We start from the raw sequence: 220,990 nt of genomic DNA, 5'->3' as shown, positions 1-220,990 counted from the left end.
TTTACTTTCACGTTATTTGGAACTTTGTTAACCATTCGGAACCGCCGTATGCGGACCCGCATGTACGGTGGTGTGAGAGGTCAGGGGCTAGCCGCTCCTATCTACTCGATTTTCTATTGAAGAGAAGATAATCTATTAGATTCGCTCAATCACCTTATCAATCAAGCCATATGCGCGCGCGTCCTCAGCTTCTAGGAAGTAATCGCGGTCTGTGTCCCGCTCGATTTTCTCGATCGGTTGTTTGGTTGTTTCCGAGAGAATACGATTAAGGATGCTGCGTGTTTTGAGAATATGCTGGGCACGAATGTGAATATCACTCGCTTGCCCCTGCGTACCGCCCCAAGGCTGGTGAATCATAACTTCCGCATTCGGAAGGGCGAATCTTTTGCCTGGAGCTCCAGCTGTAAGAAGAATAGCCCCCATGGAGGCGGCCATGCCTACGCAGATCGTGGATACGTCAGGTTTAATGAAGTTCATCGTGTCATAAATCGCGAGTCCAGCAGAAGTTGATCCACCTGGTGAATTGATGTAGAGCGAAATATCTTTCTCAGGATCCTCCGCGGAAAGGAACAAAAGTTGAGCAATAATCGCATTCGCAACTTGATCATTCACCTCTGTACCCAGGAACACGATGCGATCTTTCAGCAATCTGGAGTAAATATCATACGAGCGCTCCCCGCGCGCAGTTTGTTCGACAACCATAGGAATGAAGCTCATTGAAATCATCCTTTCTGTGATGGGTTTATTTGAATGACGACGTGACTGTAAAATAACTGGATTTCATGCAGCTAATCTAAGCGAAATGGCGTGATTTTGCAAAATAACTGGATTTCCTCCCGTTAATTAGGGACGATTTCTCCAAACGGGAGATTTTAAGCAAAAATAGATGTAGAAAATCCAGTTAAACTCCCCATAAGCTAGTTATCCTCGGAAATAGATGTAGAAAATCCACTTAATCTCCTAAAGCCAATTAGCTGCTGGGGATACAAATATTTTACAATGTTAAGGATTAATGGAATTAAATGGTTTATCTCGTTATGCAGCTTTGCATTGAGGCGTATGGGTATGCACTGTAATCTTCTGGCCAAAACCAGATGATACCATAATGAGCCGAACAGATTCTTCATTGTGAAAAGAATGGAACTCCCGCACAGTAACGGTGGCTTCGGAATCTATAGTTGTGGAGTCTTGTCGGCGATAAGTGTCCAGGTCAACGACATTGCTGTTGGAACAATTCTTTGAGCTGCGTTCTCGTTGCTGTTCCCATGCGATGACGGGTGAAATTGATGAAGGAGCGGATTCCTGCTGTAGCAAACTGGATTGTTCCTCATGTTTTTCCTCATGACTCATAGTAAACGCCTCCTCATTCTTTCGGTTTAGGATAAATAGCTAGTAAAACATGGTAGGCATCTTCAGTCTGATCTTGAACACCGGAGTACCGTTCTACTAACTGCTGGACCATCGCCGCATATTCCTCGACGAACGCTTGTCGCTGCTGCTCCGTGCATAGCTGAACTTGAAGTTGCAGTGTTGCACTTGGAATCACTTCACCAATGTCCGATTGTTCCATAAGCAACATGGCATCTCGGCGTATTCGCTCAGAGGTCGTTACGAGATGTGCGAGTGAGCTTTGATCCTTCAGTTTTTGTAAGGTTTCGGGCTTCATGCTCAGTGATTCGGCAAGCACAAAGGTTTTGGCAATGGATCGGTACAGCACCTCGACCAGATTACGCACTTGGCGTGTGCCTACACGCTGTACTAAACCTGCCTTTTCCAGCGCCTTAAGATGATAGTTGATGCGCTGAGCAGTTTCGCCCAAGGTTCGCGCAACTTCCGCTGCGGATCCAGGTTCTAAGAGCTGAGCGATAATTTCTCCGCGGAGTGGATTAAGCAGCACCGTCGCCTGCTCAGGCGACTCAATGTAATAGCTGTCTTGGATCTCATTTTCTTGTGGCATGGAGTGGATAGCCTCCGTGTACAAAGTATGTGTTACGTAAAAATATTTTATTACGTGGAGGAAGGAAAGTCAATGGGCGGGGTTGCATCCACTTGTCGGGTGACAAATAAGTTTTGAAGTAGACAATAAAGTTTTGAAGTAACAAACAAGTTTTGAAGTATAGATAAAATGTTCCGTTTAGTAGCGAGATTGTACAGTAAGAAATGTCCTTATTAGTCAGCAGTTGCGTTCACTCTATTGGGTGAGCGCATATTTTATTTAGTAGTAGTTGAATTGGTTAGGCGCCCCCTCTATCCAATTATTATTATTTAGGAGCTCTTCTATTCTCTCTTCACAGCCACCGCCGCAAATACGCCATCTAAATAAATCCTTATTTGGGAATTATAATAAAATATTCACCTTTTGAATAATAAAGAAATTATGCTGATGTTGGAAATATGTTTATAGGGTAATCATTGAGATTTTATGTGAACTGAATATAAAGACTTTATAAAGACTCTGCGCCTTCTTTCATGCATATGACGGCTTCTTCTATGCTACAATGAACATAGGTACGGCACTTCTGGTTGAAAGGATTAAAGCGATGAGAATAATGGAGCGAAAAAAATCCGTAAAAAATAAATTTTTAATTTCATATCTTATAATTTTAATTCTACCATTGTTACTTCTCGGAACTTGGGGTTACTGGTGGATGAGTACAGTCATCAAGGAGCAAACCGAAAAATTTTACATCAGCACGTTGAAACAGGTTATCGATTCGATGGATAACAGCTTTCAGGGCATGAATGCGATGACCCAAACGTTATCGGAATCACCTTGGGTGCAGCGAATTGCGGCGATGGAAGGTAGCAACATCGATTATAGTCGTGTCACGCAAGAGCAATTGGCCGACTATGCCACCTACTTACAAAACTATCAATCAATTAATACGATGATTGAACGGATCGCGATTATTTTTAATACGAAAAAGCAGGTGCTGACCTCAAAGGGTTTGGACTCCTTCGATTGGTTTTTCACGAAAGATTATGCGTATGCGAACATGACTGTGGCTGAATGGGAGAAGTCTGTTTCGCAATATACTAGCGGTCAATTTTTAAGTGCTCGGCGTTTGAGCAGTTACGAACGGATAGATAATGTGGTAAGTTACGTCAAAACGATTCCGACATTGTTGGATCAAACTCCGAGAGCAACCATTTTGGTCGGCATCAAAGAAAGCCGTATTAAAGATCAGCTTAATAATACGTTCCAGCTGCCAGGTTCTTCGATTTACATTATGAACGGGCCTGATTCTTTCCTTACTGGCCAGAACATGCAGGAAAGCATTCAGAGAAAATTGCAATACAAGACAGATAAGAAAGTCGTTGTGGAGCAGCTCACGATGGACGATGGAAGCGCTTCCTACGCATTTTACGCTCCATCCAAGTTTAATGATTGGTATTACATTACAGTTGTGCCTAAAGCCGTCGTGCTGGATAAAGTGAATTATTTTAAATATGCAACGTGGATTTTAATTGCATTGATTCTCGTTACCGGCATCATAGCCTCCTACTTCATGGCGTTTAACAATTATCGTCCGATCCGAAGGTTAATTGACAACGTTCAGGGAGAGCTAAGTAGCGGTCAAAGAAAAGATGGTGAAGGTACTGTCAAATCCTACTATGAGTACGATGTCATTAAGTCGACGTTCGATCAAATGAAGCTGACTCGCCAAGAGTTGGAGAGCAAAGTGAACGATTATTTGCCGATGGCGGTCTATTCTTTGTTTATCAAGCTGCTTTATAACACGTTAAGCTCTGACCAAATCGAGTACACGATACGAATGATGCACATTGGAAACCGGAACAATAACTGGACAGTAGCTGTTATTTATTTGCCGAACGCTCAGGCGGATACGACGAACCTGCGGCAAAAAATTTCACAATGGACAGCTGCAGAAGGGGAAGAACTCTACATTATCGAGTTGGAAAACGGCCGGTTTGCTGTTGTCGTGAATACCGACAATGGTGACGAGATGAGGAACGCTTTAAAGGAAATTAAGAAAAAAGTGTTCGCGAATGAATCTCGAGCTGAAATTGTTACAGGAATCGGGAGTCCGTACAGCGGGCTTGAAGGAATAAGCGCTTCTTACAGGGAGGCTGTAATCGTTATTAACCACACACTGGTCACGTCGGACAATTCGGAAGCCGTGCTTTCATTTAACGACATTTCCAGCAATAACGAGCTCCGCTATTGGTTCCCGGCTGAAAAGCAACAAGAACTCCAGCATCGACTTCGCATGGGCGACTTTGATAAAGTCGAACCCATTCTCGACCAATTGCTCCGAGCTAATTTTGAACATCCATCTTTCGGTGCCTTGCCAGCCCAATGTCTATTATATGATCTCATCTCGACAGCTTTAAAGGTGCCGGAGAGTCAAGGAATGGGGAAGATGGTACTGAATGACGAAGGACAATTCCCAGCGATAAGTACAGTCAACGAAATCAAAGCCTACGTCTATCAGCTGTACAAAGAGATCTGTACGATGTTCAAAGAGAAAAGAAAGTTTGAAGCGGCTAAGGCGCATCACGATATTCTTGATTATGTAGATCTTCAATATTGCTTCAGTGAATTTTCGCTAAATGCGTTGGCCGAGCATTTTGGCATGTCCGCATCCCAGATGAGCAAGTTATTCAAGGAGTTGACCGGCATGACCTTTGTCGATTATCTTACGAAGAAAAGAATTACTACCGCCAAATCATTCATGGCAGCAAACGAGCTTACGCTGGAGGAGCTCGGCAAAAAAGTAGGGTATGAGAATACGCTGACGTTCCGAAGAGCATTTAAAAAAGTAGAAGGTGTAAATCCGAGCGAATTCAGAGACATGTCGGGCGATGCATAGTAGCTTGCTTGCCTTGCGTTTGCAAAGCCCCCGCATTAACCAACTGCCTGTAAAGATCGCCTTGCGACCTCTACAGGCTTTAATTTTATCCGTATTGAAAAAAATGAACGCTTCTGAAAAAAGTGAACCTTGCCTGCCAGCAAAAAACGATGGCTTGCATTCGAATTTGATTGCAGCTCTTTTTCAAAAATGATCCTAAACACAAATAATGATCGTTGTGATTAGTCGAAAGAAACTTTAAGTTAGATTATGCAAGCGCTATCTTAAATGGATTTCAGGTAGCAAACGCAAGAAGGCCCTAACGTCCTTTAATTTGGGAGAGGGAAGCTAGTCATTCAAGGGAGGGTAAAAGTAATGGTTAAAAAATCGTCACTAAGTTTGCTTAGCAGCTGTGTCGTACTGAGTATCGTTATGTCCGGGTGTAGCAGCGACAACAAAGAGAAGAAGGTAGTGACATCGACACAATCTTCAACAGGCGCGTCGGAATGGAAGCTGCCTCTAACGGATTCGGGAGAGACGCTTCGTATCGCGACACTGGATAATGAGGTGCCAGATTTATCGTTTACTACGGGCAATTATCCAGTATTGCAGCAGATCGAGCAGCGTACGGGTGTAAAATTGAAATGGGAAGTCAACAAAACGGACTATGACACGGTGATGAGAACACGTATTGCTGCGGCATCCAACTTGCCAGATATTATCATGCTGCCTAAGGATGCGGATCCTCTCCAATTAAGTGAGAACAAAGTCATTTTGAAGTTGAATGATTTAATTGACCAGTACGCCCCTCATTTGAAAAAGTTTCTAAACGACAATCCGGACGTTCGCAAAGCGTTGACAGCGCCTGATGGTTCGATTACCTATCTGCCGGGAAGCGTAGACTTCTACGCCAATGATTACAATGTGCTTGGGCTGGCGTACCGTCAGGACTGGGTCCAGAAACTGGGTCTCTCCGAACCGAAGACGATCGATGATTGGCATACTGTGCTGAAAGCATTTAAGGAAAAGGACCCTAACGGTAACGGTAAAGACGACGAGGTACCGTTCGTTGCAGGGGGCATAGATGCGATCGGGTACTTCACTCAAGCTTATGGCATGGCACCTCGAAGCCAATGGTTCTCCGTAGATGCCAAAGGGAAAGTCGAATACTCGTGGACATCTCCGAAGGCAAAGCAATTTTTAACTGAAATGAATAAGTGGTGGAAGGAAGGTTTGATCGATCAAGGCATGATGACCGCCCACTATGACAAGGCGAAAGCGTATGTAGTCAGCAATATCGGGGGAGCGACAAGTGGATGGGCAAACCGCAACGATGAGAACAACAAGTCGATGCAAGGCAGCTATCCCGGCGCCAACTGGGTGTTGGCGATGCCGCCAAAAGGCCCGGAAGGCGATCAGGCCTATGAAGTCGATTATCCAGTGAAAGACAACAAATTCTCAATCACAAAGGAAGCTAAAAATCCGAAGTTGGCGATTGAGTGGCTGGATTACATCTTTGCAAGCGATGAAGGCAAGCAGCTCTTCAATTTTGGAGTCGAAGGCACGAACTACTCGCTCGTGAACGGCAAGCCTGTGTTGAACGCAACGATTCTCAAAAACGAAAAGTATCCCAACCCATCCGTTGCTTTGGCGGCATTAGGTGCATCGCGACTTCCGAAGATAGTCATGAAGGAAGCGAAAGATCAATTCCAAGCAGCACTGTCTACATCGGATTCTATCAAACTGGTGCAAAATACGAAGCCGTTTTATAAGTTTGTGTTCCCGCCAGTCATAAGCACGTCAGCTGAGTCGAATGCGATTACCTCAAAAATGGCGGATATCATGACGTATAGCAATGAAATGCAAGTGAAATTCATCATGGGGGCGGAACCGCTTTCGAATTACGATAAGTTTGTGGATAAACTGAAAGCTATGGGAATCGATGACGTTGTGAAAATTAAGCAGCAGCAATACGATCGTTGGAAGCAAAATTAATTACATGCGGCCTTGGAAGGAGCGCTTTATGAAAATGGATGCGATTACAGGCGCGCAAGCCAAACATGGCCAGAAGAAAACAGCAAACTGGGTGACGCACTTCTCGAAAAACAAATATCTGTATGCTTTGCTGCTCCCAGGAACGATATATTTGCTGATTTTTGATTATATCCCGTTGGCCGGTTTAGTTCTGGCATTTAAGGACTTCTCCCCAGGAGATTCATTCTTCGGCGGTGAATGGGTCGGTTTGAAATGGTTTAATGAGTTTTTTAATTCTATTTATTTTTTCCGTTTACTTAAAAATACGATCCTCCTGCACCTTTACGACCTGTTGTGGGGGTTCCCGATTCCAATTGTTTTTGCTTTGCTCTTGCATGAGCTTAGGCGGCAGTATTTCAAGCGGTTCGTGCAGACGGTCAGTTACTTTCCGCATTTTATATCGACAGTGATTATCGCGGGATTGATTGTCAATTTCCTGTCGCCTACGGATGGCATTATTACACGCCTCATCCATGCGTTGACGGGAAGTGAGACGAATCTGCTGGGAGATCAGGGCTGGTTCCGTACCATTTATGTCATATCGAATGTTTGGGCCAGCTTCGGTTGGAACTCTATCATTTATTTGGCCGCTTTGACGGCGGTCGACGTTCACCTTTACGAAGCGGCCGATATGGAAGGCGCAGGACGTTGGAAGAAGATGACCAGCATTACGCTGCCTTCTATTATGCCGACGATCGTGACGCTGCTAATTTTGAACATGGGGAAGCTGCTCAGCGTCGGTTATGAGAAAATCATTCTGCTTTATAATCCGGGGACATATGAGACGGCGGATGTCATCTCTACATATGTGTATCGGCGCGGTCTGCTCGGAGCCGATTACAGCTTCGGTGTAGCCGTTGGTTTGTTCAACTCGGTCGCAAGTTTCCTGATTTTAATCCTCATCAACTATATCAGTAAACGAGTCAATAATGTATCACTGTGGTAAAGGAGCATCACGTATGTCACGAAATGCAAGCCGAATTGGATGGGTGGAAGGCGTCATTATCCTGGTATTGTGTATCCTGGCGCTTGTGACGGCGTATCCATTTATTTATGTCGCCAGCATGTCGCTCAGCGATCCAAAGGCCGTCATCGAGTTGAAGGTATGGTTATGGCCGAAAGGTTTTTCGCTCGAGGCGTACGGTTTAATCTTTGAAAATTCTCGTATCTGGGTGAGTTATTATAACACAATTTGGTATACGGTCGTCGGCACGGCACTGAATATCTTTTTGACGCTAACTTTCGCTTACCCGCTATCGAGAAAAGACTTTTCCACCCGTGGCATTTTTATGATTTTGCTGGCCGTTACGATGTTTTTTAACGGCGGGCTAATTACAAACTTTCTGTTGATTCAAAAGTTAGGGCTCTACAACACCCGCTGGGCGATCGTGCTTCCCGGCGCAATGGGTGCGATGAACGTGATCATGGCGCGCGTCTTTTTCCAAACGTCCATCCCGGATAGTCTAACGGAGGCCGCCAAAATCGATGGGGCTACCGACATTAAAATATTGATGCGAATCGTGGTTCCGTTGTCGCTGCCCATTATTAGTGTTGTAGCGATTTTCTCATCAGTCGGCTATTGGAACAACTACTTCAATGCCATGATTTATCTGATTGATAAAAATCTTCAGCCTTTACAAATCTACCTGATGGAAGTGCTCATTCAGAACAACGTCGATATCACTTCGGAATACAGCAGTTTCTCACAGCGGGAAGAACTGGCTACCCAATTGAAATACTGCATTATTATGGTATCGATTATTCCCATTATGTGCTTCTATCCAATCCTTCAAAAGTACTTCGTTAAAGGCGCGATGATCGGCGCGCTTAAAGAGTAAATGCTTAACATGGCTGTCCATCTATCGTCACGGGAGGTATTCCTTTGAAGATTAGCGTTGTCTGGAAAAGAATCTGTACGATCTTCTTCATCTTGTCTCTTCTGTTGCCAGTTCTTCCAATAATACCATCGGCTTCTGCAGCTGTACCGCTCTGGAGCGACGGATTTGAAAATGGGTTTAGTGAATGGACGACCGTGTATGGCACCCCGAGTGTAAGTACAGTGCAAAGGCATGAAGGCAGCAACAGCTATATCCTTAATGAGGAACGCGACGAAATTAAGAAAACCTGGACGTCCGCGTGGACGAATAAAGTCCTTTCCGTATGGTTCTACGACAATGCGGCGGATAACAGCATGCAAGCGGAAACGGTTGTACAAGAAAAAGCTTATCTCGGCGTTCGGACGCAGACCAGTACGTTGAACTACGCCTACAAGCTTGGCGGCAACGCATGGGCGGAATCGTCCGTGCCTAGAAAGACGGGTTGGCATCAGTTTGTATGGGATATGCGTTCAGGTACTTCGTGCGTACTGTATATCGATGGCATTCAGGTAGCGTCGACTTCGCTGGTGACGAGCTTCACTGTGCTTCGCATCGGAGACGACACCAACGATGGCAGATCGGGCACTGTATACATTGACGATATTTCGATTCTTGATGAGCTGCCATTGACGGTGTCTCTGAACAAGACTGAAGGGACGGTCATAGAAGGGGGCACGGACACGCTCGTCGCAACGGTTGCTCCAAGTACAGCGAGTCAGTCCGTGATGTGGTCGACGAGCGATAGCAGCGTCGCGACAGTCAGCGGTGGCGTCATCTCTGGCGTATCACCGGGGACTGCGACGATAACAGCGACCAGCAGTGTCGACTCTTCTTATTTTGCGTCCTACACAGTAACGGTAGAAGCACTTCATCCACCCGTAGGCGGTGTTCATCTGAACAAGGGAACAACCTCCATCATAAAAGGTTCCACGGACTCGTTGACGGCAACGGCGACGCCAGACCGTGCGGATCAGGATGTCGTTTGGTCGACGAGCGATAGCAGTGTCGCCACTGTTGCAAATGGCGTCGTAACCGCGGTTGATGTCGGCATCGCAACGATCACAGCGACGAGTGTTTCAAATTCCGTTTACACGGCTTCCACTTTCGTTGCCGTTACCTCCCCGTTGCCCAGCACTAGCGACGTACTGCTTCAATATCCGGTGCCTGGTTTCGTGCAGCCGGCTGACAACTACACAGTCAAGGTGAACGGTCAGCCCGTCATTGTGCAGAAGACGATCGAGGGCGGTTATGCGCACTTCGCCTTCTCAGGCACGGCCGATATTACGGTGACGGTAGCGGACGCTTCGGATTTTGACGACGACTGGACGCTCAGCCCGGAGAGCTACGAAATCGCGACGACGCAAAGCGGTCGTGATATCAGCTTCTCGATCGATCGTCCGATGCAGTTGTTGCTGCAAAAAGATAAATCGTATCACTACGATGCTCCATACGCTGACGTAGCGTCCGCTAAGGCGGCAAGCGATGCGGATGTAAGCGACCGAATTCGAGATAAGTTGTATCTAATCGCGGATCCGTTGGAGGATGGGGATACACCGCAGCTTGGGGACGCAGACGTGGTGAACGTGCTTGACTATGGCATCGACAATACGGGGGTTGTGTCTGTCAGTGATGCAGTCTATTCTGCCCTGTCTTTGGCGACGGCTGATAGCAAAATACTCTATTTCCCTCCTGGTGTATATAACTGGAGAAAGACGGTTTACGTCCCTGACCATGCGAAAATTTATTTGGCTGGTGGTGCTTATCTGTTCCTGGACACAGATGCGCTTCCGATCGTGGATGGGAAAATTCAATTCACGGGATTTTTTGCGGTAGGCGGGAAAAGCGATGTCAAGATCTACGGCCGAGGCACGCTATTCGGCAATAATCATGCGCGTCCAGATGGCCTCTATTTCAGAACGGCCGCCATCAACGGTATCAACGAGTCGAAAGCTGAGGCGTTGTCCGATAACGTAACCATCGAAGGAATTACGATCACGGAGTTCTCGGGTCTTCCGGCCTCCATTCGAGGAAGCGATACGACAATTCGAAATGTTAAAGCAATTTTGGCCGCAAGAACGCACTTTGATCCTGTTGGTAATGGCCGTGATCGAACAGAGGGCTACAATTTCCAGGGGGGTTCATCCAATGTGTTGGTCGAGAACAGCCTTATCGTTGGAGAAGATGATGGGATCAACTTCTCGAATTCTATCGGCAGGGAGCTGCCGAACGACGGGTTGACGGTCCGCAATACCATCATCATTAATGGGTCGACGGGTAGTCCGATCAAGGTGATTGACCCATATGGAGGTTATATCCGCAATATCGCTTTCGATAGTGTCGATGTCCCGTATGCGGATCGGGCTGTGTCGATCTATTCGTGGCCTTCAAAGAACGCTGGCGATATCTATGACGTATATTTTAAAGGGTATCGGGTCGAGGAGATCAGCTATAAAACGGGGAATGAATTTTTTGGAATCAAGGATTCAGCCCAGTCGGCCACTCCTCCAATTGTAGTCGGGCCTCTGCATGATATGTACTTTCAGAATACAGAAGTGGCACGAATTTCTGATTATCCGACACCGCAGAAGCTGTGGTTATACGGTTATAACAATGACGCCAAGACCGAAGACATTCATTTCTACAATCTCAAAATCAACGGCCAGACGGTAACGGAAACGAACAAATTTACGACGGGTAAGGTCAACACCTCGATGCCTTATACGGCAAATATTACGTTCGAGGAGAATGATCCGAACGTTGTCTCGATTGAAGCGACCGACCCGTATGCCGGCAGCACTCTCTTAGATACTGGAGAATTCACAGTAAGCCGGACTGGCAGCACGACTGCAGCGCTCACGCTGCATTACCGGATCTGGGGCTCTGCTATTAACGGTACAGACTACACGACAATTACCGATTCCATTACGATACCGGCAGGACAGAGCTCCGCTGCAATCTCGATTAATCCGCTCCTACTTGGCAGTGGAGAGGCGAAGTCCGTGTATCTCAGCTTGCTCGGCAGCGGCTATAACCATGCGTATACGCTCGCTCCGAAATCGGAAGCCGTCGTGACGTTGGCACCATAAGCAGATCATGACATCCGGCAAGGGGCGCTGTGAGCGACTCTTGCTGGATTCAGCCTGCCCGATTTAGTGCGTACATACACGGCAACCAAATGTAAATAAGGGGGACATAGGAAGATGCATATGCAAAATGAACACGTATCTGAGCTTAAAATCGCTTATATCGGTGGAGGTTCTCGAAACTGGGCTAGGAAGCTAATGTGCGATCTGGCTCTTGAGCCGCAATTATCCGGCGTCGTCTCGTTATACGACATAGATGGGGGAGCGGCTGGGCATAATGCGCAGATTGGCAATACAATTACGGCCACCAACGAGGCAGTAGGCAAATGGCGTTACGAAGCGGCTGCGACCATGGAAGAGGCGCTGACCGGTGCTGATTTTGTCATCTTGTCCATCCTGCCAGGCACATTTAAGGAGATGGCGGTGGACGTACACGCGCCCGAAAAGTACGGCATCTATCAATCCGTAGGCGATACGGTTGGGCCGGGCGGTATCCTAAGAGCTCTGCGAACCATTCCTCTCTACGTGAACTTTGCACGTCAGATTGAACGTTATTGCCCGACAGCCTGGGTTATCAATTACACAAATCCGATGACGCTCTGTACACGTACGCTTTACGAGATTTTTCCTGGCATTAAAGCATTCGGGTGCTGCCACGAGGTGTTCAGTACGCAAGAGGAACTATCCGCGATCCTTGAGATATTTGGAGGTGTCAGCGGAGTCGAACGGTACGAGATTGAAACGAATGTCAAAGGCATTAATCATTTTACCTGGATTGATCAAGCTTCTTATCGAGGCATTGATCTGTTTGAGCTCTATCGCGAAGCGGCGCAAAAATTCGATGCAGAAGGCTACAGGGCGAGCAAAGAAGGGCGGGCAACACGGCACTATGGCGACTGGCGCTGGCCCAAACCGCTGCACTTCGAGCTATTTGGCAGGTATGGCCTGATTCCAGCAGCCGGAGCTAGACATATGGTCGAGTTTATGCCCCACGACTGGTATATGAACCAAACGGATCCCGTCTCCTTAAAAAACAAGTGGGGTTTTGAGCTCACTACTGTTCGCAGCCGAATTGAATACCAGGATAAACAAATAGAAGAGACAGAACGCATTATTGCAGGCACTGACAGGGTTGAATTGAAGCCTTCAAAAGAAGAAGGTGTGCGCATTATCAAAGGATTGCTCGGTCTAGAGACATTCGTAACGAATATCAACTTCCCGAACCGGGGACAGTTGCCCGATATACCCGAGGGGGCAATCGTCGAAAGTAACGCACTGATCCAGGCAGGCCGCATCACACCGGTCCATGCGGGCGAGCTACCGCTCGATTTGCTTAATTGGGTAGTGCGTCATGTCTATAACCAAGAGCTTGTTCTAAAGGCGGGTATCAGTCAGGACTATGCGCTCGGGTACAAAGCATTCGTGAACGACCCGCTTGTCGCGATGGATTTGAAGAGCAGCAAGGCGCTTTATGAAGAGATGCTGGAGGGTACCGGTCTGTTTCGGTTGTGAACTTCTGAATGAGGTTTATGTTTAGATGACACCGAAGACAAGGAGAGTGATCTGGATGTGGAATATAGATGAAGTCAAATGGGAACAGATTGTCGCCAGGCTTCGCGAAGATCTCACCAACGCGCTAACACTTGGCGTGCATAACGTCGACGGACGCCGATGCCTGACAGGTTATAGCTACAGCGAGCTATTTGATTGGGATCTTTACTTTGAAAATATCGTTTTATCCTATTTTGGAATTTATGAATTCGGTAAATCCGGCGTCGCCTTTTTTTTGGATCGGCAGCAGGAGAACGGCTTCATTTCCAGAACGGCTGGCGTCGTATGGCCTAAGAGTGGACAACATTTTAAACCGTTTCTCGCGCAAACGGCATTGTTGTACGTCAAGCAATCGGACGATGCCGATTGGTTGAAAGCCGGCTATTTTGAAAAGCTGGAAATGTATCTGGCCTATTGGCTCAGCAACGAATACGACGCGAATCGAAACGGATTGCCCGTGTGGAACAGCGCGGATCATAGCGGTATGGACAACCAGGACGAGCGGGCGGGGGCAATCGACGCCTATGTTTGTGAAGGCGTTGATCTGGCGGTTTTTCTCGTTCGAGAGTATGACGCAATGAGCCAGCTTGCTTCAAAGCTGGGCTACATTGTCGAACAGAAGGCATACCAGGCTAAAGCGCAGGCATTGAAAACTAGGATTCAAACGGACTTTTGGCATGAAGAAGACGGATTTTTCTACGACATCAATGTCAGAACGGGGCAGCACATCCGATGTAAGACGGTTGCCGGCTTTACCCCTTTATGGATCGGAGCGGCTTCCGCAGATCAGGCGACAAGGCTGGTAACAGAGCACTTGACGAATAAGGAGCGGTTCTGGCTGGCCTATCCTGTTGCGTCGATGGCGAAGGACGAACCGGGATACCGGCAAGATAAGTACGATGATGAGACGTGCTGCAACTGGAAAGGGACGGTTTGGGTACCTTCAAATTATTACATTTTCCACGGGCTACTGAACTATGGGTTCGACGGAATCGCAAGGGAGCTTGCCGACAAAACGATGGAGCTCCTCTTGAAGAATGAGCGAACTCGCGAATATTTCAACGCGGAAACAGGTGAGGGAATGGGTTTGGATCCATTTTGGGGCTGGAGCGTTCTGGGGTATGTAATGCCGATGGAATATGAGAAGGCGTACGATCCTTCCGATCCAGCCACTGAAATCATCGTCCCCTATTTTAAAGACATATTAGAGCCAAGGAGGCAACGCAGCTAGTGAAATCTTTTATACATGGCAATACCTATTATAGTCACGCGCATCCGCCTGAAGAGTTAGAACGTAACTTTGTCAAAATGAGAGAAATGGGAATTAACGCTGTCCGAGTGGCTGAAATTTGGCCGGGATGGTCGGTCATCGAGCGGAATCAGGGAACGTACGAGTACGGTCTACTTGACGATTTCGTAGAAAAAGCGGTCAGAAACGGGATACAGGTCTGCATGGGCATCGGTATTAACGATACGCCATTCTGGTTGTTTGACAAGTATGACGACCTGCGTTGTGTGAGTTGGGAGGGAAAAAAGGCGGCGAGGCGAATCCACTCTGCATGTGTAGATCATCCAATGTACCGACAGCATATGCAGGCGTTTATTGAAAATATTACGAATCGATATGCAGGCTATGAGGGCATTTTCTCCTGGCAGCTTGGTAACGAGATTCGATGCGGTCATGCCTACTGTGACTGCGGCTCCACGCGGGTTCGATTCCGCCAGTGGCTGAATCAGAAGTATAAGGGCGATTTGGCAGTCTTGAATCAGGAATGGGGAGTCGAATATTCCGCTTGGGAAGAGATCTTTCCATACAAATCGTCTGAAGGAGCGCCAACGGAGGGGATTATTGGTCATTATTTAAATACGATGGCTTTTACGAATTGGTCATTGGAGGAGCTGTTGTCGTGGGGGGTTGCCATTATGCGGCCCACAACGGATCTTCCAATCTTTCACAATCACTTTCAGCAAGTAGGCAGCGGGAATTATTGGAAGTTGACTGAACCGTGCGATGCTTCTGTCATGGACATCTACGCTGTGACTTACGACGAACCCGGCATTTATAACGGTTATTTGCTCGATATCGCTGGCAGCATTGCGAGGCAGACGGGGAAACCGCTGTGGATTGGCGAGACGACGGCGGCGCAGTATGGTACCTTTCAACGGATTCCGGTCGATCAGCGTTTGATTGAGAACTGTGTCATGGAACAGCTAGGTGCAGGAGCGAAGGCGATTTTCTATTTCAGGCACAAGTCGCCGATCTGGGAGCAGCCGCATAAATTTACGGGTTCACAAGCCTTCCTCCGCATTGACGAATCGGAAACGGCGTATGCGCAGACGCCTCGCAATGTAGAGCGTTTCCTGCAATTGCACGAGGAGATTATTCTAAAAAGCAGCCCGGTGGATGCGGAAATAGGCCTCTATTATCCGGAAGAGTCGCTTCTGCTTGGCAGCGAAGCGGGCTTCCGAGAGGATGCCTTGAACAGCGCTTTTGGCTCTAGGGCAATTTGGGCGGGGGCACAGCTTGCGGTGGAGTTGCTAGACACCGACACCCTGATCGGAACCGATCTATCGCGGTTCAAGATCATTCATCTCCCGCTCGCTTATTTGCTTCCTTCCAAAGTAGGTGAGGCGTTACGGAACTATGTTCGGGAAGGCGGCACCCTCATTAGCGAAGGCAGACTCGGCTATGTCAATGAATTCGGGCAGCTGTACGATGTGCAGCCAGGAGCGGGATTGGATGAAGTGTTCGGGGCGCGGGAGGACTTATTTTATAATACGTCGCCGTTTTTGGCCGATTATGAGTTGGAAGGAATGGAAGGCAGGGCAGAGTTTCACACCGTCAAGCAGACATTCAGATTGCAAGGCGGTCAGCCGTTTATGAAGAGTGAGGATGGCGAAGTGTGCGGCGTGCGTCATACGTATGGCAAAGGAACGGCCTATTTGCTCGGCGTAGCGCCTAGCTTGCACTTTAAAATCGGCAGCGGCAAGTATGACCGTGCCTCGGAAGCTCGCGCTCACACGACGGCTGCTCAGCGTGAAGCGGTATGCCGATTATTCAAGCATATCGCACAGCTGCATCATATGGAGCCGCCGATCACGATGACGGGCGGGCATCCGAACCTGACCGTTCGCTATTTGCAAGAAGGGAAGTCAAAGCTTGCCTTCTTTGTGAATTATAGCAAAAAGGAGAAAACGGTCATATCACTCAAACACCCTGCTATGCGGTGCTTCCAACTCGATCATGAGGGTCAACACGCGCTGCGAGTCGGCGAAAATGGCCAAACCGTCCTAGAAATCGATGAGATGAGCTGGAAGGCAATTTTAATAGAAGGAGAGTGAGCGTACGAATGAGGACACATCACTATGATATCGTCGTCGTTGGAGCCGGCGTTGGCGGAATTTGTGCGGCTTTGGCTGCCGCCAGGCAACAATGCTCTGTTCTGCTAATTGAAAAGGACGAGGAGATCGGGGGGACGGGCGTTCACTCTCCCGTAGGTTTAGTCTGCCGGTTCTGGGACGCCAACGGCCGTCCTGTTGTAGAAGGTATCCACCGGCAATTATTTCCGGAAGCTTACTCGATTTTGGAGAATCAGAGCAGTCAGGTGCCCGTTTATGACGAGGCTGAGCTGAAGGAAACCTACATGCGGCTCCTTCGCCAAGAAGTGTCATTGGACATATGGTCCGGAACAGAGGTGACGCGGGTACACGTTAAGGACGGACGAATCGTCGCGCTGCAGACCGAAGGCGGATGGTGCGCAGAGGTAGCTGCCCAAGTATTTATTGATGGGACTGCTGATGGCAATCTTGCTGCGCTAGCCGGGGCTTCTTTTCAGATGGGGCGTACGGAGGACGGCAAAATGATGTCGGCTACACTGACATTTAAGCTGTCGGGTTTTGATAAGACGCAGCTTCGGAATTCGGATATTACCGATTGGCATGGCATCAGGCAGCTGCGGGAAGAGTTGACACCTTATTATCTCAAGCTGAAATTGAGTGGCGGAACTCGCAATACGAGGGATAAAGTATTATGCTTCCCATATCCTGGTGGGGAAGCATTGCTATTCAACTCAACTGCTTTGCTGAATGTGGATCCGACGCAGCCGGAGACAGTGAGGGAGGCGCTGGAAGCTGGCAAGCAGCAAATTGAAGAGCTCTTAAGCGCAATTCGTGTGCATCCAGCATTTGCTGAATCCCGAGTAGACTTCGTTTCCAGAAAACTCGGCGTTCGTGAGGGACGAAGGGTCGAGGGGGAGTATCGGCTAACGGGGGAGGACTGTCTCCGTGAGGCAAGATTTCCCGATATGATTGCAGCCGGTGCATATGACATTGATGTGCACGACCCCGAAGGGGGAAGTGCGAAACCGATGGGGATTCCGGGATTCGGATACTATCATATTCCGTACAGGAGCATCATCGCGAAGGGATTCCCCAATTTGCTGCTGGCTTCACGCTGTATCAGTGGCGATTTCGTGGCCCACTCCTCTTACCGTGTGATGTCCAACATCAGCGGTTTTGCGGAAGCGGCAGGCATTGCAGCGGCCTTAACAGTCCGAACGCAGCGGCGCGACGTGAGGGATGTACCAGCCTCCGAGATAAGATATATGCTGCGACAGCAGGGGCAATTTATCGAGGGGGAAACGGAGTCGCCCCTAATGAGTGCCGAATTCGCCGAACCGGAGGAGCAGAGGAATCGGGTGGCATTGGCCAATGTGTGGGGACAGGGCAGCTTGTTTGCGTTTTCGGGTCTTGATGGGGAAAATACACATCATGGCAGCCTAGTGGGCACCTTATGCGGGGATCGTCTCGGCGTCATTTTCCAGCGAGTGAAGAAACAGTTGTATGTGATACCACATCAGATCGGAAATATCGAGTACAAGATCGTAGCTTCGGATGTCATTCATGCCGTTCTGCACCGTAAGGGAGAAGCGCATAAGGAGGATCTTATGCTCGTGTTCTCCGCTCAGGATACAGTGATCGGTCAGACCGCGGCCTGGGCTGCTCCGATCGTCGATAGCATGGGTGAAGGGATACGCGTTGTAAAAGACTGCGAGTTGTACGGAGCGGAGGGAGAATACGCAGCGTTTTGTCGGGAGCAACGCGCCGGGCGGGTTTGCTTTGCATTCGCCTTTAGCGTACTTTCTGCGGAGGATGCTGTGGAAAAGGCGAGAAGCGCTGTGCAGATCGACGCTGAGCAGGCGCTGGCGGCAAAAATGGATTTGTATAATAACCTTCCCGTGCCTGCAAACCTCGATCTTCCTACGTCGAGAACGCTGAATAAATGTTACTCGGTCATGAAATCTCAAGTCTACACGCCCGAAGGTCGATTCAGCACACGCTGGACCACACCCGATCGTCTGCCGCATCGCAATTTGTGGCTCTGGGACTCGGTATTTCATGCACTCGGTAATAGGTTCATGAATAAGGCTCTCGCTTGGGAGACGATCGAAGCCGTATTCGCTACGCAACGGGGGGATGGTTTTATTCCCCATATGTCGACTCCGTTCACTTCGTCGGATGTGACACAGCCTCCTGTACTGGCCTGGGGAGTCTACCTGCTGTATGAAGGAGAAATGGATAAGAATCATGTAAGGGAAATCTATCCAAAGCTAAGCCGATATTTACGTTGGAATGTCGACAACAGGGATTCTAACAGAAACAACCTCTTCGAGTGGTATGTGGAGGCGAGCAGCGTTCATTGCCGCTGTGACGAGTGCGGCATGGACAATTCGCCTCGGTTCGATGCCGTGACACAGATGGATTGCATCGACTTCTCCTCCTTTATGGCGAACGAAGCTCGGCATATGAGCAAGCTTTGCGATATTCTGAAGCTTCCAGAGGACAAGGCTTACTGGGATCGGCTGTACGACAATGTCAAACTCGCCGTCAACACATGGCTGTGGGATGAGGAGGACGGGCTTTACTACGACCGCATCGTAGATGGCGGAGCTTTGATAAAAGTTAAAGCGGTATCGTCCTTTTTACCCTTGTTCGCTGGCATCTGCGATGCCGAGAAAGCCAAGAGGCTTGTGTGCCATTTGGAGGATGAAGCAACATTCGGCTCAGCGTTTTCAATACCGAGCATATCTGTCGACCAACCGAGCTTCGGAACCGACATGTGGCGTGGGCCCGTCTGGATTAATTATAACTATATGATTGCCAAGGGGCTCGCCGATTACGGATTCGATGAGGCGGCTGCAGCGCTTATCGACAAAACAATCGACGTTATTACGTTCTGGTATCTCCATGATGGTGTAATCTATGAATTTTATGATAGTACGAACCGCGTTTCCCCCAGCAAGCTGAATCGCAAAGGGAACGCCGTAGCCCCTTACCAAATGGAAGTTAAACTTCAAAATATAAGAGACTATGGGTGGACATCCGCTCTTTTTGTTTCTATGGTGATGGAAAAGTGGGGGGACATGCGCGCGAATTTGACATCGCTAGTCAAATAGTCCCGGTAAATAACGAGGAGGATAGAATTATTATGAGCACTAAGTATCGGATTGGCGTTGCTGGCGCTGGCGGTATTTTCAAAGAAGCGCATTTACCTGCCTGGATGGAGCATCCAGAGGTAGAAATTGTTGCCATTTTCGATGCTGACGAAGCACGTGCTCACGAGATGGCGGTTCAAGTGAGAGCTCCTCATGTATACACGAATTATAGGCAAATGTTGGTAGAAGCAAATCTTGATATTGTTGATATTTGTACACCGAACCTCTATCATTCTGAAATTGCGATTGCCGCTTTGGAAGCCGGTGTTCATGTCATTTGTGAAAAGCCGGACGCCGTGTCCCCAATTGAGGCGCAGAAAATGGCTGATGCCGCAGCACAAAGCGGAAAATTGTTAATGTCGATTCGGAATTATCGCTTCCATCCGAACGTGCAGTTTTTAAAGAAGTTTGCGCAAGAAGGCGGGCTTGGCGACATCTATACTGGTCGCTGCGGCTGGATTCGTCACAGGGGGATTCCCGGCAATGGCGGCTGGTTTACGACGAAGGGGTTGTCGGGAGGAGGTCCGCTCATCGATTTGGGAGTTCATTTTATTGATGTTGCGTTGTGGGTGATGGGAATGTATGGATGCTGGCTAGTAGCGCCGACAATGGTTCGGACAGCTTCCAGCTGTCGGTCGATAATGGCACTGCCGTGGATGCTGTGATCACGTACAATAACGGTTTTGTCTGGCGCAAGGCATATACGGGTCTATCCTTGTCCACCGGGCAGCACTCGCTTAAAGTCATTGACAGAGAAGATGGGGCGATGTTGGACAAAATCATGCTGACCACAAATACGAGTCATGCCGTGCCAGCAGGTAATGGAGAAACCGCATTGTATTCTAAGCACCCGCAGATTGTGGCGCCGGGGTTTTAAGAGTCAATCCCCTGAGGGGCCAGGAGACTATTATCGAAACCAATAAGGCTGAAGAGGTAGGGGGGCGCGGGCGTCCTCCTTTTTCTCCCTCCGGAAACACTGTTAGTAACCTGCTCTCCAACCATGGTTGTAAGAAGTACTTCAAAACTTATTTGTCTCCCAACAACATCAAACAACTATTGGAAGACATTAAAGTTTTGAAGTAGACAATAAAGTCTTGAAGTGCGAAATACAATTTGAAGTAGTAACAGAGTAAGATACCCTCACAAAAATAGACTAAGAATCCGAATATATAAGCGTAGACAACTTAGGAGGCGTAAAAAGATGAGAAAAAGATGGATGGTTATCGCGTCATGTGTACTGGCAACGAGCCTTATGGCAGGATCGGCATTTGCAAAATCCGAAACAAGCAATGGTAATGAGGGCAAGTCGGATAATGTGAAAGTTAACGTTGATCTCAAGGTGAATGCTAAATTGGATGTGACTGTTACATCCGATACTTATGGCAATCAAGGTCATAATGGATACAAGGGGCTGCTCAACGCGATCAACAATGTGAAGGACAAGCCTGCAGGGGCTGTTATTGCCGAGCTTCTTTTGACAAAATACGAGACTCAGCTTACTGCTGAAATGAAAGCTGAGCTTGAGGCCATCAAAGAGAAGGACGCAGCCTTAACCGCGTTAGCTGATCTATTAGATAGAACCGGGAGCGTAACCGACGCGGTTTACGTTCAAAAGGAAGCTATTATTGCAAACGTTACAAATCTTGATTCTTACAAAAAACTTGGTAAATTGTACGATAAACTAGGGAAAAAAGGTTTAAAATTATACGTGAACGGTGAAGAGCCAACCTTCGAGGTAGCTCCATTTATCCGCGAAGGCAACACTTTAGTTCCATTCCGCGCTATCTCTGAGGCGTTGAAAGCAACGGTTACCTGGAATGAAGAAGAGCGTTCAGTGACTGTTACACGTGATGGTATCACAGTGAAACTCTTTATTGATAGTAAGACAGCAACTGTCAATGGGAATGAAGTTACTCTCGAAGTTCCAGCAGCGATTGAAAACGGCAGCACGGTTGTGCCGGTTCGTTTTGTAAGCGAAGCCTTAAAAGCAGCTGTTAAATGGGAGTCAGAGACCCAGTCTGTCGTTATTTACGAAGATTAATCCAGTATCAATTTCTAGAAGAAATTACTGAAGAAACTGGCCTTCAATTGACATAAACCAAAAAGCAGTATAAATTTAAGTAACCACGGTATACAACCGTTTGCTAATTCATATTTATAAACTAACTATATATTATTGCGTTTCGGAGGAGCCTGTCACCAAGGGCTCCTTTTGTTCGTTTTTCGACATAAGGAGTCCTTGATAGGGCTCTTTCTTTATGCAAAAACAAAGGAGGCACAGTTGTAAATATGAAAAATTCATGTGATTTACCCTCTAAGTATCTTGGCATTTAGGGAATAGTACTAACAAATAACGAAAATTCAGGAGGGATTATGGAACAGCAAGCAATCTTGGCAATTGGAATCTTTCTTCTTACGTATGGTATGATCATCGCCGAAAAAATTCATCGCACTATCGTTGCTATGATCGGTGGTGTCCTAATGGTCGTTCTTGGTGTTGTTAATCAAGAGTCCGCTTTACATCACATTGACTTCAATACACTAGGATTATTAATTGGTATGATGATCATTGTAAGTATTACAGCCGAAACTGGGTTATTTAAATATATTGCGCTATTGGCTGCAAAGAAAGCTAAAGGGGATCCTGTGCGCATCCTAGTTTCACTCGTTCTAATTACCGCAATTGGTTCTGCTTTTCTCGATAACGTGACAACCGTGCTTCTCATGGTACCTGTTACCTTTAGCATCACGCGGCAATTGCGCGTTAATCCCATACCATTTTTAATTACACAAATTCTTGCATCGAATATCGGTGGTACTGCAACTTTAATAGGTGACCCACCTAACATTATGATTGGAAGTGCTGTTAAGGAATTGACCTTTATGGCCTTCATCAATAATCTTGCGCCTATAGTCGTGGTCATTATGGCTGTCGCAATTCCGATCTTCGTTCTCATATTCCGAAATCACATACAGACGACACCGGAGTTAAAGCAGAGTATTATGCAAATTGACGAAAAAGAGGTGATTACAGATCGCAAATTACTAGCAAAAAGCATTTCAATTTTAGGACTTACGATAATTGGCTTCTTTCTCCACCAACTGCTGCATCTTGAATCTGCGACCGTAGCCTTAGCAGGGGCATTCCTGTTACTACTGCTAACTGGCGAACACTCCATGGAAGAAGCATTTACAAAAGTTGAATGGACCACGATCTTCTTCTTTGTTGGATTGTTTGTTTTAGTCTCTGGTCTAGTGGAAACAGGAATTATCTCCAAGTTAGCTGCCGGGGCTATTGAACTGACGGGAGGGAATCCTGTTGCTACGTCGATGTTAATCTTATGGCTCAGTGCTATTGCCTCTGCTTTCCTAGACAACATCCCTTTTGTCGCAACGATGATTCCTATGATTCAAGAAATGGGTAATATGGGGGTAGATAATTTAGAACCACTCTGGTGGAGTCTTGCACTAGGTGCATGTCTTGGAGGGAATGGTACGTTAATTGGCGCAAGTGCTAATTTAATTGTTGCAGGCATGTCTGCAAAAGAAGGGCACCCGATTAAATTTGTGACGTTTATGAAATATGGTTTTCCACTTATGCTGATTTCTGTTGTATTGGCAAACATTTATCTTTATTTCCGATTTTTATTGTGATTGAGGAGGAATGAACCATGAAACTATTTTATGATTGGAATCCAAATGTTATAGACATTAAAGAGGCAGAGGTTTTGAACGATATTGAGTTCTCCATCAAGATCCTCTCCCCAACGCACTTTGAAGATATGAGAATCATCCAGAAAATCTTTGAATCGAACGATGTCATTACAGATGTTTTAGTGTATACCTATACAAATCACGAATATCTTGTCATCGTCCGCAAAGATTATTACGGAGATTTTATTCTTCAACTTATGAAATACCGCCTATTGACGAAAGTCGAATGGAAAAAGGAACTTCCTTAATAGGAAGTTCCTTTGACGGATTACTATTGAATTACTCGCCCAGTCATCGAATGTATTGTTACGGGGACGGTGCGTCTCTCTTTCTCATAAGTGAGTACATGAACAAGAGGAACGCCATCTCTGTTTGGCAAATAGCAAGAAACCTCATTTATTGGTTTGCTTGTCTTAAGAGAAGCATCGTGTACTAAGGCTATCCTTTTCGCATCATCGACAGATACAGCGGGATACATAGGCATACTTAAACGTTTCTCTTCTAAGCCTGCATGAATGGTACCGTTGATACGCTTAACGACCCCTGATCTATCTAACTCTACAACTAATCGATCCCCGCACACAGGGTTCCTGAAGAGTTGTCTTTGTAAGACAACCTTTGTAAAAGTAGCGCCTTTATCGATTGTACTGATTTTCAAATCACTCTCTACATGTTTCAAACCATACAGTGGTTTGATCTTCTCGAGGTATCTGTATGCAATCCATCCAGGCGAATGTGCTGAAGGCTTGGTTAAATTGCCAGTAAGTAATTCTGGTGTTCGAGTGACTGTATGCCACTTTATTTGTAATGTATTATCACTTTCGGAGCGAATACTCTCTAGAATTCTCTGTGACCGTTTAGAGATCTCTTTCTCCTCTGTAATTGGGAAAAGGCTAGACAACGATAACGACATAAGTAAAACTAGATTCCAAGTAGTAAATAAGCAATCACCCCTCATTTACAGTTTTAATCGATTTAGGTGGTTTTATTCAATGAGTAGTGAAAACTTATTTTTAAGCCAAGCCTTATTAATTATCCCTGTACTTATGAAGATTTTAGTGGTGTATTTGCAGTTCGTAAGGAAGCTGGAGAAATTATTAAAATTATGTCGATCCACGAATAAATGGTTCTTCCGATTAGGAAAACCGATCTACTAATAACTAACACGCGACAAAAACCGCAAAATTTCGTTACGCTAAAGCAGAACGTTAGTTGAACAAAGTACACATAAATATTCGGCCAGCCAGCCGACTTGGCTGATTTACCCTTCTACTGCCTTGGATAGAATGGATCTGGTTACCCGATCTACGCCATTCCATTCGTCAGCTCTCGCACTGTCCGGTGCCAGTCGGGTATTTCCTTGTAATTCATCACCCAGGTGAACCTCACGGCTTGGTGATGCCCATCGACCTCATATAGGTAAAATAGTGTAGTACAACGGTAAATATCGACAACGAACGCGAGGCTCTCCTTCAACTACGGATTGATAGGATTAATCGGTCGATCTCCACCGGGGAGCCCCTCGCGCTAGCTATGCTAGAGAGAAGGACATGCGTTCCGTTCTTAAACCAAGCCGGATTGGGAGAGATTTGTACGAAAATACTCCGCGAGCTTCGAAACCGCAGTCGTTACGTACTCGTCTTTGTCGTAAGTATCGACATGGGTGGCGCCATCTATCCAGAACAGTTCCTTCGGCTCTTTTGCGTTCGCAATGGCTTCGGTCGTCATCCACGACGTGACCGCTTGATTTCCGGCGATCATGAGGAGCGGACGAGGAGAGATCTGGTCAATGAACCGAAATGCTTCAAAATAGGCGATTCGGTCAATACTGTTCCATGTAAAGAACTTAGCCGAGCGTGGGTGCTGCGCGCGGTCGGTACAGTAGTATTCCCATCCCTCGAAGGCGTGCAAATCACCTATTGCGCGAGCTTGGTCTTCGGTCTCAGGGAAGATCGGAAACACACCGATTCCTTCTCCGCGAGCTTCTGAAGTACGAGCCTGTGCCGCAGCATCGAGCATGCTCCTGAAAACGGCAGGGTCCTGTTTGCCGTCACTTCCGTTACGGAATTGAAGATGGATGTCGGCCGCGCTAACAGTGGCAACGGCCTTAATGCGGTAATCGGTAACCGTAGCCGGAATAACGTAACCGCCAGAGGCGCAGATGCCAAGCGCGCCGATGCGTTCCGGGTCGACTTCGTTTCGTGTGCAAAGGAACGAGATAGCGGCTTTGAAGTCCTCCACTCTATGGGCGGGATCCTCCATTCCCCTTGGCTCACCTCCGCTTTCTCCCTGATAGGCTGCATCAAAGGTAAGTGTGATGAGGCCTTGCTCGGCAAGCCGTTTCGCGTAGAGTCCAGCGCTCTGCTCCTTTACAGCGGTCCCGGGATGGCCGACGACGATCGCAGGGCGCGGGCCGCCAACCTCTCCTTTTGGAGTATATAGATGACCGGCGATCTTCACTCCAGCACTCTCGAAGGTGACGTCCATTTTCATATAATTTTGCATATTTAATTCCTCCATTTTTTTATTTCTGATCTTTTCAAACATAATAATTAACAATAGTTCATTAATATACATTGATACATTTGTGAACATGTATATAATTATATCCAGGTACAGAAGAACCACAATTGTTAGATCAGCGCAATTTGTTAATTAGTGAACAAAGGATAGAACATTGTTTATTATTTCTAGAAAGTCTGGTGAACGAGATGTCTAAAGCGGATCGAAGAATTGGTAAAACGCAAGAAGCAATCAAGAACGCGGTTATAGATTTGATGTCCGAAAAGAATTTCGACGACATTACGATTCGAGACATATCCGACAGGGCCAATGTGAGTAGGGGGACCATTTACCTCCATTACTTAGACAAATATGATTTACTCGATAAGCTTGTTGAGTCGCATATTAATGAGCTCCGGGAAATTTGCATAATGGGAGCAGATCTAGACTATTTTAGCGGCTCACCGCTATGGACCGAATATTTCGAACGGAATTATTCTTTCTTTTCGTTAATGCTAGCGAGTAAAGGAGCTCCTTTTTTTCGTAACCGGTTCCTTGACTTTCTTATTGAACAATTTAAGCAAGAGGTAGACGTCACCGAGGGGAAAAACCAGGGATTAAAAGATGAGTTAATCGTGAGGTTTGTAGCATCCGCATTCGTCGGGGTAGTGGAATGGTGGTTTACTAATAATAAGCCGATCTCGCATCATGTCTTGGCTGAACATCTCGGGTTATTGTTTGAGAGGAATTTGTAAGGGATCTATCAACATAAGGGGGCTAATTTTACGTAGGGGATGAGGGATTCTAAACTTGGATCAATTGTCGGAGGAACATCGTTATGTCTATCCTTTTTCTATTGAGAAGGAAATTGTACATGCGATTCATTTAGGTATGAAAGAAGAGTCGACCGAACTTATTGCCCATTTTCTAGACGAACTGTCCATCGATGAAAAAATGAAAGAACTGGTTGAACAAGTTATTCATTTTACGAAGATGAACTATATGAGTGACATTTCACTAGAGTCCTGTGCTGACCATATTAGAATTAACTCTTATACGTTGAGTAAAACTTTCAAACAAGTGACAGGCTTAAACTTTTTAGAATATCTAACAGGATTGCGCTTAGATAAGGCCAAAGAATTATTACGGATGACGGATCTTAAAATCAAATTCTGGGAAGTTAGAAACCAGAGCGGCGGAAACGTCGTTCTTTTTTGCGCGCATCTCGATATTAAATTTTTATTTATTCATATCCGCAAGAGGAACAAAGGGAATGTACATTGAGTAATCATACTGCTTATTATATTATCAAGTGTAACGGGTCAATGATGCGGTGCAGTATCATTATGTATTTATCCATATTATCCATACCATTAAAGTAGCAATTACATGAACATCATAGACATACTGGAGGAAATCATGTCAATTAAAGTGAAGCTAACGTTCTGGATTTCTGTATTGGTCGCGTTGATTCTTCTTCTCAACATGTCTATTTATTACATCAGCACGAAAGAAGGTTTGAAGCAAGCTGCCGAACAGCAGATGATTACAATGGCTGAACAGATTAGTGCAACGGTTGAAGTGTCACAGCAGGCACGTCAGTATATTGAGGATGCGATTGGCGAGAGGCTGCGTTCTGTTGCTATTTCTGCCAAACACGAATTGGATCCCGACATTGAAAAAGTAACGAACGAGCAACTCGTCCAGCTTAGCGCGAAACTTGGCGTAGATCATATTACGCTTTGGAAACGATTGGACAATGATATTGTGGTTGTGCGTTCAAGCGATCCGCAAGAAATTAATCTTAGTTCAAAAACATGGGACTACTGGTACACGGCGTTTAACCAGCTTTTTGATTTTCATCAAGTATCCATCCCACAGGGTCAAAAACTAAATAATTACTGGTCTGGCCCAGTTAATTTTGCGACATCCTCCCCGAATATCGTTAATAAGTGGGGTTATTACTATGATGGAACAACGAACTATATGATCAATCCTTATATAAACGCCCAAAACATCCTAGATTTCCAGCAAACGACAGGAACAGATGCTGTGATTAATAACATGCTATTGAAAAACAGCAATATCCTCGAAGTTACGGGGATTGATCCGCAGTTTTTCGGAAAAAAACCGATTATGAAAATAAAAAAAGGGCAGCCTGTATTTAATTTGGATGTAAGGGATATTATTTTTGGAACCTACAAGTATGCAGACGAAACGAATGAAGTAGTCACTCTTATACAAGAGGTGTTTACAACTAGAAAGACTGTAACGACAGAGCTTCGGATCATGAATGAGCCCGTTATTCAAAGTCTTATCCCCGTTATGAACACGGCTAAGCCATTTGTCATTCGTATTATTTTTAATGCAAAAGCGCTTGAAGACATGTTGCGATATCAGCTTATCAAACTAGTCATCATCTCACTGAGTCTCCTAATATTGACTATGGTTACGAGTTATCTATTGTCTGGCATACTTATTCGACCAATCCGTCAAATTCTATCGGTAGTTAACCAAGTCGCCAAAGGAAATTTCGAAGGCATAATAAAGTACAATGGTAAAGATGAGCTCGGTCACCTCGCAATCCAAGTAAATTTGATGACTAGAAACTTATCAGATTACACAAAACAGCTTCATGAGGTAGCCGATGAGCTTCGCCATACCAAAGGTTATTTGGAGTCTTTTGTGAATCACACTTCTGATGCCATTCATGTAACCGATTTAGAAGGTAATGTTACACAGATGAATCAGGCGTTCGAGCGTATTTTTGGCTGGGCACCTGAGGAACTATATGGTAAGAAACTGGAAAATATTCCGCCGGAATACCTAGTTGATTACCAAGAAATAATTGCACGCATACTTCGAAACGAGGCGGTAGCGGATTATGAAACAATTCGCTATACGAAAGATGGCCGTAGTATCGATGTTAGTATCACGATTTCCACCATATGGGACGAAAACGGGCATATTGTGGCCATTGCCTCAATCACCAGAAACATTACAGCCCGGAAAGAAGCCGAGGATGTACTTAGACGATCGGAGAAGCTAAATGTCATCGGACAATTGGCTGCAGGTGTCGCACATGAAATTCGAAATCCACTGACTACCATCAAAGGCTTTGTTCAATTGCAAAAATCAAAAGTGGTCATTAAGGAAAGCCAGCTGGACCTTATTCTCTCCGAATTAGATCGGATTAATTTTATTGTCAGCGAATTTTTGGTGCTAGCCAAGCCACAGGCAGTGCAATTTCAGCAAGCAGATATTTGTGAAATTTTGCTTCATGTCAGCAAACTGCTTGAATCACAAGCAAGCTTGGACAATGTAGAAATTGAAATGCACCTTGATTCCGTCCATGAGCCATACATCCGATGTGATCGTAATCAGTTGAAGCAGGTATTTATTAATGTGATGAAAAATGCGATGGAAGCCATGCCGGGTGGCGGGACCATTAAAGTTGAGCTAGACAGCTCGAGTCCGAGTTATGTCCTCATTCATATCCTTGATGAAGGAATTGGTTTATCGGAAGAGGAGTTGTCCCAAGTGGGGGAGCCCTTCTATACAAACAAAGAAAACGGGAACGGCTTAGGCTTAATGGTCACACGCAGAATCATTAACAATCATAAAGGAACCTTCATGATTCAAAGTAAACTTGGCGAAGGAACTTGTATAGAGATAAAGCTGCCCAAATGAAAAGTCTGCTAGCTCCTTTCAGCCATTTTCGTGCTAATAGTTAGAATCTTGTCCAGATTCCTAGCATATAATGACAGCAAACTGATATTGGGAGGGGTAGGTTTGCAATCATTTAAAAAGTATGCGGCTGAATTCATAGGCACGTTCGTGCTTGTTCTGTTCGGTTGCGGAAGTGCAGCCACGGCTGGAGGTGAGCTAGGGTATCTGGGCATCGCAATGGCTTTCGGCCTGTCGATCGTGGCGCTCGCCTACGCGATTGGCCCTATTTCCGGCTGCCACGTTAATCCTGCCGTATCGCTAGTCATGCTCGTCAGCCGAAAGCTTTCTGCCAAGGATTTCGTCGGCTACGTCGTCGCCCAGGTCGCAGGTGCTGTCGCCGGTTCGGCGCTGCTATACGCGATCATCGACTCGACGGGCAAAGCGGTGACAAACCTCGGGCAGAACGGTTTCGGCGAAGGTTACGGCATCGGCTTAACGGCGCTGATGGCTTTTGTGGTGGAGATTATCTTGACGTTTGTTTTCGTCTACGCCATTCTCGGCGTGACCTCGGAGCCCGGCAACGGCAGAGTCGCCGGTCTGGTCATCGGCTTGGCGCTCGCGTTCGTACATATTCTCGGCATCGGCTTGACGGGAACTTCGGTCAATCCGGCGAGAAGCCTCGGACCAGCGATTCTGCTCGGGGGAGAAGCATGGTCCGAGCTGTGGGTTTTCGTCACGGCTCCTTTCCTTGGAGCACTGCTGGCTGCTGCTGTGTATCAGCTGCTGAACGTTCGCAAAGCTTAGCGATTCACCTAATAGTTGAAAAAGCCACTGCCCGCTATTCCGGGCAGTGGCTTTTTGTCGGCAACTACATAGAAGCCTAAGTTTTGTTATGCCAAGCGATAAGTTTTCACCCTACTTGCCTTTTCAACTCAGTGCTATATTGAGTTTGATTAGGTATGGAAAGGAGGAGCGCTAGCGATTCCGGTGTGGTGAGATAACCCAGCTTATGTTGATACAAAGGAGAGGAGAACGAAATTGTAAATGGAGAATGATTGTCGCCGCTTACTTGGATTGAAATGAAATTAGCACCCATAAGGGGGAATCACTCATGTTAGGGAGCTTCAAGCCTATTAATTCGAAGATTTGGCCTTACGTACTATTTGTTACTACATTGTTTCTCTTCAGTATGTTCGCTCAAAAGGCATCCGCAAGAGTCGTCGAAACAGTCTTGGTCGACAATGGGACTCCCGGCTATGTCGAGTCCTCAGTTGGAGCTTGGGCGGATTCCGGTTATCTGGGTTATAACGGTTCTTCAACCCGCTATACAAGCGAATTCTGGAACATGAGCGCTTATGTACAATGGACGCCAACGCTCACCGTCAGCGGTGACTATACTGTCTCCATCTATAGTATTAGAGACGTGGGTACCGATCCAAATGCAAAGGCCGAAATCGTTCATGGGGCGGGAACGGATACGCAATATTTGAACTGGACGGCCGGTTCGAACGGTTGGCAAGTACTGGGAACGTATCACTTCGATTCAGGTTCGGCTGGTTTCGTCAAGCTGAGCCGTGGAACAACAAATACGAAGCTACGGGGGGATGCTGTTAAGTTTGAACGTCTGTCAGATGATACGAGTTTGACTCCCTCGGAAGACGTCTATGTAAGAGGTGGTACGGATGTGAACAATAACTTTGCAACCGCTTCCGAACTGCAAGTGAAGAAAGATACGGCGGAATTTACCAGGGAGTCTTACCTGAAGTTCGATCTTGAATCGGTTTCAAACCAACCCATTGGTTCTGCAAAGCTTTATATCTATGGGGCAGTTACGGATCCAGCAGGAACGGATATCGATCTGAAGCTGTATGGATCGCTGGATGAAAGTTGGCAGGAAAATACGGTAACGTGGAACACTTACCGGCCTACTCCCTACGACTATCTGCAGACAGCCTCTATTCATTCGGCCAACCAAGAGTACCAATGGTACTCCCTAGATGTCACTTCTTATGTGCGTGCACAAATCGCAAGCGGTCATTCAGCCAATTTTGTCCTGCTCGAAGATGTAGCGAAGGGGCTGCTTGTTCGTATCAAGAGCAAGGAGAGTACTGCCAATAAGCCTTATCTTCTAATTGACAAGAAGGTGCCTGATTTGGCTGCTCCGACTTGGCCTACATCAAGCATATTGACTACAGATTCGAGCGGGGATGAGACAGCCGTTACGCTGAGTTGGACGGCAGCGCAGGATAGTACTAGCATTACGGGCTATAACATCTATCAAGAGGGTAAGCTTATCGGTACCGTTGACGGTCAAACCTTCACCTATCCTGTAGCTGGCCTAACCATGAATACGAAATATACATTCAAGGTCGAGGCTGTCAACGCTGCAAGTAAAATCAGCGTGGATGGACCTTATCGAACCACGAGGACTGGTGCGGTGCGGCTCGAACAGCAAAAGCTTGGCAATGTGTTCCTTGATAACGAAAATGCTCGCTTCAAATTCGTGACTGACCGTCAGACGCTGGTGTGGCAGGTTAGTGACCTCAATGGAAAATTAGTAAAGGAAGGCGTCATGTCCAATTCTGGCACGGAGGCAATGCTCATTTTCCCAATGACACAAATGGGGTACTTTGTGCTCCGAACAACCCTAGAATCACCGGGACGTACGCCCGTTGAGCTCAAAACAACTTTTGCCGTGTTGACTCCGTATGATTGGTTGCAAGTGCAGGACTCACCTTTCGGTGTGAATACACATCTGTCGAGCCTACTCATGGGCTGGTCGCCGCTCTTGGCTGATTTAGCCCGCGAAGCTGGTGCAAAGTCGGTTCGAGATGGATTTTACTGGGGAACGGTTGAATCAGTTCCAGGTCAATATCAATTTAATCAAGACTATCGGGATAAAATGATTCGTCTTGGCCAGAATCAAGTTCAGATGATTGGCGCGCTCGGACTAAACAATCCGCTCTATGACCAGAACAGCACACCGTATACGGACGAAGGGCGTACGGCATTTGCCAATTATTCGCTGGAAACGATTGCGCAGTACGGATCGCAAACGCCTTGGGTGGAAGTTTGGAACGAATACAATCTGGCTGGCTATGGCGACCGAGGCAGCGGACCTGCTGATTCTAAGCCGGAGTACTACTACTTAATGCTGAAGAAAACGTATGAAACGATCAAGCCTGTGTATCCAAACATAACGATTGTAGGACCTGCGGCGGCGAATGTCCCTCTTGACTGGTTTGAGGAATTTTTCAAACTTGGCGGTTTGCAGTATCTGGATGCCATCTCTATCCATCCGTATACGCAACCAAGCCCGCCTGAAGTTATGGTTCAACAGCTTGAGGGTTTGAAAACCTTGATACGCCAATATAACAATGGACAATTAATTCCGATTTATTCAACAGAATTCGGCTGGTCAACGCAGGAAGGTGGGAATACAGAGAAACAAGAGGCTGACTATCTCGTCAGGGGCTATGTGCTTCAGCTAGCGTCGGGAATCGAGAAAATATTTATGTATGATTTGATGAACGATGGAATTGAAACAGCTAACAATGAGCATAACTTCGGCATGATTCATAACTTGAAAGACCCGCTAGGTGCGTACACACCAAAGCCGGCTTATGCGGCTTACGCTGCCATGACGCGACAACTGACAGGATGGCAGTTCGATAGTAAAGACTCGACAGGCTCGAATCTGTACAGTTATCTTTTCAAACAAGATCAGGCAAAAACTCGCGTCGTTTGGGCGATTCGTGACACACTTGTAGCCATTGCAGCGGACGGCCCGCTTGAAGTGACGGATATGATGGGGAATACGGAGACGTTTGTTCCATACCAGGGTCACGTATATGTGACGATTACAGGCGAACCGCTTTATATCAAAGGGGATATGTCTGGGATTAGTGAGGCGGCTGATTTTCAACTGACTGGAGATGATGGGATCTTAGGAAATCCCGTTTCGATGATGCTGAATGTTAAGTACGGAGGGAGTTCGGCGCTTTCCGCAATGTTCTCTATGGAGGGAGTTAGTACTTCCGTGCAAGCTTCTCCATGGCAAAATGTGGGTGTGCCCTTTACGATTCCCGGATCCAATCAGACTGGTGATCGCAAGGTAACCGGATATTTAGAAGCGGGCGGCGTGAAGTTCGGTAAGATTGAAGGACATATTCAGACGGTTTATGCGAGTCAAGCCGCATTCTTTCCTTACGTTGATCCGAAGTCAGGGCAGAAATCACTTAGATTTGAATTGAGCAACCGCTCCATTACGCATACAGCTGAGTTTAACCGAATTGACTGGCAATTTGGGGAACAATCAGGGATTGCTGAGTTGAATCTGACACTTGCGCCTAACACTTCCCAAACGTACAGTATCCAGCTCGGCGAAGGTACGGAATTAGGCGTTTCGTATGCAGCAAACGTAAAGGTTACGATGGCGGGCAGAGAGCCGTACAAGTACCAAGGGAAACTCGATTTAAATGTCATTCCTGCCGCTGTGAGTATCGTAGATGGTGTCATTGATGCGCCTGCCGCATCTCCCACAGCTGATCTCGCGAATGGAGTGGTACTAATGACCGGGTACACGGGCGTGAATGATCTGAGTGGGAAAGTTTGGCTCAATTATGATCAGGATCATTTGTATATATCTGCGCAGGTGACGGACAACGTGTTTGCCTACCCAGCATCTGACCAGAACATTTGGCAAAATGATAATATCCAATTCGCAATCGCACCAGGATTGCCAGGTTCGAGTACGCAATGGTTTGAATATGGCATTTCGCAAACAGACTCCGGTCCGCAAATTTACCGCTGGATTGCGCCGAATGGCTTTCCTACTGGTGATCGGACGGAAAGTGGAGAACTGACTATAGTACGGGATGAAACAGGCAAACGGACTGTCTATGAATTGGCCCTTCCCTGGTCGGAGATATCACCAGTGAAAGAGCCAGGAAGCAACGGTATGAGTCTCTCGCTACTAGTCAATGACAACGATGGAGCTGGTCGAAAAGGATATATAGAATGGGGTTCCGGCATTGGTTCGTCCAAAGATCCAAGTAAATTTAGAACGGTTCAATGGGGCCAGGCATCGGAAGCTTCCGTTACTCTTGCGACCTATGGAGCTTCTGCTATGCAGGGTGACACACTCGACTTAAGTGTCGGCATTACAAAAGCAGATGCAATAGCCAAAGCCAAACTCACGATGACGTACGATGCAAGCCGTTATACTTATCTCAGCTTGGAACCAGCGTCGAACGCAGTGACGGCAACTCAAACAACAAGCCAAGATGGCCAAATTACAATTCTGACAAGCCTTACCAGTGCCCAACTCATGAATGAAAATGTGAGCCTATTGAAGCTCCGCTTTACTGTAAAGAATGATGCTACTTCGGGTAGTACAGATTTCACTGCAATCAATTCGACAGCCGAATATCCTAGTGGACTTAAGCAAGTGATGCCGACGGTAACAACTTCTGTTGATGTCGAAAATCAAGCTTTTAGACTACAACATTAAGAAGAAAATAACACGTCCACTTGCCTGCCGGATCCCGGCAGGCAAGTGGTGTTATCTTCGTTAGATCTTGCTGTACAGCTCTATTCTCCCATGCTACGATGAAGCCAACCTTTGAATGGAAACAGTAAGAAAAGGAGGCAGGACGATGAGCAAATGGCATAAGAAATGGCATAGGAAATGGCGGGCATGGTTTCCTTTAACGTTAAAATATCGCCTCATTGTTACGTTCGTAGCGTTGCTGCTACTTCCCTTGTGTCTTGCTGTCTACTCGTTATTTCGAAACTTCGAGTCGATTCGTCAGGATGACTTGACAGCCCGTATGTCCGAGCGGATGCAGCAGGTACATACATCTTTAACGGATATGATGGCATTCGCCTATAAAACACACACAATGCTTAGTCAGGATGAGGGCCTAATTAAGGTAATGGATAGGCCGGAGAACTACGACCCTATTGAGCGAAAGCGCTTAATTGAAAGCAAAATGTCGGGCATTAACAACAGCTTCTTTTTTCACCAGACGGAACTTTATTTCAAGGTGATTGATCACGAAGGGAATGTGTACACATCGTACTCTCCGAATGGCCAGTTAACCAACTCCATTGACGAGTTTCAAAAATGGAAGAGCAGATTGGAGCATTCTCCCCAGTCCTATGAGTGGGTGGCAAGCGATCCCAGCGATCTCAACAATTACCGTGAAAGCAAGCTTTTAAGTTTATATATTCTGCTGCAGGATCAGCGCCGGGGGAATTATGGGTTAGCAAGAATCAGCATTGATGCGCAGGAGTGGTTCGACAGTACGGTGAAGAATATTGCCGCAAACCAAGAAATCACTGTTTTCACCGGCAAAGGTGAGTCCGTTCTACGGAGCAGCGGTGCTAGTATCGGCAGTAATATCATTGAGCAAGTGATAAAAGAGGCACAACCTTCCGGTTCATATCGGGATGCTTCGACTGCATCGCTTGTCACCTACAGTTATCTGGATAAGCTGGATTGGTATGTCGTTAGCCGCATATCACTCGATGATTTATGGTCGGAGTTGACCCGGCTTCGCAGCCGTTTTTTCCTGATTCTCGGGCTGCTGGTGGTCGTATTCGTTGCGGTTATTTTCTTGATTGCATCGCGCGTAACACGTCCACTCTCCCTACTACAGAAGAAAATGGAAGAAGCATCTGAGAAGAAGTTGAACGTGAGACTCGATGTCAAGATGAGTCAAACAAGAGAAATTGCTTCGCTAGGCTCCAGTTTCAATCGGATGATTAATGATATTGGAGCGCTGATTCAGCGTCTGAAAGAAGAGGAGCGGCAGAAGCAAGCCGTCCGATTTCAGATGCTCCTTACGCAGATGAATCCGCATTTTCTGCTTAATACACTAAATATGTTGAAGTGGATGGCGCGCAAGGAGAAACAAACCCCAATCGTCGACATTTGCATCGCACTTGGCGGGTTGCTAGAGGCAAGTCTCAATTCGGAACTTGAGTTGCTGCCTCTTCATGAAGAAATTAGGCTGCTGAAAGCCTATGAATCCATTCAAAAGTTACGCTACCAGAGTAGATTTACAATGCTCTATGAGGTGGATCAATCGGTTACTTACGCACTCGTTCCAAAACTGAGCTTACAGCCACTTGTGGAAAATGCGATTGTCCACGGCTTCGATTCGGAGGAGCAGCGAGGAACAATCATCATACGCGCTAAGGCGGAAAGCGGAAAACTTATACTTGAAGTAGAAGATAACGGAATTGGTTTGGAAGAAGCGTCCAAGAAGCGTAAGCGGAGGAGTCGCGAAGGCATCGGTATCAGTAATGTGAAGGAAAGACTCCAGCTGCTATACAAGGAAGATGCCATCTTGGAATTTGTCCCCATCGCGAGCGGGACGCTTGCAAGAATGACAACGGCTTTATTGGTATCGACGCCATTTACTGGGGGAGGGGTTAGCGATGTGGACAGTCTACCTAGTTGAAGACGAAGTATTTGTACGTCAGGCAATTCGCGAGATTCTAGCGTGGGAGAAGCATGGGTTTCACGTTGTTGGAGAAGCCGGGACGGGTAAGGATGCGCTTACGGATATTCGCAAACTTAAGCCAGATGTCGTCATCTGTGATATTGTAATGCCCGGTATGGACGGTATAGAGCTGCTCAGACAGGTTCGTGAGGATGGGATACCGAGTCGCTTTCTTATGCTGACTGCGATGAGCGATTTCAATTATGCGCGAGATGCGCTGCAGTATGGTGCCACTAACTATTTGCTGAAATTATCACTCAGTGACGAAATCATATTAGATAACCTCTCCCGGATTAAGGGGGAACTTCTGAACGAGCTGCAGCGTAAGGGCGAATCGCTTTATCAGTTTTATTATCAAGCTTGGGCAGAGAAGTGGAGACATGGTGGCATGTCTGAGCCTTCAGGAAAATCTTTTGCAGTGCCTGATGTCATTCATTCACTTCATCTGACTGTCTATACAGTTTTAACTGGTTCGGAGAATATAACGTGGGATAAGCTCATCAAATTGGGAATTGTGACCCGTAATGAGTATCTGTTGATCCATCCATTTACGGAAGCAGGGGAGACTGCATTTTTTTGCTGGAGTATGAAAGAAGATAAAGAAATCTTGACTACTTCACTGATGGAGGAGTATCCCATTTCGGTAGTTAAGGGAGGAAGCCTTCTTACGCTAGCAGACCAATGGGGGCTTGCCCTCAAGCAGTTGGACGAGTTCTGGTACGGAGATAGTTTCGGTCAAGAGAGCGGTTCAAATCTTGCCGAGCGAGAATTGGAAGCAGAATTTCTGCTCTGTTTCGAAGAGCGGAACGAGACGAAGTGCATCGAGCTCATGGATGCGATCTGGCGAGGGATGGCTATTGCCGGATATAGCCACATAGAAGTCAAGCAGGCTGCCATTCGCCTCGCAGAGATGATGGTGATGCTTGCAAGAGGTCGTGAAGTACCCAAGGAGCTAGTACTTGGAGAGCGGAGCCATCACGAGTTGCTGCAAGCGATGAAACATTGGGTTACAGCGTGTATTCGGAAGATGAACGAAGAGGAAGGGCTTTATACCGATCATCCAGATGTTAATCGGGTGATACGCTATATGCTTGAGCATTTTCGGGAAAATATCTCGGTTAAAGATTTGGCCAAGCTAGCTTCCATGAACGTTGATTACTTGAGTACACTGTTTCGAAGAAAGACGGGACAGACACCGGTCTCCTTCCTTCAGAACGTTCGAATTGGCCATGCGAAGCAGTTGCTGCATTACTCGGAGTGGAGTGTAGCGGAAATAGCCGCTCAGACGGGATTTACCGATGATGCCTATTTTATCAAGCTATTTAAGCGTGAAGTTGGACAAACACCAAGTGCTTATCGAAAGGCGAAGGTGATCTCGGATTTGTCATATTAACTCGTAAGTTTTGACTCTTAGAAGGAACCGAGCCCGCTGGTATAGTGTGAATAGAGGAAGTTGATTGTAGTCCTATTATTCACGAGGAGGTCCAAGCATGAAGAAAAAGAATTCAATCTATGTAGGAATGATTACCTTAGTTACGGTTGCATCCGTGCTGATTACCGGCTGCAGCAGCCAAACAGCGGAGAATGCACAAACGCCTTCCACGAGCTCAACGGCAGCGACCACGGCGCCAAAGAAAGACCCAGTGAAGCTTACCATGTGGGGAGCTGTGCCAGCAGAAAGCGGTCCTCAGGCTGCCGTTGATAACTGGAACAAACTGCATCCGGAGATTCAAGTTGAGTATGTACGATTCGTGAATGACGATGCGGGTAACTTAAAGTTGGATACGGCACTCGTGTCGGGCCAACAGGTAGACATGTACATGAGTTATGCCTTCAATACGTTAGAGAAAAGGGTCATGGCTGGAAACGCGCTGGATTTGAGTTCCTTCAAAGACTATAACATTGATGACAAGATGGGTTCAGGTGCCTCCATTTGGAAGAAGGATGGTAAATATTATGGTGTACCAACCAAAAAAGGCCTTTCCTTCGTCTGGTTGAACAAGGACATGCTAGATGCAAAGGGGCTTCCGGTACCGACCAATTGGAGCCTGGACGATATGAGGGATTATGCGAGCAAGTTGAAAGGTGACAAAGTGTGGGGAGTTGCGGAGAGCGATTATTACTTTACAGTGCCGATCAACGGATCGCTTATGAAACAAAACCTGCTGATGACGAAGCCGGACAACACCTCGGCGTTCGATAATCCGTTTACGGTAAAGACACTCCAAGTATACTCGGATATGATGTTCAAAGATAAGAGCATAATGCCACATACGGAGCAAATTACATCAAAGCCGGCACTGGACCAAATGTTCGTGAAAGGCGAGGCGGCGATGCTGTTTTCGACGGAACAGATTTTCCGGACAACCAATAATCTCAAAGATTTCCCGCGGAAGTTCAAGGTAGCCGCTGCTCCAGCGCCTTCGGTCACCAAGGATCAAACGGACTATATCTACAATGGCGGATTGGGCGATGTACTGACGATCAATTCGAAGTCGAAATATAAAGATGAAGCTTGGCAGTTCATCAAATGGTATGCTGACGAGGGCATGCTTCCCCTAGCCAAGGGTGGACGTGTACCTTCTTCCAAGGATTTCAAGGCAGATGCAGCCGTTAAGGCGATGTTTGAAGGCGTGGAAGACACCTACGACCTCGAATCAGTGAAACGGGTGATGTTTGGTAATCTTCCTCTATCTTTGACACAGCTTGACGCGAAGACTTCCTCGGACTTCCAACCCGTGTACGATAAAGTGTTTACACAGAAAATTACGCCTGAAGAAGGTTCTAAGGAACTCGCACGCATTCATAATGACAACTTAAAAGCAGCGAAAAAATAATTGAAGATAGGGATAGGGGAAGTTAGGGGCTTGCTCCGGGCTTCCCTTTGCTATTCCTTGAAAGAGGGTGATCTTATGAGTTGGATGAAGCGGCAGCGCATGCTGGGGTATGTGTTCATAGCCCCAAATGTAATTGGAATGACCATTTTTCTTCTTATTCCGGCCGTATTCTCGTTTTACTTAATGTTTACGGATTGGGTATTTTCCAGCGGCACAGGACCACAGTTTGTTGGCTTAGACAACTTTCGCAGGATGGTAAAGGAAGAGTTGTTTTGGATTTCTATCAAAAATACCATGCTGGTCTTGCTTCCCGTGCCTGTCGCAGTGTGTGTCGGCTTTCTGATTGCGATCAAGCTCAACAATCGCGTGTATTTGACCAAGACGCTGCGAGCATTTTTCTTCGCTCCTTACTTTACGAGCGGTATCGCGATCGCTTTCGTTTGGATGGTGCTCTTCCAGCCGAGCGATGGACCGATTAATGCGTTCCTACACTCACTTGGTGTCACGAATGTGCCCCGTTGGTTCTCTTCGCCAGACTCAGCTATGGTTGCCGTACTCATTATGTTGACCGTAGGTGGTATCGGCTACAACATGATCATTTATTTGGCGGCGCTGCAAGATATTTCAACTGAACTGTTGGAGGCAGCCCGAATGGATGGTGCAAGGGCGAATCATATGGTCTTCAAGATCATCCTGCCGCTTGTGAGTCCGACTACGTTCTTTCTACTTATTACTGGGTTTGTAGGTGCCGTAAAAGGTTTTGGCATGATCTACGCGATCACACAAGGCGGCCCGGCTAACAGCACAACGGTGTTCTCGATCTATGCCTATAAGAAAGCTTTTAGTTTCTATGAAATGGGCTTTGCATCAACGATATCATGGACGATGTTTCTGCTAATCTTACTCATTTCACTCCTCCAGTGGTGGGGACAGAAGAGATGGGTTCACTATTAACCAAGGAAGGAACCTGCTCATGAATGCAAGCGTTAGTCGGACACTGCGTACCCGAGTTACGAAGGGACTTAACACCATTATCATGGCTTTCCTGAGCCTGCTGCTGTTGTCGCCGATGCTGTGGATGATCAGTACCTCGTTCAAAAAGCCGAAGGATGTGTTCACCTACCCGATTCAATGGATTCCACTGAATCCGGTCATGACGAACCACATAAAGGTATGGACGACAGGCGACGGATTTCTCATGTTTTATCTAAATTCCCTCAAAATTTCCGTTACGCTTATGATACTAGCACCTCTTTTGGCGGCCCTGGCGGCCTACGGATTCAGCAAAATTGAGTTTAAAGGACGGAATGGGATTTTCTTCTTATATCTATGTCTCATGATGATTCCGCAGCAGGTACTGTTTGTTCCTAAATTCATCATGTTTGATTGGATGCATATCTACAACACACATTGGGCATTAATCTTGCCGGGCTTGTTTTCTGTATTCGGGGTGTTCATGATTCGTCAGTTTTTTCTCACGATCCCGCAGGAAATTTCCGAAGCGGCATTTATCGATGGAGCAGGCCATATCCGGATTTTTATCCGGATGTTCTTGCCACTTTCTAAGCCTGTGCTAGCTACGTTCGCGATCATTGATTTTACCTGGACCTGGAACGATTACGAGAATGCGCTGATCTTTCTAATTGATAAGAAGTTATACACAGTACCACTTGGCATGCAGAACTTCATGTTGGAGGCTGGCGTAGATTACAACTTGATGATGGCGGCTGCGACGGCAGGGGTGGTGCCGCTCTTGATTGTCTTTTTCGTTGGACAGAAGTACATCATACAAGGGTTTTCCAGCTCTGCCGTGAAGGGATGAATACCTAGTGAATATGTAATTCGTGTATAGAAGAGAAGCCAGCAAACCTTGCGTTTGCTGGCTTCTTTCACTTCAAAACCTATTTGTCATCATTCATTATTATTAGTGGACTTCTTGTCAATATTGGATGAAAAGAGTTAAAATAATAATTTATGAATCGAATTGACTTGGACGAAAGTGGTGAATGGCATGCACTCCATGACGGCAAATGTTCTCCAGAAGATTAGGAGAGCAAAGTTCCCGTTGTCAAAATCCGATTTAGCTGAAGCAACAGGCTTATCGCTGTCTGCAATCTCTGCACATGTAGATCGGTTACTGGAAGAAAAGTTAATTGAGATATCAAGAATTGGGGTTTCGTCGGGTGGAAGAAAACCTAGACACTACGCTTTAAATAAAAATATAGGATTAATTTTATCGATTGAACTAGGAACCTCATTCGTTCGCATTGCCTTCACAAACTTCGATTGCGAGATACTTTGTCTAACAACCTCTGAAATTCAAATTATAGATGGTCCCATTCCTATTTTGACTCATATCTCTAATCTTGTGGATCAAATGATGTTAGAAAATAACTTTGATCGTTCTTCAGTTAAAGGTATTGGCCTTGGTATTCCAGGACCTGTTGATTTCGCGTTGGGCGTCCCTATTTCCCCTCCGTTAATGCCTGGCTGGGATCGTTATCCGATCAGAGAGTTCTGGTCGCAATACTTCGATTGCCCTTGCTTTGTCGATAATGATGTAAATATTATGGCACTCGGTGAACATGCCAAAGGATTACAGTTCGCATACAACAATGTCATTTATGTGAATGTTGACAGCGGGATTGGTTCAGGGATTATTTATAACGGCATGCTGTATAGAGGATCCACAGGAAGCGCAGGGGATATTGGTCATTACGATATCGGATCGGATGTTGTGTGCTGGTGTGGAAATAGAGGATGTCTGGAAGCTTCTGCTGGAGGGAAGGCCCTTCTGTTAAAAGGAAAAGAGCGCGCCGATTCCCATACGAGCAATTATTTGCTGCAGAGGTTGAGTATTCGCGGCGAATTGATTCTGGATGATATTGGAATGGGAGTCTTGCAGCAAGATCCAGCATCTGTAGAGCTGATCCGGGAGAGTGGCAATTTGATCGGAAGAGTCATTGCTTCCATCGTTAATTTCGCTAATCCTGACCTTATTGTTATTGGGGGAAGGGTTGCGGAGTTTGGAGACATTTTTCTGGCTGCGATTCGCCAGAGTGTTTATCAGAGGTCATTACCACTGGCGACAAGAAATTTAATCATAAATAAATCAAGTCTTGGTGAAATGGCGAGCCTTATCGGTGGTGCTTTTATGGCTATTGATCAACTCATCATTGGTTCAACGGAAGAGGAGCATAAAGGCATTCTTTAATGAAGTTAATAAAATTTGAGCACACATTTTTTACTTTGGAAGAAGATGTGTGTTTTTTATTGCCACTTTTAACGTTGACCGTTAAAAGTATAACTGTTATAGTCAAAAGTAAGGGGGGGAATTATGAGAAAAATAAAAACTGCAATTATTGGAGCTGGCTTTATAGGAAAGGCCCATCTTGAAGCCATAAGAAGATTGGGATTTGTTGATATCGTGGCTATTGGGCAAAGTAATCAGCTTCATGCCGATGAGTATGCAACTTCTCTTAAGATTCCGAAAGCGTACGGGAATTACATGGATCTATTGCGCAATGATGAGATTGAAGTTATCCATAATTGCACACCTAATCACCTTCATTTTGAAATAAATAAACAAACGTTACTGCACGGGAAGCATCTACTTTCGGAAAAACCTTTAACTCTTTCAAGCGAGGAGGCTAAAGAACTTTATGAATTATCACAAGAGAAGGGGCTAATTACGGGGATTAATTTTAACTACCGGCAGTTTCCCATGGTTCAACAACTAAAAAATATGGTTCAAGACAATGACCTTGGGGAAATCCGAATTATTCGAGGTAGCTACTTACAGGATTGGCTTCTATATAATACAGACTATAATTGGCGTATGGAGCCTCAATACGGTGGCGAGACGCGTGCGATAAGCGACATAGGTTCACATCTTTTTGATCTCGTGCAATATGTGACGGATCTCAACATTGTAGAAGTTCTAGCTGATGTTTCTGTTGTTCATCCTAAACGTTATAAGCCAAGTAAAAGCGGTGCGTCTTTTGAGGTGAATCAAGATGTGAATACAGAGCTAGTGGATATTAAAACAGAAGATTATTGTACCGTTATGGTGAAGTTTAGCAATGGAGCTCGAGGGGTGCTTACCGTTTCTCAAGTATCGGCAGGTAAGAAGAATGCTCTTGAAATAAATCTAGACGGGCTAATTTCTTCAGGAACTTGGAGGCAAGAGGAACCTTTCCGTCTACAGATGGGCTATAGGGATAAACCGGGTGAAACCATTTTAAGAGATCCGAATTTGCTTAAAAAGAAAGCGCTGCCCTTCTTGCATTATCCTAGCGGTCATGAAGAGGGTTGGACAGATAGTCTTAAAAATATGATGCATAACTTTTATGATGCGGTCGTGAATAATGAAGCAGTTTCCCACTCTGTGGCTACGTTTAAAGAAGGGTATCAAATCATGCTGATTAATGATGCAATTGTGAGAAGTGTAAAGACGGGCACTTGGGAAAAGGTGAAATCTATCTAGTTCTGTATCGAGAATTGTATAAGACGGAACGTTAAAGAGAGGCGAAAGCCTCTCTTTGTGTTATGCACAATCGGCGTTCGAAGCCAGCCGAATTTTTGATGATATATTTGCGATAGGCATTCGCCGTAGAATAGGCTTTGCCTGGATTCGGCTGGATACATGCAACAATTGGAGGGGGTTAAGTGGACTTGCGCCAGGAATCAGGCGGAACATATAAGAATATTGAACAGGGGAGGAGATCGTTGAAAATGGCTTTGAACCCGAGAATGAAGAAGTGGAGTTGGTTTGTTTATTTACTGATCTTATCGCTTATCTTTGGTGGTATGACATTCGGGCCGCAGTCGGCTCGCGCATCCGCCGCCTCCTATGTGGGTACGGATACAACGACGAAAGGCAATTGGGTGGGGACGTACGGCAGTGAAGGCTACTTGCTCCCTTATTACGCTACGACGGTTACGAGCGGTAGAGATACTCCGCTAGCCGCCGACGTTGTGCAGCTGCCATCTTATGTGAGCGCTTACACGAAAACAGGATCCAATTATTGGGTTTCTGGCAATCAGGCCGATCCACGCGGTTTGCAATCCCCGGACGGCAGTACGCGCAAACGGTTTACCGTGTACACGTACAATACGATGTCTGTTTCGTTTACGCTGTCGGATAGCGAAACGCATCAATTCTCTGTATATACGACCGATTTTGGCACGACGGAGTCCGTTCAGATGGGGTTCGAATTGCGCGACGCCGCTGGGGCGGTGCTCGATTCTCAGACGGTTGCGACGATTAACGGCGGCAAATATGTGACGTATCTCGTGCAGGGCAGCTTCAAGTTGAACGTGACGTTGCAAGCGGGTTCGCAAGCGCCGGCGCAAGGCTTTTTCTTCGATGCGCCAGCGATACCGGATACGGCAGCGCCAGTATGGCCGACCGGCAGCGTATTAACCGCGTCGGAGGAGACGGCGACCGGGGTTCATCTGGCCTGGAACGCCGCAACGGACAATCAGCGCGTGACCCAGTACCGTATCTACCGCGACGGTACGCAGCTTGCAACTGTAGGTGGCAATGTCTATGCCTACGATGTGACTGGCCTTGTGCCGGAGACAGGGTATACATTCCGTGTACAAGCTGGTGATGCAGCGGGTAACTGGAGCGAGGACGGACCGAGCATAATGGCCACGACTATACCCGTTCCGACCTACTATTTGGGACAGGACATGGTAACCAAAGGAAATTGGATTGGCACGTACGGCAGTGACGGCTATATCCTGCCGTACTTTATGGCAACGTCCGCATCCGGCAAGGACGCGACGACGCCTGCGCACATCGCCAGCCTTCCTTCGTATGTGAGCGCCTATACGCTCGGGGGAAGCAATGGCTACAATGTCGTGCAGAATCCATCCACTGACGTGCGTGCACTCCGGATTCCGGATGGCAGCATTCGCAAAATGATGACGGTCTACACGTACAGTACGCTGACGCATTCGTTTACGCTGACGGACAATATCCCCCATCAGGTGAGCTTCTACACCACGGACTTCGGGTCGACGGAAGTAAATGTCGAGAAGTTTGAACTGCTGGACGCCAGCGGCAATGTGCTGGATGCGCAAACAGTTGATACAATTAACGGCGGTAAGTACGTCTCATATCTGGTGAGAGGCAGCTTCAAGCTGCGGTTTACGAAGCTGGCTGGCACGCAAGCGAATGTGGAAGGAATCTTTTTCGACACCCCAATTGCACCGACCATTTCGAATTTGCAAGCCGTAAATACAGGTACGCGTCAGGTGGCTTTGTCATGGACGGCTGCCGGAAGCGACGAGACGATTGTCCTGCGCAAAAAGCAGGGCGATGCCGATTTTGCCAGCATTGCTACGGTTAGCTCAGGAACAGAAGCCTATACCGATTCCAATTTGGAGCCGGGCGCCCTTTATCAATACGGCATTCGCAGCATTCGTCAATTCCGCTATTCGGATATTGCTACGCGAGCATCGGTTGCGATTCCCGCTTACGAGGCGACAAGCCTGACGTTTGAGGACGCATCGCTCGTCGTTGATCATCCGAACGAAACCGTGCAGCTTCGCGCAGTATTAAAGGAAAGTGCAGGTGCTCCGCTTGTTGGCCAAAAGGTTGCCTTTGAACTGGAAGGCACACATGTCGGCACGTATATCGACAGCAACGTTGGTTCCGGCTTAACGGATGCCAATGGCGAGATCACAGTCGATTATACGCCGTTGTTTGCGGGTTCTTATACGATCAAGGCTGCTTTTGCCGTTGATGATGTCCAGTTGTTGAAAGGGAGCACGGACGCGATTCCGCTGATTGTTCAGGTAGAAGCTTGGGAGCAGCCGCCCGTCGTACTGCGGTTGTCTGATGCGATTGCTCCCGGAACACTGTTTACCATCTCCGGCTATGGCATGACAGCATCCGCCGTTGAAGTCGCCATCGACGACTATGCAGAGCTTGGCGCCAGTGCGCCGTCTGCTGGTGCCCGCACGCTGGATGTCGTGCAGACGGACAATCAGGGCGCTTTTGTCGTATCGCGCTTGCCTGCGGATATGAGCCCGGGAGCCTATGCCGTATGGGTTCGCAATGCGTACGGCTGGAGTGTAGCAAAGCCGCTGAACGATCCGCGACCGCTGTTTATTTCGGAGCGGGTAGCGTTTGAAGGGCAGCGGATCAAGCTGGTCGGCCGCAATTTTGACGCGCGGGAATTCGGTGGTGCGGCCGCTGATACGGCGGTCAGGCTGAAGAGCGCTGCCGGCAGCGTGTACGAAATGCCGATCGATCAGCTGAACCCGTTCGCGGTCACATTTGTTATTGACGAGGCCCCGCCGCAAGCGTATTCGGTCGAGGTGCGCAATCACGCAGATGGCAATTGGGTGCGGCTGGATAATGGTCAGATCCTGACCGTGACGGAAGCGGGCGACGATCCACTCGATCTTGGTGTGGGCTGGGCAAAGGATTTTCATTGGAGCGACGTATACGATGTGACGGATTACGGCGCTACGGCCGACGGTTCAACCGATGACACGGCTTCGGTGCAAAGTGCCGTCGATCAGGCCCATGAAGATGGCGGTGGCGTCGTATGGTTCCCGAACGGAACGTACCGGGTATCAACGATACGGCTTCCTGCTGGCGTCGTGCTGCTGGGTGAAAGCCAGGCGAATACGGTTCTCGCCTATGCCGGCACCAGTACGGGTACGTTGATCGTTTCTTCTGGTGATGGCCAGACGGTCGGTCGCGCAGGGGTGGCACGTATGACACTGGATGTATTCAATCCATCGGTCTATCCGGATTTCTTCATCTGGCTTGGGCATGCGTGGGGGATTGCGGTGACAGATAATTCGCTTCGTACCGCAAGTGAACTGTTCGTTGCGGAGGTTGCCATTGATACGCCGATGGAAGCGATGTCGGGTAAAGCGAGTGCCGTCGGCATCATTGCCGACGAGCATGTGGCTTTTGTCCGCAATGATTTCAAAGGCCGGGCAGCGAGCATTGTGACAGGCTATGTCAACGCCTATGCCCAAGTGCGCGACAATAGGTTTGAATACGCAAGCGGAGCAACCCACATGCTGGCCCGCTATGTGATCGATGAGAACAACCACTTGATCGGGCATCCAGCGGACGGCATAGACATCCATGGCTTCAACGTCAAATCAGATTACTATGTGGCGGGCAACATCATAGAAGGGATCAGCACGGGGGAACGCGATAACACCGATGGCGAGATCGTATTAAACGAATCGCCAAGCGGCACGTTCAATTATGGTGAAGTATTGGGGGCATCGGGAACTGAGCTGACCGTAGCACCAATCGCCCCGCTCAGTGTCGGGGCAACGGTGAGCGGCAACGTCTACAGCTACCCGCATCGTTACGGCCAATTGGCGGTCGTCATCCTGAGCGGCCGGGGCATTGGGCAAGTGCGCGATGTGACACAAGTGATCGGGAATACGATGTCGGTATCAGCGCCATGGGCTATTGTACCTGATCGGACGAGTAAATTTACTTTCGTTATTCCAAACGCCAGGGGGACGGTGTACCGCAATACCGGCATGGACGGCGGCGGCCCGATTTCCTTGTACGGCAACTCTTTTGACAACGTTGTGGCTGACAATGTGCTGATCAATATGGGCGGAGCCGTTACCTATGGCTTCAATTCGGAGGCGCAGCGACGATTAAACAATACGTATTTTACACGTTTCGATAACAATACCCTGATCGATTCCCTGCCAGGTACGGGCTTCGGATTAGGGGTGCAAGCAGATAATACGGCGTATGCGGTGGAAGCTTACAGCAGCGAATTCCGCAATAACCGACTGGTGGCTGATCAGAATGCCGACGCTTCAGGCTTCTTCATCCGAGCAATAAAAGGCAATACGTTCGAAGTGCCGGCCGTTAGAAATACCATTGTTGAGAATAACAAGTTTGTCAATTTAAAAACAGGGATTTCGCTGACGAAAGCGATTTACGGCCAGGTGCTCAGCGGCAACAGCTTCACGAACGTCTTGGCGCCGATCGTGGACGCAGGCTCTCTCAACACTGTCACAACGACTAATGCGTATGCGGATGTCAGGGCGCCTTACTGGCAGGGAGGCAGCAGTGGACTGTCCGTTACTGACGTGACATCCACGGAAGCGCAGTTGACTTGGCCGGCAGCCATCGATACATCAGGAGCGGCGGTATCCTACCGTGTCTATGTAAACGGCATACTCCATGAGACGGTATCGAATGCAACCACTTGCATGTTAGACGATTTGCTGCCGGGAACGGCTTACGCATTTCATGTGGAAGCTGTTGACACAGCAGGAAACGTCGCTCGCGACCGGCTGACTTCTTCGATCGTTACGCTTCCTTGACCTTGCCTTGAGGCAGCACCTCGGGCCTTCATTCGGGGGAATGCTGTGTGCAGCGATCCAAATTTGATTTGTAAATTAATCCTATATGAAAAGCCAGCAAACCCTTATGTTTGCTGGCTTTTTGTACTTTATTGTCATCCAACAACTACATCTTGGTTGTTGGAAATGTTCGAAGATATGTCGTATAAGTATAATACTGATAAATTCATTCTTCTTTTACAGTAAATTACAGCAACAAAGAAGACCAAAGCTAAGTAAAGGCTCTGGTCATTCATTCTTAAAGCTTATTTCTTTATACTAAATCCATTTGTAGAATCGTAGTTAATCGTCAATCCAAGTTCGTCAACTGCAAACTTCCAGGTCATCGGAAAATAGGTAATATCTTTATAAACAATTAACGGATAGTCCTCTTTGTAGTTATCAAGCCACGAGTCGTTTATGAATACATTAAATGTTGGAAGATCGATGATATATTCGGAGTAAGGATTGTTATACAGCCCTTTTTTTTGTGTCAAGAGCGAAGCCTTATTATCGGTTTTTCTTATTGAGAAACCTATAGCATCACTCCAATTTACATCTACAGCTAATGCCTGAGTATAACTCCAAGTCATCGGGAAATACGTGATATCTTTATATGATAATACGGGATATTCTGCATACGCGTTATCGATTTGAGTTCCGTTTATCGAGATTTTATAGGGTGGTATTGTAGCTTTTAATCTTGTATCAACAACTTCCACTTTTTTAGTTTCCGGAGCTTTTGTTGAAGGAGAAGTAGAACTACTACCTGAGCTACTACTTCCAGAACCTGAACTTCCAGAGCTACTAGAACTTCCACCGTTATGATAATGGTAACCAGAGCACAATCCTTTAGACTTGGATGCTGCTGAACAATTATGACCACCACTAGAATCTGTTCTCCCCGAGTGAGCAGCTGCAGTAGTAGAAACAGCAATTAGTAGTACCAATGAACTAAGTAACACTTTGTATTTCAAATGTAATCCTCCTAAAGATAGTAAAATATTCCTAAATGAGTATATCATACATCGCTCTGACTTTCGCGCTAAAATATCCTGAACGGGTAGCAAAGTTGATTATTGCATGAGTATCCAGATTTGTTCAACAACACGATTCTCGAATTCTTGTAAAATTAAAAGGCTACTCGGACGAACCCCATCCTAGTAGCCTTTTTTGTATTCGTTTGGAGAGACACCAGTTTGCTTCTTAAATGCAACGTAGAAGGCCTTATAGTCGGAGTAACCAACATCTAGCGCGATTTGGACCCATGTTTTATTAGTAGTGGCAATCATCTTGCAGGCCTCATTAATCCTTATTTGACGCGTATATTGGGATAAGGTCACACCGGTAGCTTCTTTGAACAATTGGCAAAAGTAATTTTTGCTGATGAACGTTTTGTGTGCCAGATCACGGAGATTGACAGGCTCATGGTAACTTTCGTTGAGGTGTCGAATAGCCGACTCGATGGCACTGGCTTTCTTTTGCTGCTGATAATCACCTTCGCTTCGGCGGTTAAAACCACGCATGATTTTAACGATCAGCTCGATCATATAGGCGCGGATGATCGCATTATAGCCCTCTTGGCGCTGGTTGTATTCATAATCCATCTTTTCAATCAGTTGATCGAAGTCCCGCTGTTCCGCAACGCTAAGCCGCAGATCAGAACGTATTAAATGATCGTCCCATTCATTTTTAAATAGATAAGATAGGGCCAAGCTTGAGAAATCATGGAAAGAGAGCAGGGATTCATCAAGGAAACTAGGCTTGAACAAAATATTATAGGTCACGAGTTCCTCATCATCGGCTTCTCGGTAAAAAGCATGGGTAATATCGCAATTGATTAAGAACAAATCGCCCTTGGATACCCGGTATTGTTTATTGTCAATCGTATGGTAGCCAGAGCCGGAATACACATAACAAATCTCGACAAAGTCGTGAGAGTGAGACTGCTTCTTCTCCTTGACCGCTTCAGGAAATTGAATAATGCAGAAGGCTTCCCCTTCCCGAAAAAAGTTTTCTCCACGATAGACGACTTCCGCTAACATACTGTTGCCTCCAGTCCACACGTTGACTCTCAAGGTTCGTACATTCGACCATCTTTTCCTTAATATACACCATGGGATGACATAGAAAAAGGGATTACGATGGAAGCAAGGTTAGGGTTGCACTTAGGTATCCGGCCATTCGTGTGTAGAGGAGAACAACTATATGCTGACAATGAAGGCACTTGCTGTAACGGAAATAGGCAAAAGGGCAGAACTGATTGAAATGCCGCGTCCGGTAGCTGATGAAAACTCAATCGTGATCAAAACAGTCTATTCGGGCATCAGCATCGGGACGGAAATGTGGATTGCCGAGGGACGCAGATCGGATTACGGGGATCCTCCGTTTATTAACGGATATCAAGCAAGTGGTCGCGTAGTAGAAGTAGGTGCGAACGGTGCGGGGCAGTATGAAATCGGTGATCTGGTGACCGTTTTTTGTAGCGGCGCTCACGCTGAATATGTCAAAGCAAGCCTATGGATGGTTCATAAATTAAGTAAGGTAGAATCGCTTAAAGCTTGCTCTATGTTTGTGCAGCCATCGGTTGCGGCGAACGCGTGGAACATGGCTGGCGTTAATATGGGCGATGTGGTGTATATTGCGGGACAAGGACTGATCGGTCAGTGTGCAGCGATGATTGCTCGGCTGCGTGGCGCCTATGTTATCGCTAGTGATATTTCTGAAGATCGTATCAGGCGCTCGCAAGAACACTGTACGGATTGGACAATAGACGCCTCTAAGGAAAAGGCGCTTGACGCGTTAAAGAAACGTTATCCGAATGGCGTTGATATCACGGCCGAATCGTCAGGCTTTGAAGCGCTGCTTGATGATACGATGTCGGCAACTCGAAATAAGGGAACCTTTGTCTTTCTTGGTTGGTATCCTGACCGTGCAAGTTTTTATTTTAATACGCCACATTCCAAGCAGCTTAATGCCATTTTCCCTTGCTTCATTGGTGAACGTCCCGTACGGGAAGGAGTTATCCGCCTCATGGAATCCGGCACACTCAACATGCTACCGTTGATCTCGCACGAGGTGAGTTGGGATGAATCTGAGGGTGTTTACAATACGCTCTTCACGAAGCAGCGCAATGCGTATAACGGAATCGTCATTCGTTGGGAGGAGCCCCTATGAACATATTAGTTACTGGAGCAACCGGTTTTGTCGGAGAACAATTGTGCCAGCGTTTGGCGCAGCGACATCAACTGATCGGCATGTCCCGCAGCAAGCTGACTGGAGTTGATTTCGCAATCAAAGGAAACTTCGACCGATTTGAGGATCTCAGATCGCTGGATGAATACCGAATTGATATCGTTGTGCATTTGGCAGCGGTCACTGGCGGCAGCAGTGAAGAGGACAGCTTGGGGGTTAATGTGCAAGGAACGCGGCGCTTATATCGCTATTTGCTCGACCGCGGATGCCGAAGATTCATCGCTGCAAGTTCCATTGCGGCCGTCGGCGGTTTGGATAAAGACTTCGTACCCCAAGAGCTGCCAATACCGGATAATCATGAATGTCTAGCGACCGATGCCTACGGATGGAGCAAATGGTTGATGGAAGATTTGAATCGGTTTCTGCATCGTAAAACACCTGACGCCGACTTTGTCAACCTACGCTTAGGTGCGGTCGTACCGGACGACTGGGAGCATCCTTATGTTGATGGGAGTACGCAGATGACGATTCCGTTCATTTTACTAGGCCGAGTTTACGTCAGTGATGTAATTGAAGGAATTGTCCGCGTGATCGAAAAGCCTTCAAAGCCGCGAGCAACCAGCTATAATCTGGTCGGTCCGGATATCAGCTCGAGTGTACCTGCGACCGAGATATTGCATGCATTGCTGCACGCCCGTGGAACAGAGCTGGATCTCAGTTATTATAGGCAACCGGGTAATGAATTTAAGCCGATCTATAGCATGGAGCGGATGAAAGAGGACTTCGGTTTCGAGCCGGCCTGTTCAGTGCGCAGGCCATCGCTGTGAGCTAGAAATGAAAATGATCGCTCTCATCTTTTTAAAGGTGGGGGCGATCATTATATGGACGAAATAGATAAAACAAATTACTTGGTGAGATTCCAATCGCTAGGTAACGACGATTGCACATCTGCCTCCAATGGCTGATGCTGACGACGATAATGCAGCGGTGAGTAATTCTCCATTCGTTTAAATAACTTAATGAAATACGAGTGATTGTTAAAGCCGCATTGGTAGGCGATATCTGTTACAGGCAGCTTCGTCTCGCGAAGCAGCTTCTTGGCATGATGCAAGCGCTTAACTGTAATTAGTTTAGTGAGTGTCGTGCCCGTATACCTATGAAAAATATTACTCACATATGACGGATTCATATGGACAAGTTTGCTCAGCTTATCTAGCGACAGCTCGTGTTGGAAATTTGCGCTGATATATTGCACCAGATAAGCGATTTCCTCTGGCAAATCGTTGGGTGCCGCTATGCCGCCGGTTAATGCAGAAGCTTCGTGTGCTCGGTAGCAGCGAATGAGAAGTTCGCGGATGGCGCCTTGGACGACGCTCGCATAACCAGGACCGCGTCCCGTCAATTCCTCGTTAATGACCGCATACAGCTGTCTGATCCGCTCGCGTTCGCGTCCATCGAACTGCACCCTCCAGCAGTCGCCCTTCAGTAAACTTAGGGGGTTCGGCAACTCCTCTTCCCAGCCCTCACTTAGCAACGCTTCCTTCCACATCAGTACATTCCGGCACAACATTCGGTTCATGTCCGTCTGCATTACCTTATGCAGTGTGAATGGCTGGATCATCATGAGAGTGCCTTCCTGCAAGGGATAGGCGTGGTCACCGACTAAATACCTGCCTTGTCCTTGTTCGATGTAATACATCTCTATGCCGTCATGGCTCTGAAAGCCGGGAAAGGGCGCAATCGAATCGAGCTCGTAATAAAGCAGAACAGGAGATTCCCGGAAAATGAATTCAACCTCGCCGCGCAGTTCCTCGGCCGTTTCAAACGACGCTTGCATAAAGCTCGCCTCCCAGCTTACCGACCTAACTTCCGGTTGCGAGATCAGTATACTACAAATCCTAAATTTTGTTTGCAAAACACCCAAAAAAAAGACCATCACTTAGTGTCCCATCCTGATAAGCTTAACGTATAGCAAAGTGATAAAGAAGGCGTGTGAAACGTTATGAAACTCAAACGACATCTAACATGGCGTAATGATCACGCACACTGCACATCAAAAACACCGTGAACAAAGGAGGGCCATTCTTTTATGACGGCTATCGATAAATCCGTAGAATGGAAGCGCAGTCATCCCGACATCGTCGTCTATATTCCGCAGGAGGACGCCTATACGGGCGACAATGAGCATTTTCTCGTATTTGAATCGCCAGAAGGCAATGAGCTTCTAGCACTCTGGACGCAAAGCTCGGTTGAGGGGCATGGCGACAATCATCTCGTGCTGGCACGCAGCCAAGATCTGGTAACCTGGGGCGAGCCGCAATATGTCGTTGGAACGAAACGCGGTGGTCGCGGTGACCAAGCGAGTTGGGGATTTCCCGTCGTATCCGCGCAAGGGCGCATCTATGTCTTTTACACGAGGGATGTAGGTGTTCACGACCTGGACACGCAGACCTCGGGCACGATGGGCTGTGTCTACTCCGACGACAATGGGCACAATTGGACGTCCGGTACGGACATTCAGATGAAGCGGAACCGTTATGATCACCCGGACCCGAATGTTCCACGCAACTGGATCGTTTGGCAAAAGCCGATTCGAGACAGTCAGGGGCGCTGGTTCGTTGGCTATACCCAGTGGAGCAGCCCGTTTCACGCAACAGAAACGCCGCTTGGCTGGTACAGCAAGGATTCACGTGCGATGTTTATGCGTTTCGATAACCTGGACGAAGGGCCGGATCCGGCTGATCTGCGTATCACTTGGCTGCCGGAGGACAACGAAGGGCTGGCCGTGCCGTTCCCGGACAGGCCGCACCTTTCCGTGGCGCAGGAGCCGGGTATTATACTGCTGCCAGACGGACGAATCTTCTGCGCGATGCGTACCTTTACCGGCTACATCTGGTACAGCGTATCGTCTGACGACGGTGGAAGCTGGTCGGAGCCACAGATCCTGCGCTACCGTGATGGCGGCGAGCCGATCAAGCAGCCTATTGCTTCCTGCCCATTATATCAGTTGGCAAATGGTAATGTGCTTCTAGTGTTTCACAATAACGACGGCCATCTCGGCGAATATAAGCCGCAGCATGCGCTGCATAACCGTCGTCCAGCGTTTATCGCTGTGGGCGAATATCATCCTGAAGCTGAGCAGCCGCTCTGGTTTTCGAAGCCACGGCAAATTCTCGATACGGACGGCGTGACTTTCGGGCCGAAGGGAACGAGCGAGATCGCCACGTATCCAAGTCTGACGGAATGGGGCGGGCGGCGCGTGCTGTGGTATCCGGACCGGAAACATTTTTTACTTGGCAAAGACATACCAGATGCCTGGTTGGCAGACGGAGAGAGATAGACGAGAGTTAGCACTCATTTTGAAAGGAGTTGGAGCAATGAACAACGAGACGGTTAGCGAGTTGCGTGATGCAAGAAATATTAAATGGGGCTTGGAAATTCCGCGTGAATTTTATTGCGATCAGCCCTATATCGTTGTGACGGAGCGAGGCGAGTGGGTTTGCGTCATGACCACAGGTCAGGGGGTTGAAGGCGAGCGGGGACAACATGTCGTCTCGACGATTAGTCGCGATCAGGGACAAACGTGGTCTGAACTGATTGACATTGAGCCGGCGGATGGACCGGAAGCTTCGTGGGTGATGCCGCTGCTGGTGCCGAGTGGGCGAATCTATGCGTTCTATACGTACAATACCGAGAATCGTAAGGATGTCATAAGCGACTCGGGTAAGTTGATTTCACGTGTTGATACACTCGGAGATCTGACCTTCAAGTATTCCGATGACGATGGACGCACTTGGTCGGCTGAGCGATACAAAGTGCCGATCCGGTCTATGGCAATCGATCGCAACAATCCTTATGGCGGGGAGCCGCAATTTTTTTGGGGTGTTGGCAAGCCAATTATTCATCAAGATGCCGTATATATGGGATTGGCAAAGGTAGGCAGCTTTGGAGAAGGCTTTATGGCGTCCTCGGAAGGTATTTTTATGAAGAGTAAAAATATGTTGACGGAACACGACGCTTCACGGATCGAATGGGAGACGCTGCCGGACGGCGATTACGGCATTCGGGCGCCGCACGGGCGAGTGGCTGACGAGCATAACCCAGTAGGTCTCGCTGACGGCAGTCTGTACTGCACATTCCGCACAGTCGAAGGACATAACGGGCATGCTTACAGCCGTGACGGCGGGCATACGTGGACGACCTCGCAGTATGCGGAATACCGCCCAGGAGGGCGGAAGATCAAGCATCCACGAGCGGCGAATTTCGTGCGTAAATTCAGCAACGGCAAATTTATTCTGTGGTTCCATAACCACGGCCGGGATAACCGCGAAACACCGTCTCTGGCGTACAACGACCGGAATCCGGTCTGGATGTGCGGCGGGGTTGAGAAGGACGGCTTCATTCACTGGTCGCAGCCAGAGATTGTGTTATACGACGACGATCCGGCGGTGCGCATCAGCTACCCCGATTTTATCGAAGAGGGGGGCAAGTACTTTATATCGGAAACGCAAAAAACAATTGCCCGCATTCATGAGTTAAACGGGGCGCTGCTAGAAGCTATGTGGGGGCAGCATGACTTGGAAACGGCCGAGCGAACGAAGCTCGGGTTGGTCTATGAAGCGGAGGCGGCGGCACTTGCCGGTACGCCGACGGAACTGCCGAAGCTGCCGTCCTTGCAGAACGGCGGAAGCTTTACGGTAGAGCTATGGCTGCTGGCGGGAAGCCGCAGCGCAGCTGGTCCGCTGCTCGAAACGCGGGGAACGGATGGCAGAGGGATTGCTGTTGAACTGACGGTGCGCGGAACACTTCGGTTGACGATGAACGACGGCCGTTCGGAATGTTCTTGGGAGTCAGATGAAGGGCTGCTGCAGCCGAACCGCTGGCATCATGCGGCAATCATCGTCGATGGTGGCCCTCATATCATTACGATGGTTATTGATGGTGAGTTATGTGACGGCGGCAAACAGCGCCAGTTCGGCTGGGGCCGCTTCTCACCTCAATTACGTGAAGTTAACGGCAGCGATTCGGCGGTCATCGGCGGCGCTCCGTCGGTAACGGTTGGAGCGTTGCGCCTTTACGACCGTTATCTGCTGACGTCGGAAGCGGTTGGGAATTACCAATCCGGGAGATAGAGAGGAGCCTATTATGCAGCAATCATACCGTGATTATTTTAAGCTTGGCATCAACCATCATCTGTTGTTCCCTGCTAGCTTCGAATCGGAGGAGGCGCATCGCTTATCGCTGCCCGAAGTGCTGGCCTATCCGGAATTTGAGGTCATCGATCTGTTCGTATCGGCCCAGACGGATATCGCCGCCGAGCAGATACGGCAGGTGTGGGACAGTGGTCGTATTCCGGTGTATAACTGCCCCTTGTTGAACGGACCGCGGCTTAATCCGAACAGCCTAGATGAGGCCATTCGCAATGAGACGGTTCTGGCAGCCCTGTCTCATTTACAGCGGGCTCAAGCCGTAGGCGCTCGCAAAGCAGTTATCGCCAGCGGTCCAAACCCGGGATCCCCTGCACTAATTGCGGAGCATACCGACGCCTTCGTCGATTATGTCGCGAAGCTATGTGCTGCGGTGCCTAGTCTAACGCTGATGATCGAGCCGTTCGACCGCTCAATCGGTAAAAACTTGCTGATAGGTTCGACCCGCGAGGCAGCCGAGGTTGTTCGCCGTGTTCAGGAGATGGGCATACCTAATATCGGCCTACTCATCGATATGGGGCATGTACCATTAATGGAAGAAACATTTGCGCAAGCAGTCGCCGATTCAAGTTCGTACATTCGTCACGTGCATCTAGGCAGCTGTGTGAAAAAAGATCCTGCTAATCCGCTTTATGGCGATATGCATCCGCCATGGGGGTATCCAGGCGGTGAGAACGATGTACCGGAGCTGGTGGAGTTTTTAAAAGCGTTATTTGCATGTGGATATCTTGGAGCAGGCGAGGAGAGGCCGACCGTGACGCTAGAAATGCGCCCGTATCCAGGCCGCACCGAACGCGAAAGTGTTGATATCTTTTTAGATAAGTTGGAAGAAGCTTGGAGAGCCATGTAACTTGGAGGGAAGCTGCAATGAAATGGATGATTCGCGTGGATATGGAAGGCGTCACAGGCGTCGTCAATATGAAACAGGTTGTACCGGGCGCGGCGGATTATGAATTCGGACGCGGTATGCTTATGCACGATTTGCTTGCGGTACTAGACGGTCTGCTGCAATCACCTGACGATGAGGTCGTGCTGTACGATATTCATTTTTTCGGAACAAATGTTGACCTGCATAAGCTTGACCCACGCGTAACCGCGATTTGCGGCAAGCCACATTATACGCCAGGCAATCGGTCATATCTCGATGAAAGCTTTGATGGCATCATTTTGCTCGGTCTGCATGCAAGAGCTGAGATGCCGGGTTCACTACTGAATCATAACTATGAACATGACATTCGCACGATGAGCGTCAATGGAGTTGTTGTTGGGGAGATTGGGCTTGAAGCGCTGATGGCCGGCGAAGCTGGCGTACCGCTTGTGATGGTGACAGCGGATTCGGAGGGAGCGAAGGAAACGGCCGAGCTGCTGCCGGGTACAATTACTGTCAGCGTCAAGCAGTCGCTCGGCGATACGGCTGCGGCCTGTCTGCCGCCGGAGAGGACGGCTACTCTGCTTAAGGAAGGCGCGCTTCGGTGCGCGGCTGCTGCATCCAGGTTGCAACCGTACCGACTCGACGGTCCGATTGTGCTGGAGATGCAGTTCAAACCAGGCGAGCTGTTAAATCGGTTGCAGTCTCGGCTGACGGACTGTTTCGATGGACCTCATCGGTTGATTTTGCGCGGCGCATCCGTACTAGAAGTTTGGGAGCAGTATTTGATTGCCAAAACGGAGTAATCGCTCCGGGTCGGTCAGACGCGGACAGAATATACGGGAACATGAGAAGGGAATACAGCACATTTAGCGAAAAAGAAAATAACCATAGCAGAGCAGCGTGCCCTTCGTCGGTGCGCTGCCGCCTGTCGTTCGGGTATGCTATCATTTTACTGGCCTGGCCGGAAGGACGCGAGGTAAAGCATGAATCGCAGAATCAGTTTTCAAACGAAGCTGTTTATCGTCTTTTCCATGGGGATTGCCGGCATAATTGTCAGCGCTTTCACGGTGTTTTATTGGTATTACCAGAAGGTAAACATTGAATCGATGGTCAATACATTTCGCGGAGAATCGCAGAGTCTAGCGCAGCAGCTCGACAATTCAATCTACACAATGGATCGACTCGTCATGCAGATGAAATTTAACCCGACAATTGCGAATACCTTCTATTATCTGCCTTATACGGCGAATGCGCAGACGTATTTCGACGATCAAGCTGAAGCTGCTTATAAGGTGAAGGAAGCGATTTCCTCGATTGTTGGCGTCGATCCACAAATTTTTCACCGCGTATCGATCCTAAGTCGTTCGGGTGCGTTTCTGGCTACTGGCGCGTATTACGACCGATTGACCGTTCGAGATCGGCTGCAAACAATCGATTGGTTCCGTCAGTTGGAAAAGTCCGAATATCGGCTGCTGCTTCCGCCGCATCGTGACGACTGGGATAGTGCAGGCAAGCTGGTTGTCTCTGTCATTCGTAAGCTTGGCGAGGCGACTGCACCGAATGCGTTGATTGAAATTCAGCTGCCGTACGACTACATTGAAACGATGACAGCTAAGTCGCAGATGGGTGGTAAACGCGTGCTCATCGCTGGCGGCGAGGGCCAAACGATCTATCCGTTTTCACCCGAATCCGGATCAGGATTGTCACGTGTTAGGGATGTGCTAACTGAGCTGCAGGGGCAAGGCAAAGCCTCGGAAGGAGAGACGTATGTGCGATTGCCGGATCGCTCCCGACAGCTTGTCGTGTATGCCCGGGCGCCGTATTCGGGATGGACAGTGATGATTGTTCAGCCAGAGAGCGAGCTTCTGCGTCCGCAGCGCCAGGCAGGATATTTGTTCGCGGCTACAGGTCTGATCCTCATTGTGCTGACCATGCTGACCTCCTATTTCTCCGCCAAAATGCTCGTGAAACCGCTGCGTCAGTTGCGCGACTCGATGAATAAGGTTCAGCTCGATTCGCTTCCAGACGCACATGAGCAGTTGGCTATCGGCAGTGTCGTTCCGACCAATACGCACAACGAGCTCCATCATCTCCATCATTCTTTTCGTAAAATGCTAGATCGCCTCGAAGCGTCGAAAGAGGAAGCGATTATTTCGCGATCGCGTGAGTTGCAGGCGCATTTTACTGCGCTCCAGGCACAAATTCATCCGCATTTCTTGTATAACACGCTTTCTCTAATCGGTGTGCTAGGACAAGAGGCAGGCAATCGGGAAATTGTACAGTTAACAGCCATGCTGGCGGATATGTTCCGCTACATGACGTACTCGGCGGAGCAGACGGTTACGCTGCGAGATGAAATTCAACATACAAAAAATTATTTGAATATTATGAAATTTAGGTATGAAGCGCATTTGCAATTTACAATCGATATTCCCCAAGCCATGCTGGAGCTTCGTCTACCTAAGCTGTCGCTGCAGCCATTTGTAGAAAATTGTTTTAAGCACGGTTTCGCTTCCAAACGGTATCCTTGGCGGATTGACATCCGTGGGACGCTGCTTGAGGACGGCCGCGTTTCGATAGAAATCCGGGATGATGGCGGGGGCTTTCCCCCGGCTCTGCTAGAACGTTTCGGGCGTGGCGAAGTTTCTGCGGCGGGCATGGAGGCGCTTGGCGTAAGCGGCTTGTACAATACCTACTCGCGGCTGCAATATCAGGCGGGGGGATTGCTAGAATTCAGACTGGACAACGATCCAGCCGGCGGGGCAATCGTGCTTATCCATTGGCTGAGGCCGGATTTGTCCGGCGAGCGTGCAAGGAGAGAAGCAACATGAAACGGAGGATGATGCAGGATGCCAACGGTACTCGTAGTTGACGATGAAATCCGTTTTTGCAGAGCACTTGGTCGATGGATCGAGGCGACTGATGCGCGTTTCCGCGTCGTTGGTGAGGCATATGACGGCGAAGAGGCGCTGGAGAAGATAGCCGAGTTGCGTCCGGATGTATTATTTACCGATATACGGATGCAGGTCATGGATGGCTTGCAATTGATCGCTGAAATGAAGCGGCGATATGCCGAGGTGATTCCGGTTATCGTCAGTTCGTACGATGATTTCGATTATACGCGAAGGGCGATTCGGCTTCATGCCGAGGATTATTTGCTGAAGCCGTTGCGTGAGGAGGATCTGCGCGAGGTTCTGGAGCGGGTCGCGGCAAAGCTGCACGATGCTGGGCAGCGGCGCGACGCCGATTGGCTTCAGGAGACGGTGGACCACGGGGGAGTACTTGCCGGGCAGAAAGTTCCAGAGGGATTAGTCTATGCATCGTATACGCTTTCGCTTTGGTGTGCAGGTCCGTATTGCGCCTCGCCGGACGACGCTTTGCACCCAGGCAAGGCGTTCTGGGCATCGGCGCCATGGACGTCGAGCTTGCCTGACCCCCATCCAGGCCAGCTCGGCTGGTGGGTGCTTGAGGGCGAGCGGGCCAACGAGCGGCTGCTGCTGGTCGGGGTAAACGACGGGGAGCTCGATACGTCCTCGTACGCGGAGGCCGCGTCCCATACGCTACTGGCGCACGCCGCGAGCCGGCACATGCCGCTGACGGTTGTCGCCGGCAGCCTGCAAGGACTTGGCGAGCTCCGTCGCATCGCCCAGGAGCTGCGCAGCCGGCTGCCCCTGGCGGCGGGCATTGGCCGTTCGGGCTTCGGCCAGCAGGCCGAGCGCGGGCGGACGGAAGCGGCCCGTGACGATTACCGCCGGTTGGCTCAGGCGGTGGTCCGCCGGCAGCCGGAGGCGGTGCGCGCGGAGTTGGAGCGGCTGACGAAGATATGGGAGGCAGAGGCGGCGACGCAGCTGCGTGTGGATATGCTGCTGAGGCAGACGCTGTATGATTTGAAGGAGCATTGGCCAACATTCCGCGACGAGACGTTCATTCTCGCGAGTCAGGAGTTGGACACCTTGCTGTCGCACTCCCTGGATTACGGCGAGCTGCGCGAAGGCGCTGCCTCCCTGTTCGCGGAACTGATGAAGCTGAGTGAGGACAAGGACGTGTCGCTTGAAGCCCGTTTATCCGCTCATCAGGAGGAGAACGTCGCCCGCATCGAGCAGTACCTGCGCGCGCATTATGCTTCACCGATCACGCTCCAGCAATTGTCTCGCCAGTTCGGACTGGTGCCGAATTATTTGAGCGCCATGTTCAAGAAGGCGCGCGGTGTGACACCGGGCGAATACGTGACGGTATGGCGCGTACAGCAGGCTAAGTCGCTGATGGCGAGCTCGCCGGAGCTGCTGCTGAAGGATATTGCCGACCGGGTTGGTTACGCCGATTCGCTTTATTTTAGCCGCGTTTTTAAGAAAGTGACCGGTCAATCTCCCTCGGAATTTATGAAATAACCATTTTTTGTCCGATTATTCGCAAAAGCCGTCCATTTGTCCATATCGTTCTCGGATTCGTCCATTCTCAAGGCGAAAAGCCGAAGCGTATACTTGCCATGTAAGCGATATCATTTTACATGGAGGTGCAATGGATTGAACAGTAAACGTCTAAGATTCACAATGGAAGGGGAGCGCAAGAGGGAACTAAGGCTGGTCTTGGTTTGGCTGCTTGTCTGGACAATGCTGCTGCCGGCCTTCGGTTTACAAGCTGCCTATGCGGACGGCGTGACCGGTGACCCACCGTTAGTGGACGAATCGTTCGAGTCGATGACGGTTGGTTCGACGCCGCCCAGTTGGGGCGTGTCGGCCACTGGCGATTCTTACGTGCAGGTGAAGCAGGAGAGCAGTGGCAATAACTATTTGCAAATTTACGATGCCAGTCAAAAGAATACGCAAGGTATCCAAAAGTCGTTTGCCTCGCAAACCGGGCGGGTTACCGTTGAAGCACTAGTGCAGCTTCCGCCTGGAGGTACGTCCGGCAAGGAAAATGTGCTGTTCTATGTGCTTGATTCGGCGGGCAAAGCCGGCGTGGCATTGAACCTTATGCCTAACCGTATTTTATCGTACCGCACAGTGGGGGGCACGACGACCAGTACGACGCTGGCGCAAGGACTAGCCATGTCGGCTTGGCAGCATATCATCGTGTCGGCAGATGTATCCGCTAAGACATTCGACTTTTACTTGAACGGTTCGTTAGCAGCAGCCGGGGTTTCGTTCCGTTATGACGATGTAACGAGCCTCAGCCGTTTGCAAGTGACGGGCGCGTATTACAACGAGACGTCGAACCCGGTTCGCGTGGTCAATTTGGATGGGGTCAAAATCTACACGGGTGATGTAAGGCTGCTAACGCCGCCTGCGCTGTCGCCCGATACGACGTCAACTTTTCCTGGTCAGCCGATCGAATTAACGTTCACGGACGATGCGGCTTGGCGGGCGGCGATCACGAAAGTGACCGTCGATAATGCAACTGTAGCTACCTCGGTGTATACAGCTTCCACCGGTAAGTTGACGCTGGATGCATCGCTGTTTCCAGAAGGCAAAACGTATACCATCGCGGTACAAGCGGACGGTTATTTAACCACTACGGTACAACAGGTCATCTATGCTGATCTGCTGAAAGAAACGTTCACTAGTATGGCGCTAGGTTCGACCCCTTCCGGCTGGGGCGTGTCGGTGACTGGCGACTCATATGTCAAGGTGCAGGAGAAGCTTGATGGTGATCGCTATCTGCAAATTAGTGACGCTAGCCGTCAAAATACGCAGGGGATCACGAAGACCTTCTCGGCGCAAAGCAGCACGTTTACGATTCAGGCCGATGTGCAGCTCCCTGATGGCGCGACGGCGGGGAAAGAAAACATCTTGTTCTATGTGAATGATACTACAGGCAAAACAGCTGTAGCGCTGAATCTGCTGCCGAGCAAAATTACATCGTTCCGCACAGTCGGTACAACAACGACGACTACCGATGTAGCCACTTCTCTGCCGACTCACGCTTGGCGTAATTTGGCGATCGCTATTCATCCGGAGACGGTAACGTATGATGTCTATGTGGACGGGACACTGAAGAAAAGCGCAATTCCATTCCGTTATGACGGAACGGTTAATCTGTCTTCGCTTCGGGTGAGCGGTGCTTATTACGGTGACGCAGCGAATTATGTGCGCATAGCCAATCTTGACAACGTCCGCATCTATCAGGGAATGCCCGAGCTTCCTGAAGCGGAGCAGCCAGTTGCTCCACCTGCGCCTGGCACAGAAACGAATTCGTTCGATAGCTATTCGAGTGTCTTCCTGTCTTCCCGCTGGTGGCGGACAGATGGCCAGGACGGCCAGCTTGGCACACTAGATGTGCTAAAGCGTTTTATGGCGACGGATGACAAATGGACGTATTTGACGGAGCCCGATAAAATTTCGAATATCGTCCGGCTCGGCGTTGGTTTCCAAGGGTCACTGAATATGAACAACGGCTCCGGCGGCCGTGCCAAATATTATGACGGCACCGACATCGTTGCACCGTGGATGACTTGGGGCGCAACTTGGGGCAGTATGAGTGACCCCGTGTATTACAATCAGGTGCTGGCGACGGCCAAAAGCGCCATTGACGCAGGTGCGTCATCATTTCAATTTGACGACTGGGTGGGCAGCGTGGATGCCTACAAATTCGGCGGCGACTTCTGCGCGCCTTGCATGACCGCATTCCGGAATTATCTGGATGAACACTACACAACTTCGGAGCTAAGCGGCTTTGGTATCGATAATATTGCGACGTTCAATTATAAGACGTTTTTGCAAACGACGCTGGATGTGGAAACGAATGCCGATTATATGACGAAAAAGGCGCTTACGCCGCTCGACAACATTTTCGGCGCATTTATGAAGCAGGAAGCGATTAGCTTCCATACCCGCATGCGAGAGGATATGGAGACGTACGCTGGGCGTCCCATCGAATACTCGAATAACGCTTCGTTTATCCGTGATGCCAGTACTCAAACGCATTTCATCCACGATTTGTTCGACTATGGCATGGGCGAGCATAACGAGGGTGCAATGAGTCTGAACAATATTGTGACGAACGGCACGATTGCCTCCGGGCTCGGCAAGCCGCATATCATGTCGCCACTGCCATTCCAAACAGGAAATATTCGGCAATCGCTTGCCGCTGCCTACGCCCTTGGCCAGTATATGCTTGTGCCGTGGGACGCTTGGCTGGAAGGCTCGACTCGCTATTTCGGAACGGTTGAGCAGTACGGGGATATGTTCCATTTTATCCGGCAATATCCCTTCTTGTTCGACGGGCACGAGCCGCCGGCTAAGGTGGGCATTCTGTTGAAATGGAACGAATTGAACGGCAATACACTGACTGATTTGTCAATGAAACTGTTTAAAGCAGGTGTGCCGTTCCGTACGGTGACGGCGAACGACAGTCTGCCGCATTATGATTTGCGCGCTCAGACGTTGGAAGGTCTGGATACGCTGATCGCTTATTCTCCGGTGTCATCTTTTGACTCGGATGATCAGCAGCGCATTACGGATACAGAGGCTGATGTCGTGTCTGTGCCGACGATCGACTCCGCATGGCTTGCCGACCATAGTGCCGTGAGCGTTAGTGTCGTCGATCAGGTGTATGCGATCGTTCGCTCCTCTGCAGATGCCAATGCGCCGAAGTCGGTGCATCTGCTCAACCGTAAGGGTGAATCTGTTACGGGGGCGAAGGTAACGCTGACGGATGCGGATTTCTTTGGTGGTGCTTCGCTCCAGGCGGTGCTCTACCGTCCTGGTCAAGACCCGTTGCCACTCGCGGTGACGAGTGCTGGTAGCGGCAAGCATGAGCTAACGGTGCCGGAGTTGGCCGAGTGGGGCATCCTGCGCATCGGCAGCGGCACTGCTGCATCGCTGACGGCGGAAGACGATTTTGCGGTGCAAGCGCCATGGTCAGGGCTTGCGATCGGAAACCCGACGCGAGACGGCGGTGTTACCGTGAGCGGTGCAACGTACCAGCTTGCGAGCAAGGGGCGGGGCCTACATGTCCCAGTAACGGGAGATAACGGCTCGATAGACCAATTCTCTTATGTGTATCGCCATGTTGACGCGACACCACTGCAAAATTATGAATTATCGGTTAAGCTGGAGCCGAACGCCAGTGAGACGTCTGGTGCCTTGTCGGGCTTGATGGTCCGCGAGACGACTGCTTCCAATGCCAAGTTTGTAGCGGCCGCTTATGTAGAGGGCAGCGGTTGGAAACTATACTGGCGCGATGAGGACAACGGCCAGGTTGGCGCCGTAAATCTGGATGTAAGCGCCACGTCCGGCTATTTGAAGTTAGCACGCGAAGGTGGTAGGTATCATGCTTATTATTCGGCGGACGGGGTTACGTACGGTGTATCGCTCGGCTCGCATGAGTTATCGATGCGCACGCTGCTCGGCGGAGGCTTCGCAGCCGCAGGCAAGCAAGCGCCAGAGTTTACTGCGTCCTTAACTGGAATTGCGTTGAACTATGGCGGACTGACACTGCCTCCAGGAGAGTTGACGGAAGTGAATCTGAGTGGCTTGCCCGAACCGTTCGTGCTTGATGCCAACGCACCGCTGACGGTGAGTGCATCGTTCAACGATAACGGGACGGTTACGCAAGCGAACATTACCGGTGAGCATATCATCTTCACCAGCTCTGATCCGGCGGTCGCCACTGTAAATGCGGATGGCGTCGTCCATGCCGTCAGTGTTGGGGAAACGACGGTGACAGCGCAGTTTACCGCAGGAGGCGTGACGGTGACTGGTACCCTCGCAGTCGAGGTGACCTTGGCCGATCCGGTGCTGCTGGATGAATCATTCGACAGCTACGGCGAAACGGACGTGCCGTTGCACTGGACATATAAACCTGTGCTGGACGGTGGGTCATATATTAAAATTGCCGAATTCCCGTCCGCTACCGACAAAAGCTTAAACATCTACGACAATACAGGTGGCAGCTTCCCAAGCGCGACAGCGGAGTTCGCCCAGCAAAAACGTACTGTGACGATCGACTTTGATTTCCGCATTAATCTGGGCACGAATCCGGCGACGGGCGGCGCAATTGCCGTGTACGTGCAGTCGCAGGGCAGCGCTAACGCTGTGTCCTTGCTTGCCGATCAGACCGGTTTCTGGTATTTGGACGGTACGCAGACGGTTGTCGCTGCTCCGCTGGCGTCGGATCAGTGGTATGCGGTGCGTCTAGTTGTCAATCCGCAGACACAGAAGATGGATATGTACCTGGATGGTACGCAGGTTGTGACACAGGGCAATTTCCGTCAGACGGCCGACGATATTACGAAGATCATGGTCGGTGGTAGTACGACCGGTGTGAATACGCAAGTGTATTGGAACAATGTGAAGGTGACCGCAGGCGCACCGGAATAAAACATAGGCGCGCGCAAGTCGGTATGCTTCGCAGCGAAACAAGAAGTCGGGGGCCATGTGGCCCCCGACTTCTTACTTCTAGCGCCCGCCACCACTGACTTCTAACGTCTAACTCCCACCCCCGAATCGCCAGCCCCACTGACTTCTAACATCTAACCCCACCCCGGAATCTCCCACCACACAGTTGTCAGGTAAGGACTATTGGCTGAGGGAAAAGTGGAGAAATGAGAAGAAGAATGAGGAGTAACCCATGTCAAAGATGCAAAAAAGCACTCTTCGAGGGGGGTTTCTCCCCACTTATTGTAAATTGATGCAAATAGGCATCAATTTGGAGTAAAACCAAGAGATTATGATGAAATACGTTAAAAAGGTTGCCTATTTGCACGTATTTAACAAAAACAAGTAGATATAAGTAAAAAAGGTTGTATTTTTGCATTTTTGAGACAGCAAAGGGGAGTGGAGGGAGTTGAATTAATCTAATTTCGAAGGGGTTTTCCTCTCCGTTATTGGAAATTGATGCAAATAGGTATCAATTTGGTGTGAAATCAGGAGATTAGCATGGAATACATTAAAAAGGTTGCCTATCTGCACGTATTTTACAACAACATTAACCCCAACCTCAAATTTGCCAGGTGAGGACTACTTGGTCGGTTTTGTCGGGAAAAAGTAGAAGTAGAAGAATATGAAGTAACTCCCATCAAAGATGCAAAACAGCTTTTCTTTTATTCATCCATAATCGTCTTCGATTCGTCTATTTCCCACTTATGAAAGCGCTTATATAATAAAACTGTAAGCGTAACCGAAATGAACCTACATGTACGAAGCGTAACTGCAGTGGTGGCCACCTAGAAGGAGCGGGTTATCGGAGAAAGGGAGGAAACAGAAGCGAAATGAACGACAAACTGAAAGAGAACAGAGCGACCGCTGTACTTACTTCTCCACTGGAGAGGCGGAGGGGTGTGGGCTGGCTGCGGGAACTGCGACATAGCGGGAATTTGTATTTAATGGTGCTGCCTGGTGTGCTCGGGTTTTTGCTGTTCAGTTACGTCCCGATGTACGGCATTATTATTGCGTTCAAGCAGTACGATCTTATTCTCGGATTTGACGGCAGTCCGTGGGTCGGTCTCAAGCATTTTCAGAGCTTCTTTGCGGATCCGTACGCTGTGCGGGTCGTTAAGAATACGCTGCTGCTTGGCTTGTATAGTCTGATATTCGGCTTCTGGCCGCCGATTCTGTTGGCACTGCTGCTGAATGAGCTGACAAGCAAGTGGTGGAAAAAGTTTTTTCAATCCGTTAGTTACCTGCCGCATTTTATCGCGATGGTCGTGGTCGTCGGGATGATGATGGAGCTGCTTGGCGCAAATGGTCCGGTCAATTTACTGCTGGGGTCGCTGGGTATGGAGCCGATCGCTTTCTTCAACGAATCCTCGTACTTTCGTACGTTGTTCGTCGGCAGTGGCATTTGGCAGGGCATCGGCTGGGGCTCGATTCTGTACCTGGCCGCTCTTACCGGCATCGATCCCGAGCTATATGAGGCGAGCTACATGGATGGTGCCAACCGGTTTCGCCGAATCTGGCACATCAGCTTGCCGGGGATGCTGCCGACCATTACGATCCTATTTATTTTGCACGCCAGTGATGTAATAAACGTCGGCTTCGAGAAGGCGTACCTCATGAGCAATCCAGCGATCTACGAGGTGGGTGACGTCATTCAGACGTACGTGTATCGCAGGGGGATCATTGACCGCAATTTCAGCTATGCGACTGCTGTCGGCTTGCTCAACAGTGTCGCCGCCTTCCTTATTCTGTACGTAACCAATCGCGCGAGCCGCGCTCTGAAGCAAAATTCGTTATGGTAGGAGGAATCTGCACGTGAAAAATACTGGATTCGCCAACCGGCTGTTCAATGCGGCTAACTTTGTGGCGTTGCTTCTGCTGACGCTGTCGATCGTTCTGCCGTTTGTGCACATGTTCGCGATTTCGATAAGCAATCCTGTGCCGGTTGGCTTGTTCAAAGTAATGCTGCTGCCGCAGGGCATCAACTGGGAGGCCTACATGGCCGTCTTCCGGGATAACCAAATCGTGTTGGCGTATTGGAACAGCATTCGTTATACACTGCTCGGCACGTTTCTTGTACTGCTGATCGGGTGCCTCACGGCGTATCCACTATCGATCAACCGGTTTCTGGCACGTCGACCGCTGTCTGTACTGTTCACCTTCACGATGTTCTTTAGTGGGGGACTCATTCCTAGTTTTATGCTCATTAAAAATATCGGGTTACTCGACACGATGTGGGCCATTACGCTGCCGGCTGCATTTAGCTTCTGGAACATTATTATTCTGCGTACTAATTTCCAGGCGATGCCGCAGGAGCTGTATGAATCGGCTTTTATCGACGGTGCGAACGATTGGCAAATTTTGCTCCGTATCGTCATTCCGCTCTCCAAGGCTATTCTGGCAACAATTGCGCTGTTCGCTTCGGTCGGACTGTGGAATGCTTACTTCGGCCCGCTCATGTATTTAACGTCGCCGGACATGCAGCCACTGACCATTATTCTCCGACGTATTCTCGTCGCTAACGAAGTACTGTCCCAAGGTGCGCTCGACCAGGCGAATACGCTGGAGGTTGATCCAGTTGCAGGCGCAGGCCGGATGATCAGCGTGCGCATGGCGACGATCTTCGTGACGATCGGTCCGATCGTGCTTATTTACCCTTTTGTGCAAAAATTCTTCGTGCAAGGCGTGCTTGTTGGTTCCGTGAAGGGCTGACGTAAGCGAAGCAGGCCATTGTATGAAGGATCCAAGTGTGTACAACTATATTTTCATAGCATTTGTATAAAAAATTCAGGAGGGGTTCTAAATGGGCAAAACTATGAACTTGCGGCTGACAGCCGCCGCCTTATCCATCTGTATGACAGTGCTGGCCGGTTGCCAGAGCACAGAGAAAGCCGCCACACCTACCGCTTCAACTGGGGACGGTAAAAGCGTTGCCGGCGAAATTCCAACCGTGGAGGTGCTGACGCCTTGGGATCCGGGACTGCCGATCGGCAGCGACTTGCCAGTATTCGTCGAGTGGGGCAAGCGGACAGGCGTCAAATTTAACGTGAACAGTCCGCCTCGCGACGCGTTTAAGGAAAAAATGAACATCGTGCTCAGCTCCGGACAACTGCCAGATATGATGAAATTTTTCCAAGATGATCGCACGTTTAAGGATTACGGACCACAGCTGTTCGTGGCACTCGATGATTATATGAAGGCCGGCAAGTTGCCGAACCTGGAAAAATGGCTTAAAAAGTACCCAGAGGCCGATAAAGTGATGCGGCATCCGGAGGATGGTAAACTGTATGCGTTCCCACTCGTGCAGGATTTCGATTTTGCCACAACACTCTGGCTCGTGCGTAACGATTTGTTGAAGAAAGAGGGACTGGATGCTAGTCAGATACAGACAGTCGACGATTTCAAGAAGGCGATGCTCGCGCTGAAGAAACAGACGGGTGACTACATTACTTCTTCCAGGCTTGGCTTCGATTATTTTGCGGAGCGGACGCAGATGTATTTTGGCATCAATGTGAATAACGGTCCGGGTAACGGAATGATGTTGGACCCTGAGACTAAAAAATTCGTTTTTGCGCCAGTCGACTTTAAAGATCGTTACAAGCAGTGGACAGAGCTGATGAGTTGGATGTATTCAGAGAAGCTGCTGCATCCCAATTTCTTGACGATGAAAGATCAGGAGCTGTTTGCGGGGTATGAGAGCGGCCAGTTCCCGCTAATGATGGAGCAACTTGCGATGTCGAACAATCTCAATCCGAAGAAGGATCCAGCTCGCGACATTCAGCCGATTTATCCATTGAAGATTGACGGCAAAACGTATACCCAAAATCTTGATCCGCACTATAACATCGCTTACCGCTCGCCAATGGTTATTAATAAAAAATCGAAATACATCGATCAGATTATTAAGGCTATGGATTACACTTACAGCGATGGGGGTGTTGAGTTCTTCATGCTTGGCGTTGAGAATGAGACGTTCACCCGTGACAAAACGACGCCTTCCGGATATAAGCTCGATAAAACCCAAAGCGTCTGGACAGTCGGAGCGGATGGCAAATACCCGGATGGTATGAAAAAACAAACCGATTACGGCTATGGCAGCTGGTGGTTAACCGGTGTCATTCCGTCGTATAACCGTTTCGGTCTGCTCGGCTTTAAGGCAGGAGAGGATCAACAAGCCGCCGTCATCCCAGATCGGATGAAAAAACTGAAGGAAATGAACGCACTCCGCGATCCTGAGCCTTCCATTAACTGGTCCAAGGACGAATCGTCGAAACTCGCCGAAATTACTACTCCGTTGAAGACGTATATGAGCGAAAACTTAACGAAATTTATTCTCGGTCAAAAGCCAATTGCGGAATGGGATGCCTTCGTTGACGGCTTCAAAAAGCTGAAAACCGACGAGCTAGTCAAGATGTACAATGATAAATATGCCAAGGCTAAGTAGGCGATCCCATTCTTCTTCATAAAAAGATGTATAACTACAGTTAATGTGCTCGAATTTGATGGAGAAAATCCAGTTAAATTACGGGAAGTCGTTTTACAATTTACGGGTCAATAACAAAAAGAGGCGTTTCAATAAGTCTATATAGACTTATGAGACAGCCTCTTTTGGCATTTCAAGAAACACTGTTTGCCTCACACATACCTGTACACCGACCTGCGGAAAGCACTTGGCGTGCAGCCGACGGTTTTGCGGAAGACTCGGATAAAGTAATTGTAATCCTCATAACCGACACGATCTCCGACTTCTTGTAGAGATAATTCACTTGTGCTCAGCAGTCGCTTAGCTTCCTCCATTCGGACCACATGATGATACTGGAGCGGGCTTAGCCCTGTATGCTTACGAAGGCAGCGCGCAGCGTAGTCCTCGTTGAAGTGCAGCTCCTGTTCCATGTGTGCAGCATGATAGGGTTCTCGAAGGTGCACTTCCAAGTAACGCATCACCTGCGCTGCAAGCACGGAAGATCGGCTGCCTAGTCGGCCTGACCGTAATGAAGCTTGTAGTTGTGACAGGAGTCGGCCTAACAGTTGTTGCAGATCGAAGGCATACTCCATCGTCAAGGACGATCTGAGTCGCAGCATTTCATCCAAAATCGGCTCCACCGCCACCTGTTCGTAGGAACTGAATTTAGGCACATAAAGATACTGCTCTTGAGGCGCCAGATCGCTGTCTCTTCCTTCGCGCACGGGCACCGACCAGGAGATCTGATGGTCCGAAAGCCTAGAGATTGCAGGTTCATGCTTAAAATGGACCCAGTAAATCTCGGTCGGTACCTCGCATGCTTGATGGCCGATGTGCGGGATGCCAGGTTCAAGCAACAGCATTTCGCCAGGGCCTACATCATACGCGTGCGATTCTTCTGTCATATGCAGCATTCCACTGCGAACGAACAGCAAATCGTATACATCAAAAGTTCGTCCAAAATGCTGGGCACCAACCGGCCAGGTTGAGAAACCGATGGTGAGAAATTGCGGCAAAGGCGGAATGCGAAGTTGCAAGCAGGTAGTCATAAGTTGAATCTCCCATTGGTCGGAAATGTGCTATTTTAAGTCGTTGCTATTACTATATCATGTTTATCTTTCAAGCTATAGTTAGTACAAATACAGATTCAGGAGGCGACAGTTCTATGCGTTTTCGTCAAGTTCACCTTGATTTTCATACGTCGGAAGCAATCCCAGGAATCGGGCGCGATTTCGACAAAGGGCAGTTTCAGGATATGCTTCGCAAGGGTAACGTAGATTCAATCACCGTTTTTTCCAAATGTCATCATGGTTGGGCTTATCATCCTTCCGAGGCCAACGAGACCCATCCTCACTTAACATTCGATCTGCTTGGGGAGATGATTGATGCAGCGCATGATATTGCCGTCAAAACGCCAGTCTATCTATCGGCAGGCCTAGATGAAAAGCTGGCGCGCCGACATCCCGAATGGCTGATTCGGGACATCAATGACAATACGACATGGGTGGATGGCTTCATGAAGCCGGGGTATCACTCTTTTTGTATGAATTCACCTTATCTGGACGTGCTTTTACGTCAAATCGATGAAGTGGTTCGGCGCTATGATGCGGATGGTATTTTCCTCGATATTGTTGGGGTACGCAAATGCTACTGTCACAACTGCGTCAGCCAATTACGGTCCGAGGGAAGGGATCCCCGTGACGTGAGGGCGGTGTTAGATCTAGGCGAACGCACATACAGCAATTACACTCGCAGGGTCCGAGAAACGATTGACGCTGTGAAACCGGGGCTGCCCGTGTTCCACAACGGCGGACATATTCGCCGTGGACGCCGTGATTTGGCGGCTATGAACTCGCATCTGGAACTGGAATCTTTGCCAACCGGAGGTTGGGGTTATGATCATTTCCCACTTTCCGCCCGGTATGCGCAAGGGCTTGGGTTGCCTTTTCTTGGCATGACAGGCAAATTCCACACGTCGTGGGGAGAATTCGGCGGCTACAAGCATCCGAATGCGCTGCGCTACGAAACCGCACTCAGCATCGCGAATGGGGCAAGCTGTTCCATAGGCGATCAACTGCATCCGGAAGGCCGAATGGATCCTGCGACTTATGCGATCATTGGCGCGGCTTATGCCGAAGTGGAGAGCAAGGAGCCATGGTGCGCCAATGTGCAAAGTATCGCTGACGTTGGATTATTTACAATAGAGGCGGCAGTCTCACGGCCAGAAGAGGGTGAAGCCGATCGAACGGGCAATGGGGATGCCGGAGCAGTTCGCATGCTGCTGGAAGGTAACATTCTGTTCGACGTCATTGATATGGATAGCGATTTCCATCGGTATCGCGTTATTATTTTGCCGGATCGTATTATGATAACTTCGGAACTTGAAACCAAGCTGAACGCTTATATGGCGCAGGGTGGAAAGCTGCTTGCATCCGGGGAGTCAGGGCTAAACGTAGAGGGAACTGCATTTTCAATTGATCTTGGGGTACGCTATGCCGGGATGAATCCGTATAAACCTTCTTATTTTCACCCGCATTTTGCGCTGGAAAGTATGCAGGAAGCATCCTTCGTCTTCTATTCCAAGGGTCAGCAAGTTGAATTAAGTGGGGAAGGGAAGATGCTAGGGCATCGGGAGAATCCATATTTTAATCGTGACGTGTATACGTTCTGTTCCCATCAGCATACCCCAAGTGCGCTCCAGTCGGACGGACCAGGGATGGTTGAAAGCAGCGGCGGCATTTACATAGCGTGGAATGTCTTCGAGGAATATGCGACGGTGGGCAGTCTCGTACTCAAACAAAGCGTTCTGTATGCGCTGAACAAGCTATTAGGACCTGCAAAAACACTCTCGACGAACTTGCCGTCACAGGGAATCGTTACGCTTATGGAGCAGCCGACAGAGCAGCGCTTTGTTAATCACCTCTTGTATGCCGTGCCTGTTAAACGCGGGAAGAGCATCGAAGTAATTGAAGATATAGTGCCGATTTTCGAGACCAAAGTGTCAGTGAGGTTGGATAAGCCGGTCAAAAAGGTGTATCTGGCCCCGCAGATGACAGAGCTCGATTTCGTAACGGATCCAGATGGAACCGTGTATTACGAGGTGCCAAGAATAGATTGCCACCAAATGGTCGTCCTGGATGTATAGACAGAAGAAGCCTGCAGCTACAGGCTTCTTTTGCTTTGCGACGGGGTGGTACTAAAGGAGCAAATTTCAAGCGTAACAGTGAAATAAATCTATTATTGCGCAGTCAGGATTTGTGGACCCCCAGCCAGGATGGCAATCGTATGCTCGTATTGGGCGGCGAGCTTGCCGTCCAATGTTCGTGCGGTCCAGCCGTCCGGATCGATTGTCATGTAGTAGGAGCCTTCCGTAAGCATTGGCTCGATGGTGAACACCATGCCTTCCTTAATTCGGAGGCCTTTGCCGGGCTTGCCAACATGCATATAGTTCGGATCTTCGTGAAGGTCCCGGCCAATGCCATGCGCGAGCAGGTCACGCACGACGCCGAATCCGTTCGATTCGGCATGTCGCTGGATGGCGCTCGTCACGTCGCCGAGCCGATTGCCGGGCTGCGCCTGCGCGATGCCGAGGTCCAGGCACTCCTTCGTGACGCGCATCAGCTTCTCGGCTTTCGGGGAGATCTGCCCGACCGCATAGCTCCAGGCGGAATCACCGAGCCAGCCGTCGAGCTCCGCGACGGTGTCGATCGTCACGATATCGCCATCCTTAAGCGGCGTATCTGTTGGAAAGCCATGTGCGATCACGTCATTGACGGAGGCACAGGTCGCATAGGGATAGCCCTTGTAGCCTTTCGTGTAGGGCTTGGCGCCGTGTTTGAGAATCATTTCCTCGAAGATGCGCTCAATCTCGTTCGTCGTAATGCCCGGTTGAATGAGCGGGGCGATCGTACGATGGCATTCGGCCACGACTTGGCAAGCTTTGTGGATGGCCTCGATTTCAAGTTTGCTTTTTAGAATAACCATGTTCGTATCAGGACTCCTTCGTAATAGCTTGCATAGCGAGCTTGGCGATTCGATCGACATCCAGCTCGGAAGTGCCAGCATAGTAGTGTAGTCCGCAGCAGCCGACGAGTACGGCAAGCATATGGTCGACGCTGTCGTCTTCGCGCTGGGCGATGGATTGGAGCGGAATGTACAGCCGTTCCATGAATCGTCTCTTGATGAGGTTTCGATCTTTCTCAGGCAAGCTTGAGTAGTGCTCCGCTGCCATTTTGTAGACGAGATAGGCACGCGCATCTGACTGCCATAGAAGGAGCAGATCCTTGCAATACGTCAGCAGGTGACCTTCATTCGTGTTGTTTCCGCGCGTGTTGGCCCAGTGGGCCAAGGCTTGCTCGCACCGCTCGAATCCGCTATTCAATACATCTTCTATTAATAAATGCCGGTTGGGGTAATAATGGTAAACCGTGCCGTAACCGATTTTGGCTTCGCGGGCGACATCGCGAATATCAAAGCTGCCGCCAGTTAGGAAGTAGGTGCGCGCTGCCGCGTCTAGAATTTGTTCACTGCGCTGCATGCGGATGAGTTCATTTTGTTCTTTGGTACGGGGGGACAAGGACGTGATAACCTCCTTTTTAGACATGCAAATTTGTCGATATAAATATTGTAACGTAGGGGGCGCGGATATGCAAACCAATTCTGCAATATTCAAAGACAAACAGGTGTGTTAAATTTATAAATAAAAACAGCCTGTAAGGGGAGAGAACATGTTTAATAACTTTTTTTTCAGCTTCCGGAATAAAATCTTGTTAATCATACTCATGACGAGCATCATCCCCATTTCTGTAACCGGTTACTTGGCGAACCAAAAGTTTAATCAATTGCTGGAGAATCAAGCGGAGGATATCACGCTGCAAGCGCTTCGGCAAAGCGATGGCTACATGAGCATGTATTTCTCGGAGCTGGAGTTGATCGGCATTTTCGCCTGTACGAACGACATGGTGTTGAAGGTACTCGGCAAAACCTACGCGTCTACTTATGATAAAGTCGTCGATGCGAGTGTCGTTGGACAGGTGCTCAATCAATATATTTATTCACGCACAGATATTGAACGGATCGATATTTTCGGATATAACGGCTTTTCGTATATGGGCGGGTTCCATATGGACCGAATCGATGAATCACAACCTTGGGTCGAAGAGGTGAAAAAGCGCAACGGCCAGCCCTACTGGTTCGCATCGGAGGACGGGAATGCCATGGTGTTCGCGCGCACGATTGCCAGCAACGGAAAGAGCTTAGGCATTATACGAATCGTTATTCCAAGCTATCGATTGGAAGCGGTCATTAATAAATTTCAACCGCATAGCACCGGATTTCTATTCGTAGTGGACTCAGCCAGGCACCCGATTGTTGGAAGGAATCAGGATGTAAAGGAACTGATCACTAAGCTTGATCTGACAGGTGAGAAAAATAAAAGCCAGTATATTCATTTTAAAGAAAAAAACATGTTCGTCACGCAATTCCGGCTCGAAAGGGCCGATTGGCGGTTTGTTTCGGTCGCACCACGCGATGACATTCTCAAGGGAACTACGCAAATCCGCGGTTATTTTTTAACGACGGTCATCGTTATTTTGCTAATCACGCTCTCCCTAGGGGTATGGGTGACGAGGTATTTCACGAAGCCAATCAAGCAGTTTATCAGTCTGATGTATGATGTGGAGAAAAGCAACTTCACGTCACGCATGGTGATCAAGACGAACGATGAAATCGGCATGCTGGCGATCAGTTATAACCGGATGGTGCAGCGGGTACGCGATTTGATCAGTACCGTCTACGAGCAACAGCGATTAAAGAACGAAGCACAATGGAGCGCCCTGCAGGCGCAGATTAATCCGCATTTTTTATATAACACGCTCGATTCTATCAACTGGATTGCTCGGATGAACAAAATTCCGGAGATTAGCAAAATGATCACGGCCCTATCCATGCTATTCAAATTGTCGCTGTCCAAGTCGGATAAGTTTATTACCGTTGAAGAAGAGCTCATGTATATCAAATATTATGCGCAAATTCAGGAGACACGCTTTTCGGATCGCATTCGCATCCATGTTGACGTCCCTGATCCCATTCGTGCGTATTCGCTGCCGAGGTTTATTTTGCAGCCCTTAGTGGAGAATGCGGTGGTGCATGGCTTGGAGCCAAAGGAGGGGCCGGGGGAGATTCATATTAAGGGCGGTCAATACGAGGATACCATCTTTTTCATCATTCAGGATAACGGTGTCGGCATACCAGCGGACAGACTGAAGGAGCTGCTTCTTGCCAAGGACCATGAACAGTCGCGGCATTTGGGCTTGTCGAACGTTGACGAGAGGATTAAGCTGCTGTACGGACAGGAATGGGGCTTGAAAATCGATAGCATTGAGCAGGTAGGAACGATTGTGGAAGTATGGCTGCAGAAAAACCTGCTAAAGGGAGGGGCTAACCAATGATCTACCATGTGTTGATTGTGGATGATGAGCCGATTGTACGGCAAGGATTGATTCAGTTTGAATGGGAATCGTATGGCTTCGAGGCGGTTCATGCCTGCAATAACGGAAGGGAAGCGCTGCAATGGTTGAACGCCAACCAGGTGGAGCTGGTGGTCACCGATATTAAAATGCCTGGGATGGACGGGGTAGAGCTAAGCGGGAAAATCAGAGAGCTTTACCCGGATACGATGGTTCTGTTATTAACCGGGTACAACGAGTTTACCTATGCGCAGCAAGCCATTAAGAACGGTGTATTCGACTACTTATTGAAGCCGGCAAGCGATGAAGATTTCGAACAGGTACTGGGCAAAGCCTACAAGCATTTACGGGATAGAGAAGAACAGAAGCGAATGCAAGATACAATGACCTATCATTTTCTATTGCGCAATCAAGTGAAGGACAGCCAATTTTCCATGGAGTCGTTGCATCTGGAGCGATATCCGGAGCATGCCTTCCGTTTGGTTCTTGCGTATTTGCCAAGCGATAGAGTAGATGGAGCAACCGTGGAGCGGCTAATTCAGCATAAATTTGTCCAATTAAATAAGCGTGAATGGGTGACGCTGGCTTCTGAGGAAGAGATGCAGCACATATCGCAGTCTTTCGATAATTTGGGGGCAGAGATCGGTATCTCTACCTCCAAACCTCACCGAGATGATATTCCTGCTGCTTACAGGGAAGCGGGAGTGGCATTAAGCGGGAAGTTTCTCCGTGTCGATCAGCACGTGTTTCACTATTCGGACAGCGCACGCGAAGAGAATCAGATGCTAGTGGTTACGGATATTTTGAAGAAAATTATGAACTGGAATACCCGGATTCAGGGCTCGACGGAGAAGCAATCGAAACAGTTTCTATCTGGACTCGTGGAGGAAATCAGAACCAAAGAGCTGTCGGTTCCCTATATCAAGCAGCTGATGGTTTCGCTCATCTCGGTGCTGGAGAAAGAGCTGTCCATTGTACCGTTCTTCCCTGCGGAGGCGTGGGATCGGGAGAAGGAAATCTTCCTGAATGCAGTCGATACGGCGCAACATCTAGACGCAATTGAAGAGAGCCTGTATACAGGCATCTGCGAATTTATGGAGAATCTGTTTCACCGAAATGCGCAGGCCAAAGAGTCGGCGAAGCTGCAGGAGGTGCTCGATTACATTCATGAACATTATCACGAGGTCGTCTCGCTGGATGTAATTTCTGACGTATTTCGCATGCATCCGGCTAATTTCTCTAAGTGGTTTAAGGAGAACAAGGGGAATACGTTCGTCGACTACTTAACAAGATATCGCATTGATAAATCCAAGGGGCTGCTGGAGCAGACAGATCTCAAGCTATTCCAAATTGCGGAAGCTGTCGGTATTCAGGATGCCCGCTATTTCGGGCAAGTATTTAAGAAACAGGTGGATTTAACGCCTGGCGAATATCGCCTTCTTTTTAAATAATGCTTCGTGATCCCCTTTATGGGGATTTTTTTGCCTATTCCAAAGGATACTAAAAACTTCAACATCGAACTAATTTCTTAGCGTTGTTGCGCTATTCCCTCAGCATTTACAATAAACGTACAGCCAAGCAATACAAAACAAGGAGGGGTTCTTATGAAAGGTTTGAAGGTTGCCATGGGTTCGTTGGCTGCTATCATGCTTACCGTAACTGCGTGTTCGAATGCTGGTTCGGATGGGCAAGGGAGCACACAAGTGAAAGAGACCAGCGGAGAAAAGGTTGAGCTGCGCGCGATGTGGTCGGGTACGACCAGTCGTCATGAGCGAACACTGAAAGTCATTGAGCTGTTTGAGAAAAAGTATCCCAACATCAAGATTACGCCAGAATATACGGGAACGGATCAATTTGGTGAAAAGCTGAATACACAGCTCGCTGGCGGCAATGCGCCGGATTTGATCAATATCGGATCGATTACCGATCTGGTCGTCAAAGATGCGGTGTTAGATCTGACGCCTTATGTCAAAAGCAAGGAAATTAACTTGGAAAGCATCGATCCCGTCTACTCGGATCCCGGCAAAATGAACGATAAATATTATGGCATTAGCCTCGGAACGAACGGTATCGGATTGTTCTACAACAACGATTTGATTAAAAAAGCCGGTATGCAGCCACCGAAGGATACGATGTCCTTCGAGGAGTACGAAGCCTATGGCAAAGAAGTCGTCAGCAAGCTCGGACCAGGCTACTATGCTTTCGCGGATCAATCGAGATACAACCTGTATTTCCAATATTTCCTACGGCAAAGCGGCAAATCAACTTACAAGGATGGCAAACTGGACTTCACCAAGGATGACGTAGTTCGCTGGTTCACAATGTGGGATCGCATGCGTAAAGCGGGCCTTCTGCCAACGCCGGAGGAAGCGGCAACCTATACGGATTTGTCCATCGATACATCGATTTTCCCGAAAGGTAAAACGGTCTTCATGATGAGTTGGCTGAACCAGTTAACGGCCTATCAGAATGCTATGAAGGATGAATTGCAACTCACTGCACTGCCGTCAGGTGGTCCTGGTGCCAAGAACGGTCTGTGGGTTCACCCGAGCCAGTTCTGGACGATTAATAAGACGAGCAAGCATCCGAAGGAAGCGGCAATGTTCATCAACTTCTTCATCAACGACGAAGAAGCGACCAAAGTGCTTGGCAGCGAGCGTGGTATTCCGGGTTCTGCCAAGGTGCGAGATATGATTAAGCCTACGATTACTCCGACAGAACAAAAGATTTATACGTATTTTGAAACATATATTTCGAAGGCGGGCGTGAAGGATCCGGATCTGCCGAACGGGGCTGAATATGCGAACGCAATGGTTTCAGCTTCGCAGAAGGTGATGTTTGGGAAAGCGACGATTGAACAAGCAGCACAAGAAGTTATGGACGCAGCAGAGAAAACCGTGAACCGGAAATAAGGGTTACCATGCAACTTGTGACAAGGAGGGGCCATTGTGAGCCAAATTACTGCGATGAATCGAGGAATGGGACATAAGGTGAGGAGGCTCTGGAAAGAAAATGCCGCCGCCTACTTGTTTCTACTGCCGTGGTTGCTGGGCATGTTCCTGCTGACGCTCGGACCGATGATTAGTTCGTTGTACTTATCTTTTACCCAGTATGACCTACTTAAACCAGCACAATGGGTTGGATTCGACAACTACACCAATATGTTTACGAACGATGTCCATTATTTGAATTCATTGAAGGTTACGTTTCTATATGTATTTACCTCTGTGCCAATGAAGTTAGCGTTCGCACTGACAGTTGCGATGCTGCTGAATATGGGGCTGAGGGGGCTTGGGATATACCGAACGCTCTATTACATCCCAACTTTGCTGGGTGGCAGTGTGGCGATTGCGGTGCTGTGGAGGAAAATGTTTAGCGGTGACGGTGTCGCCAATCAGCTCCTGCATACGCTGACGGGATTGCATGGTCCTGATTGGGTGGCGAACCCGAAGTATGCGCTGTACTCGGTGTCGCTCCTGTCGGCCTGGCAATTCGGGTCGTCGATGATTATCTTCTTGGCGGGACTGAAGCAAATTCCGCAAGAATTCTACGAAGCAGCTAGAGTTGATGGAGCGGGGAAAATACGCCAATTTTACAACGTTACGCTCCCGTTATTGACACCAGTGCTATTGTTTAACGTCGTCATTCAGCTAATTGGCGCTTTCCAGGCATTCACGCAGGCATTTATCATCAGTGGAGGCTCCGGGGGGCCGATCGATTCTACGTTGTTCTACACCCTCTATATGTATATGAAAGGGTTCACCTATTTCCAGATGGGATATGCCTCTGCGATGGCCTGGGTGCTGCTGCTGATCATTTCAATCTTTACTGCGCTGATCTTCCTTTCGTCAAAATACTGGGTGAATTACGGGGACGGGGGGAATTAAGCCATGCCGTTTACATTCAATAAGCGTGCTATTATCATGCATGCGATTATCCTTTCGTTAGGCGTATTCATGCTGTACCCTATTGCCTGGTTAATCGCTAGCTCATTTAAACCGAGCCAATACATTTTCTCTGATCCTGGCTTATGGCCGAAGGTATTTACACTGCAGAATTACATCAAGGGATGGGCTGGGATTGCCAAAACAAATTTCGGCACGTTTTTCTTGAACTCATTTATCGTCTGCCTCTTATGTGTCCTCGGTAATCTGTTCTCGGGTTCACTGACGGCTTATGCGTTCGGACGAATGAATTTCGTGCTGAAAAAGGTTTGGTTCGCCCTCATGATGCTTACCATTATGTTGCCGCACCACGTTACAATTATTCCGCAATACGTGCTCTTTCGTAAATTCGATTGGATCAACACGTATTACCCGCTGGTGTTTCCGAAGTGGCTGGCGACAGAGGCGTTCTTCGTCTTCTTGATGATACAGTTCATTCGCGGGCTGCCGAAGGAGCTGGATGAATCCGCCCGGATAGATGGTTGCGGGCCATGGCAAATTTATGCACGGATCATAATACCGCTCAGTGTTCCAGCACTAATTACGACTGCGCTGTTCACGTTCGTGTGGACGTGGGACGATTTCTTCACGCAGTTGCTGTACTTAAACTCTCCTAAGCTTTATACCGTTCCGCTAGGCTTACGGTTGTTCCTAGATTCGTCAGGTGAATCCGCCTGGGGACCATTGTTCGCCATGTCGGTGCTTGCCCTGCTGCCAAGTCTGGTTATCTTTTTCTCCCTGCAAAAGTACTTCGTGGAAGGCATCTCGACCACAGGACTGAAGGGCTAAATTCAAAGAGGTTGAAAGGTGGAAATGTCCATGAGTACAACGATTCCGAACGGCGTATGGCCAGTAATGCTAACCCCATTCACGCAAGATAACGAAGTAGATTACAAGGCTTTAGAACAGTTGGTAAACTGGTATATCGAAAAAGGCGTGCATGGGCTGTTTGCAGTGTGCCTATCCAGTGAAATGGGTTACCTTTCCTTGGAGGAACGCGTCCAAGTTGCATCATTCGTGAAAGAAAAGGCGGACGGACGTGTGCCGGTCGTCGCTTCCGGTCATATCTCCGATGCGATTAGTCAGCAGATCGAAGAGATCAAGCAGATCTGGGCAACTGGCATCGATGCCTTCGTGCTGGTCACGAACCGTCTTGCCGCACCTGATGAAGACGAAGTGGTGTGGAAGCGAAATGCCGAGCGATTGCTCAGCGAATTGCCTGAAGTGACATTCGGATTGTATGAGTGCCCTGTCCCTTATCATAGGCTGCTCTCGCCAGAACTGCTGGCGTGGTGCGCCGGAACCGGTAGATTTACTTTTATGAAGGAGTGCAGCAACAATCTTGTGCAAATTACCGAGAAGCTGAAAGCTGTCGAAGGAACACCGCTTAAGCTCTTTATTGCGAACAACCCGCATGTGCTGGAAACGTTACGGCTGGGCGGGAATGGATATAGCGGGATTCTAGCCAATTTCCAGCCGGATTTATATGTTTGGCTGACGGAGAACTGGGAAACTGACCAGGAGAAGGCTCAGGTTCTGCAAGACTACTTGGGTGCCTCGAACCTGTTCGAAGGCAGACATTACCCGACTAGCGCCAAATATTATTTGCAGCTGGAAGGGGTAGAAGTCACTTTAAAAAGCCGTTCAAAACAAGCAACTGATTTCAAAGTCACGCACCAGCGGGAGATTGAACAGCTTAGAAGGTTTAATAATCATATGAAACAAACCCTATTAAATTAACGTTGTTTTCGCGATTCTGTAGAAAATGTGCTTAATAGGGGCCGTCCCACTGCCGTATCACATTTAGATGTAAAAACTACAGTTAATGTGCTCGAATTTGAGGTATTTTCGTGATTAGATGGAAAATATACAGGTAAATTCTATGAAATTTGGAGAATCGATACAATTGTAGAGGTTTAACTACAGGAAATACAGTTAATTATCCAAATTCGCTCTATCCGTTTCAAATAGATGGAGAAAATCCAGTTAAATCACGGGAAGTCAGTTTATTATTTATCGATTATGTGTAATAGGGCTCGCCTCGAGTGAGGATGGCATAAACGTGATGGAGAAGCTTGTTGGCGCAAGCGATCACGGCCACCTTGTAGGGGCTTGCCCTCTTTCTTTTTCTTGTCATCATAGGCTAAGGTTAATTAGCCATTGTGAATCTCCTGAGTTTTATCTATAGTTAAGAATATTGTCGTAACGATATAAATCCATAGGGGTATGCACTAGACGTCCATACCTTGCAGTTTGTCAAGTGTTTAGAATAAGCAACTGAGGGGATAAGTTATGCGAATTCGAATTGATAAACCTCCGTTTTTGGAATTTGAGGAGCTAGAAAGAAGCAGCAAGCTTCCGTGGGAACCAAGCAATAGTTGGCCTTGTCACTGGATCAGCTCATCGCAAGCTGGCGAGGCACCGTTTGTAACAGCTTACCGCTGTCGATTTAAGGCCGAACGGAATGAAGTCGTGCGTATTCACGTCAGTGGAGACGAGCGATATGAACTTTATCTGGGTGGCACCCGTGTTGGGCGAGGCAGCGAACGGGGAACCGCGAATTATTGGTATTACGAAACCTATGATTTGTCATTCGATATCGGCGAGCATGTCGTGGTGGCACGTACTTGGTCACTGGGACCCGTGCGACCATGGGCACAGATGACGGTATGTCCTGGCTTCCTGCTGGCGCCGGAGAATGAGGCTTGGATCAACAAGCTTGGAACGGGCGTAGCGGATTGGGAAGCCATGCCTTTGGAGGGTTATAGCTTTTCGAACCCTGCAGCTATTGGGATTGGAAGCGGCGGCAAAGTGACGCTGGACGGCCAAATCTTTCCTTGGGGCTATGAACAGGGAGCGGGAAATAACTGGCAGCCTGTAACCGTAGGAGAAAGCGGCAATAATGGCTATGTGCTGCACACTTCAGGCAATCCGCGCATTATGAAGTTGGCAGGCTTGCCCGCGATGCAGGAGCAGTGCTTAGATCAGGTCGGCATCGTGCGTTATGTTGCAGCAGAAGATGGAATCGCGAACCCGCAGCTGCCGGTGCAAATGGACTTGCACCTTGCGGTGGAGGCTGCAAGGTGGCAAGAACTGCTGGAGGACCAGCCGTTAATCGTTCCACCTTACTCGAGCCGTCGTATCATTATCGACCTGGGCAACTACTATTGTCTGTACCCTGAGCTAGTCACATCGGGAGGAAAGGGAGCCGTCTTCCGAATTAGCTGGGAAGAATCGCTTTACGAACAGCATTCCGATAACCGATGGCGCAAGGGGAATCGGCGAGAGATTGAGGGGAAATATTTTCGCGGGATCGGCGATACGTTTGTGTTGGATGGTGGTTCCCATCGCTTATGGGATACGTTGTGGTGGCATGCCGGAACCTATATGGAGATCAATGTTGTGACCTTGGACGAATCTGTTACTATCGAAAAGCTGGCACTCTGGGAAACACGATATCCGCTAGAGGCGGAGTCTAAGTTCCACTCAAACGACGAGCAGCTCCAATCGTTAATCCCGATTGCCGTGCGTACGCTGCAAATGTGTGCGCATGAAACTTATATGGATTGTCCTTATTGGGAGCAGCTTATGTATGTAGGTGATACACGTCTTGAATTACTACTCACGTACGCACTTTCTGGAGACGATCGACTGGCAAGAAAAGCGTTGGTCTGCTTCGACGTATCGAGACTGAATTATACAGGCTTGCCAACTTGTGCTTTTCCTGACGAATCGAATAAGATCATTCCATCCTTCTGCCTCTGGTGGATCGCGATGGTGTATGATTACGCTTTATGGCGGGGAGACCCGGAATTCGTTAACTCACTTATGCTCGGTGTTCGGAATGTGATAGGACTGTTGCTGCGGGAATGTCAAACGGATGGATTAATCGCCCAACCCAAGGGCTGGGCTTATATTGACTGGATCGAGGGCTGGTCAGGGGGCAATCCACCAGATGGCGGCAGACGGGTGAGCGCGGTCTACAATTGGCAAATGGTCTACACGCTAAAGCTGGTTGCCGCATTAGAGGCTTTCTTGGGCGAGGAAGAGCTGGCAAAGCGCGCACATCGGCAAGCGGGGGAACTGTCATCCAAGGTGCACAAGGCATTCTGGGATGAGGCGGTCGGGCTATACGCCGATGATGAAACATTTACCAGCTATTCGGAGCATGCACAGTGTATGGCTGTACTCAGTGATTGTATCGGCGATAATGTACAGCATCGTCTGCAAGCGAATTTAGCATCCACCAACAACATGATGGCATCAACATCGATCTATTATTCGCATTACTTGTTTGAGGCGTATGCTAAGCTGGGGTTGATCGAAAGACTGCATAGCCGTCTTGAACCGTGGTTTTCGCTTCGAGAGCAAGGCTTCTACACAACACCTGAGCATTTCGGCGCTGACAGCAGATCGGACTGTCACGCTTGGGGGGCGCATCCGCTGACGCACTTCTATACGTCAATCGCGGGCATTCGCCCAGCAACAATGGGCTTTGAAGCCATTAAGCTTCAACCGCAGCTCGGGCATTTGCAAGAGATGGAAGCAGAAATGGTCCATCCGCAGGGAGTGATCTGCGTCGAATTCCGGCGTGAAGGCGCAGCATTGTACGCCATGGTGGATCTGCCTGGTTCACTGGCAGGCACGCTTGAGTGGGAAGGAATAACGGTTACTTTGCAGCCAGGCAAGCAGTCGCACAAACTGATGGTATAGATTAATCTACGAAAATAAAGTCTGTCAGGGCTCTCAAGCCTAGGCAGACTTTTTGCATATCTTTTTTCTCGAAAAATCATTTTTTTTGTACATACCTTAAAAGCGTTGTATATCAACCCATAAAATCTTGAATTAGAATAAAGGAAGTAACTAATCGTTATTTCTAGGGGGAAGGTAAATGGTTTTAAAGAAAAAATCCGTACCTACGATGTTGGCGTGTATCATAAGTCTTTCTACAATCTTAGTCGCCTGTTCGTCGGAAGAAAAGGTTGACGCCACGGCTACTCCACAAGCATCTACATCTGTTAAGCCGATGGATCCAAAAGTGCTCGCAAAGAAGAAATTTGACCCACCGGTGACAATTACGACTGCGGCGATCTCAGCACCAAACGATTTTTCGTTTAAACCCGGTGAAACCATTGAGAATAATGTCAATACCAAATGGATGAAAGAAGCTATGGGGATTGATGTGAAATTCGATTTTGTCGTCGCGAAGCAAGCCGATTTCGACACGAAGATCCGCTTACTTCTGGCGAGCAACGATAGACTTCCAGACGTTTTTGTTGGGTCGGCAACCAATGATCTCATTGATGCAGGCAAACTGATGCCTTTGAATGATGCCATTGAGATGTATGCATCCCCGAATTTAAAACAGTTGTTTACTGCGTTTCCACAGGCGTTCCAGTCCGTAACCAAAGGAGGGAAAATCTATGGTATTCCGCAATTCAAGGATGCTGACGAAGGTTCCGTCATGTGGCTGCGCGAGGATTGGATGAAACAATTGAATCTGACCGCTCCCAAAACGATTGCGGAATTGGAAAAAGTGCTTGAAGCGTTTACGAAGCAGGATCCGGATGGCAACGGGAAAGAGGATACATTCGGGCTTGCTGTGTCACTCAAGGATGGCATGTATACCTGGATGGCTAGTGCAGATCCTATATTTGGCGCCTTTAGCGATTATATGGCACCGGAGTTTCGGTTTGTATCCCAATTCTGGAATCCGAATAAAGAGGGGAAATTGGTTTACGGTGCAGTTGATTCTTCCATGAAACCAGCCCTAGAAACACTCGCAAGATGGAAGAAGAACGGCTATATGGATCCGGAAGCTGCCATTAAAGATGCGAGCAAAGCGATTGAACCGGCAGTAAAAGGCACCGCTGGCGTAATCTTCGGACCGAACTGGATGGGACAATATCCGTTGGAAGACACGTCGAAGACGAATCCTAAAGCTGTTTGGAAAGCCTATCCGATACCTGCTGGACCTGATGGGAAAATCGGCCGTGTTGTCTCGCTTACCGGCGGATCTACGGTTTTCAGCAAAGATTTCAAGAATATTGAAGCATGGTTCGCTTATATGAACAAAATGTATGCCAGATATTTCGGCAAAAATGACCCGTATTGGGATCCTAAATTCGAACTCGGATACTACGAAGGCTATGATTATATTATCCATGACGGCAAAGTGATCAAGACTGGTTTTAAAGAAAAAGGAGTACCACCAGAGAAATGGCCGCTGGCCAACGGTAAAGAGATGGGAATGGGATGGACCATGTTTCCTCTGAATGGCGGCATGACCAGTTCTGTTCCTTATCTGGGGGATCCGGGTTATAAGAAATTCACGGATAACCCGAGTGCTCCTGCGGCTAACGCTGCGGAGGAAAGAGTCAAGAACCTGACGAAATCTCAACTTGAGGCGGGTATGGTACGTCAAACTCAAACCAAAGCAGATAAATATAATGCATTCCAGGGGGCATTAACTGAAACTATGCAGGCAAAAGGCGCATTGCTCTCCAAATTGGAATCGGAAGCGTATTTAAAAATTATTTATGGTGAAAAGCCTGTTGATTACTTCGACGAGTTTGTAAAGGAATGGAAGGCCAACGGCGGGGACCAAGTTACAGTGGAAGCAAACAAGTGGTATGAAAGCACGAAAAAGAACTAACTCGATTACAGAGCGGATTGGTTCAAATGTAATAAAAACTGTGGGCTTTTTGGGAATTGCAATCGTTTCCTGAAAGCCCTCTACAATATGTACGGAGGGCATACGAAATGAGACATATCGGAGCGATGACCCAACCCACTCCCATAAAAGCAGAAATAAAGACCAGTAAGTTTGCGTCTTATTGGAAACGAACATGGCCGTTACACTTATTATTGTTTCCGGCTGTAATTATCACGTTAATCTATGGCTACATTCCTATGTATGGCGCGATTATCGCTTTTAAAAATTACAAACCTTGGTTAGGGATTACGAATTCTCCATGGGTCGGCTTGGAGCACTTCAGATATTTATTTTCTTTTCCCGATAGCAAGCAAGTCATCTGGAACACGTTGGTTATCTCTTTCTTAAAACAAATCTTCAATCTATCTGTACCTGTTGTTTTTGCATTACTTTTAAACGAGGTGGCCAAAGTCGCTTTTAAAAGGACTGTTCAAACCTTGGTCTATTTACCGCATTTTCTCTCATGGGTTATTTTGGGTGGGATATTTGTAGATCTGTTATCTGTCCAAGGCGGCATCGTAAACCGTTTTATTGGCTTGTTCGGGGTCAAACCGATTTTTTTCCTGGGCAGCAACGACTGGTTTATTACTACCGTGGTTATCTCTGATGTCTGGAAGGAATTCGGGTTTGCGGCAATTGTGTTTTTGTCTGCTTTGGCGGGTATCAACCCTAATTTGTATGAAGCTGCAGAAATAGACGGCGCCAACAGGTGGAAACAGGTTGTTCACGTTACACTTCCTTCCATTATGCCGATATTCATCGTCGTCTCTACGCTGGCTTTGGGGCGGGTCATGAATGCGGGCTTCGATCAAATTTTCAACCTATACAACCCGCTTGTTTATGAAACAGGTGATATTATTGATACTTTTGTATATCGGGTTGGACTTGAAGGTGGGCAATTCAGTTTCGCGACGGCAGTCGGCCTGTTCAAATCGGTTATCGGGTTTGTGCTAGTTGTCATCAGCTACAGGGTATTGTACAAGGTGGCCGATTATCGAATTTTTTAAAGGAGTCTGGATGATATGCTGTTTCGGTCTACTACGTATAAAATATTTACATGGCTTAACTATATCTTTTTAAGTGTCCTGAGTGTGCTGTGCATCTTGCCACTCTTACATGTTTTCTCCGTTTCGCTCAGTTCCAGAGCCGCAGCTACAGCAAATATCGTCAACTTCTGGCCCGTTGGATTTACAATTGCTGCCTATAAGGAAACGTTAGCCAATGAGCACTTTCTGCGTGCCTTGGCGATTGGCGTGGAACGGACGGCTCTGGGGACGGGTATTTCCATGTTGGTTTTGTTGTTTGCGGCGTATTCACTTTCCAAATCGGATCATAAATTTGCTGGACGGAGCGTATATGCGTGGTTTTTCATATTCCAGATCCTGTTTAGTGGAGGATTGATTCCGACATATTTGGTTGTTAAGGAAACGGGGTTATTGAACACAATCTGGGCATTGGTCATACCAGGGGCTGTAGGTGGATTTAATCTTATTCTCATGCTCAATTTCTTTCGTTCCGTTCCGCCTGAACTGGAAGAAGCTGCTTTAATCGATGGGGCAGGCCATTTCACTACCTTGTTCAAAATCTACCTGCCGCTATCCATGGCGGCCATAGCAACGATAGGTTTATTCGATATGGTGGGTCATTGGAATTCCTGGTTTGATGGGATGATTTATTTGAAAAATCCTCGTGATTATCCTTTGGCTACTTTCCTGCAATCCATCTTGGTCAAGGATAATGCGAATGTAAGCGGTATCTCTGCGGAAGCTGTGCAGAATATTTCCAGCCGCACGGTGAGAGCTTCGCAAATTTTTATTGGAGCTCTTCCTATTCTTATTGTATACCCATTCTTGCAAAGGTATTTCGTGAAGGGAATTGTGCTAGGCTCCGTGAAAGGATAAGATTTCATTATATGGATTCTTAAGGGGTAATGGCGATGCCGTTTAAACGGAGTATTTTTAGCAAAATTATTAGTATGATCTGTCTTCTTCTGATTCCCATCTTATTCTTATACAGTTACTCCAATAAGGTGAGCACGGATGTGGTTGAAGATGAGATCATCAAATCCAATGTCAGCCGTCTGTCTTTCTTTATTCAACAGGCAGATTCGACAGCGGATCAGTTATGGAAAGCGGGGTTTAATTTAAGCAGAGACCCTGATGCTACGAAATTAAGCTTCAAATCCATTTTAGGAAGTTCTTACGATGTTATACAAACGAAAGATCTGATTTCTTCCAAGGTCGCTATTCAAAGCAATACGTTTGGCTGGATTAATGCGTTCACGATATTTGCGCCATCGACGCATCAAGTGATCACGACAAACTCCGCTGTTACTTACGATGCAAGTGATTTGAAATCGGTTGGAACGGAGAAATGGCATTATCAAAAAATCATCACAAACCATGGTGAAGGCTATAACTTTATCCATTATTTAACTGAGCCCTACATGGCAAAATTGGACCTGAACAAGGCGAATCTGATTGTTGAAATTACATTCTCTGTGGATAACTTATCCCACATGCTAGATCAGCTAAAGCTTGGAAGCAATGGGGATCCTTTTCTATATAACGCGGAATACGAGCCGATTACAGGCAGTGCTAATCAGCGGGAATTGCTGCCCCAAGTCACCCAGCAATTGCGAGGGATGAACCTCGGAGACGCAGGTAATGAAGTGATTGAATTGAACGACAGGAAATATATTCTTACTTATGAAAAGTCGAAAACACTGGGATGGTATCTGGTTGATTATATCCCATTGGAAGAACTTCTAATACCGATTACGCACAACCGAAAAATATTTTATCTGTCCACAGGCTTGCTGCTCATGCTCAGTTTACTAGCCGCAGCATTGCTTTACCGCAATGTACAATTACCGATCAGGGAGTTGGTCCATGGCGTAAAGGCAATGAAAAGAGGCAATTATTCCGTCAGGGTTCCCATAAAGACGAATAACGAATTCAAGTATTTATTTATCCAGTTTAATCACATGAGCGAAGAAATCCAAAAGTTGATTGAGAACGTATACGACGAAAAAATCCGGGTTCGGGAAGCGACCTTGAAGCAGTTGCAATCCCAGATTAATCCCCATTTCCTATATAATAGCTTCGCATTTATTCAGAGCATGGCGCAGATGGAAAACAATGAAGCGATTATTGCCGTTACGCACCATTTGAGCAAATACTATCGGTATACAACAAGGGTGGAAAATCAGATCGGCAATCTAGCGGAGGAAATCGATCTTATCCGAAACTATTTGGAAATTCACCAAATGCAAATGCATCGTTTGCAGTACACCATTGATATTCCGCCTGGCATGATACCAATGACTATTCCTAAGCTGCTGCTCCAGCCGATCGTGGAAAATGCGATTATTCACGGTATAGGTCCTAAATTGGGGATCGGTGTGATCCAAATTACAGGTGCGCAAACGGAGTCAGCTTGTACGATTGTCATCGAGGATAATGGTGTGGGGGTCAACGCGGAAACGCTGGATAAGTTGGAAGCGAAATTGAAGGAAACGCTGGACGATGATATGGGCTGTGGATTATGGAACATTCAGCAGCGGCTAATCCATCAGTTTGGAACCGCTTCAGGACTTTACTTGGAGATTTCGCCGCTTGGCGGATTACGCGTGACAATTCGTATCATAAAAGGGGGGGATTGAAATGTATCATTTGTTGATCGTGGACGATTATCCGGATCAGGTGGAAAGCATTGCTTTGACGATCCCCTTGGAAGAATTGGGAATTGAAGAGGTGTATAAAGCCTACTCAGGTATTGAGGCGTTAGAAATCATAAAGTCTTACCCCATCGACATTGTATTAACGGATATTACAATGCCCGGGATGAGTGGACTCGAGCTGATTGAAATCATACGGGAAACTTCGAAATCAACCAAATGCATTTTACTTTCCGGCTATGCTGATTTTGAATATGCCCAGAAGGCCATTGAATTGCAAACTTCTTATTATTTAACCAAACCGGTGGTTACGAGTGAACTTATAAGTATATTGCAAGCTGTGACTACATCTCTTAAATCCGAATGGGAGGAAATCAGTTCTTATCAGCGGGCCATGTATGTGTTTCGAGAAAATCTGCCTTTGTTAAAAGGAGAGCTATTGAACCATCTTTTACAGGATAGGCGCATATCGGAAGAAAGGTTAACCAATAAAATGCAAATGCTGAAGCTCCCGTTTCAATGTGGAGATGGGATCAGCATGTGCGTCATTCGGTTGGAGGATGAATTCAGTGAACTCGATGAATTAGATTTATCACTGATGGAATATGCGATTACCAATATCGCTGAGGAAATTTTCGGTGAGTATTTTCACATGTGGCACTGCAAAGATCCGTACGACTATATTGTATTTGTGCTAAAGCTGAAGGAGCATCAAACTGAGCTGCTTGGAAGTGCAGAGGATAACAACGACGAGGTATTGCGGCTTATCGAGAAACAGGCGGCGAACCTGCACAAAAGCGTGGGCGTTTACTTGAAACGAAACATCTCCATATCTGTTGTCCGAAAAATGGGGACGTTCCCTGCGCAGCTTCCTCCTAGTTATCAAACTTGCATTTCCGCCATCCGCAGACAGATTGGCAATGAATCCAATTTTTTTATCACGGTAACAGATGATCTAGGGCCTGCGATAAAAGGTTGTTTAAAGGAACCGTATCAGTCCCCCTTGCTGATTCATTTGCTGGAAACCGGGCGTTGGGATAAAGTTTCTGAGAAACTGGAAAACATTTTCCAAGAGTTAGCGGACAAGTGGATGGAATCGCCGGAGTACGCACAAGAAATCCTTTTCGTTGTGACAAGCTCCTTTCATTACATTGCACATAAAAACGGGCGACAACTAAGTGAAATTATCGGAACCGCATATCACAGCCTCATCGATGGTGGCATTCCAGATCAATCCATGAAACAGCTGCGCGATTGGGTGTTTAATGCTTTCTACAAGATTAGGGAAGATGCAACGAATCATACCAAAGATACGAGGTCTTCCTTAGTTAATAGAATTCACCAATTTATCGAGGGCAACTTGCTGCACGATCTGTCATTACAGTCGATAGCCGATCATGTGAATCTTCATCCCGCTTATATTTCCAAGGTTTATAAAGTTGAAACCGGAATAGGACTCAGTGATTATTTACTTCAATATCGGATGGAGCTCGCAACGGATTTGTTGCAAAGCAGCCATGATAAGATTTATGAAATTGCAACGCAATTGGGGTATCAGACACCCCATTATTTTATTAAATTGTTTAAAAGTTATTATGGGATGACACCGCAGGAATATCGGAATAGCTTAAAGAGCTAATTTGGCGAATTCCAATTGGCATTATTTCTTCGAGGGGACGCTCTGGAAGATTAATGATATAGATGATTTAGATGCTTAAGTAATGGGAAAAGCACTACGTAATTGTATCCGGATGCAAATGCGTAGTGCTGAAAATTCGACGGTCACTGTTAATTGAAACTGTCAATTGAAAGCGTTATCACACTAAGGAGAGGGTTGCCAAATAGATGCAGCGAAGTCGCAGTATCTGCCCCGGCATATGCCGAGAGGCGTAATTAATTTTTGGAGGGATCAAGGATGAGTTGCATTCAAGCTTCTTCAATAGGGAAGTTAAAAGGTTTCGCAGTCCTACTATTTTTGTTTGTTATATTTCTGATTGCCACACCCTCTAGCAATGCTGCTACAACGGAACCTTACAATTGGAAGGATGTCCCTACTGGCGGAGGTGGATTTGTCACCGGGTTGGTGATCCATCCGACGGAACCGGATATCCTTTACATCCGCACTGATGTGGGCGGCATTCTCCGCTGGGACCCGATCAATCATAAATGGATCCAGCTTCTGAATATATTGACGGAAGCCGATAAGGACTTGTACGGTGTTGATAGTATCGCTCTCGACCCGTCGAACCCGGATGTGGTCTATATAGCGGCAGGCAGTCCTTATAGTTATGCCAAAAGTGAAATTCTGAAATCAACGGACCGGGGAGCCACCTGGGAGAAAACCGGATTCCTTCCCAGGTCCAACGGCAATGGACCAGGAAGAGGTCTGGGCGAGCGGCTCGCGGTCGACCCGAACGCCGGGAATATTATTTTCATGGGAACTCGTTATGACGGTCTGTGGAAAAGCACGGCTGCGGCGGGCAATGGGACGTGGCAGAAGGTTGCTACCTTTCCGACAATCGGCAGAGATCCGATCGGATTGAATTTTGTCGTGTTCGATAAGAGCACGGGAACTCCCGGTAATGCAACGCAAACGGTTTACGTAGGTGTGAAAGGCAGCGGTGTGTACCGAAGCATGGACGGAGGCGCAACATGGAGTCTGATGAGCGGAAGCCCGCTGGAGCCTAATCGAGCGGCATTGGCATCCGATGGTACCTTGTACGTTGGTCACGGGGATGAAACCCTTACAGGCAATGGCATGGGTGTAGCCAAGTTTGCCGGCGGCGTTTGGACCGACATTACACCGACAGTGAAAGTGGCACCTTACAATAGTATCACTGTCCATCCGACTAACCCGAACATTGTGATGGCGGCTATTAAAAATGAAGAGATCTATCGTTCAACAGATGGGGGAACGACCTGGGAGAAGATGAACAGGGCGAATACGGTCGCGCACCCTAATATCCCTTGGTGGACCAATAACTTTTGGGGCTCGAATATAGCAAGCCTGACGATCGATCCATTCCACCCGAATCAGGTGTGGTTCACAGACTTCTTTGGCACATGGCGAGCGGAAGATATCACGGCAAGCCCTTCTCATTGGTATACATACGAAGAGGGCCATGAAGAGCTGGTGACATTCGCGCTGCGAAGCACGCCAATCGGCGCGCCACTTCTGAGAGGGGTAGCGGACTTGAATGGCTTTCGCCATGCCTCTTTAACTGCTTACCCAAGTTCTAGATTCAGCATCCCGGATTTGGGGGGGACGACTTCTATCGATTTTCAGGAGAGTAATCCAAATTTCGTAGCCCGGGTAGGCGGTACCCTTTGGTACGGTACTGGTGGTGGCGGTTATTCCACCAACAACGGTGAGACTTGGACGGCGTTCCCCAGTCCGTTAGTCAGGTACGGGAAAGTAGCCGTGTCAGCTGCGAGCGAGACGATGGTATGGGTGCCGGAGAAGAGTGTGCCGCAATATTCAACCGACCGTGGCCAAACGTGGAAGGCCTCAATAGGTGCACCTTCCACCGCGGTCCACGACTACTGGACATGGTATCAGCCGTTGGCGTCCGATAGGGTCAACAACGATACGTTTTATCTGATGGATCGGATGACGGGCACTTTATACCGGAGCACGGACGGCGGAGCCAACTGGTTAATTGCTACAACTTTCTTCTCTCAATTCACAGGAACAGACAGCAACGGGAACCCAACACCGTTAACCCCTTACTTCAATGTAAAAACAGCGCCTACAATGGCGGGCGAGGTGTGGGTCAGTCTCGAATCCGGCGGTCTCTACCGTTCGAGCAACGCCGGAGATACCTTTACCAAGCTTGCCAATGTGCAGCGAGCGAAGCACTTCGCGTTCGGCAAGGGCCGGCTTGGCTACAGCAATCCGACGGTATTTGTCTATGGAACAGTGGACAACACCGTGGGGATATTCCGTTCCGATGATTTAGGTGTTACCTGGGTGAAGATCAACATTTCAAACCCAGCGATCGGCAATGAAGTCACCGTTATGGAAGGCGACCGGCAGGTTTGGGGCCGCGTTTACATCGGCAATGGAGGCTCCGGCGTGTTCTATGGCGAAACCTTGGCAAGCGAAGGAACGGATTTCGAACCGCCTACGCAACCGACGAATTTGGCAGCTATATTGCAAACGGCGACCACCATCAAACTATCTTGGCGTGCATCCACGGATAACACAGGCGTAGTGGGATATAACGTGTACAGCGGGCCTACTATTGTTGGCAGTACCTTGAGCCCATCGGATACGACGTTTAACGTAACGGGGCTGACGCCAAACACAACATATTCCTTTACTGTTCAAGCAAAGGATGCAGCAGGTAACGTCTCAGCCGTAAGCAATTCGCTGAGCACAACGACGGCGCCGCCTCCTTCGCCGCCGACGAATCTGACATTGACGCAGACCTCGATGACCAGCGTAAGTCTGAGCTGGAGCCCGCCCGCCAATCTTGCAGATGTGAGCGGATATAACGTGTACAGCGGCACTAAGTTAATCGGCACGACGCCTAGCACCACGTTTACCGTTTCGGAACTGCTTCCGGGCAAGAAGTTTACATTTACCGTCCGATCCAAGGATGTGGCGAACAGTACTTCTGCTCCGAGCAACGCGCTTGTGGCGACAACAACACCAGGACCTGGAACGCTTATTTTCAGCGACAATTTCGAGGACGGCAACGCTGATGGCTGGACCTCACTAAATGGGAATTGGGCTATAGCCACGAACAATACCAAGGTTTACAGGCAATCCATCTGGACGTCAGTGAATGCTTTCGGTACGGTAGATGCCAGCAACTGGAACGATGGCACCTGGAGCAATTACAGTATTGAAGCCAGTAGTAGAGTGACGTATACCAACAACAGTGCAACAACAACGAATGGCGTTGTGGCCAGGTTTACGAATAAGGACAATCATTACACCTTCCGTTACATGGGCGGAAAACTACAGATCGGCAAATATGTGAATGGGACTTACAGTACATTGGTTCAAAAAAATTATCCAATGGTCCTGGGTGTTACTTACACGTTCACCGCCATATTAAACAATAACAATCTTGACTTTTATGTGGATGGCATCAAGGAATTAACAGCCAAGGACTCCAGTCACAAAACGGGGAAAATCGGCGTGTTTACTTGGCAAACAGCAGCTAATTTCGATCTTGTGGAAGTGATTAGCAACAACGATTTTGTCCCGCCGACGGTGGTCGGGGATTTGACTTCGCCATCGAAGAGCGAGACGACGGTAGATTTGGTCTGGAGCCCATCAACAGACAATCAAGGCGTAACGCAATATGAAGTGTATAACGGGCAGACTTTGGTCGGAACGGTAACGTCGGCAACCTATTCCTATATCGTCACGGGTCTTGCTGCGAACACGACATATACCTTCAGCATCAAGGCCAAGGATGCCGCGGGGAACGTATCCGGAGCCAATCCGCTCCAAGTCACGACCGCCCCATATCTAGTCAAACCAAAGAATACACTGGCTCCGATCACCATCGACGGTTCCCTAAATGAGGGGGTATGGAACATCGCGAATCCGGTGAATAAAACCATTATTGGTACCCCGAACCATACAGCGGAATATGGCGTTTTATGGGACAGCACCTATTTATATATTGGGGTGAAGGTCATCGATAGTGAGTTGAATAACGATTCCATTTATGTTCACAATGATGATTCCGTTGAAATCTATATCGACAGTAATCACAACAAGGCCTCAACGTACGACAGTCATGACCGCCAGTATATCAAGGGTTGGAATGACAATGCATTTTTCGTAAAAGGCGGTCTGCCTACAGCCGTACAGCATGCTTGGGGGACGATTTCCGGCGGATATTCCATAGAAATGGCTATTCCCTGGAGCGAGCTTGGCATTGTACCAACCGCAGGGATGACCATCGGGTTCGATGTGGCGGTCAATGATGACGATAATGGCGGTGATCGCGACAGCCAGTTGATGTGGGCAGGAACGAACGATAACTGGACAGATACGTCCATGTTTGGGAACTTGGAGCTGTCACCCGTAACGATTGGAGATACGCAAGCACCGACGGTGCCGACAAATCTAACATCTCCATCACACACCGATCGGACGGCGACTTTGTCCTGGACTGCCGCAACGGACAATATAGGTGTTACTGGTTATGAGGTTTATAACGGCACAGCATTGGTCGGTACGGTAACATCGACCACCTATACGGTCACCGGATTGACGCCAAGTACATCTTACACATTTATCGTGAAGGCGAAGGACGCAGAGAATAATCTGTCTGCCGCAAGCAATGCGGTAAGCGTCACGATGGATGAGTCGTATACACTGATTCATGTTAAAAAAGCGATGACATCCCTCACGGTTGACGGATCTCTCAATGAACCCGCGTGGACGATGGTGAAGTCTGTTGACAAAGTGGTCAACGGATTGATGAATAATTCCGCAGAATTTGGCGTGTTGTGGGATGACAACTATTTGTACTTGGGAGTCAAAGTCACCGATGCTAACTTGTATAATGATTCTTCCGAGGTGTTCAACGACGATTCCGTAGAGATCTACATTGACGGCAATCACAATAAGGGCACAACATATGATAGCTATGACCGCCAGTACATCAAGGGCTGGAACGACAGCGCGCTATTAGAACCAAGAGGGACAACAGTCGGCTTGCTGCATGCATGGTCCGCAATCTCGGGCGGGTATAGTGTGGAGATGGCAATTCCTTGGAGCTCGCTTGGTATTACGCCAACTATAGGTATGACGATTGGCTTCGACGTAGGTTACAACGACGATGATAACGGCGGCGGACGCGATAGTCAGACGATGTGGGCAGGAACCGCTGACAACTGGTCGAACACATCTGTGTATGGAGAGTTGAAGTTAGCTTTAGGAAACTGACAGTTACTAAATTTTTTCCTTGGGTGGAGTCAAGCTATTGCAAAGTTGAAATGAAAAACTCGTTATGTTAGGATAATATCTAACAATCAAAGGGCTGCAAGAAAGGTAACTTTCTTGTAGCTTTTTAATTTATAAGGAGGAGCACATGAGCTCGGAAACGGTTATTACACATGATTCACTCCGTATAAGTCGTTAGTATCCATTGCACTTATACGGAGTTAAATGAGAATAGATGGATATATACCGACTTTTTATAAAGAAGTAGCGCGTTATAAAAAGGAGGAACCCACCATGTCAATGATTCAAGTACAAAACCTAACATTTTCATATCCCAGCAGCTTTGATCCTATCTTTGAAGATGTTAGCTTTCAAATAGATACGGATTGGAAACTTGGCTTTATTGGCCGGAACGGTCGAGGTAAGACAACTTTTTTCAATCTATTATTAGGAAAATACGAATACAATGGGAAAATTATTGCTTCAGTTGAATTCAACTATTTCCCATACCCAGTCTCGAATAAAAGCAGACTCACCTATGAAATCGTAGAAGAGATATGTCCGAAAGCGGAAGATTGGGAGTTTCTCCGGGAAATATCTTATTTGGATATCGATGCTGAACTGATGTACCGACCCTTTGAAACATTATCGAATGGGGAACAAACGAAGGTTTTGCTGGCTGCACTATTTTTGAATGAAGGGCAGTTTCTATTAATTGATGAACCAACCAATCACCTAGATACCAATGGACGAAAGATGGTTGCTACCTATTTAAAAAGGAAAAAAGGGTTCATTTTAATTTCACATGATAGAAACTTTTTGGATGGCTGCGTTGATCACATCTTGTCCATAAACAGAGCGAATATCGAAGTTCAAAGTGGTAGTTATTCCTCTTGGAAGCTGAATTTCGATAGACAGCAGGAACATGAGGAGAAGACGAATGAGCGATTACAAAAAGATATCGGAAGACTACAACAATCTTCAAAACGTTCAGCCAATTGGTCTAATCAAGTAGAAGCTACCAAGAATGGTACAACGAATTCTGGTTCCAAATTGGACAAGGGGTACGTTGGACATAAAGCCGCAAAAATGATGAAGCGTGCAAAGAACCTGGAATCAAGGCAAAATAAAGCCATTGAAGAAAAGTCAACGTTGCTAAAAAATGTGGAAAAAACGGAGTCATTACTGTTAGAGCCTTTAGTCTACAAATCGAAAGAGCTCATTCAGTTAACAGACGTGGCTGTTAGGTATGAAGGTGAAGGAGTGAATTCGCCAATAAGTTTTAATGTTGTAGCAGGAGACCGCGTCGTGCTCGATGGAAAGAATGGCAGTGGAAAGAGTAGTATTCTAAAGCTTATTCTAGGAGATCCAATTCAGCATAGGGGTACTTTAAATGTAGGTTCAGGTCTTATCATTTCTTATGTTCAGCAAGATACCTCTCATTTAAAAGGGAAGTTAGCTGACTTTATTGAAGACAATCAGATTGATGAACCTATATTTAAATCGATACTGCGCAAGATGGATTTCGAGCGGATCCAGTTTGAGAAAGATATCTCTCAATACTCTGGTGGCCAAAAGAAAAAGCTGCTTATCGCAAAAAGTTTATGTGAAAAAGCTCATTTGTATATTTGGGATGAACCACTGAACTTTATTGATGTGTATTCACGCATGCAAATTGAAGAGCTGATTAACAGCTTTAATCCAACCATGGTTTTCGTGGAGCACGACCAGGCATTCCGAGAGAAAGTTGCAACGAAAATGGTTACTTTATAGGACTAGATGCATGGAACTAACGTAAGCACGATATAGTTGAAGGAATAAAACGGGATCTGCGCTGCGGACCCCGTTTTATTTATAAGGGGAGATATAAAATGGCATTAGGGCACCTCATCGGGTGCCCTAAACTACATGTCACCAAGGATCATTACTCGCTCCCTTCACCATCCGGGTTGCTGCAGTGCGATCGGTGACTTGAAGTTTATTCAGCACTAACGTCACATAGTTGGATACGGTCTTCGCGGTCAATCCTAGCTCTTTGCTTATTTCGCTGTTCGAGTATCCTTCGGCGATGAAATGCAGGACTTCTTTTTCCCGGGAGGTTAATTGGGTAAATTGATCAAGAGTGGAGGATGGCCGGGTTGCAAAATCTATCATTCGTTCCGCTACCTCCGCACTGAATATGGCTTCTCTTGCGGCTACCGAGCGAATAGCGCGAATGATCTCATCCGTGTCAGCATCCTTGAGAAGGTAACCTCTCGCTCCCGTCTTTAAGGCGGTAAGGACCGATGAGTCGTCTTGATGCATCGTCAAAAAAAGTATTTGCACGTCCGGGTGTTTCGCTTTAATCTGTTTGGCTGCTCCTACTCCGTTCAGTCCTGGCATTCGGATGTCCATCAAGATGACATCAGGTGATAACTGATTGCATAGAGTTATCGCTTCCTCGCCGTTCGTCGCTTCGCCTACGACTAACAAGTCATTTACCGTTTCTAAAACCGTTTTGAGTCCTTTGCGGTACATGGGATGGTCATCGGCAATTAGTATTTTCCATGTTCTCACTCTGTGACACTCCCATCTGTATGAAATTGCAAGGGCAGCCATGCCGCAACCCTCGTTCCTCCGCCTTCAGCAACCACGATCTGGCTCCGTCCACCTAGTTCTGCCGCCCTCTCCCGGATGGATGTCAAACCGACCCCACCTTCCGAGGCATGGGACACCAACCGAATCGCATCGGAGATACCAACCCCATCGTCCATAATTTCCACATAAAGCTCATCGATCTGCTTCCCTGTATGCATCGCAATCGTAACCCGGCACGTGCGTGCTTTCGAATGTTTGACGGCATTGGTCAACGCTTCAGATACGATGCGGTATACGGCAACTTCTACGGCAGCGGGTAAAAGGGGCAGTGTATGAGGTGATAATACTTCCAACTGAATTTGCTTTCCCTCATCCATTCTATGCGTATTCATCACATACATTAGACGATCTGCCCGCTGGCGAATAGTTTCAACGAGACCAAACTGATCCAACGCCGGGGGCCGGAGGTTATGGACGAATTCACGAATTTCCTTGACGATGATCCGAATATCGGATTCGAGCTCGGCGACAATACCTTCTGCTCGCGGAGGATCTTTGCGAATCAATGCGCCTGCTGCTGATGCGATAAGGGCCAGAGAAGCGAGCTTTGGAGCCATGTCATCGTGCAGATTGTTGCGAAGGGATCGCCGCTCCTCTTCCCGGGCGAAGATCAGCTTCTCTCTTGATGCTTGAAGCTCTATCATAAGGCGGTTGATATCAAGAGACTGTTGAAGTCCGTGAACGATTCTGGCAGATTCCCTGCCCAGCATATGGAGCAGGCGCATATCGGAATGGCTCAGCGGTTCATCAGGTGACCGCGTAGAGACATAGAGGCTGCCGAGTTCTTGTCCACCAACAACTAACGGAAACCGGAGGGACTCCGGTTCACGTGGGCATCCGGCGATCGCCGCTTCTTGCTCACGATCATTGACGAGTATGGTAATGGAGGCATGAGGCAGCTTCAGCATATCCTTTATCGTCATGACGACCGTTCCAAGAACCTGTTCCGGCGCATAGGGCTCTTTCAAGCGGTCACCAAGGCCGACCAGGAAGGAGACGGGATCTTCTCTTTTGCCATATACGAATCGGTTTACCAGCTTTTCTAGACTTGCCTTCAAAGGAGTGAACAAGACTGCGACCAACCCTGTTGCAATTAGTGGATAGACGTCACTTTGGGATTGAAATACAAGTGCCAGATACCACACCGTCGTCAAATAAATGCCGAATACAGTGACGAGTAGTACTGCGTACACGAAACTTCTGCGAACGATGGGGGGAACCCCCCACAAGCGGTCTTTCAACAAGGCAGAGCCAAGTGCAATAGGAATGGGCAGCATCGTGAGACGAATCGAGAGATCCAGCCAAAATATTTCGCTTTTAAAGAGCTGGGGCCACACGATTAGCAATAGGTTTACACAAATTAACGCTCCGAAAGCGCCGATGAAGCCGAAGGCAACTTTTCGAATGGCCTGCCTTTCTTTCGGAGAGATATTTTCTCGATATTGCGTAAATTGACTATAGGCCAGCGTGGCAAAAAATAAAATAAGCCAGCCAAGCGACAGCCCCAGCGGCCAATTGTCGATATGCATCACGCGAAAAGGTAAGTAATCGGGCACAAAGCGGACAAGGAAGGCAAGAACGGCGGTCCAGCCAATCCATCTACGGGTAATTCGACCACTCGGAAACAGCAAGGCTAGGCACATGAAGCCTGATAGCCCGACATCTTGTGCGAGGGGAATGAGGATATCCGATCCTTCCCATTGGCGGTAGAAGACATTTCCGAACACGAAGCTCACGAGCGTAAAAGCGGCAATCGAGCCGAGTACATCTCTGGGCTTCAAGATCATAATCAGCGTAGCAACGAATGCAAAACAACAGAAATAGAACAAGTCGATTCCGATATGAAGCATGGCTAGGCCTGACGCAGTAAGCCCAAGAGTTTCTTTCCACTCTAAGGATAAGACGCTTATCGTCGTATCCGAGCAAATCTGCGTCGAACTAAAGCATGATTCGAGTAGATAGGAATAGTAGGATGGTAATGATGCCAAATAACATAGGATCAGAAGCAGATTAATAGAGATAACTCCGGTATACAGCGCAAACAGCCACCAGGAATGACGGTGGCCGACCGGGCTGGACTGTACCTGGTGCGACGGCTTATGCAAAGCCTCCATATAGAACATCACCTCATACGTTTGCTGTAAATTGTGACGGAGATATAGATTACGCCGAAGAGAATAGATGCGATCCCGCCTGCAATGCCCCAACTGCCCATGTGGTCTGGGACCGCAAGTGCCGAAACCCCAAGGTACATAAATGTAAGGCTAACGATAATACCGAGTGCAAAAGAACCGGCACGATGCGAAGCTGTTAACAAGCTTCCATACAACAACACAATCAGCATGGCCGTATGTTCGCCCCAGCGGAAATGTTCTCCTGTCTCCGACCATTGCTGAATGCCTGCGCGGATGGCTACCGGGATGAGGAAGATCGCTGCAATCGCCGTCAGCACAAGCAGTGGTCTGGAGTAACCGGTGGATGAAGCTAGTTTTATCGCGGCAGCACGGTTGTGGTAGAACGCGTACAAGATCGTCAGTGTCAGTGTGAACATAAGGAATACAAAAGCTTTCTCTATCGCGAGTTTCGGTGCAGTTGCAGCGAATGTTACCAGAAACAGAAGATGACCCACGGCATAGAAATGAAGCAGCATCGGCTTCTCAAAAGGTCGGCGCAGCAAGGCGATCAGGCTCCCTCCGAACATAAAGGCGATTAGCGCACCATGCGAGACCGCGAGCCAGCGATAGGAATCGGGCACGAACGTTTCTCCGTTGCAGCCCCCGCAATCCGAAGGCAACCAAGGCTCCAACGCCTCTGTGGCTCCCTGCAAGAAGAAAAATCCAAATAACGTAAACAATACCGCAACAACAACAAACCCAACCTGCTTCCATCGCTTTGGTTGTTCGTTCACATTCAATAAGGTGTTCATTTCATCAATCCCCTCTCAATCATCATGGGATCAGCATATCGAAACAAGATCCATAAGGAATAGAGGGGAACTCCCGATTATTCGGGAATGACGTCAGGAAATTAATTCGCGTTAATAGACATGATTCCCTGCTGCGTATATCCGTTAAGCGAAGAGATGAGTAAATGGACCGTAACCAACATTTGATTCGAATGCGATTGTCTTTTGAAAATAAAGTTGTAAACTGAAAAAAATAAAGGGTTAGACCGAAAAATAAAGTTCTAAAACAAAGGGATGGGTTAGATTCTTGGACCATCTCAGGTTTACATAATCATAACTCGAGTTATGTGCTTGAAATATATAAATGGGTATCAGAGAACCTTCCAGGCTCTTATGGTCTTTTATAATTCATGACGATGAAGATGTTAAAGATAACAACAATTTTGTTATATGGAAGCTGGCTCGTGGGATTGTCACTCATGAGTCGGACAGTTTGCTGTCTCCATATATCCCAGTCGTTGAGGATGAATATGACCAAAATAGAAATGATTAAATAATCGTTGGTTCATTACGCTAACGGATACGTTAGCTCAGCTTCAATATTTACATAATGCCGCCGAAATGTATTAATAGAAACACTGTAATTAAGCAGGGGGAATCCAAGAGGAAATGGAACAGGATCCCTATATAATGCTAATGGTTACCCTTAGTTCTGAAGTAGAAATCGAGAATAAATTTGATTTCATATCGGATGATATTTGGCACTTAGATACAGAGTGTATATAGGATCAGGGAGACTATCGAAGAGTAGTACAAAGACTTGTCCAATTAACTAAGGGATCACTTAAGTTTACAGAAATTTAATCTCAACGATCGTAGTCACGTTAGAGCAAGGAAGTATCAAAAGGAAATTGTATTACTAAAACTTTCACCAAAAAGGAAACTGTTTTCGAATTAGCGTAGTCTAAAAACAAACGAAAAACGAGACTGGTCAGACAGGGAACGATGGTGTACCATAGATTACACACCTTTCTTTGTTTGCATGGTTGCTAGTCACTCCCATGATACCAAACGAAGAGGGTACTTTTTGTCTAGGAAAGAAAAAACACGATTTATCCCTACAGCCACAAGGGACTCAAGCTAATTTCGCGTAGCCAAAGATGAGTTATTAATTTTTAGAGCTTTTTTGTGGAGGAATCAACAGTGATTGTAAGTACAAAATTTCAGATCCCCCATATACGAAATACTATGGTTTCCCGTCCGAAGCTGATACGTAAGCTTAATGAGGGGATGGAAACTAAGCTGATGCTTGTTTCCGCGCAGGCTGGTTATGGAAAGACAACAGCTTTATGTGAATGGGTGAAACAATGCAGCGCGCTTGCTGCGTGGGTCTCTTTAGATCAGCATGATAATGATTGGACTTCATTTTGGAGTTGCGTAACAGCCTCCATTCAGGAGAGAGTCCCTAACTTTGGCCAAACGCTTGGGCTTCTCCTTGAAAAAGGGCCTTCGGTATCTTCAGAGCCTATGATTAAGGAACTCTTGAATGAACTGAATCATATAAACTGCGAACTGGTAATCATACTTGACGATTATCATTTCATTGAACTCCCCGAGATTCACGAATCATTGATCTACTTACTGGAACATTTCCCTCCACATATTCATCTTTATATTGCTAGCCGTACCGATTTACCGATTCCTACTACCAGACTTCTGGCGAAGGGTGAATTTCATTATATCTCAATGCATGATTTGCGCTTTGAACTGGAAGAGGGGTTCGAATTTTTTCGAGATACGACGGATTTATCGCTAACGAAAGGGCAAGTAACCGAGCTGTTCCATCAAACTGAGGGCTGGGTCAGTGGATTGCAGTTGGCGGCAATCTCTCTGAAACGCAGTACTAATATAAAGCAGTCCATCCAGCAATTTACGGGTCAACAGCATCATATATCCGATTACTTGTTGGAAGAAGTGTTCCTGCATCAGTCGGAAACCATGCGGTCCTTTTTATTGGAAACGTCCATTTTAAGTAGAATGAACCATTCTTTATGCCAAGCAGTAACGGGTCAAAAGAACAGTCAAGAGCAATTGGAGAGACTGGAGCAGTTAAATTTATTCATTATACCCTTAGACGAGGGGCGGAATTGGTATCGCTATCACCATTTGCTTTCCGATTTCTTGCGACAGCTAGGGTCCAGAACGGATTCGGACAAATGGATTCAAGTGCACATCCGCGCGGCGAATTGGTTGGAAAAACATGGGTTTGATGAAGAAGCGGTGGAGCATTATTTAGAAGGCCAACAGTTTATGGATGTTATTCGGTTGATCGAGAAAAATCCCCCTGCCTTGATGCAATCGAAGAGTGCTGCGTTGATGAGGTGGATAACTGTTTTACCTGAAAGCTCCTTTGCGGAGAAGCCAATGATCGAGATGTTTTATATAGCCGTAATGCTGCTAGGAGGTAAGAGGGAAGCCGCTATTCAGAGAATGGAGCAAACCAAAGTCCGGTTTGAAGCACTGCAAGGGAAATTACCCGATGTAGACTGGAACATGGTTATGGGTAATATCTATTTCTATTGCGGTATGGCCTCTTATATCCAAAATGACTTTGTGCAAGCATCGGATTATTTGGCCCTTACAGAACGATATATGCCGGAAGGAAACTACTTTCAGGTGATGGGGGTAAACCGGTATGAAGGGTATAGTAGGAATTATGATCAATTAACTTTAATCAAAGATCTGTATGCGGCGGAAGACTTCCTTTTGAAATGGATTAAAGTATGGGGAGATAAAGAAAATTATCCTTTTATTGGATATATGTACTTGGCATATATCCATTTGCTCTATGAGTGGAATCGCTTGGAGGAGGCAGAATTTTACTTCGGTCAGTCATTGACGCGCAAAGGCCATCAGCCTCTTGCACGAATTATGATCCAATTGGACATCGCTGCATCGCGGATTGAGCAAGCCAAAGGAAATCCAAAGCGAGCGTCCGAACTCTTGGTGCAATTGAAGTCAAAGATTGATTCACCGGATTATGCCTTGTTTGTTGTGAAAATCGAAACGGAACAAGCTTATCTATCTTTGCGGCAAGGCTCGCTCCAAGAGGCGCTTGATTGGTTGCAAAGGTGCGGTCTTGCGCACACGGATGAGGTTTCATTGAATCTTTTGGCAGAGCATCTGATTTTGGCTAGAGTGCTTGCGGCGTGCGAACGAATAGAAGAAGCGCTGTACCTGTTGAAAAGATTATATCTCTTGGTACGCAAGGGAGACTGTCTCCGTGATCACACAAAAGTATTAATTGTGCAAAGTGTGACGCTATGGCATTCGGGTCAAACGGAGGCTGCGCTCATTCAATTGGGCACTGCTTTGGATTTGGCTAAGTCAGATGGATACATTCGTAGTTTTATTGACGAGGGTATTGTCATGGCGGAGATGCTTAACGCTTATTCAAAGGTTCAGGAAGATAGTAATTCTTCTTCGGGTTACTATGTAAAGCAACTGTTGCGTGCTATGAATGATACACCAGAGGATGATCAATCACCGAAAGGAAAACTTACAGGGCAGGAATTTAAAATTTTGCTGCTAATCATGGATAGATTGATGAACAAGGAAATTGCTGAACGTCTGAATATTACGGTAGATACCGTGAAATATCATATTAAAAACATCTACACGAAGCTTGGAGTAAACAATCGTAAACAAGCACTGGAACTTGCAAAGCAATTATAGAGACTTGGTTAAAATGCCTATCCTGTTTTTAAAAAACCTACCCCGGGCGGGTAGGTTTTTTTTTGTTTATTTTAATTTATAGTAGAGGTGAATGTCGAATCTAGACAAAGGTGAGTGAAACAATTTATGAACAAACGTTGGATTTCTTTAGTAATGGGATTCGTTATTCTATTAGGGATGATCCCCACTTTTTCTAGCGCTGCTTCTACCGATAATTGGGTTAATCGGAAACCTAATAACCTTGTTACCAGTAATCAGGACGTCTGCTACGGCAACGGCAAGTTTATGGCGGTGACTGATGAGGGAGCCATCTTAACCTCGAGTGACAGAACAAGTTGGACGAATTACAAACCGGCAACTACATTCAAGCTTACTAGTATCAGTTGCGATAATGGCAAGTTTGTGGTTGTGAGTAGAGCTGGAGATGCATCGTCCTCTAGTGACGGAGTGAACTGGAAAACAGGTTATACCCTCAATAGTTATGCACAACTTTGGGGCGTTAGCTACGGCAAAGGCCTGTATGTGGCAGTGGGGGGCAAAATTGATGATGGAATAGGAGCCGTATACACCTCTACGACGAGTGAGACGCCTGACTTATGGACGGATCGCAATGTAAGCACCACGTCAATACTTAGGGGCGTCACCTACGGCAACGGAAAGTTTGTGGCGGTGGGGAAATATGGAACGATACTGACCTCCAGTGACGGAGCGAGTTGGCCGAGCCAACATTCGGGCATTGAGGCAGATCTTAAAGGCGTCAAATATCTAAATGGTAAGTTTGTGTCCTGGACAGTAGACGGAAAAACGATATTGACCTCCGTTGACGGAACGAGTTGGAGTAAGATCACCACGTCGGGCATTATCTGCGCGGCATGCGAGTCGACAAATTCTGGTGTCCTTCATAGTGTCTCCTACGGCAATGGTATGTATGTGGGGGTGGGACCCGTTAATTCTATCTATACCTCCAGTGACTTAGTGAATTGGACCAAAAGCTATGCGGGTACGAACGGGTCTCTGAATGGCGTCACCTACGGCAACGGCACGTTTATCGTGGTAGGTAACAGAGGAGACATATTTCAAAACTTTGATCCCCCGACGTACACGATTACTTATAACGGCAATGGCAGCACGGGAGGAACCGTGCCAACGGATAGCAATTCATATGCGCAAAATGCAAGGGTAACCGTATCAGGAAACACGGGAAGCTTGGTGAAGAAGGGCAACACCTTCACAGGTTGGAACACGGCGGCCGACGGAAGCGGAACACTATATGCGGCAAATGCAACGTTCGGCATGGGAGTGGCGAACGTGACGCTGTACGCGCAGTGGACGGTCAACCCGACATACACCGTAACGTATAACGGCAATGGCAGTACGGGAGGAACCGTGCCAACGGATAGTAGTTCGTACGAGCAAAATGCAACAGTAACCGTATTAGGAAACACGGGAAGCTTGGTGAAGAAGGGCAACACGTTCGCAGGTTGGAACACGGCGGCCAACGGAAGCGGCACAAGCTATGTGGCGGGCGTTACTTTCGGCATGGGAGCGGCGAACGTGACACTGTACGCGCAGTGGACGGTCAACCCGACATACACCGTAACGTATAACGGCAATGGCAGCACGGGAGGAGACGTACCAACGGATAGTAATCCGTACGAGCAAAATGCAACAGTAACCGTATTAGGAAATACGGGAAGCTTGATGAAGAAGGGCAACACTTTCACAGGTTGGAACACGGCGGCCGACGGCACAGGAACACCCTATGCGGCAAATGCAACGTTCGGCATGGGAGCGGCGAACGTGACGCTGTACGCGCAGTGGACGGTCAACCCGACATACACCGTAACGTATAACGGCAATGGCAGTACGGGAGGAAACGTACCAACGGATAGCAATTCATACGAGCAAAATGCAACAGTAACCGTATTAGGAAACACGGGAAGCTTGATGAAGAAGGGCAACACCTTCACAGGTTGGAACACAGCGGCCGACGGAACAGGAACACTATATGCGGCAAATGCAACGTTCGGCATGGGAGTGGCGAACATGACGCTGTACGCGCAGTGGACGGTCAACCCGACATACACCGTAACGTATAACGGCAATGGCAGTACGGGAGGAGACGTACCAACGGATAGCAATTCATACGAGCAAAATGCAACAGTAACCGTATTAGGAAACACGGGAAGCTTGTTGAAGAAGGGCAACACCTTCACAGGTTGGAACACGGCGCCCGACGGAAGCGGCACAAGCTATGTGCCGGGGGCTACTTTCACCATGGCAGCGGCGAATGCGACGCTGTACGCGCAGTGGACGGTCAACCCGACATACACCGTAACGTATAACGGCAATGGCAGTACGGGAGGAACCGTGCCAACGGATAGCAATCCGTACGAGCAAAATGCAACAGTAACCGTATTAGGAAATACGGGAAGCTTGTTAAAAACGGGCAACACCTTCACAGGTTGGAACACGGCGGTCAACGGAACAGGAACACCTTATGCGGCAAATGCAACGTTCGGCATGGGAGCGGCGAACGTGACGCTGTACGCGCAGTGGACCGCCATTCCTGATGGAGGTAGCGGTGACGGTGCTGGCAGTGGAGGTGGAGGTGGCATCCCAACACCACCAGATGACAGCAAAGTTATCTCTGAGAATGGTGAATTATCGCTTCCCGCAGGCAAGACGGGTAAGGTTAGTTTGGGAGATACAGTCACAATAGATATTCCGGTAAAAGCAACGGACAAAGAACTGAAATTAACGATTGAAAAACTTACTGGAACTCAAGATCTTCTAACGGATGAAGACGTTCTAGCTAGTCCGATCTTCGAGATTCTAAAAAATTTCTCAGAGAACTTCAGTAAACCGGTAACACTGACTTTTAGGTTTGATCCGACAAAATTGAGCGGTGATCGAAGAGCAGCCGTGTTCTATTATGATGAAGTGCAGAAGAAATGGGTGGAAGTTGGCGGTGTTGTTAGCGGTAATCAGATTACCGCAGAAGTAACCCACTTTACAAAATTTGCGGTAATGGTTGTAGGGCAAGCAACAAGTGAGCCAAAACCAACGCTTAACTTTAGCGATATATCCGAACATTGGGCGAAGGCAAGCATTAAGCAAGCGGTAAGCAGCGGAATCGTCACTGGTTATCAGGACGGCACGTTTAAGCCGGACAAAACCGTGACTCGTGCGGAATTTGCCGTCATGCTGATGAATGCGTTGAAGCCGCAAGGAGCGGGAGCGGCGCTGACGTTCACAGATTCAGCGAAGATCGGAAGCTGGGCGCAGAAAGCGGTCGCGCAAGCGGTGCAAGCTGGTATTATTAATGGCTATGAGGACGGTACTTTCCGTCCAGCTGGGGAAATTACACGTGCAGAGATGGCAGCGATGATCGTGGGTGCTTTGGGTAAATATAGCGAAGCGAATGCCACAGCAACTAGCTTTGCAGACGATGAGGACATTCCAGCGTGGGCAAAAGCTGCGGTTGCTTATGTAAAGCAAGCAAGCATCATGCAAGGGAAAGGCGACAACCAATTTGCCCCTAGGGATCATGCAACAAGAGCAGAGGCAGTAACGGTTCTGCTGAACATGCTGGCTTCAAAAGAGCAAGTAAAGTAAAAATCGTCAACCCAAACTGATTTAGATGTAAATAACAAGGGTTATCCTTAAAGCGGTAAAATTAACTGCTTAGGGGATAGCCCTTGTCTTATTTCAAATAGGAAGTCTTGACTAATGAGGGAGTAGTATTATAGAACCGAGCGAAAGGGCTACAGTGAGGCAGGATAGTAGAGCGCTTATAAAGAACAATATAAGAAGCAGAGAGCAATTAATGGTAGGAGTGAGAAGATAACACATGACAATGATTAAGAAATCAGCAGAAGCACCGGGAAAGAAAGCCATAAAACTGTCTGGTCCTCAACAAGTAGCTGACTTTTTAACCAATCTTGAACATCCCTTTAAGCAGGAAATCGAGGAAGTTCGGAAAATCATTTTAAGCACAAATGAAGCTATTACTGAACATATAAAATGGAATGCTCCCAGTTTTTGTTTTAATTCCGAAGATCGTGTGACTTTTAATTTGCAAGGAAAAGGGTTTTTTCGGCTTGTTTTCCATTGTGGAGCAAAGGTGAAAAATCATGCAGGCAATGGGAATCTGTTTGAAGATACCACTGGGCTATTAGATTGGGTTACAACTGACAGAGCTACGATAAAATTAACGGATATGAACGATGTGGAGTCTAAGAAAGAGAAGCTAGCAGCAGTTGTAGCTAAGTGGATAGAAGTGACGTGTTCGGAGTAGGATTCTTGATGAATTGCTAGGAGGGAGAAGTTTTGATGTTTACCCGTATTACTCAGTTAATTAATTTTCTTTCCGTATTAGATAAATTTAAAACAATTGAACGTAAAACCTATGTATCGAATACAGCACGGCGTGAAAATGATGCAGAACATACCTGGCACATGTGTATGTTTGCTATTTTGTTACATAAGGAAATTGGGTACGAAGTTAAATTTAGAGAAAACTTTGAAATTGATTCTAATTCACGATTTAGTTGAAATTTATGCTGGTGATACATTCACCCATGATATAAAGGCACGTGTTGGGAAAAAGTTGAGAGAAGATGAAGCTGCACGTTAATACAAAGGGAAAGGTTTGGAAAGAAAATCAGATTGCACCTGAGAAAATATTAGCTTATAACGAAAGCTGGAGACATCAGAATGATTCTTTTTCGGAACTATTTAATTATCTATGGGATAGCGCAAAAAAAGAAGGTTATCTATATAAATCTGAAGATAAATCAGGTAATGAATGAAGTTAATAGGGAACGTTAGCTAAAAAAAGGGAGTAGGTAGCCGTGATCGGCAACTGCTCCCTTCTTTAATTGAAGTAACAAAACGGAAGTATCGAATCATCAGGAGATTCATCTTGTAGTTACTCAGAATAGAAAAATCAAACTATAAACTGAACTATTGATATATTGTATCTCCGCGGCAGCCTATTGTTGAGATGTTCTTTTTCCTAATTATAGTAATATAAATAAGGGGATATTTTGTGATTTTGGGGGAGTAGTGATGGGATATTCGAAATGTAGGTGGTTTCTGGTAATAGGCAGTCTGATAATTACCACTATCGCTTTAGTGATTTTTGCACCTAACTACTTTGCAAACAATCCTTCAGAAAATCCTGTCATAAGAAGAGTCGCATCTAGCAACGCTATTGATGTAACTGATACACGTAGGCTTGTGGGATGGGTAGATAATGTATTTGTCGGGAAAGTGTTTACAGCGATATGTTAATTGCTAACGAAGAAGATAAAAAGAACTAATTGAAACATACACAGCAGCTTATAAAAATGAAATCAGGGGGAACTAGAAAATGCAGAAGAGTACATGTTTTGGATGCCAACTTGCTAATAAAACCATTGAAATAAACACTGTTTATGAAAACAATTATGTTACTTGCATAATGGATATCGCACCATTAAATGAAGGTCATATTCTAATTCTTCCTAAACAACATTTCCACGATGTCGATGATTTGGATGAGATTACTGCAAGTGAGATTATAAAGACATCCATACTCCTGACAAGATCGCTAAAAGCATTATTCCAACCTGATGGGATTACCATCATTCAAAACAATGGGCAATTTAATGATTTAACACATTATCATATGCATGTCTTCCCACGTTATGAGTCCGATGGGTTTGCATGGGTCGAGCCAATCGACAGCAGCAATGCTAAGGGGCGTTTAAAAGATACTAGTGAAAAATTGACGGAATTCATAAACAAACAATTGTTACTCCAACAGGGAGATTAGCGAAACCTAAATGACTTTTATAACGTCTAATTTTAAATTACCAATTTTAGGGAAAATGGAGAGGGAGACATGTCGCAAAAAAAGGGCTATGTATTTTTTATTCTGATTTGGCTTACAGTTTTAACAATTTGGGCAGTAAATAAAATAGCGGTACCTCTTAGCAATAACTTGGTAACGGTTCAAGGTATACCTGGTCAACCAACGACTCAGCAAATTTCTACAGTACAAATTGATAAAGATACTGTATGGGTAATTGAATCCAACAGTAACTTAATCAAAGTTATAACGCACGATACGGATGGTTATCATGTGAAACAAATAAAAATGTCTATCCAAAATCAATAATACTGAATGCAGATAATTGAATATCACGTTTTCTGAAAGTACCTACATAAAGGAGCGATTAATCATATGAATCGCCTAGTAATTATGACAGTTGGAATAACGCATAGTGGAAAAACTACCTTCGCTAATGAATTGGAATCTGCCTTACAGCAAGCTGTAGTCATTGATCAGGATAATCATGCTGAATTTATTAATAGTCACTATAAGAAACTTCTCCCTATAGAAGGACCTAATACACTAAAATTCTCTATTACCAATACGATTGTTGAATACGCTACAGTGCAAAGTAATTTTCATATCATTTTAAGCAATTGTAATCTAAATAAATCGGGACGAACAAATGTGCTCAGATATTTTCATGAAAAGGGATTTAAAAGCATTATTGTTTACTTTAATTTACCAATTGAAATACTGAGAGCACGAGTTGAACAAACACAAAGAAGTAAAGCTATTTTCAGAAGCGCATCGAGCTTTATAGAAGTGTTGGAGCGACAAGGAAATTCGGGGGAAATACCACCTAGTAAAGACGAAGCTAATTATCTATTTGAAATAAAAGATCCCAGTACTATTCCGGAAATAATACAACAGATCAAGCAATCCTCGGTCAACATAAGCGTTTAGCATTTCCGAGATTAAACAAACAGAGTGCGATAAATATCTAGTCATGAGAAGAAATTTTGTTAGGGACGGTTTATTGAGAAAGGTTTGGCGCTAACCGAGAGATACTCTATTATAGATGGAAAATAAAGGAATATTAGATATGGTGTCGAACAATTGGTCAAATGATAATATTGGAGGTTATGAAGATGGAATTAAAGGTCGAACGTCTAGATTTTGAAATGGCTGATATCTCGGGATCGAGGTTTCATAAGATTAAAGCTGAAGCATTATTTTTTGACAATGTTAATTTGACAAAGACACAGATTAATAATGCAAACATGAGCGGAATGGCATTAAATGATGTGAATATGTCTGATTTTAAAATTTTGAATGCTAATCTATCACGCGCTGAAATCAAAAATGCCAATTTTAGTCATGCTGTTGTTGACCATGTTCAATTAATTGGTACTGAATTTCGAAATGTTGTTCTCCCTATGGAGGGTGATGGTAACTACAATTCAGCAGGCGACTATAAACCAGTTAGCTTTGTAAACTGTAATTTATCTAATGGACAACTAACAAACTGTAATTTAGCAAATCTGGATATTCGTGATTGTGATATCTCTGGGTTGAGAATTAACGGGGTGTTAGTAGAAGATTTATTAAAAAATAAGTAATCCCAGAACTGAAAATGACAAAAAATAGAGGTCGGTAAGTATGGAGCTAATCAAGGTTTCTTTTGAAAAGAAGATGATACTAAGGAACCTAATGGAATTATATCAGTATGATATGAGTCAATTTGAAGATGATAGTGAAAACGATGTAAACGAATATGGTCTGTTTGACTATATGTATCTTGACCACTACTGGACGGAAGAAGGTCGAGTTCCATTCTTTATTAGGAAGTCCGGCAAGTTGGCTGGGTTTGTTTTAGTTAGGGAGCTTACCACGGATTCAGACTGTACATCGCCAAAATACTCGATTGCGGAGTTTTTCATACTACAGAAGTACCGTGGGCAAGGGATTGGAAAAGAAGTTGCATTTAAAGTGTTCGAGATGTTTAAAGGTGCTTGGAGCGTGTCCTGGTTGGAAAAAAATGGGCCCGCACAAGCGTTTTGGACGAAGGCTATTATGGAATACTCAAACGGTAATTGTTCGAAAACCGTATACGCAGGAAACCCAACACTAGAATTTATCTCATGATATTGTTCAGCACAGTGGACATTTAGAAAGGAGTAAAGACATGGCAAATATCGAGCATTTGCAAACCGTACGTGTTCCAGCGTCGAAGGTATATGAAACGCTAACCACTGCTGAGGGATTGTCGGAAATATGGACCAATGAACTCATTATTAATAATGAGATTGGCTTAATTAATGAATTTCGATTCGGCAGTGATGACATTACTAAGATGAGAATAGAGGAATTGATTACTGATAAAAAGGTCGTTTGGCAGTGTATAGATTCAGATCCTGAATGGATTGATACGACGATTTCCTTCGATATTCAAGAGAAGAACGGGAAGTCTTATATTACTTTGCGTCATATGAACTGGAAAGAAGTAACGCCATTTTATCGCTCCTGTAACTACAACTGGGCTATTTTCCTGTATAGTCTCAAATCTTATTGTGAAGATGGTGAAGGTATCCCTTATCAAAAACGTAAGTTTTGATCATTGCTGTTATATTGTTCATTCTAGTAACAGATAGTGCAACAAAAATAAACTATAAGAATAGAAATATCCCCTCTTATCATTACCTTGACACACCTGAATGAATGCGTTAACATCTTCAAAAGACTTTCCCTCATTACTACCTTTTTAGAGTAGGTTCAAATAATTATTTAATTTCTTTGAAACAGGAGGCGAGCTTCGGTGGAATATGATTTTTTATTGCGAGTCGTCTTAGCCGGTGTTTGCGGGATGCTCATTGGATATGAACGTAAAAGCAAAATGAAGGAAGCGGGCATTAGAACTCATTTTGTAGTTGCTGTCGGTGCAGCTCTTATGATGGTAATTTCCAAATACGGTTTTCAAGATATGACAGGAAATGTGGGGATTGCTCTTGACCCGTCGCGAATTGCTGCTCAAGTGGTTAGTGGTGTTGGCTTTCTCGGAGCAGGCATGATATTCATGCAACGGCACACGGTGAAGGGGCTGACGACGGCTGCAGGGATATGGTTGACTGCGGGAATAGGTATGGCTATCGGGGCTAATCTTTACATAGTAGGAATAGGCGCTACGCTTCTTATTTTAGTAGCCCAGAAGTTATTGCACAGTAGAACTGGTTGGCTGGCTACTCCTAAGACGGAGCAGTTATCCATTCATTTGAACAATGAACCGGGCTCAGTCGATATGGTTCAGAAATTGCTTAAAGAAAACGGCTTGAGCATTCTACATTTTCATGCTGAGAAATTAAAAGATACCTCCGAACTTGTTCTGGATATTACCGTTAAATTGCCCGCAACTTATGAATTGGATCAACTATTACCTCTCATTCAAAATGTCGAATCCGTTACAATGATTGAGATCATTAAGTAATAACGAGTAGTGTAATTCCTCGCAGCCCATTGCTGTGGGGAATTTTTTAAATAAACATCCGTTCCCTGTTTGTTCTTGGAGCAGTTACTATTCTTCTTTGATGTGTGACTCCTAAAATCGATACGTTCTCCGATAAGCCGAAGGGCGCTATACTTTCTGTAGGATACAGCAATGGCATGCAAGAGCTTATCGCTCATATGGAGGTACAAACCTAAGATCGCGAAGCTGTCCCAAAAGTCTTAATGACGGAGGGGCAGCTTCTTTGCTGTGCAACGCCAATAACGTAGTAACATTGGAAGCCGCATAAGTTGCGGCTTTTTTGGTATTGTAACATTCCTGACCTAGTCTAAATAAAGTCCCGTAAGTCTTGATACGGCGCGGAAAATGGCTGATTTTCTCATTATTCTTTTATTATTCTTTTATTGGCCATCTTTATAATCAAATGTAGTTGTTATCCAGTTACAGAAACCTATTCCTATCCCGCTCATCCGACAATTTTCTAATCTTCGTCATCTTATTTTAAGCGTTATAGTAAAGGAGAAAAAGCATGAAAAAATCAGTATTCTGTCTATTCATTGCATTATTTACGTTCGGGACTACATTCTCGCAGATTCTACCTGTTTATGCGGCTGAGAACGATTTTACGTTTACAGTCGGTTCCAGTGGCGCAACGGTTACGGACTACAAGGGCACGGATCTGAACGTGGTAATTCCCGCTGCGTACTCGGGTACGCCGGTAATTGAAATTGGGAGATCAGCATTTGATACGAACGGTACGGGCAAACCTAAAATCACGAGCGTCGTGATTCCGAGCAGCGTGAAGGTCATTCAAACGTATGGATTCCGTTATACCAGCCTCACTTCCGTAGAGCTTCCAGACAGTTTGTTAACGATCGGCTCCAGCGCATTCGAGAACAATCCGCTTACAACCGTCGTATTTCCAGACAGTGTGACGATGATCGGCAACTATTCTTTTTATATGAATAGTTTGACATCAATTAAACTATCGGAGAATTTGAAGACGATTAATGGCGGTGCTTTTGACACCAATCACATTTCGAAACTAGTTATCCCTGCTGGTGTAACGAATGTTGGCAGTAGCTCCTTCTATAATAATAACTTGACGAGCGTAACGGTGTTAGGTGATGCCACAACTTTTGGGACAGGCGTATTTGCAAGCAATCCGAGCAATTTAAAAATATTCGGGATTGCGAATTCTCCCGCAGCCGTTTATGCGTCGAGCAACGGACATACGTTTGTGGACGGAACGGCGTTATTTCAAGCGGTCGCTAGCGCCAAGTCGTTGTTGAAAAGTAATCCGGTGGGCACCGACGTAGGACAAGTTCCGGCCAATGCCTACAACGACTTATCGGCAGCATTTGACGCAGCTAAGCTTTATATTGACGGAATCGGGAATGCCACCACCGCCTCGGATCTGGCTAACGCCGCAACTCCTCTGACCGCTTCTATCGCGGCATTCAATGCACAAATTGTTCAAGCAGGCAATCCGGCAGCGTTGGCAGCGGCGATTACGGTTGCGCAGCAGGGGTTGACGGATCATCCGCAAGGGGTGAACGTGGGGCAGACTTCAGCAGGAACTCGTACCGTGTTGAGTACTGCGGTGGATGCGGCGCAGCAGATTTTTGATAATGCGAGAAATTACAAGCAAGATCAACTGGATGCTGCTGTGACTCAGTTGAATGCTGCGGTTCAAGTCTTTACTGCTGCTGTTGTACAAGCTGGTGTTCCGACGGCGCTGGGCGCGGCGATCGGGGTTGCGCAGCAGGCGTTGACGGATCATCCGCAAGGGGTGAACGTGGGGCAGGCGTCAGTGGGGGCGCGCACCGTGCTGGGAACTGCGGTGGATGCGGCGCAGCAGATTTTTGATAATGCGGGCAATTACACGCAGGGTCAACTGGATGCTGCTGTTACTCAGTTGAATGCAGCGGTTCAAGTCTTTACTGCTGCTGTTTTACAAGCGGGTGTTCCGACTGCGCTTGGCGCAGCGATCGGGGTTGCGCAGCAGGCGTTGACGGATCATCCGCAAGGGGTGAACGTGGGGCAGGTGTCAGCGGGGGCGCGCACCGTGCTGAAAAATGCGATGGATGCGGCGCAGCAGATTTTTGATAATGCGGGCAATTACACGCAGGATCAATTGGATGCTGCTGTTAACCAGTTAGATGCAGCGGTTCAGGTTTTTACTGCTGCTGTTGTACAAGCAGGTATTCCGACGGCGCTGGGGGCGGCGATCGGGGTTGCACAGCAGGCGTTGACGGATCATCCGCAGGGGGTGAACGTGGGGCAGGCGCCAGCGGGATCGCGCACCGTGCTGGGAACTGCAATCCATGCGGCGCAGCAGATCTTTGATAACGCGGGCAATTACACGCAGGATCAACTGGATACTGCTGTTACCCAGTTAAATGCGGCAGTTCAAGTCTTTAATGCCGCAGTAATACAAGCGGGTGTTCCGACAGCGCTGGGGGCGGCGATCACGGTTGCGCAGCAGGCGTTGACGGATCATCCGCAAGGTACGGATGTAGGTCAGGCGTCAGCAGTGGCGCGCACTGCACTGCAATCTGCATTGGATGCGGCGCAGCAGATCTATGATAACGCGAGCAATTACACGCAAGATCAATTGGATACTGCTGTTACCCAATTAAATGCAGCGGTTCAAGTCTTTACTGCCGCCGTTGTACAAGCGGGTGTTCCGACGGCGCTGGGGGCGGCGATCACGGTTGCGCAGCAGGTGTTGACGGATCATCCGCAAGGTACGGATGTAGGTCAGGCGCCAGCGGTGGCACGCACCGTGCTGGGAACTGCGATCGATGCGGCGCAGCAGATTTTTGATAACGCGGGCAATTACACGCAGGATCAATTGGATACTGCGGTTACCCAATTAGATGCAGCGGTTCAAGTCTTTAATGCCAAAGTAATACAAGCGGGTCTTCCGACTGCGCTGGGGGCGGCGATCGGGGTTGCACAGCAGGCGTTGACGGATCATCCGCAAGGGGTGAATGTGGGTCAGGTGTCAGCGGGAGCGCGCACCGTGCTGGGAACTGCAATCCATGCGGCGCAGCAGATCTTTGATAACGCGGGCAATTACACGCAGGATCAATTGGATACAGCGGTTACCCAATTAAATGCGGCGGTTCAAGTCTTTAATGCCGCAGTAATACAAGCGGGTGTTCCGACTGCGCTGGGGGCGGCGATCGGGGTTGCACAGCAGGCGTTGACAGATCATCCGCAAGGGGTGAATGTGGGTCAGGTGTCAGCGGGAGCGCGCACCGTGCTGGGCACTGCGATCGATGCGGCGCAGCAGATTTTTGATAACGCGGGCAATTACACGCAGGATCAACTGGATACTGCTGTTACCCAGTTAAATGCGGCGGTTCAGGTTTTTACTGCCGCTGTAGTACAAGCGGGTGTTCCTACGGCGCTAGGCGCATCGATTACTGTTGCGCAGCAGGCGTTGACGGATCATCCGCAAGGTACGGATGTAGGTCAAGCGCCAGCGGTGGCACGCACTGCACTACAGTCCGCAATCCAGGCGTCGCAGCAGATTTTTGATAATGCCGGCAATTACACGCAAGATCAACTGGATATTGCCGTTACCCAGTTAGATGCAGCGGTTCAAGTCTTCAATGCCGCTGTAGTACAAGCGGGCATTTCAACGGCACTTGGCGCGACGATCACCGTTGCACAGCAGGCGTTGACGGATCATCCGCAAGGTACGGATGTAGGTCAGGCGTCAGCAGTGGCGCGTACTGCACTGCAATCTGAATTGGATGCGGCGCAGCAGATTTTTGATAACGCGGGCAATTACACACAAGATCAACTGGATGCTGCAGTAACCCAGTTAAATGCAGCGGTTCAGGTTTTTACTGCCGCTGTTGTACAAGCGGGTGTTCCTACGGCGCTTGGCACGGCGATCACGGTTGCACAGCAGGCGTTGACGGATCATCCGCAAGGTACGGATGTAGGTCAGGCATCTGCGGTGGCACGCACCGCACTTCAGACCGCAATTCAGGCGTCGCAGCAGATTTTTGATAACGCGGGCAATTACACGCAGGATCAATTGGATACAGCGGTTACCCAATTAAGTGCGGCGGTTCAAGTCTTTAATGCCGCAGTAATACAAGCGGGTGTTCCGACTGCGCTAGGCGCTGCGATCACGATGGCGCAGCAGGCGTTGACGGACCATCCGCAAGGTGCGGATGTAGGTCAGGCGTCAGCAGTGGCGCGCACTGCACTGCAAACTGCATTGGATGCGTCGCAGCAGATTTTTGATAACGCGGGCAATTACACGCAGGATCAACTGGATGCTGCAGTAACCCAGTTAAATGCAGCGGTTCAGGTTTTTACTGCCGCTGTTGTACAAGCGGGTGTTCCTACGGCGCTTGGCGCGGCGATCACCGTTGCGCAGCAGACGTTGACGGACCATCCGCAAGGTACGGATGTAGGTCAGGCGCCAGCAGTGGCGCGCACTGCACTGCAAACTGCATTGGATGCGGCGCAGCAGATTTTTGATAACGCGGGCAATTACACGCAAGATCAACTGGATGCTGCAGTAACCCAGTTAAATGCAGCGGTTCAGGTTTTTACTGCCGCTGTAGTACAAGCGGGTGTTCCTACGGCGCTTGGCACGGCGATTACTGCGGCACAGCAGGCGTTGACGGATCATCCGCAAGGTACGGATGTAGGTCAAGCGTCAGCGGTGGCACGCACTGCACTGCAGTCCGCAATCCAGGCGGCGCAGCAGATTTTTGATAATGCCGGCAATTACACGCAGGATCAACTGGATACTGCTGTTACCCAATTAAATACAGCTGTTCAAGTCTTCAATGCCGCAGTAATACAAGCGGGTGTTCCGACGGCGCTGGGCGCGGCGATCACGGTGGCGCAGCAGGCGTTGACGGATCATCCGCAAGGTACGGATGTAGGTCAAGCGTCAGCGGGAACGCGCACCGCACTGCAGACCGCAACCCAGGCGGCGCAGCAGATTTTTGATAACATGGGCAATTACACACAAGATCAACTGGATACAGCAGTTACCCAGTTAAATGCAGCGGTTCAAGTCTTTACTGCTACTGTTATACAAGCGGGCATTCCAACGGCGTTGGAGGCGGCGATCACGGCGGCGCAGCAGGCGTTGACGGATCATCCCGAAGGTACGGATGTAGGGCAGACTTCAGTAGGAGACCGCGCTGCCTTGCAGACGGCAATAGATGCCGTGCAGGCTATTGCCGACGATGCGGAAAATCAATCTCAGACTCGTTTGGATGAAGCTACTGTCCGTTTGAACGATGCTATGGCTGTATTTGAAGCCGCTTGGGTTGGGGTGGTTCTAACCGCATCTGCCAATGATTTGTACGGAACGAGCGATACGCTTCGCTTTACGGTATTTTACGGATATGAAGTAACGGTGATCGGGACACCGGTCGTTCCGGTCATGGTTGGAGACAATTCCGTCGCTCAAACGGTATATGCGCCATATATGGGAGCGCGTGGTGAGTCAGTGAAAAAACTTACTTTCGAATTCGAAGTTCCTGCTGGGCTCGCGGATATTGACGGAATTCAAGTAGCAGCATCATTGGAGCTCCCGAACGGTGCAAGCATTGTTAGCACCTCCGACGGACGTCCGGCTTCGCTAACTTACGCAGCACCAGACGTAAGCGGAATACGTATCGTGGGGATACCGCCCGAAGTTGCTCTGACGATTGCACCGAACGGATCGGAAAGTAAAGCGATCAGTGTGACCGCAAGCGTATACGGGGAAGTAGCAGGAAATGCGCTGACGCAACTCCGTTGGCTGGCTGGGAGTCTTAGCGGGGGTGATTTTGCGGGTGGAACGAAAGGAAACGATATTCTGGCCACACCTCAATTCACCGTTACTGCCAACGGCGACTATACCGTTTATGCACTAGACGAAGTAGGCAATGAAGCAGTGAAGACCATCACTGTTACTGGGATCTCAATCCCGTCTTCGTCGGATAACGGCAATCGACCGGTTCTATCGGGGACGACTGTAAAGTTAAATTTGAATGGTAGGATTACAACGCTAGTCGATCCATCTGACATCAAACAAGTCAAGCGTTCGGACGGCACGGTGATCGAGCAAGTCATCCTCCCTGAACGGACAAGGGAGCAAATGTTGGAACTGCTGAAAGATGCGAGGGAACCGATTGTCAGCATTACAATCGGCAATCGGGAACAAGCGGTACAAGCACAGTTTCAAGCTGACTGGCTCGCGGATATGGTTAAAGCTTCTCCTAATACAATTATTGAGGTGAGGTTGAACGATTCTAGTTATCAATTGCGGTTAAGCGCAATCGATCTGATCGGTTTGGCGGAGCGACTCAACGCGGATTTATCGGATTTGACTGTAAGTATCCTTCAGGTGCAGGCGGGCGAGAATGTTCGACAAGAGATCGATCGGATAGGAGTTTCTCAAGGTTTTACTGTTTTCACCGATGTTATGGACTACAAGGTGATAGCGGAAGCATACGGTCAAACGTTGGAGATTCACGACTTCGGTGGGGCGTACTCGATCCGGACCATTAAGTTGGACCGAGAGGGCACGAACCGTAACCTGGTTGCCGTTCAGTATATCCCGGGAAATGGAACCGTCGTTTTTGTTCCGGCAAAGATAGGAACCGCTCCAGACGGCACTAACGAAGCGGTTCTAAACGTGCCACATAATAGCTTGTACACAGTTGTAAATGTGCAAGCCCGAACGTTCGCCGATTTAACCGGACACTGGGCGAAAGCGGATGTGGAGCATCTGGCGTCCAAGCTGCTGGTGAACGGTGTGGCTGCCGACCGTTTTGAGTCAGAGGGAACCATTACACGAGCTGAATTCTCAACTTTGCTAGTTCGTGGGCTAGGGCTATCCGTGAAGGATAACGAAGGTAGCGAACGTTTTGGGGATGTCCCTGCATCCGCATGGTATGCATCCGCAGTAAATGCGGCAGCGGCTAGCGGGCTGGTTAGTGGTATCGGTGCCGGTAGGTTTGCACCTAACGATCCAATTACCCGCGAGCAAATGGCCGTTGTGATGGCTGGCGCCTTAACCTTCACCAGCCATGGAAGCGGTAGTGATGCGCAAGAGGGAGGCTATCCGGATACTATCACGGATCGAGACTCCATTTCTTCATGGGCGCAAGCTGCGGTAGTCCGAGTATCGGAAGACGGCATTATGAAAGGGATGGAAGACAGACGCTTTGCCCCGAGGGAGTATGTAACGAGGGCGCAGGCAGCGGTTATACTGAGAAGGTTCCTGGAATATGTGCATTTTATCGATTAATCGAGATACTCATTCATAGAATCGACTGTAAAAAGGATATTGAAGGAGCTTGCCTCGTGGCAGCTCTTTTTTGTTGTACATGTCTAGGGAGATAATATAATGCTTTTAAATCCGTGTCCTGGAATGCTGCACTTGCTGAATCCTACAAACTATGATATTTTAGTTTCAAAGTAAACAATATGAGGTGTGAACCCAGAAATGGATTATCCTGAAAGTATCAAAGCGTTAATTTATAATCAATTGCTTCATTTTTTTCATTTGCAAGAACAGCGGTTGGAGCTGGAACTTAAAGAAATCAAAGAGTTTGTGCAACTTCATCAGCTGAAAGGTGTCCTTGGAAGTTTATCGACCATCCATGTCTTGGATTGCATCGGCAATCACGAACCGATCAATCATTCCGCGATTGTGGATAAACTAAATTTGTCGAAGGCGAGCATTACAAAGATAAATAAAAAGCTGCTTGCACTTGGCCTCATTAACCGGACCCAGCTCAATGATAACCGCAAAGAGGTGTATTTTCGGCTTACGCCTCTAGGGAAGAAGTTGTTCGAAATGCATCGGGCTTTGCATGAAGCGGAGGAGCAGAACTTTATCCGGTTTTTGGACAGTTATTCCGATAGTGAGCATCAGACGATCTTGAAGTTTTTTCAAGGTATGAACCGGTATATTGGCGAGAGATAAGCTAAATTTTTTTAATATTTTTGTTTACTGGTAAACTATATCTGTGAGGAGGGATTAAGTTGGATTTTTCCCAAACGATTAGAGAACGTAGAACCATCAGGAGATTCAACGCAACACCGGTAGCACCGGAACTGCTCGTAAATTTGCTGAACGAAGCGGCAAGCCTGTACGAGACTGAGGGTACGCCGCGCTGGCGTTGTATGTACGCCGGCACTTCGGAGTCGCGTCAAAGGCTGGTTGAGAGTATGATAGCTAAAATGAAGGAAAGCAAATTTGGGAAGCTCATTCCTGTCAAAATGATCGATTTTCTCACAAAACGAATAACGGATATTCCTGCTCACCTGATATTCATTGCAGAATCCGCCGCCAATCGGCGGCAGAGCGACGAAAATTATGCAGCAGTTTGCAGTGTCATGCAAAACTTTCAACTGCTAGGCTGGGAGCGCGGGTTGGGCATGCTGTGGGACACGGACCCAATGCTTCAAAGCGAGTCGTTTCTTGCGGAAATCGGTTTGCGGGAAGGTGAAAGGTTTGCAGGGATTTTACATACGGGATATTTCGATAAAGCGCCGAGATCCCGGAGAAGAACGCCGGCGAAGCAGAAATGGACCACAATCGGTGGAAGCGGGGAGCCAGATGGGGCACAGTTGGATAACGTCCGAATCCCCGCGCAAAGCATTCTCGAAATGCTGAATGACGCCGTCTGGGCGCCGAACGATGGACTAAGGGAACCGTGGCGATTTATCTATGTGACGGGCGGCGAAGCGGCCGGCAAGCTCCGAGTTTTGAATGGGGACGCGTCACTAGCATCACTCCTGATCGTGGCGAAGGAAGAAGCGGATCCCCACAAGCAGGAGGAGGATTACGCGGCGGTATGTTGTTTGATCCAAAATTTTCAGTTGTTGGCCAAATCCAAACCTTGGCACGTCCGGCGCACGATTCCGGAATGGATTTATGACCGGGAATGGTGCAAGCCGTTTGGGATTCGGCCACAGGAGCGGATTGTAGCGGTGCTAGAGCTCGGAGGAGCTGCTCAATCCTCGGAATCCGCTCTGGCTGCTCCCCTGTTGGTAAACCTTTCACATCTATGACAATACTGCTAGGAGCTGTCAGCCATAGGCATAAGGTCAAATTTTGGTAAATTCGATCGGCAACTGTAAATATGTACTGGATAAAAAAGTACCAATATGTGGTATATTGGAATCATTAACGTCACTAGGCGGTGTTCCCATGAATATTGCAATAGAATCTATAGAAACAGGACTAAAACTATTTGTGTTTATAATAGTTATTTCACTATTCTTTATGTTGGTAGGGCTCTTAGTCAAAAAATATCTAGGGGACTTCTTTCATGGATTTTATAGGATAATATTAAAAATATTTAGGTCAATTCAGGGTCATAGATAACGAGATAACTAGGAACGTTTATTCAATAAAACGCTAATGGGAGGCTGCCGGCATGATCGGCGGCCTCTACTACATTTACGGAAGTTATGCATGGTGGATGATTCATCATAATTGTCTACTACGCCTCACAAAAAAACGAACCGATAGAGTCCGTTATTTGTCTTATTGACATCAAACGGCCAAAAGGAGGCGTATAGAGCTTGACTGATCAAGAGCTATTCGAAGCTTATCGAAACGACGTGTATTATTTGTGCCATTATTTACTTCAAAATGCCGCAGATGCGGAGGATGTTTGCCAGGAAGTATTCTTAAAGGCGTTCCAAACTGACCGCAGTGGAATTGAGCGGATCAAACCGTGGCTGATTCGGATCGCCGCCAATCAGTGCAAAAATCATCTTGGCCGCAGAAAGTTGGGTCTATTGAAAGAGATCAAGCTCTTTTTGCAGCAAGCCGTACATGCTACGACCGAGTCGGCGGATGAAGCGGTGATGCGGATGGAAGGGGAACAAGATCTGAAGAGGTGGCTACAGAAGCTCCCGGTAAAAATCCGGATCGTCCTGACACTGCGTTACGTCCATGAGCTTTCTCTTCCAGAGATTGGGGAATCGCTCGACATTCCGCTTGGAACCGTTAAGTCGAGATTTAACGCAGGACTCAAGCAGATCAGGAAACAAATTGCGGCGGAAAGCCAACATAACCAGAGAGGAGCGGAATGCCTTGAATAATCTTACTAATCTGACGGAAGAAATACTGCTGGAGAAGGCTCGAGCCGAACGTCCGAAGCTGCCGGATTTCGAAGCGATGTGGGAGAGGATTCGGGTCGAGCAAGCTCAGGCTGGAGCTCAAGCGGTCTTCAACTCCGGAAAAAGCAGCCGGAAATTGGTTCGCAAGCGTCTTTTGCTGCCGACCGTTGCGGTATCAGCCCTTCTTGTGGCAGCGCCGGTTGTAGCTGGAGTTTCGATGGGCTGGACGGAGCTGTTCGGCAGGCTGGGAGTAAAGACGGCGATGGAAAGCGGCTTCGGCAATCCGCTTGATATCACGGTCCGATCGGTCGGAACCAGCTTATCCTTGCACGGCGTCGTAACGGATGAACAACGTTTGGATATTTTGTTTACGCTGGAGGTCCCTTCATTGCCAGATTATGATGCCGTTGAATTCGAGCACAAAACATTAACGTCAGCCAATGGGAAAGCGATGCAGCTAAACGAACTGATCCGTAAGGATGTATCTTCGAATCAATTGACGGGTCTGTTCGAAACGGAGAACGGGCTGGGTAACAAGCGTGAGCAGCTAAAGCTTGCTCTTCAAAATCTTTCCTTCTATAAATACAAAGATGTACCTCTTCTTGAAGCTCCGGCATCCCTGAAGGAGAACAATCAGATAGACAGCATGTCCCGGTTCGGAGCGCTGCGGATCGTCTCCGTTCTGAGAGAAAACGACGCATTTACGATTCGCTATGAAATCCCAGGAACGTCCGAGGATCAATTATTGAATCCGCATTTATTACTTAAGTCCGGAGATAAATCAGTCAAAGTAGGCTATTCTGCCGTCCTGCCACCGGAGAAGGCCAATGTTCAGCTGCGTCAGGATACATTTCGGCTTTCCGATGAGGAGCTGAAGATCGCGACGCTCCACTTCAGTTTCCTGGACGCGGTTCAAACCATTGAGGGCACATGGGAGACGTCATTCGAAGCGGATGGAGAGAAGGCCAGCCAGGTGACTTTCCGGAAAAAGCTGAATTCGGCTTTGGGAGATCCTATTTTGTTCAAGAAACCGAAAGAACTTATCGTGACCCCTTTGCAAATTCGTGTTATGTTAGAAAACAACAAAAATTCTCCGGATCAACCGTACGCCTATTACGATAAAGCCGAACTGCTTCTTAACGGACGGACAATCGAAGGAGGGCTGTGGGGTACGGAGAAAAGCGGTTCGTTCTTTCGCTTCGAATCGCCAGAGTGGTACAAAGACTGGTCTCCGGTTCCAATGACGCTGCAACTGTCCGAAGCCAGAATTGTCAAACGCGCAAATGATCGGTGGTTCCCCTTGGAAACCGTATCCGAGTCGAAGCAAACGATTAAGACGAACCTGGACGGCTTTTCGGTTACTTTCACCTATTACCAGCAAGATCAGGATTTAATCGTTGAATCGCAATCGGACGATCCGAAGTTCCTAGGTATTTCGCAAACTGCAGTGAAGCTTGACGGGAAGGCCATATACCCGCAGTCTAATCCTATGCCGCCGGGAGGAACCGGTTCGAATAAAAGAACGGACCTCTACCCCGGGGTGTTGGTCAAAGAGGGTACGCTCCAATTAAGCCCAGGCTTTTATAGCTATTCGGATCCGGAGCGCAAATCCATCATACCGATCAATTAAAAAAATCAAAGGGCCCGAGGATTGGCAATTGTGACTGCCGCTCCCGGGCTTTTTTTATGCAATAGATAAGAGGGAGTGAGATTCTGGACATTTTAAATCAAGCTAGTACAATTCAGATCTTGCCCATGAGTCCTGAAGATGAGACATTTGTTATTATAGTTCCCTTACAAATAAGCAACCAAAAGAAGGCTCATGAAATCCATGAACCTTCTTTTTAATTTGATGAAGAATTGGGTGTTAATTCGTTACATTAATAGAATGCTCCATCGGGTCGAACAAAGACGCAAGTGTTTGTTTATTAAACCGATACATTTCAACAGGCGTTCCAGAATTCACACGTTTGTAAATTTCGTGGTTAGGGTATCCATCATGATAACCCTGAACGGTTACCTGGCCGCTTGGCGTAATGGTAACATTGTAATCCCAGTCAATTGTAGGAGAAAGGTTGACTAAAGGATTTTCGGATTTACCGCGCAGCCAAATTCGCGCATTGCCGCTGGAATCAAAATACGCGCTGTGTTGCATGTCATTGTCATGTGTATACCCATTCTTATAGGTAATACTTCCCGTGGCATTGATAACATTCATCTGCCTTGTAGGACCAACACCTTTATAGACATTTATCGCTTGGCTACCGAAATCAACACTAATATGGTGGGCCATCTTGTAAAGATTTGGTTGGTTTTCCGTCCAGTAGGTAAAGCCACGGTTGTTACCCTCAAAATAGATATTGGTTGTCGGGTTTGCAGAAAAAATAATCCACGCATCGTTAATAAATGCCGTCGTACGAACTTCAACAATATTTGCCATTTGTATATCCACCCTTTGAATAGTTTTGAAGATAGACGATAAGGACGGAAAAGAAAAAGTTTCGTCCAAAACCTTTTCTTTTCTTTATTCATCCCTCTTCACTATTAAAGGTAAATTGAACAGAAAGATTACAACCTTTCTGATGAAAATATTGTCTTCTACTACATTAGGGGCGCTTTTCCTTTGAGTTTCGCCATTGTTCCTCCGTTCCTACAAAGAAGGTAAGTTTAGAAGGGAATTTTTGATCATCCGATCCGACCTGCCCTCCTCCAGATGTTCCTTGATCATGAATCATTGCCACATCTGGTGGTACTTTAACATGGCGACCATCTTGCTCAACATAATATAAATCCATTGCTCCTGAAACATTTTTGTTTGAAGTCATTACTTTTCCAGAAGGAGGGACCTCATAGATTAAAGTGTTGCCATCTTTTTTTAAAGCAGGAGAATCAGATTGTTCATATGTAACCTCAATCCATCCCGAAAAACCTTTTGGTAGTAAGAACTTATGTGTAGTATTGGTTTCAATAAATTTGTTTAATAGAACAATCCCAGTTACCACAATACATACAGTTACTATCGCAAGGATAAATAATTTCTTTGTCATAACAAATCATCCTTTCCTTGTTATATTTACCAGTAATTATATCGAACTTTAACCTTAATTGGAATTTTTAACAAATTGTCCGTTACTTTAGGGTTTCTGACTACATGTCCTACAGCTTGCCACCCCTCCACACTTTCTCCCCTGGCCTCAGAATAGATCAATCGTGCTAAAAGTTCGGCATCATCTTGGCCTTTAAATTCAGTAAGACGGGTTCCTTTTGTAAGTCTACGCCCATAATCGCTCCTGTATATCCCCCCTGTCTATCATTACCCTTCTAAATTAATAGTAGAGTGAATTAGATATATAACAACATCAATTTAAAGTTGGCAGTCCAAATATTACAGTATGTGGTAAAATATGCTTTATAAAGAACATATGTTCTTGTTTTTTTGTGTATTGGTTGTAAATATATATACTGTTTTACTTTATTAAGTAAAACAATAAAAGGAGAACTAAATCCAAATGATTCATAATAAACCGTTTTTGTTAGATCACTATCGTCAGGTATTAAAGCGTTTCGCTTGGCGTATCCAGTACCGTGCTCGCAAACAAATCAATTATGAAGTTTTATCGCTAGATTTTGAGCATCTATCCAATAACAAGAATGGTGTAACAGATTGGTTAGATAATATTCAGATTGATGAATGGATTCAAAGCATCGATTCGGAAAAAGGTCGCTATATTATTAGAAGAATTTATATTGATGGATTAAAGGAAAAAGAAGTTGCAGATGAATTAAAAATATCACAGCAGGCAGTTAGTAAGTGGAAGAAAAGAATATTGAGTCACATGAGAGGGAAGGTAATTTTAGAAGAAGGAATAATTCATCATTAGAGGTTGGGAGATTGAGAATGGAAAAAGAGCGAGATGAACTATTTGTAACTGAGCTAATGAAAGTTCAAAAGAAAGACAATAGAGAAGAATTTATTGAAATGCTCTTATTTTACTTTGACGAAGAGATTCGAAATATGTCTCGATATATAAAAATGCCTCGCGAAGACGCTATTCAATCTATTAAAACAGATTTTATTGAATACATTACAAACAATTGGTAGGAGGTGAGGTTTTATGGATGTACAGATGTTATCTTTAATTTCCCAATATGGGTTTCCCATGGTGGTAGCAATGTTTTCTTTAATGAGACTAGAAAAAACTATACAAATTAACACCAGAGTTATGCAATCGATCGCAGTAAAAATGGGGGTATCTGTTGATGTAGATAATGATAAATGAAGTTAACTAAGCTATAGATCGCGGGAAATATAATGCGGGGATAGTTGAATATTCTTGTATTATAAAACAAACATAGGTATACAAATACGTCACGTCATTATGTATTTTCGGAAACAGGTACAGTTGATGGAGTTGAAATCTCATCTCAATATGAGGTATGGTTTGATGATAAAGGGCACTATCGTTTCAATACCATATCAGGTCCCTATACAGGGGATTATGAAATTTGGGATGGAAAGAAACTTTACCAATACACAAAGTTAATAAATGATTTAACAATAAGAAATATTAGTGGTGTTAGCACTCCAGTGCCACATCTTTAACTCAGTCCTGAAATTAATTCGGGAGTACTAAAGGACATTAAAGCGAATAAACTTAAATCAGTTTCAAAGAATGACTTTGAAACACCTAATTTGCATATTAAGCTCGATGCTGATGAGCAAACAGTCATGTACTCCCAACATCAGGAAAATGGCAAACCGACTCATACAATTAAAGTTGATAAATTAGATAAAAACATACAATTTGATAATTCTCTTCTTGCAGTAGATGAGTCTAATGTATCGATTCAATACCTAAGTGAATAATGATTTAAAATAAAATAAAGTTAGACTGTAAGCTGACCCCAACGGGACTACTTACAGTCTTTGCTTTTAGGGAGGTAATTTTATGAAACGTACTTTGATAGCTTGTCTTCTTATTGTCATGCTTGCCGCATGTGGAGAAAAAATGATTACTGACAAGAGTACTGAAAAATCTATTGCAGAGGTTTCACAAGGAAACAACACAATTATTAATCCATTAAGCGATGCTATGGATCAGGGTGATCATGAATATACAAAAAATGTAGTTGTTGATGCCTCGTACTATAAAACCAAGTCTGTCGCAAGAGGAGACATTGTTTACTATGGGGACAATAACGTAGCCAGAGTAAATGCACTTCCAAATGAAAAAATAAAAATAACAAATGGCCAAATATACATTAATGGAGGGAAATTAGATACATTCTACGGAGCAGCTCATGTTAGAGGGCTTGATTCTCAAAAGTTTAAGGATAGCAATATGGAAGAACCTGCTAAGCAAAATCTCATAGATGAGATCTTTAAGAAAAATCAAAGTGAAATAACCCTCAGCAATGACGAGATATTTGTAATTGGTGACGATTGGTCCAGAAGCAATCCATCCACTACTTTTCGTAATTTACCTACAAAAGAGCTACTTGGTAAAGTGATGGGTGTATGCACAAAGTGCAGTCCGTGAACAGAACATCAGTATTATAATCCTAGAAAGAGCCCCTCTTTGCCTGAGGGACTCTTTCTTTGTAGACATGAAGTTTTGTAGTTAAATTGAATAAAGGCCGATTTGAAATTAAATGTATACCAATATTCCTTACTATGGAATTATAAAATTAATAACAAAACATGCGTCTTTAAAAGGTTCTTTAGGTGGTATTCCTAGACTAGTAAACTATTGCGAATAACACTGCATCACTAGTAATTTTAGCCTTTCACGTAGTAAGCAAGTGTCATTACGAACGGGCAGAATAACGCAACCATGTACTGTGATTTACAGTATTATTAGTAGATGTTTACTTGGAAGAGAGGTGTGATACACGTAATGAATAAAATGATAATTACAATCATCTCTTTGTGTGAAAAACTTACTGAGGATGAGAAAATATCAGTTGCCAATGCTCTTTCCAGGCATTTTGAGAGGAGAATTAGCAGTCTAATACTAGAAATCACTACATGTAATCAAGAAGAACTTATTATCATTCGAAACACAATACATGGGTTAATTCTTACTAAAGAGAATACACCTGATATTTTAGAAACGTACGAACGATTTAAGGACACGGATCCACCTCGAAAAATCTCTTTTGGTCGCTTAACAGAAGATTAAGCTCAACGGGGAATCGATAGTTGAGAGTTTTGCTACGCGGCAACTCCTCTTTTGTTTATAATAGAAATGGACAGGTTTGTTTAAGAAAGGGTGGCACAAATGAAAAAATACAATATTATGCGTCCAATCATGCTGATTGTGATTGCACTCCTAACGAAAAGCTTGGTTACCAATCTTTGCATGCTGCTGGGAATGGAAGCCGAGTTAGCGAAATCTTTGGGTTTCGGTGCGATGGTAATCGCTGCGCTCGTGGTCTTTTCCAGAAGCCGAAGAAGACCGAAATAGGATTTCCCGAATGAGACAGCGGCAGTCTAAGACTTTTTTCAGTCTTGGTCGTCGCTGTCTCATTTTAATGTTCAGTCTATAACTTTTTTTCACTTCACGGCTAGTCCGTTTCTATTTGTTCATGATTCGCCTTTTTGAGCTGTTTTCGCTCAACATGGGCCACTCCCCATTGATGTAAGGTTTCCAAAATCGGAGACAGGCTCATCCCGTATTCCGTGATGGAGTATTCTACTTTCGGCGGGATTTGCGGATAAATGACTCGTTTAATGATCTCTTCCTCTTCTAATTCGCGCAGATGGAGCGTAAGCATCCTTTGAGTGATATCGGGCAGCAATCTTCTTAGCTCATTGAACCGCAAGGTTTTACCTTGAAGCAAATGATAAAGGATGATCGGCTTCCATTTGCCGACGATCGAATCCAGTGCCACAACGAATTGACATTGGACAGGGTTCTTTTGCATACGTAAGCCTCCTTTACAGTACCTTTTTTAATACTATACCACATTATTGTGCGTACTTAAAATAAGTAAGTATATATAATATGATTATCCCTGAAAGTAAAACTGATTACAGAAGGGAAGTTTTAATTCATGGCAACCGTATTATATATCACCGCACACCCTCTCGATCCTCAATCATCGTATAGCCTCGCGGTAGGCAAAGAGTTTATCGAAGCGTACCACGAGGCAAATCCAGGAGATAAAGTTATTCATTTGGATCTCTACAAAGAGAATATTCCCCAATTTGATGCTGATGTTTTAAGAGGTTGGGAAAAGCTTAGGTCGGGTTCATCTTTCGATCAACTGACTGATGCTGAGAAGTCAAAAGTGGCTCGTCTTGAGGCGGTTGTTGATCAATTCGTGGCTGCTGATAAGTACGTATATGTTTCCCCGATGTGGAATTTCATGATCCCACCGGTATTGAAAGCATACACGGATACGACTTCCATTCCGGGTAAGACTTTTAGATATACCGAAAACGGCCCTGAAGGTCTGTTGACCGGTAAGAAAGTCTTGCACATTCAAGCTAGTGGTTCTGTGTATTCGGAAGGTCCTTTAGCTCCACTTGAAATGGGATACAGCTATCTGAATAAGGTTTTACAGTTCTATGGGATTCGATCTATTGAGGCCATTTTTGTTGAAGGAACGGCATTAAAATCACAAGAGCAAGCTCCAGCTATTAAAGAAAAAGCAATTGCACATGCTAAGGAAGTTGCCAAACGTTTCTAATCGGGAGAGCTCCCATTATTTACTGCGTATGCCATTCGACGCTCCTTTTCATCGGTATTGCCTAGGAATAAAAATTGTAGTAACAAAACTTTGAAATTGATATACTAAAACAAAGAACGTATGTTCCCAAAAAAAAGTGGAGGATGAGTTAATGTCAACTGGCGATTTCCCAAGGAATGAGATTGAAAAATCGGGATATACAATCGTATTCCAAGATGATTTTGAGGACGATGACTTAAACCTCGCAAATTGGCTTCCTTACTATTTACCTCAATGGAGCAGTCGGGCAAACTCAAAAGCAATGTACAGAATTGAAAATAGCCTTCTCGTCTTACAGATAACGGAGGATCAACTGCCGTGGAGTCAAGAGTTCAATGGTGATGTGAAGGTAAGCAATCTCCAGACGGGGGTATATTCAGGGCCGGTTGGCAGTCCATATGGTCAACACAAGTTCTCAAGTAACTGTCTTGTTCGAGAAGAGCAAACGCTTGAAAGACTGTTTACGCCGCAGTATGGCTATTTTGAAATACGGGCAAAGGGAATCAGAAACCCCAATAACGTTTGCGCATTTTGGATGATCGGTTTCGAGGATCAGCTCCATAAATCAGCCGAAATATGCCCTTTTGAATTGAAGGGATGGAATGTGGGTTCCGATACATGTACGCTTGGATTTGGCCTTCATCCGTTTGGTGATACGGAGATCCGTGATGAATTTTTTGAGAAGGAATTTCAACTCGACCCTACGCAGTTTCATCTTTACGCTGTCGATTGGACGGAACAGGGCGTAGATTTCTATATCGATAACGAATTGATCTATACATCTCGTCAATCACCACGATATCCAATGCAATTAATGCTTAACATTTATGAAATTCCTCCACACGATAATGCTTCAAAGGTAACGCCAGTATACCCCAGCGAGTTCAGCATTGATTATGTACGTTGTTACCAGAAGAATTGTTAATTACGAAGGTGACAATTGTCACCTCGAATAGATGACCTGATTCACTTCTGGAAGCACGCCATTAAAGGAGATAATAAGACTACAAAATCCTTTAAGGGAGTGTTCATTTCTATGAATTCAACAATATCGATGATGATTTCGGCTTTAATTTTCTTTTTCATCCTGCGCGGACAATTAAGTGGCATGCGTAAACCACTCAAGAAATCAGGAGTAACCCTACTGTTGCCTATCTTATTCATTTCTACTTCGCTTACGCAATTGTTCGATCCATCTCTGCATATCCGCGAGGGGCAAGTCATCATTGCTTTGTTGATCGGCGTCGTTGTTTCGATTCCGCTCATTGTGACGACTAACTTTGAAGTGCGAGACAATGGCGACACGTTTATTAAGCGTAACAAAACGGTTTTTGTACTGATGATCGTGATCTTTGCCCTGCGTTTCCTTGCGGTTGCGACGATACATGCAGTCGATCCAAGTACGCTTAGTTTTATGTGCAACTTAGTGACCTTCGGCTACATCGCAACTTGGCGGATTACTAGTTTCATCAAATTCCGAGGTGTTCGTTCTTCGAAACAAGGTGCGCTCAGTGCGTAGTGCTGAAACTAGTCTGATTAGTGCCTAACGAACACGAATTTTTGTATGGGCAGGGTAGGCATAATAAGATAACCTAAGAAGAGATACTGACGATGATGCGGTCAGTGTCTCTTTTTATTATTCATTGAAGGAGTGGGCACCTTGATGACGGACCGATTTCGCCGTATATCCTTCCGGGATATGAAGATTAAACATAAGCTGATGGTCGTTATGATGCTGTTAATCATATTTTTTTGCCTAGTTGTTATGTCTTGCTTGCAGTATATTTTCCATGCATATGACGAAATGCTATATGCGCAATCTGCCCAAACCATCAATAATTCGATTGGCGACATTGAGAACGAAGTTCGAAATATTGAAAAGTTGTCGTTAACGATTGCGACGGATTCGCGTATACAAGAACAGCTTTCTAAAGTAAAGGAAATGACGAATGAATACGATCGGGCACAGACGTTAACGGATTTCAAAAACAAAATTTTTGTCTATATGCTGACCGAAAAACATATTTCATCTATCCACTTTATGAATAACTCCGGCTACAGTCTGATGGTTGGTCAAAGTGCACAAATCCCAGAAGAGAGCAAGATGGAAGAGGTTCTCATCAAAGCGAGGCAAGGCAAGGGCGGTAACGTGTGGGTAGATCCTGATGCCGCGCATCCTTATTTGCTAGCCGCAAGAGAGATTCGTTCGACAGGCTCAGATTTGTTGGAGCCGCTGGGTACACTTATTTTTCAAGTGAATATCGACTCTGTCGTGCATCAACATCAAACCCTCACCAAAGATAGCGGATACCTGTATATCTGGAAAGGTGACCAACCCGTTTATACATCCGATGAAGGATTTCAGCCAAGCGTGGCTATGATGGACGCCAAACAAGGGTATACCATACAAAAAGTAGGTGGATTAAGCTCGTTTATCGCCTACACGACCTCGAAGGAAACGGGATGGACCTATTTCAGTATCCTCTCGTACAATGACATTTTTAAGAAGAAAAATGATTTGCGGTTTGCCCTACTCGTGGTCGTATTTCTATTGTTCATAACCGTTATTGCCATTAGTTATGGCTTTGCTAGAGGCATTACGAAGCCGATCGAGCGATTGACGCAGCAGATGAGGTATGCAGAGAAAGGCGATTTCGAATGGATTGTCACCAATTCCCCGGACACGGATCGATCTGATGAAGTCGGTTATTTACAAAAACGGTTTTTTATTATGATACGAAGAATCGATACATTAATCGAAGAGAACTACACGCGGCAAATGTTGTTGAAAGATACGGAGTACATGGCTTTACAAGCACAAATTAACCCGCACTTTTTGTACAACACACTGACTTCGATTAATTGGATGGCAAGGACAAGCGGTCAAGCGGCCATATCCAGGATGGTTGAAGCGCTGAGCAGACTGTTGCGGAACGCCATTAGCAATAATGTGCAAGTGATTACCCTTGGTGAGGAAATTGGACTGATTCAAGATTATATGAGTATTCAAAAGGTGAGATTCGAGAGCGAGCTGCACTTCCTTCTGGATATCGACGAGAAATTCAATGGGTATCGAATTCCCAAAATGTCCATCCAACCGATTGTCGAGAATGCGATTAAGCACGGCTTGGAAAATATGCTGGGAGACTGCACGATCACGATTGCTGCCGTGGAAGGGGAGGAAGGGATCGACATATCCATCACGGATAACGGACCGGGGATGGATGAGATCGCCCTCGAACAACTAAGGAAATTCGAAATCCCCTCCAAGGGCACAGGGATTGGACTCAAAAATATTCACGAGCGCTTGCGTCTCATGTTCGGTGAATCAGCGGGACTTCATTTTGATAGTACGGTAGGAATGGGCACTACAGTTACGATTAAGCTGCCAAAGGAGAGTGTGTCAGATGTATAAGGTTCTATTAGTGGATGACGAGAAGTTATCTAGAGACAGCATAGCAACTTTGGTCCAATGGGAGGAACACGGATTGCAGTTGATCGGAGCTGCCAAGAACGGATTCGAAGCCTTGGAATGGGTGGACAAAGAGATGCCAGACATCGTGATCACGGATATTAAGATGCCTGTCATGAATGGTCTTGAGCTCATCGGAAAGATTAAGGAACGGAGAAGCGATACTGTATTTGTCGTGCTTTCTGGCTATGACGAGTATGACTATATGAGCGAAGCGATGCGTTACGGAATCAAACATTATTTGCTTAAGCCTTGTAATGAGCTTCAAATCATTGACGTTTTGAGCGAAATTAAACTGGAAATTGCCAATGCAAACAGGGAACGTGAGTTCTTTACCAAGCTGAACAATAATTTTACTCGGGTGCTCCCCCAGGTCAAAGAACAGTTCCTTCGTGATATTGCCTTAACGGGTACGTACAATCAACGTGATTTCGAAGAGTTCATGGCCATGTTCCATATCCAGGCGCAGTCATTTCAACTTGTGCTTGTTCAGTTTGGCGAGAGCTGTGGCTATCTGGAGAAGTTCGCTTTAAAAAACATTGCGGAAGATTTATTTACTTCGGAGAAGCTCTATTTAAGCACGGTTGTTGAAGACAGTGTACTTCTTCTGATTCAAGCGATGGCATTTGAGGATATGGCGACGATATTAAATGAAGTCCGAGATATTTATAAGTCGTATTACCGATTAGAGTTATTTATGGGTGTCAGCGGAGCTGGCGGTTTCACGGATATTCGCAGTATGTACAAAGAGGTACATGACGTGCTCCGTTATCGATTTTATTTTACAGAGGGATGTATGCTTACGCGTGACGATGTCCAGGTGACATCGAAGGCCGCTTGGCAGGTCGACTTTAATGCGTCCTTTGAAGCTATCGCCTCTTCTGTAAAGGCTGGAGACGTAAACGATGTTACGCATCGCTTGCAGTCTCTCTTGGACGTCTTTGAGGAACACCGCATGGAGATTAATGAGGTTAAATCACACTGTATGGAATTGTACATGATTGTCATTCGTCAGGGACAGCTTCCACCGTCCTCCGAAAAGATGTTTCAGGTCGTTACATTTCAAGAATTGGATACGCTGCATGCGACATTTGAGTTCCTTCGTTCGATTTCCATAGAAGTGGCGAAAACCAACTATCAAGAGTCCTCCAGTAGTCAGAATAAAATGATAGCGTCTGTCATTCAGATTGTTGATGAACACCTCGGAAACCCGGAGTTATCCCTAACGTGGATTGGGAAAGAACTGCTATATATGAACGTGGATTATTTGGGGCGATTATTTTCCAAAGAAACCGGCGTTAAATTCTCGCAATATGTGCTGGAACGCAGAATGGATCAGGCAATCCGTTTAATTGAACGAGCGGGAGACTTGAGGGTGTATGAAATATCTAGGTTAACAGGCTTCAGGGAAGACACGCCCTACTTTAGCAAGGTGTTTAAGAAATATACAGGGTTCACGCCATCTGAGTACAAACGGAATTGGGAAGAAGGCTTGCGGAAACCCTTATAAGGGCGAGGGGAAGAAGTAGAGTTTTTGCATAGAGGTCATCGAGTTATTACATTGTCCCGAAAGCCCCGTAGAGGTACGATGAAAGCAAGACAAATGGTATTCTCAGGGCCCGAAAATAGCCATTGGTTATCGATCACATAGTTTCCCACAGGAATGTATATGACAGGAGGGTTTTTGAGATGAAAACATATAAAGCGATGACACCAATCGTGGCAAGTTTGGCGGTTACTATGGCACTAGCGGGTTGTTCCAGCGGAACGAAAGATGGGGGTACAGCAGCAACAACAGCAGCGACATCAAGTGCTCCAAGCCAAACGGAAAGCGCGAAAGCTAGCACGTTGCGGGTGTTGTGGTGGGGCTCTCAGCCTAGACACGATGCTACCAATAAAGTGTTAGACATGTACAAGAAAGATCATCCAAATGTGTCATTCCAACCTGAATTCCAAGGGTTTGACGGTTATTGGCAGAAGGTTACGCTGCAAGCAGCGACGAACAATATGCCCGATGTTCTGCAATACTATGTAGGATCGGCCGACACGCAGCAGTTCATGGATAAAAATTTAATTGCACCTCTCGATGATTTGGTGGCGAAGAAGCTTCTCGATGTCAGTGATATCAGTGAGAGTGCCTTGTCTAGCGGTAAGCTTGGAGGAAAGCTGTATGGCATCCCTCTTGGCGTTAATGCCAAGGCGATGGTTGTAGATCCAGAAGCGTATCAAAAAGCAGGATTGACGATTCCGGAGAACGGTTATGCCACATGGGAAGATCTCGGGAAAGACTTGGTCAAGTTGAAGGCGGTTACAGGCGCGTACGGCGCTGACGATCTGCTTGGCGAAAACTTCATGTTCCCTTATTATGCTAGGCAGATGGGACAGGTTCAATACGCAGATAAAACAGGAATCGGTTTCGATGAAAAGACCTTCGTAGACTTCTATACGATGAAAAAGAATTGGAGCAAAGACGGCTTGATTCCTCCAATTGATGTCATCCTTTCGATCAAATCACCAGAAGAGTCCAATCTCGCCAAGAAGAAAGCAGCGGTCAATATAATTTATACCAATCAGTTTGAGAGTATCTCCAAAGCGGCTGGCAAGGAGTTAAAGCTGATTCCGCTTCCAGGACCTAACGGGGCCAAAGCGATGGATTTGCGTCCAGGCAACCACTTTTCCATACCAGTAAACTCTACGAATAAAGAAGAAGCGGCTAAGTTCATCTCGTACTTCGTTAACAATGTAAATGCGAATAAAGTGCTGAATGCGGAGAGAGGTATGCCGGTAGCGGGCAAAGTTAGGGACGGTATCAAAGATGGCTTTACGCCAGCGCAAAAGGTAACGGCTGCTTATATCGATCAGGTTGCCAAAGCAAGCTCACCGATGGACCCTCAGCCTCCAGCTGGATCAACGGAAATCGAGAAGCTTATGTTGGATTTGGAACAGCAGATCCTATACAGCAAAACTACACCTGAGCAAGCCTATGCGACGCTGAAGAGTGAATCCATTAAAATTTTGGATAAGAATAAGAAATAAGTTGTTGTGCAGTTGGTTAAGGCAGCCTATACGGCTGCCTTTTGAATAACGAGCAATAAATAGCTGACAAGTAAGTCGCGGAAGAGGTGACGGGAAGTGAGTAAAACTATAGCACGTTCAGATTTTGAAAATAAGGCAGGGTATCTGTTTATTATGCCGTGGATTATCGGATTTTTAGCATTTACCTTAGTTCCACTGCTTTGTTTAATTTACTTTTCATTTACGAGATATGATTTGTTATCTTCTCCAAAATGGTTGGGATTAGACAATTATATTGAAATATTAACGCATGACCCCAAATTCATCCAATCTCTAAAAGTGACCTTCATTTACGTACTAATTGCGATTCCCGCTCGTCTGATCGTAGCACTCGCGATTGCCATGCTGCTTAATACCAAACGTCGCTTAATCGGCGTTTATCGTACCGTCTTCTATATTCCTTCGATTATCGGGGGAAGCGTTGCGGTAGCCGTCATGTGGAGACTGTTGTTCTCTAGAGAGGGGGCCGTCAACTCACTGATTGGATATCTGTTCGGCAAGACGCCTGATATTTCTTGGGTAGGCGACCCGAGTACCGCGTTAGGTTCCATTATCCTGCTCAGCATGTGGCAATTTGGATCGCCTATGGTTATTTTTCTAGCTGGCCTCAAGAACATTCCTGCTTCGTACTATGAGGCTGCGGTCGTTGATGGTGCGAACGGTTGGCAGAGGTTCCTTCGGATCACGTTACCACTCCTAAGTCCAGTTCTCTTTTTTAATCTCATTATGCAAATTATCGGCGGTTTCATGACGTTTACCCAAGGTTTGATCATTACGGGCGGAGGCCCACTGGATAAAACGTTGTTCTACCAGCTGTATGTATACCGAAGAGGGTTTGAATTATTTGAAATGGGTTATGCCTCTGCTCTATCCTGTATTCTGCTGGTCATTGTGGCGATTCTGACGGCCATCGTATTCAAAACATCAAATTCATGGGTTCATTATGAATCAAAGGGTGAGTGAAATGACATCAACTTGGAAATCGTTACTGCCTAAGCTAAGTTTCCAGATTCTATGCGTTCTCATTGCTGTGCTCTCGTTGTATCCCGTTATTTGGATGATTGCGAGTTCGTTCAAAGAAAGCGCTAGAGTGTTTGCTGAATCGCATTCGTTGCTGCCGCAAGTCTGGAACTTCTCTAACTATACACGTGGTTGGAAAGGATTCGCGGGGATAACTTTTGCCACCTTTTTTACCAATACCATCGTTATCGTCTTGCTCTCGACCTTAGGCGCTCTATTATCTTGCTCGTTGATTGCTTACGGTTTCGCGCGGATCAAATTTCGGTTCAAAGGGTTCTGGTTTGCTACCGTGATGGTGACCATGCTGCTGCCGTCGCAAATTATTCTAATCCCGCAATATATTATTTTTTATAAAATGCATTGGATCAATACGATTCTTCCGTTAGTTGTCCCCGCGTTTTTTGGCAGTGCGTTCTTTATTTTCCTTATCATGCAGTTTATCCGGACCATTCCGTATGAACTCGATGAGTCGGCGAAGATGGACGGCTGTAATCGGTTTGGCATTTATCTCAAAATTATTATTCCCTTGATAGTACCGGCACTTGTTACGTCGGCGATCTTTGAATTCTACTGGACCTGGGATAAGTTCTATGAAGCGATGATTTATCTTGGAAAGCCGAACATGTATACGGTCAGTGTAGCGCTGCGAATGTTTGCTGACCCGAGTTCACAAACCGATTGGTCTGCGATGTTCGCGATGGCTAGTTTATCGTTGCTTCCGCCTGTTATCGTATTTTTTATTTTCCAACGCTATATTGTCGACGGCATTAGCACCACAGGACTGAAAGGATGAGATGAGCATGACACGCATAGAAACAGATTTAATGACAGGTTGGGAATTTACATTATTGGAGCCGCATGATCACAACTTTAAGCCCGTACATTTACCTCATGACTGGGCCATCCACGCGCCGATCAATCGAACCATGACAGAGGGACATGCGCAAGGATTCAGAGACCGATGGGGAATTGGTTGGTATAGAAGACAAATTAGTTTGAAAGAGAAGAAGGAAGGCCATGTGTATCAACTGCAGTTTGATGGCGTTTATGAGAATAGTACGGTATGGGTCAACGGAATTGATGCTGGCGGGCAAAAATATGGCTATTCCAGGTTTACGCTGGATATCACGGGCTATCTGCATGAAGGGGATAATCTTATCCTGGTCAAAGTGGACAACACGGCTACCCCGGCGGACCGCTGGTATTCGGGGGCAGGTATTTATAGAACGGTGAAGCTGCTCCAATTGAACAGGAATCATCTGAAACCGGAAGACATTCAGGTGAAAACGAGCATCCAAGGCAAGACGGGCATTGTTAGCATTGCAACAGGGAGCACCTCCTTGGTTAAAGCGTGTATTTCGGATGTAAGTGTGCGTATGACCGGCGAATCGGATAACGGGATGATCCATATTGAGATTCCTCAGGTGGCATTATGGAGTCCGAATCACCCGCATTTGTATCATGTGGAATTGTCTCTCTATGAGGGGGAGCGTGTCCTGGATACCTATGCATTGCGGATTGGCGTTCGAGAAATCGAGATGAAGGCCGGTAAAGGGATGTTTATCAATGGTGAAGGGATTAAGATTAAGGGCTTATGTATTCACCAAGACGCCAGCTGTCTCGGAGTTGCCGTTCCTTCGGAAATTTGGAGAGAGCGGTTAGTTCAATTCAAAGCGATGGGATGCAATGCGATTCGTACAGCCCACCACATGCCAGCCACTGAAATTCTGGACATCTGTGATGAATTGGGACTGCTTGTCTATGAAGAGCCGTTCGATAAGTGGACGGGAGGTTCCTATCGCAGATATTTTGAGACGGAATGGCAGCATGATTTAGAAGCGATGGTAAAAAGAGACCGGAACCATCCCTGCATTTTCATATGGGGCGTTGGGAACGAGGTAGAAAATCAAGGGCAGGCATCCATGATCAGTATTCTGAAAATGCTGAAAGAACATCTGCTTACGCTTGATGATACGAGACCTGTCTCCTATGCGATGAACCCGCATTTTAAATATGACAGTGAGGTTGACTTATCTCAGGTCAAGGACATTCAACAATTTGTAGATGAAGTCAGCGATACGGAAATTTATAATAATGACGAGCGAATCGAGCGCATCCGAAGGATTGCAGAGCATGTCGATATACTAAGTTGCAATTATCAGGAGCAGTGGTATCCTGCCATTCATGAGGCGATGCCGGATAAATTAATTCTAGGTTCGGAGACTTACCAATTCTTTAGAGGGCACCCGGATCAGATGCAAAACTTTAGCGACGAAGTGCCTTGGATGGACGTCGAGAAACATGATTATGTCATTGGTGGCATGCTATGGACAGGTATTGATTACTTGGGCGAGTCCATGGGATATCCAGCAAAAGGTTGGGCGGGCTCCTTATTCTCGACGAACAATGAGCGCAAGCCGCTTTCGTACTTATATGAAAGTTACTGGTCGGAGAAACCGATGGTCTATTTGGCGGTGATGGATTATTCGTTACAAGATGAAGGGGCGAAGGAACACTGGGATGCGCCTCGGTATGCGAGTCATTGGAATTTCCCCCAATTCAACAAAACCGTCATTCCATATATGATTGCTTCGAATTGTGAGGAAGTGACCCTGGAGTTGAACGGGAAACAGATCCATGTGCAGAAGCCATCTGCGTATCCCAATAGAATGATCACAGGTTATCTTCCTTATTTCCCAGGAACCATCACGGTGAGAGGATTCATCAATGGGGAAGAGACGTGTCTATATCAGTTAAAGACAGCCGGCCCAGCTGTGAGACTTGCCTTTGATACCGAGGAGATCCGTCTGGAAGCCAAGGAAGGTTATCAGCAGTTACTCACAGTTCGAGCCGTAGATCAGGATGGGACGCCTGTATTTCGTGAAAGTGCCAAAGTCACTTTTGCCGCAACCGGACCCGCGGAAATTGTTGGCGTTGACAATGGTGATCTGTGCTCCAGTGAGACATATGACAATACTTGGATGCATATGTACCGAGGCTGCATTAGTACGGTTATCCGGTTAACTGGTGCGGAGGGGCGTGTTGTGTTATCAGCGTTCGCTGAAGGCATGTTTGCTGGGAATCTTGTTATTGAAGTTGTGTAGTGTAGATTGAGATTAAACTGCCTCAATGTATATCTTGCTTGTTCGTGCGAACATTAGCGACCTTCTGTGGGTTGAGAAGTGCAAAAGTGCAGAAGTGCAACTATTTCCTATAAAATAGTTGCTTTTAGGCGAAATTGATGCGAAAAGGCATCAATTTCTGCGTTTTCAGCTCTACTTAGGCATTTTCGGCCCCAAAGGATGCCTTTTTGCACGTATTTAACATGTTGACTATGAATTCCGTTAAAAAGGATGCTCATCTGCAATTTTGCCAACAAATATATAAATTCTGATAGGGTAAGAGAAGCCGGCAAACGTTATGTTTGCTGGCTTTGTGCGCTATGAAGCGAGCTGCCGAGATGATATCCCTACCTCTGCAAATGATTGTCATATTGTAAGTTAAAATTTACGAAAATGATATATTTTGTAAGTGGGTCTAGTGTATAATGCCTATATCTGCTTTTTCAATCTATCGAAAGTCGTGATTTCTACATTCGTAGATTTGAGTAAAGCTGCTCTTTGAGAATTAAATAGTAGGGGGAAAACCATGTTTTTTCAAGGAACACGCAACAAGATTAGTGCGATCCTCGTGTGTTTGCTTTTCATTAGCATCCTGGTACCAACTGCAGCAATGGGTGCTGAAACGGGTACCGGATTCAAGGATACAGCAAATTCTTACGCACAAAAAGAAATTCAAAGCCTGGTCGACGATCAAGTGATCAGCGGGTACGAGGATGGATCCTTCCAGCCTGAGAAGGCAATGACGCGAGCAGAACTGGCGAAGATCCTTGTCTTATCCCTGGGTCTACAGGAACAGGCTGATCAAGCTTCGAGGTTTACTGATGTCGCAGGCAGCAGTTGGTATTCAGGCTATGTCGGCGCTTTAGTGAAGAGCGGGATCACACAAGGAACATCGGCAACATCGTTCTCTCCCAATGCGAATGTGACGCGTGAGGAACTCGTTCTATTCTTCATCCGAGCGATGGGACTTGAGAAATCCGCGCTATCCGTACATGCACCTACCCAACTATCGGACTTCGAAGAAGTATCGAGCTGGGCACAGCCTGCGGTGTCACTCGCTTTCCAGATCGGTTTTATTAACGGAATCGAAGATAATGACGGGTCTTTGACATTCAGTCCAAAAGTGGTGGCACAAAGACAAGCTTTGGCAAGGTTAGCCTTTGAATTTAAAACGAATAAATCCGTCTACATGCATAAGGCTCAAGAACTCACGCATATCGACGAGACGGAGATCACATCCATTGAGTCGGTCAGCAGCACGAGTATGGAGGTAACTTTCGCTAAGGAAGCAACAAACGTGCATGCAGAGGATTTTACGTTTGATCCGGATTTGCCCGTTACTCAAGCATCTATCAAAGCAGGCAGCCCAACTGTTGTCGTTCTTACTACCAAAGATCAAACATCAGGCACCACGTATCGTCTTAGCTATAAAGGTAAGGACACGGGGAAAACGGTGAAGGGAACTTCGTCATTCTTTGGTGGAGGCGGTGGCGGTGGCGGGGGTGCAGCCCCAGCAGCAAAGAGCGATCTGGACAAGATTAACAGTGGTGGCACTTATGACTCATTGACCGTTACGTCTCCAGGAACGATTGGTCCCGCTGACGATAAGCCTAAGACGATTGTTACAGGTACATTAACACTGAATCCCGGTGCGAATGGGGAAATCCTGCTGCAAAACGTAGAGGCAAGCAACATCATAGTCACATCAGGCAGTTCGAACTCCATTAAGTTGAAAAATACGATTATCAAGACTTTGCGAGTAGCCGCTCCTAACCAAACCACTCCTGTACGGATTGAAACGCTTTCCGGCTCAGATGTGTCGGATCTGGATGTACAATCCAAGGTCATCATTGAGTCTACAGCAGGTAGTCTGGGCATGATCAAGATTGGCTCTGCGGCAAGCGGACAAGTCGTTGAGCTGCGGGGAACCCTAAAAGGGGACATTCAGGTTGATGGAGAAGGCACGCAAATCAAGATTGCCCCTCCTCAAGGCGGTGGAGCGACATCGGTCACCACATTGAATGTGGGAGCTAAGGCAACCATTATTGCGACAGAAGGAACAACGCTGCAGCATGTGAATGTTACAGCTAAATCGGAAATATCACTTACTGGCACAGGCAACATAACGTCTCTCACAGTATCAGAAGCAGCGCAAGGTTCTACCTTGGATCTGTCGAACGCAGGAGGCCGCATATCGGCGATCCAACTGGACGGTAATGTTAACTTGCAAGGTGATGCAGATACGATCGGGGCGATCAAGCTTACAGCGAAGCCAGGCGTTGTAGTCGAAGTAGCTCCTTCCCTAACAGATTCTTTGAAAAATAAAGCTGTATCCGCCATTGCAGCGATAGGCGCATTCAGCGCTTTTTCCATAGAAGTCGATGAGAAAATTCAAGCGGCCGAAATCGTCGCTGACAATGCCATTTTACTTGGCGTAAGGCCAGAGGAGATTACTGGTTATACAACAACGCTGACAGAAGTGAAGCAAAAGATCGACAAATTAGCAGTCGAAGCGGCTGTTCATGACTTACAGATTCAATACGCGGGCAAGGATTCGCATATCGCAGTCACGCAACATATAGGATTGCTTGAGTCGGATACAAACAGAGGTGTGAGTATCAGCTGGAAGTCCTCTAGTCCGGCTGTTGTGAGCGACGTTGGCAAGGTCACTCGCCCTGCGATTGGATCAGCGAATGAAACCATTGTTCTAACAGCGAACTTGTCTAGAAATATGGCTACTGAAAAAACCGAATTTGTGATCACTGTTGTGGCGCAGCTTGGATCTGTCTTGGAAACATTGACAGTTGATCCAGATCATTTTGTCTTTCACTCATACAAAGAAATCGGACAATTGAATGTCACAGCCAAGTATTCAGATGGCTCTTCAAGAATAGTGACAAAAGAGGCTAACTATGTAAGCAGTAATGTAAACGTGGCAAGAGTAAGTAAAGCAGGAGAAATTACTCCTGTAGGTAGAGGAAATGCCACGATCTCGCTCGTCTATGGCGGTTTACTGAGGAATGCAACCGTTACGGTGGATATTTCAGATGGCGGGATGTCCGAAAAAACGGCCACGCCGACGTACGATGGCAATGTGTATCCCAACAGCATCAAGCTTCGTGGTACTTCGGAGCCTTCAGCGAAAGATCAGTGGAATATCGTCATCTTATCTAAGCTAGACGGTACGATTATAGCTAAAAGCGAAGTGATGCCTAACAGTTCATTTGAAATTATAAGTAACGTTGATGATCTTTCCGTAGGGGAAGAAGTGTTGCTTACTGCACGAGCTTATGGTAAAAGCAGCAGTGATCCCGTAACTCTTGTTGTACAACCTACTGAAGGTCAGACTCTAATGCCTACAATTACTAACGTTGTTTACGAAGCAAACAGTCTGATCATCGGTTATGCAGAGCCAGGATCGTATGTAACCGTTTCTTTTGGCGAAGGAAAGGTCGATACAATAAGAGCTTATGACGATGGCTCCTACAGCCTTTACTTGCGGGGAAATGATCGACATGTTGGTGAACAGATCAAGGTCACAGCTACCACGCATGGAAAAGCGACAAGTGAACCTGCCTTTGTCCTTGTGCATGAGTCGTTGAAGACTGCCAAGCCTGCAGTGACAGGGGCCGTATATACGAATGGCTATAAGTTAAGCGGATTGGCGGACCCAGGTGAATTTTATGGCTGGAGTAAGGTTGTTCTATATAAGCAGGACGGCACGTTCATCACTCAAAACAATGTGAATGAAGATGGCACATATCTCTTGAAAACGAACTACTACTATCCGATTCCGCTTGTGGCTGGTGAGCAGGTTCTGCTTACCGCGCAGGCATACGGACAACAAGAGAGTGATCCGGTCCCGTTCATTGTTCAGGCCATAGAAGGGCAAACCATGAAGCCGACCGTGACAGGAGAGGTCTATGACTCCTCTTACGTGATGCATGGCAATGCAGAACCGGATTCGCTCCTCAGTATTTCGGGCGGTGTCTTTGACAACACATCATATATTTATGCTAACAGCGATGGATCTTTTGAATACAATCCTGCGTATTTCAAAGCGGGTACTTCATTCAGCATTACAGCAACGGCATTAGGTAAAGCAATTAGTGAACCGACCATTGTTACTGTACAGGCAGGTCCGAAGACAGCAACTCCGACTGTAACGGGTAATGTGTACACAAATGGTTTCATGATTGCCGGGGAATTGAGTTTAGAGCCTGAAGATAATAACTTCAACACTGATATCCTTCTGACGAAGAAGGATGGCACCTATATAGCCAGATTGGGTGTAAATCAAGAGGGGACATTTAGTTTCAAATCGGAGATTTATCCTAATTCTTCGAATATTACACTTGTTGCTGGGGAAGAACTCCTTCTAACTGCAAGAGCATATGGTAAACATGCTAGCGACCCTGTTGTTTTAATTGTAAAACCTACGCAAGGACGCACAGCCTCTGTCATGACAGAGGTCGTTAATGAGACGGTCATTAGCGGTTGGGCAGAATATGGTGCAAGTGTCATCATAAGATCCGAATCCAGCGGTAGAGAATTAAGAGCTTCATCATATAATGAAGATGAATTCTTTATTGTCTACTCAGATGCAACCAATGCGTTTCAGATTGGCGACCGTCTAAGTATTACAGCGACTGTCATTGGCCAGGAAACTAGCGAGCCGATTAAAGTGACAGTAGGCGCAGCCAAGCAAACCGAAACCCCGACGGTTACAGGCGATGTTTATACGAATTTCATTCGTATTAGCGGAAGCGCAGTACCTGGGACGAAGCACATCTGGACTACTGTCTATTTGAAGAAGCAAGATGGTACTTATGTGAATTCTTGGAGTGTAGGACAAGATGGAAACTTCTGGGTAGAAAGCTTGTTTGAAAATTCACATACCAGCCTTACTGCTGGCGAAGAACTGCTAGTAACAGCTAAGGCTTACGGGATGAAGGAAAGTGATCCTGTTACCCTTCACGTTCAAGCAACTAATGGGCAAACGGCATCTCCTACCGTTACGGAGCCAGCAACAGAGGCTGTATTTTCCGGTTGGGCTGATCCAAGGGCTATCGTAAGGTTCCAAGTTGTGGCCAATGGTTTTAGTTCGTGGACTACTGCTACTTATGACGGTTCTTTCAGCTTCTCTATGTTTTCTGAGGGTTATCTACACGCAGGGGATCAAGTGAAAATTACCGCTACAACCATCGGAAATGCAACGAGTGATCCGATCTATGTGACGTTAGCAGCGGCACCTAAAACGGCGGTTCCGACTGTTACTGGGGTTGTTTATACGAACGGTTTTATGCTGCAAGGTTCAGTAAGTTCAGAATCAAGTTTTACTTCTATAAGCCTAATGGATAAAAATGGTTCCAGCTTTGGGCACTATGGTGTTGGTTCGGATGGTAATTTCTCGACATACCAACTTCTCCAGTCCTATCCCATTTTGAAAGCAGGGGATATTGTTCAGTTAAAAGCGCGAGAATATGGCAAGATAAGCAGTGATCCTATTCCATTTGTTGTTCAAGCAACTAATGGTCATACGGAAGTTCCAACCTTTAATGATTACATCATAGAATCACAATCCTTTAATGGACATGCAGAACCAGGAGCTATTCTTACATTGAAGAACGATACTAGAGGTTTCCTACAAACAATAGTTGCTGCTATGGATGGCACTTATTCTTTCATCTGGGATTATAAAGCTTATCGCATAGGCGACCAGCTATCGTTAAACGCTACAGTGCTAGGGAAAGAAACTAGCGATACGGTACAAATTACGCTCATTGCCTCTCCTTAAAATGTGAAAAAGACGACTACCCGATCATTGGGGAGTCGTCTTTTTTCGTGAACGCGACGGCCGCTGCGCTGGGAGGCCGAGGCCCCAGCGAATAAATGGATTTTATGCAGCTAATTCAAGCATAATCGCGGTAATTCGCAGAATAACTGGATTTCCTCCCGTTATTTCTGGCCATTTTAGCCAAATGTAACTCTTCGACCGAAAATAGATGGAGGAAATCCAGTTAAACTCCCTAAAGGGTTAGATATCCTCTGATTTAGATGGAGAAAATCCAGTTATTTTGTTCACCTTGATGTATCGACTCCCTTGGAATTAGCCCCGTTATGGATTGCCACATTTACGTGAACCATCATTTTTGCTAGGATATAGATACATACAACGCAAAATAACGCAAGAACACGGAGGAGATGCGACATGCTTGCACCAGAAAGGCATCGATTAATCCAATTAGAGTTAGAGTCCAAGGGGCAAGTTACCGTCGTGGAATTGAAGTCACTGCTGCAAGTTTCCTTGGATACCGTTCGTAGGGATCTGGAACGATTGGAACAAGAGGACAAGCTGCAGCGTGTGCATGGTGGTGCTGTTTCCAAGAGGGAAGAGATTGCTACGAATCAAGCATTTTTCAAACGCAAGGTCACGCATAACGAGCGAAAGCAAGAGTTGGCCATGTATGCGGTCGAGCTCGTGAAGGAATACCAAGCGATTTCTCTGAATGCCGGTACGACGAATATTGAGGTTGCCAAGCGACTAGCTGCTCGTTTTGACAAACTCACAATTATCACTAATTCCTTGCGTATCGCGGATATTCTGGCCCAGAAGAAAGGCTTCACGGTCATTATTCCGGGGGGGTATCTCAATCATGAGGAGTTCTCCTTGTATGGGCGGGCGATTGAAGAAGAAATTATGAATTTCAATACGGACTTAGCACTCATTAGTATCAATGCCATCTCCCTTGAGAAAGGTTTGACTGATTTCCGGCAGGGGGAAACGGAAGTTATTAATGCGATGCTAAAGGGCGCGAAGCGGAAAATTGTCGTTGCAGATTCGAGCAAATTCGAAACGGTATCCTATCTGAACATTTGTGGATTAGACCAGATTGATGCAATCGTAACGGATTCTAATATGGATAGTGGACTTCTTGATTTGTACAAAAAACATCATGTTTCCATAATAAACGCAGGCTGATTATCGCTTGCGTTTTTATTATGTTTTCGCAATGTTAAAAACAGCAAATAACAGCATACTATTGTTAAATATACGTAAAATATAGCAAAAAACATTGCGTGTTTGCGTTATATCATTCTATAATTGGGTATATCAAAGCCACCACGAAATGAGGAATCAAGTTGAGCAACAAAGAACGCATTCAAGCAGTTATTTTTGATTGGGCTGGAACCGTGATTGACTATGGTTGCTTCGCGCCTATGCATGCATTTATTCAAACGTTTGAAGAAGCAGGGGTCGTCATTACGGAACGTGAAGCAAGAATTCCAATGGGCCTTCTCAAATGGGATCATATTCACGCCATTTTGCAGATGGAAAGAGTAAAAGCAGCCTGGATAACCAAGTACGGTACGCAACCCGTCAAAGCGGATATTGATCGTCTCTATGTGCGTTTCGAAGAGGTATTGATGGAATCGCTGCAAACATATACAGATCCAATACCAGGTGCATTAGAGACTGTGAGTCAGCTTCGTGATGCAGGGCTTGCCATCGGATCGACAACTGGTTATACGGCAAGCATGATGGCGGTCATCGTTCCCGAAGCCAAGCGGAAGGGATATTCGCCAGATCGTCTGGTTACAGCGGATGAAGTCAAGGCTGGCCGACCGTATCCGTATATGATATTCAAGAACTTAGAGGAGCTTGGCGTCTATCCTCCTAAGGCAGTTATCAAGGTTGGAGATACGGTGTCTGACATTCAAGAAGGCAGGAATGCAGGGGTATGGACGGTTGGTGTCATCCTGGGAAGCAGCGAGCTGGGTTTAACACAAGCAGAAGTTGAAGGTTTGCACCCTGATGAACTTGCAGAGCGAATGAATCAGACGAGAGTGACTTTTGAGCAAGCAGGCGCAGATTATATCATTGGTTCAATCACGCAGCTGCCCCTTGTCATTGAAGAACTTGAGCGAAGCGGCTTGGAGCGGGGAACGAGATGAACCATTTCTATAACCCAGTAGCCGTATTCTTAGGAAGAGAATCGGCGGAAGCATTCGCAGAGTTGTTTGCGATACGTTATGCAGGTATCAAGCGGATATTAATTCTGACAAGAGGCGGGGGCGTTGAGCAGACTGATTGTTTACAGCCGATCTTGAACGCACTCTCCAAGAAGGAAACAATGTTGATTGAAGTGACGTTGAACAATCCCAATGTGGCAGATATTGTGAAGCTGAGACAAGAGGTTGGGCCCTTTCAGTATGAACTTATTGTGGCTATTGGCGGAGGCAGTGTCATGGATGCTGCTAAAGTCCTCTCGGCTCTGCAACACAAGACACTATCTACAATCGACGAAGTTCGAGGGGCCATCACACGTGAGGAGTATCGCAGCGAGCCCTACTTCACTCCGTGGATCGGGATTCCAACGACATCGGGGACCGGTTCCGAGGTGACATGTTGGGCAACGGTATGGGATGAAGAAAACGGAAGCAAATATTCAGTTTCTGATGAGCGGCTTTATGCTAGTGCAGCTTTAATTCTCCCAGAGTTGACGGTTACCATGCCACTGCGCTTAAGTGTTGCAACAGCATTAGATGCCTTGTGTCATGCAACGGAAGCGTACTGGTCTGTTCATACGAATACCATTACCCGAGTTTACGCGCTGCAAGCAATCGAACGAATTCGTCAGACGCTGCCATTATTAATCGAGCAACCCGATAACTTGGCATGGAGAGAGCAATTATCCGTAGCAAGTCTAATGGCAGGAATGGCATTTAGCAATACGAAAACGACCGCTTGCCATTCGATATCGTACCCCCTTACGATACTGTACGGTATCGATCATGGTATTGCAGCCAGTCTAACATTATCTACCGTGTTACGACATAATTTCGATGCCTTAGTAGAACCGGAACAATTGCTGCGTGCATTTGGCGCAACGGAAGTAGATGCAGTAGATGATCTTATTCGAGGTATATATGCCACATGTGGACTGTCAAGCAATCTAAGCACCTATGGTGTTACCGTCGAGGGTATCCGCGAGGTTGTGTCTTACTCCTATACGAAAGGGAGAATGGATAATAATCCCGTTGTCATATCTCCTGAAGAACTCGAACGTATGCTGGTTTCATTATTATAAAATAGCCAATTTAAACTAAACATTTTATGGGAGGTTTTTGATTATGAAAGTGAAGATGTTAACGCTCATGCTTTCCTTATCTTTGGTTGCAGTAACAGCGGGTTGCGGTACGAGTGCTCAGGGTGGAACCGAAGAGGTAAAGACGAAAGACACCATCACCATCGGTTGGTTCCCTAACGAATCCGGTGCAGACATGAAGGTTTCACGGGATGAAATTGGGAAAGTTGTTGCAGCCGCAACTGGCAAAAAGGTAGAGCACAAAACGACGACAGACTACACGATCGCAATCGAAGCTATTGCCAGCGGCAGTGCAGACATGATCTACACGGGAGCGCAAGCGTATGTCGAGGCGAATGCCAAGAATAAGAAGGTCCAGCCGCTAGTCGTTCCGAGTGGGGAATCAGGAACACTGGATGATGCCGTCTATACGAGCTGGTTAAGTGTGCGCAAAGGCGATGGGGATGCCTATAAAGTGGGCAGTATCTATTCGTTAGATAACATTGCCGGTAAAAAGTTTTCGTTCGTATCGAACTCCTCTACATCCGGCTTTAAAATTCCTTCAGGCAGAATCCTTACCTATTTTACGAAAAAAGACAAGTATAAGAGTTTGACGGTGGATGATTTGATTCTAGGCGGCAAAGATAAGTTCTTTAGCGATGTGCTATTTGGAGGAACTCACCAAGGGTCAGCGGTTAACTTGTTAACGAGTAAAGCGGATGTAGCTGCTTTCTGCGATACTTGCGTGGCCAACTATATCGAACTGAGCGCAGGGAAGGACAACACGCCGGGTGCGGTATACAAAGTAAAACAAGGTGCAGCGGAACCTTTTAATACATTGGTAGGTAAAGAGTTCGAGGTTATCTCAGCGACACCGGTACTGAATCAACCCATCGTTATTAACACAGGTACGGTAAGTGCAGAGGACACGAAGAAGATAAAGGATGCCCTCACATCGGATGCGGTAACGAAAAACCCACTGATCTTTATTCCCAAAGATTCGAAGGAACCCGGCATGTTCAAGCAAAAGACGGGCAAAGAAAAGTTTCTTTCCGTGGATGACGCCTTCTTCAACCCTATCCGAACACTCTACAACTAAACGTATGACAACGTGCAAAACCGATCGATTGAGGGAGCAGCTATGACAACATTACTCGAATTCAAGCAGGTATCTAAGCAGTATGGTATGGATACTAAAGCGTTAACGGATGTTAATTTTGCCGTGAAAGAAGGCGAGTTCGTGTCGATTATCGGCCCCTCAGGGGCTGGTAAATCCACATTGCTCCGCTGTATGAACCGTATGATTGATGCGTCTAGTGGCGAAATTTTATTTCATGGCGTTAATATTTTATCATGTAAGAAGAAGGAATTGAAACGGCTTAGAACTCAGATGGGCATGGTATTCCAGCATTATAATTTAGTGAACAGACTGTCTGTGATCGAAAATGTTTTGCACGGGCGTCTTGGTTATAAGTCGACCTTGGAAGGGGTTCTTGGGCTTTACTCCAAGGAGGAGAGGCTGCAAGCCATCAGCATTTTGAGAACCCTCGGACTAGAGGAACAGATCTATAAACGATGTGATCAATTAAGCGGTGGGCAAAAGCAGCGAGTTGGGATTGCCAGAGCTCTTGTGCAGAATCCCCAAATACTGCTTTGCGATGAGCCGATTGCTTCGTTAGATCCGAATGCCTCGAAGGTCATCATGGATCACCTGCGTACGATTTCTACCACGATGGGAATCACGGTTATTGTTAATCTGCATCAAGTAGATACAGCCCTGAAATACTCAGATCGGATACTTGGCGTAAATAAAGGTTCCATCGTATATGATGGTCAGCCGACAGGAATCAATCGCGAGCAATTAGCGAGAATTTACGGTTCGGAGGTTGATGAGTTTCAAGAGGAGTTGGAAGTGCTAGAAGAGCTGGAGGGCAGTTATGCAAGATAATTTCTTTGCCAGAAAGCGCTTGAAGACATTCCTATATTGTGCCCTATTATTAGCCATAACCGTCGTTGCCATACTCATAACGAACTATGACGTGATCAAAGGATTTACTTCCATACCGAAGGCGGCCGAGTGGGCAGTCAACAATTTCTATCCGAATGAAAAGTCGTTAAAGCGGCTTCCTGTTATTATCAGCAGCATCTCGGAGACGATTCTCGTTTCTATTGCGGCAACGGCAGTTGCAGCCTTATTTGCCTTGATGTTTGCGATCGCGGGCTCCCATACAACGGGGGTAGGCGGCGTGCTCGGTTGGGTGAGCCGATCGATCGCGACCGTATTTCGTAACATTGATGTATCCGCTTGGTCGATGATCTTATTAATATCTTTCGGTCAAAATGTACTGACGGGATACTTCGCACTTTTCTTTGGCACCTTCGGCTTTTTGACCCGTGCCTTTACGGAGTCGATTGACGAAGTAAGCAGCAGTTCTGTAGAAGCATTAAGATCTACAGGGGCAGGCTATTTTGCTATTATTTCGCAATCTGTCATTCCCGCTTGCATTCCCCAACTGATCAGTTGGATCTTATTCATGATGGAAACGAACATTCGTCAGGCCACCTTAATTGGTATTCTAACCGGTACGGGGATTGGTTTTCTATTCAACTTGTACTACAAGAGTCTTAATTTCAGCGCTGCCTCTTTAGTTGTCCTAGTTCTTGTCCTTGCTATCTTTGTGATAGAAACGGTTTCTACCCACATCAGGAAGGTGATCATGTAAATGAGCATGGAAGAACTGGAAATGAAGAAGCCGTTCAACAAACAAAAGATGGTGATTCGGCTGACCTTGGCGTCAATCGTGGTATTGACGTTATATGCATTCGTAACATTTGATTATAAGGAAATTCAATTTCTAGATGCGCTTATCTCAACTGCCCATACCCTTAAAACGATGTTCTTTCAGCCGCATTTCAAACACATTACGTTTCTCAGCGCGGTTACCTTTTTATTTATCACTCTCGGATTGGCATTTCTGACAACGTTGTTCGGCGCTGTTATTGCTTTGGTACTTGGCTTAATGGCTGCCACCAATCTCTCCAACCCGACTCTTTCTGTCATAGTTAAAGGTATTGTTGCTTTTATTAGAGCGGTACCAACGGTTCTGTGGGTGTTGATTTTTGCCGTTGCTGCGGGACTGGGCAGTGTGGCTGCGGTTATTGGAATGACATTCCATTCTGTCAGCTATCTCGTGAAAACATATTCGGAATCATTCGAAGAGTTAGATAAAGGCGTCATTGAAGCGTTGAAAGCAAGCGGTGCCAATTGGGTGCAAATCGTGTTTCAAGCTGTGTTGCCTTCGTCGATCACCTATTTGATTTCATGGACGTTTATGCGATTTGAGATTAATTTCTCGGTAGCATTAGCCATGGGGGCAGCAGCAGGTGCAGGGGGAATCGGGTATGATTTCTTTATGGCTAGCTCCTATTATTATGATGTGAGGGAAATCGGAGCCATTACGTATCTCATTCTGACGTTTGCCATCGTATTGGAACTAGTAGCAGGCAGAATAAAGAAGAAATTACGAGCACAATTGTAAAATCATAAAGTCTGCGGCGCGAAAAAAGCTGTAGGCTTTTTTGGGTATCACATAAATTTCCTCTTTATGGGTATAATCCCAATTACATACCCATAAGGAGGTCTGGTCATGCATAAGCTGATGGAGCACATTCAGGCACAATTACTTCATACGGATGATTTGGTCATACGCCCCTTCGAGCTTGCTGGTGCTCAGGCTTACTTAATGTATATAGAAACACTGTGCGATAAAGCTAAGCTGGAAGAGAGCGTTTTTAAACAATGGTTTCAAACGAATTCGCACGCTTATGACAACCTAGAAGTAGAGCAGCTGATTACTTCATCAAACGTAGATGCAATCCGCACTTCCCAAGATGGCGTCACTGCGTTACTGCAGGGGAAGGGACTTATCGGGATTGAAAAAGCGGAGCATCTATTTGCGTTTAACGCGGAACAGTCGAATGTTCGAACCATTCAAGAGCCTGCGAATGAACTTTCCATCGTCGGGGAGCGAGCTGGGTTCGTCGAGCATTTGAATGTTAATTTAAATATGATCCGAGTTCGTGCTACGGAGAAAAATCTCAAAGTACGCTATCTCTCTGTCGGTAAACAAGAGGCGCATAAAGTAGCAGTCGTCTGGGTCGATGGCATGGCAGAGGAGCCCATCGTGCAAGAAACGATTCGTCGCTTAGTTGCTTTTCGATCAACAACGGAAGTTCATCCTGGTAAACTCCAGAAGCAATTGACAGCCCAAAAGTCGATCTTCCCCCAAGTTTTCGGCACGGAGCGAATCGATATAGCAACAAGTCTGCTGTTACAAGGACGAATTGCGATATTCTGCGATCAAAGCTCAACTTGTCTAATCGTACCTGCTTCTTTCTACACGTTTCTAAAATCGGCCGATGCCATATTAATGGGGTTTGCGACATCTTGGCTGCTGCAAGGCTTAAGAGCCATCGGGCTATTTCTGAGCTTATATATTTGCAGCTTGTACATCGCGACAACGACGTTTCATCACGAAATTCTGCCAGCTAAGATGACGATCAACATCAAGAGTTCCTTGGAGAACGTCCCGTATCCACCGATTATCGAAGCGGTTCTCATGATTCTCATTTTTCAATTGATTGCTGAAGCTACGATTCGCTTGCCCTCGCAATTAGCCCAAATGGTCGGTGTGGCGGGAGGAATTATTATCAGTGAATCACTTGTCAAAATCGGGTTCGTTTCCAATGTATTCATTGTCATTGTCTCTTTATCCATGATTGGTTCCTTTATGATTCCCACCTATCAAATGCGCATAACAACGTTAGCCGTTCAAGTATTGCTGCTCTTTGGCGCAACGTTCTTGGGCTTCTACGGCATTATGTTTGTCACGATTGCCTTATTGGTTCATTTTTTTGCCCTAGAGCCGTTCGGTGTGCCCTATTGCATGCCGATAAGGAGTAAAGCCAAATGACGACGGGCGCTCTTCGCATCGGTTCTGTGCAGTTATACTGCATCTTATTGCAGGCTCAGTTCGGTTCAGCGGTTATTTCCATTGCTGGTGATATTTACAAAAGATTGTGTCCCAGCATATGGACTTGCGAGAAACGCGTATCCTGTTGGTCAATCGAACCTTTGCGGAGAAAAATCTATACGAAGGCTTGGATTTTTTTTATCGGGAAGCTCATTTTCCAATCAATGTCTATATTGCAGTTACAGAAGAGCCCGCTCAAAAAATTGTTCAAACCGATGTTGAGGACCGTTCATTAATCAGCGAATACTTATACGATTTGCTCACAAGCGGTGAGGAGGAGGGCTTACTCCCCCAAGAATCACCCTATTTAATAGCGCCAATCATGTTCGCGCAAGGGATCGATAATGTATTGCCCTACTTAACGCAATCAACTGTTCGTAGACGAGCAAAAGTAGAGGGCCTTGCCCTTTTTCACAATGAACGCATGACAGGCCGCATGGACGAGCTTCACGCCAGGTCCTTCGTTCTACTCAAAGATAAGAAGTCGTACGGCACTTTGACGGAACAAGTTGGTCCCAAGAACAGCTTTGTGACATTCTCCTACAACACATCGAAGCATACGATTAAACTCCAGACTGAGGGAACCTTTCAAGCCGATCTATACACCAAAGTGAATTGCGAGTTAATCGACAATCCATCGGGTACGCGGTTACAACAATCGGATATCGAGGAGATGACAACCCAGTTGGAAGCCATTTTAACGAAGCGCGCGGAAGAAACCATTCAGAAGCTTCAAGAAGCTCATTGCGATGCGCTGGGGATTGGGCTTCGAATTAAAGCGCATCACCCTAAGCTTTGGAAGACGATTGACTGGAATCATGCGTATCCAGTTGCGAAGATTCATGCCCATTTTGATGTTCGGATTGAAAATCAAGGGTTGTTGAATTGAAAAGCCAGCAGTAGGCTGCTTGAAAAAGTGGGAGGAAAGGAAGGAAAAGGTGCTTCCTTTCCTCCTTTTAAATTAACTATTTACACGAGTAAATTTTTAGAATAAAGTAAGCATATAAACCTTTAAAGAGGAGTGATTCGCTATGACTACACAAAGTTTAGATATTCCCGCATTAATCCAACAATTTAACGAGGACGGTTATTTGATTTTACCTGGTATTTTATCGGAAGATAAAGTCAATCGGTTGAATGCCGCCATTGACAGGATTGTTGCCGAGGAACCAGCATCCTTAGCCTATAATATTTATAACAGCGTAGAGCGTGATGACGAAATCGCTGCGCTGATCGATGAACCATCTCTGCTCCCGCTCATGGTCAATTTGCTCGGCTTTAACATTCAATTACATATTTCACATTTAACCATTCGGAAACCGAATCCGAACGATGTGAAAACCGAGTCACACAGCTTCATTAACTGGCACCAAGACGGACCGCATCCGCAGTTCCCGCAACAAAATGGCATCACTTCTACGTATTATATTAAAACGTGCTATATTCTGAGCGACATGTCACAGCCGGATCGCGGCAATACCAAAGTAATTCCGGGCTCTCACAATAAGCCGTTTCATCCGGGGAGTCAGGACGTGAATGGTCTAGTGGCCGGCGAAGTACAAGTCTGTGGCAAACCTGGGGACGTGTTTATTTTCCCACAAAATTTGTGGCACGCCGGAGCGCCTAACCGCTCTGAGTTTACACGCAGACAATTATTTCTGGGGTACAGTCCGATTTGGATGAGACCTATTGATTACCGCACCGCATCTGACCGGTTGTTGGAAAATGCATCGCCTGCACGCAAGCAGTTGTTGGGTGTGATTGCTCAAGATCCGTTTAAATATTACGTTCCACAGGAGTCCATGGTACCATTGAAAGAGCTATTTGTGCAGGATGCTGGGAAAAGTGTGTATAAGTAAGCTCGTTATTGTTGGTTGTTGGTTGTTGGTTGTGTATGTATTATATGTTAATCAATTTGAGAAGCCAGCAAACCTTGTGTTTGCTGGTTTTATGCATTTATGTTCATCACATGGAAATTTGATACCATTCAGGAAAAAAGCATATTGCATCTTTCCGATGCATTAACGATAGTTAAGTCTATACGGTACCCGAAGGTGGGGGATATGCTAATAGTTCTATGGAAACTAGACGAATATTCCCTTTTTGTGTAGAGTATTATCCATGACAATACAGACATAGGGGATCATAATGATGAGGAAAAAATGGTTTAATCGCTTGCTGCTTTCCTATATACCCGTATTGATATTGGTGACATTCGTTCTGTCTTTCGTATTCTTCTATATGGTGAATACGATCTCGTCGAACCAAGCCAAGCAAGCTAATCGCGTATATACGGAACAAGTCGTGAGCACGGTTGATTTTACATTGAAGAAGGTTGAGCAGCTCGTAGTTAATGCATTCAATAATGATGAAAGCGCTCACTTATTTTTCTATAATACACCAGAAGATCGATATAACTCGCAGTTCATTCCTTCTAAAAAAATAGGAGAGCTAACGTCACTTATCCCGGAAATTGACTCTCTCTACTTATATAGGGCAACCGATCAGTCTGTGTTAATGAAGGATTCTCTCATGCAAGCAAGCGATTCATCGGAGTATCCGTTTATTCGCAAGTTGTTGCAAGACGGCATCCCTCCGGGCTGGGTTCCGGTCCGTTCATTTAAGCAATCCGATGATGCACCTGTGAATTCGGTTGTTTCTCTCGTCAGAGGTGTTCCGCTGCTGACAGGCGAGAAAGGGTTCGTCGTTGTGAACATCAATGTGAAGGCAATCGCTAATTTGGTCCGAGATATGTCTGCTTCCAAATTCAGTTATGTCGATATTATCGACCAAGCGGGGAACCAGGTTGTCAAGGAAAGCGAGATTCAGCACTCAACAACGTTGACAACGTTGGTCTCGAGCTATTCGGGTTGGCAGATTGAGAGCGGGCTGCACGACGGGGGTACGTTTACATTGTTCGCCACGATCCCGATGTTATGGCTAGTGATCATTCTGCTGGCGATTCTGATCGGTATTGCGTGGATTGTGTTGGTGACTAAGCGCAATTACAAGCCGCTGAAGGCCATTATGGACAAATTGGAGAGTTCCTCCTCTTCCAAAAGCAAGTTATTCCAAGATTCCGAGGGGCAGGACGAGTTGCAGTTCTTGGATAAGGCAATTACGAGTCTCATTGAGCAGTCGAATGAGTATCAACAACAACAAGCGCAAGGGATGGCATATCGTCGCCAGCGTTTCATTCATGATTTGCTGACCGGAAATCGGATGTTTTCCGATGAGGATTGGCGGTTGGAAGCTAGTCTACTCGAAAGTCCTGACACGTATGATTATTGGCATGTTATGGCCATTGGCATTGATGGGTATGCGGAGTTTACGAAGTTATATGATTATCGTGATCAAATTTTACTCAAGTTCGTTGTGCAAAATGCGCTGCAAGAAATCGCAGACAAGCACGGTTGCCGAATTTGGATGGCGTGGATGGATGCGACGCGTCTAGGAGCGGCGATACAGGTGTTGCCGAATACGCAGGATTCGCAAGATCGAAGCCAAGCTGCGGCTCATATTGCTGGGGAACTCAACGCATGGATCCGCAATCATTTGAAATTTACAGTTTCCGTAGGAATTGGCAGCGATGTGACGGATGTGAGTGAAGTTTCGTTATCCTATGAAGAAGCGATGCATGCACTTGATTATAAAATCGTGCTGGGCGCAGATCAGGTTATTTCCGCTAGTGAAGTGAAAGTGAACAGCCAAGCGGCTTATAGTCACTATCATGAAATCCGAGTCACTGCCGGTCAATTTAAGCAAGGGAATACAGAATGGAAGCCGCTATTCCGTCGTTTGGCAGAATCGATGAAGCAGGATCCCATGTCTCGTCAAGAATTACGGATGATCATGGATTATATGAACTATCAATGGAATGCGGCATTTCAGGAAATGCTTCCTGAATACCGAGGATACTGGGAAGAAACGGCTTTCCCTCAGCTGCAGGCAGAGATCGGGCAGTTGGAGACGGTCGAAGTGACGATGAGTCGTTATTATAATTGGCTTGAGCGAACCGATGATCAACTGAAAGAGTTGCGTGAGCGACGCAACGTTCATTCTACGGCACCACGCATTAAGGCGTATATTGACGCCAATTATGGGGATTCTAATTTATCGCTCAATCTCTTGAGTGAACATTTTAATCTCAGCACGAAGTATGTCAGTCAGCTATTTAAAGATGAGATCGGCATTAAGTTTACGGAGTATCTGGCAGGTTTGCGGATCGAGCAAGCCAAAGTTCTCTTGAATGTCTCCAATGATTCGATTCAAGAGATTGCCAATCAGGTTGGCTACGACAACACATTATCTTTCATCCGGATGTTTAAGAAGATTGAACAGATCACCCCAGGCGATTACCGCAAGTCAGGGAAAGACGAGTAGAGAGTAGAAGGGCAGTTAACTGCGAGAATAAGGTTCAAATAGCGTTCCGTAGGAGTGGAGCGCTGTTTGGGCCTTTTTTTCGGTATACAATTTTCTAGGTTATAAGCATAAATCCGCCTCACCTTTTCGAACAAGAATAACGTGCGTAAAGCATGAAAATGAGCTCTTGTCTAAGGCTGTGTGTAGCCGTTTTAATAAGGGTACAACACGCAACACACAGAATGTGAACAAGGGGAGGATTGGATGGACAACTTGAAACAGGCGATAACAGGATTGCAGTCGTCTGCCACGCAGAAAGTAATAGTGAAGAAGAGCAGGCGTCAAGATCGCTGGTTATTCTTTTTATTTTTACCGGCATTGGTCTACTTTGTACTTTTCAAATACGTGCCGATGGGCGGGCTCGTACTCGCTTTCAAAGATTACAACTTGCACGATGGCATTATGCACAGTCGTTGGGTAGGCTTGGATAACTTTCAACTGCTATTTAGAAATCCAGATATGCTGAAAGTCGTTCGTAATACGCTTATGATCAGCTTGCTGACCGTGGTCGTGGGATTCCCTTTCCCCATCATCATTGCCATTCTACTGAATGAAATGAAAGGGCAGTTATTCAAACGGACGATACAAACCTTCTTGTATTTACCTCATTTTCTCAATTGGGTTATCGTTGGTTCATTTGTTGTACTGCTGATGGCCCAAGAACATGGGGCTGTGAATCATCTATTGGAACGTTTCACGGGGCATAGATACGCTTTCTTATACAATGAAGGTTCATGGTTGGCTGTATTCCTAGGTTCTCATGTCTGGAAGGAAGCGGGATACGGTTCCATTATTTATTTGGCAGCCTTAAGCAACATTGACACAAGTTTGTATGAATCGGCTTCGCTAGACGGTGCGAATAAGTGGAAACAGATTTGGCACATTACGCTGCCAGGCATTATGCCAGTCATTGTTCTGATGATGATCTTATCCCTGGAGCATGTGATGGATGTTGGGTTTGACGCCATTTATGTACTTGGCAATGCGAGCGTAAGGGATATTGCGAATGTCATCAGCACGTGGAGTTACGCGATCGGCTTAGGTCAGGCAAAGTACAGTTTGACGACAGCTCTTGGCTTTTTCCAATCACTCGTAGGACTGATCTTGGTCTTAACGGCAAATACGATTGCACGCAAGTTTAATCACGGATTATGGTGAAGGGGGAGATCGCATGAAACAGTCTTCTGGGGAACGGATCTTCTACTCCGTCAATTATGCGGTTATGGGCCTCATCGGTTTTATCTGCATACTCCCATTAATCTATTTGTTGGCAGTGTCCTTAAGTTCAGAGCAAGCGGTCGTTTCAGGCAAAGTGGGGGTGTGGCCAGTCGGGTTTAATTGGGATAATTACCGACTTGTGATAGAAGGGTCCAACATTGGCAAGGCGTTCTGGAACAGCATTGTGATTACGGTCTTCGGTACTTGTTTAAATATGGGCTTTACCATTCTGGCCGCTTATCCGCTAGCTAAGAAAGCATTCAAAGGCCGGCGATTCTATACCATGCTGATCCTGTTTACGATGTTGTTCAATGCCGGGTTAATTCCCAACTATTTGTTGGTCAAAAATCTAGGGCTCGTGAACACTTACTGGGCACTTTGGCTGCCCTCGCTGATCAGTGTGTACAATATGCTGGTGTTAAAAACGTTTTTCGAAACGCTTCCCGATGAAATTGAAGAAGCAGCGAGAATCGATGGAGCAAGCGAAGCTAGACTCCTTCTTCAGATCATCTTGCCATTGTCGATGCCTGTACTGGCGGCCCTTACCTTATTTTATGCCGTTGGACATTGGAATTCTTTCTTGAATGTCATGCTCTATATCAACTCCAGCGATAAGAAGAACATGGCCGTTATGGTTCAAGAGATGGTAGTGAACAGTTTCTCACGCCAAATGGACCAGGTGCAACCCGATCAGGTGCAAATGGTTACGCCAGAAGCGATTCGAGCTTCTAGTATTTTCATTATGATTGTCCCTATGCTGATTCTGTATCCGTTCTTGCAAAAGTATTTTGTTAAGGGGATTATGGTCGGTTCGATAAAAGGGTAAAAGTAAACTATATTTCACAGGAGGGTTCGTATGAAAAACAAAAAGACATGGGTATACGCAGGTTTGGTCACAACAGCGGCAATTGGGATGGTGCTGACAGGCTGTTCGAAAGAGGAGAAAACGGCAACGACAACGACAGGAACAATTTCCCCGAGTGCTGCTGCGCCAGCGGCAAAGGGAAAAGTATCGATTACCGTCTATGATCGAGCGAAAATTCCTGCGGAAGAAGGCAACTTTGAGAAGAATCGTTGGGTTGACTATATGAACAAAAATGGCCCTGTCGATCTTACAATCGTACCGGTTCCTCGCGACAAAACGATCGATAAATTAAACGTGCTGTTCGCTTCGGGAAGCGCGCCGGATATTATCGTGGATTATAACGCACCGGACCGTTCCACTTGGTATGAAAGTAAACAATTAATGCCGTTAAACGATATGATTGATAAATACAGCACGGTCTATAAGCAGCAGTTGGAGAAATATCCGATATTGAAAAAGCTCGGTACCCGAGCGGACGGAAAATTGTACGATATCGGTGCTGTACGCCAAGGTGACATTAACTGGATGCTGTGGGTGCGGACGGATTGGTTAAAGAAATTGAATCTGGAAGTGCCGAAGACATCAGAGGACATGTTGAAAGTAGCTAAGGCCTTCGTCGATCAAGATCCAGACGGAAACGGCAAGAAAGATACGTACGGCATGGCGCTTGGCGGGTATTTGAACTGGGCAGCTGCTGACTATATGTTCGGGGTACCGTATAACACGAAATATCAGGATCAGAACAATGCGTTCTCCGTTTCATGGAAAAACATGCAAGCAGCAACAGCCTTTAAGAAGCAAATGTTCGATTTGGGCCTCGTCGATAAGGATTTCTTGACCGACCAGAACGGGGATAAAGCGAAACGCGATTTTATTAACGGCAAGCTCGGATTTTATATGACGCAGCGCAGCGAGGCACAGGCGGTATTTGAATCGCTGAGAAAGAATGACCCGAATGCACAAGTGATCCCGATTGCGCTGCCAAGCACACCGAACGGCCAATTCAGCCCAGCAATTAATACGCCGTTTGCGATGGCTGGTGTTGTCAATGCGAAAGCGAAAGATCCGAAAGCGGTTATTCAATACATCGACTTCTTGAACGCAGAGAAAACGGTGAAGACGCTTCGTTGGGGAACGGAAGGTGAACACTATAAGCCGAATGCGAATGGTTGCCCAGTTCCTACTGATGCTGCCAAGAATACGGCAGAACGCAGTTGGAATGCCGATTACTCTATTCTCGTGAGCGAAGAATCGATGATGAAATGCGATCCGGTACTAGATCTGCTCGATGCTAGCAACGCGACGCAGACGGATTATAAGAAGGTCGTTGAAGCAGCTCGGAAAATCTACCTGAACCCAAGCAACCCAATGCCGGGCTCCGTAATCGACCTAAGCTTGCCATCCTTGCCTTCTGAGCTGAATACAATTGTCTCCAGTGTGAACTTTGACGATGAGTTGAAGAAATCCGTTGTGACAGGCAACTATTCTGCGGACAGTGTGATTACGAACATTCAGGATACGTGGAAGAAGGCAGGTGGAGACAAGGTAGACGAATTCTACAACAACTGGTATAAGCAAAATAAAACGAATGCTGTCTCCATTAAAGATGTTTACGACCTCTTAGTTCAACAGCAGAAGCAAGCAGGGAAATAATCAGGGAAATAGAGTCACATTTCCTTCTGGCGAGAAAAGATTCAATAGAAAGAGTGTCTCCCCATGTTGGGGGACACTCTTTCTGCCGTTAGTAAGCGGTTTAGAATCTCGCGTATTAGCATTATTTTAGGAGGACTAAAGTCCTAGTAGGTAGAATGGTTATTGATATTTGGCCCTAGGTATTCACTTAAGAAATCGGAAAAAACTTGAAAACGTTCTCGCTGCAATCATAACTTTAACTATTGCTGGCATAGGCAAGGCTGAGAGCGAAAAATGATGCGCAGCGCAAAAAATACGGGTTGCTGCTGCAGTGTAGTGTTGTTTAAAGGTTGTGGACAAGCACGATCTGGTGGCTCGACTCGGAGGCGATGAGTTCGTTGCTTTTCATATCTGGAGATATCCACCGTATTGAGTCTGTGTCTACAGCCTTTTTACAGGAGGTCATAAGAGAATTTCAGATTTATGAGAAACCCCTGCAGTAGTTGGATTGCCCTCACCTGTAACATCTGCTAAGATAGACTCAACTTATTAAATCGTTTTAATAAGTCTATCGCGCTTTTAAAATGAAAGGCTGTGAATGACATTACGAATCTATACCAGGCATCCAACGAACAGTTGATTCACCGCATCCGCGCAGGACTTATCATGATGGGGAGCGCCACGAAAGCGGAGTTAAGTCAACGATTAGGAATAAGTTTTCCCACGATCAGTAAGTTTATAGCTCAGATGGAGAGCGAAGGAGAAATCCGTTTTACAGGAAATGATGATTCCAGTGGAGGCAGAAGAGCGAAACGGTATACGTACGATCCGGAATATATGCTGGGATTAGCTATCTTTCTTGAAAAAAATGAGACGAATTATTCTATATTTAATTGCATTGGGGAATTGAAAGAGCAGGGGTCAACGTCGAGCGTACTACAACACGATACCCAACTACTGGAGGAGCTTATTGAATCACTGATTGAAAAGTATCCGAAGCTCCGTTCGATTGCGATTGGAGTTCCAGGCGCCGTCAACAACGGGAATATTATCTTTATCCCATCCTATCCACATTTCCTTAACTATGATTTAAAAGGAGAAATTGAAGCACGATTCCAATTACCTGTCGTCGTCGAAAATGATATGAATGCATCTGTTCTTGGATATGCGTCGAATTTTGAAATCGAGAATGAATCACTGGTTTACCTTTATATTGGTGAGAATGGGCTGGGCTCAGGTATTATGATTAATGGTGATGTCGTGCGCGGCAGTACATCTTTCTCAGGCGAGATATCCTTCGTACCCTTGTACGATCAGAAATCATTCTTTCAAGCACTACATGCCGAAGAAAACAAGCGCGACAACCAGGTTGATGCGATCGCCCGGTTGATAGCCACAATGGCTGCGATTATCAACCCTAGGACAGTTGTTTTTCGTGACGATGAGGTAGATGAATCGCTCTTGGCTAGTATCGCAGAAAGAAGCTCACACTATATAGCTCAGGAACATATTCCCATGCTGGTGATGAGCCATTGGAGACAAGATTATTTGACCGGGCTGCAGTATCTAGCGCTTAATTTGATGATTACAGAGTGTTGATATGCCAAGAGGGACCATAGTTGAAAGGTGGAAATTGTAGTGCTGCTTGGTGTATTTCATCCGAATGATCCTTTTGCGGTAATGACGGAGAAGCGTGTACAGGCCATTGTCGCGGAGTCCGTCAAACAAGGGGTTGAATTGGTATTCTTCAATGAATTAGGCATTAATCTGGATCTAAAAACAATTGACGGCACGGTTTATGATGGGGAGCGCTGGGTGCAAGGCACGTACCCATTTCCGCAAGCCGTTATGAATGTGAGACCATGGGGGCCGCGCAGGCGTTCGGATAAAGAATTGATTTTCAGGAAAATCGTTCCGTTTACCGCGTTTTTAATTGATGATAAATGGGAGATTACGAAGATGGTCTCATCTTTCCCTTCCTTAGCACCATATATCGTTCCGACAGCCATCCTTAGCCGTGTGGATCAGATTGATGAGTTGTTGGAGTCGCACGCCAAACTGGTCATTAAACCCGTGCAAGGCAGTCGCGGCGTAGGTGTCCAAGCATTGATTTATAAGGATAGCCAATATGGTTTGCAGCAGGGAGCGGACTGGATTTGGATGAATCGCGAAGAGATGCAAGACTATGTGCTGAATTTGAGTAAAGATTTTATGATTCAGCCCTATATCGTGTGTCTGACGCCAGAAGGGGAGCCCTTCGATTTCCGTGTCCTTGTTCAACGTAATGGTGAAGGAAATTGGCAAGTTACCATTATTTATCCTCGCATCGGCGCGAAAGATACAATTACGAGCAATGTGAGCATTAGTGGTCGCACAGAAGAATTACAAAGCTTCTTACAGCGTGTATTTCCTGATGATCATGAGTTCTTTCCTCCCGTGCTGACGAAGCTCGGTTTGGAACTCGCTGAATTCATTGATTCCCACTACGCTTATCCATTGAATGAGTTGGGTATTGACCTTGCGATTGATTCGCAGCGGCGCATCTGGTTCTATGAAGCTAACACATGTCCAGGCACATTGTATCATGAACAAGAGCGAGCTGTAGAAGCCGTAGCCTATGTGAAATACATAGCTGAGAATGCCCTGCAAGATCAGCTGTTGACGCCATCTAACAACTTTTCCTTTACTACGTTCGGTTTGTTATTCAGGACAGCCCCATCGCTACAGGATCTGGAGGCGTATGCGCTAGTTGCGCAAGCCCATCATGTTCAACTGGTGTACTTCTTGCTGGAAGATGTTCGTTTCAGAGCGGGATCGATATCCGGATTTTGGCGAGAAGGGACGGAGTGGGTCGCTAGAAATTTCGCTTTTCCCGATGTTGTATATAACGTGATGGAGCAAGAGGATGTGGATGCTTCTCACGAGCTGTATCGATCCAAATCGAACATGCTGTTAACCGCTAGAGAACCCAAAGGGTTTGTTCCTTCTGCGCTATTTTTCGCTATTGCGTCTAGACATCCTCTACTGGCGAAACACTTGCCTGCTTCGATACGTCCTGAGACTCGCGAGGAAGCCAAGGACTTTGTGGATCGACACCACTTCGTTATGATGAAGTCCGATAATGCACAAGAATTGGAAGATATCATTATGATTCAACGTTTTCCCACTCATTATGTGGTTAGAGATGGTGCGTACTTACATTCCTTCGAAGAAGCGGAATTTCTCTCGTTCTTGGACTTGTTCAGTGAAGCGAGCTACATTCTCATCCAACAAGTGGATAGTAGGACACATGACGGTCATTCGCTGCATATTCGGGTCTATATGTTCAAACAGCCTGGCGGTACTTGGGAAACGATTCAGATTGCTCCTCATCTTGCATTAGTTTCATCTAACCCCAGTGATTCGCTTCCGTTCCCAGTAGACTGGGAATGGTTGGTTGACCGGGAGTTCAGCGAGGAGTTAGGTATTGAATTGGAAGGAAAAATACAAGATATTGCCCGTACGATGGCTGAACAACTGGGGCTAGCCAACCGCAATCGTATTCATGAGTTGATCTTGGATTTTGCTATTGATCAGAACGGAGAAGCTCGTCTGCTTGGAGGAGAATTCGACGGACCAGCAGGAGCCGTTCACCCGTATGACATCGCTCGCCGCGTTATTCCATATGCCCTATCCTTGCTTAATTTCAAATATCGAAGAGCTGCTCGTCAATAGACTTAATTCCTTGCAAAGAACCTCCAAAATCATGCCGACATCGGCAAGATCTTGGAGGTTCTTTGGGCTGTTACGCTTAGTTGGTTAGGTTAGTCTTCTGTAAGAAACGACGCATCAAAGCTGTTGCCTCTGCACGTGTTCCTGTCCGCAACGGACGAACGGTATCATCTTCATAGCCGTCAATAATGCCGGCCTTATTCGCCGCGTACACGTCATCTTCTGCCCAATCGGAGAGTTGGTTCTCATCGCTGAAAGTTGGCGGTGTGACACTTATACGGGTGTCTAATTCGAATTCCTTGTAGAAACGCATGAGCACTGTAATCATCTGTTCACGTGTCACGATCGCGTTCGGATCAAATATGCCTTCCGATATACCATTAAACAATCCGTCTGCAGCAGCTATTCGGATGGATTCCTGAATAGCTGGATCGCTTGGAAGATCGCTGAATTGTGGACCCTTCGTTGCATTCTGCTGGTGGCCTAGCCCCAGAGATTTCACAAGTAAATCTGCAAATTCAGCGCGTGTAAGCATCTTGTCTGGGCTATATTTGCCTTGTGCATCTCCTACGACATTGCCCTTATCGGCCATCAGATGAATATCGTCTTTCCCCCAATGGGAGGTTACATCTGGGAAATTCGTATTGCGCTGGATCAACATGACTGTCGTATTGGTCGGCGTATGAATTAATGCATGTGTAGCATCGACAATACGAACCGGCACCGTAACATATTTTCCGTCAAGCAGCATAATGGCTCCTAAGGAATTCAGGTTGGTAACTCCTTCAGGAATTGGAACGGTTTGATAAGCGTACCGGTTCCCGTATTGAATGATAGGTTTGGAGACGTTTCCGTCATTCACTTCTACAGTGAATTTGTAAGGTTCACCGATCACGGTTGCGTTGTGCGATACTGCCCATTTATTTCCATTATCTTTAACTGCCTCAGGCTGTTTTTCGATTTTTATTTCGATTTTCAGCTTATCGGCGGTTACACCGCTTTGTTTAGCCATATCGGCAATAGGAATAGAAACGGTTGGGAATTCAGTCGCCACGTCCCCGGTCTGTACAGCCAATCTTTGCTGATTGGTAATTAATGTTGAAATGACATCGCCATTGATGTCTGCGTACACGGTCTTTGCTTTCATCAACGTTTTGGCACGCACAGCGATGGTTTCCTTCTTATTCGCTGCTTGCGAGGATTGAACGACCCCTTCTTTCAGGAAGTGGAAATTCGCTAACGATATGCCATCCTGATCTTTGGTTAGCGTCAATTTGGCAGAAGCCTGTGTTTCAACATTCTGCTGAAGAGCAACGACCTCGATGAGTGATTCTTCTGGTTTTGGTGTTTGGTCTACTTGCGTATCCGTATCAGAAGGTTCCGGTTCTGGTGCTGGTGCTGCGGCAATAGCAGCTGTCGGCCCGCTCTTCGTTTCTAAGCCTTCCTTGGGCGTAACCGTAGTTCGTGGTGTTACCACGAAAGTAATATATTTGCCAACATCATCGATAGTAAGTGTGTAAGTAATTCCGTTCCCACCACTGGGAATCGGATCGCCAAGTTGAGACGGGTCATTCGAGCGGTACCACTGAAAGGATGTTCCGCTCTCCCCATCATTTTCAGCATCCGCATATGTATAAGTTCCCGTTAGTTCATGACCTACCATAGGATTGCCATTAATAGTCACATCGGTTGCTGTTGGCGCAGTCTCACCACCACCAAGTGCATGGAAGCTTGATTTAGGCAGAAACACATTTTTAAAATAATCTAATGAGTTTCCTGTATATTGAACCGGTGCGGCAACAGAGATCTGTTGATCCACTTTGCTTGAAGGGTTGTCTACACTCGCTGCAGTTGAGTACGCGGGGTTCAAGCTCATCCCCATTGTGATAGCCATCATCGAAGCGCGTGCCACCTTGCTGTACTTTTTCAAACTGGATCTTTTGTCTTTGGACGCTTGAAGTTCATTGTCGTCGTTACTGATTACCATTGTCCTGCCTCCTAAAGTTACATGAGTGATATTATTAAAAAGTTAATTACCGGAAGATAATGACAAAGCATATGAAATCCCATGTTTTGCCGCTTCGAATTCATGGAAGTTCATACCTACATTGTTTAGATTAGCTTCAAATAGTTGGATAGCTCCATGTTGATCAATACCTAAATCAAGTCCAATCTCATGAAAGCCTGCACCTAACTTACTCTCCAGAAAATTCGACATTTTGAAAGCAAACTCTTTCATTTTACGATCTACAATTTGGCCAGCCTTGTCACCAAACTGTTTGTTAAGGAACCATTCCCACTTCGTGATGGTGCGGAATGTTTTTTCGTGATTCGTAATTTTTCTATACGGTGTTAGTGATAAGGAGGGGAGAATGAATACAATTTTCCATTGTCCGACGCCATCTTTCATTAGGTGCACACGAATATGGAACGGGTAACCTTCTTTGGTTGTACTTTCAACGAGTTGTTGGACGAAGTAGTCCTTCGGTTGAAGAATCGTAAGCAGTTGTTCCAATTCAACGCGATTCATGCGATGTACAACATGTTGATCGAACACCTCGTAATGCTCTTCCACACGATTCACCGTAATGATATTTTCACCGTTCGAACCTCGGAGAGGTTTTAAGATAAAACTAGGATGAAGATCAATAAAAGCTTGAGCTTTATCGAGATCTTGCAAGAGTTGGAAAGGGATAAGGGCTGAACAGAGATCTGGGGCGGACTCTATCATCTGGTAAACTCTTATTTTGTTAAGTACGCCGAAACGAAGTTGGTGCGTAATCGGAATGGCAGACAAGGCTTCATAGAACTCGGCATTAGCCGTATTCTTACGTCTCATCCGATCATAAATGACGTCTGGAAAAGGAAATAACGCTTTCAACCATTTCCCGTCTCGCCAATAGGAACCCATGATTTGTTTCTTCTCAAAGTCTACTTGTTTGGGATAAAAGTAAAAAAAACGCGCGCCATAGGAAGATGCAACATGCTGGCATGCCTCTAGAAAAAGGGGGGAGAGTGACCATCCCACCAACATGCCTATCGTAGGTCCATGAATAGTGTGGCTGGGTGTAAGATGGCTCTTGCCAAGAGCCGTAACTTCGGCTATCTTCGTGTCCTTCACTGCGCTCCCAAGTCTTTCAACGATGTGTTCTCCTATTCTGTTAACTATGATGAGGCAATGTCGTATAAAGGAATTGACAATAAGTCGAAATTTGTCGAATTGAATATGATTATACCATGATATTGGCCGTGTGTAATCCTAATTACGTGAATTTTTCTTGTTATTTATAGGATAAAAGTACTACTTCTGAACGTATGCTTTTTCGTGTGAGCTAGTCATGAAATGCTGGTGATTATCGGGAATATTTGGTAACATTAATTCTCGATAAGGGTGTCTGATAACGCAGACGTCTGTCTGAGGAGGGGATGGGCATGATTCAAGCGATCCGGAGTTCATTGGAATGGAAGCTTATTCTCATTATCTTTGCCACTATTTTTATTACGGTAACTGGGGTCAGCACATTCAGCTTTATTAAAAGCTCGGAGGCAATCAATAACGATGTGGTGCGTTTCAGTAACCAGATTCTGAAGCAAGCGAACCTGAACTTAAGCCGATATATCAGGGATAATGAACAGTTTTTTCGCACAATTAGCGGAAGCAGAGAGTTCCAGGATTGGTTGAAAACAGGTCCCAATGATCAATACGGCCTCTTCGACAGCTACCAAAAGATCGAGAAAACATGGATTGCCCCCTTTACCACCTATCATCCAGAAACCTTATCCATCAAGCTGTATAACGAGAATGGAAATGAGAGCACATACCGCAATGAATACATGTGGGAATCGATTCTAGCACCCTATTATTCGATGAAGAATGAAGCGTGGCTAACGAATATGGATCTGACAGGGAAGTTCTCACATCATTATGGGATGGACGACCATTACACAGATAAAGCGGGAAGGTCGAAGAGCATCCCTATTTTAACGTATGCACAAAAATTTCGGTTTGCCGAACAGAACGGTTACTTGGCCATTGATATTTCCTTGCTGGCTACACAAGACATATTAAATGAAATCCAACTGGGCGAGCACGGGCTTGGCATGATCGTCGATCAAGCGGGAACGATTGTATCTTATCCCGATCCTGAGCGAATAAATACGAAGCTGGACCCCGATATTTTTACAAATATCAACGCCAACCTCGCGGGCTCCTACTACAGGGCTGAATCGAAGCAGATGATTGTGTATCAAACCATCACAGGTACAGACTGGAAAGTTATTGTTATCGTACCTTACGGAGATTTAGCTAAAAGCATATCCAACATTCGCCATTTGACGATAACGCTTACAATTGCGGGACTCTTGATTGCTTCTATTTTTGCCTATTTAACGTCTCATTCCATAACTCGAAGACTTAAACAGCTGCGCAGAACGATCAAAATGACAAAATTAGATCAATTCGATATCCGTGCCCAGGTGACCGGAACCGATGAAGTAGCTGAGCTTGCTTCGGCATATAACGTCTTGCTGGATCGGATAGAAAACGCCATACATCAACTTGCCGAGACCCGTCTTGTCCAACAGCATGCTGTATTATCTGCCCTTCAATCACAAATTAATTCTCATTTCTTATATAACGCACTGGAATCAATCAATTCTATGGCTCACTTGGCCGAACAACCCGATATACAACAGACGACAATCGCCTTGTCAGATATGCTGCGGTACACATCCAATTATCAGCAAACAACAGTTACTGTCAAAGATGAGATCGACCATTTGAAAAATTACTTTTTCATCATTCGCATCTTGTATGGTGAACATATTTCGTTACGTTTTGAGCAAGACAGTTCCATAGAGGACGCACAATGTCTGAAAGCAATCATTCAACCATTTGTTGAAAATAGTGTGAAACATGCTTATGAAGTGACAGGTGATCACCTGTTAATTAAGATTTCGACGATGCGTTGGATGGATCGATACGTCCAAATCGTCATTGAAGATAACGGGATCGGGCTTACCGATGAGAAGCTTAACATGATTCAGCAGGCGTTGAGCATGGGACAGACGGAGCCAGATTACATGCGTTTCTCCCGGATTGGCGTACTGAATGTCCACTATCGCTTAAAAACATTTTATAAGGAACCAGAAACGGGTGTATTCGTAGAACGAATATTGCCAGAAGGCGGGACGCGCATTATTCTTCGATTTCCGCATCGATCCTAGGAGGGGGGCTATACGATGATTCGCGTGCTTATTGTGGATGATTCCATGTTAATCTGCAACAGTCTGTCCAAATTTGTATCGGCGCATAACGACACAACCGTCGTTGCGGGAACGGCTTCAAATGGCGTCAAAGCATTGGAATGGCTTGAGAATTATTATGCGGATTTGTGCATCACAGATATCCGAATGCCTGCCATGGATGGACTGGAATTAATTGAACAGATCAATCGGCTTTACCCATGGATGAAGTGCATGGTCGTTTCCAGTTATGACGATTTTCAATATGCGCAACGTAGTATGAAGCTTTATGCGCTGGATTATATTTTGAAACCGATCCATCCGCAAGCCATTCACGAGTCTTTGAGTTCGGCGACTGATCGGATTATACAGGGAAGAAATCACGAAGCTGCTCAAATCATATTGCGGAAACTGCCGATGAATCGTTCTTGGATGGAACGTTGGATGGCGCACATCCAGACGCAGCGAATCGAACATATGCCGATGCTCATTGTCGAAACACTTGAATTGCTAGAAGACTGGGCGGCCGGACGTTATTATTTGTTGAATGCCATGTCCAATCTATGGCTGCAAACGGTCATCGAAGAGATAGGGAAAGATAAACTTCGACTGGAGTTGGATGAGGGGAAGGATTTGGGGCTCGTGGATAATGTGCTGAGCGTTGGCGGCATTCGTAGTTATTTTCGCTTATGCGCAGTTAGGAGACTGGAGGAAGGGTCGAATAGCCTAATGTCTGCGATGCGTGGTATCCGTGATCATCAGTCAATCAGGGTTGTCGACACGATGAAACAGTATATTCAAATCCATTATGGGGAGAAAATCAATTTGCAGGATTTGGCAGACATCGTTATGCATAACAAAACGTATATGTGCACCTTGTTCAAACAAGAGACGAACATGACGGTGTGGGCTTATATCGTTGCGGAACGGATGACGCAGTCCCGGGATTTATTGCTGAATTCACCCTTAAAGGTTTATGAGATTGCAAATCGCGTTGGTTATGAAGATGTCGATTACTTCACAAAGATATTTAAAAAACATTTTGGCCTAAGTCCATTGGAATATAAAAAACGCATGGAATGAGCGACGAACACACCGGAAGGTGTGTTTTTTTTGCAAGGAAAGTGAAGCACACCCAAAGTAGCAGCCCAGGCCGAAGCTCAAAGCCGAAGCCTAAAGCCCCAGCCCATTGCAGAGCCCCGCCCCCACCCAATCGATGCAGGATTGGTCGCAGGTTTATAGGGAGATATTCTCTGAGAAATGCAAAAAGGCAACCTTTTCACCCTATTTATACGCCAAAATAGCAAAAGCGTGCAAAAAGGCAACCTTTCTTTCGAATTTCAAGTAAATATCATCTAATCACACTAAATTGATGCCTTTTTGCATCAATTTCCAAAAAAGCAAGTGAAATCAACTGTCAAAACTGCTCTATTGCATTTTTGACAGCTCTCAACCCAAGACCAAGCCCAATAGCTATAATTCTGGAGGAACGCTACCCACCAAGAGAGACGGAGTAGACGTTGATGTTTCTGTCCAATCTCCCGAATATCATCAGGTATAAACGAACGCTTATCCTGTATGAGGCAAGTTTATCGTACCTTATAATTAATTCAGACAGATAGAGAAAGGAATGGACTGGATTGAATAATAATTTGTTACCCAAGCATGAGGCACTACTTGCAAGAGTGTCAGATGCGCCGCCTACTGTTGTCGTTAAGTCATCACTTTCCCGATACTTGAAGAGAAATCATCCGTTATACTTGATGCTGCTGCCGGGAATTTTGTATTTTGTAATTTTTAAATATATTCCCTTGCTGGGAAGTGTCATTGCATTCCAAGATTACAATATTTATAAAGGATTCCTTAAGAGTGATTGGGTTGGATTGCAATGGTTCGAGCAGCTAGTGACGTATCCACAATTTAAGCGATTAATCGCTAATACGATTATTTTAAGTTTTTATCAAATTATCTTTGCGTTTCCTGCTCCAATTATACTCGCTTGTTTGTTGAATGAACTGAGACATTTCGCGCTGAAGCGCATGGTTCAAACGTTGCTTTACTTGCCTCACTTTCTATCCTGGACGATTGTATACGGCTTAGTCTATATGATGTTCTCCAGCCAGACAGGTTTCGTTAACTTGGTGTTGGCATGGCTCGGATATGAGCCAATCAGCTTCTTGCAAATGCCGGAATACTTCCGTACTTTGCTAATTAGTTCTGGCATTTGGAAGGAGATGGGGTGGAGTACCATCATCTTCTTGGCAGCCTTGGCGGGGATAAGTCCTTCCTATTATGAGGCGGCGAAAATTGATGGGGCAGGACGATGGAAACAATTCGTGCACGTCACATTTCCTGGACTTCTTCCTGCTATTGTTATTTTACTTCTGCTCAAAATTGGCCACGTGCTGGATGTTGGCTTCGAGCAAGTGTACTTATTCTTAAACCCAACTACGCTTAAGGTGGGTGATGTGTTGGATACGTATGCCTATCGGCAAGGGATCTTAGGGGGCCAGTACAGCGTTACAACCGCGATAGGGCTGTTCAAATCAGTCATCGGTTTCGCGCTATTAATCACGGCAAATCGAGTCAGTAAAAAAGTTTCTGGGGAAGGGTTATTCTAGGTGGTCCCATATGAAAATTAGAAAATCATTCGGTGAAAAGGTTTTTGATGTCTCTAACGTCAGTTTTCTCATTCTGATAACAGTTGCAGCCATGCTCCCGATCCTTTACGTTATCGCAGGTTCGTTCAGTTCTTCGAACGCTCTTATTCACAATAGGGTCTTCTTATGGCCGGTAGAAGCGACCTTTGATAATTTCAAGCTAGTCGCGAATAATAGCACCTTCTGGAAGGCAGGTTGGATGACAGTCCAAATCGTAGTGATCGGTACCACGGTCAATATGGTACTTACGATGATTACAGCTTATCCGTTATCCAAGATGGATTTAAAGGGAAGAAAGTACTTTATGCTGTTAATCATTTTTACAATGATTTTTAGCGCGCCGATCATACCATCCTATTTGCTTGTGAAAAATTTGTACCTGTTAAATTCCATATGGGCTTTAATTCTGCCGGGTGCCATTAGTGCCTTCAATATGATTCTATGTATAACGTTTTTCCGTACGGTACCCGATGATTTATTTGATGCAGCACGTGTGGATGGCATGAGCGAATACGGCATGGTATGGCGTATCGTCGTACCCTTATCCATGCCGATTGTCATGACGCTTCTGTTATTTTATGCAGTGGGCCATTGGAATAATTATTTTGGGCCGCTCTTGTTTATTAACGACCGCAACAAACAAACGCTGCAAATGTACCTATACTCGCTGATTGCCAATGGTGATTCGGACTCGACAGCAGGTGCGGCTGCAGAAGGCGGCCTCAAGCTCTCGCCAGTCGCCCTCCAAATGGCCACGATTGTACTAGCCACCGTGCCCGTTGTACTGATTTATCCATTTTTACAGAAACATTTTGTTAAAGGAGCATTGCTCGGTTCTGTCAAAGAGTAACTGAATATTCAGGCAATCGCCTTAATAGATAATTTAAGAAAACCTAGGGAGGATAAAAAAATGAGCTTCCAAAAGAAATGGGGCAGCACGCTTGGTCTAACGATGTCTGCTATTGTGCTCTTGTCTGCCTGTTCTACAGGTAAGGAGAGCAGCAGTTCCAGCGCAACGCCGAGTCAAACAAGTACGCAAACAAGCGCTTCACAAGCGCCTGCCACACCCGCAGCACCGGTCAAAATTCGCGTATTCGCAAGTGACGGTAATCAACCTGTTCCAGGTGGTAAGTCGATGGATGATCCTACTATTAAATACTTGGCTCAAAAAACGAATACCGATCTGGATTGGATTTTCCTGCCACATGGACAGTTTGCCGAGCAGCTCCGAATTAAATTTGCCAGCGGTGATATCCCCGATGTCGTTCAATCTTGGGGTGTTAATTATGAACTATTGAAAAACGATCAAATTATTCCATTGAACGATTTTATTAATCAGTATGGAGCTAATCTGAAAAAAGCGATACCGCAAGCGGCTTGGGACGAAGTCACGATTGACGGGAAAATCATGGCGGTTCCAGAAGGACAGCTAGGAAATGCACTTGAGAATCGTATTCTCTATGTCCGTAAAGACTGGATGGATAAGGTTGGCATTACCACCATACCCAAAACGCCAGATGAATTATTAACGATGTTGCGGGCATTCCGTGATAAGGATCCGAATGGGAATGGTAAGCAAGATGAGCTCCCATTCTCCGGTCGTGAAAAATTGGATTGGATTGACAATGTGGTTAGTATGTTTGGTTCCGATTATTATTCGCCTGTCTTAGTTAATGGCGAAGTAGTACCAGGAATTATAAGCCCGAATATGAAAAAGTCGATCGGATTTCTACGGACGTTATCTGAGGAGAAGTTAGTTGACAGCGAATTTCTGACAAACAAACGCAATGTCTGGGAACAAAAGATTCAAAATAATCTCGTCGGAGCTTGGGTACACGCACCAGCACTTGGTTGGGATTGGCAAGAGAAATTAAACAAATCTCTTCCAGGTATAGGAGCGAAGGTTATTGCGATTCCAGCACCGAAAGCTCCGGGGGTAGAAAGTGCCGGATCATCGATACGGGCTTCCAATAAATCGTTTATGGTCACCAAAGCAGCAAAGAACCCAGCTGCGGTCGTGAAAATGCTCGATTGGCTCGCTAGTCAGGAAGGGCAGGAATTTGTTAATTTTGGTGTACCTAACTTAACGTACAAGAAGGATGGTGGCCAAATTACTTATGATAAACAAAAGGATACAGATGACAAAACAGTGCTTTGGCGTTCAGCGTCCTTCAATTTAATCGGATTTAACAAAGAATTTACGAACATTCAATTAGGCAGCGAGGAAGCTGCCAAACAACTGGATGCTGTTTATAAAGTGGCAGCATCGGAAGGAATTAAGAATATTTTGGCGGGTATGCCTCCTTCTGATGCCCCTCCAAGGCCTGAATTGGATTGGAACGGTACATTGTTTCAAGAGGCGGCTGCTCAGATCATACTTGGCAAACAACCGCTGGATTACTTTGATACATTCGTCAAACAATGGAGAGCACAAGGTGGTGAGCAAGTTATTAAATATGCAACGGATTGGTATAACAGCAAGAAAAAATAAGTCGTAATGGCGCAATAGCGTATATGTAAAGCGGAAGAACCGAAGTAAGAGCAGTATGAAATCTCCTGCTAATTTCGTTCTTCCGCTTTTTTTCTTAGCTGATAATAAACCTATTAGAAGAAGAGAGGAAGTGGATAGTTTGAATAGTAATTATGCAAAAATTCCTGTAAATGTATTTGTTATTGTTCTAGTCCTATTTTTAATCAGTGGGATTGTCCCGATGCAGGTCCAAGCAACGGTTCAATTTACAGCGGAAACGATTTTTGAAGCGGAAGATGGCGTAATTGCTGCTCCAATGCAGATTTATGCGAATAAGCCAGATGCTTCTGGCAGTTATGTCATGGTGCCTACATCAAATGTTAAAGCTGATGGCCCTTTTAACGCAACTGCAACACCTGAAGCCAAATATGCCATAAATATCAGTAAATCAGATATGTATCAGGTATGGGCGAGAATCTATGCGCCACATGGCGGGGCTGATTCCTTGTTTCTTGCTTTTGATAATGCTGGATCTTACGCTACGATTTCGATGCCAAGCGTTTCTGCTGATTGGCAATGGGTTAAATTAAGCGCGATATCCTTGGCACAAGGCGTACATGATATGAAATTGAAGTATCGGGAGCCGGGAATGGGGCTAGATCGTTTTGTTCTGACCAGTAATGCTTCCTATATTCCCTCGGGTCTTGGGATAGATCCAGAAGCTGCATCGGAGTCAAACTATCCTAATCCGTACACGCTGCCCGAGATCACACCTCCCACCGGACATCCTCGTTTGTTCGTCCGTAGTAGTGATTTGCCCCAAATCAGGGAGAATTTGACCAAGGGAGAGCTGCAGGTGGTTTGGGCTAATGTCATCAACAGCAGCAAGCAGAATGTGACAGGTAGTCTTAACCCTCCCACGGGTAGCGTGGTAATGAATTATGACGATAATATACGAAAGGTTATTGAAGCCAATGCGCTGTTATATTTGATAAATGGAGACGCAGCCGCAGGGCAAAAAGCCGTCAGTGTTATGTACAATTTCTTTAATACAGCCGTCATTCCTCTAGTCGGGGACTCAACTAGGAAAATGGGCCAGCTGATTACGACGGGTGCTATTGTGTATGATTGGTGTTATAACCTCATGACAGATGAGCAAAGACTGAGCTTTCGGATGAATATGATAAGAATTGCTTCTAATATGGAGATTGGGTATCCTCCAACAAAGCAGGGGGCAGTTGTAGGCCATGGCTCGGAAGCGCAGCTGCTACGTGATTTGCTAGCATTCGGTGTTGCTGCATATGACGAAAACAAGAACATTTATGAGATTGCCGCAGGCAGATTTTTTGAGCAATATGTCGATGCGCGTAATTATATGTATGCATCGGGATGGCAGAATCAAGGAGATTCCTACGGCATGTACCGTTTTCAGTGGGATATGTTTGCAACTTGGTTGTTTGACAGGATGGGGAAAGGGAATGTGTTCAACCCTGAGCAAGCCAAATTACCCTATCAGGATATTTATACCCGTCGGCCAGATGGCCAGCTGCTTAGAAACGGTGACACTTTTCTTACGAATTCATTTGGCCAAGGTGTTTATTGGACCGGGGATATCATGGCACAATTCCTGACTTCCAATTACTATAAAGACCCTATTCTCAGGAATGAATTTTTAAAGTCTTATCAGTATGGTACTTCAAATTATACAATTGACGATATTTGGATGGTTCTTTTTGATGATCCCAATTTGTCTGCTGAAAGTGAAGCATCACTGCCTTTATCCAAGTATTTTGGAGATCCTATGGGGATTATGGTGGCAAGAACCGGATGGGATGGCGGTTATCATACGACTGCAGCCGTTGCTGAGATGAATATTGGCAATATGTATTTTGCCAACCACCAACATTTGGATGCTGGAAGTTTTCAGCTTTATTATAAAGGTGGACTGGCGATTGATTCTGGCGTATACCAGGGACTAGGCGGAGAATACGCTTCAAGCCATGACCTAAACTACAATAAGAGGACCATAGCGAGTAATTCGATGCTGGTCTACGATCCCAATGAATCTTTTAGCTACTACGGAAGACCGCAAGCCAATGACGGGGGACAACGTTTTCCTGGTAACTTAGCTGAACCGAGTACCTTAGATGATCTTCTGAACCCGGCTAATGGGTACCAAACTGCGACCGTATTGAATCATACCTATGGCCCAGACGCGAACACGCCGGATTTCACTTATATTCAGGGAGATCTAACCAAAGCCTATAGCTCTAAAGTTGGGGATTACAAACGTTCTATGGTATTTCTGAACATGAAAAATAATGAGCACCCGGCAGCCATGCTAGTCTATGACAAACTGACAGCGACGAACCCCGATTTTAAGAAAACGTGGTTGTTGCATAGCCAAGCCGAACCTGAAATCAATGGAAATACGGTAACGCTGAGGAGGAACGACAACGGCTATAATGGGAAATTGATTAATACCACCCTCTTACCTTCGAGTGATGTATCGATAACGAAAGTAGGAGGGGCTGGAAATGAGTATTCGGTAAACGGTATCAATTATCCCAATCCGCAGAAATCTGCTGTAAATAGTGATGAATCCGGTGCGTGGCGTGTGGAAGTATCTCCGAATATCGTTTCAGCGACAGATCAGTTCCTTAATGTTATGCAGGTTATGGATGATGTTGGCGGGCCAGCACCTATGGCAGTTGAACAGGTGAATGGGGATAAACTGGTAGGAGCCAAAATATCAGATAGAGTTGTTCTATTTGGCCAAGAAAGCCAACCAGTGAGCACGTCGGCCACATTCTCCGTCGGAGGGAATGAAAGCAATTTGTATTACCTCGTGACGGATTTGGCTCCTGGTTATTGGACCGTAACCAAGGCTGGGGTGACAGCGACAACGCAATACGCGGTCGAACAGGATAAGGGCGAATTATATTTTACAGGCAGCGCAGGCGTATACACGATTACGCGGTATGAGGTGCGAACGTTGCCCGAACCTCCATCCGTTCCTAATATCCCTCTGCCCACAGCAGTAAGTTCGATTGTCATGAAATTGGATGGGGCTCAGCTTACGAATGATGAACAGGCGCAGATTGTTGGCGGTATGGTCATGCTACCCGTTGAAAAGGTGCTTGGTGCTCTGGGAGCTAGGGTTCAGGGAAATGTGAATACCGGCACATGGGTTGCGAAGAAGCTTGAAACCACAGTTGAACTGACGGCTGGAAGCAATCTGATCACAGTAAATGGTGTAGCAACTACGATGAACGCAGCGGCTCTACTCGTTAATGGGAAGTTGTACATACCGATTAGCAGCTTACCTGTTACGACATGGGGAAAAGCGACTTGGGATGCACCGTATCAAATTGTAAATATAACCTCCATTCTGCCTACAGCGAATTATGGACTTATTGGTATTACTGTAAGTGATGGGGTTTATTCTGGAGAGAATACCATTGATGGTGATTTGACCACAAGGTGGTCAGCGGCAGGTGACAATGTTTGGATAACGTATGATTTAGGAAGTGTTAAGCCTGTCAATCGCATGGGAATTGCATGGTATAAAGGTGATGAGAGGAATGCTATTTATGATATTCAAGTATCTGAGAATGGCACAGACTGGTCAACCGTTTATAGTGGACAGAGCAGTGGGACATCTCCAGCAATAGAGAATAATGAATTTTCCACCACGAAGGCTCGGTACGTCCGAATTGTCGGCCACGGATACATATCCCAATATGGGTGGATAGGTAATAACGCTATCTCAGAAGTTATGTTATACACAGGACAACTCGATATTGCAACTGTGAGTACAATCAGTGAAACACCAGGCAATGAAGGGCATACAACGCTGGATGGTAATCTGGCAACCTATTGGGCTGCGGAAGGGGATAACCAATGGATCCAGTATGATTTAGGAGCGGTACAGACCGTAAATGGCGTTGGTACGGCCTGGTTCAAAGGTGATGTAAGACAGGAAATGTATGATCTTCTTGTTTCCGCGGATGGAACCGCATGGACAACGGTATTCAGCGGTCGGAACAGTGGTACTACATTGCAGATAGAAAATGAGTTTTTCCCTGATGTTCAAGCAAGATATGTACGGGTATTAGGTCATGGAAACACGATTAGCGGGTGGAACTCGCTAGCTGAAACAGTCATATACGGGTTAAGTTCCGTAAATGGGATGTCTTCACTCTCGGCAAGTATGCTGAGTTTTACCAATCTGGCTGGAACAACAGTGGATAGCTTGGTTCCGGGCAGTACAGTTTTTACGAACGTATATGTTACGAATAGTGGCAATGAGGCGGCAGATGTTATGCTGGCAGTTTCCCTTATTCAAAATGATACCCAACAAAATATGGCGTATAGTAAAGTCATTATCCAGCCGAATGAGACCAAGATGCTGCGTGTTGCTATTGATTTGCCTGGCGAGACCGAGCCTTCCTTTTTGAAAGTATTCCTGTGGGATGGCTTGCAACATCCGATACGTCAGACGTCTATCTTTCCAGAACAGGATACATCACTGAAAAGTATTTCTGTTGGTGGAATACCTCTTGCTGGATTTACTCCGAATATCTTGACTTATTCGATTGATCCAACGACTTATTCAGCATCGGGTGTTCCATTGATTTCAGCCGAGGCCAATTCGCCGTTAGCAAATATTGCTATCATACAGCCAAATGATGCAGAAGGTACAGCAATTATTACGGTAACGGATAGAATGGGAGTTACGACAAAAGAGTATCAGATCAAGTTTCATGTGATTTCCCATGATGACACACTGAAAGATTTGAAAGTGAACGGAACAGGTTTGGCAGGATTTTCAAGTAGTATAACTAACTATACCTACACCCAAGGAACGAGCCAACTGCCTAACATTACCGCAACAGCGAATCATCCAAATGCGACCGTGCTGATTTCACAGCCATCATCCGTTCCTGGTATGTCAACGATTACGGTAACAGCAGAAGATGGTGTAACTACACAGCAGTATACCGTGCAAGTTCTTCTTCAATTAGGAACAGTTGCTTCCTTAAAAGATTTGAAGATTAACAATACTAGTCTTACGGGATTTTCGAGCGGCATTACATCTTATTCAGTAGGTCGCACAGCCAGCGATTTGGCCAGCTATCCTACGACAACAATTTCGGCGGTAGCAACTGACCCTAACGCGACCATTTTGATTACACAACCGACAGGCGTTCCGGGAACTGCAACGGTTAAAGTGACAGCAGAAGATGGGGTTACTGTCTTGGTGTACACAATTAACCTTACGTACATCAAAGGAACTGACGCCACATTAAAAAGTTTGAAAGCAGGCAGTACGGGTATTCCAGGCTTTTCAAGCAGCACTACGGCCTATACGTATACTTATTTACCGAATGGACATCCGGTATTTGCATCTGTACCACAGATTGCAGCTGCAGCTACAGACCCGCTGGCAACAGCGATTGTAACTCAGGCTAAATCCCTGCCCGGTACTGCAGTTGTAATTGTGACGGCGGAAGATGGCGTGACAGTTAAACAGTATAATGTGACTTTTAATAGCGTTAATGTTGGAGGCTCAAGTGTTATCACCGCATTCAATAACGCTTATGTATCCTCAACTTCGCCGAATACAAACTATCACAGTTCTGCTTCTAGTCCTTATCTGCTGACATTGGCAAATAAATATATAACCTATTTGAAGTTCGATATTTCAGGGGTTGTCGGCAATGTATCGACAGCGACATTGGAGTTTAGGGCTCAGACATGGGCAGCAGGACCCGTTACGTTATCTGTATATGGATCGGCTGATGATTCATGGAATGAATCAGGGGTAACCTGGAATAGTAAACCTGCTTCAGGAACCCTGTTGGGTAGTGTTTCTATTGACACAGCCTGGAAAGAAAACAGTGTGGATATTGCAAGTTATTTGAGCTCGATTATTTCAGCCAATCAACTCAATCCAGCTGCTATGGATCCCTATGTTACTTTCGTAATACAAAGTTCATCCACTTCTGTCACAACACAAGCAGCATCCAAAGATAGAGACTATTACCCACCGTATTTAAAAATAAAGACCAATTAAAAGAAATATTGATAATCGGAGGTGTTAACTCGTGAAGAAATTTCTGATGGTATTCTTTTTCATCGTGCTGGCTTATGCGTGTGATCCGCTAAGTACTTTCGCAGCTGGATTTAGGAGTGTTAATGTTGTGTATGAACCAGCTACACACCTAGTGAGTATATCAGGCAGTTTATCATCAGGCGGCAGCAAAACCGTCGGCCTATCTATCACAGATCCAGAGGGAAACCTGCTTTATATTAATGAAATAAATAGCGAAACTAATGGGAGTTTTACTACAGTCTATACCTTACAAGCCGGGGCGGCCAAGGGCGTCTACATGGTAAAGGCGGGGACAGAAGAAGTTGGTATCCTGGAGACTCGAACCTTTATGGTTGGAGATTTACAGAACCAAATTGCAGATCTTCGATCCATTCAAATAGGCAGTACTGTGCTGGAGGGGTTTGATCCAGATGAACTAGCTTATAGCACGAATGTAGAATCTAATGTGCAGGAAGTGCAGGTAACAGCTACCCTTGAGCAGAGCGGAGCAACATTGAAAATCAATGGAGCAACGGCATCCAGTAATAGTCCCTTCGGGCCTATCCCCCTCTCAAGTGGTGTTAACAACATTCTGATTGAAGTAATCTCACAAGATGGGATCAACCATAAAAACTATCACATCACGGTATTTAAAGCATTGGGTGCAGATACTGTACCCATATCAACGGTCAAGGTTCAGCTAAAAGACAGTAGTGGAGGTCCGTTAATCGGAGGCGTAGTTCAATACTATGACGGAGTCTGGAAGGATTTTGGTACCACCGATGCCTCAGGAAGTATTAGCAAAGCTTTACCTGATAACCTGTACACGTTTGCTTTGACCTATGAGGGTACGTACTTGGAGAAGTTGCAGAATACAGGAACCAACGCTATTGTTAGTTTTCAGACAGTTCGTGTTAAAGCACAGTTAAAGGACAGCCAAGGGAATCCGATTGACAGTGGCACAGTGACCTATTATGCAGGACGCTGGCGGACTATTGGGAATACGAGCGGTGGTATAGTTAGTAAGGAATTACTGCCTGGTTCTTACACCTTTGCTATGACCTATGAGGGCACGTACTTGGAGAAGGTGCAAAACACAGAAACCGATGCGGTTGTTAATTTTCAGACAGTTCGTATTAAAGCACAATTAAAGGACAGCCAAGGGAATCCGATCGATGCTGGCACAGTGACCTATTATGCTGGAAGCTGGAGGACAAATACGAGCGGCGGCGAAGTCAGCAAGGAGTTATTAGCCGGATCGTATACATTTAGCATGACTTATGAAGGAACGTATAAAGAGAAAGTGCAGAATACTGCAATCGATGCTGTCGTTGTTTTCCAAACGGTAAACGTAAAGGTACAGCTGAAAGACAGTCAAGGGAATCTGCTAGACGGAGGAAATGTGACCTATTATGCAGGGAGCTGGCGAACCATCGGGAATACGAGTGGAGGCGAGGTCAGTAAGGAACTGTTGCCTGGATCTTATACCTTCGCAGTTGCGTATGCGGGAACGTACAAGGAATCATTAAGTAATGTAACGATGAATCCAGTGGTCGTTCTTCAGCTTTAAGAAATGAATTTTCGGTTGATATAGTACAAAAATAAAAGAGTAGAAGGCCTTGGTCCTGAATCACTATGGACTGAGGCCTTTTAGTCTCTTCATTTATAATGTGCGATTATTTGTCTGTCGTGTTAACCCATCTTTCATTAAGTCAATCCACACTCTGGCAGCATGGGAAAGATATTGGTGTTTACTCCATATTAACGCTAGATCCCAACTGATGGGGGGAACGGTCTTAGGAAGCACGGAGACAGTACGGGTATTCGTTCTTCCTGCCACGGTATCAGGCAGTAGAGCAATGCCTAATCCGGCTCCCACCATTTCACTTATTAGATCCCATTGTGAGCTTTCAAATGAAATAATAGGTTCGAATCCTTCCTGCATGCATGCCTCCCGAACCCGATCATGGAGAGAGAAGCCTTCCTTGAATAAAATAAATGATTCGTTCCGCAGCTCTGACAAATGAACCGATTCTTTTGTGGCGATGGGGTGATTCGAGTTCACCAATAGGGACAAGTGACGTTCGACAATTGGCAGAAAATCAAACTGTTGTTCATCTACAGGAAGAACGACCACGCCCAAATCGATCTTGGCCTCGCGTAACAATTGTTCCACGATTTTCCCACCTTCTTCAATGAGCTGAATATGAACGCCAGGGTAAAGGTTGTGGAAATTCGCAATAATCTCTGGGAAGAAACTGACCCCAATGACTGGAGGAAGTCCCAAGGACAAATTCCCCTTCTTTAGAAGTTTCCCATCATTCAGAGATACTTGAAGATCATCAGCCATAGCTAGTGTTTGAAGGGAGAATTTGAGAAAAATGTCTCCATCAGCAGTCAATTGAACATGCCTGGTTGAACGGTTGAGCAAGGTAACGCCTAGCTCATCTTCAAGATGCTTAATAATTTTGCTTAGAGTAGGCTGTGAGATGTGCAAAGTTTGAGCGGCCTTTGAAAAACTTTCCTGCCGGACGACTTCTGTGAAATAACTTAAATGTTGCAAATCCATATCGGATCTCCCTCGTTAATTTATTCCAAAACTGAATTAATTATATTCGTTATTTTCATTTTACACATAAATAGGACTGCGGTACACTTTTATGTAAGCGTTCCATTTATGAATGGAAGAGTACTTGCAGCCAACGGGGGAGATGAGATTCATATGCATGAAACGGAGGTTGCAATCGTAAGCGCAGCCCGAACACCAATTGGAAAATGGAATGGCATTTTCAAAGATACATCAGCAGTTCAGCTTGGAGCAACTGCCATACAGGCAGCAATCCAACGTGCCAATATCGATAATCGTCTGGTGCAAGAAACATTGATGGGCAATGTCCTGCAAGCGGGAATAGGTCAGAATCCAGCAAGACAGGCTTCTCTTCTGGCAGGATTGTCCACAGAAATACCCGCAACAACCATCAATCAGGTATGCGGTTCTGGGCTTAAGGCGATTCAAATGGCTTATCTCTCCATCCGGAGTGGGGAGAACGATATCGTCGTAGCTGGTGGCATGGAGAATATGAGTCAAACTCCTTACTTACTCAAGGGGGCGAGGACCGGTTTCGGCATGGGTGACCAGGTGCTTGTTGATGGATTGCTAAAGGATGGCCTATGGTGCGCCCAAAACGACTATCATATGGGAATAACGGCGGAAAATCTGTGCAGTCGATACGGTTTGGTTCGAGAAGAGCTGGACATGTACGCTATGGGCAGTCAAAGAAAAGCGGCGGCAGCCGCAGCCGAGGGAAGGTTCCAGGAGGAAATTGTACCTGTGCACGTTCCTGGGCGAAAAGGGAGTGCGATACGTGCAGATCACGATGAGTACTTGCGACCTGACACGAATATGGAAGCGTTATCGCTGCTTCGTCCAGTATTTAGCAAGGATGGAATGGTTACAGCTGGCAATTCTTCGGGCATTAACGATGGAGCAGCTGCATGTGTTCTGATGAGCCATGACAAAGCTCTGTCTATGGGGATTCGACCAATGGCTATCATTCGTTCAAGCTCAGTGGTAGGCGTTGACCCAGCCTATATGGGAATCGGCCCCATTCCAGCCACTGAGCTAGCCTTGAGAAAAGCCGGATTGACGATAAAAGATATGGAGGTAATTGAAGCGAATGAGGCATTCGCTGCGCAATCACTTGTCTTTGCGAAGCATTTCGATTTGGAGGATCATCAACTTAATGTGAACGGCGGATCGATTGCATTGGGACATCCGATTGGCGCTAGCGGTGCAAGAATTATGGTAACGCTTCTCTATGAGATGATGCGCAGAGAAGCTAAGTTCGGGCTAGCTACGCTATGTATTGGCGGTGGACAGGGCATTTCCGTTATCGTGGAGCGCTGTTTGCATGAGTAGGAGGAAACGTTGAAATGAAAAGCATATTAACATCGTTTGATGAAGCGGTTGCAGAAATTAAAGACGGTTCCACGCTCATGGTTGGCGGGTTTGGACTTGTTGGCATTCCTGAGAATTTGATCGTGGCACTTGCCAAAAGCGGTAAGCGGGATTTAACTGTCATTTCCAACAACTGTGGTGTCGATGACTGGGGACTGGGTCTGTTGCTGCGCAATAAGCAGATTAAGAAAGTGATTGCTTCTTATGTCGGAGAGAATAAAGAGTTCGAACGCCAACTCATCACGGGGGAAATTGAAGTTGAGCTTCTGCCTCAAGGGACATTGGCGGAGAAAATAAGAGCAGGAGGCGCTGGGATCCCTGCCTTCTATACCCCTGCTGGCGTCGGAACTTTGCTTGCGGAACATCGAGAAACACGCATGTTCGGCGGAAAGGCCTATGTGTTGGAGGAAGCACTAGCAGCGGATTTCAGCCTAATTCGCGCGGCGGTTGCAGATAAGAAGGGGAATCTAACCTATAACAAAACAGCAAGGAATTTTAACCCGCTAATGGCTGCGGCAGGACGCAAAACGATCGTGGAGACGGAGCAATTGGTCGAGCCTGGGCAGCTTGATCCCTTACATATCCATACGCCGGGTATTTACGTGCAAACACTTATTGTTGGGCAGCAGCAGAAAAGAATTGAGAAAATGACGATCAGCCATGAGCTGTAACGAATAAGTAGTGAGGGGAGGAAGACGATGACAGAATGGTCCGTTCGTGAAAGAATTGCCATCCGCGCAGAAAAAGAAATTGTAAACGGATTCTATGTCAATCTTGGCATCGGTATTCCCACATTGGTAGCCAATTTTATCCCAAGCAGTAAACAAGTTATGCTCCAATCGGAGAACGGGCTGCTTGGGATAGGTCCTTATCCGAAACAAGACCAAATCGACCCGGATCTAATTAATGCTGGTAAAGAAACGATAACTGACGTTCCAGGATCCGCTTATTTCGATAGTGCTGAGTCATTTGCCATGATTAGAGGCGGACATATCGATCTCGCCATTCTTGGCGGGATGGAAGTGTCGGAATTCGGAGATCTCGCTAATTGGATGATTCCCGGCAAGATGATCAAAGGAATGGGCGGCGCTATGGACCTTGTTCATGGTGCAAGACGTGTCGTTGTCATAATGGATCACGTGAATAAGGCAGGCCAGCCAAAGATCTTGCGACACTGCAGTTTACCTTTGACCGGTAAAGGGGTTGTGAATCGGATTATTACAGATCGTGCGGTCATCGATGTAACGGAACAGGGACTCCTGCTGATGGAAGTTGCACAAGGATACACATCCGACGATATCCAAGCCATGACAGAACCGCCGCTTCGTATTGTGGAAAACCTTATCTTGAACGCTTATTAATCGGGGTGAAATTAATGATGGGAAATCGTATTGTATTGATTACAGGTTCTGCGAGGGGAATTGGCTTCCAAATCGGGAAACGATTTGCTGAGTATGGCTGTACTGTTATTTTAACGGATAAGGATAGCAGCGCCGTTGAGAGATCTGCGGAGCAGCTACAGTTACTAGGGCTGGATGTCCATGGCATAAAACTGGATGTTACGTCAGAAGAAGAGATCACTGCAACGATTCGCCATATCGAGACGAAATGGGGAAGACTGGACATTCTGATCAACAATGCGGGGATGCAAGTTGTTTCTCCGATTGAAGATTTTCCGACGAATACATTCGAACTTATGATTAAAATTATGCTTACAGCTCCCTTCATCACGACGAAGCTTGTTGTTCCTATTATGAAAAGACAACAGTTCGGAAGAATCATTAACATTTCATCGATTAACGGATTGGTAGGCTTTGCTGGCAAAGCGGCCTATAACAGCGCCAAACATGGCGTAATCGGATTAACGAAAGCAGTTGCTTTAGAGACGGCTGTGCACGGAATTACGGTCAATGCGCTCTGCCCTGGCTATGTAGATACGCTCCTGGTAAGGGAGCAATTAAATGATGTAGCGGCTCTCCACAAAAAGTCGCCGCAGTCAGCCTTAGATGAGATTATCTTGCCGCTAATTCCGCAACGTCGTCTGCTGGAGATGGACGAAATAGCGGAATACGCCTTGTTTCTTGCTGGCGAGCATGCAAAGGGAATAACTGGCCAAGCCATCGTTATTGACGGAGGTTATACCGCACAGTAGCTCGAATCTTTATGAGTGTAAAGGAGGGCTGAGTCTATGATGGAAGAAAGATTCAGGGATGCGAACATCGAAGGGTGCACAATTACATGTGTTCAAAGGGTACAAGAGGGAAAATTCACGCTCTCAGACGGTGGAATCATAACCGATCTTCCCCCCTTTTGCCGTGTTGTTATGCAATTGAAACCAACATCCATTTCGAATATCCAGGTAGAAGTTTGGTTGCCTCTAGAGAACTGGAATGGCAGATTTCTTGGCACGGGCAATGGAGGAAGTGCTGGTGCTGTTGCTCATGGCGGCTTAGCTTTCGGATTACGACGAGGGTATGCAACGGCTAACACAGATTTGGGTACTTCTCCTCATGTCGATTCAGCCATTGGTCAACCGGAACGCTGGGCGGATTTCGGATATCGCGCAACACACGAGATGACGGTGGCAGCGAAGGAAATCATCCATGTGTACTACCAAAGGCCAGCTAGGTATGCTTACTTCATGGGTTGTTCGACTGGTGGCCAACAGGCCTTGATGGAAGCACAGCGGTATCCGGATGATTACAACGGCATTCTTGCAGGGGCTCCAGCTAACAATCGTACGCATCTGCATACGGGCTTCTTGTGGAATTATAAAGCGATGAATGGGCTTCCCGGCCATTCCGTTTTCACCAAAGTTGAAATAGATGCCATAAGCAATGCGGTAATCGAGCAACGCCGGGGGAAAGATGGTGGTGCTCCTACGGATAACTTTTTGACCGATCCAAGGAAATGCGATTGTGATCCGGAGATGATTGCGAATTCTAGCGAACTCGCTAACGACGAGGGGCTCACGAGTGCACAGTTATCAGCATTGAAGCTGATTTATGAGGGGCCAACCAATCCAAGAACCGGAGAGCAGATTTATACGCCACTTCCCTACGGAAGCGAGAACTGTTCGGGAGGACTGGATCTTCAACAAGATCCCGAGAGGTTGCCAATGTCCCTGTTGTATATGTTTCGATGGGTGTTCGGCGCTGACTTTGATTACATGACATTCGATTTTGATCATGATTTGGATGTATTAAATGAAAGTTTGGCTCCACTTCTAAATGCCAATAATCCGGATGTAAGCGCGATGAAAGCACTCGGTGGGAAAATAATGATGTATACAGGATTATCTGATCCGCTCGTTCCTTATCAAGATGCGCTTCATTATTATGAACGTGTGATTGAAGCTCAAGGGGGACTCGCCGAAACGCAAGATTTTTTTCGGTTTTTCCTTATCCCCGGCATGGGACATTGTGGAGGAGGTCCGGGGTTAAACGATCTAGGTCTCAGCTCTGTTCCAAGTAAGCAGAGGGATAGCGAGCATGATATCTTAAACGCGCTCGTTGCTTGGGTTGAGAATGGAAAAGCTCCTGAGAAAATAATCGCAACAGCGTTCAAGGATAGCTTTGCTCCGAATGGCATTAGCTTTCAAAGGCCAGTCTTTCCTTATCCGAAGTTCCCTGAATACATGGGAGGAGACCCGAAGTTGCCTTCCAGCTACCAAGGAATGGATCATGAGCGTGGCGGGGTCTTGGCACCTGCGGAAAGATATCTTATTTAGCGATGCATCGCTCGCCACTTAGAGGGGGCGGCGCCCATCCATATCTTGAAATGTCGGTTAAAGCTAGATAAGGTGGAATATCCCACTTTTTCGGAAATAGAGAGGATGCTGCCATCGGTATGGCACAGCAAGGCAGAGGCCATCTGCATGCGCATATTGATCAAGTAATCAAGCGGAGCTGCGCCCATACACGTACGAAACGTGCGACGGAAATGGGTGACGCTAAGGTTGCAGATCGCTGCCAATTCCTGGGTGTGAATCGTCTCCATGTAATGCTGCGAGATATAGTGCAGCGACTTGGAGATTTTGTTTATAGAAGTACGGTCGACCGTTTCGATTTCAGGGGCACGGTCGGCTGCCTGACTAATGGCTCTCGTAATGAGGGACGCAAGAGACAAGGCGCATCCCTTGGCGGCAGTTTCATAGCCCGATTGCTTTCGGCTCAGTTCTTGTATGAGATATTCCGTCAATATCGCGATGCCTGGAGACTCTTCCGGGCGGACGATGTTCGCTAATCGCGAATATCCTACGGGCGCAGCCCCTTCCCACGAGGGTGGAGCAACTGTGCCAAGAAGAACTTTCAGGTCTATGAAGATAAAATGCCAGCCGCTTACTTGACCTTTGACACTCTGGGCAAGATGGAGCTGACCTGGAAAAATAATGCTCACATCCCCTTTGGAATAGGGCAGTATTTTTTCCTCTACGAAAAATACGCCAGAGCCTTCCCAACAATAGCCTAGTTCCAAGCAATTGTGATAATGCAGGTACGTAATATTGGCATCGCTTTGAATATAATTCTCGAGAAGTTCTACAGGGAACGCCGAAGGAAGCAAAATAGGTTGAGAAACGACATCGTACGATAATGGTTGTTTTTGCATAGTTTATGGTCCTTTTTAAGCGGAATTGTTTATTTTATTAGTATAAACTGGGTTTGGGTCTATTACACTAAGAAAGTTAAATTTGGAAGGAGACTATTGTATGGCTTATCCTGTAGAACCGAGTTTGACGCATTTATCCAGTAAAATCCTTGAGTACGGCCGACTGGCACATGAATACGGGGCGGCGGGGGTGCCCGGCGTCTGGTCGAAGCTGGAAAAACAGATGCAAGAGGCTATTGAGCTTATTAGAAATTTGCCTGTAGACGAAGTACTGGCTTCCCAAGAGCCAGATGATCTGAAGGGTATTCAAGCACTTCGGTTAAGCGGACCGAGAACGATGTGGAAAGCATTCGATAGTGCCTTGTACAAAAATAAGCTGGAAGGAGCTTTGTTGGCCCGATTCGCCGGGTGCACGCTCGGAGCTCCCGTCGAGTTTTGGGAAGTAGAGGGCATGAAGTCCTGGGCCGAATACATCGGGGACAGCTTCCCGCCGCAGAACTATTGGTCCAAGGTTAAGACTCCGAACCATGTGCGATATGGGAAGAGCATACACCAAGAATATACGCGTGAGGGGATGAACGGGGTTCCGGTAGATGATGACTTGACGTATACGATTCTGGGGCTGCTTATCGCCGAAGAGCATGGCATTCATTTTACGACGGAGGATGTGGGCAAGAGCTGGCTGAAATATTTACCGTACGCCTGCACGGCGGAGGAAGTGGCGCTGAATAACTTGAAGGCAGGCAAGTCTGCCATGGAAGCGGCGGATATGGACAATCCGTACTGTCAATGGATTGGCGCTGACATCCGATCCGATCCGTGGGCCTACATCGCTCCGGGACTCCCGTCGAAAGCTGCGGAGTATGCATACCGTGATGCCTATGTGAGTCATCGCAGAAACGGCATTTACGGCGAAATGTTTTTCAGCGCGGCACAAGCCGCCGCCTTCGTGGTCGATCATCCGGTGGAAGCATTGCGTATCGGATTGACAGAAATTCCGAAAGGCTGCAGCCTTTACAAAGATATCGATTGGGCACTCTCAATTGGAGGAGATATTGGGAATTACGCCGATGCCCGGAAAGCCGTAAACGAGCACTTTAAAGGGATGAATCATGTTCATACGAACAACAACGCATGCTTAACCGTATTCGGCTTAATGATCGGAGGGACGGATGTCTCCAAGGTTATCTCCGAGACGGTAGCGATGGGGATGGACAACGATTGCACGGCCGCGACCGCAGGTAGTATCGTCGGCGCGATCGTCGGCAAGGAGGGTGTGCCTCTCCATTGGTATGCACCGTTCCAAGATAAAGTAAAGACGTATATGATCGGTGCTGAGGAGTTCCGGATCAGTGATATCGTTCAGAGATTTGCCACAGTAGCAGAGAAAACCTTCCATGAATCGTAATCCGACGATTATTATATCCAACGCAACTATAAAATGTTGTACAAAAACGAGTGCCCTCTAGCGAGGCACTCGTTTTCATTTAACCGGTTCACACGCGATTCTTATACACCCTCATGGCAAAGAAATAAGAGACTATCATAATTCCGACACACCAAGCAAGTGCAATCCATATCTCATTGCCCACCGGCTGCTCGGCAAGCAGCGCTCGGATGGCGTTCACGATCGAGGTCACTGGCTGGTTCTCGGCAAAGACGCGAACAACAGTCGGCATGGACTCCGTCGGCACAAACGCCGAACTGATAAACGGCAGGAAGATAAGCGGATAGGAAAATGCGCTGGCGCCTTCAATCGTTTTGGCGGATAGTCCGGCTATCGCCGCGACCCAAGTTAAGGCCAGTGTAAACAAGGCGAGTATGCCGATTACAGCAAGCCAAGGCAGTATGCCCGCGGAAGAACGAAAGCCCATAATTAACGCAACAAGAATGATGACGATGAGTGAAATGGCGTTGGATACCAGGGAGGTCAACACATGCCCCCAAAGCAAGGCGGAACGTGAGATCGGCATCGTGTGGAATCGCTCGAAGATTCCTCGCTGTTTATCCATAAACAGGCGGTAAGAGGTATAGGCTATTCCGCTTGCGATCGCCATGAGGAGGATGCCTGGCAACAGGTAATTCACATAGTTGTCTGTCCCGGTTTGAATGGCGCCGCCTAACACATAGACGAACAGTAGCATCATGGCGATAGGCGTAATACAGACCGTAATAATGGTGTCCAAACTCCGGAAAATATGACGCATGGAACGTCCAAGCATAACGCTTATATCTGTAATGAAATGGTTCTTTGCGGTTTCCATTTACTTCGCCTCCTTTTTGCCAACGATTGAGAGGAAGATGTCCTCTAGAGATGGCTGTTTCTCGATATACTCCACCTTCGCAGATGGAAAGAGCTTCTTGAGATCAGAGAGCGTGCCGCTTGCGATAATCTTACCCTCATGCAGAATAGCAATTCGGTCGGCAAGTTGTTCGGCCTCTTCCAAATATTGCGTGGTCAGGAGTACAGTCGTACCGCCGCCTGCAAGCTCCTTAACGATCTTCCAAACCTCGATGCGCGCTTCGGGGTCAAGCCCAGTGGTTGGCTCGTCGAGGAAAATGACTTGCGGATTACCTATAAGACTCAGGGCGATGTCGAGCCTGCGGCGCATCCCACCCGAGTAGGTAGACGCTCTACGGTCGGCCGCGTCCCATAAGTCGAAGCGTTTGAGCAAATCGTCCGCAACCTGACGCGGATTCTTGAGGTAGCGCAGCTTGGCGATCATGATCAGATTTTCTCGTCCGGTCAAAATTTCGTCCACCGCGGCAAATTGCCCTGTCAGCGAAATAGCCTGACGAATTTGATCGGGTTGTGAAGCCACATCGAATCCGTTGATCGTGGCCGTGCCGCTGTCTTGTTTGAGCAACGTTGTGAGGATTTTGACGACCGTTGTCTTACCTGCACCGTTGGAGCCAAGCAGGGCGAAAATGCTGCCCTTTTCCACCTCGAAATCAACGCCCTTGAGGACTTGATGCTGCTTGTAGGATTTGTGCAGGCCAACGACTTGAATCGAATTCGTATGCATAATTATCCCCTCCTTATCGAACAGTAACTTTAGACAGATCGGCTCCCATGCCTTTCAGTGATGCATAAGTCAGTTTATCCATGACGGCATCATCAAAGCATATCGTTTTGAACGCGCGGTAGTACTTATTGGTCAATGAAAAGAACGCCTGGAAAGATACATTCTTGAGTATAGCGCCCTTGAAAGAAACGCCGTTTACAGCTGATTTGTCAAATTTAACGCCGATAAAGGTCTGCCCGTCAAAACAAAGCCCGCTCATGTCGCAATATTCGAAGTCTACGCCGTCAAAGATACAATCTTCAAAGATTGTTTTCTTAAGGTCGATCTTGCTTAACGTGACATCGCTCAATTTGATACCTCTGAATTTGGCTCCTTCCATCCCGGAAACACTGAAGTTGGTGCGGGCAAGGGTCGATTCATTGAAGCTTACATTCGTAAGGTCAGTTGCTGTTAGAACACAGTCTGTCAAATTTGCTCCGTCAAAATTGGCATCACGTAAATCACTGGTCTTGAACGAACTTCCAGTTAAGTCTGCACCAGCAAAGTCAGCACCTCGTAACGCACTAGCATTAAATTGTCCTTTATGGGCTCTAACACCTGCGAAGTCGCCCATTGCCAAGTTGCTGGCACTAAAGTTAGTCACGACTTGCCGTTCCAGTGAACGGGAGAGGTTTGCGACTTCCAGTATCGTTTGCTCGATATCACCGATGCTCTCAACGGTCATGGCAAATGCGGTTTCATCATCCTTGCCCTCGGCTTTGAGTTCACGATAGCGCTCCTGCAAATCGGAGTGCAGGTCAGTCTTTAATTCCGTAACACTTTTTACCCCATCGTATGGTGTGAAAATCCCATTCAAGTAGCTTGTTAATTTCTGATTCGTCATAGCAATCTCTCCCTTATAATAAGTTTTCTAGTACGCGCTTCGAATACTCCCAATTGTTCTTGTTGCGAACGTAAGCTTCCTTGCCCTTCGTGGTAATTCGGAAATACTTGCGTCGTCCACCTTGAGATTCATCACCCCAATACCACTCGATGTCGCCATCTGTCTCAAGCCGCCGAACGCTGGAGTACATCGTGGCTTCTTTCAATTCATATTCGCCGCCCGAGCGTTCGGCAATCAGTTTGACAATCTCGTATCCGTAGCGATCAGCTTCCGATAAGAGTCGTAATATCATTGTATCTGTATGTCCTCGCAGCAAGTCGGATGTAATTTTGTTCTCGCTCATATCATCACCTCACATTTATATAATACGACACACTACTATGACTGTCAAGGTAGTATTTCAAATAAAATACTTTGTTTGTGAAAACAAAGAAAGGGCAAAGAAACCAGCAAAACGACCAAGCTGCTGGTTTCTTTTACGATGATGCATGGGTGTAATCCATTAGCAATTTACGGACAAGCACTCATTTTGTGGTACTATATGAGTAGCTGCCGCGGAAAAAGGAAGAGGGAGCTATCGCGCCAAGTCGAAGGAGGAATGCGTCGATGCAGGATCTGAGGTTATTTGACCCTGAAGCTTTATTTGGGCATTTATATAGGAATGCGCCAATTGGGATCGCGTTAATCTCTCTGGATCGAAAATGGATGAATGTGAACCCTGCGGTTTGCAGCATTTTCGGCTATTCAGAGGAAGAACTCATGAACGTTACACTAGAGGATATCCGACATCCTGATGATCGTTACAATACCAAGAATCTACTTACAGAATTATTGGATGGCGATATCCCTTCATTTCAATTAGAGAATCGGTATTTTAATAAAAATGGCAATGTTGTTTGGACCTCTGTCTATGTTTCACTAGTTCGTGATGACAAGGATGGGAAGCCTTTATATTATATTACTCAATTTATCGATGTAACCAAGAACAAGCTGGCAGAGCTTAAGCTGCAAGAAAGTATCGAACGGTATACCTCGTTAAAGAAATACAATCACGATGCGATTATTTCTTTTGGTTTGGACGGCATTATCATAAATGGCAATAATATGGTACAACAGATGACTGGCTATCTCATTGAAGAGTTAATCGGCAGCGGCATGTCCAAGTTAATTGGCGAGAAAAGTGCCATGCAATTGCTTCTAGCCTTAAACGATCATTTGAAAATTGAAAGAGTTGAAAAAGATATCACGCTCATTCAACACAAAGACGGTTATTCCGTTGAGGTGTTGGTAACGCTTGCTCCAATCATTATCCAGTCGCAGACTATGGGCTTTTATCTCATCGCGAAAGACATGACGGAGCAGAAGAAATTGATTATTGAGAAAGAAGCCGCTGAGAAGACGAACAAAGCCAAAAGCGATTTCTTAGCTATGATGAGTCATGAAATCCGCACGCCTATGAATGGTGTTATTGGGATGACGGATGTCTTGCTGGAGACGAACTTGGATGAAGAGCAGATCGAATACGTGCAAATTATTAAAAAGAGTGGTGCAACGCTGCTCATGATTATCAACGATATTCTGGACTTCTCCAAAATTGAATCCGGCAAAACCGAATTAATAGAAGAACCATTGAATGTGAGAGATGTTCTATCAGAAACACTTTATCTGGTGATGGCTAAAGCTCTTGAGAAAAATCTGGAGATCACGACCTCTGTTTGTCCTAGAGTTCCGAACTTGGTTCATGGGGATATTACGAAGCTCAGACAGGTGATGATGAATTTACTGAGTAATGCGATTAAATTCACGCCTAGTGGATCCATTTCCATCAATGTTGAAACCGTATCCCAAGAACTGGATACAGTTCGCCTTCAATTTGCGGTTCGTGATACTGGCATCGGTGTACCGAAGGAACAGGTAGGTCATTTATTTGACCCCTTCTATCAAGTAGATCACTTTATGACTCGGAAAGCGGAGGGGACGGGCTTAGGACTGGCCATTTGTAAAAAGCTCGTTGAGCTCATGGATGGTGAAATTTGGCATGAGGCTTCTAATGATGATCAACCAGGATCAACGTTCTTCTTTACAGCTAACTTTCGGGTTCAATCGAATCATATCGACTTAACCAAACATAATCGATGGTCCGAACAAGATGTTATGGCCGACAATTCAACCGACCAATACTTGAAAATATTAATTGCCGAAGATAATGAAGTGAACCAAATTGTCCTAAAGAAAATGTTAGAGAAACTGGGGCACCAAACAACGTTAGTTGCTAACGGTAAAGAAGCCGTGGAAGCTGTTAAACGTGATTCCTATGATATCATTTTTATGGATATTCAAATGCCCTGGATGGATGGTTTAGCAGCTACAAAATTAATTAATGAAATGTGTAAGGGGAAAAAACGCCCATGCATTGTGGCCGTGACCGCTCACGCCATTAAGGGTGATAGTGAGAAATATTTATCTGAGGGTATGGATGCTTACATCAGCAAACCAGTCAGTATTAACGCCATAGCAGACATTATTGATCGATATGAAAAGATGAGCCACAGATCTAACGTTGATTAGATGAAATCATAGACTGTAGCACATTCGTTGTGCTTGGCCAAGGCGAATTAGGGAAGGGCATGTATCTATTTTTTCATATAATAGAGATGTGTGTCTACTAAGTATAAACATTTGTCCAATCAATCATTTTGATCTACACATATGCTTTAGTACCTTACGTCTAGGAGGCTAAAGTATGGCATATAGTGCAGTCAAGAAAAGTATTGGTCATAAATGCAAGGCTGCCCCTAAAAAAAGAAAGAAACTTAAGTGTTGTAAGAAGAAAGTGATTTGTAAACTTGGACCTATAGGCCCAAGAGGTCCCCAAGGTGCACAAGGTCCACAGGGTGCACAAGGGCAACAAGGACCACAAGGGTTACAAGGGCTGCAAGGGCTACAAGGACCAGTAGGACCGCGAGGGGATAACGGGGCTACAGGAGCCACTGGACCGAAAGGTGAAACGGGAGATCGCGGGCCAAAAGGGAAAGAAGGAGAGCGCGGTCCAAGAGGACCAATGGGAGCAACGGGCATACAAGGACCAGTGGGAGCAACGGGCATACAAGGACCAATGGGAGCGACGGGCATACAAGGACCAATGGGAGCAACGGGCATACAAGGACCAACGGGAGCAACGGGCATACAAGGACCAACGGGACCAACAGGACCTCCTGCGAAAGATGAATGTGATTGCTGTGTAACGCCTATGCAAGCTGTTTTAGAAGAGCTAAAGACACTAGAAGCTACATCGGTTGATGTTGGTACTGTTGATCAAATCTTCAATAATATCGACTTTTCTAGTGATGATGTGATAGTAAGTGATTTCTTATTAACATTTCCAGCCCAAGGTGGTACGCAAATTATACCGATCTGCACGATTGTTGGTGTTCAATCTAGCGCAATTACAAGTGCGTTTCCACTGACGCCTGCTGATCCAGATTGTGATTGTTGTGAAGGAGCGCTTCGTGAACGACTTGCAACGCTTACCACTGTTGTAGCAATGACGACAGATGGAGGGACATTTGGCATGGTGACAGGAACCATCATTGGACTTGGTCAGGGAATTGTCCTTATTGACCCACCGGGTGTTGGAACGAACCCAGCTGCCATCTCGATCTGTCAAATTACCGGTTTAATGGTACCGAATCCTGCATAGATATAGGAACTGCCCAAATCTGGCCTGCTGGCTGGAGTTGGGCAGTTTTTTTATGTAGAGGGGAGTAAGTTTTTTCGTTTTTTGGAGTGTGACATTTTTCACTTACAAGTGATCTTTTTTGGGCTAAAGTAACAGATACATGATGTAGAAAAAGGAGAAGTGATGGGTATGCTTTCAGGAGTTATTCTAGCTGGTGGAGCAAACCGTCGAATGAACGGAGAACGGAAGGCCTTGCTGCCCTTTGAAGGGAAACCACTCATCGTCCGGCAGCTCGATGCTATGAGGGAAACCTGTGATGAATTAATTGTGGTAACCAATGATCCTAAGCCTTATTTAAATGTGGTAGATCGTTCCGTTCGAATTATTTCGGATTTCTTCATGGGACATGGGGCGCTCGGAGGTATGCACGCTGCATTATCCCTAGCGAAACATGCTTCCGTGTGGGTCGTGGGGTGCGACATGCCCTTTATATCCAGCGCAGCCGCTCAATTGTTACTGAGGAGAAAGTTGGACGGCTTCGAAGCCGCTGTCCCGTTGGTGAATGGCAGGTTGCATCCCTTGCACGGCATCTACGATCGCGCCTGTTCCTTCCATATCGGACGACTCTTAAGTCAGGGGCATACTTCGGTTTCCGCGTTGCTGAGACATATTTTTTGGAGCGAGCTAGGGGATCATTTCTGGCAGGAACAGGGCATTGACATGAGGTTTGTTTCCCAGATTAAGACGCAAGAGGACTACCAGCTCATGAAGCTCATGCATACCCAACTAAAATAGCGAATTACTCATCATTTCTAGACGATCTCAATTTGACAAAGGAGGACTTAGTATGGCGCTGAATTCGACCATGAATAGAGCAGGCATCGCATCATCAAACCCCGTGGAGCTTGAATATGCAACAGATCGGTTAATGGCGGAGCATGAAGCATTAAGGAGCATACTCAGGAAAATGGAAGCGGGAGCGAAGGAAGTCATGCTTGCAGAAGACCTTGTAAGGGGAGTGCAGATCGTTCAAGAGCTTAGAAAGCTGGCTTCTCTATTCGTGAAGGAGATGGAACGACATTCGCATTGGGAAGAACATGACTTGTTCCCGTTCCTTGCTGGATATTTTCATCGTGAATCCGTCCCCTCGATCCTTCCTTCTTTTTGGGTACTTGAAAGGGATCACGAACTTGGCGTGTCCTTTATCCAATCTTTTCAAGAAATGAGTAAGGAAGTGCGACTTGCTGCTGGCAGAAAGCAAATAGCGGAAGCAGCAGGCCATCTCGTACAGGCATGCCTCATTTTGAACGACCATTTGACCATGGAAGAACAACTAGTTTTTCCTCTAGCTGAGAAAGTGCTAACAGATTTAGAGTCTTTTTTTTCATAAAAATAATAGCCGTAGTTGCTTGAACTTACATGCGGCAAATTTCAGCAGGGCAATTCTCGCAATGACAAATATCCCGGAGGTACGTCGCATTCTTAATAATAATTTGCCCATGATCAAACGCGACGGCATCTTCTTTCTTCATCTCACTTAGCATGCGATTGACGCTTTCCCGTGTTGCGCCTATCATATCGGCCATTTCGGTATTGTTAATTTTATAGTTAATGTGGATATGATCACCCTTCGGTACGCCATACGAATTACTTAACCGTATTAATAAAGAACAGAGCGCCCCAGGCTTGCCGTACATCATTAAATCACGAAATTTGGTTTCTGTCATACGGTGCATAAGCCCCATCCATTTCATGAACTCAATCGCGAGGTCACCATGCTGCCATAGCAGGACTTCGAGGTCTTTGCGCTGAATCACGCCAAATTCACAATCCTCGGTTACTTCGGCACTGAAACTCTGTTGGGAGTTCTGAAACGGATCAATTTGCCCGAATAAATCACCTGATTGATGGAGATACAGAATGAAGCTTTTACCAGCTTCAGACAACTTGGTAATTCGCACGCCGCCATGGATGACGTAATACAAGCGATCTGCGAGATCACCTTCTCTGAACAAGAAATCTCCCTTTGACGCGTATTTCCGATACATGATGCTCTGCAGTCTATCGAAATTTTCTTCGGAAAAGAAATTCATGATACCATTTTTAACCATAGGGACCAACTCCTCGGCGGTTCTGTGATATCTACATCATAACGTCTTTGGTGCCAGTTGGTTATCGGGGGTTCTGCTGATTTTTGGAGGAAATAATCCCCATCGTCTGTGAGGAAAATCACACGCTTATCCTTACTCACCTGATGAATGACTCGGGAAATGAGCGACGGAAATGACACAATCTCCTGATAAGGAAATCAGGGTTTTCCCTGACTTACAAGATCTATAGAAACATCTACAATGATAGGTAAACAAATTCTGTCCTGCTGCGTCGAAACGGAGGTGGCCCTTATGGCGACAGACGATGCAACTCTATTAGTCAAGTTGGAACGATTGCGAAGGTTGATATCCTGTGATTTCATGGCGCTTGCCCCTCTGGCAGAGCATGCCAATCGCAATCGTTGGAAATATGTCATTGGCAACAGCAATGATCGTTATCAACAAATGGTGATTATGAAAGGCCAGGGATTAGCTGGCTCTGTTCTGCGTTTAGGCAGATGGGTTAAACTCGATGATACCCATCCTAAACATGAGCAAGAAAGGCTCCATTGCCCGCTTATGCTAGCTGAGCAATTGCAAGCGGCGGCCGTATTTCCACTTGTGCCTATCGCGAGCTCGCAGATCCAAGGTTTACTTTTCATCGGTAAACGAGAACAACGAAGATTTGAACCTGACGAACTGCTGGCTGTTCAATACAATGTTGATACATTGGCAGCTGATCTGTTTATGGCTGAGGCCGCAGAGGCGCATGAGTGAGTCGATGGGATCAACGAACTGCTTAGCCCGAAGGCACGAAGCCGCCCTTACGAGGATTGCGTTAATTTGTTATGATGGGTAAAAGGGGGCGGGGACGCTGAAAATTCTAGTCGTGGATGATCATGCCGTAGTTAGATCCGGCTTAATGATGCTGCTTCATGGCAAGCATAATATGGAAGTCGTCGGAGAAGCGGCTGACGGTGAAGAGGGGATTGAGGCAGCGGAGCTGCTGAAGCCAGATGTGGTCTTGATGGACCTGAACATGCCAGCTGGCATGGATGGGTTAACTGCGACGGCGGAGCTGCGCCGACGAATGCCCGACTTGGCTATACTCATATTAACGATGCATGACGATGATGAATACTTATTCAGGGCGATTCACGTTGGCGCTTCCGGATACATTTTGAAAAGTGCACCGCATGAGGAATTATTGACAGCGATCCGTTCCGTTGCAGCGGGGAATGCCTATCTATACCCAACAGCGACAAAGCGGCTCATGAATGAATATATCGAACAATTGAAGCAAGGCGAGCATGTTGATACATTCGGATCACTATCGGAACGTGAACGGGAAGTTCTAGCTTTAATCGCCAAAGGATTCTCCAATAAGGAAATTGCGGAACAATTGGTGATCAGCGTGAAGACTGTGGAATCACATAAGAGTAACGTCATGGAGAAGTTAGGTCTGAAGACAAGACCTGAGTTAGTGAAATATGCGGCGAAGAAAGGACTGTTGAACTTTGAGTAAGGATGTGAACCGGGAATACCCGGAAGTCATCGGCGAAAATGTAAATGAATTGTTAAGTCGTCTTGACGAACAGATCGCAGACTCGTTGTTTCAACAGGACTTGAGACAGTCGCTTAAACAATTGTCCAATGTTAAATTCGCTCTCGATGAATCCTCGATTGTGGCAGTGACGGACCATAAAGGGAAAATTATCTATGTGAATGATAAATTTTGCGAAATATCCAAGTATGCACGAGATGAGCTTCTTGGTTTGGACCATCGGATCATTAATTCCGGCTATCATGGTCAAGCGTTCATGGCCGATTTATGGCGGACGATATCCTCGGGGCAGGTATGGCGTGGCGAAATTAAGAATAAAGCCAAAGACGGCAGCTATTATTGGGTAGATACAACCATCGTGCCCTTCGTAGATAACGAGGGCCAAACTCATCAATATCTAGCTATTCGCAATGAAGTTACGCAACTTAAACGGGTGGAAGAAGAGCTTCAGTTGATGATGTCGCAGGTCCTGCAGATTCAAGAGGAAGAACGAAGGAAGTTTTCCCGCGAGCTGCATGATGGGATCGGACAAAGCTTGTTTTCTCTGTTGATCCAGATGGATCGACTGATCGGGGAAGGTGAGAGGGATCAGACTGAACTGATGCGGCTCCGTCACAATGTCACAGAGATCATCGAAGAGGTACGCCTTCTGGCTTGGCAAATCCGTCCCTCCGTACTGGACGATCTAGGTGTCATACCTGCTATTCGTACCTATATTGAGAATTTCACGGATCACCACGGCATACGGGTTGAGTTGAGCGGCCGTTTGTTCAAACGGCTCGGAGCCCTTGAGGAAACGACCATTTACCGTGTTATTCAAGAAGCGCTTACGAACATTGCTAAGTATGCAGGCGTATCAGAAGCAAGTGTTGTCGTGAAAGAGATCGATGGCTTTGTTAGGGTTCAAATAGCTGACAGAGGCCAGGGCTTTGCTAGAAACAGCAGCGCCAAAGGCGTAGGCCTGTTCAGCATGGAAGAGCGAGCTAAGAGTATCGGCGGTAAAGTCACGATTGACTCTGTCATTGGCGCAGGGACCACCGTGACGTTGATGGTGCCAGTGAAGGTATAAAGGATGTGTCTCCTTGTTTGCGAAGGAGGCATGTCCTTTTTTTGTACTAGTGCAAATCACGGGGAATGTGACATTTATCACAGAGAACATGTGGGAAATGGCGTACATTTAGCATATAGGATGAGGAGTTGATGATAAATGATCACTTGCGATCAATGCGGGAAGACGAATGGTTCAGGACAACTAGGAAAAAGCTGGATTTGTGGGGACTGCAAAATAGGTGATGTCAAAACGACTCTGAAGAACAAAGCGGGCAAAGTTACGATGGTTATTGAGAAAGTCGTGGGATACGAAACCGAAGGTGCTTCTTCATGAATCTGAGCTTAGTCAAGAAGATCGTAATCGGTATTGTTATTGTGTCGATCGTGACGTATGGCAGCAGTGCATTTTTTATTTTCTATGTCAAAGACATTATCGCTCCCCATATGACCGATTGGCTATATCTCTCGATCATTATGCTGCTCGGCATTTTCTGGACAGGTTTATTGGGATGGTTTGGCGCCACCTGGTTTACCAAACCGCTGCTCCGATTGACTGACGCTGCCAATAAAGCGGCAACTGGTAACCTACAAGTGGATATTCCAGCGTACCACTCCAATGACGAGATTCGCTTGCTTAGTGTATCTTTTGAGCAAATGATTGGGAACTTGCGGCAGATGATTACGGATATATCAGCAAGTGTTTCGTTTACGGACAGCCACGCAGGGGTATTACGGCATGGGATGGATCAGGCGGCCAAACAGATTGAACTTACAGCAGGCGCTGTTGAAATGATATCGAACGGTGCATCGGAACAAGCTGCATCTACGCAAGGAACGTTAACGGCCGTCGTGCAGATTAAACAAGCTGCAGATGAAATCGGGGCCAAAGCAGGAGATTCGCAGACGATTTCGCAAGAAACGCTGAAGACCATCAAGGAGAGCGAGGTTATCGTGCGTTCTCTCGTACAAGGTCTGCTGAACTTGGCTAATTCCAATCAGGCATCCATTGCCGTCGTCAGACAGTTACACGAGAATGCGAAGGAAATCGGACAGATAACCCGTGTTGTTGGAGATATTGCTGAGCAAACCCATTTGCTTGCCCTGAATGCTTCGATTGAGGCAGCTAGAGCAGGGGAGCATGGTTCTGGCTTCATGGTCGTAGCTGGGGAGATTCGTAAATTGGCTGAACAAAGCGCTAAGGCGGTGAAAGATATCAACCAATTAACTACACGAATTGAATCGGATGTAGCTGGAGTTGTAGAGAAAATAACCGATCAAGAACAACTCGCTAGTCGCGAAGTTGGCAAGGGCGAGGAAGGAAAGAGGGCGCTGACTCGCATCAACAAGGCCGTTCTGGAAACCGCACAAACGGTTGAGAATATTGTTGGGTGTGTATCGGATCAGATTCAGAAGATTGGAAGTGCTTTAATCCAAACGAACGAAGTGGCGGAGATTGCAACTCAGATTTCTAAAGAGACGAGACATGTGTCCTTGTCTGTTCAAGAACAAATGGCCGTTATGGAGGAACTATCCGCTTCCTCGGAGATGTTGCGGTGCCAAGCAGATCTATTGAAATCCAAAATTAATATTTTTCAAATATAAAAAATAAAAGCCATGACATCCAACCTAGGTTGAACTTCATGGCTTTTCGGCAATCGTTTATTTTCTAATATTAAAGCCGATAAAAGCTTTGGTGTTGAAATCGAACACAGCCGTCAACGGTCCAAGGAGCGCATCTTGGTCGGTATTGTAAGTAACCGTTATGACATTGCCTTTCGCAGCTTGCACGTCAGCTAGCAATTTCTTCTGCGCGTCTGTGGAAGGCAATACACCAACCTCTGTAGAGGAAACGATTTGAACGGCAGCCTCATCTTGCTTCGTTGTAATATGGGACGCTTGCTCTTTCACTTGCGCCCATGCTAAGTCGCGGTATTCCTGTGCTGCCTCTGGGGACATTTTCGGCGTGCCAACTAGAGGCGTTTGAACAACGAGAAGGTACACAGGGCTTTGCGGAGGCAGGCTTTTCGTTTCAAATGGGCCGTAGTAGGCTTTGACTTTTGTGCCAGCTTTCAGGTCTTCCCATTTCACGGACTCACCTTGTGATGTCAGGACACGCGTTTCCTTACCGCCATTAAGTACCAGATTGTCTAGCTGAACTTGCCAGCCATCATCTGTATGTTTCACTTCTTTAATTGTATCTTCTTTAACTAAGCGGTCTGCGTGAACGTTAATGTTGACGGCTTGCGCTTGACCTGGGAAGCTCATCAACATAGCTGGTCCGAATTCCGCGTCAATTTGAGTGCCGGCTTTAAGATCGGCTGCTGTTAGCGTTTTGCCATCTAGGTTCTTGATGGTCGTTGATTTGTCTACGGTCAAAATAACCCAAGTGCTGCCAAGCAGCTCGATACGGGTATTCCCATCGTCTTTCGTCTGCACGCTTACGATCACACCAGTGGCAGGCATTAAGGCAGCCTCCTCGGCTTCGTCAAGCTCGATCTCTTTGTTTGCTTCATCGTAATTCACCGTGTATCCAAGCTGAGTTGCAGCGTCACGAACGGGAAGGTAGGCTTTGCCATCAATATAGACAGGCGTTAGCTTGCTATCTTGTCCGTTAACAACAATTTTTACATCCTTTTGTAAGTAACCCGTAACCTTCTCAACGAAATCTTCAGCTCCGACTGCAGCTGTTGTACCGAGTATTCCAACCAAACTTAATATGACAGTTAATTTTTTCTTCATGTGATGAATCTCCTCCGATATTTAAAATGTAGCGTCAATCATGTTGACAATCCATCAGACGGAGGTTAGACGGAATAGGTTGCAGTTGTCCCCAAATTTATTGTTTATTTGCTGAAACAGCAAGCAGATATCTTCATTGTTCTTGCTTTATGCCATGCAGGAATTTACTTTCCGCCGCTTGTTTGGCGTATTTGCCTGGCGGCATGCCGACCAGTGTGCGAAAGGTGCGGATGAAGTGGGTGTAATCATTGAATCCGCACGCATAGCATGCTTGTGTGGTGGAGATATCCCCTTTTTCAAGGAGCTCCTTGGCTTTGATAATTCGTAGCTGCACTACATATTGATGGACGGAAAGCCCAGTCACTTCACGAAATAATTCATTAAGCCGATGGCGATTAATATAAAATTGCTCAGTAATCATATCTGTCGTGATGACCTCGGCGTAATGGGTGTCTATATAAGCCATAATGGGCGTGATTAACGAGGAAGCGGTAGTCGGTATTCCAATATTGTCTGGCCCGGGATATTCGTCTCGTGTCATGGCTTCCAATTGAATTAGAATGTGAGCTAATTGCAATTTGACTTTCACATCGGCGGCGAAGCCTGTTTGCTCAATCAGAATTTTCAACTCATGGAATAAACCTACAAGTGTATTGGCATCGCTGCTGGACAAGCGGATTCGGTGGTGATTGGCGGCACTCCTACGGGCAAAGCACGCTAGTAGATTCGTATTGGCTGTATTCATCACACTCATATAGAAGGGGTTGAAATACAGAATATACCGTTCAAAATGTTCCCTGTCATGAATAATGGAGCGGTGCATGTCGCTGGTGCTGAGTAAAAGAAGATCGTTCGGCGCGAGCAGGTATTGCTGATCTCCTACCCAGAACTCCGCTCCTGCTGTTACAGCAAGATAGACCTCATAGACATTATGAAAGTGATAATAGTCCATATGCCAGTCGGCTCCGAAGTTATGCTCTAGCCGTACATTCTCGGTATAGGCGTTTTTGACCTTTTTATATACCATCGTCTCGTTTCCTGCTCCTTATAAGCCTGTCTCTGTTACCTTATTAAGATTATCACAAAAATGCATGTAATTTGTCCAATAATGCAAGAATGGCATCGTCCTCTTTTCTTATAATGGGCATGAAAGATCAGATGGAAGGATGATTGCATATGGATAAAGCCGCCGTTAGCGCGCTCATTAACAAAGTAGCCCACAGGATGAAGCACCTAGGGAACGATACAGGACTGGTGGAAGAATGCCCGATTAGTATTATTGCAATGGATACGTGGGAATGGGCTCAAGGCGTAGGCTTGTATGGGCTTTATAAATACTACCGGGAGACAGGGGAAACCGATGTACGGGATTTCCTTGTAGCGTGGTTTGAGCTCAATATTAGTAAGGGGTTGCCGGAAAAGAACGTGAACACGCTCTGTCCGATGCTGACCTTAAGCTTTCTAGCTGAGGAAACAGGCCGTGAGGATTTCTTGGATCTTTGCCGAGAGTGGGCGAAATGGATCATGGAGGAGATGCCTCGCACGGAGGAAAATGGGTTGCAGCACATCGTTTCCGGGAACGTCAACCAAGGTCAGCTATGGGATGATACCTTGTTCATGACGGTACTTTTCTTGGCGCGAGCAGGCAAGCTATTTGACCGTGAGGATTATTTGGCAGAATCGGTGCGGCAATTCCTTGTGCATATCAAATATTTAACAGACCGCAAAACCGGACTCTGGTATCACGGTTGGAGCTTTGAGGGGCGTCATCATTTTGCTGAAGCGCTCTGGGCTCGGGGCAATTGCTGGTATACGGCCGGTGTCGTGGATTACTTGGATATCGTAGACGACCTTGATCCGGGCGTGGAACACTTCCTTCTAGATGCCCTGCAAGCGCAGGTAGCTGCACTCGAGAAGCTGCAGCACCAAGACGGCATGTGGCACACTTTGCTGGATGATCCTTCATCGTATGTGGAAACATCTGCTACCGCAGGCTTCTCCTATGGGATTCTAAAGGCTGTCCGATTGGGCTATCTGGACGCCCGTTATCTCCCTGTGGGGCGTAGAGCCGCCGAAGCTGTAATCTCCCAAATTTCCGCGGACGGAACGGTCCAAAATGTCTCTTATGGGACTGGAATGGGAGAGACTTTGGAGGCCTACCGCAGGATTGAACTTTGCCCGATGACGTACGGCCAAGCGCTGCCAATCCTGATGCTGACAGAGGTCATGAGGCTTGCGGTAGAGTGAAGCGGCGCCTCAATGGGTGAGATAGTCGAAAAGTTCGACTATCTCTAGGCGAAACGGTTGTGATAAAATCGACTTCATAGACACTGTAGGAGGAATGACATCGTGCGTTATGGAGCCATTGAAGCAGGCGGAACCAAGTTCGTTTGTGGAGTCGGAAATGAAGAAGGTATCATTGAGGATCGGATTAGTTTCCCAACGGAACATCCCGAGCAGACATTGCAGAAAGTAATTGATTATTTTGCAGATAAACAAGTGGCAGCGATTGGTATCGGATCATTCGGACCTATCAATGTTGATCCCAATAGTCCCACTTATGGTTATGTTACAACAACGCCTAAGCCAGGTTGGGGCAATTACGATGTATTGGGCAAATTGAGACAATCCTTCGATGTCCCTTACGGCTGGGACACGGATGTGAATGCCGCTGCTTTCGGAGAAGCCAAATGGGGAGCAGCACAAGGTCTTGATAGTTGTGTCTACTATACGGTCGGCACTGGAATCGGCGTAGGTGTGTACATGGAGGGACGTTTGGTCCATGGCCTTGTTCATCCTGAAGGTGGGCATGTGATGATTAGACCTCATTCCAGTGATAGCTTTCAGGGGACATGCCCTTATCATGGAGATTGCTTAGAGGGAGTTGCCGCGGGGCCAGCCATCGAACAACGCTGGGGAGTAAAAGGCAGCGAGTTACCTATTGATCACCCCGCATGGGATTTGGAAGCTTACTACTTAGCGCAATCCATTAGTTCTACCATTCTCATGATGTCACCGAAGAAGATCATTCTAGGCGGCGGTGTGATGCAGCAAGCTCATTTATTCCCACTCATCCGTAGGCATGTTCAGAAGATTTTGAATGGTTATATCCGGACGGAATCTTTAATGGAGAACATTGATACCTATATTGTGCCTCCTGGGTTAGGAACGCACTCAGGATTGCGTGGATCTCTTGCGCTAGGTGTAGAAGCTAAACGTAATCATCAGTAACATCGACGGGTTGACTCCTAATCCCCCAAGCTTAGAGCTTGGGGGATTATTGCTGTTGTAGGTATGGGGGCTACGCCGCTAGCAAAAGTGCAAAAGAGCAACCTTTTGTACCGAATCCACGCTCTTAATCTGAAATAAGTGCAAATAGGCAACTATTTCTGCCAGCAGGCGTCCTTTACCCTCGGATGGGCTCAGAAGGATGCCTATTTGCACTTATTTGACTATATTTGGGTGGAAATCTCCGAAATAAGTGCTTATTTGCAACTTTGACGAGTTCTAGTGGTCATTCTTAGTAAATAATAGTTGCAATAACCCCCTATCTAGCATAAGATGGAATTAGTTGCAATAGCATCCTATTAAGAAGGGGGAAGGTAAACTGAGTCAACTATGGAGCAACAAGGACGAAGGAGCGGCAACAGAATCACACGGCCAATACATTTCAGCCATATACCGCCATATGCAGATAGCGATCTCAGCCGAGTTGGCACCGTATCGAATCGGAAGCGGGCAATATATTTTTCTCATGGCAATTGCGTTTGGGCAGCCGATTACGCAGAAAGCGCTGAGCGAGAAGCTGCTTATCGATAAGACGACTACCGCCAAGGCTATATCCAAGTTAGAAGCGGAAGGGTATGTACGGAGGGAAGTCGATGTTTCCGACAACCGCTATCAGTTGCTATTTTTGACAGAAGCCGGGCAAGAGGTGGTACCCAAGGTACAGGAAGCGTTAGCACGTGTAAAAAATAAAACAAGAAGTGGCATCACCGATGCGGAGTATGACCAGATGCTAAGTCTCTTAAAGATTGTGCTGCACAATCTGACCGAGCAGGGGCAGGAATAAGGCAATGTGAGGAGGATGCACATGATGAAGGCGATACCTTTTATCGTGGTAGACAATTGCAAGGATGAGATCAAGTATTACCAGGGCATTTTCGGTGGCGAGATCACGATATTGCGCACGCAAGGAGAAGTAGTGCTGAACGCGGACCTGCATGTCGAGGGAGCCATCCTTAAGTTTGCTGACACGCTAGCGGCGAAGCCAACTTTGAAGGGCGATTACGTGAGAGTGTTCGTAACTATCGAGAAAGAAGAAGCGTACCGAAGCATCTACAGTGAGCTGGCTGTTGGTGGTTCTATTAACGTGGGCATGTATGAAGCGCCGTTCAACGGACTGCTTGCCATCGTTACAGATCGCAATGGCGTCTGCTGGGTATTGTCGTATTATCGATAAGAGAGGAAGAGGCTATTCAAAAGTCGATTTGTAGACTCTTGAAATAGCCTCTTCGTTAAGGAACGACGAGAAATAACCAGCTTGCCGCAATTTAACTGGATTTTTTCCATCTAATCACCTAAATACGTCAGATACGAGCAAATTAGCTGTAGTTTACCCATCTAAACACGGATCGGCAGGCAGCTACTTTACATCTGCAATCCACAACCCTGCACCTGCGGACAGCACGCGCTAATCCGAGCCAAACACACAAGTGACTGTGGACTCCCGCTATTTGAACACCTTATCTCACAGTGCAAAAACCTTCACACCATAAGGAGCAATCTCCAGCTCCCCAACGCCAACCCTCTCACCTTCCAACAAGTCTTCCAGCTCCTCCAGCAGAGTAGCTTTGACTGGTTGGCTGGTGTAGTTCAGGATAAAGGCGAAGCGACGATCCTGCTTCACGCGGATCGCAACTTCCACCTCCGGCGGCAGCTCCGCCCAACCTGCCGTAGCAGGCGCAAGTCCGAGGCGGCGGATCAAGCCATCCGCTATTGCGCGGCTGAACGCAGCCCCGAAATAATAGGCTTCTCCGCTGCCGTAAGGGTTGCGGGTGAGCGCCGGTTTGCCGGTATAATAGTCGCCGTCAAACACGGCTAAGGTCTGTACGCTGTCATTCTCGGGGTGGAGAATATCGTTGAACAGCCGGGCAGGCGTACTGGCTTCGTCTCCGCCATCGATCCAGCGCATATGAGGTGTCGCTGCCTCATTCAATACGAGCGTAAAGTCTTCGACTGTTATGCCGCACAGTTCGGCGACGAGACCTGGGAATGGCGTCATTCGGCAATGACCGCGTTGGTCTTTATAACCGGAGCGAGCTCCGAAGATCAGCTTGCCTCCCCCTGCTGCATATTGCTTAAGCAGCTCCGCCGTTGCCTCCGACATGATGGCAGGATGAGGGTAGATAAGCACTTTGTAACGCGATAGGTCTGCCAAAGTAGTCTTCTCTTGCACATACAAATAGTTGTATGGAATATGGCTGAACTGCAGCGCTTTCCCCCAGCTATACTCGCTTTCTTTCGTCAGAGGACCGTGCCAAATGTCGAACTCCCCGTCCCATTCATTGTCATAATCGTGCAAAATGGCTACACCCGCTGTGAAACGGGACCCAGCAATGACCTCTCCGATTTTGCCCAATTCCCGGCTAATTGTTGTAGCTTCAGCCACTCTGCGGTTAGGACGGTTGTGATAATCGTTAATCCCATGCCAGTAAATTTCGGTGCCGAATGTTGCGGTTCGCCATCTAAAATACAAGACCATGTCCGCTCCATGAGCAACAGATTGATACGTCCATAATCGCATTTGGCCTGGCTTAGGTGAGGATTGTCCCATCCGGTTCGCCCATCCGCCAGGGCCTGACTGCTGCTCCATGATGCAGAAGGTAGGGGAGATGGAACGCACTTTGGTGAGCTGGTTGGAATAGCTGCGATCCAGAAGAGGATTCTCGCGATTGGCATCGTTCCAAATGGTTGAGAAGTTCGGATACGAGTCATAAGAATAGAAATCTAGCAACTCATCCGTCATAGCATGGTTATCCAAATGACCAAACATCCCATTCGTTGTAACCCACTGCTTGGGTGCCAGCTTTCGTAAGATGTCAGCCTGCACACGGGCAAAGGAGATCGTGTTATCCGAGATGAAACGTTTTTCATCCAGCGCTTGATGCGGATTTGCAGATTCGCTAGGCGCAGGGCGAGTCAAGTGCACTTGCTCCCAATTGGAGTAGCTCTGGTTCCAGAAGACAGTTCCCCAAGCCTGATTTAACGCGTCTAAGGAACCGTATTTCTCCTGCACCCATGCCCGAAAAGCTTTGTGGTCGGCCTCGGCGTAGAAGACGTTGACTTCGCAGTTAAGTTCATTGTCGATCTGCCAGCCAACTACGCCTGGGTAGTTCGCATAATGAGTGGCCATAGCCTTAGTTATTTTCGTACAATAGTCGCGGTAGATAGGGCTGCTGTAATTGTAGTGACGTCTCAGCCCGTGCTGATACTGCACACCCTCGAATGTGGCATTCAAGATTTCGGGATATTTAAAGGTCATCCAAGCGGGAGGCGTAGCCGTGGGAGTGCCAAGAATAACTTGTAGTCCATGTTCGTGAGCCAGATCGATCGCCCGATCGAACAGATCAAAGGCGAATACCCCTTCTTCGGGTTCAAAGAAATTCCATGCAAATTCACCCATCCGCACGATGGTAAAACCGATTTCTCGCATTCTCGTATAATCATCGGCCCACATAGCCTCTGGCCACTGCTCAGGGTAGTAGCATACGCCTAGATCAAATTTCTCGCCAGGAATCGTCTTTTCCATGACTTGTAACATCCCCATTCCTATAAGGTATACTAATTTCTTGTTATTGAAAATTCTTTATGTACTCATTATATTGCTTTGTAATATTATGTATATAACATCATTTTGCTCGAGATATCAGATTTTTGCGCATCGGAGGACACATGCGAATTCATTATGTATTACCAGAGCCGATGTATAAACACTATACGGTGTATCCGGATATGATCGGTCAATATGCAGAATTTCCAGAACATCAAGAGCGGAGGTCTAAGGGGCAGCTGCAACAAGCAAACTTGCATATTGTGTTAAGCGGTAAGGGATATGTCAAAGCGAACGGGAAGGAATTCGGCCTGGAAGCAGGGCAGGGCTTCTATTACGGAGCGGGCCTTGAGCAAGAGTATCGATCGGATCCGAATGATCCTTGGCAAGTTTTTTGGGTACACCTTGCGGGTGAGGGACTCGACAGACTGTTGAATGATCAAGGTACTTCAGCAGTGTGGTTGTTTACGTATAGCGATGCCTCCAAGCTGAAACAACTGACCGTGGGTTTATTGGAAGAGGCATCTCCCCATAATCGAAATGAGGTGCAATTGGCGGTAAAGCTCTATGAATTGATGGCTGAGCTTGCCTTGCGTGCGGAGACGCATGGTACGGTCACGATTCTAGATAAGCGTGCGCGGATGAGAGAGGTTGCTGAATATATTCGTACGCATTGCACGAAGCCACTAACCCTCCTGCAGATGGCCGAGC

162 protein-coding genes and 1 pseudogene (1 of these 163 only partly in view) are annotated in these 220,990 nt (G+C 46.5%); 134 read left to right on the top strand and 29 right to left on the bottom strand.

Features of this window, described 5'->3' with window-relative positions; translation table 11 throughout:
- Positions 1-135 precede the first annotated feature (135 nt).
- The 3 genes from clpP to AC58PV_RS13715 form a co-directional block, all read right to left on the bottom strand.
- On the bottom strand, positions 136-717 hold the full coding sequence (gene clpP, locus AC58PV_RS13725; RefSeq protein ID WP_497432797.1) for an ATP-dependent Clp endopeptidase proteolytic subunit ClpP: 582 nt from the start codon (positions 715-717) through the stop codon (positions 136-138).
- Positions 718-1,035: 318 nt separating this feature from the next.
- On the bottom strand, positions 1,036-1,350 hold the full coding sequence (locus AC58PV_RS13720) for a hypothetical protein (protein WP_497432796.1): 315 nt from the start codon (positions 1,348-1,350) through the stop codon (positions 1,036-1,038).
- A 13-nt stretch (positions 1,351-1,363) separates the two neighbouring features.
- The gene (locus tag AC58PV_RS13715) at positions 1,364-1,957 is read right to left on the bottom strand and encodes an ArsR/SmtB family transcription factor (RefSeq protein ID WP_497432795.1); all 594 of its coding nucleotides are present in this window, start codon (positions 1,955-1,957) and stop codon (positions 1,364-1,366) included.
- A 691-nt stretch (positions 1,958-2,648) separates the two neighbouring features.
- On the opposite strand from AC58PV_RS13715, the gene AC58PV_RS13710 reads away from it, so the two are divergent.
- The 16 genes from AC58PV_RS13710 to AC58PV_RS13635 all read left to right on the top strand — a co-directional run bounded on the left by AC58PV_RS13710 (position 2,649) and on the right by AC58PV_RS13635 (position 24,724).
- Positions 2,649-4,835 carry a helix-turn-helix domain-containing protein gene (locus AC58PV_RS13710; protein ID WP_497432794.1) on the top strand — a complete coding sequence of 729 codons (2,187 nt, stop codon included), beginning with the start codon at positions 2,649-2,651 and terminating at the stop codon, positions 4,833-4,835.
- Complete coding sequence (locus tag AC58PV_RS13705) at positions 4,828-5,028, top strand: hypothetical protein (RefSeq protein ID WP_497432793.1); 201 nt, start codon at positions 4,828-4,830, stop codon at positions 5,026-5,028. The genes AC58PV_RS13710 and AC58PV_RS13705 overlap by 8 nt, the downstream gene beginning before the upstream one ends.
- Positions 5,029-5,189: 161 nt before the next feature.
- Positions 5,190-6,809: a DUF3502 domain-containing protein gene (locus tag AC58PV_RS13700; RefSeq protein ID WP_497432792.1), complete on the top strand. Its 1,620-nt coding sequence runs from the start codon at positions 5,190-5,192 to the stop codon at positions 6,807-6,809.
- A gap of 28 nt (positions 6,810-6,837) precedes the next feature.
- A complete protein-coding gene (locus AC58PV_RS13695; protein WP_497432791.1) occupies positions 6,838-7,794 on the top strand; it encodes an ABC transporter permease in 957 nt (318 codons plus the stop codon).
- Positions 7,795-7,807: 13 nt separating this feature from the next.
- A complete protein-coding gene (locus AC58PV_RS13690) occupies positions 7,808-8,686 on the top strand; it encodes a carbohydrate ABC transporter permease (RefSeq protein WP_497432790.1) in 879 nt (292 codons plus the stop codon).
- Between the two features lie 44 nt (positions 8,687-8,730).
- A complete protein-coding gene (locus AC58PV_RS13685; RefSeq protein ID WP_497432789.1) occupies positions 8,731-11,811 on the top strand; it encodes an Ig-like domain-containing protein in 3,081 nt (1,026 codons plus the stop codon).
- Between the two features lie 114 nt (positions 11,812-11,925).
- On the top strand, positions 11,926-13,320 hold the full coding sequence (locus AC58PV_RS13680) for a family 4 glycosyl hydrolase (RefSeq protein WP_497432788.1): 1,395 nt from the start codon (positions 11,926-11,928) through the stop codon (positions 13,318-13,320).
- A gap of 55 nt (positions 13,321-13,375) precedes the next feature.
- Positions 13,376-14,590: an amylo-alpha-1,6-glucosidase gene (locus tag AC58PV_RS13675; RefSeq protein WP_497432787.1), complete on the top strand. Its 1,215-nt coding sequence runs from the start codon at positions 13,376-13,378 to the stop codon at positions 14,588-14,590.
- On the top strand, positions 14,590-16,701 hold the full coding sequence (locus tag AC58PV_RS13670; protein ID WP_497432786.1) for a beta-galactosidase: 2,112 nt from the start codon (positions 14,590-14,592) through the stop codon (positions 16,699-16,701). The genes AC58PV_RS13675 and AC58PV_RS13670 overlap by 1 nt, the downstream gene beginning before the upstream one ends.
- Positions 16,702-16,709: 8 nt before the next feature.
- Entirely contained in the window at positions 16,710-19,814 is a 3,105-nt protein-coding gene (locus AC58PV_RS13665) for an FAD-dependent oxidoreductase (RefSeq protein WP_497432785.1), read from the top strand.
- 32 nt (positions 19,815-19,846) lie between these two features.
- Positions 19,847-20,518 (top strand): Gfo/Idh/MocA family protein, encoded by a 672-nt coding sequence (locus tag AC58PV_RS13660; RefSeq protein ID WP_497432784.1) that lies wholly within the window; start codon positions 19,847-19,849, stop codon positions 20,516-20,518.
- Entirely contained in the window at positions 20,440-20,730 is a 291-nt protein-coding gene (locus AC58PV_RS13655; protein WP_497432783.1) for a hypothetical protein, read from the top strand. The genes AC58PV_RS13660 and AC58PV_RS13655 overlap by 79 nt, the downstream gene beginning before the upstream one ends.
- A 324-nt stretch (positions 20,731-21,054) precedes the next feature.
- Entirely contained in the window at positions 21,055-21,894 is an 840-nt protein-coding gene (locus AC58PV_RS13650) for a copper amine oxidase N-terminal domain-containing protein (RefSeq protein ID WP_497432782.1), read from the top strand.
- 332 nt (positions 21,895-22,226) lie between these two features.
- A complete protein-coding gene (locus AC58PV_RS13645) occupies positions 22,227-23,507 on the top strand; it encodes an ArsB/NhaD family transporter (RefSeq protein ID WP_497432781.1) in 1,281 nt (426 codons plus the stop codon).
- 17 nt (positions 23,508-23,524) lie between these two features.
- Positions 23,525-23,815, top strand: a complete 291-nt coding sequence (locus AC58PV_RS13640) for a hypothetical protein (RefSeq protein WP_497432780.1) — start codon at positions 23,525-23,527, stop codon at positions 23,813-23,815.
- A 744-nt stretch (positions 23,816-24,559) separates the two neighbouring features.
- Entirely contained in the window at positions 24,560-24,724 is a 165-nt protein-coding gene (locus AC58PV_RS13635; RefSeq protein ID WP_497432779.1) for a hypothetical protein, read from the top strand.
- A 406-nt stretch (positions 24,725-25,130) separates the two neighbouring features.
- On the opposite strand, the gene AC58PV_RS13630 is transcribed toward AC58PV_RS13635, so the two are convergent.
- Positions 25,131-26,162, bottom strand: coding sequence for an alpha/beta hydrolase (locus AC58PV_RS13630; protein ID WP_497432778.1), 1,032 nt, complete (start codon positions 26,160-26,162; stop codon positions 25,131-25,133).
- A gap of 116 nt (positions 26,163-26,278) precedes the next feature.
- Here AC58PV_RS13630 and AC58PV_RS13625 point away from each other — a divergent pair, with 116 nt between their 5' ends.
- The 13 genes from AC58PV_RS13625 (at position 26,279) to AC58PV_RS13565 (ending at position 49,422) form a co-directional block, all read left to right on the top strand.
- On the top strand, positions 26,279-26,824 hold the full coding sequence (locus AC58PV_RS13625; protein ID WP_497432777.1) for a TetR/AcrR family transcriptional regulator: 546 nt from the start codon (positions 26,279-26,281) through the stop codon (positions 26,822-26,824).
- A gap of 55 nt (positions 26,825-26,879) precedes the next feature.
- On the top strand, positions 26,880-27,353 hold the full coding sequence (locus tag AC58PV_RS13620) for a helix-turn-helix domain-containing protein (RefSeq protein ID WP_497432776.1): 474 nt from the start codon (positions 26,880-26,882) through the stop codon (positions 27,351-27,353).
- A 135-nt stretch (positions 27,354-27,488) separates the two neighbouring features.
- The gene (locus AC58PV_RS13615; RefSeq protein ID WP_497432775.1) at positions 27,489-29,759 is read left to right on the top strand and encodes a PAS domain S-box protein; all 2,271 of its coding nucleotides are present in this window, start codon (positions 27,489-27,491) and stop codon (positions 29,757-29,759) included.
- Between the two features lie 102 nt (positions 29,760-29,861).
- Positions 29,862-30,542, top strand: coding sequence for an MIP/aquaporin family protein (locus AC58PV_RS13610; protein WP_497432774.1), 681 nt, complete (start codon positions 29,862-29,864; stop codon positions 30,540-30,542).
- Positions 30,543-30,849: 307 nt separating this feature from the next.
- Positions 30,850-35,250: a CBM96 family carbohydrate-binding protein gene (locus AC58PV_RS13605; protein WP_497432773.1), complete on the top strand. Its 4,401-nt coding sequence runs from the start codon at positions 30,850-30,852 to the stop codon at positions 35,248-35,250.
- A 145-nt stretch (positions 35,251-35,395) separates the two neighbouring features.
- Positions 35,396-37,207 carry a sensor histidine kinase gene (locus AC58PV_RS13600; RefSeq protein ID WP_497432772.1) on the top strand — a complete coding sequence of 604 codons (1,812 nt, stop codon included), beginning with the start codon at positions 35,396-35,398 and terminating at the stop codon, positions 37,205-37,207.
- Positions 37,185-38,642 (top strand): response regulator, encoded by a 1,458-nt coding sequence (locus AC58PV_RS13595; RefSeq protein WP_497432771.1) that lies wholly within the window; start codon positions 37,185-37,187, stop codon positions 38,640-38,642. The genes AC58PV_RS13600 and AC58PV_RS13595 overlap by 23 nt, the downstream gene beginning before the upstream one ends.
- 97 nt (positions 38,643-38,739) lie before the next feature.
- Positions 38,740-40,086: an ABC transporter substrate-binding protein gene (locus AC58PV_RS13590; RefSeq protein ID WP_497432770.1), complete on the top strand. Its 1,347-nt coding sequence runs from the start codon at positions 38,740-38,742 to the stop codon at positions 40,084-40,086.
- Positions 40,087-40,161: 75 nt separating this feature from the next.
- A complete protein-coding gene (locus tag AC58PV_RS13585; RefSeq protein ID WP_497432769.1) occupies positions 40,162-41,040 on the top strand; it encodes a carbohydrate ABC transporter permease in 879 nt (292 codons plus the stop codon).
- A 19-nt stretch (positions 41,041-41,059) separates the two neighbouring features.
- Complete coding sequence (locus tag AC58PV_RS13580) at positions 41,060-41,908, top strand: carbohydrate ABC transporter permease (RefSeq protein WP_497432768.1); 849 nt, start codon at positions 41,060-41,062, stop codon at positions 41,906-41,908.
- A gap of 243 nt (positions 41,909-42,151) precedes the next feature.
- Positions 42,152-43,300 (top strand): ROK family transcriptional regulator, encoded by a 1,149-nt coding sequence (locus AC58PV_RS13575; RefSeq protein ID WP_497432767.1) that lies wholly within the window; start codon positions 42,152-42,154, stop codon positions 43,298-43,300.
- A gap of 123 nt (positions 43,301-43,423) precedes the next feature.
- Positions 43,424-44,572, top strand: coding sequence for a Gfo/Idh/MocA family protein (locus AC58PV_RS13570; protein WP_497432766.1), 1,149 nt, complete (start codon positions 43,424-43,426; stop codon positions 44,570-44,572).
- A 182-nt stretch (positions 44,573-44,754) separates the two neighbouring features.
- Positions 44,755-49,422 (top strand): fibronectin type III domain-containing protein, encoded by a 4,668-nt coding sequence (locus AC58PV_RS13565; RefSeq protein ID WP_497432765.1) that lies wholly within the window; start codon positions 44,755-44,757, stop codon positions 49,420-49,422.
- Positions 49,423-49,706: 284 nt separating this feature from the next.
- Here the strand turns inward: AC58PV_RS13565 and AC58PV_RS13560 are convergent, their stop codons facing one another.
- Together AC58PV_RS13560 and AC58PV_RS13555 are read right to left on the bottom strand one after the other, a co-directional pair.
- Positions 49,707-50,417, bottom strand: a complete 711-nt coding sequence (locus AC58PV_RS13560) for a YHYH domain-containing protein (RefSeq protein WP_497432764.1) — start codon at positions 50,415-50,417, stop codon at positions 49,707-49,709.
- Between the two features lie 183 nt (positions 50,418-50,600).
- On the bottom strand, positions 50,601-51,485 hold the full coding sequence (locus AC58PV_RS13555; RefSeq protein ID WP_497432763.1) for a helix-turn-helix domain-containing protein: 885 nt from the start codon (positions 51,483-51,485) through the stop codon (positions 50,601-50,603).
- A gap of 163 nt (positions 51,486-51,648) precedes the next feature.
- On the opposite strand from AC58PV_RS13555, the gene AC58PV_RS13550 reads away from it, so the two are divergent.
- On the top strand, positions 51,649-52,617 hold the full coding sequence (locus AC58PV_RS13550) for a zinc-dependent alcohol dehydrogenase (RefSeq protein WP_497432762.1): 969 nt from the start codon (positions 51,649-51,651) through the stop codon (positions 52,615-52,617).
- Positions 52,614-53,462: an NAD-dependent epimerase/dehydratase family protein gene (locus AC58PV_RS13545; RefSeq protein ID WP_497432761.1), complete on the top strand. Its 849-nt coding sequence runs from the start codon at positions 52,614-52,616 to the stop codon at positions 53,460-53,462. The genes AC58PV_RS13550 and AC58PV_RS13545 overlap by 4 nt, the downstream gene beginning before the upstream one ends.
- Before the next feature lie 77 nt (positions 53,463-53,539).
- On the opposite strand, the gene AC58PV_RS13540 is transcribed toward AC58PV_RS13545, so the two are convergent.
- On the bottom strand, positions 53,540-54,472 hold the full coding sequence (locus AC58PV_RS13540; RefSeq protein ID WP_497432760.1) for an AraC family transcriptional regulator: 933 nt from the start codon (positions 54,470-54,472) through the stop codon (positions 53,540-53,542).
- 252 nt (positions 54,473-54,724) lie between these two features.
- Here AC58PV_RS13540 and AC58PV_RS13535 point away from each other — a divergent pair, with 252 nt between their 5' ends.
- From AC58PV_RS13535 to AC58PV_RS13490, 10 genes are all read left to right on the top strand, one after another.
- On the top strand, positions 54,725-55,975 hold the full coding sequence (locus AC58PV_RS13535) for a sialidase family protein (protein WP_497432759.1): 1,251 nt from the start codon (positions 54,725-54,727) through the stop codon (positions 55,973-55,975).
- 37 nt (positions 55,976-56,012) lie between these two features.
- The gene (locus AC58PV_RS13530) at positions 56,013-57,767 is read left to right on the top strand and encodes an exo-alpha-sialidase (RefSeq protein WP_497432758.1); all 1,755 of its coding nucleotides are present in this window, start codon (positions 56,013-56,015) and stop codon (positions 57,765-57,767) included.
- A 13-nt stretch (positions 57,768-57,780) separates the two neighbouring features.
- Complete coding sequence (locus AC58PV_RS13525; protein WP_497432757.1) at positions 57,781-58,692, top strand: sugar phosphate isomerase/epimerase family protein; 912 nt, start codon at positions 57,781-57,783, stop codon at positions 58,690-58,692.
- Between the two features lie 17 nt (positions 58,693-58,709).
- Positions 58,710-59,516: a M55 family metallopeptidase gene (locus AC58PV_RS13520; protein ID WP_497432756.1), complete on the top strand. Its 807-nt coding sequence runs from the start codon at positions 58,710-58,712 to the stop codon at positions 59,514-59,516.
- Between the two features lie 180 nt (positions 59,517-59,696).
- The gene (locus AC58PV_RS13515) at positions 59,697-61,544 is read left to right on the top strand and encodes a cache domain-containing sensor histidine kinase (RefSeq protein WP_497432755.1); all 1,848 of its coding nucleotides are present in this window, start codon (positions 59,697-59,699) and stop codon (positions 61,542-61,544) included.
- 18 nt (positions 61,545-61,562) lie between these two features.
- The gene (locus tag AC58PV_RS13510; protein ID WP_497432754.1) at positions 61,563-63,101 is read left to right on the top strand and encodes a response regulator; all 1,539 of its coding nucleotides are present in this window, start codon (positions 61,563-61,565) and stop codon (positions 63,099-63,101) included.
- A 135-nt stretch (positions 63,102-63,236) separates the two neighbouring features.
- Positions 63,237-68,033 carry a hemoblobin-interacting domain-containing protein gene (locus tag AC58PV_RS13505; RefSeq protein ID WP_497432753.1) on the top strand — a complete coding sequence of 1,599 codons (4,797 nt, stop codon included), beginning with the start codon at positions 63,237-63,239 and terminating at the stop codon, positions 68,031-68,033.
- An 890-nt stretch (positions 68,034-68,923) separates the two neighbouring features.
- Positions 68,924-69,892, top strand: coding sequence for an ABC transporter permease (locus AC58PV_RS13500; RefSeq protein ID WP_497432752.1), 969 nt, complete (start codon positions 68,924-68,926; stop codon positions 69,890-69,892).
- A gap of 109 nt (positions 69,893-70,001) precedes the next feature.
- Entirely contained in the window at positions 70,002-70,802 is an 801-nt protein-coding gene (locus AC58PV_RS13495; RefSeq protein ID WP_497432751.1) for a carbohydrate ABC transporter permease, read from the top strand.
- Between the two features lie 91 nt (positions 70,803-70,893).
- Positions 70,894-72,534, top strand: a complete 1,641-nt coding sequence (locus tag AC58PV_RS13490) for an extracellular solute-binding protein (RefSeq protein ID WP_497432750.1) — start codon at positions 70,894-70,896, stop codon at positions 72,532-72,534.
- 191 nt (positions 72,535-72,725) lie between these two features.
- On the opposite strand, the gene AC58PV_RS13485 is transcribed toward AC58PV_RS13490, so the two are convergent.
- Entirely contained in the window at positions 72,726-73,601 is an 876-nt protein-coding gene (locus AC58PV_RS13485) for a helix-turn-helix transcriptional regulator (RefSeq protein WP_497432749.1), read from the bottom strand.
- 116 nt (positions 73,602-73,717) lie between these two features.
- On the opposite strand from AC58PV_RS13485, the gene AC58PV_RS13480 reads away from it, so the two are divergent.
- Positions 73,718-75,697 (top strand): beta-galactosidase trimerization domain-containing protein, encoded by a 1,980-nt coding sequence (locus tag AC58PV_RS13480; protein WP_497432748.1) that lies wholly within the window; start codon positions 73,718-73,720, stop codon positions 75,695-75,697.
- Positions 75,698-75,789: 92 nt separating this feature from the next.
- On the opposite strand, the gene map is transcribed toward AC58PV_RS13480, so the two are convergent.
- Together map and AC58PV_RS13470 are read right to left on the bottom strand one after the other, a co-directional pair.
- The gene (map, locus tag AC58PV_RS13475) at positions 75,790-76,536 is read right to left on the bottom strand and encodes a type I methionyl aminopeptidase (RefSeq protein WP_497432747.1); all 747 of its coding nucleotides are present in this window, start codon (positions 76,534-76,536) and stop codon (positions 75,790-75,792) included.
- A 7-nt stretch (positions 76,537-76,543) separates the two neighbouring features.
- The gene (locus AC58PV_RS13470; protein WP_497432746.1) at positions 76,544-77,128 is read right to left on the bottom strand and encodes a TetR/AcrR family transcriptional regulator; all 585 of its coding nucleotides are present in this window, start codon (positions 77,126-77,128) and stop codon (positions 76,544-76,546) included.
- Positions 77,129-77,279: 151 nt separating this feature from the next.
- On the opposite strand from AC58PV_RS13470, the gene AC58PV_RS13465 reads away from it, so the two are divergent.
- The 6 genes from AC58PV_RS13465 (at position 77,280) to AC58PV_RS13440 (ending at position 84,703) form a co-directional block, all read left to right on the top strand.
- Positions 77,280-79,001 (top strand): cache domain-containing sensor histidine kinase, encoded by a 1,722-nt coding sequence (locus AC58PV_RS13465; protein ID WP_497432745.1) that lies wholly within the window; start codon positions 77,280-77,282, stop codon positions 78,999-79,001.
- On the top strand, positions 78,998-80,470 hold the full coding sequence (locus AC58PV_RS13460) for a response regulator (RefSeq protein WP_497432744.1): 1,473 nt from the start codon (positions 78,998-79,000) through the stop codon (positions 80,468-80,470). The genes AC58PV_RS13465 and AC58PV_RS13460 overlap by 4 nt, the downstream gene beginning before the upstream one ends.
- Positions 80,471-80,623: 153 nt before the next feature.
- Positions 80,624-81,931 (top strand): ABC transporter substrate-binding protein, encoded by a 1,308-nt coding sequence (locus AC58PV_RS13455; RefSeq protein ID WP_497432743.1) that lies wholly within the window; start codon positions 80,624-80,626, stop codon positions 81,929-81,931.
- 66 nt (positions 81,932-81,997) lie between these two features.
- A complete protein-coding gene (locus AC58PV_RS13450) occupies positions 81,998-82,906 on the top strand; it encodes a carbohydrate ABC transporter permease (protein ID WP_497432807.1) in 909 nt (302 codons plus the stop codon).
- A gap of 3 nt (positions 82,907-82,909) precedes the next feature.
- Positions 82,910-83,752 carry a carbohydrate ABC transporter permease gene (locus tag AC58PV_RS13445; RefSeq protein WP_497432742.1) on the top strand — a complete coding sequence of 281 codons (843 nt, stop codon included), beginning with the start codon at positions 82,910-82,912 and terminating at the stop codon, positions 83,750-83,752.
- Positions 83,753-83,782: 30 nt separating this feature from the next.
- A complete protein-coding gene (locus AC58PV_RS13440) occupies positions 83,783-84,703 on the top strand; it encodes a dihydrodipicolinate synthase family protein (RefSeq protein WP_497432741.1) in 921 nt (306 codons plus the stop codon).
- A gap of 280 nt (positions 84,704-84,983) precedes the next feature.
- On the opposite strand, the pseudogene AC58PV_RS13435 reads toward AC58PV_RS13440, so the two are convergent.
- Positions 84,984-85,107, bottom strand: a pseudogene (locus AC58PV_RS13435) (IS110 family RNA-guided transposase); the annotation flags it as partial.
- Positions 85,108-85,255: 148 nt separating this feature from the next.
- Here AC58PV_RS13435 and AC58PV_RS13430 point away from each other — a divergent pair.
- The 8 genes from AC58PV_RS13430 (at position 85,256) to AC58PV_RS13395 (ending at position 102,043) form a co-directional block, all read left to right on the top strand.
- A complete protein-coding gene (locus AC58PV_RS13430) occupies positions 85,256-87,676 on the top strand; it encodes an alpha-L-rhamnosidase-related protein (RefSeq protein ID WP_497432740.1) in 2,421 nt (806 codons plus the stop codon).
- A 178-nt stretch (positions 87,677-87,854) separates the two neighbouring features.
- Complete coding sequence (locus AC58PV_RS13425; protein WP_497432739.1) at positions 87,855-89,618, top strand: type 2 periplasmic-binding domain-containing protein; 1,764 nt, start codon at positions 87,855-87,857, stop codon at positions 89,616-89,618.
- Positions 89,619-89,725: 107 nt separating this feature from the next.
- Positions 89,726-90,685 (top strand): ABC transporter permease, encoded by a 960-nt coding sequence (locus AC58PV_RS13420; RefSeq protein WP_497432738.1) that lies wholly within the window; start codon positions 89,726-89,728, stop codon positions 90,683-90,685.
- A gap of 15 nt (positions 90,686-90,700) precedes the next feature.
- On the top strand, positions 90,701-91,579 hold the full coding sequence (locus tag AC58PV_RS13415) for a carbohydrate ABC transporter permease (protein ID WP_497432737.1): 879 nt from the start codon (positions 90,701-90,703) through the stop codon (positions 91,577-91,579).
- Between the two features lie 35 nt (positions 91,580-91,614).
- Complete coding sequence (locus tag AC58PV_RS13410; protein WP_497432736.1) at positions 91,615-93,342, top strand: sensor histidine kinase; 1,728 nt, start codon at positions 91,615-91,617, stop codon at positions 93,340-93,342.
- 1 nt (position 93,343) lies between these two features.
- The gene (locus AC58PV_RS13405; RefSeq protein WP_497432735.1) at positions 93,344-94,996 is read left to right on the top strand and encodes a response regulator transcription factor; all 1,653 of its coding nucleotides are present in this window, start codon (positions 93,344-93,346) and stop codon (positions 94,994-94,996) included.
- Between the two features lie 276 nt (positions 94,997-95,272).
- On the top strand, positions 95,273-100,273 hold the full coding sequence (locus AC58PV_RS13400) for a sugar-binding protein (protein WP_497432734.1): 5,001 nt from the start codon (positions 95,273-95,275) through the stop codon (positions 100,271-100,273).
- A gap of 291 nt (positions 100,274-100,564) precedes the next feature.
- Complete coding sequence (locus AC58PV_RS13395; RefSeq protein WP_497432733.1) at positions 100,565-102,043, top strand: Lsa family ABC-F type ribosomal protection protein; 1,479 nt, start codon at positions 100,565-100,567, stop codon at positions 102,041-102,043.
- A gap of 138 nt (positions 102,044-102,181) precedes the next feature.
- On the opposite strand, the gene AC58PV_RS13390 is transcribed toward AC58PV_RS13395, so the two are convergent.
- Genes AC58PV_RS13390 through AC58PV_RS13380 form a run of 3 tightly spaced genes read right to left on the bottom strand, consistent with a single transcriptional unit; the run spans position 102,182 to position 105,833 of the window.
- On the bottom strand, positions 102,182-102,826 hold the full coding sequence (locus AC58PV_RS13390; RefSeq protein WP_497432732.1) for a response regulator transcription factor: 645 nt from the start codon (positions 102,824-102,826) through the stop codon (positions 102,182-102,184).
- The gene (locus AC58PV_RS13385; protein ID WP_497432731.1) at positions 102,823-105,021 is read right to left on the bottom strand and encodes a sensor histidine kinase; all 2,199 of its coding nucleotides are present in this window, start codon (positions 105,019-105,021) and stop codon (positions 102,823-102,825) included. Before AC58PV_RS13385 ends, AC58PV_RS13390 begins: the two co-directional genes overlap by 4 nt.
- 8 nt (positions 105,022-105,029) lie before the next feature.
- Complete coding sequence (locus tag AC58PV_RS13380) at positions 105,030-105,833, bottom strand: hypothetical protein (protein WP_497432730.1); 804 nt, start codon at positions 105,831-105,833, stop codon at positions 105,030-105,032.
- A 343-nt stretch (positions 105,834-106,176) separates the two neighbouring features.
- Between AC58PV_RS13380 and AC58PV_RS13375 the strand changes: the two genes are divergently transcribed.
- From AC58PV_RS13375 to AC58PV_RS13285, 19 genes are all read left to right on the top strand, one after another.
- Positions 106,177-106,365: an Imm7 family immunity protein gene (locus tag AC58PV_RS13375; RefSeq protein WP_497432729.1), complete on the top strand. Its 189-nt coding sequence runs from the start codon at positions 106,177-106,179 to the stop codon at positions 106,363-106,365.
- Positions 106,366-107,015: 650 nt separating this feature from the next.
- Positions 107,016-109,547, top strand: a complete 2,532-nt coding sequence (locus AC58PV_RS13370) for a winged helix-turn-helix domain-containing protein (RefSeq protein WP_497432728.1) — start codon at positions 107,016-107,018, stop codon at positions 109,545-109,547.
- Between the two features lie 126 nt (positions 109,548-109,673).
- Positions 109,674-113,165 (top strand): InlB B-repeat-containing protein, encoded by a 3,492-nt coding sequence (locus AC58PV_RS13365; RefSeq protein WP_497432727.1) that lies wholly within the window; start codon positions 109,674-109,676, stop codon positions 113,163-113,165.
- Positions 113,166-113,400: 235 nt separating this feature from the next.
- Positions 113,401-113,847 carry a DUF1801 domain-containing protein gene (locus AC58PV_RS13360; protein ID WP_497432726.1) on the top strand — a complete coding sequence of 149 codons (447 nt, stop codon included), beginning with the start codon at positions 113,401-113,403 and terminating at the stop codon, positions 113,845-113,847.
- A gap of 35 nt (positions 113,848-113,882) precedes the next feature.
- The gene (locus AC58PV_RS13355) at positions 113,883-114,104 is read left to right on the top strand and encodes an HD domain-containing protein (RefSeq protein WP_497432725.1); all 222 of its coding nucleotides are present in this window, start codon (positions 113,883-113,885) and stop codon (positions 114,102-114,104) included.
- A complete protein-coding gene (locus AC58PV_RS13350) occupies positions 114,043-114,186 on the top strand; it encodes an HD domain-containing protein (protein ID WP_497432724.1) in 144 nt (47 codons plus the stop codon). The genes AC58PV_RS13355 and AC58PV_RS13350 overlap by 62 nt, the downstream gene beginning before the upstream one ends.
- A complete protein-coding gene (locus AC58PV_RS13345; protein WP_497432723.1) occupies positions 114,170-114,361 on the top strand; it encodes a hypothetical protein in 192 nt (63 codons plus the stop codon). Before AC58PV_RS13350 ends, AC58PV_RS13345 begins: the two co-directional genes overlap by 17 nt.
- A 563-nt stretch (positions 114,362-114,924) precedes the next feature.
- The gene (locus AC58PV_RS13340; RefSeq protein ID WP_497432722.1) at positions 114,925-115,368 is read left to right on the top strand and encodes an HIT family protein; all 444 of its coding nucleotides are present in this window, start codon (positions 114,925-114,927) and stop codon (positions 115,366-115,368) included.
- 69 nt (positions 115,369-115,437) lie between these two features.
- The gene (locus tag AC58PV_RS13335) at positions 115,438-115,713 is read left to right on the top strand and encodes a hypothetical protein (RefSeq protein WP_497432721.1); all 276 of its coding nucleotides are present in this window, start codon (positions 115,438-115,440) and stop codon (positions 115,711-115,713) included.
- 66 nt (positions 115,714-115,779) lie between these two features.
- The gene (locus tag AC58PV_RS13330) at positions 115,780-116,334 is read left to right on the top strand and encodes an ATP-binding protein (protein ID WP_497432720.1); all 555 of its coding nucleotides are present in this window, start codon (positions 115,780-115,782) and stop codon (positions 116,332-116,334) included.
- A 185-nt stretch (positions 116,335-116,519) separates the two neighbouring features.
- Positions 116,520-116,990 (top strand): pentapeptide repeat-containing protein, encoded by a 471-nt coding sequence (locus AC58PV_RS13325; RefSeq protein ID WP_497432719.1) that lies wholly within the window; start codon positions 116,520-116,522, stop codon positions 116,988-116,990.
- Between the two features lie 40 nt (positions 116,991-117,030).
- On the top strand, positions 117,031-117,516 hold the full coding sequence (locus AC58PV_RS13320; RefSeq protein WP_497432718.1) for a GNAT family N-acetyltransferase: 486 nt from the start codon (positions 117,031-117,033) through the stop codon (positions 117,514-117,516).
- Positions 117,517-117,556: 40 nt separating this feature from the next.
- Positions 117,557-117,985 carry an SRPBCC family protein gene (locus AC58PV_RS13315; protein WP_497432717.1) on the top strand — a complete coding sequence of 143 codons (429 nt, stop codon included), beginning with the start codon at positions 117,557-117,559 and terminating at the stop codon, positions 117,983-117,985.
- A 201-nt stretch (positions 117,986-118,186) separates the two neighbouring features.
- On the top strand, positions 118,187-118,852 hold the full coding sequence (locus tag AC58PV_RS13310; protein WP_497432716.1) for an MgtC/SapB family protein: 666 nt from the start codon (positions 118,187-118,189) through the stop codon (positions 118,850-118,852).
- A gap of 547 nt (positions 118,853-119,399) precedes the next feature.
- Positions 119,400-126,155: an S-layer homology domain-containing protein gene (locus tag AC58PV_RS13305; protein ID WP_497432715.1), complete on the top strand. Its 6,756-nt coding sequence runs from the start codon at positions 119,400-119,402 to the stop codon at positions 126,153-126,155.
- Between the two features lie 198 nt (positions 126,156-126,353).
- A complete protein-coding gene (locus AC58PV_RS13300) occupies positions 126,354-126,836 on the top strand; it encodes a MarR family transcriptional regulator (RefSeq protein ID WP_497432714.1) in 483 nt (160 codons plus the stop codon).
- 59 nt (positions 126,837-126,895) lie between these two features.
- A complete protein-coding gene (locus AC58PV_RS13295; RefSeq protein ID WP_497432713.1) occupies positions 126,896-127,927 on the top strand; it encodes a nitroreductase family protein in 1,032 nt (343 codons plus the stop codon).
- Positions 127,928-128,443: 516 nt separating this feature from the next.
- Complete coding sequence (locus tag AC58PV_RS13290) at positions 128,444-128,968, top strand: RNA polymerase sigma factor (protein ID WP_497432712.1); 525 nt, start codon at positions 128,444-128,446, stop codon at positions 128,966-128,968.
- Positions 128,961-130,616: a DUF4179 domain-containing protein gene (locus tag AC58PV_RS13285; protein ID WP_497432711.1), complete on the top strand. Its 1,656-nt coding sequence runs from the start codon at positions 128,961-128,963 to the stop codon at positions 130,614-130,616. The genes AC58PV_RS13290 and AC58PV_RS13285 overlap by 8 nt, the downstream gene beginning before the upstream one ends.
- A 237-nt stretch (positions 130,617-130,853) precedes the next feature.
- On the opposite strand, the gene AC58PV_RS13280 is transcribed toward AC58PV_RS13285, so the two are convergent.
- Together AC58PV_RS13280 and AC58PV_RS13275 are read right to left on the bottom strand one after the other, a co-directional pair.
- Positions 130,854-131,426, bottom strand: coding sequence for a DUF3238 domain-containing protein (locus AC58PV_RS13280; protein WP_497432710.1), 573 nt, complete (start codon positions 131,424-131,426; stop codon positions 130,854-130,856).
- Between the two features lie 166 nt (positions 131,427-131,592).
- Positions 131,593-132,033 carry a DUF6843 domain-containing protein gene (locus AC58PV_RS13275; RefSeq protein ID WP_497432709.1) on the bottom strand — a complete coding sequence of 147 codons (441 nt, stop codon included), beginning with the start codon at positions 132,031-132,033 and terminating at the stop codon, positions 131,593-131,595.
- A 462-nt stretch (positions 132,034-132,495) separates the two neighbouring features.
- Here AC58PV_RS13275 and AC58PV_RS13270 point away from each other — a divergent pair, with 462 nt between their 5' ends.
- From AC58PV_RS13270 to AC58PV_RS13245, 6 genes are all read left to right on the top strand, one after another.
- Entirely contained in the window at positions 132,496-132,867 is a 372-nt protein-coding gene (locus AC58PV_RS13270; protein ID WP_497432708.1) for a hypothetical protein, read from the top strand.
- 17 nt (positions 132,868-132,884) lie between these two features.
- Complete coding sequence (locus AC58PV_RS13265; RefSeq protein WP_497432707.1) at positions 132,885-133,088, top strand: helix-turn-helix domain-containing protein; 204 nt, start codon at positions 132,885-132,887, stop codon at positions 133,086-133,088.
- Between the two features lie 13 nt (positions 133,089-133,101).
- Positions 133,102-133,266, top strand: coding sequence for a YvrJ family protein (locus AC58PV_RS13260; RefSeq protein WP_497432706.1), 165 nt, complete (start codon positions 133,102-133,104; stop codon positions 133,264-133,266).
- Positions 133,267-133,935: 669 nt separating this feature from the next.
- Positions 133,936-134,526, top strand: coding sequence for a signal peptidase I (lepB, locus tag AC58PV_RS13255; protein ID WP_497432705.1), 591 nt, complete (start codon positions 133,936-133,938; stop codon positions 134,524-134,526).
- A 357-nt stretch (positions 134,527-134,883) separates the two neighbouring features.
- Positions 134,884-135,168 carry a hypothetical protein gene (locus AC58PV_RS13250; protein ID WP_497432704.1) on the top strand — a complete coding sequence of 95 codons (285 nt, stop codon included), beginning with the start codon at positions 134,884-134,886 and terminating at the stop codon, positions 135,166-135,168.
- Between the two features lie 99 nt (positions 135,169-135,267).
- Complete coding sequence (locus AC58PV_RS13245; protein WP_497432703.1) at positions 135,268-135,453, top strand: hypothetical protein; 186 nt, start codon at positions 135,268-135,270, stop codon at positions 135,451-135,453.
- Between the two features lie 100 nt (positions 135,454-135,553).
- Here AC58PV_RS13245 and AC58PV_RS13240 read toward each other — a convergent pair whose 3' ends face one another.
- Positions 135,554-135,913, bottom strand: coding sequence for a winged helix-turn-helix transcriptional regulator (locus tag AC58PV_RS13240; protein WP_497432702.1), 360 nt, complete (start codon positions 135,911-135,913; stop codon positions 135,554-135,556).
- 129 nt (positions 135,914-136,042) lie between these two features.
- On the opposite strand from AC58PV_RS13240, the gene AC58PV_RS13235 reads away from it, so the two are divergent.
- The 26 genes from AC58PV_RS13235 to AC58PV_RS13110 all read left to right on the top strand — a co-directional run bounded on the left by AC58PV_RS13235 (position 136,043) and on the right by AC58PV_RS13110 (position 173,382).
- Complete coding sequence (locus AC58PV_RS13235) at positions 136,043-136,681, top strand: NAD(P)H-dependent oxidoreductase (RefSeq protein ID WP_497432701.1); 639 nt, start codon at positions 136,043-136,045, stop codon at positions 136,679-136,681.
- A 151-nt stretch (positions 136,682-136,832) separates the two neighbouring features.
- Positions 136,833-137,645: a glycoside hydrolase family 16 protein gene (locus AC58PV_RS13230; RefSeq protein WP_497432700.1), complete on the top strand. Its 813-nt coding sequence runs from the start codon at positions 136,833-136,835 to the stop codon at positions 137,643-137,645.
- A gap of 111 nt (positions 137,646-137,756) precedes the next feature.
- Positions 137,757-138,239 carry a CcdC protein domain-containing protein gene (locus AC58PV_RS13225; protein WP_497432699.1) on the top strand — a complete coding sequence of 161 codons (483 nt, stop codon included), beginning with the start codon at positions 137,757-137,759 and terminating at the stop codon, positions 138,237-138,239.
- Positions 138,240-138,383: 144 nt separating this feature from the next.
- Complete coding sequence (locus tag AC58PV_RS13220; protein WP_497432698.1) at positions 138,384-140,135, top strand: cache domain-containing sensor histidine kinase; 1,752 nt, start codon at positions 138,384-138,386, stop codon at positions 140,133-140,135.
- A complete protein-coding gene (locus AC58PV_RS13215) occupies positions 140,128-141,702 on the top strand; it encodes a response regulator transcription factor (protein WP_497432697.1) in 1,575 nt (524 codons plus the stop codon). The genes AC58PV_RS13220 and AC58PV_RS13215 overlap by 8 nt, the downstream gene beginning before the upstream one ends.
- 179 nt (positions 141,703-141,881) lie before the next feature.
- Complete coding sequence (locus AC58PV_RS13210; RefSeq protein ID WP_497432696.1) at positions 141,882-143,228, top strand: ABC transporter substrate-binding protein; 1,347 nt, start codon at positions 141,882-141,884, stop codon at positions 143,226-143,228.
- Between the two features lie 153 nt (positions 143,229-143,381).
- A complete protein-coding gene (locus AC58PV_RS13205) occupies positions 143,382-144,230 on the top strand; it encodes a carbohydrate ABC transporter permease (RefSeq protein WP_497432806.1) in 849 nt (282 codons plus the stop codon).
- A gap of 1 nt (position 144,231) precedes the next feature.
- The gene (locus AC58PV_RS13200) at positions 144,232-145,080 is read left to right on the top strand and encodes a carbohydrate ABC transporter permease (RefSeq protein WP_497432695.1); all 849 of its coding nucleotides are present in this window, start codon (positions 144,232-144,234) and stop codon (positions 145,078-145,080) included.
- 7 nt (positions 145,081-145,087) lie between these two features.
- Entirely contained in the window at positions 145,088-147,391 is a 2,304-nt protein-coding gene (locus AC58PV_RS13195) for a glycoside hydrolase family 2 TIM barrel-domain containing protein (RefSeq protein WP_497432694.1), read from the top strand.
- A 544-nt stretch (positions 147,392-147,935) separates the two neighbouring features.
- Entirely contained in the window at positions 147,936-153,206 is a 5,271-nt protein-coding gene (locus AC58PV_RS13190; RefSeq protein ID WP_497432693.1) for an S-layer homology domain-containing protein, read from the top strand.
- Positions 153,207-153,620: 414 nt separating this feature from the next.
- Positions 153,621-154,391: a DeoR/GlpR family DNA-binding transcription regulator gene (locus tag AC58PV_RS13185; protein WP_497432692.1), complete on the top strand. Its 771-nt coding sequence runs from the start codon at positions 153,621-153,623 to the stop codon at positions 154,389-154,391.
- Positions 154,392-154,552: 161 nt separating this feature from the next.
- Positions 154,553-155,365 carry a phosphonoacetaldehyde hydrolase gene (gene phnX / locus AC58PV_RS13180; protein ID WP_497432691.1) on the top strand — a complete coding sequence of 271 codons (813 nt, stop codon included), beginning with the start codon at positions 154,553-154,555 and terminating at the stop codon, positions 155,363-155,365.
- Positions 155,362-156,501, top strand: a complete 1,140-nt coding sequence (locus AC58PV_RS13175) for a phosphonoacetaldehyde reductase (protein ID WP_497432690.1) — start codon at positions 155,362-155,364, stop codon at positions 156,499-156,501. The genes phnX and AC58PV_RS13175 overlap by 4 nt, the downstream gene beginning before the upstream one ends.
- 43 nt (positions 156,502-156,544) lie before the next feature.
- Positions 156,545-157,597 carry a phosphate/phosphite/phosphonate ABC transporter substrate-binding protein gene (locus tag AC58PV_RS13170; RefSeq protein ID WP_497432689.1) on the top strand — a complete coding sequence of 351 codons (1,053 nt, stop codon included), beginning with the start codon at positions 156,545-156,547 and terminating at the stop codon, positions 157,595-157,597.
- A gap of 42 nt (positions 157,598-157,639) precedes the next feature.
- Positions 157,640-158,446: a phosphonate ABC transporter ATP-binding protein gene (phnC, locus tag AC58PV_RS13165; protein ID WP_497432688.1), complete on the top strand. Its 807-nt coding sequence runs from the start codon at positions 157,640-157,642 to the stop codon at positions 158,444-158,446.
- Positions 158,436-159,221 (top strand): PhnE/PtxC family ABC transporter permease, encoded by a 786-nt coding sequence (locus AC58PV_RS13160; protein ID WP_497432687.1) that lies wholly within the window; start codon positions 158,436-158,438, stop codon positions 159,219-159,221. Before phnC ends, AC58PV_RS13160 begins: the two co-directional genes overlap by 11 nt.
- Positions 159,222-160,037 carry a PhnE/PtxC family ABC transporter permease gene (locus AC58PV_RS13155; protein ID WP_497432686.1) on the top strand — a complete coding sequence of 272 codons (816 nt, stop codon included), beginning with the start codon at positions 159,222-159,224 and terminating at the stop codon, positions 160,035-160,037. It begins immediately after the preceding gene.
- A gap of 108 nt (positions 160,038-160,145) precedes the next feature.
- Positions 160,146-161,471 carry a spore germination protein gene (locus AC58PV_RS13150; RefSeq protein WP_497432685.1) on the top strand — a complete coding sequence of 442 codons (1,326 nt, stop codon included), beginning with the start codon at positions 160,146-160,148 and terminating at the stop codon, positions 161,469-161,471.
- Positions 161,472-161,577: 106 nt separating this feature from the next.
- Entirely contained in the window at positions 161,578-162,420 is an 843-nt protein-coding gene (locus AC58PV_RS13145; protein ID WP_497432684.1) for a Ger(x)C family spore germination protein, read from the top strand.
- A 142-nt stretch (positions 162,421-162,562) separates the two neighbouring features.
- Positions 162,563-163,390: a phytanoyl-CoA dioxygenase family protein gene (locus AC58PV_RS13140; protein ID WP_497432683.1), complete on the top strand. Its 828-nt coding sequence runs from the start codon at positions 162,563-162,565 to the stop codon at positions 163,388-163,390.
- A gap of 289 nt (positions 163,391-163,679) precedes the next feature.
- Positions 163,680-165,914, top strand: a complete 2,235-nt coding sequence (locus AC58PV_RS13135) for a helix-turn-helix domain-containing protein (RefSeq protein ID WP_497432682.1) — start codon at positions 163,680-163,682, stop codon at positions 165,912-165,914.
- 243 nt (positions 165,915-166,157) lie between these two features.
- Positions 166,158-167,111 (top strand): ABC transporter permease, encoded by a 954-nt coding sequence (locus tag AC58PV_RS13130; RefSeq protein WP_497432681.1) that lies wholly within the window; start codon positions 166,158-166,160, stop codon positions 167,109-167,111.
- A 13-nt stretch (positions 167,112-167,124) separates the two neighbouring features.
- Positions 167,125-167,997: a carbohydrate ABC transporter permease gene (locus AC58PV_RS13125; protein ID WP_497432680.1), complete on the top strand. Its 873-nt coding sequence runs from the start codon at positions 167,125-167,127 to the stop codon at positions 167,995-167,997.
- 30 nt (positions 167,998-168,027) lie between these two features.
- Positions 168,028-169,689: a type 2 periplasmic-binding domain-containing protein gene (locus AC58PV_RS13120; RefSeq protein WP_497432679.1), complete on the top strand. Its 1,662-nt coding sequence runs from the start codon at positions 168,028-168,030 to the stop codon at positions 169,687-169,689.
- Positions 169,690-170,262: 573 nt separating this feature from the next.
- Positions 170,263-171,267 (top strand): ROK family transcriptional regulator, encoded by a 1,005-nt coding sequence (locus tag AC58PV_RS13115; protein ID WP_497432678.1) that lies wholly within the window; start codon positions 170,263-170,265, stop codon positions 171,265-171,267.
- A 39-nt stretch (positions 171,268-171,306) separates the two neighbouring features.
- Positions 171,307-173,382, top strand: a complete 2,076-nt coding sequence (locus AC58PV_RS13110; protein ID WP_497432677.1) for a YheC/YheD family protein — start codon at positions 171,307-171,309, stop codon at positions 173,380-173,382.
- Positions 173,383-173,458: 76 nt separating this feature from the next.
- On the opposite strand, the gene AC58PV_RS13105 is transcribed toward AC58PV_RS13110, so the two are convergent.
- On the bottom strand, positions 173,459-175,366 hold the full coding sequence (locus AC58PV_RS13105; RefSeq protein ID WP_497432676.1) for an S-layer homology domain-containing protein: 1,908 nt from the start codon (positions 175,364-175,366) through the stop codon (positions 173,459-173,461).
- 42 nt (positions 175,367-175,408) lie between these two features.
- Positions 175,409-176,290: a YheC/YheD family protein gene (locus tag AC58PV_RS13100; RefSeq protein ID WP_497432675.1), complete on the bottom strand. Its 882-nt coding sequence runs from the start codon at positions 176,288-176,290 to the stop codon at positions 175,409-175,411.
- A 521-nt stretch (positions 176,291-176,811) separates the two neighbouring features.
- On the opposite strand from AC58PV_RS13100, the gene AC58PV_RS13095 reads away from it, so the two are divergent.
- From AC58PV_RS13095 to AC58PV_RS13065, 7 genes are all read left to right on the top strand, one after another.
- Positions 176,812-178,605 carry a cache domain-containing sensor histidine kinase gene (locus tag AC58PV_RS13095; RefSeq protein ID WP_497432674.1) on the top strand — a complete coding sequence of 598 codons (1,794 nt, stop codon included), beginning with the start codon at positions 176,812-176,814 and terminating at the stop codon, positions 178,603-178,605.
- 15 nt (positions 178,606-178,620) lie between these two features.
- Entirely contained in the window at positions 178,621-179,706 is a 1,086-nt protein-coding gene (locus tag AC58PV_RS13090; protein ID WP_497432673.1) for a response regulator, read from the top strand.
- A 557-nt stretch (positions 179,707-180,263) separates the two neighbouring features.
- Positions 180,264-181,244 carry an ABC transporter permease gene (locus AC58PV_RS13085; RefSeq protein WP_497432672.1) on the top strand — a complete coding sequence of 327 codons (981 nt, stop codon included), beginning with the start codon at positions 180,264-180,266 and terminating at the stop codon, positions 181,242-181,244.
- Positions 181,245-181,254: 10 nt separating this feature from the next.
- A complete protein-coding gene (locus AC58PV_RS13080; RefSeq protein WP_497432671.1) occupies positions 181,255-182,133 on the top strand; it encodes a carbohydrate ABC transporter permease in 879 nt (292 codons plus the stop codon).
- A 60-nt stretch (positions 182,134-182,193) separates the two neighbouring features.
- Positions 182,194-183,774, top strand: a complete 1,581-nt coding sequence (locus AC58PV_RS13075; protein WP_497432670.1) for an extracellular solute-binding protein — start codon at positions 182,194-182,196, stop codon at positions 183,772-183,774.
- A 139-nt stretch (positions 183,775-183,913) separates the two neighbouring features.
- Positions 183,914-189,832: a heparin/heparin-sulfate lyase HepB gene (gene hepB / locus AC58PV_RS13070; protein WP_497432669.1), complete on the top strand. Its 5,919-nt coding sequence runs from the start codon at positions 183,914-183,916 to the stop codon at positions 189,830-189,832.
- Positions 189,833-189,863: 31 nt separating this feature from the next.
- The gene (locus AC58PV_RS13065; RefSeq protein WP_497432668.1) at positions 189,864-191,420 is read left to right on the top strand and encodes a cadherin-like beta sandwich domain-containing protein; all 1,557 of its coding nucleotides are present in this window, start codon (positions 189,864-189,866) and stop codon (positions 191,418-191,420) included.
- 93 nt (positions 191,421-191,513) lie between these two features.
- On the opposite strand, the gene AC58PV_RS13060 is transcribed toward AC58PV_RS13065, so the two are convergent.
- The gene (locus tag AC58PV_RS13060) at positions 191,514-192,419 is read right to left on the bottom strand and encodes a LysR family transcriptional regulator (protein WP_497432667.1); all 906 of its coding nucleotides are present in this window, start codon (positions 192,417-192,419) and stop codon (positions 191,514-191,516) included.
- A gap of 153 nt (positions 192,420-192,572) precedes the next feature.
- Between AC58PV_RS13060 and AC58PV_RS13055 the strand changes: the two genes are divergently transcribed.
- From AC58PV_RS13055 to AC58PV_RS13035, 5 genes are read left to right on the top strand one after another with little or no spacing between them, the layout of a single operon-like run.
- A complete protein-coding gene (locus AC58PV_RS13055; protein WP_497432805.1) occupies positions 192,573-193,769 on the top strand; it encodes an acetyl-CoA C-acetyltransferase in 1,197 nt (398 codons plus the stop codon).
- A 14-nt stretch (positions 193,770-193,783) separates the two neighbouring features.
- Positions 193,784-194,479, top strand: a complete 696-nt coding sequence (locus AC58PV_RS13050) for a CoA transferase subunit A (RefSeq protein WP_497432666.1) — start codon at positions 193,784-193,786, stop codon at positions 194,477-194,479.
- A 27-nt stretch (positions 194,480-194,506) separates the two neighbouring features.
- Positions 194,507-195,169: a 3-oxoacid CoA-transferase subunit B gene (locus AC58PV_RS13045; protein ID WP_497432665.1), complete on the top strand. Its 663-nt coding sequence runs from the start codon at positions 194,507-194,509 to the stop codon at positions 195,167-195,169.
- 14 nt (positions 195,170-195,183) lie between these two features.
- Positions 195,184-195,960, top strand: a complete 777-nt coding sequence (locus tag AC58PV_RS13040; RefSeq protein WP_497432664.1) for a 3-hydroxybutyrate dehydrogenase — start codon at positions 195,184-195,186, stop codon at positions 195,958-195,960.
- A gap of 36 nt (positions 195,961-195,996) precedes the next feature.
- Positions 195,997-197,538 carry a tannase/feruloyl esterase family alpha/beta hydrolase gene (locus AC58PV_RS13035; protein WP_497432663.1) on the top strand — a complete coding sequence of 514 codons (1,542 nt, stop codon included), beginning with the start codon at positions 195,997-195,999 and terminating at the stop codon, positions 197,536-197,538.
- Here the strand turns inward: AC58PV_RS13035 and AC58PV_RS13030 are convergent.
- A complete protein-coding gene (locus tag AC58PV_RS13030) occupies positions 197,535-198,416 on the bottom strand; it encodes a helix-turn-helix domain-containing protein (RefSeq protein WP_497432662.1) in 882 nt (293 codons plus the stop codon). The genes AC58PV_RS13035 and AC58PV_RS13030 overlap by 4 nt on opposite strands.
- A 100-nt stretch (positions 198,417-198,516) precedes the next feature.
- Between AC58PV_RS13030 and AC58PV_RS13025 the strand changes: the two genes are divergently transcribed.
- Positions 198,517-199,824, top strand: coding sequence for an ADP-ribosylglycohydrolase family protein (locus AC58PV_RS13025; RefSeq protein WP_497432661.1), 1,308 nt, complete (start codon positions 198,517-198,519; stop codon positions 199,822-199,824).
- A gap of 88 nt (positions 199,825-199,912) precedes the next feature.
- Here the strand turns inward: AC58PV_RS13025 and AC58PV_RS13020 are convergent, their stop codons facing one another.
- Genes AC58PV_RS13020 through AC58PV_RS13005 form a run of 4 tightly spaced genes read right to left on the bottom strand, consistent with a single transcriptional unit; the run spans position 199,913 to position 202,668 of the window.
- A complete protein-coding gene (locus AC58PV_RS13020) occupies positions 199,913-200,680 on the bottom strand; it encodes an ABC transporter permease (protein WP_497432660.1) in 768 nt (255 codons plus the stop codon).
- Positions 200,681-201,442 (bottom strand): ABC transporter ATP-binding protein, encoded by a 762-nt coding sequence (locus AC58PV_RS13015; protein WP_497432659.1) that lies wholly within the window; start codon positions 201,440-201,442, stop codon positions 200,681-200,683. It lies immediately after the preceding gene.
- A 13-nt stretch (positions 201,443-201,455) separates the two neighbouring features.
- Positions 201,456-202,325 (bottom strand): pentapeptide repeat-containing protein, encoded by an 870-nt coding sequence (locus tag AC58PV_RS13010; RefSeq protein WP_497432658.1) that lies wholly within the window; start codon positions 202,323-202,325, stop codon positions 201,456-201,458.
- 13 nt (positions 202,326-202,338) lie between these two features.
- Positions 202,339-202,668, bottom strand: a complete 330-nt coding sequence (locus tag AC58PV_RS13005) for a PadR family transcriptional regulator (RefSeq protein ID WP_497432657.1) — start codon at positions 202,666-202,668, stop codon at positions 202,339-202,341.
- Between the two features lie 263 nt (positions 202,669-202,931).
- Between AC58PV_RS13005 and AC58PV_RS13000 the strand changes: the two genes are divergently transcribed.
- From AC58PV_RS13000 to AC58PV_RS12985, 4 genes are all read left to right on the top strand, one after another.
- On the top strand, positions 202,932-204,893 hold the full coding sequence (locus AC58PV_RS13000) for a PAS domain S-box protein (protein WP_497432656.1): 1,962 nt from the start codon (positions 202,932-202,934) through the stop codon (positions 204,891-204,893).
- A 175-nt stretch (positions 204,894-205,068) separates the two neighbouring features.
- Entirely contained in the window at positions 205,069-206,025 is a 957-nt protein-coding gene (locus AC58PV_RS12995; protein ID WP_497432655.1) for a bclA protein, read from the top strand.
- Positions 206,026-206,193: 168 nt separating this feature from the next.
- Positions 206,194-206,799, top strand: coding sequence for a molybdenum cofactor guanylyltransferase (gene mobA / locus AC58PV_RS12990; protein ID WP_497432654.1), 606 nt, complete (start codon positions 206,194-206,196; stop codon positions 206,797-206,799).
- A 52-nt stretch (positions 206,800-206,851) separates the two neighbouring features.
- Positions 206,852-207,394: a hemerythrin domain-containing protein gene (locus AC58PV_RS12985; RefSeq protein WP_497432653.1), complete on the top strand. Its 543-nt coding sequence runs from the start codon at positions 206,852-206,854 to the stop codon at positions 207,392-207,394.
- A 25-nt stretch (positions 207,395-207,419) separates the two neighbouring features.
- Here AC58PV_RS12985 and AC58PV_RS12980 read toward each other — a convergent pair whose 3' ends face one another.
- Positions 207,420-208,115, bottom strand: coding sequence for a Crp/Fnr family transcriptional regulator (locus AC58PV_RS12980; RefSeq protein WP_497432652.1), 696 nt, complete (start codon positions 208,113-208,115; stop codon positions 207,420-207,422).
- A 291-nt stretch (positions 208,116-208,406) separates the two neighbouring features.
- Here AC58PV_RS12980 and AC58PV_RS12975 point away from each other — a divergent pair, with 291 nt between their 5' ends.
- The 5 genes from AC58PV_RS12975 to AC58PV_RS12955 all read left to right on the top strand — a co-directional run bounded on the left by AC58PV_RS12975 (position 208,407) and on the right by AC58PV_RS12955 (position 212,310).
- Positions 208,407-208,871, top strand: a complete 465-nt coding sequence (locus AC58PV_RS12975; protein ID WP_497432651.1) for a GAF domain-containing protein — start codon at positions 208,407-208,409, stop codon at positions 208,869-208,871.
- Between the two features lie 112 nt (positions 208,872-208,983).
- Positions 208,984-209,619, top strand: coding sequence for a response regulator (locus AC58PV_RS12970; protein WP_497432650.1), 636 nt, complete (start codon positions 208,984-208,986; stop codon positions 209,617-209,619).
- Positions 209,612-210,727 (top strand): PAS domain-containing sensor histidine kinase, encoded by a 1,116-nt coding sequence (locus AC58PV_RS12965; protein ID WP_497432649.1) that lies wholly within the window; start codon positions 209,612-209,614, stop codon positions 210,725-210,727. Before AC58PV_RS12970 ends, AC58PV_RS12965 begins: the two co-directional genes overlap by 8 nt.
- 138 nt (positions 210,728-210,865) lie before the next feature.
- On the top strand, positions 210,866-211,042 hold the full coding sequence (locus AC58PV_RS12960) for a hypothetical protein (protein WP_497432648.1): 177 nt from the start codon (positions 210,866-210,868) through the stop codon (positions 211,040-211,042).
- Positions 211,039-212,310, top strand: coding sequence for a methyl-accepting chemotaxis protein (locus AC58PV_RS12955; protein ID WP_497432647.1), 1,272 nt, complete (start codon positions 211,039-211,041; stop codon positions 212,308-212,310). The genes AC58PV_RS12960 and AC58PV_RS12955 overlap by 4 nt, the downstream gene beginning before the upstream one ends.
- A gap of 57 nt (positions 212,311-212,367) precedes the next feature.
- Here the strand turns inward: AC58PV_RS12955 and AC58PV_RS12950 are convergent, their stop codons facing one another.
- Together AC58PV_RS12950 and AC58PV_RS12945 are read right to left on the bottom strand one after the other, a co-directional pair.
- Positions 212,368-213,447 (bottom strand): stalk domain-containing protein, encoded by a 1,080-nt coding sequence (locus AC58PV_RS12950; protein WP_497432646.1) that lies wholly within the window; start codon positions 213,445-213,447, stop codon positions 212,368-212,370.
- Between the two features lie 133 nt (positions 213,448-213,580).
- Entirely contained in the window at positions 213,581-214,474 is an 894-nt protein-coding gene (locus AC58PV_RS12945) for a helix-turn-helix domain-containing protein (RefSeq protein WP_497432645.1), read from the bottom strand.
- Positions 214,475-214,623: 149 nt separating this feature from the next.
- On the opposite strand from AC58PV_RS12945, the gene bglB reads away from it, so the two are divergent.
- The 4 genes from bglB to AC58PV_RS12925 all read left to right on the top strand — a co-directional run bounded on the left by bglB (position 214,624) and on the right by AC58PV_RS12925 (position 217,909).
- Complete coding sequence (gene bglB, locus AC58PV_RS12940) at positions 214,624-215,694, top strand: beta-galactosidase BglB (protein WP_497432644.1); 1,071 nt, start codon at positions 214,624-214,626, stop codon at positions 215,692-215,694.
- Positions 215,695-215,796: 102 nt separating this feature from the next.
- Entirely contained in the window at positions 215,797-216,678 is an 882-nt protein-coding gene (locus AC58PV_RS12935; RefSeq protein WP_497432643.1) for an ROK family protein, read from the top strand.
- A 457-nt stretch (positions 216,679-217,135) separates the two neighbouring features.
- The gene (locus tag AC58PV_RS12930) at positions 217,136-217,519 is read left to right on the top strand and encodes a MarR family winged helix-turn-helix transcriptional regulator (RefSeq protein ID WP_497432642.1); all 384 of its coding nucleotides are present in this window, start codon (positions 217,136-217,138) and stop codon (positions 217,517-217,519) included.
- Positions 217,520-217,540: 21 nt separating this feature from the next.
- Positions 217,541-217,909, top strand: a complete 369-nt coding sequence (locus tag AC58PV_RS12925; protein ID WP_497432641.1) for a VOC family protein — start codon at positions 217,541-217,543, stop codon at positions 217,907-217,909.
- Positions 217,910-218,197: 288 nt separating this feature from the next.
- Here AC58PV_RS12925 and AC58PV_RS12920 read toward each other — a convergent pair whose 3' ends face one another.
- Positions 218,198-220,258, bottom strand: coding sequence for a beta-galactosidase (locus tag AC58PV_RS12920; RefSeq protein WP_497432640.1), 2,061 nt, complete (start codon positions 220,256-220,258; stop codon positions 218,198-218,200).
- 143 nt (positions 220,259-220,401) lie between these two features.
- Here AC58PV_RS12920 and AC58PV_RS12915 point away from each other — a divergent pair, with 143 nt between their 5' ends.
- Positions 220,402-220,990: the 5' portion of an AraC family transcriptional regulator gene (locus tag AC58PV_RS12915; RefSeq protein WP_497432639.1), read on the top strand. Its footprint extends 242 nt past the window's final position; the window shows 589 of its 831 coding nt (coding positions 1-589); its start codon is at positions 220,402-220,404; its stop codon lies off the right edge, out of view.

Source organism: Paenibacillus sp. J22FR83 (genome assembly GCF_059691955.1).
The sequence above is the reverse complement of the archived record's forward strand: the minus strand, read 5'-3'. Positions and strand labels throughout refer to the sequence as shown.

Coding starts and splice junctions, on each gene's coding strand:
- clpP (WP_497432797.1), bottom strand. CDS start 717: ATGAGCTTCATTCCTATGGTTGTCGAACAAACTGCGCGCGGGGAGCGC.
- AC58PV_RS13720 (WP_497432796.1), bottom strand. CDS start 1,350: ATGAGTCATGAGGAAAAACATGAGGAACAATCCAGTTTGCTACAGCAG.
- AC58PV_RS13715 (WP_497432795.1), bottom strand. CDS start 1,957: ATGCCACAAGAAAATGAGATCCAAGACAGCTATTACATTGAGTCGCCT.
- AC58PV_RS13710 (WP_497432794.1), top strand. CDS start 2,649: ATGAGTACAGTCATCAAGGAGCAAACCGAAAAATTTTACATCAGCACG.
- AC58PV_RS13705 (WP_497432793.1), top strand. CDS start 4,828: ATGCATAGTAGCTTGCTTGCCTTGCGTTTGCAAAGCCCCCGCATTAAC.
- AC58PV_RS13700 (WP_497432792.1), top strand. CDS start 5,190: ATGGTTAAAAAATCGTCACTAAGTTTGCTTAGCAGCTGTGTCGTACTG.
- AC58PV_RS13695 (WP_497432791.1), top strand. CDS start 6,838: ATGAAAATGGATGCGATTACAGGCGCGCAAGCCAAACATGGCCAGAAG.
- AC58PV_RS13690 (WP_497432790.1), top strand. CDS start 7,808: ATGTCACGAAATGCAAGCCGAATTGGATGGGTGGAAGGCGTCATTATC.
- AC58PV_RS13680 (WP_497432788.1), top strand. CDS start 11,926: ATGCATATGCAAAATGAACACGTATCTGAGCTTAAAATCGCTTATATC.
- AC58PV_RS13675 (WP_497432787.1), top strand. CDS start 13,376: ATGTGGAATATAGATGAAGTCAAATGGGAACAGATTGTCGCCAGGCTT.
- AC58PV_RS13665 (WP_497432785.1), top strand. CDS start 16,710: ATGAGGACACATCACTATGATATCGTCGTCGTTGGAGCCGGCGTTGGC.
- AC58PV_RS13660 (WP_497432784.1), top strand. CDS start 19,847: ATGAGCACTAAGTATCGGATTGGCGTTGCTGGCGCTGGCGGTATTTTC.
- AC58PV_RS13655 (WP_497432783.1), top strand. CDS start 20,440: ATGCTGGCTAGTAGCGCCGACAATGGTTCGGACAGCTTCCAGCTGTCG.
- AC58PV_RS13650 (WP_497432782.1), top strand. CDS start 21,055: ATGAGAAAAAGATGGATGGTTATCGCGTCATGTGTACTGGCAACGAGC.
- AC58PV_RS13645 (WP_497432781.1), top strand. CDS start 22,227: ATGGAACAGCAAGCAATCTTGGCAATTGGAATCTTTCTTCTTACGTAT.
- AC58PV_RS13640 (WP_497432780.1), top strand. CDS start 23,525: ATGAAACTATTTTATGATTGGAATCCAAATGTTATAGACATTAAAGAG.
- AC58PV_RS13635 (WP_497432779.1), top strand. CDS start 24,560: ATGAGTAGTGAAAACTTATTTTTAAGCCAAGCCTTATTAATTATCCCT.
- AC58PV_RS13630 (WP_497432778.1), bottom strand. CDS start 26,162: ATGTTCACAAATGTATCAATGTATATTAATGAACTATTGTTAATTATT.
- AC58PV_RS13625 (WP_497432777.1), top strand. CDS start 26,279: ATGTCTAAAGCGGATCGAAGAATTGGTAAAACGCAAGAAGCAATCAAG.
- AC58PV_RS13615 (WP_497432775.1), top strand. CDS start 27,489: ATGTCAATTAAAGTGAAGCTAACGTTCTGGATTTCTGTATTGGTCGCG.
- AC58PV_RS13605 (WP_497432773.1), top strand. CDS start 30,850: ATGTTAGGGAGCTTCAAGCCTATTAATTCGAAGATTTGGCCTTACGTA.
- AC58PV_RS13600 (WP_497432772.1), top strand. CDS start 35,396: ATGAGCAAATGGCATAAGAAATGGCATAGGAAATGGCGGGCATGGTTT.
- AC58PV_RS13595 (WP_497432771.1), top strand. CDS start 37,185: ATGTGGACAGTCTACCTAGTTGAAGACGAAGTATTTGTACGTCAGGCA.
- AC58PV_RS13590 (WP_497432770.1), top strand. CDS start 38,740: ATGAAGAAAAAGAATTCAATCTATGTAGGAATGATTACCTTAGTTACG.
- AC58PV_RS13585 (WP_497432769.1), top strand. CDS start 40,162: ATGAGTTGGATGAAGCGGCAGCGCATGCTGGGGTATGTGTTCATAGCC.
- AC58PV_RS13580 (WP_497432768.1), top strand. CDS start 41,060: ATGAATGCAAGCGTTAGTCGGACACTGCGTACCCGAGTTACGAAGGGA.
- AC58PV_RS13570 (WP_497432766.1), top strand. CDS start 43,424: ATGAGAAAAATAAAAACTGCAATTATTGGAGCTGGCTTTATAGGAAAG.
- AC58PV_RS13555 (WP_497432763.1), bottom strand. CDS start 51,485: ATGTTAGCGGAAGTCGTCTATCGTGGAGAAAACTTTTTTCGGGAAGGG.
- AC58PV_RS13550 (WP_497432762.1), top strand. CDS start 51,649: ATGCTGACAATGAAGGCACTTGCTGTAACGGAAATAGGCAAAAGGGCA.
- AC58PV_RS13545 (WP_497432761.1), top strand. CDS start 52,614: ATGAACATATTAGTTACTGGAGCAACCGGTTTTGTCGGAGAACAATTG.
- AC58PV_RS13540 (WP_497432760.1), bottom strand. CDS start 54,472: ATGCAAGCGTCGTTTGAAACGGCCGAGGAACTGCGCGGCGAGGTTGAA.
- AC58PV_RS13535 (WP_497432759.1), top strand. CDS start 54,725: ATGACGGCTATCGATAAATCCGTAGAATGGAAGCGCAGTCATCCCGAC.
- AC58PV_RS13530 (WP_497432758.1), top strand. CDS start 56,013: ATGAACAACGAGACGGTTAGCGAGTTGCGTGATGCAAGAAATATTAAA.
- AC58PV_RS13525 (WP_497432757.1), top strand. CDS start 57,781: ATGCAGCAATCATACCGTGATTATTTTAAGCTTGGCATCAACCATCAT.
- AC58PV_RS13520 (WP_497432756.1), top strand. CDS start 58,710: ATGAAATGGATGATTCGCGTGGATATGGAAGGCGTCACAGGCGTCGTC.
- AC58PV_RS13515 (WP_497432755.1), top strand. CDS start 59,697: ATGAATCGCAGAATCAGTTTTCAAACGAAGCTGTTTATCGTCTTTTCC.
- AC58PV_RS13510 (WP_497432754.1), top strand. CDS start 61,563: ATGCCAACGGTACTCGTAGTTGACGATGAAATCCGTTTTTGCAGAGCA.
- AC58PV_RS13500 (WP_497432752.1), top strand. CDS start 68,924: ATGAACGACAAACTGAAAGAGAACAGAGCGACCGCTGTACTTACTTCT.
- AC58PV_RS13495 (WP_497432751.1), top strand. CDS start 70,002: ATGTTCGCGATTTCGATAAGCAATCCTGTGCCGGTTGGCTTGTTCAAA.
- AC58PV_RS13490 (WP_497432750.1), top strand. CDS start 70,894: ATGGGCAAAACTATGAACTTGCGGCTGACAGCCGCCGCCTTATCCATC.
- AC58PV_RS13485 (WP_497432749.1), bottom strand. CDS start 73,601: ATGACTACCTGCTTGCAACTTCGCATTCCGCCTTTGCCGCAATTTCTC.
- AC58PV_RS13480 (WP_497432748.1), top strand. CDS start 73,718: ATGCGTTTTCGTCAAGTTCACCTTGATTTTCATACGTCGGAAGCAATC.
- map (WP_497432747.1), bottom strand. CDS start 76,536: ATGGTTATTCTAAAAAGCAAACTTGAAATCGAGGCCATCCACAAAGCT.
- AC58PV_RS13465 (WP_497432745.1), top strand. CDS start 77,280: ATGTTTAATAACTTTTTTTTCAGCTTCCGGAATAAAATCTTGTTAATC.
- AC58PV_RS13460 (WP_497432744.1), top strand. CDS start 78,998: ATGATCTACCATGTGTTGATTGTGGATGATGAGCCGATTGTACGGCAA.
- AC58PV_RS13455 (WP_497432743.1), top strand. CDS start 80,624: ATGAAAGGTTTGAAGGTTGCCATGGGTTCGTTGGCTGCTATCATGCTT.
- AC58PV_RS13450 (WP_497432807.1), top strand. CDS start 81,998: ATGGGACATAAGGTGAGGAGGCTCTGGAAAGAAAATGCCGCCGCCTAC.
- AC58PV_RS13445 (WP_497432742.1), top strand. CDS start 82,910: ATGCCGTTTACATTCAATAAGCGTGCTATTATCATGCATGCGATTATC.
- AC58PV_RS13440 (WP_497432741.1), top strand. CDS start 83,783: ATGAGTACAACGATTCCGAACGGCGTATGGCCAGTAATGCTAACCCCA.
- AC58PV_RS13430 (WP_497432740.1), top strand. CDS start 85,256: ATGCGAATTCGAATTGATAAACCTCCGTTTTTGGAATTTGAGGAGCTA.
- AC58PV_RS13425 (WP_497432739.1), top strand. CDS start 87,855: ATGGTTTTAAAGAAAAAATCCGTACCTACGATGTTGGCGTGTATCATA.
- AC58PV_RS13420 (WP_497432738.1), top strand. CDS start 89,726: ATGAGACATATCGGAGCGATGACCCAACCCACTCCCATAAAAGCAGAA.
- AC58PV_RS13415 (WP_497432737.1), top strand. CDS start 90,701: ATGCTGTTTCGGTCTACTACGTATAAAATATTTACATGGCTTAACTAT.
- AC58PV_RS13410 (WP_497432736.1), top strand. CDS start 91,615: ATGCCGTTTAAACGGAGTATTTTTAGCAAAATTATTAGTATGATCTGT.
- AC58PV_RS13405 (WP_497432735.1), top strand. CDS start 93,344: ATGTATCATTTGTTGATCGTGGACGATTATCCGGATCAGGTGGAAAGC.
- AC58PV_RS13400 (WP_497432734.1), top strand. CDS start 95,273: ATGAGTTGCATTCAAGCTTCTTCAATAGGGAAGTTAAAAGGTTTCGCA.
- AC58PV_RS13395 (WP_497432733.1), top strand. CDS start 100,565: ATGTCAATGATTCAAGTACAAAACCTAACATTTTCATATCCCAGCAGC.
- AC58PV_RS13385 (WP_497432731.1), bottom strand. CDS start 105,021: ATGGAGGCTTTGCATAAGCCGTCGCACCAGGTACAGTCCAGCCCGGTC.
- AC58PV_RS13380 (WP_497432730.1), bottom strand. CDS start 105,833: ATGAACACCTTATTGAATGTGAACGAACAACCAAAGCGATGGAAGCAG.
- AC58PV_RS13375 (WP_497432729.1), top strand. CDS start 106,177: ATGGGTATCAGAGAACCTTCCAGGCTCTTATGGTCTTTTATAATTCAT.
- AC58PV_RS13365 (WP_497432727.1), top strand. CDS start 109,674: ATGAACAAACGTTGGATTTCTTTAGTAATGGGATTCGTTATTCTATTA.
- AC58PV_RS13360 (WP_497432726.1), top strand. CDS start 113,401: ATGACAATGATTAAGAAATCAGCAGAAGCACCGGGAAAGAAAGCCATA.
- AC58PV_RS13355 (WP_497432725.1), top strand. CDS start 113,883: ATGTTTACCCGTATTACTCAGTTAATTAATTTTCTTTCCGTATTAGAT.
- AC58PV_RS13345 (WP_497432723.1), top strand. CDS start 114,170: ATGAAGCTGCACGTTAATACAAAGGGAAAGGTTTGGAAAGAAAATCAG.
- AC58PV_RS13340 (WP_497432722.1), top strand. CDS start 114,925: ATGCAGAAGAGTACATGTTTTGGATGCCAACTTGCTAATAAAACCATT.
- AC58PV_RS13335 (WP_497432721.1), top strand. CDS start 115,438: ATGTCGCAAAAAAAGGGCTATGTATTTTTTATTCTGATTTGGCTTACA.
- AC58PV_RS13330 (WP_497432720.1), top strand. CDS start 115,780: ATGAATCGCCTAGTAATTATGACAGTTGGAATAACGCATAGTGGAAAA.
- AC58PV_RS13325 (WP_497432719.1), top strand. CDS start 116,520: ATGGAATTAAAGGTCGAACGTCTAGATTTTGAAATGGCTGATATCTCG.
- AC58PV_RS13320 (WP_497432718.1), top strand. CDS start 117,031: ATGGAGCTAATCAAGGTTTCTTTTGAAAAGAAGATGATACTAAGGAAC.
- AC58PV_RS13315 (WP_497432717.1), top strand. CDS start 117,557: ATGGCAAATATCGAGCATTTGCAAACCGTACGTGTTCCAGCGTCGAAG.
- AC58PV_RS13305 (WP_497432715.1), top strand. CDS start 119,400: ATGAAAAAATCAGTATTCTGTCTATTCATTGCATTATTTACGTTCGGG.
- AC58PV_RS13300 (WP_497432714.1), top strand. CDS start 126,354: ATGGATTATCCTGAAAGTATCAAAGCGTTAATTTATAATCAATTGCTT.
- AC58PV_RS13280 (WP_497432710.1), bottom strand. CDS start 131,426: ATGGCAAATATTGTTGAAGTTCGTACGACGGCATTTATTAACGATGCG.
- AC58PV_RS13275 (WP_497432709.1), bottom strand. CDS start 132,033: ATGACAAAGAAATTATTTATCCTTGCGATAGTAACTGTATGTATTGTG.
- AC58PV_RS13270 (WP_497432708.1), top strand. CDS start 132,496: ATGATTCATAATAAACCGTTTTTGTTAGATCACTATCGTCAGGTATTA.
- AC58PV_RS13265 (WP_497432707.1), top strand. CDS start 132,885: ATGGAAAAAGAGCGAGATGAACTATTTGTAACTGAGCTAATGAAAGTT.
- AC58PV_RS13260 (WP_497432706.1), top strand. CDS start 133,102: ATGGATGTACAGATGTTATCTTTAATTTCCCAATATGGGTTTCCCATG.
- lepB (WP_497432705.1), top strand. CDS start 133,936: ATGAAACGTACTTTGATAGCTTGTCTTCTTATTGTCATGCTTGCCGCA.
- AC58PV_RS13250 (WP_497432704.1), top strand. CDS start 134,884: ATGAATAAAATGATAATTACAATCATCTCTTTGTGTGAAAAACTTACT.
- AC58PV_RS13245 (WP_497432703.1), top strand. CDS start 135,268: ATGAAAAAATACAATATTATGCGTCCAATCATGCTGATTGTGATTGCA.
- AC58PV_RS13240 (WP_497432702.1), bottom strand. CDS start 135,913: ATGCAAAAGAACCCTGTCCAATGTCAATTCGTTGTGGCACTGGATTCG.
- AC58PV_RS13235 (WP_497432701.1), top strand. CDS start 136,043: ATGGCAACCGTATTATATATCACCGCACACCCTCTCGATCCTCAATCA.
- AC58PV_RS13230 (WP_497432700.1), top strand. CDS start 136,833: ATGTCAACTGGCGATTTCCCAAGGAATGAGATTGAAAAATCGGGATAT.
- AC58PV_RS13225 (WP_497432699.1), top strand. CDS start 137,757: ATGAATTCAACAATATCGATGATGATTTCGGCTTTAATTTTCTTTTTC.
- AC58PV_RS13220 (WP_497432698.1), top strand. CDS start 138,384: ATGACGGACCGATTTCGCCGTATATCCTTCCGGGATATGAAGATTAAA.
- AC58PV_RS13215 (WP_497432697.1), top strand. CDS start 140,128: ATGTATAAGGTTCTATTAGTGGATGACGAGAAGTTATCTAGAGACAGC.
- AC58PV_RS13210 (WP_497432696.1), top strand. CDS start 141,882: ATGAAAACATATAAAGCGATGACACCAATCGTGGCAAGTTTGGCGGTT.
- AC58PV_RS13205 (WP_497432806.1), top strand. CDS start 143,382: ATGCCGTGGATTATCGGATTTTTAGCATTTACCTTAGTTCCACTGCTT.
- AC58PV_RS13200 (WP_497432695.1), top strand. CDS start 144,232: ATGACATCAACTTGGAAATCGTTACTGCCTAAGCTAAGTTTCCAGATT.
- AC58PV_RS13195 (WP_497432694.1), top strand. CDS start 145,088: ATGACACGCATAGAAACAGATTTAATGACAGGTTGGGAATTTACATTA.
- AC58PV_RS13190 (WP_497432693.1), top strand. CDS start 147,936: ATGTTTTTTCAAGGAACACGCAACAAGATTAGTGCGATCCTCGTGTGT.
- AC58PV_RS13185 (WP_497432692.1), top strand. CDS start 153,621: ATGCTTGCACCAGAAAGGCATCGATTAATCCAATTAGAGTTAGAGTCC.
- AC58PV_RS13175 (WP_497432690.1), top strand. CDS start 155,362: ATGAACCATTTCTATAACCCAGTAGCCGTATTCTTAGGAAGAGAATCG.
- AC58PV_RS13170 (WP_497432689.1), top strand. CDS start 156,545: ATGAAAGTGAAGATGTTAACGCTCATGCTTTCCTTATCTTTGGTTGCA.
- phnC (WP_497432688.1), top strand. CDS start 157,640: ATGACAACATTACTCGAATTCAAGCAGGTATCTAAGCAGTATGGTATG.
- AC58PV_RS13160 (WP_497432687.1), top strand. CDS start 158,436: ATGCAAGATAATTTCTTTGCCAGAAAGCGCTTGAAGACATTCCTATAT.
- AC58PV_RS13155 (WP_497432686.1), top strand. CDS start 159,222: ATGAGCATGGAAGAACTGGAAATGAAGAAGCCGTTCAACAAACAAAAG.
- AC58PV_RS13150 (WP_497432685.1), top strand. CDS start 160,146: ATGCATAAGCTGATGGAGCACATTCAGGCACAATTACTTCATACGGAT.
- AC58PV_RS13140 (WP_497432683.1), top strand. CDS start 162,563: ATGACTACACAAAGTTTAGATATTCCCGCATTAATCCAACAATTTAAC.
- AC58PV_RS13135 (WP_497432682.1), top strand. CDS start 163,680: ATGATGAGGAAAAAATGGTTTAATCGCTTGCTGCTTTCCTATATACCC.
- AC58PV_RS13130 (WP_497432681.1), top strand. CDS start 166,158: ATGGACAACTTGAAACAGGCGATAACAGGATTGCAGTCGTCTGCCACG.
- AC58PV_RS13125 (WP_497432680.1), top strand. CDS start 167,125: ATGAAACAGTCTTCTGGGGAACGGATCTTCTACTCCGTCAATTATGCG.
- AC58PV_RS13120 (WP_497432679.1), top strand. CDS start 168,028: ATGAAAAACAAAAAGACATGGGTATACGCAGGTTTGGTCACAACAGCG.
- AC58PV_RS13105 (WP_497432676.1), bottom strand. CDS start 175,366: ATGGTAATCAGTAACGACGACAATGAACTTCAAGCGTCCAAAGACAAA.
- AC58PV_RS13100 (WP_497432675.1), bottom strand. CDS start 176,290: ATGGGTTCCTATTGGCGAGACGGGAAATGGTTGAAAGCGTTATTTCCT.
- AC58PV_RS13095 (WP_497432674.1), top strand. CDS start 176,812: ATGATTCAAGCGATCCGGAGTTCATTGGAATGGAAGCTTATTCTCATT.
- AC58PV_RS13090 (WP_497432673.1), top strand. CDS start 178,621: ATGATTCGCGTGCTTATTGTGGATGATTCCATGTTAATCTGCAACAGT.
- AC58PV_RS13080 (WP_497432671.1), top strand. CDS start 181,255: ATGAAAATTAGAAAATCATTCGGTGAAAAGGTTTTTGATGTCTCTAAC.
- AC58PV_RS13075 (WP_497432670.1), top strand. CDS start 182,194: ATGAGCTTCCAAAAGAAATGGGGCAGCACGCTTGGTCTAACGATGTCT.
- AC58PV_RS13060 (WP_497432667.1), bottom strand. CDS start 192,419: ATGGATTTGCAACATTTAAGTTATTTCACAGAAGTCGTCCGGCAGGAA.
- AC58PV_RS13055 (WP_497432805.1), top strand. CDS start 192,573: ATGCATGAAACGGAGGTTGCAATCGTAAGCGCAGCCCGAACACCAATT.
- AC58PV_RS13050 (WP_497432666.1), top strand. CDS start 193,784: ATGAAAAGCATATTAACATCGTTTGATGAAGCGGTTGCAGAAATTAAA.
- AC58PV_RS13045 (WP_497432665.1), top strand. CDS start 194,507: ATGACAGAATGGTCCGTTCGTGAAAGAATTGCCATCCGCGCAGAAAAA.
- AC58PV_RS13040 (WP_497432664.1), top strand. CDS start 195,184: ATGATGGGAAATCGTATTGTATTGATTACAGGTTCTGCGAGGGGAATT.
- AC58PV_RS13035 (WP_497432663.1), top strand. CDS start 195,997: ATGATGGAAGAAAGATTCAGGGATGCGAACATCGAAGGGTGCACAATT.
- AC58PV_RS13030 (WP_497432662.1), bottom strand. CDS start 198,416: ATGCAAAAACAACCATTATCGTACGATGTCGTTTCTCAACCTATTTTG.
- AC58PV_RS13025 (WP_497432661.1), top strand. CDS start 198,517: ATGGCTTATCCTGTAGAACCGAGTTTGACGCATTTATCCAGTAAAATC.
- AC58PV_RS13020 (WP_497432660.1), bottom strand. CDS start 200,680: ATGGAAACCGCAAAGAACCATTTCATTACAGATATAAGCGTTATGCTT.
- AC58PV_RS13015 (WP_497432659.1), bottom strand. CDS start 201,442: ATGCATACGAATTCGATTCAAGTCGTTGGCCTGCACAAATCCTACAAG.
- AC58PV_RS13010 (WP_497432658.1), bottom strand. CDS start 202,325: ATGACGAATCAGAAATTAACAAGCTACTTGAATGGGATTTTCACACCA.
- AC58PV_RS13005 (WP_497432657.1), bottom strand. CDS start 202,668: ATGAGCGAGAACAAAATTACATCCGACTTGCTGCGAGGACATACAGAT.
- AC58PV_RS13000 (WP_497432656.1), top strand. CDS start 202,932: ATGCAGGATCTGAGGTTATTTGACCCTGAAGCTTTATTTGGGCATTTA.
- AC58PV_RS12995 (WP_497432655.1), top strand. CDS start 205,069: ATGGCATATAGTGCAGTCAAGAAAAGTATTGGTCATAAATGCAAGGCT.
- mobA (WP_497432654.1), top strand. CDS start 206,194: ATGCTTTCAGGAGTTATTCTAGCTGGTGGAGCAAACCGTCGAATGAAC.
- AC58PV_RS12985 (WP_497432653.1), top strand. CDS start 206,852: ATGGCGCTGAATTCGACCATGAATAGAGCAGGCATCGCATCATCAAAC.
- AC58PV_RS12980 (WP_497432652.1), bottom strand. CDS start 208,115: ATGGTTAAAAATGGTATCATGAATTTCTTTTCCGAAGAAAATTTCGAT.
- AC58PV_RS12975 (WP_497432651.1), top strand. CDS start 208,407: ATGGCGACAGACGATGCAACTCTATTAGTCAAGTTGGAACGATTGCGA.
- AC58PV_RS12960 (WP_497432648.1), top strand. CDS start 210,866: ATGATCACTTGCGATCAATGCGGGAAGACGAATGGTTCAGGACAACTA.
- AC58PV_RS12955 (WP_497432647.1), top strand. CDS start 211,039: ATGAATCTGAGCTTAGTCAAGAAGATCGTAATCGGTATTGTTATTGTG.
- AC58PV_RS12950 (WP_497432646.1), bottom strand. CDS start 213,447: ATGAAGAAAAAATTAACTGTCATATTAAGTTTGGTTGGAATACTCGGT.
- AC58PV_RS12945 (WP_497432645.1), bottom strand. CDS start 214,474: ATGGTATATAAAAAGGTCAAAAACGCCTATACCGAGAATGTACGGCTA.
- bglB (WP_497432644.1), top strand. CDS start 214,624: ATGGATAAAGCCGCCGTTAGCGCGCTCATTAACAAAGTAGCCCACAGG.
- AC58PV_RS12930 (WP_497432642.1), top strand. CDS start 217,136: ATGCAGATAGCGATCTCAGCCGAGTTGGCACCGTATCGAATCGGAAGC.
- AC58PV_RS12925 (WP_497432641.1), top strand. CDS start 217,541: ATGATGAAGGCGATACCTTTTATCGTGGTAGACAATTGCAAGGATGAG.
- AC58PV_RS12920 (WP_497432640.1), bottom strand. CDS start 220,258: ATGGAAAAGACGATTCCTGGCGAGAAATTTGATCTAGGCGTATGCTAC.